A 230,686-nucleotide genomic window follows, 5' to 3' on the forward strand; every position below is an offset into this window, starting at 1 on the left:
GCCACGCCCTGCGCGCGCTCCGATTGCCAGGCCTGGTGCACGAGCACGGCCATGGCCGCGCGCGCCTGCTCGACGTGGCCGAACTCGCGCTCGTCGTAAGCGCGCGTGTTCCACAGGCTCGACCAGACGGTGCGCAGCGCGTCCTCGATGGAGCTCGACGCGGCGTCCAGGTCGCCGCTCGTCGACGTGTGCAGGCCCGCGCCGTTGAAGGTCGCGAGATCCTCGGTGTTGCTGCTGCTGCGCAGGCGCACGCGGTCGCCGCCGAAGCGCTGCTCGATCGCGCCCGTGACCTCGCTCAAGATCGCGGGGTCCACCGGGTGCGCCAGCATCCGCGCCCGCACCTCGGCCAGGCCCTCGGCGTGCGCGTGCGGATCGGCGCGGAACTCGGGATCCTGCTCGAGCTCGGCCAGGAGCTCCGCCGCGCCGCTCGCCTCGAAATGATCCATGTAGTGCGAGAACGGGATCGCGAACGCGGCGGGCGGCACGTACAGCGGCAGCAGGTCGAGCGGGCAATACTGCCCCACGCCGCTCACGCGGTACAGCTCGGCCATGCCTGCCGCCTTGGATCCGATGCTGTCGCTCATGGCGTAGCCCGCGGCGTCGAGCGGCACGACCCCGCGCACGGAGACGTCGAGCGCCGGCGAGAGCCGCTCGCCGGTCGGCTTGCGCTTCTCCCAGTAAGCGTCCGCCTCCTGCGCGGTGGCCTCGCGGATGTCGAAGTCCGACGCGCGCACCTCGAGCCGCACCAGCTTGCCGAACAGGGCCTTCAGGCGCGCGTCGTCGCGCGCGCCGCGCAGGGCCATGTTCGGCGTGCCCCGGCCGCGCGCCAGCACGTTCACGTGCGCCAGCGGCGTCTGGAAGGCCTCGGTGATGAGGCCGCCCATGAACGCGGTCTCGTTCGGCACGTCGTCGGTCACAACGATCACGTTCGGCCCGAGCTCGGCCGTCTCCAGATCGCGCGCCGGGACGAACGTCAGCGTGCCAAAGCCCTCGGCCGGGTTGAGCGACTGGTACGTGAGCCCCTTGTACGGCGCGTTCGGCCCCACGATGGGCGCGGTCCCCTCGATCTTCCGCAGCTCGAGGATCTGGCGCCCTTCGGTGGGCCGTATCGCCCACGCCTCCGGGTCGGGCACCGCCTTCATCGCCGCGAAGAACGCGCGCCGCATCTGCTCGCCGACGATCTGGTCGCCGGGCGAGAACTCGACGGTCTTGGCTCCGTTGGTGTGCTCGACCAGGGTGCCGAGGAGGTAGCGACGGCCCTCGGACCGGAAGTACTCGGTCTGGCTGAACAACCCCCAGCCGACGTTGAACTCCGCGGCTTGCTCGGGATCGCAGCGATCGAGGTGGGGCTCCTTCCGGATCTGCTCGCGGACAAAGGTGTAGTGGAGCGCCCACTTTCGCGTGCTCAGGAGGTGCACCGTGTCGTTCGCGGCCATGTCGACGACGAACTTGACGCCGAGCTCACCGACCGCGGTGCCGCCCTCGGCCAGCTCGGCGAAGTCGGCGGCCGTCTCCAGCCGGTGCGCGCGCCCGCTCGCGAGCTCGCGCCCCGGGAGCTGGGCGCAGCCCTCGTTCGCGGCGCCGGGGCTCGCCGCTCCGCAGAAGCGCGGCGCCCCGGTGGCGTCGGGCACGCGGGCCAGCGACGCGCCCTCGGGCCAGGCCATGAAGTCGATGCGATCGCTCGGCTCCGGGCTGTCCTCGCGCCACAGCGTCGCCACGCCCTCGAACTCGGGCGAGGCCTCGATCTCGGCCGTCTCGCTCGCGCCCACCGGGACGCTCACCCGCTCCCCGGGCGCGAGCGTGACGGACGGCTCGGGCCACGCGAGCAGCACGCCCGCGTCGGCGCCGGGCGGCGCTTGCCCCGGAGAGAGCGCCGCGAGGCGCAGCGCGAAGCCGTCGAGCGCGACCGGCGCGCCGCTCGCGTTCAGCACCTCGACGAACCCCGCGGGCCGCAGCGAGAGCTCGGAGATGACCAGCGGCCCGGCGATGGCCGGGAACGGCTCGGGCCACTGGAAAGGCCCGAAGCGGATGCTGTCGTCGAGGTTCGGCGGATCCGGCGGACCGCAGGTCTCGCCGTTCGCTCGCTCGGGCGTGGCATAGCGGCAGATCGACGGCTCGCCCGTGCCGTCGGGCAAGCGCGCGTAGCTCTCCGACCGCGGCAGCTCCGGCACATTCACGAGGTCGGCGAGCTGGCACGACGACGACCACAGCGCCACGCGCGCGCCAGAGTTCGAGAGCTTGAACGGCAGGTGCAGCGGGCCCTGCTCCGGCGTGTCGTCGGCCCAGAACAGCGCCGTTCGCCCCGGCCCGAGCGTCAGCTTCGGCAGCCGTGTCGCCTTGCCGGACTTGTCGCTCAGCGCGTACTCCCCGAGATCGAGCGGGCGCTGGCCGATGTTCACCAGCTCGATGAAATCGTCCGTCTCGCCGATCTCGTCGACCCAGGCGCCGTCGTTGCCGGTCATCACCTCGTTGATGCGAAGATCGCCGCTCGGCGCGGGCGCGGCGGCCACGGGAAGCTCGAAGTCGCACACCTCCGGCTTCGGTGGGTGCTCCTCCGTCGGGAGCTGGGTCTCGCCCGAGCAGCCGGCGCCAAGGGCGAGCGACAAGAGGGCCGCACCCACGCGCGGCTGGGGCCAAGGGTGAACGCGATCGCTGGGTGAGCGCTCCATCATGCATGCTCCCGTCGTTCCTGCACCGTCATGCCCGCTCCGCCAGCACGCGGCGTGCCGCACGCACCGGCGCCCGGCGCGGCGCAGAAAGCTCGGGAATCCAGTCCTTTGGCCGCACGGCGTGGCCCGCCGTGCGCCGGGCTGTGCCAGCGCCTGCGCCCTCACCGCCAGGGGGCCGCGCCGGCTGACACGGTCAACTGCCCATTCGGCCGGCGCGCGACTTGGATGCTGGCTTCAGCTCTTGTAGCCTCGCGCGCATGCGTGAAAGCGTGCATGGACGAGTTGCTTTGATCGTTCTCCTCACCTGCGCCCTGGCGGCATGTTCCGAGTCGCCGGGCGACGAGGGCGGCGCAGGCGGCGGCGGCGCGGGTCCAGCCGGCAGCGGCGGCGCCGGCGGCGCCGCGGAGGCCAGCTCGAGCGCGGCCGAGGGCGCGACCTCCAGCGCCGCGACGGGCGCCGGGGCCGGCGGCGGCAGCGGTGGCGGCGGAGGGGGAGAGCCCGAGGGCGGGTGCGGGAGCGTCTCGGAGGTGCCACCCGAGCTGGGGTTCGACCCGTTCTACGAGAAGTACGTCGACGCCGCGGGGATTCCCGTCATCAGCTCCGAGAAGGTGCCTGACGCGGCGCTGCTGCGCGCCTGCTCGGTGGTCGTCCGCATGCTCGGCCACCGCGACGACGTGCGTCTGGCGATGATCGAGAACCACACGCGCGTCGCCGTGATGGCGGAGACGGAGGTGACAAGCGACATCCCCGAGCACAGCGACCTGTACGAGGCGTTCCCGGGGACGGACTGGGACACGCGGGCCCGCGGCCTCGGCGCGACCCCCGCCCGGCCCGCGAGCTCCTGCGCCGAGGAGAACGTCCTGTGTTATCCGAGCGATCCGTACCTCGGCGAGGACATCCTGGTGCACGAGTTCTCGCACGCCATCGCGATCATGGGCATCGCCTTCGTCGAGCCGTCGTTCGACGGCGAGCTCGAGGACGTCTTCGATGCCGCGCTCCAGGCGGGGAAATGGGAGAATACCTACGCGGCGACGAACAAGGACGAGTACTGGGCCGAGGGGGTCCAGTCCTGGTTCGACGCCAACACCGAGGCGATCCCCACGAACGGGATCCACAACGACATCGACACCCGGGCCGAGCTGCGCGACTACGATCGCCCGCTCCACGACCTCATCGCCAGGTACTTCGCCGACGACGCGTGGCGGCCGAGCTGCCCATAGCCCGCCAGGAGCCCTGGCCATGGATCCGGAGAGAGAGAGTTCAACGCAAAGGCGCCAAGACGCAAGGGCGCAAAAAAGAACAAATCTCGTGTATTTTTGCGTCTTTGCGCCTTGGCGCCTTTGCGTTACTCTCTCTCCGCTCGCGCAGGCCGCCTCGCGTCGCTACGCCGCCAGCGCCTCGGTCAGCGCCCAGAGCCGCTCCTGCGCGGCCTCGTCGAGCGCCTCCGCCGCCGCCGGCTTGATGCGGCTCTTCTCGAAGTACTCGCCCGTCACCCCGGCCAGCTCCGGCGCCGTGGCCACGTGCAGTGAACACTCGGCCCCTTGCTCGGCCGTGAGCAGGAACAGGTTGAAGAGCTTCGTAAGGAGCTTTGGATAATCGCGCATCAGGTCAGTCCTGACCACGCCCGGATGGACGGCGTTGACCGTGACGCCGGTGCCCTCGAGCCGCCGGGCCAGCGCCTTGGTGAAGAGCACGTTCGCGAGCTTCGACTGGCTGTACGCCGCGGTCGTGCCGTACTTCCGCCGCTCGAACTGCAGGTCCTCCCAGTCCATCCGGCCGCGGTAGTGCAGCTTCGAGGACAGGACCACGACCCGCGACGGCGCGCTCTTCTTCAGGAGCGGGAGGAGGTCCTGCGTGAGCAGCCACGTCCCCACGTGGTTCACCCCGAACGTCGCCTCGATGCCGTCCTCGGTCGTGCCGCGCGCGCTCCGCCATACCCCGGCGTTGTTCACAAGGACGTCCAGGCGCTCGTGCGCCGCGCGGAACCGCTCGCCGAAGGCGCGGATGCTCGCCTTGCTCCCGAGATCCAGCGCGATCACCTCCACGTCCTTGCGGCCGGTGGAGCGCGCGATGTCGTCGCGCGCCGCCTCCCCTCTGCCCGTGTCGCGGCACGCCAGCACAACCTTCGCGCCGCGCTGAGCGAGGCCGCGGGCCGTCTCCTTGCCAATGCCCGTGTTGCCGCCGGTGACGATGCAGACCTTTCCGTTCATGGAGCTCCTCTCTCAGGTTCCAGCGGTAAGCGCAAGCCCACGGCGCGCGCGGCATGGAAACAGACGTTACAGACGTTACAGACGTTACGGAAGACGCCAGGGCAGCGGAGGCGCCCCCCGCCTCGTGACAGCGCAACGTCCCTATCCCGCGAAACTCCAGCGAGAATCTGCGACCCCCTTGACGTGGACGCGCCCCCAGCTTCTCCTGATTCTCTATGCTCAGCCTAAGAGTATCTCGGGTGCGACGGGCGTGCTTCGTGTTCGGCATGCTGGCGATGACCGTGGGGTGCGGGAGCGGCGGACCCCCTGACGATCCCGAGCCGATAGGGGCCGCGACCGGGGCGCTCACGGGCGACGAACCGGACCTCGTGATCTCGAGCGCGAGCGCGCCGCCCAGCGTCCTGCCGGGCGGCTATTTCACGACGTGGGTCACTGTGTGCAACCAGGGCAACTCGGCCAGCTACAGCACCCAGGTCGAGGTGAGCCTCTCGGACGACGACATCATCACACCGTCGGATCCCATCACCGGCTATGCGCCGCTGGGGTATCTCGACGCGGGGCAATGCGTCGAGCTCGGCGTCCAGACCGCGGCGGCCGTGCCCGATGGCGCGTACACGCTCGGCGTCGTGGTGGACTCGTTCGAGCAGGTGATCGAGCTGTCGGAGACCAACAACACGGCCATCGCAGGCGAGATCGGCATCGGCTTCGGCCCGGATCTCATCGTCTCGGCCGTGAGCGGCCCCCCGAGCGCGCTCCCCGGCGGCGGCTTCGAGGTCCAGGCCACGGTGTGCAACCAGGGCACGACGCCGAGCCAGAGCGCGCTCGTGGATGTGCTCCTCTCGCCGGACGCCGCGATCGAGCCGTCGGATCACCTCCTCGGCGGCGCCCCGGTTCCCTGGTTGAACCCTGGCCAGTGCGCGTCGGTGACCGTGCCCGCCAGCGCCAATGTCCCCGAAGGTGCCTATCACCTCGGCGCGATCGCGCACGAGAACGGCTGGAACCCGGAGCTCACCACCTCCAACAACGCGCGGGCGGGCGGGCTGCTCGGGGTCGGCTACCGGGCAGACCTCGTCGTCTCCGCGGTGAGCGGGCCGCCGAGCCAGGTGCCCGGCGGGTGGTTCGACGCCTCGATCACCGTCTGCAACCAGGGCACGCAGCCGAGCTACGGCACCGAGGTCGACCTCCTGCTCTCGCCCGATGACGAGATCACGCCCGCCGATTTCCCCATCGGAGCCGGCTATGTGCCGAACCTGAGCCCCGGACAGTGCTTCTCCGCGACGATCCCCGCGAACACGTACGTGCCCGACGGCGCGTACACGCTCGGCGCGATCGTGGACGTCCCGGATTGGACCGTCGAGCTCATCGAGACGAACAACGCGGCGGCGGGCGGCGCGATCGGCGTCGGCCACCAGCCGGACCTCATCGTGTCCTCGGTGAGCGGGCCGCCGAGCGCGACGTCCGGCGGCTCCCTCGACGCCTCGGTCACCGTCTGCAACCAGGGCACGCAGGCGAGTTATGGCAGCAACGTGGAGCTGTACCTCTCCTCGGACGCGGTCATCACGGCGAACGACGTGCCCATCGGCGGCGACATGGTTCCGTACCTCGATCCTGGGCAGTGCACAACGCGAACGCTCCACGTCGGCGCTTACGCGCCCGACGGCGCCTACCACCTGGGCGCGATCGTCGATCGGTACGGCGGGGTTCCCGAGCTCATCGAGAACAACAACGCCGCAGCTGGCTCCGTGGTCGGCATCGGCTACCGGCCGGATCTCATCGTCTCCTCGGTGAGCGGACCGCCGAGCGCCCTTCCGGGCAGCGGCTTCGGCGCCACCGTCACCGTCTGCAACCAGGGCACGACCCCGAGCTACAGCGCCGCCCTGGAGCTGCGCCTGTCAGCCGACGACAACATCACGGGGACCGACCCGCCCGCCGGCGGCGCCCAGGCGCCGTACCTGGATCCGGGGCAATGCGCCGCCGTGACCATCCCGGCGAGCGCTTACGTGCCAGACGGCGTCTATCACCTCGGCGCGGTCGTCGATCCGAACAACTGGCAAGAAGAGCTGAACGAGGCCAACAACGCCGCGTCGGGCGGGCTGCTCGGCGTGGGCCATCGGCCGGATCTCATCGTCTCCGCCGTGAGCGGGCCTCCGACCCTCGTGCCCGGCAGCGGATTCAGCGCCCTTGTCACCGTCTGCAACCAGGGCACGACCCAGAGCTACGGCAGCGACGTCGCCGTGGTGCTCTCGTCCGATCAGGCGATCACGCCGTTCGACGCGCCCGCCGGGGGCGGCTATGTGCCCGGTCTGAGCCCCGGGCAGTGCGCCTCCGTCGCCGTGCCCGCGAACGCCTACGTGCCCGACGGCGCCTATCATCTCGGCGCCGTCGTGGACCCGGGCGGCTCGCTCCTCGAGCTCATCGAGACCAACAACGCTGCGGCGGGCAGCCTGATCGGCGTCGGCCATGGCCCCGACCTCATCGTCTCCGCCGTGAGCGGGCCGCCGAGCGTGTTCCCCGGCGGCGGCTTCGACGCGTCGGTCACCCTCTGCAACCAGGGCACGCAGACGAGCTACGGCACCCACGTGGAGCTGCGTGTCTCCACGGATGCGACGCTCACGACCGCCGACCCCCTCGCCGGCGGCGGTCCTGTGCCGTACCTGGATCCCGGCCAGTGCGCCACCGTGACCTTCCCGGCGAGCGCCTATGTGCCCGAGGGTGCCTACCACCTCGGCGCGCTCGTCGACCCGCAGGGCTGGGTCCCCGAGCTCATCGAGACCAACAACGCGGGCTCAGGCGCTCTGATCGGCATCGGCTACGGGCCTGACTTCACCGTCGCTTCGGTGAGCGGCCCGCCCAGCGTCCTGCCGGGCAGCGGCTTCGAGGCGGAGATCACCGTCTGCAACCAGGGCATGACCCCGGGCTCCAGCATGGTGGAGCTGCGCCTGTCCGCCGACGCCACGATCACGGAGGCCGATGCGTTCGCGGGCGGCGCACCGACGCCTTACCTGGATCCCGGCCAGTGCGCGACCGTGACGGTCCCCGCCAGCGTCTACCTGGCCGACGGCGCCTATCACCTCGGCGGGATCGTCGATCCGTACGGCTGGCAGCCCGAGTTGATCGAGGCCAACAACGCGGCGCCGGGTGATCTGATCGGCGTCGGCCACTGGCCCGACCTCGTCGTCTCGGCAGTGAGCGGGCCGTCGAGCGTGACGCCCGGCAGCAGCTTCAACGCCGCCGTCACCGTCTGCAATCAGGGCACGACCCAGAGCTACGGCGTCAATGTCGAGCTGCTGCTGTCGAGCGACGGGGCGATCACGCCCTCGGACATCCACGCCGGGAGCGGCTATGTCCCCGGGCTGAACCCCGGGCAGTGCGGCTCCGTCGTCGTGCCCGCAAGCGCCTATGTGCCCGACGGCGCGCATCACCTCGGCGCGATCGTGGATCCGAGCGGCGCGATCGCCGAGCTCATCGAGACCAACAACGCCGCGGCGGGCAGCGTGATCGGCGTCGGTTACGCGCCGGATCTCGTCGTCTCCGCCGTGAGCGGGCCGCCGAGCATGATCCCTGGCGGGAGCTTCGACGCGTCGGTCACGGTCTGCAACCAGGGCACACAGACGAGCTACGGCACCCAGGTGGAGCTGCTGCTCTCCGCCGACGCGACCCTCACGATGGCCGACTCCCCTGCTGGCAACGGTCCGGTGCCGTACCTGGATCCGGGCCAGTGCGCCACCGTGACCTTCCCGGCGAGCGCGTACGTGCCCGACGGCGCCTACTACCTGGGCGCGATCGTCGACCGGGACAACTGGGTTCCCGAGCTCATCGAGACGAACAACGCCGAGGTGAGCGCCATGATCGGCATCGGCAACTGGCCCGACCTCATCGTCTCCGCGGTCAGCGGCCCGCCCAGCGCCATGCCGGGCAGCGGATTCGACGCTTCCGTCACCGTGTGCAATCAGGGCACGCAGCCGAGCTACGGCACCAACGTGGATCTCTACCTGTCCGCCGACGCCGCGATCACGGAAGACGACACACCCGCAGGCGGCGGCGCGGTCCCCTTCCTGGCGCCCGGGCAGTGCACCTCCGTGCTCGTCTTCGCGAGCGCTTATGTTCCCGATGGCGCGTATCACCTCGGGGCGATCGTCGATGTGCACGACTGGCAGGAAGAGCTGATCGAGTCCAACAACGCCGCCTCGGGCGACCTCATCGGCGTGGGCTTCCAGCCTGACCTCGTCGTCTCGGCGGTCAGCGGCCCGCCCAGCGCCCCGCCGGGCAGCGGATTCGACGCTTCCGTCACCGTCTGCAACCAGGGCACGTCCCCGAGCTACGGGGTCGACGTCGAGCTGTTCCTGTCGAGCGACGACGCGATCACGCCCGCGGATCTCCACGCGGGGAGCGCCTATGTGGCCGGCCTGAGCCCTGGACAGTGCACCTCCGTGCTCGTCCCCGCGAGCGCCTATGGGCCCGACGGCGCCTACCACCTCGGCGCGATCGTGGACCCGAACGGCGCGATCACCGAGCTCATCGAGAGCAACAACGCCGCGGCGGGCAGCGTGATCGGCGTCGGCTACGCGCCGGATTTCATCGTCTCTGCCGTGAGCGGGCCGCCGAGCCTCGCCCCGGGTGACCACTTCAACGCCGAGGTCACCGTCTGCAACCAGGGCACCCAGGCAGGCTACGGCGGCGACGTGGAGCTGCGCCTCTCCTTGGACGCGAGCATCACGACGGCCGACTTCCTGGCCGGCAACGGGCCGGCGCCGTACCTGGCGCCGGGCCAGTGCGCCACAGTGACCTTCCCGGCGAACGGCTACGTGCCGGAAGGCGCCTACCACCTGGGCGCGCTCGTCGATCCGTACGGCTGGACTCCTGAGCTCATCGAGACCAACAACGCCGCGGCGGGCAGCGTGATCGGCATCGGCCATCGACCGGACCTCATCGTCTCGGCGGTGGAGGGCCCGCCCAGCGCCTTGCCAGGCAGCAGCGTCAACGCTTCGGTCACCGTCTGCAACCAGGGCACGCAGCCGAGCTACGGCAGCGAGGTGGAGCTGCGCCTGGCGGCCGGCGACCAGGAGACCGACAGCGGCTTCTTCGCCGGAAGCGCGCCGGTGCCGTACCTGGATCGTGGCCAGTGCACGGTCGTGACCCTCCCCGCCTACCTGGCGGCGCCCGACGACGCCTATCACCTCGCCGCCGTGGTGGACCCCTACGGCTGGATGCAGGAGCTCATCGAGACCAACAACACCAACACAAGCGGCGTGTTCGGCGTCGGCTATCGGCCGGATCTCATTGCGTCCGTGAGCGGTCCATCGACCGCCGCGCCGGGCAGCGGCTTCGACGCCACCGTCACCGTGTGCAACCAGGGCACGACCCCGAGCGGCGGCACGAGCGTCGATGTGCTGCTGTCGTCCGACGGGGCGGTCACGCCCTCCGATATCCATATCGGCAACAGCTGGGTCCCCGGGCTGAGCCCTGGCCAGTGCGAGAGCATCACCGTGGCGGCCGGCGCCTATGCTCCTGACGGCGCCTACCACCTCGGCGCGATCGTGGACATGAACGGCCCGGTCCAGGAGCTCATCGAGACCAACAACTTCGCCGCCGGCGAGCTGATGGCCATCGGCTACGGCCCCGATCTCGTCGTCTCGGCGGTGAGCGGCCCGCCGAGCGCCACGCAGGGCAGCCTCTTCGACGCCTCGATCACTCTGTGCAACGAGGGGACGGCCCCGAGCTACGGCACCCTGGTGGAGGTCCGGCTGTCGGCCGACGCGACGATCACGACGGCCGACTTCCTCGCCGGAGGCGCCTGGGTGCCGAGCCTCGCCGTAGGCCAGTGCGAGAGCCTCCTCGTGTCCGCTGATACCTACGTCCCCGTGGATACCTACAGGCTCGGGGCCATCGTGGACGCCTACGGCGGGGTCCCCGAGCTCCTCGAGGGCAACAACGCCACGGCGGGCGGCCAGCTCGTCGTCAGCTTCTGATCATCGCTCGCCAACCCCCGCGCGCCCCGCTAGTCTCGCCGCATGCCCCTCGACCCGCAGCGCCTCGCCCGTGTCCGCGCCCATTTCCTGGCGGCTGCCGCGCTCGTCACCGGCTGCGGCGGGAGCTCCGCGCCCGACCACACGATCAACGAACGGGCTCCCATCGACCACGTCCCGCCGACGCCGACCGCGGCGCCCACCGAGTCCTCGCCCTCCGCGACCCCGCCGGAAGCTCCGCAGGCCAATCCGAGCGCCGACCCGTCGAAGGCGGCGATGAACGTGAACACGCCCCCGACTGCGACGCCGACGGCGCCCCCTGCGTCGTCCTCCGCGACCGTGGATCCTCCTCCGCCCGGCAAACCCCAGCCCCCGCCCACGTCGCCGGTGCACATCAACACGCCGTCGCGCACGAAGCCGTGACGCGAGCGGCATCCCCCGCCGCCCTCCTCGCTCGCCGGCGGCCCCGCCCCATCCCCTCATGAACACCGCGTTCCCTCTCGGCACGACCGAGCGGCTCTTCGCGACGCTCCACCGCCGCTACCTCGATCGCCGTTACCCCGCGCCCCCGTGGGACCGCCTCGACCCGGCGGCGCTCCCGCCGGCCGACGTCGAGATCGCCCGCCAGGCGTGGGCGGGGCGCGCGGTCGCCGAATACCGATCCATGATCGTCTTCGGCGAGCTCATCGCCCGCTTCGCCGAGATGCGCTTGCCCCTGGAGGTCACGACCGCGGCCTCGCGCCTCCTCCAGGACGAGGCTCGCCACACCGAGCTGTGCGCGCGCGCGGCCGATGCGCTCGGTGGCAACCACGGCGCGACGCTCGCCCCCTCGGATCTCCAGCTCCCTCGGGACGGCCTCCCGGCCCATCTCTTCGTTGCCCGGTGGACCGCATCGATGTTCTGCGTGGGAGAATCCGCGTCCGTCGGCATCCTCGACGTCCTCCAGCAGCACACCACCGATCCTTGCCTGCAGGTGGTCGTGGGCACCCTCCTGCGGGACGAGATCCTCCACGACCGCTTTGGCTGGGCGCTCGCGCGCCTCGTCTTTCCGCGCCTCACCGACGACGAGCGCGACTGGCTCGCTGCCGATCTGGCGTTCTCGCTCGCGCACTACGACCGAATCCACGCCGGCGCCTCGCGCGCCGACGGCGAGCCGTTGCCCGAGGCGCCTCCGCCCGCCGGCCCGAACCTCGGGATCCCCTCGCGCCCGGCCGCGGCGCGCGCCTTCTACGAGCGGATCGACCGCGTGATCCTCCCCTCGCTCGCCGCGCTGGGCGTGCCGGCGTACGAGGCCTGGGCGTTGCGCCTCGAGGTCCCGGCCCAGGCCGAGAATCGCTGAGACGGCGCTCGCCAACTCAAGCGCGAAACACTCGTGAGACGGGCTCGCCTATCAGCGCCGCGAGGAGGCGCTCGCCCTCGGGCCAGGGCCCGAAGCCGGCGTCGACGTTGATGTGCCCACACGGCCCCGCATGGATGAGCCGGCTCCCCCAGGCGCGCGCGAAGGCCTCGGCTCGCTCCGGGGTGCAGTACGGGTCGTTCGCGCTCGCGACGACCATCGAGGGGAACGGCAGCCTGACGCCGGGCAACGGGTGGAACGTCGACGCCTCGCGCGGGTAGCTCGGCGATTCGGTGTCGGCCGGCGCGACGAGCAGCGCGGCGCGCACGGGTCGCGCGCCCGGCGCCGCCCAGTGGACGACCGTGCTCACGCCGCAGCTGTGCGCGACCAGCACCGGGGGCTCGGCGCTGGCGGCGACCGCCCGGTCGAGCGCCTCGACCCACGCGCGTCGGTCCGGGTGATCCCAGTCGGGCATCTCCACGCGGCGCGCGAAGGAGAGCCTCTGCTCCCAGAGCGTCTGCCAGTGGCGAGGGCCGGAGCCGCTGTAGCCAGGGACGATGAGAAGCGAAAGCATCGTGACAAGACCTCCCCGCGAACGAAGAGGGTACAGAGGAAGCGGGTGAAAATCACGTCGTCACCCCCCGTTGACCCCGGAGCCACGTCGACCCCTCCGACGCGCGCCATGATGGGGCCGAGGTAGCCCAGGCGCGCCGGATTCATTCGATTTACACGACCTGTGGCAGACGCCGTGCGCGCCTCTCTTCATCCTCGTGGCGCGCGCTCGTGGCTCGCGAGGCGCAGTCACCGCCGAGACCACACTCCCCGCTGGTGGCAATGCGGCGATGCGGCGATGCGGCGATGAAATGCCCTGCTACTCCCGCATGGGACTTCCATGTCCCTCGATTTATGTGTAAATATGCCAGATGCTGTCGGCGCTGAATATCGAATCTCCGCCGGCAGGATCCTCTTGGTTGCAAACAACGTGTGACCTTACCGTGAAAGGTGTTTCAATGAATCAAGGATCGTCTTCGAGACGTCTGTCCAGGAGCCGCGTCGGGAGCTCCCTGTCTGTGTTTCTCTGCGTGCCCGTTGTGGCGCTCGCGCTCGCCGGTTGCGGCGGCACGGAGCCCACCTCTTCCTCCGAGGCCGACGAGTCCACGCCGAACGGGGACGAGATCATGAGCTGGGAGGAGTTCCAGGCGAACGTTTACCGCGACCCGCAGCGCGGGGTCTACATCATCGACGACGAGCAGGGGCTCAACGACGCGGAGCTGCGTGTCGTCTACGAGCGCTATGTCAAGACCGGAGCGCTCGTCGTGAAGCCGCTCGGACGGCGCTGACCGCGCCTACTGGACGCAGGTGCCGTCCTTCGTGCGGTCGTTCGTCGGGTAGCAATGATAGGACGTCTGGTTTTGCGGCGCCCCTCCGTCCGTCGATCCATCCAGGCAGCACGACTTTCCGAGCCAGTGTTGCTGCGAGCTCTCGGCTGTCCAGTTGCACGCCTTGCCCGCCTTCACGCACGTCGGCTTCCGGCAGGTGCCGATGTTGGTGTTCTTGTCTTTCACGCACCGGGCTCTCCACGGGAAGGCCTTCGTATAGGGCGCGTCGTCCACCCCGTTCTCGCAGCATTCCACGTCCGAATCGCACCGGCCTTCATCCTGGGGCACGCAGGCGGGATACACCCCTGACGGGACGGGCCAGACGGTCTTGCCCATGGCCGGGGTCAGGACCGGCCGGCCGTCGACCTGCTGCGTGGTCCCGGCCAGCGTGGTGCGGCAGATGGGCTCGAGCTCATTGAGCGCCGCTTCCGAGAGGGCCCGGTAGTTGTTGAGCGACCCCTTGTTCGCGTCGAGCCAGCTCGGCGCGATGCTCGCCTTGCTGTTCGGCGTGTTGGCCATGAGCCCCATGATCTTCTGCTCGGCCCAGAGCAGGCAGCTGCACATCTTCTCCGGATCCGAGGCGCTCGGCAGGTTGACGGGCCATACCATGACCGACGCATCGTGATGGTTCAGGATGTGGTCGGCCTTGTGGTGCGTCTGGCGGAGGAGGCGGTCGAAGACGTTGGACGCGGAGCCCGTATAGTACTGCTGTCCGACGTTGGGTAAGGTGCCGGTGAGGTGGTAGATGCCGAGCGTGCGAGGCAGATCGCGCCTGAGCGTGTAGCGCTCGCGGCCGTAGTCGACGCCACGGCGGATCGCGTTCTGGCCGCCGGCTGGCGGCTGCGCCGGCACGTCCTGGCTCGGCCGCAGATCCCAGTGCCATCCCCACAGATTCCGGCTCGAGGGGAGGTCGTTCGGGCCTGGTCTGTCGAGCTTCCGCAGCTCGCGCCGCGCGCGCTCCGCCTCGGTCTCCGGATTGTTCTGCCGCTGCCGGGCGAGGAAAGCGTTGTATTCCTCGGTGGTCTCGAGGATCTCCAGCTTGTCGCCGAGCATGACGCGGACCCGGGAAGGCTTGAGGTCCTTGCACACGGCCGCCATGTTGGCCGCCTCCTCTTCCGAGACCGGAAGCCGATCGTTGAGCACGCCGTCGTTCCCCGGCCACGTGCTCGTCGCGGCCATGGCGCGCTGCTCCCAGTAGCGCACGCACATGCACGCGCTGTTGCTCGGGAAGTCGGCGAAGCGGAGCTCCCAGATCAGCACCACGAGCTTTTTGGCGTTTTCGAGCAGGGGAACGCCCGGAGCATGGGAGCTGACATCGTTGATCGGGTGCCTGGGATCCGTCAGACGATCGCGCAGGTTCCACGACGAGCCTACGTACCTGAAGGCCTTGTCGAAGCCGTTCGACTGAGCCTTCACGGAGTAGACGAAGTAGACCCCGGAGCCCGGGGGCAGCTTGCTGCGCAAGAGCGCGAGCGGGGTCCCGGGCTGCGGCGACGACGTCATGCCGGCCGATTGGGCCTTGGGCTGCGAGCTCGCCGTTTGAGCCTTCGGCTTCTTCTGAGCTTTTTGCGCCTTTGGCGCCTGCGCGTGCGCGACCACGAGCGCCGCGCTGCCGAGCATGAGGCCGAGGGCCATCGGGAGAGCTGCTAACCGTCTGCTATACGCGCGCATGGGACCTCCTGCGTATCCTCGATCGCGCATGGCCTCGGGGGATCGAGCCTCACGGACCCGCGCGCCCGCGGTCGTGTTTCGATCCGTGGCGCGACACATGGCGTCGGGAGCACGTGCGTCCAGGGGACGGCACGGCTCACGCTCGTGTCAAGAGCGCGCTCGCCCCCCCGGTACCGAGCGTCCCATCGGATGCCTCACGCCGCGCCGGCCAGCGACAGGGCGAGCCAGTCGTCGAAGCGCGTCGGCATGACGCGCGCTCCGTCGCCGGGTGTGAGCGACCGATCGTCGATCCGGAGACCAAAATAGGGCGCCTCCGTGTCGGCGATCACCTCGCGGCGGTCCTTCTTGGCGCTCAGGTACTTGCCGACGAACTCGGCGAGCGGGCGCCTCTCGGGGCCGGCCACCTCGACGATGCCGTTCACGGGCGCCCCGAGCGTGACGTCGGCCAGGGCCTCGGCGACGTCCTCCGCCGCGATCGGCTGCAGCTGCGCCGACGAGAGCCGGACCCGCTCCGCGTCGGCGCTGGAGCGCGCGATGCCGTCCATGAACTCGAAGAACTGCGTGGCCCGCAGGATCGTAGAGGGGATCCCGGAGGCCTCGATCAGCGCCTCCTGCGCCATCTTCGCGCGAAAATAGCCGCTGCCGAGCATCCGATCGGTGCCGACCACCGAGAGCGCCACATGATGTTTGACGCCCGCGGCGGCCTCGGCGGCGAGCAGGTTGCGGCCCGAGGTCTCGAAGAAGTCGAGGACCGCCTTGTCCTCGAACGACGGCGCGTTCGCCACGTCGACCACGACCTCGGCACCTGCGAGCGCTCCGGCGAGCCCTTCGCCCGTGAGGCTGTTGACGCCCGTGGAAGGCGACGCCGCGACGACCTCATGGCCCTTCTGGCGGAGCCTGCGCACGAGCTTCGCCCCGATCAGGCCGGTTCCACCGATAACCACGATCTTCATGTCTTTCTCCCTTGTCCGTCACGCGAGCGACCGGCGCCTTGCTCCTGTGACCCCGCGCTCGCCCTCGATGACGAACCGGGTCTAGCTCGTGTGACATGGGGCGAAGGAAAAATGACAGCCGCGCCGCCTCGCCTGGAGATCCCGCGCGACGACCCCGATCAGAACGGCGTGTCGCCTTCGTCCGGAACGATGATCGATTTCAGCGCCCCGTCCTGGCAATCCGCCTGCAGGCGGAAGCCCTTCTCGGCTTCGGACAGGTCGAACCGGTGGGTGACGATGGACTCGACGTCCACCGCCCCCTCGGCGACCAGGCGGATCGCCCGCGGGTACACGTGCCCCATGCGCCGGGAGAACTTGACCTTCAGCCCCTTGCGGCGGCACAGCGCCGCCGGCAGCGCGTAGCGGTCGCCGTCGGGGATGCCCGCCAGCAGGATCCGACCGCCGATGCGCGCCGCCTCGGCCGCGTGGTGGAAGCCCTCGGGCGAGTTCGTCGCCTCGAGCACGAGGTCGACGCCCCGGCCGCCCGTCCACTCCGCGACGGCCGTGAAGCTCGGCGCCACGTCGTGCGCGCCCAGCCGGCGCGCGGCCTCGGCCCGGTACGCGACGGGGTCGACCGCGAAGACCCGCGCGACGCCGGCCAGGCGCGCGAGCTGGACCAGGCACAGGCCGATCGGCCCGCACCCCAGCACCACCACCGTCTCCTGTATGTGAGGCCGCGCCAGGTCGATCGCGTGGACGGCGACGCCCAGCGGCTCGAGCATCACGGCCTTTCGCACCGAGAAGCCGCGGGGGACCGGCACGACCTGATCGGGGCGCACCGCCATCCGCTCCGCCATGCCGCCGTGGAGCGGCGGCGCGCCAAGGAACTCCACGTGCGGGCACAGGTTCACGTGGCCGCGGTGGCACCACTCGCAGCGGCCGCAGGCGTGCGCGGGGTCGACGGCGACGAGCTGCCCCCTCGACAGGCCCAGCGCCGGGTGGTCGTCGACGACCCAGCCGGCGAACTCGTGCCCCGGCACGAAGGGGTCCCGGACCTGCGCCGCGCCGATCCCGCCCTCCAGATAATAGTGGAGATCGCTGCCGCAGATCCCGCAGCCCGCGACCTGGATCGTCACCATGCCCTCGCGAGGCCGCGGAGGTTCGACCTCGCCGAGCCGGACATCGCGGATGCCGTGAATGAACGTTGCGCGCACTGTTCCAGTCTCCCTTTCAAGGCTCCGCCGGCTCCCCGGCGGCGCCGCGCTGGACGATTGTGCCGGCGCGATTCCCTACTGTAGTCTGCGCCCGTGATCGCTTGTCAATCCTGCGTTCCGGGTCGCTGAAGGCGCCATGCCGGCCGACCTCGTCCTCGGCATCGACCTGAGCACCACCGCGGCCAAGGCGGCGGCCTTCGACGTCCAGGGGCGCTTGCACGCCGCCGGCCGCGCGCCGCTCTCGCTGGCCCGGCCGGCTCCCGAGCGATTCGAGCAGGATCCCCGGGACTGGTGGGCTGCCCTGTGCGAGGCGGTCGCCGGCGTCACCGCCGCGGTGGACCCGGGCCGCATCGCGGGCCTCGCGATCGCGCACCAGCGCGAGACCTTCGCCTGCCTCGGTCCCGACGGCGAGCCGCTCCGCCCCGCCATGCTCTGGCTGGACGGCCGCGCGCGCGGGCACCTCGGCGCCGTGATCGACCGCATCGGGCAAGACCGCCTGCGGGCGCTGTCCGGCAAGGCCGCGGACTTCGGCCCGGCGCTGCCCAAGATCGCCTGGCTGGCCAGCGAGGAGCCGGAGACCCACCGCCGCACGGCCCTCTTCTGCGACGTGCAGGCCTACCTCGTGCAGGCGCTGACCGGGCACGCCCGCACCAGCTGGGCGAGCGCCGACCCGCTCGCGCTCTTCGACATCGGCGCGCGCCGCTGGTCCGAGGAGCTCTGCGCCGCCGCCGGCATCACGCCCGACCGGCTGCCGGAGGCGCTCCCTCCCGGCGCGCCGCTCGGCGCGGTGTCGGCCGCCGCCGCCGCGGCGACCGGGCTGCGCGAGGGCACGCCGGTGCTGGCCGGCGGCGGCGACGGCCAGATGGCCGGGCTCGGCGTCGACGCCCTGGACCCGCGGCGCGCCTACCTGAACCTGGGCACGGCGGTGGTCTTCGGCGTCTTCTGCGCCGAGCCGCGGCAGGACCCGGCGTGGCGGACCATGACCAGCGCCTCCGGCCGCGGCTACGTGCTGGAGAGCAGCCTGCGCAGCGGCGCGCTGCTCTCGGACTGGTACCTGCGCCGCCAGCTGGGCGTCGATCCGCGCGACGGGGCCGCGATGGCCGCGCTCGAGGCCGAGGCCGCGTCGCTCCCGCCCGGAAGCGGCGGCCTGCTGCTCTTGCCCTACTGGGAGGGCGCCATGAACCCCCACTGGGATCCCGACGCCCGCGGCGCGATCCTGGGCCTCACGGACGCGCACGGGCGCGGCCACGTCTACCGCGCCCTGATCGAGGGCGTGGCGCTGGAGCAGGCGCTCGTGCTGGACCTGATGCGCAGCGCGGCGGGGATCGAGGTCGCGGAGTTCGCCGCGGTCGGCGGCGTGGCCGCGAGCGACCTCTGGTGTGCCGTGATGGCCGATGCGACGGGCGTCGTCATCGAGCGGTCCGAGACGGTCGAGGCGGCGTGCCTGGGCGCCGCCATGTGCGCGGCCGCCGGCGCCGAGCTGGCCGGGAGCATCGAGGCGGCCGCGAGGGCGATGCGCGGGACCGCCACGGCGACGTTCCATCCCGATGCCGCGCGCCGGGGGCGCTACGCGGCGCTGCTGGGGATCTACCGGGACATGTATCCGCAGCTCTCGGGGCTGCTGCGCCGCCTCTCGGCCTTCACGAGGGAGTAAGTGCGCCCGCTCGCCGCAGTGCGCGATCCGCGGCGGCAGACCTGCGCTCCTCAAGGAGCACGCCGCTACCGACACCCGCGAGCTGGACAGCCCGTCGTTGGCCGGTATCGCTCAGCTCAGACCATCGAGTACCTCAGCAAGCGACACGGCGACGATGGCCCGCTCATGCCATCGCTCCAGAGTCTCCGGATCCTTCTCGGCCAGGATGCGCTCGCGCGCCACGTCCGGCACGGCGATGCCGCGAACCCTGAGCGCGGTCAGCACGGCACGCGCCGCCTCCTCGGCGCGCCCCTCTTTCCGCTCCTCGGCCCGAAGCTTCCGCTCGTATTCCTCGAACCACGCCCGGATCTCTGCGCTCACATCGTCCTCCTCGTCCGTCGTCGGCTCATGGCTTGCGAACCGGAAGTGTACCAGCAGCGGCGTGGCGACGCTCTTCTCCCAGGCACCGTCCGGCAGGGCTGCCAGATCCGCCAACGCCTCGCGAAAGCGGCGGCCTGACCCGAGCAGCCGCAGCAGCAGCGTGGCACGCGTCCGGGGCAGCTCCGCGAGCACCACGACGCGCATCACCAGGCCCGGCACGGCCTCGTAGACGCCAGCCTGCGCCGGCTTGAACCCGTAAGCGTCGAGCACCGTCTCAGGACGCCCCCGGCTGATGACGACCAGCGCAGGGAAGTCCACCGCCGGCTGCGAGGGCGCCTCGGTGTCCTCGTCCGGCGCGACGGAGCCGGCTGCAGCGCGGGCGCGACGTTCGAGTTCGTGGTGCCATGTCAGCTGCTTGCGCAGGCACCGCCGGACCAGGCGAAGGCCAGGCGTGCCGTGGAACGGCTCGAACAGGCTCGGCCCTGTCGAGAGCTCGCCGAGCAGTCCCATCCTGGCACGCTCCGCCTCCCGAGCTGGATCCGGCACGCAGTAGACGTCGATCTTCTGGGTAGCCGCCAGCACCTCGACCTCGGTTTGCACCGCCGATACGAGGCTCAGCCCATCGCGCAGCAAGTTCTTGGAGAACTGGTCGGAGCGGTTGTGCATCGGCGCGCGACCCTATGGCCCATAATCGCGGCGCGCGCCACCATCTATCGACCCGGAGAGTCGAATCGGAGAATCGGCAGATTCGACGCGTTCTTCGCGCGATGCGCGCAATGCCGCATGAACCGACCTGCGCTTACCGACGCGTCGAATCCATCGTGTGAGAATCTGCAGCGCGAGGGCGCTCTCAGCAGCGCGCCTACCTCACGTATCCTCAGTGCGCCGTCGGATCGTTGACGCGCCCCGCGAAGAGGAGCGCCCCTGTGTACAGATCGCGGATGAAGAAGAAGAACGGACGGTCCAGGACGATCGCCGCGGGCTCGTTGAAGACGCCCGAGGCCCCGGAAGATACGGCGAGGACGACCGCCGTCGCCGCCGCGGCCTCGGTCCCGGCCTCGTCCACGTCGATGACCGCCTTGTGGATGACGTCCTGGATCTGGACCCCTCCGTCCTCGATGATGCCCGAGAAGTCGGCGCCGGGGCCAAACGCGACGCCCATGCCGAGGTCCTCGAGCGCCTTCTTGAGAGCGGCCGAGGTGCCGAACGAGAACTTCGGCATCGTGATGTCGACCGACCGCGACTGCATCGAGGCGATGATCGTCTCGAGCGCCGCGCCGTCGAGCGACTCCGCCAGCGCGTCCGCGGTCCCCTCGGCCGGCAGGACGACGAACATCGAGACCGGGGTGCCCGCATAGGGGATCTCCACCGCTTCCCAGCCGTCGCCGGCGCCGTAGCGCGTATCCTGTCTGCCGTACATCATCTGGGCGGTGACGCTCGTGCCGTCGCCGCGCCGGAACTCCCCGGCCTTCGTCGCGTCCTCGTAGAACGGCGTGTGCCACGCGGCGTCGAAGTAGATGGCGTTGGTGAGCACGACGCGCGTCTCCGGGGTCACGCTGCCGTTGAGGAGATTCGGGATCTTCCCCTCCGTCTGGTCCTTCACCCACGCGTTGATGAGGCCCTCCGCCTCCTCCGGGGCATCGAAGTCGGCGAGCCGCACGCGCGCCCCGTAGCTCTCGCCGAGCACCTTCAAGAACGGCTGCTCGAGCGCGAGATCGACGTGCGACCAGATCGCGTTGGCCGTGTGGAGCCGGAAGCCGCCTCCCTCGATCCCGCTCGAGCCCTCGGCGCGCTTGTGGAGCTCGAGATCCACGTAGTTGAACGCCGGGTGCAGCCGCTCCTGCGGGAGCTCGAACCGCATCGTCGCGGCCATCGCCTGCTCCGTGGTGGTCCGCGCGCCCGCGTACGCCATGGCGAGCGCCGTCGAGATGCTGTAAGGCGAGTAGACGACGTTCTCCGTCGCGCTGTGGATCGCGCGGCCGAGGTCGAGCGCGAAGCTCGCGTTGTTGCGCGCCAGCAACACCCGATCCTCCTCCGAGACGACCGGGTTCTCGATCCGCGCCGCGTCCGACGGCAGCACGCAGCCAGCCTTCTTCTCGAAGCACTCGACGGGAGCCTCGGGCGAGTCACCCCCTCCCCCGCCCTGATCCGAGCCGCCTTGGCCCTGGCCTGGGCCGCCGCCTCCCGTGCCCCCACCCTGGGCCGAGCTGCACCCCACCAGAGCTGACATCAGCATGGTCGCCAAGAGAATCGTTGTTCGCATGGCGCTGGCGGATTGCAGGCAGCATGCCAGAGCGCCTCCGCGCGAAAAACCGCGATTTTGGCATGAAGGACTGCGCGCAGCGGGGGAATCAGAGACAGATGGTGCCACGATGAGCCGCACGCTGAGCCAGCGAGAGAGCTGGAGATGCGGCTGGCGGCGAATCCATGGCTCAGGGGTCGATGTGCCTGTGCCACGGCTTGCCAGACCCGGGGTGGGGATGGCAAAGAGCCCTTCCGGCGCCCGAGGGGCCTCGCTTCACCTCAGTGCGCTGTCGGATCGTTGACGCGCCCGGCGAAGAGGAGCGCCTCCGTGTACAGATCGCTGATGAAGAAGAAGAACGGCCGATCCAGCACGATCTCCGCGGGCTCGGGGAAGAAGCCCGCGCCCGTGGCGGCGATGAGGACCGCCGTCGCCGCCGCGGCCTCGGTCCCGGCCTCGTCCACGTCGATGACTGCCTTGTGGATGACGTCCTGGATCTGGACCCCTCCACCCGCGAGGATCCCCGAGAAGTCGGCGCTGGGGCCAAAGGCGGCGCCCATGCCGAGATCCGTGAGCGCCTTCTTGAGAGAGGCCCCGGTGCCAAACGAGAACTTCGGCATCGTGATGTCGACCGACCGCGATTGCAGCGAGGCGATGATCGTCGCGAGCCCCTCGCCGTCGAGCGACTCCGCCAGCGCGTCCGCGTTCCCCTCGGCAGGCAGGACGAGGAACATCGAGACGGGGGTGCCCGCATAAGGGATCTCCACCGCTTCCCAGCCGTCGCCGGCGCCGTAGCGCGTCTCCTGCGTGCCGTGCATCATCTGGGCGCTGACGCCCGTGCCGTCGCCGCGCTGGAACTCCCCGGCCTTCGTCGCGCCCTCGCTGAACGGCGTGTGCCACGCGGCGTCGAAGTAAATGGCGTTGGTGAGCACGACGCGCGTCTCCGGGTTCACGTTCTTCTTGAGGAGCTCCGGAATCATGCCCTCCGTCTGGTCCTTCACCCACGCGTTGATGAGGCTCTCGGCCTCGTCCGGGGCATCGAAGTCGGCGAGCCGCACGCGCGCACCGTAGTTCTCGCCGAGCACCTTCAAGAAAGGCTCTTCGAGCGGGAGGTCGATCTGCGACCAGATGGCGTTGGCCGTGTGGAGCCGGAAGCCGCCTCCCTCGACGTTGCTCGAGCCCTCGGCCCGCTTGTGGAGCTCGAGATCCACGTAGTTGAACGCCGGGTGCAGCCGCTCCTGCGGGAGCTCGAACCGCATCGCCGCGGCCATCGCCTGCTCCGTGGTGGTCCGCGCGCCCGCGTACGTCATGGCGAGCGCCGTCGAGATGCTGTAAGGCGAGTAGACGACGTTCCCGTTAGCGCTGGGAAGCACGCGGCCGAGGTCGAGCGCGAAGCTCGCGTTGTTGCGCGCCAGCAACACCTGATCCTCCTCCGAGACGACCGGGCTCTCGATCCGCGCCGCGTCCGACGGCAGCACGCAGCCAGCCTTCTTCTCGAAGCACTCGACGGCCCCGCCGCCGCCTCCCTGGCCCGAGCCGCCCTGTCCCTGGTCCGGGCCACCGCCGCCGCTGCCGCCTCCCTCGTTCGAGCTGCACCCCACGAGAGCCGACATGACAAGCGTCGCCAAGACAATTGATGTTCTCATGATGCCAGGGTTTTGCAGACTGCGTGCCAGAGCGCCTTTGCGCCGAAAATCGCACGTCTGTCCTGGGAAGACGCGCACAGCCGGCAAGTCTGGAGCAGAATGTGCCAAGATGAGCCGAACGCGGCGCTCACGGGTGAGCTGGGGAGGCGCCGATGACGGCGGAACCGAGGGATCGGCGGGGTCGATCCGACTGTGCCTCCTCGCCAGATCCCGTGGTGGGCTGGGAAGGCCGTGCAGCAGGAGCGGGTTGCGCCGAGGTGCGCCACGGACCATCCTTCGTGCCGGCGTGCGAGGCACATGAAGACGGACGAGGGCGCAGGAGAACCGACAGGCACGCGCTCGGCGCGGATCGATCGCGGCGACGTGTTCTGGATAGGGCCCGATGACTCGCGGGGGCCTGTCCCGAGCTACTCCCATCCCCATGTGGTGGTCCAGGACGACGTCTTCAACCACTCGCGCATCACGACCGTGGTCGTGTGCGCGCTGACGTCGAACCTGGGCCGGGCGAACGAGCCTGGGAACGTCCTGCTCGACGTGGGCGAGGGCAACCTTCCCAGGCAGAGCGTCGTGGTCGTGTCGCAGATCTCCTCGGTCGAGAAGGCCCGCCTGGGCGAGCGGATCGGGTCGCTGTCCGACGCTCGGGTGGATCAGATCCTGGCCGGCCTGCGCTTCCAGCAGGTATCGTTCTTCAGGCGGTAGCGAGCGGGTGCGCCTCGTGGGACAGGTCGACTTCACCGAGGCAGCGACGCTGGACGAGCGCGGTTTCTCTGGAGGACGATGAATGCCTCACCACGGTGACCCGGAGGACGTCTTCAAGACGGCAATCACCCAGGATCGGGCGCGAATCGATGCGGCGATCGAGCGTCTCTCGGGGGAAGCGCCGAAGCCCGAGCGGTTCCTGCTCGCGCTCGCCGGGGCGTGGGGCCGCCCGGTTCCATGTCGGGCGCCGATCGGAAGGCCGCTGCCGCCGGTCGCCCCGACCGAGCGTGGCGTGAAGAGCGCGGCCCGCTGGGTACATGCATCCAATCCACACGTCCAGCGAGCCGCCCTCGCCGCCCTCGAGAGAGCCGGCGTGGCTGCGCGGCCTGTCCTGAGCACGGTCGCCGATGCCCTGACGAGCAAGGAGCCCCTCGTGCGGCTCGCCGCGGCCCGCGTGCTCACGCGCGCTGCGCCGTGTCCCGAGCAGGCTCCGGCGCTCCGTCGCGCGCTCTCCGACGAGGTCTTCACCGTGCGCTGGCTGGCGGTGGAGGCGCTCGCGCGCAGCGGCGATGACCACCCGCTGGCGCCGGTCCTCGCGGCGTCGCGTCCGCGGCTCGACGCTCGGTTCGCTGAATATCGGCTCGAGGACTGGCTGCGGGCGGTCGCCGCGCTTGGACGGGATGCATCCGCGCTGTTGCCCGAGATAAGCGAGCTCCTGGACCGGATCTCCTCGCTCAGCCGGAGTGACGCTTCGTGGCACCCATCGAGATTCACGATCGAGCAACTCGTACGGGAGCTTCGTGCGACCCAGGGTGATCCCTGAACGCGTTCATCTCCCGCACACGCGAGGCCATGCCAGCGCCTCCGTCCATGGACGACATGACCATGAGCCGACGACCGAGCCCCTGTCTGCGGACCGCAGTGCTCGCGCTCTCCGCTGCCGGTTGCGGAGGCGCGGCGAGCCCCTCCGCCTCCAGCATGCCCTGCCCACCCCCCACGCCGCCTCCGGCGGCCTCGCCGGTCGATTCCGCCGGCAAGCCTGGCCGCACGAAGCTCGGCGTGGCCCTCGTCCCCTGGATCCCCGACGCCGCCGGCGATGGCTTCGCGTCCCTGCGAGCGATGATCGAGGACGGGTTCGAATCGCAGCATGCGGAGATCGATCTCGACCTGCGCCTCGTCAAGTCCGATGACAGCTACCACAATCCGACGCGCCTCGCCGGATGGCTCGCGTCCGGTCGCTACGATCTCGTCGAGATCGACACCGTGGTGCTCGGAGATCTGATCGACGCCGACGTCCTCGAGCCGTGGCCTTCCGTGCCGGAGCGCGACTACCTCGCCGCAGCCAGGTCAGCCAGCACCGAGATCGACCGGAGTGGCAAGTCCGTCTGGTGGGGTGTACCCCACCTCAGCTGCGGGTTCTTCCTTGTCACGAGATCCGAGGAGCTCGACGCCGCTCCCAGCATCGCCGGCCTCGTGAAGGCCGCGCGCGAGAGCGGGAAGCCCCTCCTCGGGAATTTCGCGAGCAGCTGGGATCTACCCGCCCTCTACCTGGACGCACGTGTCGACAACGGCCTCGATGCCACGAACCCGCTGACCCTGAGCAACGCCGTGAAGCCGCCCCTTCACGCGGGCAGCACAGCGGCGCTCAAGCAGCTCGCCTCGCTCTGTCGACAGGGTGACAGGAACCCTTGCATCGACGGCACGTACGACGAGACACTGGAGGGTCCGGTCGAGGAGTTCGTGAAGGGCAACGCGATCGGCTACTGGGGATACAGCGAGCGCCTGCATCGGACTGTCACCCTCATGAAGGCGCAGGGCGCGCCCGTCGAGGGGCTGCGTGTGTCGACGATCCCGCTCGGCACCAGCGCCACGCCCCTCCTGTTCACCGACGCCTTCGTGCGGCGCAAGGGATGCTCCGGCGACCCAGCCTGCAATGCCGCGGCCGCCGCGTGGGCGGAGTTCATCACGCGCGACGACGTGATGCGCGATCTGCTCATCTCCAGGGATGCGGGGCCGACCGCGGTGCCGCGCTACCTGTTGCCGGCCACGAGCTCCGCGTTCCAGGCCGAGCCGATCGCCAGGGACGCCCTCTACGCGGAGCTTCGTCCTCTGGCCCGGTCGGGGAGATCCTTTCCCTCGCACGCGTCGATGTACGAGCGGCGGAGCGCGCTCGCGCACCTGCTCGAGGCCCAGCTCGCGGCGCGCTGAGCGCCATGCCGCTCGACAGGACCAGGCGAGGCCGTGCGGCACATCACCTTATTGATTGCATTGACAACTAAATTCTGTGCGGTAGGATCGGCCCTCATGCGCGACCAGTTCACGGCCGACGGGGGGATCGTCCTCGACAACGCGCTCGGCTTCTGGGTGGCGCGCGTCTACCTCGCTTCCCGCGCCGAGATGTACCGGCGCTTCCGCGCGCACGGCGTCGAGATCACGCCCGAGCAATGGATGGTCCTCGTCCGCCTGTGGGAGCAGGAGGGCGTCACGCAGACGCACCTGGCCGAGCGCACCTTCCGGGACGTGCCCACGATGAGCCGGATCCTCGCGCTCATGGAGCGGGACGGGCTTGTCGAGCGCCGGCACGATCCGACGGACCGGCGCGCCCGGCTCGTCTACCTCACCGCGCGCGGGCGAGCGCTGCGCAAGGCCCTGTCGGGCGAGGCCAAGGCCCTCGTGGACACGTCGCGCGCCGGCATCCCGGAGGACGATCTGCTCACGACCCGGCGCACGCTCCAGCGCATCCTCGCGAACCTCGAGCCCGAGGGCTGAAGGTAGCCCCCGCCCTCCACGCCGTCTTCTTCATCATCAATTGATTGCATAGACAACCAATTCAGGAGAGACCCGCATGAGCCAGACCGCTGCTTCCCCTCACTTTCCTGCGCACACGCTCGACACGGCGCCCGCGACGGCCCGCCCCGCGCTGGAGCAGGCCTCGCAGAAGTTCGGCTTCCTGCCGCTGCCGCTGGCGCGCTTCGCGACCTCGCCGCTCCTGGTGCGCGCCTTCGATGAGCTCCTCGCGGTCTTCGAGGGGGCGACGCTCTCGCCGGTGGAGCGCGAGGTCGTTGTGATGGTCGTCGCCGGCGAGAACGGCTGCGATCTCTGCCGCACGATGCACCGCGGGCTGCTCCTCCGCGCGGGGGCTTCCCCCGAGGTCGCCGCGGCGCTGTTCGAGCGAAGGCCGGCGCCCGACGCGCGCCTCCAGGCGCTCGCGGCGTTCACCGAGGCGACGCTGCGCGAGCGGGGCCAGGTGCCGGACGCCGATCTCGACGCCTTCCTCCGCGCGGGCTTCACCGCCGAGCAGGCCCTGGAGGTGATCGTCGGCATCGGTACCTACACGCTGTCGACATTCGCGAACCGGATGACCCGCTCCCACGCGCTGCGCTGATCGCACGGAAGCGCGGGGCTCGAGAGCGGAAGCGCCGCGGTGCTCTCGCGTGGGTCTCCTTGACAGGGCGGGGGAAGCGTCAGCTACGCTGGCTCTCCACGACAGAAGGGTTCGAGGGAGCAGGTGTATGACTGCGCAAATCGGGGACGACGTCGCCTATGCGGGCGCTGACTGGAGCCTGGCGGGCGTGAACGGCGGCGAGCTGTTCGACCCGGCGAGCCACGGACTTCGTGTTCGCCCGGCGAGCACCGCGTGCTGGCGTGGCTTCGTCTGTCGCTATGAGCTTCGCGACAACGCCCTGTACCTCGACGGCCTGGACGTCGCGCTCGAAGGCGACGCTCCTCCCCTGCTGGACAAGATGCCAGAGAAGCCGAAGACGCCCCTCGGATTCACGGCAGCCTACGAAGGCATCGGGCTCCACGTCCCGTTCAGCGGCGGCCTGCTTCTCGCGCGCGACTTCTCGCTCGAGCTGTATGTTCACATGGGCTTCCACCCGGCGTGGAAATACGCTCACGTCCTCGAGGTGGAGCTCGAGGCGGGACGCATCTCGCGCGTCACCGACTGCTCGAAGCCGATGGCCGACATCCGCAGCCGCATCGCGGGCACGGAGGAGCCAGGCCCGGGGAGCACCCACGAAGAGATCGAGGCGTGGGTCGAGCGTGCCTTTTCCCGCAAGTACTGACGCGGCCACCGCCGCGGCCGGGCGACAGCGCTCCATCCTGGACCGGCGCTGCGCTCCATTCCGGATCGGCGCTGCGCTCCATTCCGGATCGGCGTCTCGCGTGTCGCGGGTCGCCGGCGCGCGGCGCGGCCCCGGGACGCCTCCTTCGCCGTGTCTCCTGCCTGGCCCGCTTCCTGCGAAAGCCGTTCTCGCGAGGTAGAGGTCATGACGCACATCGAGCAACGCAAGGTCATCATCCACGAGAACGGCGTGCCGGGCGGCGCCGCGGCGGTCCTCCACGCGGACGATCACGGGACCGTGACGGCCCATCGCGGTCGGTACGATCAGGGCTGGCGCGCCGGCAAGCCGGCCGAAGATCCGGAGAAGCTCAAGAGATGGGGCCGTGTCAGCGCGAAGCCGAGCGAGTACCTGATTCACATGCGGCGGGGTAGCCTCCGGCCCACCTCCGGTCAGGGCGCCTCGTGCTTCAAGCTCCCGGGCGACAGCGTCGCCATCGTGCCGACCACGGTCCAGAAGCTCCAGTTCACGGCCGACCAGGTCACCCTCGAGAAGGTCGGCGTGGAGATCACGGGGCTCGCCGTCTACCGCATCGCGGAGCCGCTCATCGCGTTCCGGATGCTGAACTTCTCGTTCCCGGAGCGCGCGCAGGAGAAGCTCGAGGCGCTGCTCGTGGACATGTTTGCCGGCGCCGCGCGCCGGCTGGTCGCGAACCTCTCCGTCGAGGAGTGCCTGACGCGGCGGAAGGAAGGGCTCGCCAGCGAGCTGATACGAGAGATCGTGCCCGTCGTCTCCGGGCGGGGCAGCGCCGAGGACGCCACGGACAAGGGGTGGGGCGTCCTCATCGATACCATCGAGATCCAGGACGTGCGCATCCTCTCTCCGGCGGTGTTCGGCAACCTCCAGGCGCACTATCGCCAGGAGCAGGAGCGGAAGGCCAGGGAGGCGTCGCTGCTCACCGAGCGCGCGGTCCGGCAGGGCGAGGCCGAGGCGCAGCGCGCGATCGAGCTGACCAAGCTCTCCGCCGAGGTCGAGCTGCGCACGCGACGCCAGGAGACCAGCGAGAAGACCCGGCTCGAGGAGCTCGCCTCCGAGGCGCGGCTGAAGGAGACGCGGCTGGCCCACGAGCAGCAGATCGCGGCGCTCACGCTGAGGGCCGAGATCGAGAAGACGACGCTCGAGGCGGAGGCGGCGGCGGCGCGCCACGCGGCGAAGATGGCCGCGAGCGCCCAGGAGATCGACCTGCTCCGGCAGCGCGCGGCGATCGCGGGCGCGCGCCGCCTCGTGGCCGAGGCCGAGCTCGCCATCGCCGAGATCGAGGCGAAAAAGGCGCGCCTCACGCAGGAGATCGAGATCGACCGCGCGCGGGCGCTGCGGGAGATCGAGAACACCGTGTCGCCGGAGGTCATCCGGTTGACGGTCGCGCAGCAGATGCCGGCGCTCGCCGCCGCGTTCCAGCAGCGGATGGGAGAGGTCCACGTCACGGCCGTCGATGGCGCCAACCCGTTCGGATACATCGCGGCGGCCGTGGAGGGGGTGATGGGGCTGGCGCGCGCGGCAGGGCTCGAGGTGCCGTCGGCGCGCGCGCAGAAGGCGGAGCTGACCGAGGAGAGCGGGCCGGACAGCAGCCGGCGTTGAGCCCGTCCGCGCCGTCGTCCGGCGTGGAGCCCGCGCGATCACGCGTTGGTCTCCTTGAGGAGCCGGCTCAACTGACGCGCGACACACGCGCGCCTGAGCGAGTCGCTGGACAGGTACGGCATCAAGCTGCTGTAATTGCCAGCCTGAAAGACAGCAGGATCTACCAAGGATGACACCCCACGGCCCGCCGCAATCAGCACCCGGAATGAGCAAGACCGCCGTCGCCTTCCTGTTCCTGTTCCTCGGGCTCGTGGTGGGGTTCTTCGCCGGAATCGGAGCGACGAAGGCCGGCGCTGCGTTCCTCCAAGATCTCGCGTCGAGCGAGGCGCCTGCCGATCTGGCGCACGCCCGGAGCTATGTGCGGCCCGGCTTCTCCTTCAAGCACCCAGGAAACTGGAGCGTCGAGGCGGACCCGCCGGACAATGATCCCGATCACCACGTGAACGTCGAGAGCCCCGGCTCGTGCATGACGATGATCTTCGTCCTTGACGTACCAACCGATCCCGCAGCCAACGTTCAAGCGCAGATCGACGGGTTCGTCCCCAAGCTGCTCTCTGCGCCTGCACGCACGCCGTTCACCACGTGGGGCAAGTACGCCGGACAAGGCATGCTCCTGAAAGGGAAGCTGCTGGGCGTGAGCCCCGGCTCGGTTCGCGTGTTCTCTCACGCGGATGAGAAACGTTCGTTCATCGCGGTGGAGCAATGTTATGACGATGACATGGAGAATGTGAAGCCTGGCCTCGATCTGGTGGAGTCCTCCTTCCAATTATCACCTTGAGCCTGCGCCATGGCCCACGGTCTGGAGCCATTGTTTCGTCGGCAAAAAATCGCGGACCCAGGTAGGCCGGATTGCTCACGAACCATCGCGCGAGCTGCCAAACGAGCGGCGGCGATCGGCGCCGCGGCGCGGCTGAGCCGCAGACGTTCGGGAGGCGAGAGCGATGAACAAGATCATCAGGCTGTACGACGCAGGCCTCGGCCTGCTCATCCCCTGCCCGAGCGGGGTCATCTACTCGAACCAGACCTGTGGAAACATTTGCATGCAGCCCGAGATCGAGGGCGTATTCGTTCCGCTCGACGCCGAGGACGGGTGGCGCTCCCTCGCGGCGCACTTCGAAGGACCGAAGTACATGGGCAGCGGCGCGATGCGCGGACTCGACCAGGAGGACGCGGATGTCGTCGACCGCATCCTGCGCGAGTGTCGCATCGTCGGCATCGTGACCGACCGGGCGCGTCTCGTGGACTCGCACGAAGCGTGGGTGCACGCCGTGATAGGAGGCGAATCGGATTGGAGCCCTTTCACTGGGTTCGGACCGTACCCGCGCCCTGGGATTCTCACCTGGCCCAATTCCGATTGATGGCCGCGCGCTCGTCGGGCGCGAGCTGCTCGGCGGCAGCGCCAGGCAACTCTTGTCCTCGGCAGTCTTCGGCTGTCCGCTCGGCACCGCTCTCTCCGGCGCGTTCGTACAGGTCCGCCCGCGCCTTGTCGCTTGCCACGGACGACCGCGAGAGGTACCTCGTACCCATGCCCAAGGACGCCAGAGTCTTCGTGTTCGATCACGTCTCGGTCGGTGTCGAGAACCTCGAGCGTGCCGCGGAGTTCTACGACGCCTGTCTGGCGCCGCTCGGCTTTGTCCGGCTCTCGCAGAACGCCCGTAGCGTGGCGTATGGGCCCGAGGGATACGAAGCTGAGCCGCCCTTCGCCATCCTGGCGTCCGGTCCTGACGCGAAGGCGCCCGGTCGAGGCTTCCACCTCGCCTTCGTGGCCCCGAGCCGCGAGGCGGTCGATCGTTTCCATGCGGAGGCCCTCGGCAAGGGCGGTGTCGATGAAGGACCGCCCGGCGTTCGCGAGAACTACGATCCCGGCTACTACGCGTCGTTCGTTCGCGACCCCGACGGCCACCGGCTGGAGGCGGTGCTGCACGAACGTTGACAGTGCGGCCGTCGGCCGGCTCGATCGCCAACCTGCTGGGCGGGAGCCTCGAGGCCGATCGAGGCTCCGCCCGGCCCGTGGCCGGTCCGGCCGCCGCGGCTCTCGGAGCGCCGGGTGCACGAATTCGCGGACGAGCTCGAGCTCGAGTCGTGATAGAAACAGGCGAGAGGGGTCGCGATGCGCCGGGTCATGTACGTGGAGAACAAGCGCGGCGGGCTCGACGGCGACGGCCGCATCGGCTGGGTCGAGCTCTCCCGATCGGGGCGGACGTACCATTACCGCGGTCGCCACCTGGCCAGGACGGGGAGCGGATACAAGTACAACTGCGTCGATGAGGAGACCCGGGAGGCGTACTGGGTCTCCGGCCCGCGCAAGGACGGCGCCGACAAGCTCTACGGCGGCGTCGTCCACATCGACGAGGACGCGAGGCGGAGCGAGCTCGCATCGCCTTGATGACGTTCAATGACGTCATCCTCCGTCAAGCTTTCTCGCGCGCGCTCGCCGTCGTCGACCTCCGCCTTGTCTGCTCTGAGGTGGGGGACTTCGCGAACGCCATCGAGCCGTCGGGCGCCGGCGGCTTGAAGATCGCGCAGGCGCTCGTCCGCGCCCTGGGCGCCTCCGCAGTCCAGCAGCGAGCGACGACGGTGACCGCCGGCTAGAAAGCCCGTTGCGGCTGCGCGAGCGGACCGCCGTTTCGACTCGGCGCCGGTCAGAAGGATGTCATCGGGGTGTAGGCGGAGCGCTTGGAGGAACAGGCGAGGGGGTTCGATAGGGACCGCGGGCAACCTAGATCATGCCGACCTCTGCCCAATCAGGCGCTGGTGCCGACGGGCGCGTCGCGCCCGTCGGCACCAGCGCAAGGTCGTTGGACTGTTGCCGATGACTTGGTGAAGCCATGGCGTGGAAGACTCTGCTGGATGATGCCCGATGGAACCACCGAGACAACCCGGCCCGCGCCGACGAGCTCGTTGGACGGGCCATTCGCTCTGCGGAGGCGGAGACCGAAGCAGCGGAGCGCGTGCGCGCCTTCGAGTCGATCGCCGATTACCTTGACGGCCGAGAGCGGTGGGCAGAGGCGTCCATGCTCTACGGCCGGCTGATCGATCTGCTGCGAGAGAATCACGTCTCACCGGATGAGCTTGCGGCGCGGCTCGCGCGCCATGCCGAAATCGAGTCGAGCGCCGGCGATCTGGAGTCTGCCGCGAAGCTGCTCGAAGAGGCGCTGAGTCTTTGGCGCCAGTCGTCACGAAGCACGCTGGAGCGGGGCGCTGCATGGTATGAACAGCTGGCCGAAGCGCGAGCGGCGGCGACGCACCCTATCGCGGCGGCCGTGCGACCGAGCTGCGCATCGAGGCTTCCGGCAAGTACTACCAGCCCCGTGTGATGCGGCATGCGAGAAGCGATGGTGCCGTCGAATACGCCGTCCACGATGTCTACTTCTCACTGTATGGCGACGTCGAAGGCTACACCCAGCACCGGGGGCTCGTGCCAAGACGGGCCGGATCGGGAGGCGTGTGCCTGCGCGAGATCTGCTCTCCGTCGCCATCGCCGCCGCCGCCGCACCCGCGAGATCCGCGATGGTCGTTGCGCTGGCAATGCGGGGGCGGATAGCTTAAGATCCATGTGGGCCAACGACGCCGAGCCGAACGCGCGTGACACCAGGACCCGACGACGGGATCCAGCGATGGCAGACAAGAAGATCTCGAAGACCGAACCCGAGTGGCTCTTGCTGCTCGGGCCACACCGCTACCGAATGCTCCGCTACGGCAACACCGAACGTCCGTACACGGGGCAGTACTGGAACCACCACGGCACTGGCGTCTATCGATGCGCCGGCTGCGGCACCCAGCTCTTTTCGTCGCAGACGAAATTCGACTCTGGGACGGGCTGGCCCAGCTTCGGCGCAGTCCTCGACGAGAAGCGGATCGAGCGCCGAGCCGACCGGAAGCATGGCCTCGATCGGGTGGAGGTCGTATGCGCGCGCTGTGACGGACATCTGGGGCACGTCTTCGACGACGGGCCAGCACCGACGGGCGAGCGCTTCTGCATCAATTCCGCCTGCCTCGAGTTCGAGAGCAACTGACTCGCGAGACGGCGGACGTCGCGTCGACGCCGTGCCATGGCGGGGTGAGGCTGGAGGCATTCACCGACGACGCCAGAACAGGATGCGAGGGGTCGGCCACTACCCGAGCAGCCAGATCGCCGGGCTCTGCTCGACACGTTCGCCGGCAAGCGTCGCAGCGCCGTCGAGGATCTGGGTCCACGGCAACGCTGCGTACCCGGCACGGTGGGCGAGGTCGGCGCCGAGCGCAACGACAAGCAGGGCGTGCGCCGAGGGCACGTTGTACCCCGCGGCATAGAGTGGGTTGAGCTCAAGGACCACTGGCTGGCCGTCTCGAACGAAGGCCACGTCAGCCACGTAGTTCGCCGGGAGGTCAGCCGTGAGGAGCGCAGGGACAAGGTCGCGAACCGCCCGCTGCACCACGTAGCTCCTGGCGGTGAGCTCATCGGCGAGGAGCCGGCGCGCGTCGTCGATGAGGACCTCGAAGGGGCCGTGGTAGCTGGCCATGAGGAGGCGGCCACCCAGCACCGTCAGCCGCACTTCGAAGGGCACCCGGATGGCGTTGCGGTCGCCGGGAAGGGCGGCGAGCTCGATGCGCTCGAGGTCGAGGTGCTCGCGCAAGGCGAGGCCACCGACATCGAGAGCGACACGCAGGCGGCGGACTACCTCGAAGACAGTGGCCTCGATGTCCGCCTGGTTGCTGCCGTAGTAGAGCTCGGGGTTGGCGGATTTGGCCGACGAGTAGAAGCCGCGGACGAAGACCCCGGCGTGGGGATCAATCTCGGCATCGAAGAGGGCGCCGTAGATCGCCTCGGTCAACAGACGGCGCACGGCCGCGGGAGAGTCGATCGCGGCAGCGACGGCGGCGTCCACAGGCAATAGCGCGGTGCGTGGCGTGGGGACACCGGCGTTCGTGAGCACCGAGTAGAATCGATCGAGCCCGAGGACCCGCTCCACATGCTCGGGGAGGTCGAGCACACACGCGGCGCCGGCAGCAACCGCTCGAGCGAAGATGGAGTGGTATGCGGCGCGAGGTAGCATCGGCAGATCGATCCAGGACACACTGCCGCTGATCCCCTGCGGCGCGTCGAGCTGGGCGACGTCGCAGACCGCGAGGTCCCAGCCATGAAGGCGGGCGAGCTGGGCCCAGAACGCATGGCGACGCCGGATCATGGCCACGTTGCGGGGGTCGGCCTGGGCATCGAAGGCACGGTTGAGGTCGGAGAGGAGAGCGACGCGGGACACGGGTCAAGCATCGCACTGTTCCCTGGATCAGGACGACTCGGCGCCCCTCAGGCTCGGCCGGAAGTAGAGCAGCCCGCGGCGACTAGCGGCGCCGCGGCGGCGGGCCTAGGAGACCGCGTATGCCCGCAGCCACCCAGATCGGCATCCCCACGCTGGTGCGCATCAAGCCCGGGGCGCTCCCGCGCAGCGGGCTCTACCTCGCGCGGGCGGCGCGCCGCCACGTCCTGCTGCTCGCGAGCGCGGGGACGCCGGACGCCATCGAGGCGGCGATGCGCGAGGGCCTGGACGCGCAGGCGATCGAGGTTGTGGCCCGGCGCGAGGTCGCCTCGGCCAGCGTCGAGGAGGCCTCGGCGCTCCTGCCCGCGCTGCCCGCGCGCTGCGACGCGATCGTCGGGCTCGGCGGCGGCCGCGCCCTCGACACGGCCAAATACCTCGCTTCCCTCGCCCGGCTGCCGTTCCTCGCCGTGCCCACCTCGCTCTCGAACGACGGCTTCTGCAGCCCTTCGGCGAGCCTCACGGCGGGCGGCAGGCGCCGCTCGCTTCCGTGCGCGGTGCCGTTCGGCGTGGTTGTCGACACCGAGGTCTGCCTGCGCGCGCCGGAGGTCCTGTGGCTCTCCGGCGTGGGCGATCTCGCGGCCAAGGTCACCGCGGTCCACGACTGGAAGCTCGCGTTCCACGCGCGCGGCGAGCCGGTCAACGACTTCGCCGCCCTGCTCTCGGACGCGACCGTATTCCAGTTCATGGCGCGCCCCCTGCGCGACCTCGAGGGCATGCGCCTGCTGGCGACGGCGCTCATGCTGAACGGCATCGCCATGGAGATCGCCGGGTCGTCCCGGCCGGCGAGCGGCAGCGAGCACCTTATCTCGCACGCGCTCGACCAGACCTCCGGCCGGCCGCGGCTCCACGGCCTGCAGGTCGGCACGGCCGCCTACGTGGTCAGCCAGCTCCAGGGGCGGAACACGGACCTCATCGCCGCCGTGCTCGACGCGACGGGCTTCTGGGGTGCGATCCGGGCAGACCCGTTCTCGCTCGACGAGTGGATCGAGGCGGTCCGCGTCGCGCCGGAGATCAAGCCCGGCTACTACACCGTCCTCTCCTCCCGCGACTGCGTATCCGAGGTCGAGGCGATCCTCCGGACCGATCCGCGCCTGAAGGGGTGCTTCGCCTGACCCGCCAGCCGCGCTCAGTTCCCCGACGGGCGGGCGCGTCGCGGCTGGAGCGCGCGCGGGGCCGCACCGGCCCGCGCGATCGTGCCGTCACCGGGGCTGGCGAGGCGATGTCCCGCTGATCGAGGTGTGGCGCTCACGTCTGCCGGTGCACGCCTCAGGTGGTGAGGTGCGCAAGCGCGGTGATGATGCGTTCGGCGGTGTCGGCGGGCCAGTGAAAGACGCGGCTCACGGCACGCTGGTGCGCGAATCCATGCAGGCCGAACCACAGCGCGATCGCGTCGGCGACCGGGTCGGCGCTTCTGGAATGCCCGGCAGCGACGCAGCCGCCGAGGGCGTCGACGAGGATTTGCAGGGCTTCCCGGCCGAGCGTTGTCAGGTCCCGCTCGGTCACGGAACTGTCGCCCAGGGTGGGCATCCAGAGGCCACCGAACATGGTGCGGTAGCGCTCTGGATGACTCCGGGAGAACTCCAGATAGGCGTTGCAAGCGGCGTACAGCCGCTCTCGAGGATCATCGCCGGCCTCTTCCACGGCGCTGCGCAGCCTGCTCTCCAGCTCGGCGAAGGCTTGCTGCACGACGGCCAGCATGATCGCCGGCTGGTCGGGGAAGTGGGGGTAGATCGAGGGGGCGGCGATCCCGACCCGGCGGGCTACCGATCGCAACGTGATGGCCCGCTCGTCGCCGGCCTCGTCCAGCAGCTCGACCGCCGCAGCCACGATGTCGGCGCGCAGGCGGGCGCCCTCTCCGCGGCGGTTGCGGCCGCGGGCCGGTTTCTGTGCGGCCGATGCCGCCGTTCCGCTGTCTCCCATGGCGTCACCTTACACCCCAAAGCTTATCGCCGTTAGCCCTCGCAAGATCGATCTAACGTAATAAAGATCACATATATAAGCAGGCTGCCGCGCGCGCCGCAGGTCCGCATCCGCGATGCTTCCGGCGCCCGACAGGCGCCGGAGCGTTTTTTGTGGCCGGCGTCAGTTGACAATCGTTAGGTTACGGTCATAAGGTTACACACGTAAGGCAACGCCGATGGCGTCTCCTGCTTCCTTCACACCCCACGTTCTCGGCTCGCACCCATGACCCGGAGGTTTCCCGCCATGTTCACCGCCACCGCCACCGCCGACGTCGTCATCGCGCTTCCCTCGGGCGAGGTCGACAACCGCGCGACCTACATCAGCTTCGGGCTCGCCTACGTTCTTGGCCACGGCGCCGCCGCGATCTCCAAGGGAGACAGCCCCCTGCTCGCGTTGCCCGGCTGGGTGCCCATGATGCTCCTGGGAACGGGGCTCGCGGTCGGCACCGTCTACGCCACCGTCGCCGCCACCCGCGCCCAGCGCGGCGTGAGCGAGTCCGACGCCCTGTCCGGCAAGTTGCTCGGCGCTTCCTGGCTCAGCGCCTTCACCGCGCTGTTCCTCGCCATCACCGGCCTGGCGTACACCCTCGACATGCCCGACCTGCAGCCCATGCTCTGGCCCACCGGCTCCGGCCTCATCGTCGGCCTGATCTACGTCAGCGAAGGCGCCGCCCGCCGCAACCTGCTGCACTACGGCCTCGGCACCTGGCTCGCCCTGATCTCCACCGCAGCGCTCTTCCTCGGCACGCCTGGCATCTTCTGGGTCCTCGCCATCGCCGGCGGCGGCGGCTATGCCGTCGCCACCGTCCTCGAGCGCCATCGCCTGACCGCGCGCGCGAAGCACGCGCAGACCTATCCGGGATGAAGCGGAAGGTGATGTGATCGAGCGTCGGCGCCGCCCCCTCGAGCTCGCGGGGCGCGGCGGCTCGCGCGGATCGCCCCGGTCTTGCGCGCCTCGACGCATGGGCCGCAGGACATGCGCTCGCGCTGCTCCACGTGCCAATCGCCGGCGCAGGCAAGATGGATTGAAGGGCATCGTGTCGATTCCAGACGGCCCGCCTGCGACCATCCCGAGCGCGGGGCGCCTCGATCCGCATGGCGCGCACTCCGCGACTCCAGCTCTCCTCGGGATCGTAGGTCCGCATGGGGCGCGGGATAACACGATAACCCGCGTGGGCCCCCGCCGGTCACGCCGGCGACTCTGGCCCCCTCTCGCTCCGGGCCCCGGCACGACGCCAGGTCGCGACTTGACAGCTTCCCAGGATCCAGCACAATGAACGTCATTTCGCTCATCCCAAGGGCCGCTGATCGACGAAGGAAGACCGTGGAGAGCAAGACCAAGAACACGAAGACACGCCCGCAGATCGCCGCCATGGCCGCCAGGGCCTTCGGCGGCATGGCGCTCGCGGACGGCGAAGGCGCCGTGGTCGAGCTGAAAGACGGCTGGTTCAATGCGGCGTACAGCGTCCGGCTCGCCGATGGCCGGGAGGTCATCCTCAAGATCGCGCCGCCGAGAGGCGCGGAGGTCATGCTCTACGAAAAGAACATCATGGCCACCGAGGTCGCCGCCATGCGCCTGGTCCGGCGAAACCCGGCCATCCCGGTGCCCCAGATCTACCATTTCGATAACACCCGCGACCTGTGCGACTCGGACTACTTCTTCATGGAGAAGATCGCCGCGGACAACCTCGAGCACGTGAAATCGAGCCTCTCCCCCGAGACGCAGGCGTCCATCGACCTGCACATCGGCGAGATCGTCCGGGAGATCAACGGCTTCACCGGCACCTATTTTGGTTACGATGGGAACCCGGACCTGCGCGCGAGCACCTGGCGAGAGGCGTTCATCAGGATCATGGAGTCGGTGCTGGAAGACGGCGCCCGGAAAGGCGTTGCGTACGACCAGGGCTACGACGAGATCCGCGCCGCCGTCCTCAGGCACGCCCCCGCGCTCGACGAGGTCACCACCCCCTGCCTCGTCCACTGGGACGTCTGGAACCCCAATGTCTTCGTCAAGGAAGGCAGGGTCGCCGGCATCATCGACTTCGAGAGGGCGCTCTGGGCCGATCCCTTGATGGAAGCCCAGTTCCGGCTGCTCTCCGCCGAGGGCATCACCAGCTGCATGCGCGGCTATGGCAAGACCTCCTTCACCTTCGAGGAAGAGCGAAGATGCCGCCTGTACTCGCTTCACCTCGCCCTGGTCATGAACACGGAGTGTTACTACCGCAACTACGACACCGATTCCGTCCTCAACCTCTCCAGGCAGTGGATGGGCGAACACATGGCCTGGCTGAGCGCAAACTGAACGCTCATGGGCGAGAGCTCCAGGGTTGAAAAGCTGGGGACCGAGCGGGTCGGGAAGCTGCTGCTGGAGATGTCTTCCCAGACCACGTTCTCGCTGCTGGTCTTTACCGTCTACAGCCTCACGGACATCTATTTTCTCTCCGTGGGCGTCAACTCGCTGGCCGCCGCCGCGGCCTCGATCATCTCGCCGGTCCAGATCGCCCTCGGCGCCGTCGCCACGACCGTCGGGGCCGGCGGCGCCTCGGTGGTCTCCAGGGCGCTCGGCGAGCAGGACATGGAGAAGGCCTCCCGGACGGTGGCAAGCACCTTCCTGATCTTCTGGACGGCGGCGGTCACCATCACGGTCCTCGGCTCGGTCTTCATCGAGCCGATCGTCTATCTGCTCGGGGCGACCGACAGCATCGCCCCCTATGCCATCGAGTACGGGCGGATCATCTTCCTCGGCGCCATCGCCGGCACCGGCTACTCGGCCATCGTCAGGGCGGATGGCAACGCCGGGTACTCGACCGCCATGTGGATCATCCCGATCTGCGTCAACATCGTCCTGTGCTGGCTCTTCATCCTCGTCTTGCAGATGGGCGTCTCCGGCGCCGCCCTGGCGACGGTCTGCTGCCAGGCCACCTCGGCCGGCATGGGCCTCCACTTCTTCTTTTTCAGGAAGAACCGCTCCTATCGGATCAAGGCATCTTATTTCAAGCCGGACTGGCCCATCATCATCGAGGTGGTGAAGATCGGGTCCCCCTCGCTCATCAAGAACGCCAGCGTCAGCCTGATCGCCATCGTCACCAACAACCTGCTCCGGCGGATCGGCGGCGACAGCGCGCTGAGCGTGTTCGCGATCGTGAGCCGGCTCTACTCCGGGATGCTCGCGCCGCTGACCGGCATCGTCCAGGGGATGCAGCCGCTGGTGGGGTACAACTTCGGCCAGAAGAAGCTCGAGCGGGTGCGGGAGGCCATCCGGCTCTCCCTTGGCGCCGCGGTCGTCTATGGATCGCTCGTCTGCGGCGTCTGCCTGGTGATGCCGGCCGCGCTGATCGCCTTGCTGTCCAGGGAGAGCGCGATCATCGCTGAAGGGCAGACTGCGTTGCGGCTGCTGGCGCTCTCTTACCCCCTGACCGGCGTGGCCATGGTCACGGCGGCCTCGTTTCAGTCGGTGGGCCGTGCCAGGGAGGCGCTGCTGCTCACCCTCGGGGGCATCCTGCTGGTCAAGCTGCCGGTGCTGCTGCTGGCCTCCCGCCTGTTCTCCCTGACGGGGATCTGGGCCTCCGAGGCGATCTCGGAGCTGATCCTTTGCATCGTCTCCTTCGTCCTGCTGAAGAATGCCCACGCTGTTTCCGGGCATGGCATGGCAAGAGCGCCTGACGCAGGCTGAGCCTGCCTCCAGACGGCCGAAAACCGGCGCAGAGGCCGTCTGCGTACGGCGAATGTGTCGGTTGACACTCGTCGCGTGGTGCGGCTATACACTCTGCCATTCGCCTGCTGGCCGACACCGTTCGTCTCGAAACACAGCAGGTCCGGACGTAAGTAAACAGAAGCAACGATACCAGCCGCGGCGCGCGGCTGAGGGAGGCGTCGATGAAGCTCTATGAGTTCGCTCCTACCCGCTCGATCCGTGTGCGCTGGACGCTCCAGGAGCTGGGCGTGGACTTCGAGACCGTCCAGGTCAACCTCCGGGCCGGCGAGCATCGCCGCCCCGAGTTCCTCAAGCTCAACCCAGCCGGCAAGCTCCCCGTGCTCGTCGACGGCGACCTCGTGCTCACCGAGTCCGTTGCCATCGTGCTCTACCTGGCCGAGAAGTACCCCGAGAAGGGCCTGCTCCCGGCAGACCCCAGGGAGCGGGCCAAGGTCAACCAATGGCTTCTGTTCGCGGCGACCGAGCTGGAGCAGCCGCTGTGGCGCATCGCGCGTCACAAGTTTCTGTATCCGGAGGACAAACGCCAGCCTGGCGACATCCCCGTGGCCCGCGACGACTTCAAGGCCATGGCCGCCGTGCTGGAGAAGCACATGGATCAGCGGCAGTTCGTCGTCGGCGACCGCGTGACGGTCGCCGATCTCGTGATGGCCTACACCCTCGACTGGGCCAACGAGGCCGATCTCCTGGGCGACTTCCCGCAGCTTCGGTCCTACATGGACCGGATGTACGCGCGCCCTCACGCGGCCCCGCGTATCGCCCAGGCGTTCGCCAGCCTCAACGCTTGAGGGGCAGGTGGCTGGAGGAGCTCTCGCCCTCCAGGCCGAGAGCCTGCTCGCCGCCGTGGCGCAGCGCGCGCCCGGCCGCCACGCAGCGCGGCCGCGCGCCCCGGCAGGTCGGCCGGGAGATCCCCCGCGATGCCCGTGCGCGACCCGCGATACCCGCCCGCGATGATAGAGTGGCGCGATGAGCCGCCGCGTCAGCAGCGACGGGGCCGGGAGCCTCCAGATCCACTTCGCCTTCGATCGCAGGCTGGTGGAGGTCGTGAAGTCGCTCCCGTCCCGCCGCTGGAACCCCGAACAGAAGACCTGGCGCGTCCCGGAGACGCACGTGGTCGCGGTGGTGGAGGTGCTGCACACCGAGGGGTTCGGCTTCTGCGAGGTGACGCAGCGCCTCTACCGGGAACGCGGCGGGGCCCTCGCCCTCGATGAAGGGGGCGTCACGCCGATCCCCACCGTGGAGCCGGCCCGAGCCGATGAGCCGCGCAACGGGGACGCGCGGCCGAGGCCAGCGGTGGCCGCGTCCGACTTCACCGTCTCGAAGCTCAACGGACAGGTCCGCGCCGCCCTCGAGGCGGCGTTTCCAGCCTCGATCTGGCTGGTGGGCGAGGTCTGCGGGTTCAACCGGGCCGCCCACAAGAGCATCGTCGGCTTCGAGCTCGTCGAGCGCGACGCCCTCGGAAAGGAGATCGCCCAGGTCAAGGCGACCCTCTTCGAGAGCGCGCGCGCCGAGATCGAGCGGCGCCTCGCCGCAGCGGGCGACCCGTTCCAGATCGAGGACGAGATCCAGATCCGCGTGCGCGGGCGCGTGGAGCTCTACGTCCCCTGGGGCTCGTACCGGTTCCTTATCGAGGACCTCGACGTGGGCTACACGCTCGGCGAGGCCGCCCGGCGGAGAGAGGAGATCGTGCGCCGGCTCGCCGAGGAAGGGCTGCTCGATCGGAACCGCTCCCTGCCCTTCCCCGCCCTTCCCCTCCGGGTGGGCCTCGTGACCAGCCTGGGCTCGGACGCCTACAACGACGTGCTCGGCACCTTCAGGGAGTCAGGCTTCGCGTTCCGCGTCATGGCGCACGGGGTCCGCGTCCAGGGGCGGCAGACGGAGCCATCGGTCCTGAACGCCCTCGACTACTTCCGGGCGCGCGCCGCCGAGCTCGACGTGCTGCTGATATGCCGCGGCGGCGGCTCGCGCACCGACCTCGCCTGGTTCGACTCGGAGCCGATCGCCCGCGCCGTCGCCACGTTCCCCCTCCCCGTGGTCGTCGGCATCGGCCACGAGCGAGACATCTCCGCGCTCGATTTCGTGGGCTTTCGCGAGAAGACCCCGACCGCCGCGGCCGCGATGCTCGTCAAACGCGTCTCGGACGCGCGGGATGAGGTCGAGTCGTCGCTCCTGAGCATCCTCGACCAGGGCCGGCGGGTCCTCCGGTCGGCCTCGTCGGATCTCACCCGCCGGGCGACCCGGGTCCCGCGCTCCGCGTCGCTGCTCATCGCGCGCCGCGCGGGCCAGCTCCAGGAGGCCGTCCGCCAGCTTCGCCAGGGGGCGAGGCGCGATCTCGACGCCGCCTCGCATCGGGTCGACGAGGTGGCCTCGCTCCTCGGGCCGCGCTCGTCCCGGCGGCTCGCGCTCGAGTCCGAGCGCCTCGAGTCGCGCGAACGGCGCCTGCGCCTCCTCGATCCACGGCGCGTCGTGGAGCGGGGATATGCGATCCTGCGCACGACGGAAGGGGCGGTGCTCACCGACGCGGCGCGCGCGCCCCAGGGGACGACGCTCATCGCCGAGCTGAAGCGGGGCGTGCTGCGGCTTCGCTCGGACGGATCGGAGGAGACATAGGGTCATGGCAAAGCCGAAGCGCGGGACGAAGGAGCTGTCCGACGGGGACACGACAAGCCCGCAGCGCGCCACGAAAGAGGTCTCGTATGGCGAGGCGTCGTCGCGCCTCGAGGAGATCTTGCAGAACATCGAGGAAGGTCAGGTCGACATCGACGCGCTCTCCGCCCTCGTGAAGGAGGCCGCGGATCTGGTGACGCTCTGCCGCCAGAAGATCCACGCCGCGGAGATCCAGGTGCAGACCATCACCGAGCAGCTCGAGCGCGAGGCGCCGGTGACCACGGACGCGGACGACGAAGACGAGGACGACGAAGACGACGAGTAGGCGGGCGCAGGCGACCCCCATGAGCGCGACGTTCCGGCCCACCAACTACCGGGATGTCGGCGAGATGCTCGGGCTCTGGCTCGACGTCTCGCCCCGACGACAGGGAAGCGCTACGGCAAGTCGAACGCGAAGAGCGTGTTGCCCGGCGTGCCGATGCCGAAGCTCTCGTAGCCGCTCCCCCAGAACACCGTACCGCGCACCACCGCCGGCCCGGCGTTGACGGAGCCGTCGGCCGGATGGCTCCAGAGGACGTCGCCCGTCGCGGCGTCGAGCGCGTGGAAGTCTCCGCTCATCGAGCCGCCGTAGACGACGCCGTTCGCGACCGTCAGCGGCCCCCTGGTCTGCGCGCCCGGCGTGGGATCGGGCGTCTGCCACAGGATGTCGCCCGTGGCGGCGTCGAGCGCGCTCCACGAACCCCAGTTGATGACCTCCCCGGAGGGCTGCAGCGTGTAGTCGACCTGGCCGTTGTTGCCGATCGGCACGTAAATCCTGCTCTCGTCGACGGCGACTCCCCACATGATGCCGCCCAGCTCCCCGCCGGGACCGACCAGCGTGCTCCACACAACGCTCCCGTCGTCCCGATCGAGCGACCAGAAGATACCGCTCTTCTGGCCGGCGCCGACCAGGTCGCGGCGCTCCGCCCCGTGGCCGGCCGTGAAGAGCGTGGCGCCCGTGCCGAAGTCGTAATCCGGGCCCGCCGGATCGGGGCACCAGTCGCCGCCGAAGTAGCAGGCTCCCGTCCAGGCGTCGAAGCCCTGGAGCCGCCGCGCCCACTTCAGCGCGCCGGTGCGGAGGTCGAGCGCGAGGACGGCGTCGATATAGTCGTCCGGCGCAAGGCAGGCCTCGGCGGCGACCGCATCGTCGCCGGCGGCCTCCACGCACGCGGAGACGGACGGCGGCACGGTGTAGTTGTTGCCGGTGGTCACGTACAGCGTGCGGCGCTTGAGGTCGAGCGCGGGCGCGCCGCCCCACACGGCGCCGCCGGTGTAGCCGGCGGGCACCGTGTAGCGCTTCCACAGCACCGCCCCGGTCCCCGCGTCGAGCGCGACGACGCTGCCGCGGAAGCTGCAGCACGCATAGGCGTTGTCCGCCGCGAAGAGCTCCTCGCGCGAGGAGACACCCACGTACACGCGGCCGCCATGCACGACGGGAGACTGCGTGATGATCGCCGCGGGGTGCGTGTCGAGCTGCCTCTTCCACAGGAGCGCCCCGGTGCGCGTGTCCACGGCGATCATGTGCGCGCCGGCGAGGGTGCCGAGGAACAGCGTGTGGCCGTGGAGCGCGGGGGTCGTGCGCGAGACGGCGCCGGCCGTGCCCGTGAGGGCGGCGATCGTGCGCGTCCAGATCGGGTGCCCGGTCCCGGCGTCGAGCTTGTACAGCTTGCCGCCCCCGTCCGGAAAGTAGACAGCGCCGTGGTCGACGGCCGGCGTCGCGGGGACGATGCCGGTCGTGGTGAAGGCCCACTTCACGGCGAGCGACGCGACGTTCGATGGCCCGAGGTGGTGCTCGTCGCGCGCGTAATGCGTGTTGGCCAGATCGTAGCCATAGACGGTCCAGCGCCCGGCGCCCGTGCCCATGGCCGTGCTCCCCAGGACGACACTGAGCAAGGCAAGACATAGGGCGGCCCCGATCGCGGACCGGACCCAGAAGATGCGCTTCATGGTTCTCCTCCCGGGGCATCGAGGTGAGCGGCGATCGGCCACCCGACACGCCAGTTCCGTCGCCTCTGCAGCACGAGGCCCCGAATCTACGTCACGCGGAATCGAGCTGGGTGTCAATCGGAGAGAGCAAGGCGGCACGGAGCCCCTTCCCATGGCCGGATACCGGGGTAATCTCGGCTCCTCGGGAGGTGGGCCACGAACTCGAAGAGCGCATCGAGCCCGCGCGGGCGGGCGACGACCACGAAGACCACGGCCGCGAAGAAGAGCAGCGCCAAGGAGTCGAAGAAGGCTGCCGCGCCGAAGGCTGCCGCGAAGCCGAAGGCTGCCGCGAAGCCGAAGGCTGCCGCGAAGCCGAAGGCTGCCGCGAAGCCGAAGGCTCCCTCGAAGCCGAAGGCTCCCTCGAAGCCGAAGGGTGCCGGGCGCACGAAGGAGCCGCCGCCCTCGCCGGTGCCGAAGCTCCTCGGCGTCCTCGAGTCCCAGAAGCAGCTCGGCGGCGCATCGTACCCACCCACGCTCGAGCGGCTCGCGGAGCTGATGGGTGAGAAGCCCACGAAGACGCTCAAGGCGCTGGAGGAGGCCACGGCGCGCGCGCTGCTTTCCCGCGAGGCGGTGGGCAGGAAGAAGCCAGCGCCCGATACCACGCTCGTGCTGTTCGCGGAGGACCTGGAGGCGGTCGCGCAGTCCGATCGGCTCCTGGAGGTGCTGCTCCAGTCAGCGCGGAAGCCCGATGCTCCGGCGGTCGAGCTGGCGAAGCTCTCCGAGGGCCTCCTTCCTGCCCTGAGCAGCGCGTTCACGAAGGCTCTCGAGCAGCGCGTCGCCGAGCGCACGCTCCCCCGCACCATCGGCGCCTTGCCCGGGAAGAAACCGCTGTTCTTCTTCCTCGAAGACGCCGTCCTCCCGGCCGCCGGCGCGTCGGCGCGGCCCGCCGCGGCCGCGACCGACGGCGCTGCCCGCCGCACGGCCGCCGACGGCGCCGTCGACGGGACCTCCGACGGCGCCGGCAACGCGGCCTCCAGGGGCCCCGGCGCCTCGGCACCCGGCGGCCCCGGCGCGCCGGCCATCTCCTTCGCCGATCGCTTCGACGCCGCCTTCTCCTCGCTCGACCGCGCCTCCGGCCGCCTCAACTACGTCACGCTCCACGCGCTCCGCGCCGCGCTGCCGGACATCCCGCGCGACACCTTCGACACGGAGCTCGGCGCGCTCCGGCGGCAGCGGCGCTACTCGCTCGACCCGTCCGACGGACGCCACCACCAGATGGCCGAGGCGGAGCGCGACGCCGGCATCATGGAGGCCGGGAACCTGCTCGTCTACGTGGCGCAGAGGAGGGACGACGCATGAGCGAGGAGCCGACGTTCGAGCGCTTCCTGGCGGCGGTCCGGGGCACCAACCCGTTCCGCAGCCACCGCATCACCGACGTCGGGGGCGGCGAGGCCACGGTCGAGTCGATCCACAAGAGCGCCTTCACAAGGCTCGTGCGCGTCGTGCAGGACGCCGCGAAGGAGCCGACCAGCATCGGCGCGCTGCTCATCGGCGCGCCCGGGGTCGGCAAGAGCCACCTGCTCGCGCGGCTGTTCCAGTGGGCCGGGGAAGACAGGGCGACGGTCGTCTACCTGCACAACATCCTCGCCTCGCCCGAGCGGATGCTCCGGTACGTGCTCAACGCGACCGTCAGCGACCTCGCGGGGCACCGCGGCAGCGACTACACGCAGTCGCGCCTCTACACCGTCCTCAACCGCGCCCTCATCCGGACAGGCGCGCTCAAGGGCCGCAAGATGATGACGGGGCCCAAAGAGATCGAGGCGCGCAAGGAGGCGCTGGCCCGCCTCGGCGCCAAGATCGACCCGCAGAACGCCGTCATCCCGGTGCTCAACGCGTTCCTCACCGGGACGTCGCACGCGAGCCTCGGCGACGCGAGCGCCGAGAAGCGCGCCCAGGCGGCGGTGCTCTGGCTCTCCGGCGAGACGCTCGGGCCCGACGAGGCGCGCCTGCTCGACCAGGCGGCCGGGGACGACGGCCTCGCCCTCGCGGACGACGCCGCGGTGGAGCGCGTCCTCCACGTCCTCGCGCACCTGTGCGCCCTCGCCGAGCTCCCGCTCGTGCTCTGCCTCGACCAGATCGACAACCTCGACGCCGAGGCCGTGCGCGCGCTGATGTCGTACGCGCACGCGCTGCTCGACCGGGCGAAGCACCTCGTCGTGATCGTCTCGGGCGTGAAGCAGTCGATGCTCTCCCTGCGCACCGGCGAGGTGATCCCGGCGGCCGCGTGGGACCGCATCGCCGAGCGGATCCTCGAGCTGCACATGGTCTCGCCGGAGGAGGCCCGCGCCATCCTCGAGGGGCGGCTCGACGCCGCGCTCTCCGGCTTCGAGGAGAAGGAGATCGAGGAGGTCATCGCCGCGCGCAAGCGCGATCGGCTCTTCCCGCTCGGCAGCGCGTGGCTCGAGCGGCGCCTCGACGGCGTGCAGGAGCTCCGGCCGCGGGACGCGATCCTCTGGGCGCGCGACCGCTGGGAGGCGCAGCAGGACCGGCTCGCGGCCGTCGGCGGCAAGCGCTGGCTCAAGGAGTGGCCCGGCCCCGAGGTCGGGACGAAGGAGCCGGACGGGAGGCTCGAGGATGCCATCGACGCCGAGGTGAAGAAGAAGCTCGTCGAGGGCACGACCCGCCGCCGCCTGCAGCAGGCGTCGCTGCCGCCCGACGAGGACAACCTCGCGAGCCTGACGCACCACCTGCTCGCCAGGTGCGCCGGCAAGGGCGCCTCGACGCTCCTGAGCGTCGAGCACGCGACCGCGAAGAAGCGCGGCAAGACCGCCCCGGCGCACCACCTCGTGGCCAAGGAGAAGCGCGCGGACGGCGTCATCGTGACCACCGGCGTGACGTTCCTCTGCGCGCCGAGCGGGCACGGCGCGCGGCTGCCGCTCCAGCGCATGGTCGAGGACACGAAGCACACGGACAAGCGCATCCTGGTCACCGACGAGGAGCGCCGGCCGCTGCGGCTCGGCGGCGCCGGCAAGGCCGCGTACGACGCGCTCTGCAAGCTGGGCCGCCAGCGCTTCCTCCACCTCCACCTCGACTTCGCCGGGCACGCGGAGCTCGACTCGCTGGTGGGGCTGCTCGGCGCCGCGAGGAGCCATGATCTCGAGATCGAGCACCCGCGCGGGCAGTACCGCAAGGTGACCGAGGCCGAGGTGCTGGCGTCCTTCGAGCGCCAGAGCCTCCTGCTCGCGCACCCGCTGCTGCGCGAGCTGCTCACCGAGGAGATCGTGAAGGGCGGCGGGGACTCGACGCCGCCCCCGGCGTGGGATCCGCAGCAGACGCGGGAGCACATCATGGCCGAGCTGTCGTGGCGCCTCGGCCTGATGGCGAAGGAGCTCGCGCAGATCTTCGCGAGCCGCAAGAAGCTGCACGAGAAGCGCTTCCCGGAGGTGTGGTCGCACATCAAGAAGACGGCGCAGGCGCTCCATGACGAGGGCCACGTCCACGCGACAGCGACCGACGACGACCTCTTCGTCCAGCTGCGGGGCAAGAAATGAGGCTCGTGCACGTCAACGTGACCCAGCTCCGCGTCGCGGCGACGTGCCCGAGGCTCCACTGGTTCGACGCGCGCGCCACGGCCGAGCGGCAGGACGGGCGGACGGTCGTGAGCCGCATCTGGCGGAAGGGCGGAGAGGCGCCCGGCTGCGGCGCGCTGTTCCACACCGCGGTGGAGCGCTTCAACGCCGCCGCGGCGAGCTCGGACGAGGTGCTGGCGGCGCTCGAGGCCGCCGGCGACGCCCCGGGCCTCCAGCAGGCGCTGATGCGCTGGTTCAACGCCTCCTGCCTGAACCTCGACGCGCTCGCGGCGCGCCCGGTGCCGCTGCGGCTGGGCTTCATCTCGGCCGTCCAGCTCTACATGGAGGAGCTCGCGCGGCTCGCGGCGCACGCGAGGGCGGCGGGCCTGCCCGCGGCGGAGCTCCGGGCGCAGCTCTTCGGGGACTCGCGCAAGCGGGTCGACGTGACGTTCCACGTGGGGGAGGACGTCCATGTCCACGTGACCGGGGCGATCGACTACGTGTACTTCGATCCGCGGCTCGGGAAGCACCGCATCGTGGACTACAAGCTCACGCCCGCGACCTCCCCGAACAGCGATCTCTTCCAGATCTTCACGTACGCGCTGATGCACCACCACCAGCACGGCACCCGGCCGGACGTGGCGGTGTTCTACCTGCACCCCACGCGCAGCGTCCGCGAGGCGCGCTGGGAGGAGATCGAGGCGAAGCGCGGCAAGGTTTACGAGCTCATCGCCAGCATGGTGGCCTGGTCCGACCACGCGGCGGGCGCGGGCGGGCTCCCGCCGCCGGGCGACCGCGCGTACTGCGGCGGCTGCAAGCACGAGCGCTCCGGGGCGTGCGTCGCGCAGCTCGGCCACAAGGACGTGGGCGCATGGGACAGGCGCTGGACGGCGCTCGAGGCCACGCGCGGCGGCGGAGCGCCGGAGGAGAGCGAGCGCGCGGCGGCCAGCGCGCCGGCGGATGAGCCGGCCGCGGACGAGCCGATGGTGGAGGACGATCCCGAGCTCGACGAGGCGCTGGCGGTCGTGAAGCCGGCCGTCGAGCGCCCGAAGCCGGCGCCGGCGCCGGCGCGGGGCCGCGGGCGAAAGGCGCCCGCGGAGGCGCCGCCGGGCGGTGCCAGGCCGGCGGAGGCGCCGCCGGGCGGTGAGCGCCCGCCCCCCGTGGCGCTCGACGCGGGAGCGAGGCCGCCGGAGGCCCGCACCGCGAGCGTCACCGGCATGCTCCTCGGCTTCGACGACGGCGGCTCGCCCGTCTGCGTGGACCCCGCGGTGCTCCGGACGCACGTCTCGGTCGTCGGCGCGGCCGGGAGCGGCAAGACCTGGATGGCCAAGGTCATCGCGGAGGAGGCGCTGCGCGCCGGTGTCCCGGTCGTCGCGATCGACCCCCAGGGCGATCTCGTCCAGATGATGGAAGCGCGCCCGCCGTCCGACGTGCCGGCAGAGCTGCACCGCGCGTGGGAGGAGTTCCGGGAGCGCATGGAGCCGCGCATCCTCACGCCCGGGTCCTCGCACGGCCTGCGGCTCTGCCTCGACCCCCTGCGGCTCCCGAGCGCGGGCGAGCTCTCGCACATCGCGAACCCCGCGCTCCGCGCCGAGGAGGAGGAGGGCTTGCTCGTGGCGGTGGCGGCCAACCTCGTCAGCCTGTGCGCGTGCGGCGGCGAGGAGGAGTCGCAGCGCACGTTCCTCTACCAGGTGCTGCGGCACCTGCCGCGCGCGGCGCCGGTCCGGCTGAGGGACATCGTGGCCGCCGTCACCGCGCCCGAGGACCTGGGCATCGACGACGCAGACAGCCTGATCCGCAAGTCCGAGCGCGAGCGGCTCGCGCGAAAGCTCAACACGTTCGTGCAGGGCCCGTCCGCGCGGCTCTTCTCGGGGGGGACGCGCCTCGACTTCACCGAGCTGCTCCGGCCCTCGAAGCCGGGGCGTGTGCCGCTCAACATCGTTTACCTGAACGCGCTCAGCAACGACGACGAGAAGCACTTCTTCCTCGCGGCCCTCGCGACGGAGCTGTACCGCTGGATGATCACGACGGTGGACGCGACCTCCGGCGGCGTGAACCTGCTCTTCTACATCGACGAGGCGCGCGACTGGATCCCGGCCGGCGGCAGCAAGCCGCCCGCCAAGCAGCCGCTCATCCGGCTCTTCACCCAGGGCCGGAAGTACGGCGTCGGCTGCTTGCTGTGCACCCAGAGCCCTCGATCGGTGGATTACAACGTGTTCGGCAACACGAGCACGAAGCTCATCGGGCGGCTCGAGGCGGCCCAGGACGTGGAGCGCGTGATCGACTGGTTCACGATCGAGGGCGGGGCCCCTCCGTGGGTCGCCGCGCGCAAGGGGGCGCCGAAGGGGAGCTTCGTCGCGCGCTGGCCCGACATGCCCGCGGAGCTCGCGGGCCGCGCGTTCAAGGGGCGAACGCTCTTCACGCGCCACGCCGGCGCATGGTCGCCCGACCGCGTGGAGCGGGCCGTCACCGAGGCGGGGCTCCGTGCCCAGGCGGGTGACGCGCCGGGCGCGGGCGGGGTCGACGCCTCCTCACCAGCAAGGCGCTCCCCGGGATCGAGGTAGGCACGGCGGTGGTGCATGGACCTGGATAACCCCGTGATTCGACTCTGCGCGGAGGGCACCCGGGCGGAGTTCGAAGGCAGGAAAGAGGATGCCCGGGAGCTCTATCGTCAGGCGTGGGCTGTCTGCAAAGACGACTACGACGCCTGCGTGGCGGCGCACTACGTCGCACGGTTTCAGGACACGCCGGAGGAGGCGATGTCGTGGAATCGAGAGGCGCTCGTTCGCGCAACGAAGGTCGACGATGAACGTGTCCAGAGCTTCTACCCTTCGCTGTATGTGAGCCTCGGCCGCTCCCATGAGCTGCTTGGCAACCGAGAGGAGGCCGAGCACTTCTACCGGCTCGCGGCCAAGCTCGGCCTCGAGCATCAGCCGGACGAGTAGGGATCGCGATATCCCCAGAGAGCCCGCGACACGAGGAGCTTCCATGAAGAGCGCGCTCGAAAGAAGCAGGCGGTTTCCTCTGATGCTGTTCGTGGCCCTCTGCGGACCTGATCCGCCGTCGTGGCGAAGCATGTTCGTTATTCTCTCGGCTGCTCCTTCGTCGAGCTGCGGTGTGTCAGACCCGCCGATCGTCGCGTTCAAGAGGACGATGGGCGAGTCGCCACGCGCGTATGCGCGTGGACGTCGGGCGTAAGGCCGTTCGCTATCGCTCGATACCCGACCCGCTTGCCGGCGCGCCCGCGGCGTGCCTTGATCGAGCCCATGACAACGGGGTTCTTCGAGGCACGTGGCTTTCGTTTCCGGCTCGATCGCGAGGGCGCCGAGGTGAGCGGGGCGCCGACGCGCGCGGTCCAGGCCACCATCGAGCCCGACGAGGCGGGCCTCGACGGTGACGAGCCGCTGGCCGAGCTCCTGGGCCGCCGGCTGTCGGCGCTGCTCGGCGCGCCGGTGAGCGACGAGGAGGGGATCTTCGACCTGGCGGTCGAGCGCGACGGGGCCGTTGTCGCGGCCATACAGCTCTCGTGCGGCGAGGACGACGAGGACGTGCTCGAGCTGCTCGGCGAGCGGTCGTCCTCGCTCCCGGTGCGCGCGCTGGTCGAGGCGCTCGTCGATGCGCTGAGGGGCCCCGGATGATGGCGCGCGCGGCGCGCGAGCACGCCGTGTCGGCTGAGGTGAAGCCGATCGAGGACGGGTTCCTCGTTCCGCCCGGACATCCGGGAGCGGGTGAGGTCACGGCGGGCCGCTTCGTCATGCTGCCGGTCCCTGGCGTCGAGCCCAGCCCTCAGTTCTTTCGCTACAGCGCCGCGCTCCAGGGCGACCCCCGTACCTCGGAGTTCTTCATCCTGATCGCCACCCCTGGAGGTGATCCGTCAGCCGCCCCTCGAGCGCTCCCCCACCTCGAGCGCGCATTCCCGTCCGCGACTGTCGCTCTGCTGCTCGATGCTCGTACCGGCTGGGTTCGCGCCAGGGTCTCTGCGCTCAAGGATGCAGGCCGCAAGGAGCTCGCTGCCGGGTGCGTGGCCGCGGTCCTCGCCGGTGCGAGCTGGGACGAGTCCGACCCCATCCTCGTGGAGCTGGACGAGGAGCACTTTGCCGTGAGCCTCGTCCACGGGAGCGAACGATGGCATGCGGTCATTCGAGCTCAAACGGCTCCAGGAGCATGAGCACCAGGATCCGCACCATGCCCCTCGTGACGCGGCTGTTCTCCTGGGCGTCCGCGCTCGGTGTGGTGACCCTGGTCGCTCTCCTCTACGATCGACTCCCTGAGCTGCTCCCCGTCACGCGCTGGTCGTCGGCGCCGCGTTCTCCGCTGCTCGCGTTGCGCGTCCCTTCCATCAACCTGCTGTCCCTGGTCCTCATCGAGGCGCTGAGCCGGGCGCTCCTCAGGAGCTCGCCCCAGGCCGATGCGCAGGGCGTGGCGACGGCCCTGTTCTTGACGATCGGAATGAAGGCGCTGCTCGAGGGGGCTGAGCTCTTCCTGCTGCCCACGAGATCTCTCTTGATCCCGTGGGCCCTCGTCGCCGCGGTGGTCGGCGGAGTCGGCGTGGCAGTCGCCCGCGGGCGCCGGATCTTCCTCGGTCCCGCGCGGCAAACGATTCATTTCGATCGCGTCGAGAAGCTCGTCGCCGCGTTCGCCATCGCCAGCCTCGTCGCTCTCCAGCTGGCACCGGCGTTCTGATGATCTCCGCCGCCTGACCGAGCCGGTCCTGGAGGGGCCGGGCTCGCGGACCGCAGCCTGCCGATCAGACGTCGACGAGGACGTCGAACCCGCCGTAGATCATCCGCTTTGCGTCGAAGGGCGAGTCCTCGTTGTTCATCTGCATGCGCGGGTCCTCCATCACCTTCTTGTTGCCCTCGTCCCGCACCTCCTTCGAGGGCCAGACGATCCACGAGAAGACGACGACCTCGCCTTCCTCCGCCTTCACCGCGCCCTTGAAGTCGGTGATCTTGCCGTCGGGCACGTCGTCGCCCCAGCACTCGACGACGCGGATCGCCCCGTGCTCCTTGAACACCGCCGCGGCCTTCTCGGCCAGATCGCGATAAGCCTGCTTCTTGCCCGCGGGCACGGGCACAACGAAACCGTCGACGTAGCTCATCGTTGTTCTCCTCTCGTTCGGCCCCGTGCCAAACAGACCGCCGCCGCGACCCGCGCGGCGGCGCGCCGACCAGCTCGGGGGTCGGGGTGATGCCCCACCCGATCGACGAAGGCAACTTCGCAGCAAGGCCGCCTGGCGGCCGCGCGCGATGGCTCACGGCGCTCGGGCGGGCCGCAAAGCGAGCTCGGCGCGGCAGGCCTGCCGGGCGATCACCCAGGGCGAGGCAGCGCGCGCGCGCGGGCGCGCCACGCGGCCGGGGCCACGCCGTGGCGGCGGCGGAAGAGGCGGCTGAACTGGCTGGCGTCGGCATAACCGACCCGCTCGGCGATGATCTCGACGAGCTCATCCGTGTCGCGCAGGCGGCGCCGTGCCTCGGCGAGGCGGCCTTCGAGGATCCACGCCACCACGGAGCGGCCCGTCGACCGCTTCACCGCGGTCGTGACATAGGCGGGAGATCGGTGCACCGCGCGGGCCACCTCACCGAGGGTCAGCGGTCCCAGACAGCGCGCCTCGATCACGGCGAGCGCCTCGGCGACGATCGAGGGGGCCTCGGGGGGAGCCGCCTCGCGCGGGGCGGCGCGCGCGATCTCGGCGAGCAGGAGCCCGAGCAGGCTCTCGGCCACGACGGGCAGCATGCCCGAGGACCGCGACAGCTCGCGCTCGAGCTCCTCGAGCAGGCCGAGCACGTGGGGCTGCCTGCTGGTCGGCAGCTCGACGACCGGGAAAGCCCCGCGCCGGACGCGATCGAGCGGGGCGAGCAGCTCCTGAAAACGATCCTGAGGGAGGCACGAGCGACAGAAGGCCACGCCGCGCAGATCCACCTTGCTCGCCGTGAGCCACCGGTGGGCATCGCCGGCCGGGATGAGGTGGACCTGGCCAGCCGTCAGCTCCAGCTCTCCCCGGTGCTCCACCCGCATCCGGCCGCCGAGGTGAAAGGCGAGGACCGAATAGGTGTGCACGGCGGGGCGCCGCATCGGGCGGACCTCCGGCGCGCGGCAGGCATGGACGTGGACCACGCCGGTCTCGAGGGCGTCGATTGCAAGCTGCGACTCCATGACCACCGCCGCAGGGTAACACGCGGTGATGGGGCAGGATCCTGGACGACCGGCCTGGCCAGGCCCTCGAGGCTCCCTCGGTCCGGCAGGCGACGCGGTGTCACACAGCGGCGGCACTCACCGCGCATGGGCGACCTGAACCCCACGGACACGCACACCATGGCGAACGGGTCGAGCACGGAGAGCACGGCTGAGCTCCCTTGACAGCCAGGGACCGATTCGTTTCCTCTGGACACTTGCGAGGTCACCCGGGGGTCCTCTTCGCGGCGCGCCGCAACCTCGCGCGGACGCACGAATCACTTCGATCTAGATCCAACATGATGGCTGCGCGCTCGGTTTAGGCGCGCGTCCCTCGACCGGCGCGATCACGACACCGTGTTCGTTCCGGGCGACGCTCCCCTGTAAAGCTCATTATCAGGGAGGGTTTATGAATCACATGTTCAATTCCCATCAAGGCGTGTTCATGGCCTGTCTCTTCCTCCTTATCCCGCTGCTGGGGGCCGCGGGTTGCGCGGGGGAGGAGGAGTGGGGCTCCGACGAGCTCGTCGCGGTCGCCGCCCAGGCGCACCGGGGCCAGAGCGGCGAGCAGCTCTTCGAGAGAGCGACCTTCGGCGGCAACGGGCGCCGCTGCGTGACCTGCCACAGCGAGGAGACCGGCACGATCTCCCCGGCGGACGTGCAGGCGCGGTACGCGGCCAACCCGAACGATCCTCTCTTCCGCCCGATCGACAGCGACGACGGCGTCGGCGACAGCTACACGCGGCTCCTCAACGAGGCCACGATCCGCTTCGAGTTCCCGCTGCCGCCGAACATCTGGCTCGACGACGACCCCGCGGCCACGAGCGTGACCGTCTTCCGAGGCGTCCCCTCGGTCAAGAACTCGCCTGCGCTCGATCCGCTCATCACGTTCGATACCCGTGAGCCCGACCTCGAGACGCAGGCCGCGAACGCGATCCTTTCGCACTTCGAGCCGACGGTCACGCCCACGCGGCGGCAGCTCGAGAAGATCGCCGACTACGAGCGCACGCTGTTCAGCTCGCGAGAGCTGCGCCGTTACGCGCACGGCGGGCCTGAACCCGAGCTGCCTCGTGGCCACACGCGGTCCGAGAAGCGCGGGCGCAAGCACTTTCTCCCGAACGGCGTCTGCGGCCAGTGCCACAGCGGGCCCATGCTGAACACGGCCAGCGACCAGTTCGTCCTCGGACCGTTCCTCAGGATCACGGGCGTGCTGACCGGGTTCTCGGGAGAGGTCCTCGGCACCACCGAGACGCGGCCGACGCCGAACCCGATGCGTCGCTACAATATGGTCTGCCCGTCGGACGGGAGCAGCTTCCTCTGCTCCGATCCAGACACGTACTTCCCGATCATCGCCGTCTATCAGCCGAGGCTCGAGAACGGCGTCCTCTCGATGCTCGCCGCCGATCCGGGCTACGCCCTGGTCCTCGGCAGCCTGGACGGCCTGGGGGACGGCAAGACCACCTCCCTCTGGGGCATCAACGAGACGGCTCCCTATTTCCACGACAACTCGGCCCCTACGCTGGAGGACGTCGTTCACCACTACAAGCTGGTGTTCGAGGCCGCCCCGATCCTGGCCACCCCCCTCGGGGGGCGCACGACCCTGACCGCCCAGGAAGAGGCGGACATGGTCGCGTACATGAAGCTCCTCTGAGCGGAAGGCCCTCTCCCACGCGGGCCGGTTTGGAAAGCTCGACAGCAGGGACGCTCAGGCCTGCATCACCAAGCCGGGCGAGCTGACCGAGCTCAAGGCCTGAGGCGGGGCGTTCACGACTCCCGGCCGGGCGCGAGACCCACCGCTGCGATGAGCTCGCCCAGGCCGGGATCCGTCGCTTTGTCGGCGCTGCGCGCCGACTCGAACGGCCGCTCCCCGCGGATCCACGCGTCGGCGAGCGAGTCCGGCCCGTTCAGGAGCAGGTGCATCGCCGCCGTCAGCTCCAGGGGGCGCATATCGAGGCGAAAGAGCTCGGAGAGGCTGAGCTGCAGGCCGGCGCTGATGGCGTGGACGCCGCGAATGGGCTCCATGAACGAGCGGCCCCCCACGCCGCGCGCCAGGAACGCGGCGCGCGCCTCCGGGTCCCGCAGCCTGGTCGCGCACTCTCCCGCGTCGAGCGAGTTCATGCCTCGACAGGAGAGCGGTCGAACCTCGTAGATCGAGCACCGCCCCGACCTCAGGAAGGGGCAAGGGTGGTCCGGCGAAAACCGCTCTGTCGACGGCAGGCTCCGTGTCCTCTCGTGGCACCCGGACACGTGCTGAGCCACGCGCGCGAGCTCCGCGTCGGACAGGGTCGACCTCAGGTGATCGGCGATCGCGAGCGCCTCCGGCGGCGTGACCCCGACCGATTGATGACAGCAGTGATCGCAGCCCGCCCGATCGACGCCCTGCGATGCTGCACTCTTGGAGGGTAGTACCGACCGCCAGAAGTCCGGCACGAGATCTGGAGAGATTTCAACGCAAAGACGCAAAGGCGCAAAGACGCAAAGACGCAAAGGCGCAAAAGAAAGAACAACTATCATGCATTTTTGCGTCTTTGCGTCTTTGCGCCTTTGCGTTAAACTCTCTCTCCCTGTCCGCCCGCGAGGCAGATCCCTGGCAGGATTTGTGACCCGCGGTCGCCGTCACGTCCCGCAGAACGTGTACTGCACGCGCTCGTCCAGCTGCGGGGGCTCGCCCAACTGAGCGTTCTCCGGCTGATCGTCGTACGGTCGCTCGAGCACCCGCACCAGCGTCTCGAACGGCTCGAAGTCGTCACGCAGAATGGCCGCCTGGATGAGCGCCTCGATCCGGTGATTGCGCGGGATGAACGCCGGGTTGACGAGCCGCATCGCGCTGGCGCGAGCCTCGGCCGTGACCTCCTCCCGGGCGAGCCGCCGGCGCCACGACTCGGCCCAGTCGCGGAAGGCGCCGGGCTCGGCGAACAGGGAGGCCACCTGCGCGTCGGCCGATGAATCGGCCGCTGAAGCGCAGAGCCGGCGAAAGAAGACCGTGTAATCGACGCCGTTCGACGCGAGCCGCTCCAGCAGATCCGCGGCGAGCGCGAGATCTGTCTCCTCCTCGCGCGCGAAGCCCAGCTTGGCCCGCAGGACGCGCGCGTGGGCCGCGACGAAGAGCGCGGAGAAGCGCTCCACGCGCTCGGTCGCCAGGCGGATGGCCTCCTCCTCGCCCTCGGCCAGGAGCGGCAGGAGCGCCTCGGCGAGCCGCGCCATGTTCCACTGCGCGATGCGCGGCTGGTTCCCGAAGGCGTACCGGCCGCCCCGATCGATCGAGCTGAACTTCTTCGCGGGATCATACTCGTCGAGGAACGCGCACGGCCCGTAATCGATGGTCTCCCCGGAGATCGACGTGTTGTCGGTGTTCATCACGCCGTGCACGAAGCCGACGCCGAGCCAGCGCGCGACAAGGGACGCCTGCGCCTCGACGACGCGCTCGAGCAGCGCCAGCGCGTCGTTGCCGCTGCCCACCGCCTCGGGGTAATGCCGGGCGAGCGCATACGAAGCGAGCGTGGCCAGCGCCTCGCGGTCGTCCCGCACGGCGAAGAACTGGAACGTGCCCACGCGGATGTGGCTCGCGGCCACGCGCGTGAGCACCGCGCCGGGGAGCACCTCCTCGCGATAGACCGGCTCGCCCGTCGTCACCGCGGCGAGCGCGCGCGTCGTCGGCACGCCGAGCGCCGCCATGGCCTCGCTCACGACGTACTCGCGCAGCACCGGCCCGAGCGCCGCTCGCCCGTCTCCGCCCCGCGAGAACGGCGTCCGCCCCGCGCCCTTGAGCTGGAGATCGCGCCGCTTGCCGTCCCTGCCCACGACCTCGCCGAGCAGGATGGCCCGCCCGTCCCCGAGCTGGCTGACGAAGCTGCCGAACTGGTGCCCCGCGTACGCGAGCGCGATCGGCTCCGCGCCCTCGGCCAGCGTGTTGCCCGCGAGCACCTCCGCCCCCTCCGGCGAGGCGAGCTGCTCCGCGTCGAGCCCGAGCACCTCCGCGAGCGCGCGGTTCACCTTCACGACGCGCGGCGCGCGGACCCGGGCGGGGGAGACGCGCGCGTGGAAGCGGTCGGGAAGGCGGGCGTAGGTGTTGTCGAACGGGAGCTTCATCGGCGAACCTTACGCGCGGAGGTGCCGCCGCTCAAGCCGCCGGAAGAGCCCGCCGCCGGGCCGCGCCACGGCGCCGCGGGAGCGAACGACGATCGGCTGTTCGCGCCAAGGCGAGCGAACAGACGCCTCGTCCTATCGCATTCCCTCCTCAGTTCCCGGCGACGCGCAGGCGGAAAGAGTCGGTCTGGGTGAGATCGGCGAGCAGATCGACGAGGGTATAGCCGTCGACGAGCAGGTTGACGCTGAGCCCGTCGACGTCACACCTGTCGCTCCCCTCTGGCTCCCGTCCCGTGGCAAAGGCGACCCACCGCTCGGCATAATGGCGCATGGCGGCCGGATCAGCGGCGAGCTCGTTCATCAGGTCAATGGGTGACGAGATCGTCTTGACATCGTCGTCGCCAAACGTAACGTCGGCGGTCCCGTCGATGGCGCCGCCGCGCGGATCGGTGGTCTGCACCTTGCCGACGGCGTCGTACCTCTCGAGCACGAAGCCCGGCGGGTTGATGTACGTGCCGTGGCATCCGGCGCACTCCGCGGTGGAGGTCAGCGCCTCGGCGGCCTCACGCTCCGTGGAGAACGGGCCCGGAGGCAGCGGCGTCTCGCTCGCGCCGGGCACGGGTGCCAGGTCGATCCCGAGCAGCCTGGTGGCGACGAACGCGCCCCGAAGGATCGGGTTCGTGGCGTCATGACGCGCGTAGGAGCTCAAGAACCCGACGCGGGTCAAGAGCCCCGGCCGCTCGTTCGGATCGAGCTCCACCCGCGTCAGATCCGCGCCGTAGTCCGCCGCATCGAGCCCATAGAGCGGAGCGGTGTCCTGATTGACGTAACCGACGTTGCTCAGGAAGAGGTCCTTGAACGACCCCCCCTCGAACGCCACCTCCTCGAAGAGGGCGTCCATCTCTGCCATCATCGGAGCCACCACGTCCGGGGAGTAGTCGGGGAAGCGGGTCGTGTCGTGGTCGACCGCTCCCCAGCGCGACCCCGGGCGAATGTCCGCATAAGCACGATGGAACCGGACCACGACCGGCGCCGTCTTTTCGCGGTCCTGGATCATCCGCTGCGCCTGCGCCAGGATCTGCTCCCTGGTGGCGAGCTGGCCAGCGTCGGCCGCGGCGTCCAGGATGTCATCTGGAATGGAATCCCACAGCAGGACAGAGAGCCTCGTCGCCACCTCGTGGCTGGAGAGCTTGAGCGCGCTTCCTTCGGGCTCCTGCGCCAGCTCAGGGCGCATGATGAACGAGGGCGAAGCGAGGAAGGTGAGGAGGATGGCCTCGGCGATCTCTTCGGGCGTGCCCTGGGGCTCCACGGCGGTGAGCCGCAGGAAGCTCTGCACCTCTTCTTCGAGCAGAGGACGGCGGAACGCCTTGCGACCAAAGGCGACAATCGTCTCTTCCAGGCACCTGGACGCCGCCGGATCGCAGGCGAGGAACCTGGGCTTGTTCGGCCCGCCCATCACCTCGGCGGCGATGTGCTCGGCGGCCGCGAGATAACCGCTCCATGCGGGATCTGTCATGTCCCCCTCGAAGTCGGGGACGAGGAGCGCAGACGGCGGGAGATTGCCGGCGCTCTCCAGCGTCGTCACGCCGAGCAGATCCCTCACCACCGCGTCGTACTGCCGGTTGAGCAGGCGCGGGATCTGGGACGTCACCGGGATGCTGGGCAAGCAGGAGTCCCCCCCTCCGACGCCGGATCCCCCTCCGACGCCGGATTCCCCCCCGACGCCGGCCGCGGTGCCGCTCCCGCCGCCGCTCTGATCGTCGCGGTCGGTGCCCTTGCCCAGGATCGTGATCCCGCACCCAGAGGCGACGAGAGAGAGCGCCGCGAAGCAGCAGAGCGAGGTTACGGCGCGCCAGAGCCTCATGTCAAAGCCTCCCGGCGTAGAATTCCCGGGGGGCTTCCCCGCGATCACAGTTTCGTCGCGCACGTCGACCCGGCGCCCCCGCCGATGCGGCCAGCGTGGGGTCTGCTCGGGCGCGTTTCGAGGGAGCGCCGGGTCAGGCGCTTCTTCCTGGTTCCTGGCGTATTCCCTCCTCAGTTTCCGCGGACGCGCAGACGGAACGAATCTGTCTGGGTGAGATCGGCGAGCAGGTCGAGGATTGAGTAACCGTCGGCAGACAGCCTGGCGTCGAGCTCATCGACGTCGCAGACGTCGTTCGGGTTCGGCGGCCGCCCGGTGGCGAAGGTGACCCACCGCTCGGCATAGTGGTGCTTGGCCGCCCGGGCGACGGCGATCTCGTTCATCAGCTCGAGCGGTGTCTCGATCGTCTCGGTGATATCCATGCCGAAGTGGACGTCGGCGGTTCCATCGATGGGGCCGCCGAGCGGATCGGTGGTCTGCACCTGGCCGACGGCGTTGTACCTCTCGAGCACGAAGCCCGGCGGATTGATGTAAGGGACGTGGCACCCGGCGCACACCGCCGGGGAGGTCAGCGCCTCGACGCGCCGGCGCTGCGTTGTGGTTTCGCCCGGAACGAGCGACGGCTCCTCGGCAGGCGGCGGCGGCACGTTGATCCCGATCAGCCTCGAGATGAACGCGCCCCGGAGGATCGGGCTCGTGACGGCGTAGGACGAGTAGGAGCTCAAGAATCCGACACGGGTCAAGAACCCCGGCCGCTCGGTCGGGTCGAGCTCCACCCGCGTCAGCTCCGCGCCGAAATTCGCTGGATCGAGCCCATAGAGCGCCGCGGTGTCCTCGTTGACGAAGGCGACGTTGCTCAGGAAGAGGTCGTCGAACGACCCCCCTTCGAACGCCACCTCCTCGAAGAGGGCGTCCATCTCTGACATCATCGGAGCGACAGCGTCCGGGGAATAGTCGGGGTACGCGGTCGTGTCGTGATCATGGACTCCCCAGTGCGAGCCCTGGCGAATGTCCGCGTAATCACGGTGGAAGGCGACCACGACCGGCGCCGTCTTCTCGCGGATCCGGATCATCCGCTGCGCCTGCGCCAGGATCTGCTCCCTTGTGGCGAGCTGGCCAGCGTCGGCCGCGGCGTTCAGGATGTCATCCGGAACGGAGTCCCAGAGCAGGAACGAGAGCCTCGCCGCCACTTCGTAGCTGGAGAGCTTGAGGGCGCTTCCCTCCGGCTCCTCCGCCAGCTCGGGGCGCAGGATGAACGAGGGAGAGGCGAGGAAGGTGAAGAGGATGGCCTCGGCGATCTCGTCGGGCGTGCCCTGGGGCTCCACCGCGGTGAGCCGCAGGAAGCTCTGCACCTCTTCTTCGAGCAGAGGACGGCGGAAGGCCCTGCGACCGAAGTCGATGATCGTCTCTTCGAAGCACCCGGACGCCGCCGGATCGCAGCTGACGAACCTGGACCTGTTCGGCCCGGCGATCACCTCGGCGGCGATCTGCTCGGCGACGGCGAGGTAGGCGTTCCATGCGACACCCGTCATGTCCCCCTCGAAGTCGGGGGCGAGCAGCGTCGACGGCGGGCCGTTGCCGGCGCTCGCCAGCGCCGTCACGCCGAGCAGATCCCGCACCGCCGCGTCGTACTCCCGGTTGAGCAGGCGCGGGATCTGGGACGTCACCGGCACGCCGGGGAAACAGGGATCGCCCCCGCCGCTGCCTGGGCCCTCCCCGACGCTGACCGTGGTTCCCTGGCCAACGCCGCCGCCGCCGTCTCCACCGCCGGTGTCGTCACCCACGATCGTGATCTCGCAACCAGCGACGAGGAGCGAGAGCACCGAGAAGAAGCCGAGTGAAGTTACGGCTTTCAAAGGTCTCATGACAAAGCCTCCCGCCGTAGCAATCTCCGAGGCTCTCCCGCGGGATCACAATTTCGTCGCGCGTCGCTCCCTGCGGCCGGTGATCAGAGCGAGAGGCCGGCGCCGACGCGGAGCGTCCACGTGACCGCGGGCACCTCGTGGATGAGCTGCGCGGGGTGCTCGAACATGAACGATCGCCGCACCAGCGGAAATTCCGGTCCACCTTGCGCGTCGATCCGCACGAGGGCCCCGAGCGAGGCGGTCACGCGCGCGAGGAGCCCGAGGCTGGCCCAGGGGACGGTGCCCTCGTCCACGTCGGAGATCGCCTTGCCGACCAGCCCGGTGCCGTGAAGGAAGCCGCCCTCCGCGCCCACGCAGGGCCCGAGCGAGAGCCGGCGTGCCGGGCGGAAGAGGTCCGCGCAGGCGTCGACCCGGCCGATCCCGCGCACGAAGCGAGCGCCGCCCGGGCCGGCGTCGACAGCGCCGGTGGCGGCCACCTCGGCGGCCACGCGGAACGCCGCGCCGAGGCCCAGATCGGCGCGCAGCTCGACGAAGGGCCCGCCGCCGAGCAGCGCCTCGGGGGCGACCCCGGACGCCGCGCTCCCCTGGACGCCGAGCGTCCACGGGCGCTCCACGGGCCGTCGCGGCCGCGGAGGGTGGTGCGAGGCCCCCGCGACCGGCGACGGCGGGGGGATGGGCGCGGTCGCGGGGCGCGCGGCCGTCGCCGGTGGGGCCGGCGAGGCGGCGGGCGGCGGCGCGGACAGCTGCGGCGAGGTCCCCGCGCCCGGCGCTGCGGCGGGATCCGCGGCGGGCGGCGGGGCCGCGACGGGATCGACGGCCGGCGGTTGCGGATCGAGAGACGCTGTGGGGTCGACCCGGAGGGCCGTGATGAGCGCCAGGGCCGCGACGACCTCGCCGCACGTCGCGCCGTCGACCTCGCGGACGCGCGCGTCCTCGCCTCTGCCGAGCGTGATCCGGCCGCGGCTCCTGCCCGCGCTCGAGGTGATGCGCACGCGCACGTCGAGCGCCGCTTCGTCCGCCGCGGCGGCGCGGGCGAGGTCCGTGCGCGCGGTCACCTCGCGCAGGAACGCCGCGGCGTCGGGACAGCCGTCGTGCGCCTCGTACGCGATACGCAGGCGCTGGATCTCCGCCCAGGCGTCACCCCCGGTCAGGGCGCCGGCGAGCACGACGACAGCTGCGAGCCAGCGCGGGTGGAGCACGGCACTCTCGAACGCACGCACGGCGCGGGAGGGTACACCGAGCCATCGTCCGCGGCGGCATTGCGGCATCGCCGTGCGCATCTCGGGCTCGATCCCGGGCCATTTCGCCCCTCCGCGTGGCTCGGGGCCGCGAGGGCGCTCGGTGCATCCCCATCGCCGGCGCGTCGCGGACACGTCCCATCGTACATTGGCACACCTCGAATCGATTCAGGCCAACATGAGCCGAACACCGTGGCGCAAACGAGGCATCTATCGACGGAATGATTGATGATTTCCCTGGCATCGCTCGTGCGAGAGCGGACGGCCCGTGGAGGTGTTCATGGCACAGTTTCAGCGTACAGCGCTTGCTCTCATCATCCCCGCCTCGTTGTCGATCGCCTGCTCCTCGTCGAGCGACGCGCCTCCGCACGAGCCGCTCCAGCTGGGCGAGGCGCCGGCGGCGATCTGCGGCGGCGGCGCGACCCGCGAGGGGGACGGCTCGGGCCGCGACCCGGTGGCGGGCGCGGGCACCGGCACGGGCGCGAGCGCGGGCGTGGGCTCGAGCTCGAGCGGCGGTTCCACGGACCCCAACACCGGGTCGCCAGGTGAGCCGCCCGTGGGCGAAGGGGGCAGCGGGGGTTCCGGGGACAGCGGCGGCGGCTCCGGGGGCGGGTGCGCCGAAGGCGGGGCCGGCGGCGGTGGCGGCGACGGCGCCGGCGGATGCGGCGACGAGGGCGGAAGCAGCGGCTCGGCCGGCGGCGGCAGCGGCTCGGCCGGCGGCGGCAGCGGCTCGGCCGGCGGCGGCAGCACAACGACGGCCGGCGGCGGCGGCAGCACAACGACGGCCGGCGGGGCCGGCAGCTCGCGGGACGCCGGGCCCCGGCTCGCGCCGCAGGCCAGCGGCGGCTCGTGCGCGGGGGTCAACCTCTCGACGCCGCTCACGCTGTACCTCTCGTCCGACGACTCCAACTCGATGGCATCTCCTGTCATCGTCCGCCGCCAGATCGAGCGCGGCGCGCCGCTGGTCGACCCCTATGTCATCCGCACGCACGAGTTCCTGAATTACTACCGGTACTCGTTCGCCCCGGCCGAGCCGGGGGAGCTCTCGATCGTATCGCAGCTCGGCTCCTGCGTGCTCACGGGCGATCTGGCGCTCCAGATCGCTGTGCAGTCGAGCCGGGCGCCTGCCGCGCGCGAGCCCATGACGATCACGCTCGTGCTCGACACGTCGGGATCGATGTCGGGAGAGCCGATCGAGCTCGAGCGGGCGGCTGTCCGGGCCATCGCGTCGACGCTCATCGAGGGCGACGTCGTGAACGCGGTCACGTGGAATACGGGGCAGAGCCCCGTGCTCGAGGGCCACGTCGTCTCGGGCCCCGACGACCCCGTCCTGCTCGCGGTCGCGAGCGCGATCGAGGCCGACGGAGGCACCGACCTGAACAGCGGCCTCGCCGCGGGGTACGCGCTCGCCAACGCGCACAGGGCCGTGGGCGGCATCAACCGCGTCGTGCTGATCAGCGATGGACAGGCCAACGCCGGGGTGACCGAGGAGCAGATCATCGGAGCGAACGCCGAGGACGCGGACGGAGAGGGCATCTACCTCGTCGGCGTCGGGGTCGGCGACGGCGTGAACGACACGCTCATGGACGTTGTCACCGACGCCGGCCGCGGCGCGTATGTCTATCTCGACAGCGCCGACGAGGCGCGGCGCGTCTTCGTCGACCGGTTCGCCGAGACGGTCCTCGTCGCCGCGCGCGACGTGAGGATCGAGCTGACGCTCCCGCCGTACTTCGGCATCCAGAAGTTCTATGGAGAGGAGTACTCGCCTGATCCGGCCAAGGTGCGCACGCAGCACCTCGCCCCGAGCGACTCGATGATGCTGTATCAGATCCTCCGCCCGTGCGACCCGTCGCTGCCGAGCGCGAGCGACCCGTATCGGGTCCGCGTCACCTGGCGCGACGCGACGACCGGCGAGGCCAGGGAGGCCGTGCAGCAAACCACGCTCGGAGGGCTCGGGATCGACGACGGCAACCTCACGAAGGCGGCGGCGATCATCGCGTATGCCGAGGCCCTGAAGCAGCTCGCCGAGCTCGGCCCCTTCGAGCGCGCGAGCGCGCTCTCGGCCGCCCGGGAGACCGTCCTCGCCGCGAACACGACCGGCGCGGACGCCGATCTCCTCGAGATCGCGGCGACCCTTCAAAAGATGATCGACAACCAGCCATAGAGCGGTTTTCAGCCGAGCCCAGTACGAGCGTCGCAGAGCGGCGGTCACCCGCACAGGAGACGGGTCCAGATCGGCGTTTTCGGCGCGCAAGCGCACTCCTGTGCGCTGAGCACCGAAAACGCCGAGATGGGCCCGTATCCGAAGCGGGCGACCGCCGCTCTAGCAGGCGAGGCGCTTCACCCAGGCGAGGACGAAGTCGCGGAACACCGCCACGTTCCGCGGCACGTGCCGCGCGCTGGGATAGACGAGGTACAGCGTCCCCGCGCGCTGCGACCACTCCGGCAGCACGTGGACGAGGCGGCCGGCCGCCAGCTCGGGCGCGGCGAGGACGCGCGGGAGCGGCCCGATACCGCCCCCCGCCCGGAGCAGCGAGCGGATGAGCTGGAAATCGTCGGTCGCGATGCGCCCGGTCGCCATCGCGTCGCGCACCGCGCGGGGGCCGTCGACGGGCTGCTGTCCGCGCCGGGCATTGGGGAGGAACACCACCCGCTCGTGGTCGACGAGCTCGTCGAACGCGCGGGGCAGGCCGCGGCGCGCGAGGTACGCCGGCGCAGCGAAGAGCTGCACGTAGGAGTCGAGCAGCTTGCGCACGACGAGCGAGGAGTCAGGGAGCTCGGGCGTCGCCCGGAGCGCCACGTCGAAGCCCTCGCGCAAGAGGTCCACCCGGCGCGTGGACATGTCCACCTCGAGCGACAGCAGCGGGTAACGCGCCCCGAACTCGACGAGCATCTCCCCGAGGAAAGACTCCCCGCCATCCGGGGGAGCGCTCAGCCGTATCGTGCCCTGGGGCTGCCCTTGATAGGCGTCCAGCGCCTGCGCCGCGTCGCGGAGACCGGCGATGTGGGGCGCCACGTCGCCGAAGAAGCGACGGCCCGCCTCGGTCAGCGCCACGGCGCGCGGCGACCGCTGGAGGAGACGCACCTGGAGGCCGTCCTCGAGCCGCGTCACCGCGCGGCTCACCGTCGACTTCGGGACCCCGAGCTGCTCCGCCGCCGCGGTGAACGAGCCCAGCTCCGCCACCCGGGCGAACGCGGCGATCTCATCGAGCTGGGGCGCCCGGGCAGGGCGCGCTCGCGCTGCCGCGCGGGGGCTGGGCATGGTAGGACCTCACGAGGGGGAAACGGCGCCGGTCGGGGGGCTCTCGCCAGGTTGCGCCAGCGCAACGTTGAGTTGAGCCGTTGCACGATAGCACCGGGCGCCGAGAGGGCGCATCAGGAAAGGCGTGGGCGCTCCGATCGGGAGAGCCCGGCACACCTCAGCGAGGCTCACCATGAACAACGTCAAGCGTTTCGCCCCCACCGCCGCCCGCATCCTGCAAGGGCTCGTGTTCTTCGTGTTCGGGCTCAACGGCTTCCTGCAGTTCCTGCCGCAGCCCCCGGCCCCGGAGGCCGCGGCCAGCTTCGCGGGCGCGCTCGCGGCGACGGGGTACATGTTCCCGCTCATCAAGGGGACCGAGGTCGTCGCAGGCGCGCTGTTGCTCTCGAACCGCTACGTGCCCCTCGCGCTCGCGCTCCTCGCGCCCGTCGTCGTGAACATCGTCGCCTTCCACACGTTCCTCGCGCCGGCGAACCCGGTCACAGCGCTCGTCCTCGCCCTCCAGCTCTACCTCGCCTTCGCGTACCGGGCCGCGTTCCGCCCGATGCTCGCCGCGCGCGTCGACGCGAGCGCCGGCGCGGAGCAGAGCAAGCTCCGGCCTGTCGAGAGCGCGGCCTGAGCCGCCCGTTCGCGCCGGCCCGATCGGCGGCCGTCGCCGTCAGCGCCGATACAGGATCCGGCCGCCGGTCTTCGCCAGGGCGTACCGGAAGCCGCGCGCCAGGTCGACGTGCGTGACCATCGCGCCGACGTCCAGGCCCTGGGCGACCATCATCTGCGCCGCCCCGGCGGTCACGCCGACGAGCACCGCCTCCGCGCCGAGCAGCGCCGCAGCCTGCGCCGCCCGGACGAGCTGGTTCGCCGCCGTGGCGTCGACCACCGCCATCCCCGTCACGTCGATCAACACCACCTGCGCGTCGTGCTCGTGGATCTCCTTCAGCAGCGACGCGATGAAATGGCTCGAGCGCTGGGCATCCATCGTGCCCACCACGGGCATGACCAGGATTCCATCGGCGATCGGCACAACGGGGCTCGACAGCTCATGGATCGTCCGGAGCATCGACTCCTGGAGCTCGTTGGACCGCTCCAGCTCGATGGTCCGCTCGGAGATCCGGCTGAACAGCCGGGCGTTCTCGATGGCCACGGCCGCGGTGCCGGCCACGCGCTCGAGGAACGGCACCTCGTCGCTCCCGCAGGCGTCCTCACGCTCGCTGCTCAGGACGAGGACGCCGACCACGCTGCCCCGCGCCCGCAGCGGCACCCCGACGAGCGTCCGCGCGCCGGCGTGCCCGCGGAGGGGCGAGGCGTCCTCGCGCCCGTCGTGCCCGGCCGGATCGATCACGAGCGGGCGGCCGGCGTCGAGCACCCGGCCGACCAGGGAGCGCGGCGAGAAGGACACGCGCTCCTCGACGACGGGCTCCCTGCGCGCCGCCACGCCGATCAACAGCACCTCGATCGGCCGGCCGGCGGCGTTGCCCTCGACGCGCCGGCTCGCCACGCGGTGGGCCGCGTCGAGCGCGAGGTGATCGCTGAGCGTCGTTGACCACGGCGTGTGCTCGAGGGTGACGCAATCGACGCCGGTATGAATGATGCGCGAGGCCGGCAGCTCCGCGAGCGTCGGCTCGACGCCCCGGGTGATCATCCGGTGGACGATCTCGGCGGCGATATACCCCATGTCGTACTCGCGCTGCACGATCGTCGCGTGGATCGCGCCCCGGCGGAGCAGCGCGACCGTCGCGGAGAAGAGATCGAACGCGACGATCTTGAGCTCTCCGCCCCTGCCGATCTCCCTCGCTGCGTGGCCCCATGCCGGCCCGCCGCCGGCCGCCACCCCGAAGGCGCCGGCGATGTCCGGCCGCCGCTGGAGGGCCGCCCGCGCGAGCTCCGTCCCGAGCTCCAGGTCGTGGTCGCTGTCCTCGTGGGGGGGCAGCACGGTGAACTTGGCCCCTTCCATCGCCGCGCAGGACCCCTCGATGCGCTCGCGCGTGTTGATCGCGTCCTTCGTGGGCCGCTGCGACGCCACGACCCCGCCGCTCGGCAGCAGCCGCCGCATCATCTCGCCCGCCAGCCTGCCCGCCGCCACGTTGTCCGTGCCGATATAAAGAGGGGCCCGGCTGCCCGGCACCGGCGGCGTGTCGACGACGATCACCGGGATCCCCGCCTCCGCCGCGCGCCGGAACCCCTCCTCCGCCTCCTCGGGGGCGCCCGGAGCGATGATGATGCCGTCCACACCCCGCCGGATGCCGTCCTCGAGGATCTCGCGCTGGCCCCCCGGGCCGGCGGGGGGCCCGAGGCGGAAATCCACGGAGATACCGAGGCCCCGCGCGGCGTCGACCGCGCCGTCGCGCAGGGTGTGGAAGTACGTCATGGGGGCCGACCGCCCGGCCCGGAACACGCGGGCGTCCAGCTCTCCCGAAGCGGCCACGGCGCCCTGTCCGCCGCCGGCGTCCTCGACGAGCCACAGCTCCACCGAGCCCCATTGCTGGTCGATCTGCACGCTCTTGATGCCGTGGGCGAGCGTGTCCAGCAGGTGGTCCGGCTCCACCGTGGTGCCCACCGCGTTCAGGACCTGCTCGAGCAGGCGAATCTCCTGCGCCAACCTCGCCTTCTCGTCATAGAGCCTGTGCCGCTCCAGCGCGGCCCCGGCGGCGTCCAGGAGCACCTCGAGCATCTCGCGGCGCTCGCCCTGCGGAGCCTCGAGGGTCGCCTGCTCCAGCGCGAGGTAGCCTGCCGGCGCTCCCCGGACGACGACGGGCGCGACAAGCACCCCCGCGCCGGCGGGCACCGCGCCCTCTGCCGCGATCGCGAGAGGGAGGTGCGCTTCATACCAGTCATGTGCACTGACAACACACATCCCGCTCGCCGCCTCGGGCGCCGCGCGCGGGCCGCTCTCGGTGGCGAGGCCCGCGTCGGTCGGGAGCTTCACCCCCTGCGGAGCCAGCGCGTCGAACCCTTCGAGCGCCCTGTAAACGAGGCGGCGCCCTTCGCAGAGGAGCAGGCCGCCGCGCGGCGCGCGCGGCGCGATCGCCATGGTCTGTCGCACGATCTGCTGCAATGTCGCGAAGAGATCCACTCCGTGGCGCATACGGGTCCCGCTCGATCCGCCGTCACGACGCGCGACGCGCGGGCCCAGAAGGCGCGATGAACCACAGTTCTGTCAAGGTCGATTTGCCCATCTCCCCATGTGTGTGGGCCGGCTCGCGACCGCCATCGAAGGCCGTCAACGGCCGAGCTCGCCGGGGAGGGGACGAGTCGACAGCGCGGCGCGCGCTACTCGCAGGGCAGGATGCGCAGCACCTGGATCGTGGTGTTCGAGCTGCCGGGCGCGGCGAAGGCCACGCTCCCGTCGGGAAACGCGACGAAGTCCTGGTAACGATTGCCGAGCACGTCGACCTCGAGCGGCTCGCCCTCGGCCTCGCCGGTGGCGCGATCGCGTGTCTGTACGTACAGCGCGCGCGCCGCGTCGTTGCGGGCGAGCTCGCCGGCCCTCGTCGTTGTCTCCCAGGCTGCGAGCATGCGGGAGCGGCCATAGGCGGCCAGGTGCGGAGCGCGGTGGTTCATGCCCGCGTCGCTGGCGATCGTGAGGTCCTTGTCCGCGGCGCCGTCGGTGAAGTGGAGCAGCCGGACCTCCGCGAGCCCGTTCGCGCCCGCCGGCTGGCCCGAGCGGATATTGCTCGCCGTGAGCCAGTAGCCGCCGCCGGCCGCCGTGACGAGGTTCCCAAGGTTCGAGTAGGCGAGATCGACAGGATAGATGGTCTTGTAATCCGGCGCGAACGCGATGCGGTTGTTGTTGTCGGTCTTGCACACAGTCACGAACTTCCGGGCGCTGTCGTCCCAGACGATGCGCTCGTAACCGCTGTGGCTGCAGCCCCAGTCGAAGCCGTCCCTCTGCAGCGCGCCGTTCGCGTCGACGACCTTCATGCGATCGCCCTGGTGGATGTTGATGCACCCGCCTTGCGAGACGCTGATCGCGGCGCCGAAATAGCCCGCATAACGCGAGCCGTCGAAGGCGATGCGGCCGTGGTGCGCGTACCACCAGATCATGGTCACATCGGGCCCGGTGGGGCCTGTCGAGTAGGGCGGCAGCGCGGCGCTCGAGCTCGTGAGCTTCGTCGCCCAGGTCGCGCGCTCTCCGTCGAAGCGGACCATGTACATGTCGTGACAGGCGATGGGCGGGGACGGCGGCGTTCCGCACAGGTTCGAGGGCGTGCCGCAATTCAGCGTCCCGCCCCCCTCGGCATCGCGGGTGAGCAGCAGCACGCCGCCGTCGTCGTCGGCGTGGAGGTCGGCGAAGTCGTTCGCCGGCAAGCCGAACGAGCGCCCCACGGCCTTGTCATCGGCGTCGAGCTGGAGGACGTGGACCTGTCCGTCGTCGCTCATCCATGCCAGCCGCGACCCGCCGGACGGTATCGGCGAGATGACGAGCGGCTTCAGCGCGGCCTCATCCTCGTTGTTGATCACGCGGCCCCCGACGTCGACCTGGGTGATGCGAATGCGGTCGCGGGTCACGCCGCACGCGCCGGGGCCCGGATCACCGCCCGCCCCGCCGCCGCTCGCGCTCGACGCCCCGCCGCCGCTCGCGCTCGATGCCCCGCCTCCGCTACCGCTCGACGCCCCTCCCCCGCTCCCGCTCGACGCTCCGCCGCCGCTACCGCTCGACGCCCCTCCCCCGCTCGCGCTCGACGCGCCTCCACCACTGCTCGACACCTCACCGCCCGACTCGCCAGCGCAGCCCGGGGGCAAGGTGATAAGCACCAAAGACCAGATGACTCGCATGGTTCGTCTCGACATCTCGTCACGCTACCGCGCGAGCCGGCCTCTCATGGGGCAGAATCTCCGCGCGGCGCGTGAGGAAGGCGCCCTGGCGCTCAGCGCGCTGTGCGGAGATCTCGCAGGCCAGGACACCACGCCAGCACCCTGGACCAGAACAGCCATCGATGGCGGACATCCCCTCACCCACCGCCGCGCGAGCAGTCCCAGGCTCCTCCCGCAGGCCCCGGTGAGGGGGCCCGGCGGCTCAGCAAGGCCTCCAGCGCCACCCGAGGCGCCCCTGGGCAACAAGCCTGCGGTGCAGAACCGTCGCGCGCGATCCGCAGCGATGGCCGCAGTCTCGCCCGCTCCAGACCACCGGCCGTCCCCCCGTCACACGGGCCCTGACGAGCGTTGACATGCACACGCTGGCCTGGTAGGTGAGCGAAGCGTCCGCGCGAGCGCGACTGGCGGCCAACGGCGCGGGTGAGTCCTTGCCTCGCGAAGCGGCGGACGCGCAGAGCTTGGCCCCTCTCGGGCGCCACCCACGTCGAAAGTTCCGCCGCCGGGCGCTCAAATGCCATGTCGCTGTAAGACATGGCCGCCGTGGACCGGCTCGCTCAACACGGCCGGCGTCGCAGGGGGCGGCAGCACGAGCGCCTTGGCGGATCCGGCGAGGGCAGCGCAGGCAACCTGGGTGAGGTCTCGCGGCTCGTCCGTGCGGGGAGGTTGACGCGGCACAGCTAGCCAGAGTCAGCGGCGCGAGGCGCCGGAGGCCCACCCTAGCCTCCGACCCGGCACCATGTTATTGCTAGCCCGCCGATTCCGCCACGCGCGCAATTGATGCGCGGCGGTGGTTCATCTGACTCGAGGAGCGCCGGAGCCACAACAAACGCAACATGCCTGGAAGCCCAGCGCGGGCGTGGAGACGCCGCCTCCACCCTGGCCCGGAGACCAGAGCCCTGGGGCAACCCCCGCGGACACCGTTGTCGAAAGCGCCCTCTGAACTTAGGCACACGCAAACCACGAGCTGGAGATCCGTTTATGACCGTTGTCACTGGCGACAGAGAGTACTTCCCGGGTGTTGGCAAGATCCCCTACGAGGGGCCCGAGTCCGACAACCCCCTCGCCTTCAAGTGGTACGACGCCAACCGCGTCGTCGCCGGCAAGGCCATGAAGGATCACTTCAAGTTTGCCGTGTGTTACTGGCACACGTTCTGCGGGCGCGGGCACGATCCGTTCGGTCCGGGGACGATCAACTTCCCCTGGGACGAGGGCAAGGACGCGCTGGCCCGCGCTCGGATGAAGATGGACGCGAACTTCGAGTTCATCACCAAGCTGGGCGCGACGCACTACTGTTTCCACGACATCGACCTCGTGGAGGAGGGCGAGAACCGCGCCGAGACGTCGCGTCGCCTCCAGACCATCGTCGAGTACGCCAAGCAGAAGCAGGCGCAGTCGGGCGTCAAGCTGCTGTGGGGCACGGCGAACCTGTTCTCCAACCCGCGCTACATGAACGGCGCCTCCACGAACCCGGATTTCTCCGTGCTGGCCTACGCCGGCGCCCAGCTCAAGGACGCCCTCGACGCGACCATCGCGTTGAACGGTGAGAACTACGTGTTCTGGGGCGGCCGCGAAGGGTACATGAGCCTGCTGAACACGGACATGAAGCGCGAGAAGGCGCACTTCGCTCGCTTCCTGACCATGGCCCGCGACTACGCGCGCGCGCGCGGCTTCAAGGGCGTCTTCTTCATCGAGCCCAAGCCGATGGAGCCCTCCAAGCACCAGTACGACTTCGACGCCGAGACCGTGATCGGGTTCCTGCGTGAGCACGGCCTGGACAAGGACTTCAAGCTCAACCTCGAGACGAACCACGCGACGCTCGCCGGCCACACCATGGATCACGAGATGCAGGTGGCCGCGGACAACGGCATGCTCGGCAGCATCGACGCCAACCGGGGCGACTACCAGAACGCGTGGGACACCGATCAGTTCCCCTACAACATCAACGAGACGGTCGAGATGATGCTCATCCTGCTCCGCAGCGGTGGGTTCCAGGGCGGCGGCGTCAACTTCGACGCCAAGCGCCGCCGCAACTCGAGCGATCTCATCGACACCTTCCACGGGCACATCGGCGGCATGGACGTGTTCGCGCGCTCGCTGCTCATCGCCGATGACCTGATCCGCAAGTCGCCGCTCGAGGGGATGCGCAAGGCGCGTTATGCGTCCTTCGACGGCGGCAAGGGCGCCGATTTCGAGCAGGGCAAGCTGACGCTGGAGCAGCTGGCCGAGATCGGCAACGCCGGCGGTGAGGTCAAGCTCACGAGCGGTCAGCAAGAGCTGTACGAAAACATCGTCAATCGCTGGATCCGATAAGCCGAGCGATCGGGGGAACGACAGCCGGGCGCCGTTGCGCGCCCGGCTGTTTTGCTTTCCGAGGAGATGTCGCTCTCCTGCGGATGATCCACTCCGCGACGGCGACGTTGATCACCCAGCCGGCGCCCATCAGGACCGCTCTGACGCCCTCGCCCGGCGCGCCGAAGAGCAGCACCCACGGCATGTGGGTCAGCACCTGAGTCCCCGCGCCCAGGCCGATCGCGTAGCCGCGCAGCATCCACGCGCCGTGACGGACGAAGTCGCGCCGCGAGATGGCGACGAGACCGAGCACGAGCGACAGGAACATGGCAGAGCCGAACAGCACCCGGAGAACGGCGAGGGTGTCGCCGTCCCCCTCGGGGAGCTCGTAAGACGCCTGCATCCACAGACCCGAGGCGGCGGCCACGAGCCCCGACGGGGCCACGGCCCACCCCGCCGCGCGATGCCAGCGAGGCATCCGGCGGCGAAAGCCCGGGGAGAACTGGAACGCACCAAGGACCGAGAACACGCTGACACTGAGGATGTGCAGCACGATGGGCACGGGCGCGGCGAAGAAGCGGGCGTTGTCCGGGGTGACCGTGGCGCCGACGCTCAGCTCGGCCAGGCGGAAGGCGCCGGCCACCACGGGGACCGCGCTGAGGCCAAGCAGAAGCGCGGGGACGAGCCAGTCTCGCCTCGCCGAGGGGGTCGTGGTGCTCTCGTTCGTCATGCCGAAAAGCTAGGGACGGCCCTGGCTGCGTCGCAATTGGCGCAAATGGCGGATCTGGGTCGGCCGATTGGCCGATGGGACGATCGTACTTTCGGCCAGGTGCACCGCCCCCTGGCCCCGGGCCGACAGGTCAGTCGCGGACGCGGCCGGTCTCGTAGGCCCAGATGGCGATCTCGACCCGGTTGCGCGCGCCGAGCTTGGTCATGAGGCTGGCGATGTGCGCCTTGACGGTGCTCAGGCTGATGTGGAGCTCGTCGGCGATCTCGGCGTTGGTTCGACCGCGGGCCACGATGAGGAGGACCTCCTCCTCGCGGGCGGTGAGGGGCTCCCCGGGCTGTGCTCGTGGCGGCTGGCGGCGAGAGGCGGCGAACGAGGAGAGCAGGCGGGCGGTGACACGTGGCGCGATCAAGGCGTCGCCGCTCGCGGCGGCGCGGATGGCCTGCGCGAGCAGCTCGGGACCGGCGTCCTTCAGCAAGAAGCCGCGGGCGCCGGCCTTGAGGGCGGAAGCCACGTAGTCGTCGTGATCGAAGGTGGTGATCACCACGACCGCCAGGGGACGGTCGACGGCCGGGCCGGCGAGCCGTCGGGTAGCTTCGATGCCGTCGATCCCGGGCATGCGGATGTCGAACAGGCACACGTCGGGACGGAGGGCGAGCGCCAGCTCCACGGCCTTGTGTCCGTCGTCGGCGACGCCCACGACCTCGATGTCAGGCTGGGCGTCGAGGAGGATGCTGAGCCCGGTGCGGACGATCTCTTGATCGTCGGCGACGAGGACGCGAATGCTCAACTGGGCTGTCCTTTCCGAGGCAACACGGCCGTCACCGTCCAGCCGCGCCGCGGGCCCGGGCCCGCATGGCACGTACCGCCGAGCAGCGTCGCTCGTTCGATCATGCCGACCAACCCGTATCCCGTCGACGTGGGGTGGCCGGCGTGGGCCCCCTGGCCGTCGTCGGTGACCCGCAGACGCACGGACGTGTCGTCGGCCGTGACCTCCACGTCGATCCGGGTCGCGTGGCGAGCGTGCCGGCGAGCGTTGGTGATCGACTCCTGCGCGAGGCGAAAGATCGCGGCGGAGACCGGCGATGGCAGGTCATCGAAGCTCCCGGTCAACTTCACCTCGACAGGAGCCCCTGTGGCCGATGCGCCCGCGAGCTGTCCGAGGTCGGCGACCCGCGGGCTCGGCGAGAGCTCGGCCGGCTCGCCGCCACGCAGGAGCCGGACCATCATGCGCATCTCGCCGAGGGCGCGAGACGCCTCGTCCGCGATCACGCGGAGCGCGTCGACAGGCGCCTCGGGGCGAGCCGACGCGGCGACGAGGCCAGCCTGCGCGCGGATCGCGATCGCCGATACATGGTGGGCCACGGTGTCGTGCAGGTCGCGGGCGATCCGCTCTCGCTCGGCCAGCTTGGCTTCATCGAGCTCTCGCAGGCGCACGCGATCCCGGTAGCGCACCGCCGCGCCGAGCGCCATCGTGGAGAGCAGGACGGCGTAGCCCCCGATGACATCGCCGGTCCTGGCATGAGAACGGATCATGTCGACCGCCGCCGAGGTCACCATGATCGGCAGCCCGATCATCGCTTCACGCCCCGTACCCCAGCGGAACAACGAATAGGGCAGCAGCACCATGTAGACCATCGCGTAGAGCCCTGGCGACGCGCTGCCGGTCGCCATCACGGCGAGCTGTATCGCGATGCTAAGGCCGAACGCGATCACGACCATCTGCAGCGGCCTGGTCCTCCGCCAGAGCAGCGTCGGCAAGAGCCCGAGGCAAAGGACCAGCGAAGCGATCCGCCACGGCAGGTCGCGCCGGATCGCGACCTCGAGCGACCCGAGCGCGGCGAACCCGGCCAGGAGCACCCAATCCATCCGGACGCGTCGAGGGGGGTGCGGCGCTCGTGGCTCGGACCCCACGGATCGAAAGAACTCGCGCACCTGCCTCATGAGAAGAGCCGGGTTGACTCCATACCCATCGTTCGAGCGAACCAGCACGACGACCTGGCGTGCTGGTCGCAGCATAGACCGGATGGACGCCGCGCACGAGGCCTCGATGGGGGCGCTCTCGCGATGGCCGGCTGCGCCGCGCGGATCGACGCCCCGAAGCTGCCGGCAGGGAGACCTCCCCTGTCCGATGGCGCACGTTCTCGACTCGGCCACGGACCGACGCTCGTTACAAGCAGAGCCCCTGTCCGCAGACGAGCCTGCATTCACAGCCGGTCTCCTGCGAGCCTCCGGAAATGCCAATGCTTGTGTTGCCGGCCGCCCTCAGGTTGGCTTCGATCCTCTCGAGAGCGCATGCCGGGACCTTGAAGTTGTCGGTGATCTGTACGTCCTCGCCCACGCTGCGCAGGGCATCGAGCCGCAGCGTCGCGAGCTCCGTGTTTCGATGGATCCAGAGCCGCGCGTCGACGGCCTCGAGCTTTCGAAAATCGGCTTCCAGCAGCTCGAACGCCAGGTAGATCCACAACGTACCGCGAACTCGCACCAGGTTCGGCATGCGGATCGCCTTGATCTGCGCCGTGACCAGCTCCCCGCTCGAGGCACTGCCCTCGGCGCGGATACCGCCGACCTCGAGCAAGCTGGGCAAGTCGAGCGTTCCGGCGAAATCGGAGCTGACCGAGATCGTGCCGTCGATCGTGGAGTAAGCGCGCGCCGCGAGGGCGTCCGCGTCGGACGCGATGAGCAGATCGCCTCGATGGACGCTGCCTTCGAGCGCCTCCGGGCCGCTCTCGCAATCTCCAGCGCCCCCCTCTCCGGCCCCCCCTGCCGAAGCGCCAGACGTCGCGCCAGGGCCGGTGTCTCCGCCCGAGCCGCCGTCGCTGCCTCCGCCCAGCCCTCCCGACGCACCATGAGAGGTCCCGCTCGTTGCGCCGCCCGAGCCCTCCGTGACCGTTGTGTCGCCCGCGCTGGCGCTGTTCCCATCGCCCGAACCGCACGCGACGAGCAACGACACAGCGGTCATCCACGTCAGCCGGTCGAGCCACGATCGAGCCGACCGTCGGATTCTTGCGCATTCTCCGGCAGTTCCGGCAGCGGAATTCACACTGTTCATGAGAGAGGAGGAGATCGAAATGTCCCTGGAGCGTCAAGCCCACAACGGCGCTCGAGGCAACGGCGACCTGCAACGACCTCGATTATCTCCGTCCGCGCCGAAATGCCGCCGTCGCGCGTCCAGAACGAGCGGCGCCATTGACCGCGCGAGACGTCGCGTGCCTGGGCGCGCGACGGCGCCGCGTCACCCGCCGTCGTGAGGCCCCAGGATCACAGGCCCGGGAGCGAGCAGCTGCGTGCCGTCCATCAGCCAGACCGCCGCCTGGTTCGTCCCGACGGCGTACCAGAGGACGTCCGCCATGCTGTCGAAGTTGACGTCGGTGCCGGGGCGCAACTCCCAGCCGCGGCCGAGCGGCCCCGGGATCACCGGTCCCGGCGACAGCAGCTCGGCTCCGGCCATCAGCCACACGGCCATCAGGCCCTGCTCGGGGCTGTTCCAGAGCACATCCCCCATGCCGTCGAAGTTGAAGTCCGACGAGGTGACGATCTGGAAGCCGCGGCCGGGCGGCCCCGGGATCACCGGCCCCGTCGCCAGCAGCTCGGCTCCGTCCATCAGCCAGATCGCCATCAGGTTCTTCTGGATGTTGTTCCAGAACACGTCCCCCATGTTGTCGGCGTTCACGTCCTGCGCGGTGGGCGCCGTCCAGCCCTCGCCGGGCGGCCCCGGGAACACCGGGCCCGGGGACAGCAGCTGGCCTCCATCCATCAGCCAGACCGTCATCAGGTTCTGTCGCTCGTTGTTCCAGAGCAGATCCGACATCCCATCGATGTTGAAATCGGTCGCCGAGGTGACCGTCCATCCCTCGCCGGGCGGCCCTGGGAGCACCGGCCCCGGCGCGAGCAGCTGGCTTCCGTTCATCAGCCATATCGTCATCAGGTTCTGGCCTGCGTTGAGCCAGACAACGTCCGCCATGCCGTCGCGGTTGAAGTCGCCCGCATTGGCCACCTCCCAGCCCTGGCCGATGGGTCCCGGGAGGAGCGGCCCCGGCGCCAGGAGCCGGTTCCCCTCCATCCGCCAGATCGCGAGCAGGTTCTGCTCCTTGCTGCTCCAGAGTATGTCCCCCATGCTGTCGGCATCGAAGTCGTTCAGGCGGACTGCCTCCCACCGAGCGCGGCCCAGCCTCGGCGTCGCGACCCCCAGCGGTGACGCCGCGGGCTCGTCCGCCCGAGGTTCCTCGCGCAGGTCCACGCCCGACGAACAGGCGGCCATGGTGTGAATCGCGGCGACAACGCGCAGCGCCGCCCCTGTAGCCGCAGACCGTCTCATACGCGCCCTCTCTTGCGCCTCGGGCGCGGGCACAGATGCCGGCCGGGCAATTCCTGTCCAGCGTCCGGCCTCGTGGGCGCGCCGAGCACGCGCGCCCGTGGAGCGGCAAGCGCCAGTCCAGCGGCCGCGACGTCGAGAGGGGAATCGGGGGTGGCCGCGCCGGCGCGGCAGGGCCTCGCACGACGACCCGGCCGCGCCTCCTCGTGACCAGGCTAACTACTGCAGCACTGTATCCATATCCCAGTCAACCCACATGCTCTTCCACTCGCTGACCGGCTGCTGAACGCCATTGTCCAGGATGTTCATCACGTCCGTGTTTGCGCTGGTGTTGCCCTCGAACGCGCGCTTGAACATCTCGCCTGCGAGGGCGGTCTGAGTGCCCGAGGCGCCGCAGTGGTTCGCGCTGTACATCGTGAAACCCATGCGCTCCGGAACGCCGAGCGCTTTCCACACCGGCTTTGCCGCCCATGCGGAGAGCGCTTCACAGGTCCCACCCAGGTGACACCACGAGTTCTTGCCATTGGCGTTCGTGAAGTGCACGAGGTGCCGCGGTGCGATGGTCGCCAGGAGCATGTGCGTATCGAAGGGGAGGTTGTACACCTTCGAGGGGTCGCTCCGGAGCCAGCGGGCCGCGCTGGTCACCCAGGGTCCGCAGATACCGCTGTCCTCGAGGTTGTCGATGCTCTGAGGCTTGGCATCCGAGCACTGCCAGACAGAACCACCATCACCGTGCCTGAACCACTCCGCCTGGCGCAAATTGGCTACACCACCGCCGCCCGACTCCACGATGACGACCACCGGCGCACGACTGAAGACACCCGCCAGGTAAGCGCCTTTTCCACACCCGGAGCATCCCGACACCATCACCTTCGTGGGATCGTGCCCGCTGCCGGGGTTCTTCTCCAGCACGTCCATCACCCGGTCGATCATCCAGCCGTTGGCGATGTTGGTGTTGACCTCGGACAGGCCGAAGAGATTTCTGATCTTGCCCTCGAAGCCGCTTCCGAACGACAGCGTCTTGCTGCCTGACGGGAAAATCCCACCGGACAGCTTGAGAGCGATCACGCTGCCGGATCCGCTGATGCTCGCCGAGAAGGTCTCTGACTTTCCACCCACCTTGGCGGTGATCGAAACGGTACCTCCGGAGACGGTACCGGTCACCTCATCCGGCTCGCCGGGGACCGGGCCGTAAAGGTACTTGGCTGCCATGGCCAGGATCTCCTTGCGGCGGCACTCCCACTGCTCCTTGGTCGTGACCTTCGTTCCGTTGAAGAACGTGAACGGATCCGGGAGCTTCTCGTTCACCTCGGTCAGGCCGCTCGGCTCGGGCAACGTGGGCAGGACACACGTGAATGGGCCGCCGCCAGTCCCGGTGGTCGCGCTGGCCTCGCCGGTCCCGCTGGTCGTGCTGGCCCCGCCGGTCGGGGAGCCGCCCGTGCCGGCTCCGCTCGTCGCGGCACCGCCGCCCGTACCGGCGCCTCCGCTGGTCGTGGAACCACCGCTGGTCGCGGGGCCTGCACCCGAGGTGACTCCCCCGCTCCCGCTCGGGGTCCCGCCGCCTGAGCCCGAAGCGTCTCCCCCGGCACCGCCGGTTCCTACTTCTGCAGCGCAGCCAGGGAAGTTCAAGAGGGCGAGGACGGGGATCGCGAGGGCGGTTATTTTGCGCGAGGCACGAGAACGGACAGACATGAAGGCCTCCATGTTTCGAGTGCAGTGGCGGAATGCGGCACGCGGTACATGACACGTGGTACGTGACACGCGGGCAAACCGCCGTACTTGTAGCGGACGACAGGGAAGTCAGTGCGTTTTACGCGTTGGCGACGCTGCTTTCGTGACGTGTGCGACGATGTGCCGTGAGGTTGCCAATGGCACGTGAACGAGAGATTTCAGGGCGCGGTGCGATTCGTTCGCCGTCAAGCCGAGGACCCGCAAGCTGAGCCATGAGAACGGCGCTCCCGGGGCCCGGGGGTGGTCTCGGAGCTGTCGCTGGAGCGGCGCGCGACGAACAGGCGGAGGAGGGCCGTTGGGGGGAGAGGTCTGGAGAAGGCTGGCCGGGACGACATCACCAGATACCCATTCCCGGCGAAGGGCAATTCGATCACGCTTATCGCTGGGAATCGTACGCTCGAAGCGGGCGACATCTGGCCAGAATGCAAATGTTCGACAGGTTTGTAGTCGATGTGATCCGGATCGTCTCCGGGAACACCTCGCGAGAGCTCGCACCTGCGGGACATCCGAGGAGGCGACACTCGTCAGCGAGATTTTTTCGTCGCGTCGCGTCGACGCAGAATCTGGTCGTCTGCTCGACGTCGGAGGACGAACCGGACTCCGGCGGCGATGTGCCCGCGGAGGCACGGGCTCAGCGGCACCGGGCGGCCCTCCTTCCGCCGCCAGGCGGCCTGCACCCCCGCCCTTACCCCGCGAGCTTGCCGTTCCGCCGCCGCGCCCCAGGTGGATCCCATCATGGCTCGACTGCGACGCCTCATCGAGCCGGGGACGCGCGCGACGCCCGACCTCCTGGCCGCGCTGCGCGCGCTGGCTCGTCCGCTGCGCGCCACGGCCGATCTCGACCCCTTGATCGAGCGCATCGGCGACGCGCGCTGCGCGCTCCTGGGCGAGGCGACGCACGGGACGCGCGAGTTCACCACGTGGCGCGCGGCGCTCTCCAGGCGGCTGATCGTCGAAGCGGGCGCCTCCTTCATCGCCGTCGAGGGCGACTGGCCCGACTGCTATCGCGTCAACCGCTATGTGAAGGGCTACGCGGACGCGGGGAGCAGCGCCCGCGCGGTGCTGCGCGCCTTCGATCGCTGGCCGACCTGGATGTGGGCCAACGAGGAGGTCGCCGACCTCGTCGAGTGGCTGCGCAGGCACAACGAGGGTCGGCCCGAGGAGCAGCGGGTGGGCTTCTACGGGCTCGACGTCTACAGCCTCTGGGACTCGCTCCGCGAGGTCATGCGCTACCTGGAGGGGGCCGCCCCCGACGCGCTGCCGGCCGCGCGGCGCGCGCTGCGCTGCTTCGAGCCGTACGCCGACGACGCCCACGAGTACGCCCGGGCGACGGTGCTCGTGCCGGAGTCGTGCCAGGCGGAGGCCGTCAAGCTGCTCGCGGAGGTGCGCAAGAGAGCGCCGGAGTTCGGCGCCGACGGGCGCGACGGGCACTTCGTCGCCGAGCAGAACGCCCTCGTGGTCAAGAACGCCGAGGCCTACTACCGGGCGATGGTGCGCAGCGACGCGGCGTCGTGGAACGTCCGCGATGGGCACATGGCCGATACGCTCGATCGGCTGCTCGAGCAACACGGCCCGAGCGGCCGGGCGATCGTCTGGGCGCACAACACGCACGTCGGCGACGCGCGCTTCACCGACATGGCGGAGCGGGGCGAGGTGAACCTCGGCCAGCTCGCCCGCGAGCGCCACGGGGAGGAGCGCGTCGCGCTCGTCGCCTTCGGCGCCCACCGCGGCACGGTGATCGCCGCCCGCGCGTGGGACGCGCTGATGGAGGTGATGCGCTTGCCGGTCGGGCGGCCCGAGAGCTGGGAGGACCTGCTGCACGAGGCGGGCGGCCGGGATCAGCTGCTGATCTTCGAGCCGGGGCGGCTGCCGGAGGAGTCGCTGGCCTGGCGCGGCCACCGCGCCGTCGGCGTCGTCTACCACCCCGAGTACGACCGGTACGGGAACTACGTGCCGACGGTGCTGCCGCGCCGCTACGACGCGCTCCTCTTCGTGGACGAGTCACAGGCCGTCCGGCCCCTGCACCTCGCGCCGCGGGCCGAGAAGGAGCCGCCGGAGACCTACCCCTCCGGCGTGTGACGCCGGCTGCATGGCGCGCGCCGCGCAGAGCCCGCTGGGCGCGCGGAAATCAGGCATGGGCCCTCAGGGAGGCTCTGAAGGCGAGGTGAACCGATGCTCTCGTTACAATCTCCCGATTTCCACCATAATGACGTGATCCCGATCGTGCATACCTGCGAGGGGAAGGACGTGCCGCCCGCGCTCTCCTGGTCGGGTATCCCCGGCGGCACGAGGAGCCTTGCGCTCATCGTCGACGACCCGGACGCGCCCGATCCACGCGCCCCCAAGACGACGTGGGTCCACTGGGTGCTCTACAATATCCCGCCCGACGCCGGCGGCCTGCCCGAGGGCGCGCGCAAGGCCGATCTGCCGACAGGCACGCTCGAGGGAAGGAACGACTGGAAGCGCGCCGGGTACGGCGGCCCGTGCCCGCCGATCGGCAAGCACCGTTATTTCTTCAAGCTGTATGCGCTCGACACGGTGCTGCCCCCGCGAGGCGGGCTCACGAAGGTGGAGCTCGAGAAGGCGATGGAGGGGCACGTCCTCGCGCGTGTCGAGCTCGTCGGGACGTACCAGAAGAGGGGCGGCTCGTAGGAGCCGAGCGCCGCCGGCCACGGCTCGCGTTCGCCTTCGTGCGCTGCGGGCTCATCCGCGTCGTTCGACTCGCTGCGGCGTACCCGCGTGCGCCACGCTCGCCTGCCCGGCGGATGAGCCCGTATCGCGAATCTACACCTCGCCATGAACGCGCCTTCGGCGCGCGCTCATCCGCATTTACACACCGGGCGGCCGTCGTCGTCGCAGTGGCACTGACACACTCCATCAGGACACGTGACGACCTTGTCGCCCTTCGGGCAGGTGGCGACGCACGAGGCGACCGAGTCCTCCTCGCCGCCCGCCGCGACCTCAGCGTCGCTGGCCAGCGAAGGATCAGGCTCACTGGCCTCGACCAACGCCCCCGCTCTGCCGTCCACCGCCTCCGCGGCCGCGCTCCTCCAGAGCGCCGTGGAAGCGGGCAGCACCGACAACACGAACACCGATAACAGCGTACCGCGCATCTTCACTCCTCCTGGTCAGCGATGCTTCCATGACTGGGCATCCTTGATGGGCAGGGGCCGAGGCACGCGGCGTGCCGAATGGCGCGGCCGGCGGCCGAGCTCGCGGCGCCGCGGCAGGTACGGGAGCGCTGCCCCGCGTGTGTCTGCGATGTTCGGACGGCGCAGCCGGCCCGGCTGCGCGGGTTGAGCTCGCCTGTCCTGCCGCATCCTCATCACGCCCGGCGAGATCGTCATTTCGAACGCGGCAATCCGAGCAAAGGGTTGCGCGCGATGGTTTGCTCGAACACGCAAGCCCGCCGCGGGCGGAGCGCGCCGCCGAGCGGCCGCGGCCTCACGTTGGCGCGGCGAGAGGGCGCGGCGCGCGCTGGGCCAGCGGAGAACGCGGCTGGCACGACGAGTGCTCTTTGGTCAGGCAGCACACAGGGGCAGATGACACGCGAGCTGGCCTGATGCTCCGAGTCCTGTGGAGCTGCTCTAACGCAAGGGCTCCGCTCGGTCGTCAAACGCAGCTGGCATGTCTGGCCTCTCTGACCATCAACCATCACGAGATCGAACGAAAGAGGAAGAACATGACACGAAAGATCATCACCGCGGTCGCTGGGTTGTCGTTGTTCGTCGGCGTGGCGATGGCGCAGGCGGCGACGCCCGCCACCTCGAGCCTGAAGGGTCGCTCAGTCGTCGACGCCGACGCGAGCGCTGGGATCCCCGAGAAGGTGGCGTACTACTCCGGGTACCCCGGGGCCAACGTGGCCACCTCGACGAACATCGGCATCGCGGGCATCGCGATCGGGACCTCGGGGTCGGTCGCCCAGACGTCGGTCGCGCAGGCAGGGAACGGCAACGTCGCTGTCGGGATGGCCAACGCAGGGGGCTTCCACGGCCGTGGCTACGGCCACGGAGGCTGGGGGAGGATCGCGCTGAACGACGCGCCGGCGTCCGGTCAGGCAGACATCCTCTTCGACAACTAGCGTCCCGCCCGCCAGAGGTCCGGCCAGCAATGGCCGGACCTCTGCGCCGCTCCACCGCGGCCTCGCGCGGGCAGACCTGGCTGGTTTCCTCGGGGCTCCGCCCCGCTCCGCACCCCGGCGGCCACAGGCCGCCCCGGCCGGCCCGCTGGGGCCGGAGCCTCCACGGGCCGCGCGCGGCGCTCCTGCCGCGCGCGGCCTTCTCTCCGACGACCCCCGAACCCGGGATGGACGAAACCATGCGCCGTTTACTCCGTGTGCTCTCGACGTCCGCGCCCGCGCTGATCGCGGCGGCGCTCTGCTTTCATTTCGCGATGACGCTGGCCTACCTGACGCCGCAGAACCCGCTCCAGCTCCGCTTCGCGCGGCTCATCAGCGGGTACATGAACCCGTTCTTCGAGCAGAACTGGCACCTCTTCGCCCCCGATCCCATCACCGACACGCGCCTCGTGATGGTCGCCTGCCGCCTGCACGAGCCGGACGGGAGCACGACCGAGACCGGGTGGACCGATATCACGACGCCCTACTGGGAATCCCACCGGGAGAACCGGCTCGGCCCCGCGACGCGCCTCGGACGATCGGTGACGGGCGCGGCGCGCATGATCTACACCGTCGATCCGACGTCGCTGCAGATGGCGAAGAAGCTCGATCAGCAGCGCACGCGCGCGCAGGCGGGCGGGGGCGGCGCCGAGGCGCCCGACGCTCAGGTGGTCGACACGCTCAGGGACCAGGTGAAGAAGGAGCAGGACGCCGGCGTTCAGCTCGGCAAGAGCGTCCTGGAGCGGGCCGGCTCCGCGCACTGTGACAGCCTGTACGGCCCGGGCCGCACCGCCGCGGTGCGGCTCCGCCTGGCGGTGCTGAAATTCCCGCGCTTCTCCAGGCGCGACCTGCCCGACTCGAAGGGTGAATTGACGTACTACGATTTCGACTGGGCTCCGTATCGATCGGTGGCGCCGCTGGACGCGACGACCGAGGACAGACACCAGGCGCCCGTGGCCCTCCGGGCGGCGGCCGCGGAGGAGAGGTGACGCCATGCTGAGCAAGCTGAACGCACGCTGGCACCGCATCGTGGAGCTCGCGAGCCGAGAGCGCTGCCTGATCGGGGCCAGCCTCTTCCGGATCGTCGCCGGGCTGACCATCCTCCACCTCTACCTGGCCAACTACTTCCAGCGCCATTACCTCTACGGCCCCGAGGGGGTGTGGCCCTTCGCGCGGTCGCTCGAGGAGGCCCACCGCACCGGCGCGTTCTCGATCTACCTGCTCAGCAGGTCGCCGCTCTATTTCGAGGTCGTCTTCCACCTCGCCATGCTGTTCGCGGCGCTGTGGGTGATCGGCTTCCGCACGCGGCTCATGTCGCTGCTCACGTATGTCGGGCTCTGGTCGTTGCATCAGCGGAACCCCGTCCTGCTGGACGGCGGCGACAACCTCGTCCGGCTCGCGCTGCTGTACGGCATCTTCGCCGAGCTCGGCGCGTACTTCTCGCTCGACGCCGATCGCCTCCGCGCGCAGCGGGAGCGCGGCGGGGAGCTCCAGCGGATCAAGGGGATGCTCCACAACGCGGCGATCCTCGCCTGCGCCGTCCAGGTGTGCCTGGTCTACGGGGTCGCGGGGCTCTACAAGGTGCAGGGGGAGCTGTGGCAGAACGGGACGGCCCTTTATTACATCACCCGCGTCGGCGAGTTCACGTGGCCCGGCCACAGCGACAGCCTCTCCCGCAGCGTGGCTGTGGTGACGGCGCTGACCTACGCGACGGTCGGGTTCCAGCTCAGCTTCCCGTTCCTGTTCGCCCTGAACCGGCACACACGCAGGCTCTCGCTCGCCGCGGCGTTCCTGTTCCACGCCGGAATCGCCGTCATGATGGGGCTCGGCACGTTCGCGGTATTCATGATCAGCGTCGAGCTGGCGCTCATCGCGGACGCGGAGTACCGGGCGATCGGCGCGTTCGCCAGGCGGCTCGTGTCCTTCGAGGCGCCGTCGCTCCGGCGCCTCCTGCCCGCGCGCCGGATCCAGACGAAGTAGCGCGGCGCGGGCGCGCTCGAGCGCCCGCCCTATCTCCCCCCGGCCTCCCAGCGATCCCCGCCCAGCTTCACCAGCCTTCCGCCACGCGGATCGCGATCTTCCCGATCGTGCGGCCCGACTCGATCGCGCGGTGCGCCTGCGAGAGCTCGCGCACCGGGTAGCTCGCGCTGACGATGGGCCTGACGTGGCCTTGCGCCGCCAGCTCCGCCACCGCGGCGAGCGCGCGGCCCTGCGCGTGCGGGTCGAGCCGCCAGATCGTGGCGGCCCCCATCACATGATAGATCAGCGACGCCGCCTTCATGAACAGCCGGTCCGCGACAGGCGCGGGCGTCGGCACGATGCTCACCACGGTGCCCATCGGCGCCACGGCGTCGAGCGCCTGATCCAGCGCGCGGCCACCGGCGTTGTCAAAGGCCACCGCGACGCCCGCCCCACCGGTCAGATCCCGGCACGCCTGGCCCACGTCCTGCGTCGTGTGATCGAGCACGACCGCCGCGCCGAGGTCGCGGCAGAGCGCCGTCGACTCGGGTCGGCTGGCGGTCGCCACCACCCGTAGCCCGAGGTGACGCGCGAGCTGCAGCTGCAGATGGCCCACGCCGCCTGCGCCCGCGGTGACCAGCACCGCGGCGCCGAGCGCGGGCCGCGCGCGCGAGAGGCATTCCCAGGCCGTGACGCCCGCGAGCGACAGGCATGCAGCCTGCTCATGGGAGAGGGCCGCCGGTTTGCGCGCGAGGGTGCGGCTGTCGGCCACCACCCGCTCCGCGTTCGCGCCCTGCCCGAACAGGCTGGGTGAGCCGAACACCTCGTCTCCGACCGCGAGATCGTCGACGCCGGGGCCGACCGCGTCGACGATCCCGGAGACGTCGTAACCGAGCACCAGCGGAAACTGCCGCTCGATGCGGCGCGGCCCGGGCGCCGCCGAGCGCGCCCGGATGTCCGCCGGGTTGACCGACGACGCGATCACGCGCACCCTCACCTGGTGAGGTCCGGGCGCCGGGTCGGGCAGCTCCAGCGGCACGAGCTGCGAGGCGTCGCCATGGTGATGGATTCCGATTGCCTTCATGCGTTGCAGTCCTCTCGAGCGATGCCGGCGTAGCTTGGCGCCGGGCGAGCCGCGGCGTGAGATCAGCGACGCTCGCGCCGCCGCTCGACGATCGCTGTTCCCTGACGGGCGAGAGCATACCGGATGCCGGCCTGGAGATCGCGCTGCGTCAGGAGGTTGCCCAGCTCGATCCCCTGCGCGACCAGCGTCTGGGCGACGTCGGGTGACGCCCCGACGAGGACACACGTGGCGCCGAGGAGCGCGGCGGCCCGCGTGGCCTGGAGGAGGCGGGCAGCCACATCGGCGTCGAGGACCGGCACGCCCGTAATGTCGATGAGCACCGTCTCGGCCCTGTGGCGCTCGATGCCCTGGAGCAGCGTCTCCAGGAGCTGGGCGCCGCGGGCGGGGTCGATGGTCCCCACGAGGGGCACCACGAGGATGCCTTCGTGGACCGGGATGACCGGCGTGGACAGCTCCTGGATGACGTCGAGGAGCTGCCGCTGCGTCGCGAACCACGCGAGCTCTTTCTGCACCGCCTCCGCGGCGCGCTTCTTCTCCGTGATGTCCTCGATCATGACAAGGAGATAACGGCAGACGCCGTGCTCGTCTTTGAGTGGCACCTTCACCATGTGAAGCCACCGCTCCCCGGTCGGCGTGGCGATGCGCGACTCGGGTATGTCCACGATCTCACCCTTCTCGATCACGTCGCGATCCATGCGATCGAGCCACCTGGCCTCTTCGAGTCGATGCGGGAAGAGGTCGAAGACGTTCTTGCCGAGAACGTCGCTCCGGGGGGCGCCGAAGACCTTTTCGTAGTGGCCGTTCATCCGGACGACGCGAAACTCCGTCACCTCCTTGATGAAGACCGAGACCGGCACGTGCTCGATGATGGTGTCGAGGAAGCTCTCGATAGGCACCGTCGCTGGCTCGCAGCGCGGCGCAGCCGGGTCGTGGACGCAGACGAGCGCGCCGCGCGCGCCGTCGACGCGAAGCTGCGTGACCGAGATCTCGCAGGACGGCGCGCCGGGCGCGCCGCCCCGGAGCGCGATGCCGGCCTGCTCGCGCTCGCCTTCGAGCACGGCGCGGATGGCTGCGAGCACCTCCCGCGCCTCGCCGGGGAGCCCCTCGGGCGACGCGGGCAGGACGGCCGGCGCGAGCGCGAGGGACACCGGCCAGACGGGGAGCGCGCCCTCCGCGAGGATCTGCTCCAGGCGGGGATTGGCGCACCGGAGCGCTCCCATTGCATCGAAGACAGCGGCGGCTACCGGGAGCGCGCAGAGGAGCGGCAGGGGGTCGACGCCGGTATGCGGCAGGGGGCCGGCGCCGACGTGCGGGCCGGGCCCATCGAGATCTAGGGTCATGCGGGATCCTTCTACGCGACACGAGCGGCCCAGCGTTCTCCGGGCCGGACGACCCGTCGAATACCCCAACCTTTCAACGCGCTCTCCGGGAATCGTGATGCGCTCACCACCATGTGACATATCTAACAATTCCGTACAGGTAGCGCCGTAGCTCCACCGAAAGAACGATGGTTGATCAAACCCTGTTCAGGCGCGCGGCCTCGGCTCGAACCCCTGCTCGGGCCGCTCGCGGTGCACCGGCAAGGACACGGCCTGATCGGGCGGCATCCGGCGCGCCTGGCACGGAGGTTGATACCGTTTCTATCGATGATGAGTTCGATGAGTTCGATGCTCCCCGTGGATGCCGAAACCCTCTCTCGGCCGCCTGCCGTCACCGGGCCGCACGCCGCTCCCGGCCGCCTCGCCCTGCCGCTGCCCGATCGCTCGCTGCCCGGACGAGGCGGGCAGGGCGCCGTTCGCGCCCGGATCCACGGAGCCCGCGGGAGACGCCGTGCGCGCGCGTGATCTCGGCGTCGCGCCTGGCATCTTCGATCCGGGCCCGCTGAACGCGATCACCGACGTGGGCGGCGTGCGCGTCGGGCACGCGACGGTGATCGAGGGAGACGCGATCCGCACGGGCGTCACCGCCGTATTCCCCCACGGGGGGAACCTCTACCTCGATCGCGTCCCCGCGGCGATCCACGTGGGCAACGGGTTTGGCAAGCTCGTCGGCGCGACCCAGGTCCGGGAGCTGGGTGAGCTGGAGACTCCCATTCTCCTCACGACCACGCTTTGCGCGTTCCGGGCCGCCGACGCGCTCGTCGAATGGATGCTGGCGCAGCCGGGCATGGAGGAGGTGCGCTCGCTCAACCCGGTCGTCGGCGAGACCAACGACGGCGTGCTCAACGCGGTCCGGCTCCGCCCGATCACCGCCGAGCACGTGCGCGCGGCGCTGGGCTCGGCGCGGGAGGGGCCCACGCCGGAGGGGTGCGTCGGCGCGGGCACGGGCACCGTCGCGTTCGGATGGAAGGGGGGGATCGGCACCGCCTCGCGGGTGCTGCCGGCGTCGCTCGGCGGGGCCTGCGTCGGCGTGCTCGTCCAGTCGAACTTCGGCGGCGTGCTGCAGGTGATGGGCGCGCCCGTCGGCGAGGAGCTCGGCCGGTACGCTTTCCGGTCGCAGGTCGAGGCGGCGGCGGGAGACGGCTCCATCCTCATCCTCGTCGCGACGGACGCGCCGCTGTCGGATCGCAACCTCGGGCGGCTCGCTGCCCGCGCGATCCTGGGCCTCGCGCGCACCGGATCCTCCGGCGCGAACGGCTCCGGCGACTACGCGATCGCCTTCTCGACGAGCGCCTCGGTGCGGCGCCGCTCCGGCGCGAAGCGGATCGCGATCACGGAGCTCTCGAACCAGGAGACGTCCCCCCTCTTCCAGGCCGTGATCGAGGCGACGGAGGAGGCCATCTACAGCTCGCTCTTCACGGCCGAGACCACCACGGGGAGCGGTCGCACCGTGGAGGCCATTCCGCTGGATCGCGTCCGTGAGGTGCTGTCGAGGCACGGCGTCCAGCGGCCGCCCGGCCGCTCCCGCCCTGCATGACGCAAGAGACCGCCGCGGGCGGGCCGGCGCGAGAGCTCGCCGCCGTTTCCCGTGGCGCAGCGAGGCGCTTTTGGCAACATCACGAATCGACGGGGCGCCTCCGGGGCCGATCCGGCTTTGGACACCCTCCCTCTATGACCGACAGTCCACGTTACCGCGTGCTGGGGGTGCTGCACCAAGGTGCGGACACGATCCTCTACCGCGCGCGGCGCGAGGAGGACGGCCGGCCGGTGGTGCTCAAGGCACTGCGGCGCGACCACGCCAGCCCCCGCGCCCTCGGCAGGCTCCAGCACGAGCTCGAGGTCGCCAGGACGCTGAAGTCGCCCGCGGTCGTCAAGGCCTGCGGAATCGAGCCGTTCCGCGACCAGGTGACGCTGGTCCTCGAGGACTTCGGCGGGCGCTCGCTCGACCGGCTGCTCGATGACGACGGGCCGATGCGCCCGATGTCGATCGAGCGCTTCTTCCCCCTCGCCCTGCGCCTCGCCGCCGCGCTCGCCGAGCTCCACCGACACCACGTCATCCACAAGGACATCAAGCCTCAGAACCTGCTCTACAACCCCGACACCGGCGAGGTGAAGATCACCGATCTCGGCATCGCCTCCCTCTCCTCCCGCGGGGCACAGGAGCTCGCGCACGACGGGCTCATCGAGGGCACGCTCGCCTACATGGCGCCGGAGCAGACCGGCCGCATGAACCGCCGCGTCGACGAGCGGACCGATCTGTACTCCCTCGGCGTCACCTTCTACGAGTTGCTGACTGGCACCCTGCCCTTCCACGCCAGCGACCCCGTCGCGTGGGTCTATTGCCACATCGCCCAGGCGCCGCGGCCGCCTCACGCGCTCGTCCCCTCGATTCCACCCCAGCTCTCCGCCGTCGTCCTCAAGCTGCTCTCCAAGGCCGCCGAGGAGCGTTACCAGAGCGCCCTCGGCCTGCGCCACGACCTCGACGCGTGCTTTTCCCAGCTGCGCCGGCGCGGCGCCATCGACCCCTTCCCGCTCGGACTGCGCGACGTCTCCGATCGGTTCCAGATCCCGCAGCGGCTCTACGGCCGCGAGCGCGAGATCGAGGCCCTGCGCGCCGCGTTCGAGCGCGTCGTCGCGAACGGCCGGCCAGAGCTCCTCCTCGTCTCGGGCTATTCGGGGATCGGCAAGTCCTCGCTCGTCGCCGAGCTGCACGGGCCCGTCGTGCGCGAGCGCGGCTCCTTCCTCTCCGGCAAGTTCGATCAGCTCAAGCGCGACGTCCCCTACCGCCCCTTCCTTCACGCCTTCCGGGGCCTCATGCAGGAGATCCTCGGCGCCAGCGAGCAGCAGCTCGAGCGCTGGCGAGAGCGCCTCCGCGAGGCCCTCGGCGCGAGCGGCGCGCTGCTCACCGACATGCTCCCGGAGATCGAGCGCCTCCTCGGCCCGCAACCCCCCGTGCCCGAGCTCCCGCCCGCCGAGGCCCAGAGCCGGTTGCTCGCCACGCTCCAGCGCTTCGTCGCCGCCTGCGCACGGAAGGAGCACCCCGTCGCCCTCTTCCTCGACGACCTGCAATGGGCCGACCCCGGTAGCCTCCTCTTGCTCGAGCAGCTCGCCACCCTCGCCGGCGACGCGCACCTCCTGCTCATCGGCGCCTACCGGGACAACGAGGTCGGCCCCGCGCACCCGCTCCGGCTCACGCTCGCCGAGGTGCAGAAGCGCGGCGCGACCGTCGGCGACATCGTCCTCGAGCCGCTCTCCGCCGCCCATGTCGGTGCGCTCGTCGCCGAGGCGGTCCACGCGGCCGAAGCAGAGGTCGAGCCGCTCTCACGGCTGGTTTACGAGAAGACCGGCGGCAACCCCTTCTTCGTGCTCCAGTTCCTCATCACCCTGCACGACGAGGGACTCATCACCTTCGACACCGATGAGGGCGCATGGCGGTGGGACATCGCCGCCATCCGCGACAAGGGCTTCACCGACAACGTCGCCGAGCTGATGGTGGGCAAGCTGGAGCGGCTCCCCGTCGCCACGCGCGACGCCCTCAAGCTCGCCGCCTGCCTCGGCGGCAGCGTGGACCTCGACACCCTCGCGATCATCGCGCGAAGGCCGGCGGAGGAGCTCCGCGAGGCGCTCGAGGAGGCCGCGCGGGAGGGGCTGCTGCTCCGCCGGGACAGCGCCTATCGCTTCCTCCACGACCGGGTGCGGCAGGCCGCTCATTCGCTCATCCCGCCCGAACAGCTCGCCGAGGTGCACCTCTGCATCGGTCAGCTGCTCTTGAAGGCGCAGCGCGCCGAAGAGCGCGAGGACGCGCTCTTCGACATCGTGAGCCACCTCAACCGCGGCGCCGCGCTCCTCCGTTCCCGCGCCGAGCGCGACGAGCTCGCCGCCCTCAACCTCCGCGCGGGCAGGAAGGCCAAGGCCGCCGCCGCCTACCAGTCCGCCGACGCCCTCTTCGCCGCGGGCATGGCCCTCCTCGCGCACGATCCACGCGAGCGCTGGGAGACTCGGTATGATCTGGCCTATCCCCTGAGCCTCGAGCGCGCCCACGCCGCCTACGCCACGGGCAGCTCCGACGAGGCCGAGCGGCTGCTCGAGGAGCTCCTGAGGCGCACGAGGAGCGAGCTCGATCGCGCCGCGGTCGTCGAGCTTGCCGTGAGCTTCTACCAGACCCGGGGGCGGTCCGACCACGCCGTCGACCTCGCGCTCGCGTGGCTCCGCGCCTCGGATATCGATCTTCCGCTCCACCCCACCGACGCACAGGTCAAAGAAGAGACCGAGAGCCTCTGGCAAGCGCTGGGCGACCGGGCGATCGAGGACCTGCTCCGCCTGCCCCCCATGGATCATCCGGAGTGCAAGGTCGTCATGGCGGTGCTGCAAAGCGTGGCCGGCCCCGCGATCTTCGTGGACCACGACCTGCACTACCTCATCGTCCTGCGCCAGGTGAAGCTCAGCCTGCGCTACGGCAACGCCGAGAGCTCCGCCCACGCGTACGCGGCCTTCGCGCGGATGTTCGGCCCGCGGTTCGGGCGATACCGCGAAGCCTACAAGTTCGGAAAGCTCGGCTACGACCTCGCGGACAGGAGCGAGCTCCTCACCGTGAAGTCGCTGGTATTCACCCTCTTCGGACAGCAAGTCCTCTTCTGGACACGCCACTACCGGGAGACGTACCCCTTCACGCGCGCCGGGTTCAGCGCCGCTGTCGAGTCCGGCGATATGCGCATGGCCTGCTTCAACTGCGTCTGGGCCCCGCTCTTCCCGCTGCTCGCCGGCGAGCCGCTGGAGGACGTCCTCCACGAGGTCGAGGAGCGCAGCCGCTTCGTGCGCAAGGCCGGTTACGCGTTCGCCTACGGCGTCCTGGCCAGCGCCCACGCCGTCATCCAGACGCTGCGCGGGAGGCCGGTCCGCTTCTCCACGCTCGACGGCTCCGAGCTGGACCCGCCGGCCTTCGAGGCGCGGCTCGACGAGGGGGATATGCGGGGCGCCCGCGGCCTCCATTTCAGCATGAAGGCCCGGGCGCTCTTCGTCCTCGGCTCTCACGGAGAGGCGCTCGCCGCGGCGACGCGCGTGATCGTCGATCACCCCTTCAGGAGAGAGCCCTACGCGCTCATCGCCGAGAACCGCTATGTTCACGCGCTATCGCTCGCGGCGCTCGTCGGCGCCGGCGGTGGCGCGCCCGAGCCGCCCACGCCGCACGAAGCGCGGCGGTCGCCGGCGCAGGAGCTCCCCGAGGGCCTCCTCGACAGCGAGCGGCAGCTCGGCGAGTGGGCCGCGAGCTGCCCCGACAACTTCCTCCACAAACACGCCCTGGTCCGCGCCGAGATCGCCCGGCTCCTCGGGCGCGAGCCCGAGGCCATCCGGCTCTACGAGCAGGCCATCTCCTCGGCGCGGGAGAACGGCTTCGTCCAGCACGAGGCCATCGCCTGCGAGCTCGCCGCCCGGTTCTACCGCGATCGCGGCCTGTCCACGCCCGAAGGCGCCTACCTGCGGGACGCCCGCGCCGCCTACTTCCGCTGGGGCGCCCACGCCAAGGTCGAGCAGCTCGACCAGCGGTATCCCTTCCTCGTCGAGCGAAAGCCGATCGCCCCCACCGTCACCTTCGCCGTACGCGCCGAGCAGTTCGACGTCCTCTCCATCGTCAAGGCCTCTCAGGGCATCTCGGGCGAGCTCAAGCTCCCGCGCCTGCTCGAGATGCTCCTGCGCATCGTGGTCGAGCACGCGGGCGCCGGAGAGGGGGTCGTGCTCCTGGTCCGGGAGGAGCGCCTGTCGACGGCGGCGGCGATCGCGACGTCGCGCTCGACGTCCGGCAGCGCGGCGCGGCTGCTCGACGCGGGCGAGGCGTCGGCGGCGCTGCCGCAATCCATTCTCAACTATGTCCTCCGCAGCCACGAGCGCGTGCTGCTAGACGACGCTTCCGGGCGGCACCCGTTCTCGGAGGACGAGTATTTCGGCCGCAAGAGGCCGAGATCGGTGCTGTGTCTCCCGATCATGCGGCAGGGCCGGCTGCTCGGCGTGCTCTACCTGGAGAACGGGCTCGTGGCCGGGGCGTTCACCCCCGGGCGGCTCACCGTGCTCGAGCTGCTCACCTCGCAGTCGGCCATCTCGCTCGAGAACGCCATGCTCTATGCCGATATCGAGCAGGAGAACGCCGAGCGGCGCCGGGCGGAGCAGGCGCTGAAGGCCAACCAGGTGACGCTGCAGGCCATCGTCGACAACTCCGCCGCGGCCATCTTCCTCAAGGATCGCGAAGGCCGGTATCTGCTCGCCAACCGCCACGCAGGGAACGTCGCCGGCGTGCCGAGCCATGAGCTCCTCGGAAAGACCGACGCCGAGCTCTATCAGGGCGCGGACGTCGAGGTCCTCCGAGACAACGACCGGCGGGTGCTCGACGCGGGCGACCCGATGGAGTTCGAGGAGGAGGTGACGACGAAAGAGGGCGAGCCGCGCATCTACCTGTCCCTCAAGTTCCCGCTCGGCGAGAGCGTGATGCCCGGCGTGCTCTGCGGCATCTGCACCGACATCACGGAGCGCAAGCGCGCCGAGCTCGCCGAGCGCTTCCTCGCCGAGGCGAGCCGCAAGCTCATGGCCCTCGGCTACGGCGCCACCCTCGAGAGCGTGGCGCAGCTCGCGTTGCCGGCGCTGGCCGACCGGTGCGTCATCGACGTGGACCTCGCCCAGGACGCACCGGGGCGGGCGGTCACCGCGGGCATGCCGGCCGAGCTCGCAGGCGCGGTGACGGACGCCCTGCGGCCTCTGGCGGCGACGTCGCCGGACCGCCCCGAGATAGGCGACGTCCGCGCCGCGCCTCTCCTCGAGCCGCTCGGCGTTCACTCCTTCCTCCGCGTTCCGCTCCTCGCGCGCGACCGGCGCTTCGGGGTCATGACCTTGCTGGCGACCGCGCCCCGACCCCGCTATGGCTCTTCCGACCTGCGGCTCGCCGAGGAGCTCGGGTTCCGCGCGGCGCTCGCCCTCGACAACAGCCGCCTGTTCGCCGAGGCCCAGCAGGCGATCGAGCGCCGCGACGAGTTCCTCCTCGTCGCATCCCACGAGCTCAAGACACCGCTCACCTCGCTCACGATGCAAGCCCACCTGCTCGCCCGGCTCCTGCCCCGCCTCCAGCGCGCCGAGGTCGCTCCGGAGCGCATCGACGCCGCCATCCAGCTCCTCAACCGCCAGATCGCGCGCCTCGGCCACCTGGTCAACGAGCTGCTCGACGTCACCCGCCTCAACGCCGGCCGGCTCACCCTCGCGCGCGCCCCCCTCGACCTGGCGGCCCTGACGCGCGAGGTCGTCGAGCGGATGCACCAGCAGCTCACCGACGCCCGCTGCCGGACCCAGCTCGAGCTGGACGAACCCGTGATGGGACACTGGGATCCGTCTCGCATGGAGCAGGTCCTCATCAACCTCCTGTCCAACGCGATCAAGTACGGCGCGGGAGGCCTCATTCACGTCATCGTGCGCCGCGAGGGCGCTCGCGCCGTGCTCGTCGTCCGCGATCATGGCATGGGCATCGCCGAGGCCGATCAGGCCAGGATCTTCGAGCGCTTCGAGCGCGCCGTCTCCGTCCGCAACTTCGGCGGTCTCGGCCTCGGCCTCTACATCGTTCGATGGATCGTCACCTCCCACGGTGGCACCATCCGCGTCGAGAGCAGGCCGGGCGCGGGCGCCGCGTTCATCGTCGAGCTGCCTTTGCGCCCGCCGGAGGCGGAGACGGAAGGCCAGGGCACCTTTCTCGCGCCAGCGTGAGCGTTCACCGGGGGCCGAGGGGGGCGCAGCTCCGCGCCGTTTGCTCGTGACGGGTCGCAGCGCTTTTGGCAATGTACCAAGTTGAACCGCAGCACGGCGCTGACGTCCGTGACGTCCGGCGTTCAAAGATTCTCCTATGCCCCATAGTCCACGTTACCGCGTGCTGGAGGTGCTGCACCAGGGTGCGGACACGATACTCTACCGCGCGCGGCGCGACGAGGACGGCCGGCCGGTGGTGCTCAAGGCACTGCGGCGCGACCACGCCAGCCCCCGCGCACTCGGCAGGCTCCAGCACGAGCTCGAGGTCGCGACGGCGCTCGCTTCGCCGGTCGTCGTTCGGGCCTACGGGATCGAGCCGTTCCGCGACCAGATGACGCTGGTCCTCGAGGACTTCGGCGGGCGCTCGCTCGACCGGCTGCTCGATGACGACGGGCCGATGCGCCCGATGCGCCCGATGTCGATCGAGCGCTTCTTCCCCCTCGCCCTGCGCCTCGCCGCCGCGCTCGCCGAGCTCCACCGACACCACGTCATCCACAAGGACATCAAGCCTCAGAACCTCCTCTACAACCCCGACACCGGCGAGGTGAAGATCACCGATCTCGGCATCGCCTCCCTCTCCTCCCGCGGGGCACAGGAGCTCGCGCACGACGGGCTCATCGAGGGCACGCTCGCCTACATGGCGCCGGAGCAGACCGGCCGCATGAACCGCCGCGTCGACGAGCGGACCGACCTGTACTCCCTCGGCGTCACCTTCTACGAGTTGCTGACTGGCACCCTGCCCTTCCACGCCAGCGACCCCGTCGCGTGGGTCTATTGCCACATCGCCCAGGCGCCGCGGCCGCCTCACGCGCTCGTCCCCTCGATTCCACCCCAGCTCTCCGCCGTCGTCCTCAAGCTGCTCTCCAAGGCCGCCGAGGAGCGTTACCAGAGCGCCCTCGGCCTGCGCCACGACCTCGACACGTGCTTTTCCCAGCTGCGCCGGCGCGGCGCCATCGACCCCTTCCCGCTCGGGCTGCGCGACGTCTCCGATCGGTTCCAGATCCCGCAGCGGCTCTACGGCCGCGAGCGCGAGATCGAGGCCCTGCGCGCCGCGTTCGAGCGCGTCGTCGCGAACGGCCGGCCAGAGCTCCTCCTCGTCTCGGGCTATTCGGGGATCGGCAAGTCCTCGCTCGTCGCCGAGCTGCACGGGCCCGTCGTGCGCGAGCGCGGCTCCTTCCTCTCCGGCAAGTTCGATCAGCTCAAGCGCGACGTCCCCTACCGCCCCTTCCTTCACGCCTTCCGGGGCCTCGTGCAGGAGATCCTCGGCGCCAGCGAGCAGCAGCTCGAGCGCTGGCGAGAGCGCCTCCGCGAGGCCCTCGGCGCGAGCGGCGCGCTGCTCACCGACATGCTCCCGGAGCTCGAGCGCCTCCTCGGCCCACAGCCCCCCGTGCCCGAGCTCCCGCCCGCCGAGGCCCAGAGCCGGCTGCTCGCCGCGCTCCAGCGCTTCGTCGCCGCCTGCGCACGGAAGGAGCACCCCGTCGCCCTCTTCCTCGACGACCTGCAATGGGCCGACCCCGGTAGCCTCCTCTTGCTCGAGCAGCTCGCCACCCTCGCCGGCGACGCGCACCTCCTGCTCATCGGCGCTTATCGCGACAACGAGGTCGGCCCCGCGCACCCGCTCCGGCTCACGCTCGCCGAGGTGCAGAAGCGCGGCGCGACCGTCGGCGACATCGTCCTCGAGCCGCTCTCCGCCGCCCATGTCGGTGCGCTCGTCGCCGAGGCGGTCCACGCGGCCGAAGCAGAGGTCGAGCCGCTCTCGCAGCTCGTCCACGAGAAGACCGGCGGCAACCCCTTCTTCGTGCTCCAGTTCCTCATCACCCTGCACAACGAGGGGCTCATCACCTTTGATGCGGATGAGGGCGCATGGCGGTGGGACATCGCCGCCATCCGCGACAAGGGCTTCACCGACAACGTCGTCGAGCTGATGGCCGGCAAGCTGGAGCGGCTCTCGGTCCCGACGCGCGACGCCCTCAAGCTCGCCGCCTGCCTCGGCGGCAGCGTGGACCTCGACACCCTCGCGATCGTCGCGCGAAGGCCGGCGGAAGAGCTCCGCGCGGCGCTCGAGGAGGCCGTCCGGGAGGGGCTGCTGCTCCGCCGGGACAGCGCCTATCGCTTCCTCCACGACCGGGTGCAGCAGGCCGCTTATTCGCTCATCCCGCCCGGACAGCTCGCCGAGGTGCACCTCCGGATCGGTCAGCTGCTCTTGAAGGCGCAGCGCGCCGAAGAGCGCGAAGAGGCGCTCTTCGATGTCGTCGGCCACCTCAACCGCGGCGCCGCGCTCCTCCGTTCCCAGGCCGAGCGCGACGAGCTCGCCGCCCTCAACCTCCGCGCCGGCAGGAAGGCCAAGGCCGCCGCCGCCTACCAGTCCGCCGACGCCCTCTTCGCCGCGGGCATGGCCCTCCTCGCGGATGAGCCCCGGGAACGGTGGGAGACGCAGTACGCGCTGACCCACGCCCTGAGCTTCGAGCGAGCGCGCTGCGCGTACATCCTCGGCAACTTCAATGAAGCCGAGCGGCTGCTCGAGGAGCTCACGGATCGCTCGATGACCAAGATCGAGAGGGCCGCCGTCGTCGAGCTCGCCGTCGCCTTGCACGTGACCCGCGGGCAGAGCGCCCGCGCTGTGGAGATCGGTCTCTCCTTCCTGCGCTCTTACGACATCCATCTGCCAACCCACCTCACCGACGCGCGCATCGACGAAGAGACCGAGAGCGTATGGAAGGCCCTGGGCGACCGGGCGATCGAGGGCCTCGTCCACCTGCCCCCCATGACGCACCCGGAGATCAAGATCGCGATGAGCATCTTGAAGAGCGTGTCCGTCGCTGCGTATTTCGTGGACCAGAACCTGCATCACCTGATCCTCGAGCGCATGGTCACGCTCAGCCTCCTCCATGGCAACGCCGAGAGCTCCGCCCATGCGTACACCGCCTTCGCGCGGGTGCTCGGCCCGCGGTTCGGGAGATACAAGGAGGCTTACCTGTTCGGCAAGCTCGGCTACGACCTCGCGGAGAAAAGCGAGGACCTGGCCGCGAAGCCCACCGTGATCTTCCTGTTCGGGCAGCTGACCGTCTTCTGGACGCGCCATTACAGAGAGACCTACCCCTACAACCGCCTCGGCTTCAACGCCGCCGTGGAATGCGGCGATCTGAACAACGCGTGTTACCATTGCGTCTGGGCGTCGGTGTTCCCCCTGCTGTGCGGGGAGCCGCTGGAGGACGTCCTCCGCCTGACCGAGGAGCGCCTCGGCTTCGTGCGCAAGGCCGGCTACGCGTTCATCCATGGCATCCTCCTCAGCGGCCGGTACCTCATCCAGACGCTGCGCGGCAGGCCTGTCCATTACGCGATGCTGGACGGCTCCGAGCTGGATCAGGAGGCCTTCGAGGCGCGGCTTCCTCCGGGATCCTCGTACGGGGCTCATAGCTTGTACTACAGCCTGAAGGCGCAGGCGCTGTTCCTCCTCGGCTCTCCCAGGGAGGCGCTCGCGGCGTCGACCCGTGTCGTCGTCGATTACGACTGGAGGATGGACGCGGGCGCCGAGATCCCCGAGACCTTCTATGTTCACGCGCTCGCGCTCGCCGCGGCGGCCGACGACGCGCACGAGGCGACCTCGCCAGAGCGGGAGCTCCCCGGAGGGCTCCTCGCGTGCGAGCGGCAGCTCGGCGAGTGGGCCGCGAGCTGCCCCGACAACTACCTCCACAAACACACGCTGGTCCGCGCCGAGATCGCCCGGCTCCTCGGGCGCGAGATCGAGGCCATCCGGCTCTACGAGCAAGCCATCTCGTCGGCGCAAGAGGGGGGCTTCGTCCAGCACGAGGCCATCGCCAGCGAGCTCGCCGCCCGCTTCTACCTCGACCGCGGCCTGTCCACGCCCGCCGTCGCCCACCTGCAGCGGGCGCGCGCCGCCTACTTCCGCTGGGGCGCCCACGCCAAGGTCGAGCAGCTCGACCAGCGGTATCCCTTCCTCGTCGAGCGAAAGCCGATCGCCCCCACCGTCACCTTCGCCGTGCGCGCCGAGCAGTTCGACGTCCTCTCTGTCGTCAAGGCCTCTCAGAGCATCTCCGGAGAGCTCAAGCTCCCCCGCCTGCTCGAGACGCTGCTGCGCATCGTGGTCGAGCACGCGGGCGCCGGAGAGGGGGTTGCGCTCCTGGTCCGGGAAGATCGCGTGTCGACCGCGGCGGCGATCACCGCGTCGGGGAGCGCCGCGCGGCTGCTCGACGCGGGCGAGGCCCTGGCGGCGCTGCCGCAATCCATTCTCAACTATGTCCTCCGCAGCCACGAGCGCGTGCTGCTCGACGACGCTTCCGGGCGGCACCCGTTCTCGGAGGACGGGTATTTCACCCGGAAACGGCCGAGATCGGTGCTGTGCCTCCCGATCGTGCGGCAAACGCGGCTGCTCGGCCTGCTCTATCTGGAGAACAACCTGGTCACCGGCGCGTTCACCTCAGGGCGGCTCACCGTGCTCGAGCTGCTCGCCTCGCAGTCGGCCATCTCGCTCGAGAACGCCATGCTCTATACCGACATCGAGCAGGAGAACGCCGAGCGGCGCCGGGCGGAGCGCGAGCTCCGCGAGAGCCAGGCCACGCTGCAGGCCATCGTCGACAACTCCGCTGCCGCCATCTACCTCAAGGATCGCGACGGCCGGTACCTGCTCGTCAACCGTCAGGTGTGCCGCGGCCTCGGCATCCCGACAGAGCAGATCCTCGGAAAGACGAGCGCCGAGCTCTTGCCTGCCACTGCCACCGCGACCATCGACGAACACGACCGGCGGGTGCTCGACGCGGGCGTGCCGCTGGAGTTCGAGGAGGAGGTGATGATGAGAGAGGGCGAGCCGCGCACCTACCTGTCCCTCAAGTTCCCGCTCGGCGAGAGCGTCATGCCCGGCGTGCTGTGCGGCATCTCCACCGACATCACCGAGCGCAAGCGGGCCGAGCTGGCCGAGCGCTTCCTCGCCGAGGCGAGCCGCAAGCTCATGGCCCTCGGCTACGGCGCCACCCTCGAGAGCGTCGCGCAGCTCGTCGTGCCCGAGCTCGCCGACCGGTGTGTCATCGACGTGGACCTCGCCCAGGACGCCCCGGGGCGGGCGGTCACCGCGGGCGTGCCGGCCGAGCTCGCAGGCGCGGTGACGGACGCCCTGCGGCCCCTTTCGGCGAGCTCTCTGGATCACGCCGAGGAGGGCGACCTCCGCGTCGCGCCCCTCCTCGATCCGCTCGGCGTTCACTCCTTCCTCCGCGTCCCGCTCCTCGCGCGCGACCGGCGCTTCGGCGTCATGACCCTGCTGGCGGCCGCGCCCCGGCGCCGCTACGGCCCTGCCGACCTGTGGCTGGCCCAGGAGCTGGCGAGCCGCGCGGCGCTCGCCCTCGACAACAGCCGCCTGTTCGCCGAGGCCCAGCAGGCGATCGAGCGCCGCGACGAGTTCCTCCTCGTCGCATCCCACGAGCTCAAGACACCGCTCACCTCGCTCACGATGCAAGCCCACCTGCTCGCCCGGCTCCTGCCCCGCCTCCAGCGCGCCGAGGTCGCTCCGGAGCGCATCGACGCCGCCATCCAGCTCCTCAACCGCCAGATCGCGCGCCTCGGCCACCTGGTCAACGAGCTGCTCGACGTCACCCGCCTCAGCGCCGGCCAGCTCACCCTCGCGCGCGCGCCCGTCGATCTGGCGGCCCTGGCGCGCGATGTCGTCGAGCGGATGCAAGAGCAGCTCACCGACGCCCGCTGCCGGACCCAGCTCGAGCTGGAAGGGCCCGTGGTGGGCGACTGGGACGCTTTCCGCATGGAGCAGATCCTCATCAACCTCCTGTCCAACGCGCTCAAATATGGCGCGGGGGCGCCCATTCACGTCGTCGTGCGCAGCCTGGAAGGCCGCGCGGTGCTCATCGTCCGCGATCATGGCATGGGCATCGCGGAGACCGACCAGGCCAGGATCTTCGAGCGCTTCGAGCGCGCCGTCTCCGTCCGCAACTTCGGCGGCCTCGGCCTCGGCCTCTACATCGTGCGGTGGATCGTCACCTCCCACGGCGGCACCATCCGCGTCGAGAGCAAGCCAGGCGCCGGCGCCGCGTTCATCGTCGAGCTGCCTTTGCGCTCGCCGGACGCGGAGACGGACGTCCAGGGCGCCTTCCTCCCGCAGGCGTAGGCGCGCGCTGCGTGCCCACACCCCGGCTTCGGCCTCAGCGGGCGCTGACGCGCCGCCGTTTGCCCGTGACGGGTCGCAGTGCTTTTGGCAGTGTACCGAATTGAACCGCAGCACGCCGCTGACGCCCCGGGTTCAAAGATCCTCCTATGCCCCATAGTCCACGTTACCGCGTGCTGGAGGTGCTGCACCAAGGTGCGGATACCATCCTCTACCGCGCGCGGCGCGAGGAGGACGGCCGACCGGTGGTGCTCAAGGTCCTGCGGCGCGACCACGCGAGCCCTCACGCCCTCGGCAGGCTCCAGCACGAGCACGAGGTCGCCAGAGCGCTCGATACGGCGGTCGTCGTCAGGCCCTACGCGATGGAATCGCTGGGCGACCAGGCCGCGCTGGTCCTGGAGGACTTCGGCGGCCGCTCGCTCGACCGGCTGCTCGATGGCGACGGGCCGATGCGCCCGATGTCGATCGAGCGCTTCCTCCCCCTCGCCCTCCGCCTCACCGGCGCGCTCGCCGAGCTCCACCGGCGGCACGTCATCCACAAGGACATCAAGCCCCAGAACCTTCTCTACAACCCCGACACCGGCGAGGTGAAGATCACCGATCTCGGCATCGCCTCCCTCTCGCCACGCGAATCCCAGGACCTCGTCCACAACAGCCTCATCGAGGGGACGCTGGCCTACATGGCGCCGGAGCAAACGGGCCGGATGAACCGATGGATCGACGAGCGGACCGACCTGTACTCCCTCGGCGTCACCTTCTACGAGATGCTGACTGGCGCTCTGCCCTTCCAGGCCAGCGACCCCGTCGCGTGGGTCTATTGCCACATCGCCCAGGCGCCGCGGCCGCCTCACGCGCTCGTCCCCTCGATTCCACCGGTCCTGTCCGAGGTCGTGCTCAAGCTGCTCTCCAAGGCCGCCGAGGAGCGCTACCAGAGCGCGCTCGGCCTGCGCCACGACCTCGACGCGTGCCTCGCGAGGTGGCGGGCGAGCGGCGATATTCAGCCCTTCGCGCTCGGTGAGCGCGATCTCTCGGACCGGTTCCGCGTCCCGCAGCGGCTCTACGGCCGCGAGCGCGAGATCGAGGCGCTGCTCGCCGCGTTCGAGCGGGTGGTGGCGCAGGGTCGGCCTGAGCTCGTGCTCGTGTGCGGGTACTCGGGTATCGGCAAGTCGTCGCTCGTCGCCGAGCTGCACAGGCCCGTCATTCGCGAGCGCGGCTTCTTCCTCTGCGGCAAGTTCGATCAGACCGCGAGGGATGTCCCCTACCGTGCTTTCCTTCAGGCGTTCCGGGCGCTGTTTCAGGAGATCCTCCGCGCGAGCGAGGAGCAGCTCGAGCGCTGGAGAGAGCGCCTCCGGGAGGCCCTCGACCAGGACGGCAGGCTGCTCGCCGACGTGCTCCCCGAGATCGAGCGGCTCCTCGGCCCGCAGCCGCCTGTGCCCGAGCTCCCGCCCGCCGAGGCCCAGGCCCGGCTGCACGCGGCGCTCCAGCGCTTCGTCGCCGCGTGCGCCCGGAAGGAGCACCCCATGGCGCTCTTCCTCGATGATCTCCAGTGGGCCGACGCGGCCAGCCTCCTCTTGCTCGAGCACCTCGCCACCCATGCCGGTGGCGCGCACCTCCTGCTGATAGGCGCCTACCGGGACAATGAAGTGGGCCCAGCGCACCCGCTCCGGCTCACGCTCGCCGAGGCCCGACGACGCGGCGCCGCCGTCTCCGAGCTCGTCCTCGGGCCGCTCTCCGCCGCCCACGTCGGGGCGCTCGTCGCCGAGGCGGTCCACGCGCCCGAAGCAGAGGTCGAGCCGCTCTCGCAGCTCGTCCACGAGAAGACCGGCGGCAACCCCTTCTTCGTGCTCCAGTTCCTCATCGCCCTGCACGAAGAGGGGCTCATCGCCGTCGACGCAGAGCGGCGCATGTGGCGGTGGGATATCGCCGCGATCCGCGACAAAGGGTTCACCGACAACGTCGTCGAGCTGATGGCGGGCAAGCTGAACCGGCTCTCGGTCCCCACGCGCGACGCCCTCAAGCTCGCCGCGTGCCTCGGCCCCCCCCTCGACCTCGACACCCTCGCGCTGCTGGCGCACCGTGGCCCGGCGGAGCTCCGCGACGCGCTCGAGGAGGCCGTCCGGGAGGGGCTGATCCTCCGCCAGGGCAACGGCTATCGATTTCTCCACGACCGGGTGCAGCAGGCCGCGTATTCGCTCATCCCGGCAGAGCAGCTGGCCGAGGTGCATCTCCGGATTGGCCAGCTCCTCTGCCAGGGGGGGCGCCCGGAGGAGGGCGACGAGGCGCTCTTCGACGCCGTCGGCCACCTCAACCGTGGCGCCGCGCTCCTCCGTTCCCGGGCCGAGCGCGACGAGGTCGCCGCGCTGAACCTCCGCGCCGGCAGGAAGGCCAAGGCCGCGGCGGCCTTCCAGTCCGCCGCCGCGCTCTTCGCCGCGGGCCTCTCCTTGCTCTCGCCGGACTCCTGGGAGACGCAGCACGAGCTGACCTACGGCCTGACCTTCGAGCGCGCGCACGTCGCGTACATCACCGGCGCCATCGACGACGCCGAGCGGATCCTCGGAGAGCTCGAGGATCGCGCGAGGACCAGGAGCGAGACGGCCGCCGTCGTCCAGCTCGTCATCACGCTGAAGGTCACCCGCGGGCAATACGCCCGCGCGGCGGAGATCGGGCTCGCGTGGCTCCGCACCTACGACATCGATCTTCCCTTCCTGCCCACCGACGCGCAGCTCGAAGAGGAGACGAAGAGCGTCTGGCAGGCCCTGGGCGACCGGGCGATCGAGGACCTGATCCACCTGCCCCCCATGACGCACCCTGAGATCAAGGCCACGATGAGCGTGCTGCTGGGCGCTGGCATCCCCGCATCCTTCGTGAACCCGAGCCTGCCCTTTCTCATCGTCCTGCGCATGGTCCAGCTCAGCCTGCGGCACGGCAACGCCGAGAGCTCCCCTCACGCGTACACCTTCTTCGCGAGGATGTTCGGCCCGACGCTCGGGCGATACCAGGAGGCCTATCGGTTCGGCAAGCTCGGCTGCGATCTCGCGGAGAGGAGCGGCCTTCTCACCACGAAATCGACGACGTTCACGACCTTCGGACAGCACGTCGTCTTCTGGACACGCCACTACCGAGAGACGACTCCGTACTCGCGCGCCGGCTTCAGCGCCGCGGTCGAGTCGGGCGATCTGAACCACGCGTGCTTCAACTGCACGTGGGACGCGCTGTTCCGGCTGCTCTCTGGAGAGCCGCTGGAGGACGTGATCCATCAGGTCGACGAGCGCCTCGGCTTCGTGCGCAAGGCCGGTCACGCGTTCGCCTACGGCATCCTCCTCGGCGCACACGGCATGGTCCAGATGCTGCGAGGGAGGCCGGTTCGCTTCTCGATGCTCGATGGATCCGAGCTGGATCCGCCGGCCTTCGAGGCGCGGCTCGGCGAGGGGGTGCTGCAAAATGTTCAAAGCTTCTATCACCAGCTGAAGACCCAGGCGCTCTTCGTGCTCGGCTCTCCCGGAGAGGCGATCGAGATGGCGGCCCGCGCGACGCTCGAGCATGGACATGGGATCGTGCCGACCGCCCTCGTCGCCGAGAACTTCTATTATTCCGCGCTCGCCGTCGCGGCGCTTGTCGACGCACCGCACGCGGCGCACGCGGAGCGGGAATCCCCGCTGCAGGAGCTGCCCGAGCAGCTGCTCGACTGCGAGCGGCGGCTCGGCGAGTGGGCCAGGAACGGCCCCGACAACTTCCTCCACAAACACACGCTGATCCGCGCCGAGATCGCCCGGCTCCGCGGGCACGAGCCGGAGGCCATCCGGCTGTACGAGCAGGCCATCGCGTCGGCGCAAGAGGGCGGCTTCGTCCAGCACGAGGCCATCGCCTGCGAGCTCGCAGCCCAGTTCTACAACGCGCGCGGCCTCGCCACGCCGGCCGACGCTTACCTGGAGAAGGCCCGCGCCGCCTATTTTCGCTGGGGGGCGCACGCCAAGGTAGATCAGCTCGACCAGCGCTATCCCCACCTCGCCCCGCGCAAGCCGATCGCGCCCACCGTCACGTTCGCCGTCCGGGCCGAGCAGTTCGACGTCCTCTCCGTCGTCAAGGCCTCTCAGAGCATCTCCGGAGAGCTCAAGCTCTCGCGCCTCCTCGAGACGCTCTTGCGCATCGTGGTCGAACACGCCGGCGCCGAGGAGGGCCACGTGCTCCTGGTCCGGCAAGATCGCGTGTCGGCCGCGGCGGCGATCGCCGCGTCCGGCGGCGCGGCTCGGCTGCTCGACGCGGGCGAGGCGCCAACCACCGAGCTGCCGCAGTCCATCCTCAATTACGTTCGGCGGAGCCACGAGCGCGTGCTGCTCGCCGACGCCTCCGCCAGACACGCGTTCTCGGAGGACGCGTATTTCGCGCGCAAGCAGCCGCGATCGGTGCTGTGCATCCCGATCGTGCACCGGGCCCGGCTGCTCGGCCTGCTCTACCTGGAGAACAGGCTCATCACCGGGGCGTTCACCCCCGGGCGGCTCAGCGTGCTCGAGCTGCTCGCGTCGCAATCGGCCATCTCGCTGGAGAACGCCATGCTGTATGCCGAGGTCGAGCGGGAGAACGCCGAGCGGCGGCGCGCAGAACAGGCGCTGAAGACCAACCAGGCGACTTTGCGGGCCATCGTCGACAACTCGGCCACGGCCATCTACGTCAAGGATCACGAAGGCCGGCTCCTGCTCGCCAACCGGCACGTGGGCGCCATCATGCGCATGCCGATCGAGGCGATCGTCGGCAAGACGCTCGCCGAGCTCTTGCGTTCTCCGGTCGCGGACCCCCTGAACGACCACGACAGGAAGGTGCGCGAGGCGGGCGCGCCGATGGAGTGGGAGGAGGAGCTGCCGCTGGAGGACGGGCTGCACACCTTCCTGTCGCTCAAGTTCCCTCTCGGCGAGGAGGTCATGCCCGGCGCGCTCTGCGGCATCTCCACCGACATCACGGAGCGCAAGCGCGCCGAGCTCGCCGAGCGCTTCCTCGCCGAGGCGAGCCGCAAGCTCATGGCCCTCGGCTACGGCACCACGCTCGACAGCATCGCGCAGCTCGCCGTGCCCGAGCTGGCCGATCAGTGCGTCATCGACGTGGGCGTCGCTGACGGCGACGCGGGACACGCGGTCACGGCGGTCACCGCGGGCGTGCCGGACGACCTCGCAGGCGCGGTGATGGAGGCGCTGCGGCCCCTGGCGGCGAGCTCGCCGGACCACCCCGAGGTGGGCGATGTCCGCGCCGCGCCCCTCCTCGAGCGGCTCGGCATTCACTCCTTCCTCCGCGTTCCGCTCCTCGCGCGCGACCGGCGCTTCGGGGTCATGACCTTGCTGGCGACCGCGCCCCGACCCCGCTATGGCTCTTCCGACCTGCGGCTCGCCGAGGAGCTCGGGTTCCGCGCGGCGCTCGCCCTCGACAACAGCCGCCTGTTCGCCGAGGCCCAGCAGGCGATCGAGCGCCGGAACGAGTTCCTCCTCGTCGCCTCGCACGAGCTCAAGACGCCGCTCACCTCGCTGAAGATGCAGGCCCACCTGCTCGAGCGGCTGCTGCCCCGCTACCGGCGCGCTGAGATCTCGCCGGAGCGCATCGACGCCGCGCTCCAGGTCCTGAGCCGACAGATCGCGCGCCTCGCCCACCTGGTCAACGAGCTGCTCGACGTCACCCGCCTCAACGCCGGACGGCTCACCCTCTCGCGCGCGCCGTTCGATCTGGCGGCCCTGACGCGCGAGGTCGTCGAGCGGATGAGACAGCAGCTCGCGAGCGCGCGCTGCCGCGCCGAGCTCGATCTGGAAGGGCCCGTGGTCGGGGACTGGGATGCTTCTCGGATGGAGCAGGTCCTCATCAACCTGCTCTCCAACGCGATCAAGTACGGCGCGGGGGCCCCCGTTCACGTCGTCGTGCGCGGCGAGGGCGATCGCGCGCGGCTCGTCGTCCGCGATCACGGCATGGGCATCGCCGAGGCCGATCAGGCCAGGATCTTCGAGCGCTTCGAGCGCGCCGTCTCCGTCCGCAACTTCGGCGGTCTCGGACTCGGCCTTTACATCGTGCGGTGGATCGTCACCTCCCACGGCGGCACCATCCGCGTCGAGAGCAAGCCGGGCGCGGGCGCCACGTTCGTCGTCGAGCTGCCTTTGCATGCGGCGGAGGCAGAGACGGACGGCCAGGATGCCCTGCTCCCGCAGGCGTGAGCGCGCGCTCCGCGCTGCGTGCTCGCTACCCGACTGCGCCTCGGCAGATCCCTTTCCGTCCCCGCTATCGCCGGCCATGAACGACGGCGGCGCCGCCGGCGAACCGGCGCGAGAGCGCGGCGCCGTTTGCTCGTGACGAGGCGCACCGCTTTTGCCAGTGTAGCGAGTTGAGCCGCAACGCGTCGCTGGCGCCTCGGTTTTCAAAGCTCTTCCTATGCCCGATAGTCCACGCTACCGCGTGCTGGAGGTGCTGCACCAAGGTGCGGATACCGTCCTTTACCGCGCGCGGCGCGAGGAGGACGGCCGGTTGGTCGTGCTCAAGGCCTTGCGGCGCGACCACGCGAGCCCCCGCGCGCTCGGCAGGCTCCAGCACGAGCTCGAGATCGCCAGAACGCTCGATTCACCCGTCGTCATCAAGGCCTACGGCATCGAGCCGTTCCGCGATCAGATGACCCTGATCCTCGAGGACTTCGGCGGCCGCTCGCTCGACCGGCTGCTCGATGACGACGGGCCGATGCGCGCGATGCGCCCGATTCCGATCGAGCGCTTCTTCTCGCTCGCGCTCCGCCTCGCCGCCGCGCTCGCCGAGCTCCACCGACACCACGTCATCCACAAGGACATCAAGCCCCAGAACCTTCTCTACAACCCCGACACAGGCGAGGTGAAGATCACCGATCTCGGCATCGCCTCCCTCTCGGCACGCGAGGCCCAGGAGCTCGCGCACGACGGGCTCATCGAGGGCACGCTCGCTTACATGGCGCCAGAGCAGACGGGCCGCATGAACCGCCGCGTCGACGAGCGGACCGACCTCTACTCCCTCGGCGTCACCTTCTACGAGATGCTGACTGGCGCCCTGCCCTTCCAGGCCAGCGATCCCGTCGAGTGGGTCTATTGCCACATCGCCCAGACGCCGCGGCCGCCTCACGCGCTCGTCCCCTCGATCCCACCGGTCCTGTCCGAGGTCGTGCTCAAGCTGCTCTCCAAGGCCGCCGAGGAGCGTTACCAGAGCGCCCTCGGCCTGCGCCACGACCTCGACACGTGCTTCTCACGGTGGCAGGCGAGCGGCTCCATTCAGCGCTTCCCGCTCGGACAGCGCGATCTCTCCGACCGGTTCCAGGTCCCGCAGCGGCTCTACGGCCGCGAGCGCGAGATCGAGGCGCTGCTCGCCGCGTTCGAGCGCGTGGTCGCGAACGGCCGGCCAGAGCTCGTGCTCGTCTCGGGCTACTCGGGCATCGGCAAGTCCTCGCTCGTCGCCGAGCTGCACAGGCCCGTCGTGCGCGAGCGCGGCTGCTTCCTCGCCGGCAAGTTCGAGCAATTCAAGCGCGACGTCCCTTACCACGCCTTTCTCCAGGCGTTCCGGGCGCTCTTGCGGGAGCTCCTTGGCGCGAGCGAGGAGCAGCTCGAGCGCTGGCGAGAGCGCCTGCGCGAGGCCCTCGGCCAGGACGGCAGGCTGCTCGCCGACGTGCTCCCCGAGCTCGCCCTGCTCCTCGGCCCGCAACCCCCCGTGCCCGAGCTCCCGCCCGCCGAGGCCCAGAGCCGGCTGCTCGCCGCGCTCCAGCGCTTCGTCGCCGCCTGCGCCCGGAAGGAGCACCCCATGGCGCTCTTCCTCGATGATCTCCAGTGGGCCGACGCGGCCAGCCTGCTCTTGCTCGAGCAGCTCGCCACCTATTCCGGCTCCGAGCACCTCCTGCTGATAGGCGCCTACCGCGACAACGAGGTCGGCCCCGCGCACCCGCTCCGGCTCACGCTCGCCGAGGTGCAGCAGCGCGGCGCCGCCGTCTCCGAGCTCGTCCTCGCGCCGCTCTCCGCCGCCCACGTCGGGGCGCTCGTCGCCGAGGCGGTCCACGCGCCCGGAGCAGAGGTCGAGCCGATAGCGCAGCTCGTCCACGAGAAGACCGGCGGCAACCCCTTCTTCACGCTCCAGTTCCTCATCACCCTTCACGAAGAGAGGCTCATCACCTTCGACGCCGAGCAGCGCGCATGGCGCTGGGACATCGCCGCCATCCGCGACAAGGGGTTCACCGACAACGTCGTCGAGCTGATGGCCGGCAAGCTGAACCGGCTCTCGGCCCCTGCGCGCGACGCGCTCAAGCTCGCCGCGTGCCTCGGCAGCAGCCTCGACCTCGAACCCCTCGCGGTGGTCGCGGGCCGTCCGGCGGAGGAGCTCCGCGAGGCGCTCGACGAGGCCGTGCGGGAGGGGCTGCTGCTCCGCCGGGGCTCTGGGTATCGCTTCCTCCATGACCGCGTGCAGCAGGCCGCGTATTCGCTCATCCCGGCGGAGCAGCTCGCCGAGGTGCACCTCCGGATCGGCCAGCTGCTCTTGAAGGAGCAGCGCGCCGGAGAGCGCGAGGACGCGCTCTTCGACGTCGTGAGCCACCTCAACCGCGGCGCCGCGCTCCTCCGTTCTCAGGCCGAGCGCGACGAGCTCGCAGCGCTGAACCTCCGCGCCGGCAGGAAGGCCAAGGCCGCAGCGGCCTTCCAGTCCGCCGCCGCGCTCTTCGCCGCGGGCCTCTCCGTGCTCGGGCTGGCCTCCTGGGACACGCAGCACGCGCTGACCTACGATCTGACGCTCGAGCGCGCGCACGCCGCGTACATCACCGGCGGCTTCGACGAGGCCGAGCGGCTCCTTCAAGAGCTCATGGAGCGCGCGAGGACCAGGACCGAGACGGCCGCCGCCGTCGAGCTCATCGTCACGCTCCGCATGATCCGCGGGCAATCGGCCCGCGCCGTGGAGATCGGGCTCTCGTGGCTCCGCACCTGCGACATCGATCTTCCGCGCCTCCCCACCGACGCGCAGCTCGAAGAGGAGACGAAGAGCGTCTGGCAGGCCCTGGGCGACCGGGCGATCGAGGACCTGCTCCATCTGCCCCCCATGACCGACCGGGAGGTCAAGCTGACGATGGGTGTGCTGGAGGGCGCGGGCATCGCGGCGTCCTTCATGACCCCGAACCTGTACTTTCTCATCTTCCTGCGCATGGTCCAGCTCAGCCTGCGCCACGGCAACGCCGAGAGCTCCGCTGTCGCGTACACGTCGTTCGCGAGGATGTTCGGCCCGAGGTTCGGGCGATACAAGGAGGCCTATCGGTTCGGCAAGCTCGGCCACGACCTGGCGCAGCGGAGCGGCCGCCTCACCACGAAATCGATGGTGTTCACCACCTTCGGACACCATGTCGTCTTCTGGACACGCCACTACCGGGAGACGACCCCGTACGGGCGCGCCGGCTTCGGCGCCGCGGTCGAGTCCGGCGCGATGAGCATGGCGTGCTTCAACTGCGTATGGGACGCGCTGTTCCACCTGCTCTCCGGCGAGGCGCTCGAGGACGTGCTCCGCGAGGTCGACGAGCGCCTCGGCTTCGTGCGCAGCGCGGGTTTCGCGTTCGCGCACGGCGCCCTCCTCAGCGCCCGCGCCACGATCCAGGCGCTGCGCGGGCGGCCGGTCCGCTTCGCGATGCTCGACGGCTCCGAGCTGGATCGTCCGGCCTTCGAGGCGCGGCTGCAGGAGGGAGCGCTGGAGACGACGCGCGAGTTCTATTACAGCTTGAAGGCGCAAGCGCTCTTCGTGCTCGGCGCGCCCAGGGAGGCGCTCGAGGCGGCGACCCGCGTCGTCACCGAGCAACCCTTCTGGAACCAGCCGCACGCGCTCATGGCCGAGAGCTTCTATTACCTCGCGCTCTCGCTCGCGGCCCTCGTCGACGTACCGCACGCACCGCACGCACCGCACGCGGAGCGGGGTTCCCCGGCGCGTGAGCTGCCCGAGCAGCTGCTCGAGTGCGAGCGGCAGCTCGGCGCGTGGGCCAGGAGCGGCCCCGACAACTTCCTCCACAAACACGCTTTGATCCGCGCCGAGATCGCCCGGCTCCGCGGGCAGGACCTGGACGCCATCGGGCTCTACGAGCAGGCCATCTCCTCGGCGCGCGAGGGCGGCTTCGTCCAGCACGAGGCCATCACCTGCGAGCTCGCCGCCCGGCTCTACCGCGATCGCGGCCTGTCCACGCCAGCCGACGCTTACCTGCAGAAGGCCCGCGCCGCCTATTTCCGCTGGGGCGCCCACGCCAAGGTCGAGCAGCTCGACCAGCGGTATCCCTTCCTCGTCGAGCGAAAGCCGATCGCCCCCACCGTCACCTTCGCCGTCCGCGCCGAGCAGTTCGACGTCCTCTCCGTCGTCAAGGCCTCTCAGGGCATCTCCGGTGAGCTCCAGCTCCCGCGCCTGCTCGAGATGCTCCTGCGCACCATGGTCGAGCACGCGGGCGCCGAGCAGGGGTGCGTCCTCCTTGTCCGGGGTGAACGCCTCTCCAGCGCGGCGATCGAAGCGCCGAGGGGCGCGGTCCGGATGCGCGACGCGGGCGAGGCGCCTTCGGCCGCCCTGCCGCAATCCATCCTCAACTACGTTCGCCGCAGCCACGAGCGCGTGCTGCTCGACGACGCCTCCGCCAGACACCCGTTCTCGGAGGACGAGTATTTCACCCGGAAACGGCCGAGATCGGTGCTGTGCCTCCCGATCGTGCGGCAAACGCGGCTGCTCGGGCTGCTCTACCTCGAGAACAACCTGGTCACCGGCGCGTTCACCGCAGGGCGGCTCACCGTGCTCGAGCTGCTCGCCTCGCAGTCGGCCATCTCGCTCGAGAACGCCATGCTCTATTCCGACATCGAGCAGGAGAACGCCGAGCGGCGCCGGGCGGAGCGCGAGCTCCGCGAGAGCCAGGCCACGCTGCAGGCCATCGTCGACAACTCCGCCGCGGCCATCTTCCTCAAGGATCGCGAGGGTCGGTATCTGCTCGTCAACCGCCAGGGTAGCGACGTCGCCGGCCTGCCGAGCCATCGGCTCCTCGGAAAGACCGACGCCGAGCTCTTGCCTGCTGCGCTCGCCGAGATCATCGGCGATCACGATCGGCGAGTGATCGAGTCGGGCGAGCCGCTCGAGTTCGAGGAAGAGGTGATGATGGAGGACGGGCCGCACATCTTCCTGTCGCTCAAGTTCCCTCTCGGGGATGACGTCATGCCCGGCGTGCTGTGCGGCATCTCCACCGACATCACCGAGCGCAAGCGCGCCGAGCTCGCCGAGCGCTTCCTGGCCGACGCGAGCCGCAAGCTCATGGCCCTCGGCTACGGCGCCACCCTCGAGAGCGTCGCGCAGCTCGCCGTGCCCGAGCTCGCCGACCGGTGCGTCATCGACGTGGACCTCACCCAGGACGCCCCGGGGCGGACGGTCACAGCGGGCGTGCCGGCCGAGCTCGCGGGCGCCGTTGTGGACGCGCTGCGGGCCCTGGCAGCGACCTCGCCGGACCGCCCCGAGGTGGGCGACGTCCGCGCCGCGCCGCTTCTCGAGCCGCTCGGCGTTCACTCCTTCCTCCGCGTCCCGCTCCTCGCGCGCGACCGGCGCTTCGGCGTCATGACCCTGCTGGCGGCCGCGCCACGGCGCCCCTACGGCCCCGCCGACCTGTGGGTCGCCGAGGAGCTCGGGCTCCGCGCCGCGCTCGCCCTCGACAACAGCCGCCTGTTCGCCGAGGCCCAGGAGGCGATCGAGCGCCGGAACGAGTTCCTCCTCGTCGCCTCGCACGAGCTCAAGACACCGCTCACCTCGCTCACGATGCAGGTCCACCTCCTCGCCCGGCTCCTGCCCCGCGTCCAGCGCGCCGAGGTCGCTCCGGAGCGCATCGACGCCGCGATCCAGGTCCTGAGCCGCCAGATCGCGCGCCTCGCCCACCTGGTCAACGAGCTGCTCGACGTCACCCGCCTCAACGCCGGCCGGCTCACCCTCTCGCGCGCGCCCGTCGATCTGGCCGCCCTGACGCGTGAGGCTGTCGAGCGAATGAGGCAGCAATTCGCGGACGCCCGCTGCCGCATCCAGCCCGATCTGGACGAGCCCGTGGTGGGCAACTGGGATGCTTCTCGCGTGGAGCAAGTCGTCATCAACCTCCTGTCCAACGCGATGAAGTACGGCGCAGGCGCCCCCATTCACGTCGTCGTGCGCGGCGAGGGCGATCGCGCGCGGCTCGTCGTCCGCGATCACGGCATCGGCATCGCCGAGGCCGATCAGGCCAGGATCTTCGAGCGCTTCGAGCGCGCCGTCTCCGTCCGCAACTTCGGCGGCCTCGGCCTCGGCCTCTACATCGTGCGGTGGATCGTCACCTCCCACGGCGGCACCATCCGCGTCGAGAGCGCGCCGGGCGCGGGCGCTGCCTTCATCGTCGAGCTGCCTTTGGATGCGGTGGAGGCAGAGACGGACAGCCAGGGCGCCCCGCTCCCGGAAGCGTAAGAGGGCGCTGTGTGCTCACTACCCGACTGCAGCCTCAGCCGGCGCTGACACGCCGCCGTTTGCCCGTGACGAGGCGCGGCGCTTTTGGCAGTGTACCGGGTTGAAGGGCAACACGCCGCCGGCGCCCCGGCTTTCAAAGATCCTCCTATGCTCGATAGTCCACGTTACCGCGTGCTGGGGGTGCTGCACCAGGGTGCGGACACGATCCTCTACCGCGCGCGGCGCGAGGAGGATGGCCGGCCGGTGGTGCTCAAGGTCCTGCGGCGCGACCACGCGAGTCCCCGCGCCCTCGGCAGGCTCCAGCACGAGCTCGAGGTCGCCAGGGCACTGACGTCGCCCGTCGTCGTCCGGGCCTACGGCATCGAGCCGTTCCGCGACCAGATGACCCTGGTCCTCGAGGACTTCGGCGGCCGCTCGCTCGACCGGTTGCTCGATGACGACGGGCCGATGCGCCCGATGTCGATCGAGCGCTTCTTCCCCCTCGCCGTCCGCCTCGCCGCCGCGCTCGCCGAGCTCCACCGACACCACGTCATCCACAAGGACATCAAGCCTCAGAACCTGCTCTGCAACCCCGACACCGGCGAGGTGAAGATCACCGATCTCGGCATCGCCTCCCTCTCGCCACGCGAGGCCCAGGAGCTCGCGCACGACGGGCTCATCGAGGGCACGCTCGCCTACATGGCGCCGGAGCAGACCGGCCGCATGAACCGCTGGGTCGACGAGCGGACCGACCTGTACTCCCTCGGCGTCACCTTCTACGAGTTGCTGACTGGCACCCTGCCCTTTCACGCCAGCGACCCCGTCGCGTGGGTCTATTGCCACATCGCCCAGGCGCCGCGGCCGCCCCACACGCTCATCCCCTCGATTCCACCCCAGCTCTCCGCCGTCGTCCTCAAGCTGCTCTCCAAGGCCGCCGAGGAGCGTTACCAGAGCGCCCTCGGCCTGCGCCACGACCTCGACACGTGCTTTTCCCAGCTGCGCCGGCGCGGCGCCATCGAGGCCTTCCCGCTCGGACTACGCGACGTCTCCGATCGGTTCCAGGTCCCGCAGCGGCTCTATGGCCGCGAGCGCGAGATCGAGGCCCTGCGCGCCGCGTTCGAGCGCGTCGTCGCGAACGGCCGGCCAGAGCTCCTCCTCGTCTCGGGCTATTCGGGGATCGGCAAGTCCTCGCTCGTCGCCGAGCTGCACGGGCCCGTCGTGCGCGAGCGCGGCTCCTTCCTCTCCGGCAAGTTCGATCAGCTCAAGCGCGACGTCCCCTACCGCGCCTTCCTTCAGGCCTTCCGGGGCCTCATGCAGGAGATCCTCGGCGCCAGCGAGCAGCAGCTCGAGCGCTGGCGAGAGCGCCTCCGCGAGGCCCTCGGCGCGAGCGGCGCGCTGCTCACCGACATGCTCCCCGAGCTCGCCCTGCTCCTCGGCCCGCAGCCGCCCGTGCCCGAGCTCCCGCCCGCCGAGGCCCAGAGCCGGTTACTCGCCGCGCTCCAGCGCTTCGTCGCCGCCTGCGCACCGAAGGAGCACCCCGTCGCCCTCTTCCTCGACGACTTGCAATGGGCCGACCCCGGTAGCCTCCTGCTCCTCGAGCAGCTCGCCACCCTCGCCGGCGACGCGCACCTCCTGCTCATCGGCGCTTATCGCGACAACGAGGTCGGCCCCGCGCACCCGCTCCGGCTCACGCTCGCCGAGGTGCAGAAGCGCGGCGCGACCGTCGGCGACATCGTCCTCGAGCCGCTCTCCGCCGCCCACGTCGGGGCGCTCGTCGCCGAGACGGTCCACGCGGCCGAAGCAGAGGTCGAGCCGCTCTCGCAGCTCGTCCACGAGAAGACCGGCGGCAACCCCTTCTTCGTGCTCCAGTTCCTCATCACCCTGCACGACGAGGGGCTCATCACCTTTGATGCGGATGAGGGCGCATGGCGGTGGGACATCGCCGCCATCCGCGACAAGGGCTTCACCGACAACGTCGTCGAGCTGATGGCCGGCAAGCTGGAGCGGCTCTCGGTCCCGACGCGCGACGCCCTCAAGCTCGCCGCCTGCCTCGGCGGCAGCGTGGACCTCGACACCCTCGCGATCGTCGCGCGAAGGCCGGCGGAGGAGCTCCGCGCGGCGCTCGAGGAGGCCGTCCGGGAGGGGCTGCTGCTCCGCCGGGACAGCACCTATCGCTTCCTCCACGACCGGGTGCAGCAGGCCGCAACTTCGCTCATCCCGCCTGGACAGCTCGCCGAGATGCACCTCCGGATCGGCCGGCTGCTCTTGAAGGCACGGCGCGCGGAGGAGCCCGATGAGACGCTCTTCGATGTCGTCGGCCACCTCAACCGCGGCGCCGCGGTCCTCCGTTCCCAGGCCGAGCGCGACGAGCTCGCCGCCCTCAACCTCCGCGCCGGCAGGAAGGCCAAGGCCGCCGCCGCCTACCAGTCCGCCGACGCCCTCTTCGCCGCGGGCATGGCCCTCCTCGCGCAAGATCCACGCGAGCGCTGGGAGACTCGGTACGATCTGACCTACGAGCTGAGCATCGAGCGCGCGCACGCCGCCTACGCCACGGGCAGCTTCGACGAGGCCGAGCGGCTCCTCGACGAGCTCATGGAGCGCGCGAGGACCAAGATCGAGCGCGCCGCGGTCGTCGAGCTCGCCGTCGCGCAGAGCGTCACCCGCGGTCAGTGCGCCCGCGCCGTCGAGCTCGGGCTCTCGTGCCTCCGCGCCTGGGACATCGAGCTGTCTCTCCCCGTCACCGACGCGCAGGTCAAGGAAGAGACCGAGGGCGTCTGGCAGGCGCTGGGCGACCGGCAGATCGAGGCGCTGGTCGACCTGCCGCCCATGGATCACCCCGAGATCAAGGTCGCGATGCGCATCCTGCTCGGCGTGATGATCCCTGCCTATTTCGTGGATCTGAAGCTGCACTATCTGCTCCTCGTGCGGATGGTCAAGCTCAGCCTGCGCCACGGCAACGCCGGGAGCTCCGCCCAGGCGTACACCGCCTTCGCGCGGATGTTCGGTCCGCTGTTCGGGCGTTATCGCGAGGCGTACCTGTTCGGGAAGCTAGGTTACGACCTCGCGGACAGGGGCCACGCCCTCGCCACGAAGGGCGCGGTGTTCACCCTGTTCGGGCAGCAGGTCGTGTTCTGGACGCGCCACTACCGGGAGACCGCCCTCTATGCGCGCCGCGGCTTCAACGCCGCGCTGGAGGGCGGCGACTGGAACAACGCATGTTACAACTGCATCTGGGCCGCGATGTTCCCGCTGCTCTCCGGCGAGCCGCTGGAGGACGCCCTCCACCTGACCGAAGACCGCCTCGGCTTCGTGCGCAAGGCCGGTTACGCGTTCGTCCATGACGTCCTCCTCGGCGCACGGCACCTCATCCAGACGTTGCGCGGGCGGCCGGTCCATTACGCGATGCTCGACGGCGCCGCGCTGGATCAGGCGGCCTTCGAGGCACGGCTCGGCCGGGAGGGCGGGGTCGTCCCTTCATGCTTCCACTTCAGCATGAAGGCGCAGTCGACGTTCGTCCTCGGCGCGCCCCGGGAGACGGTCGCGGCGACGGCCCATGTGGTCGTCGATTACGACTGGAAGATGGACACGAACGCGCTGTACGCCGAGTGCTTCTATTATCGCGCGCTCGCCCTGGCCGCGCTCGTCGACGACGACGAGGACCGCGCCGCGGCGCCGTCACCCCGGCCGGAGCTCCCGGACGGGCTGCTCGACTGCGAGCGGCAGCTCGGCGAGTGGGCCGCGAGCGGCCCCGACAACTTCCTCCACAAACACGCCCTGGTCCGCGCCGAGATCGCCCGGCTCCGCGGGCAGGATCTGGACGCCATCGGGCTCTACGAACAGGCCATCTCCTCGGCGCGCGAGGGCGGCTTCGTCCAGCACGAGGCCATCGCCTGCGAGCTCGCCGCCCGGCTCTACCGCGATCGCGGCCTGTCCACGCCCGCCGACGCTTACCTGCAGAAGGCCCGCGCCGCCTACTTCCGCTGGGGCGCCCACGCCAAGGTCGATCAGCTCGACCAGCGGTATCCCTTCCTCGTCGAGCGAAAGCCGATCGCCCCCACGGTCACCTTCGCCGTGCGCGCCGAGCAGTTCGACGTCCTCTCCGTCGTCAAGGCCTCTCAGAGCATCTCCGGTGAGCTCAAGCTCCCGCGCCTGCTCGAGATGCTCCTGCGCATCGTGGTCGAGCACGCGGGCGCCGGAGAGGGGTACGTGCTCCTGCTCCGGGAAGATCGCCTGTCGACGGCGGCGGCGATCGCCGCGTCCGGAGGCGTTACGCGGCTGCTCGACGCGGGCGAGGCCGCGGCCGACGCGCTGCCGCAGTCGATCCTCAACTACGTTCGCCGGAGCCACGAGCGCGTGCTGCTCGACGACGCCTCCGCCAGACACCCGTTCTCGGAGGACGCGTATTTCACCCGGAAGCGGCCGAGATCGGTGCTGTGCCTCCCGATCGTGCGCCAGGCGCGGCTGCTCGGCGTGCTCTACCTGGAGAACAAGCTGGTGGCCGGCGCGTTCACCCCGGGGCGGCTCACCGTGCTCGAGCTGCTCGCGTCGCAGTCGGCCATCTCGCTCGAGAACGCCATGCTCTACACCGATATCGAGCAGGAGAACGCCGAGCGGCGCCGGGCGGAGCGCGAGCTCCGCGGAAGCCAGGCCACGCTTCAGGCCATCGTCGACAACTCCGCTGCGACCATCTACCTCAAGGATCGCGACGGCCGGCACCTGCTCGTCAACCGCGAGGTGGGCCGCCTCCTGGGCATGCCGACCGAGCAGATCATCGGCAAGACGAGCACCGAGCTCTTCCCTTCCACGAACCTCGAGATCATCGCGGACAACGACCGGCGGGTGCTCGACTCGGGCGAGCCGCTCGAGTTCGAGGAAGAGCTGATGATGGAGGACGGGCCGCACACCTACCTGTCGCTCAAGTTCCCTCTCGGGGATGACGTCATGCCCGGCGTGCTGTGCGGCATCTCCACCGACATCACCGAGCGCAAGCGCGCCGAGCTCGCCGAGCGCTTCCTGGCCGACGCGAGCCGCAAGCTCATGGCCCTCGGCTACGGCGCCACCCTCGAGAGCGTCGCGCAGCTCGCCGTGCCCGAGCTCGCCGACCGGTGCGTCATCGACGTGGACCTCGCCCAGGACGCTCCGGGGCGGACGGTCACCGCGGTCACCGCGGGCGTGCCGGCCGAGCTGGCAGACGCGGTGATGGACGCGCTGCGGCCCCTCGCAGCGACCTCGCCGGAGCGCCCCGAGGTGGGTGACGTCCGCGCCGCGCCGCTCCTCGAGCCGCTCGGCGTTCACTCCTTCCTCCGCGTCCCGCTCGTCGCGCGCGACCGGCGCTTCGGCGTCATGACCCTGCTGGCGGCCGCGCCGCGACGCCATTACCGCCCCGCGGACCTGTGGCTGGCCCAGGAGCTGGCGAGCCGCGCCGCGCTCGCCCTCGACAACAGCCGCCTGTTCGCCGAGGCCCAGCAGGCGATCGAGCGCCGCGACGAGTTCCTCCTCGTCGCATCCCACGAGCTCAAGACCCCGCTCACGTCGCTCAAGATGCAGGCTCACCTCCTCGCCCGGCTCCTGCCTCGCTTGCAGCGCGCCGAGGTCGCTCCCGAGCGCATCGACGCCGCTATCCAGGTCCTGAGCCGCCAGATCGGGCGCCTTGCCCACCTGATCAACGAGCTGCTCGACGTCACCCGCCTCAACGCCGGCCGGCTCACCCTCACGCGCGCGCCCGTCGACCTGGCCGCCCTGACGCGCGAGGTCGTCGAGCGGATGCACCAGCAGCTCGACGACGCCCGCTGCCGCACCGAGCTCGACCTGGAAGGCCCCGTGGTGGGCAGCTGGGATGCGACGCGCGTGGAGCAGGTCCTCATCAACCTGCTGTCGAACGCGCTCAAGTACGGCGCGGGGGCGCCCATTCACGTCGTCGTGCGCGGCCTGGAAGGCCGCGCGCGGCTCGTCGTCCGCGATCACGGCATGGGCATCGCCGAGGCCGATCAGGCCAGGATCTTCGAGCGCTTCGAGCGCGCCGTCTCCGTCCGCAACTTCGGTGGTTTGGGACTCGGCCTCTACATCGTGCGGTGGATCGTCACCTCCCACGGCGGCACCATCCGCGTCGAGAGCAAGCCAGGCGCCGGCGCCGCGTTCGTCGTCGAGCTGCCTTTGCACCCGGCCGAGGCGGAGTCGGAGACGGCGGCGGACGGCCGAGGGGACCTGCTCCCACAGGCCTAGAGCGACAAGCGGGTTGAAGCCGCACGCAAGCAGCGAGAAGTTGGGACGCCAGAAGACGCCAAGAGACGCCAAGATTTATTGTTTTTTTGGCGTCTTCTGGCGTCTTCTGGCGTCCTGGCGTCTCATTTCTCGCGTTTCCAAGCGGATCGCTGTTCTAGCTCCGCGTCCCCCGGGTTCTCCCCTCGTCGCGTGGGAGGTGGGGCGGCCAGGGGGCGCAGCGCCGACGATTCCGGGGAGAGCGAGCGCGACGATGTGGAGTGGCGCTCCGGGCTCTGGGACGCCACATTGGCCCCACGGTGAGGTCACGCTCCTCGGCAGCGCCGCTCTTCGTGATCTCCGCGGCGCTCGGCGGCAGCGCGGTCGCGCACGCCCAGCCGACCGCGGCGCCCTTGCGTATCGAGTACCGCGCGGAGGCTGGATGCCCGGCAGAGGCGGAGTTTCGTGCGCGCGTCGGCGCGCGCCTCCGGCGGAACATCGCGGAGACGGACGCAGCGAGCGCGTACGTCGTGATCATCGAGCAGCGCGATCGCCGCTTCATCGGGCGCCTCGGCGTCCGCGCGGCGGACGGGACGGCGTCCGACCGCGATGTCGCGGGGGATACCTGCGACGATGTCGTCGCCGCGCTCGCGGTCGTGACCGCGCTCGCCGTCGATACCCAGGCCGGAGACGCCCCCGTAACGGCCGCCACACCCGCGGTTTCCACGTCCCCGAGCGCCGTCGCCGCGCCACCCCCGCCGGTCGGTGCGCCGCCCGCCAGCGCCCCGCCCGCCAGCGCCCCGCCCGCTGGCGCCCCGCGGGCCGGTGACGCGCCGGCGCGGCCGCCGGCGCCGGAGCCCGACGCCACGACGCACCTGGTGCTCGGCGCGCAGCTCCTCGTCGGCCAGATGATCGGCCTCCCCTCCTTCGGCGCGCGCATCTCCGCGGAGCCTCCCCTCGCCATCACGACCCGCGGCGTCGGCCCGGCGCGCTTCGACGCGGACCTCGAGGTGTCCTCCGACGTCCCCGTGACGGGTGGCTCTGCATCGTTTCTGCGCGCGGCCCTCGCAGTCGACGCGTGCCCGCTCGGCGCATCGCTCGGCGTCCTGCGCCTTTCCCCCTGCGCGCGCGTCGAGGGCGGCCTCGTCTCGGCGAGCCGCCGAGGCATCACCCCCGCGCGCAGCGTGACGCACGGATGGCTGGCGCTCGGCCTGCCGGTGCGCGCGCGGCTGCCGCTCTGGGGCCCGTTCGTGCTCGACGCCGACGCCGGGGTACGCCTGCCGCTGCTGCGCGACGGCTTCTTCCCCGACGGCGCCGACGCCGGCGCCCGCCCGCCGCCGATCGAGAGCGTCGCGGCGCTCGGGCTCGGGTTGACGATTCCGTGATCCCGGCGCTCGCCTCCGAACATAGCAGCGGCAGGAGACGATGATCAGCGCGACTCGATCCCGACCCCCTGCGCGCGCAGAGGTGGTGCGCGACGCGGCCAGGACGGCGCCCGCGGAGCGCGCCGTGCAGCGCGCGCCGTCGCCCTCCGCGGAGCGCTACCGCGCGCTGGTCGATGCGCATTTCGACTTCATCTGGCGCTCGTTGCGCGGGCTCGGCGTGCCCGCCGGCTCGGCCGACGACGCCGCGCAGCACGTCTTCCTGATCGCCTACCAGAAGCTCGCCGAGATCGCGCCCGATCGCGAGCGCTCCTTCCTCTTCGGGACGGCGCTGGGGGTCGCGGCGAACGCGCGCCGCGCCGGCGCGCGGCGGCGCGAGCTCTGCGACGACGGCGCGATGGCGGCCGCGGCCGACGACGCGCCGAACCCGGAGCAGCTCATCGAGATGAAGCAGGCGCGCGCGCTGCTCGACGACGTGCTCGACGCGATGGAGGAGGACCTCCGCGTCGTCTTCGTCCTCTTCGAGCTCGAGGGCGTCCCGACCGAGGAGATCGCCGCGATGCTCGGCCTCGCGAGGGGCACCGTCGCTTCCCGCCTCCGCCGCGCGCGAGAGGACTTTCGCGCGATCGCGAGGCGCGTCCAGGCGAGGGCGCCGCACCGGGGAGGCGAGCGATGATCGATCCGAAGCCGCTTGGAGACGAGGAGGCGACCGAGTTCGAGCGCGCGCTGCTCCGCTCGTGGAAGCAGGAGTCTCCGTCCTCGTCGGCGCGCGCGCGCGCGCTCGCCATCGCCGGGCTCGCCGCGGACGGGGCCGCAGGGGGCGGGGCCGCAGGGCAGACAACCGCTGCGCCCGCTCCGTCCGCCGCGCCCGCGCCGAAGGCGGGCGCCGGCAAGCTGCTGGCGCTCGCGAAGTGGGGCCTCGGGGCGGTGATCGGCGTCGGCCTCCTCGGCGCGGGCGTCGCGCTCCTCCGGCCGTCGGCGCCTCCCTCCGCGGCGGGAACGTCGAGCGAGCCGCAGGCCACGCTCACGCCGCCCACCGCCATCGAGCCGCCGGCGGCGAGCGCGGCGCCGGTCGCGCCCGCGCCGGCTGCCTCCGGGCCCGTGACGCAAACGCCGCTCCAGGCGAGCGCCCCGCCGCTCCAGGCGAGCGCCCCGCCGATCCCGGCGCCCGCCGCGAGCCCGCCGCGCCCGAAGAGCGCCGCGCCGCGCGCGGGATCCGCTCCCGGCGCGCCGAGCGACGCGCTCGGCAAGCAGGCCGCCATCGACGCGCTCGGCGAGCAGGTCGCCATGATCGATCGCGCGCGCGACGCGCTCGCCGCCGGCGACGCGACGGGGTGCCTCGCGGCGCTCGACGCCCACGACAGCAAGTTTCCTCGGAGCGCGATGGGAGAGGAGGCCACCGTGCTCCGCGTCGAGGCGCTGATCCGCCTCGGCGATCGGGCCCGCGCCGCCGAGCTGGGCCAGCGCTTCCTCGCCTCGCGCCCGACGAGCGCGCATGCCTCGGGCGTGCGCGCACTCCTCGGCGCGGCGAAGGAGCCTTGGGCGAAGGAGCCTTGATCGAGCGGCGCGCACGCGCGCCTCGCGCGGCCTGCTCGCCCGCCTGCGCAAACGTGCTTTCGAGGGCGCCGGAGAGCGTGCCTGTCGTGTCCGGTTCGTCGAAGGGTTCGAGCGCTGTCAGCGCAAGATAGTTCAACAGAGAGGTCTCGTATGGTCTGGTCGTCACGGAGCAAACGCCACGCGCGGAAGGCGGTCCTGGTGGGAGCGGCGATGGCGCGCCTCTCGCTGCCGGGGAGCGCCGCGGCGCAGGAGGCGGTCGCCCCGGCGTGGGACGAGACCGAGCGTCGGGAAGACATCGTCCAGCGGCGCGAGCGCGCCGCGCTCCTCGCGACGCACCTCCACGACGTGATCAGGCTGCACTCCGCCGGGAAAGCGGTGCCCGTCCTCGTCAGCGGTATCGGCGGGGCGAGCCTCGCCTTGAGCCTGACCGTAGCCCCGGCCGAGCCTCGCTTCCTCGCCTGGACCGCCGGCTCCGCGACGTTGCTCGCGGGAGGCATCGCCGCGCTCGCCGCGCCGGAGGCGTACCGGCGCGACACGCTGGGGGCCGCCGCGCAGCTCTCACAAGGCAGCTTCTGGCTCGGGCTCGCGCTCTTCACGGACAGCGGCCTCGCGAGGGCGACGCCGATCGCGCTGTCGTCGGGATATTACGTGTCCGGCTTGCTCTCCGGGCTGAACCTGGCGCTGTCCGACTACACTCCTGCTTCCCGCCTCCGCGCCGACCATGCGCTGGTGGCGACGCCCGAATGGCGCGCGCGGCTGTCAGGCGCGCAGATCGCGAGCATCGAGCGGGATCTCCTGGCCACCGCGCCTGCGATCCCGAGCTGGGCCATCTACCTCCCGGTCGCGCTCGGCGGGATCGCCGCTACCGCGCCCGCGTGGGACGGCGATCTGCCGGCAGAGAGGCGGATGTTGAGCTTGACGTCCGGTCTCCTCGCCTCCGTGTGGTCGCTCGCCGCCATGTTCGATCCCGAACATCCAGCGCAGTCCTACCAGCGGGACCTGCGCAGGGCCGGCCTGCAGGTCGCGCCTTCAGGACCCGGCGGCGACATGGGTCTCACGGTCTCTGGCAAGTTCTAGAGCGACAGACGGGCTGAAGCCACACGCGAACAGCGAGGAGTCGAACCGGCAGGGCCTGTCGTGGCCCGCCATCGCGGTCGTGTCTCCTGGGTCGACCTCTGGAGGAGCTCGGGGACACAGCAGTGATTGTCATCGTTTCGCGCTCCTTCGAGCGCTCATCAAGGAGGATTGGCCATGCGCAACGTTCTCATCGTCGTGTTCGTGCTCATCGTGGGATGTGGCGGGGAGGCTCCGGCCGCGCGCTGGGTGGCCTGCGAGTTCACCGGCAGCACCCCGGGCGGCGTGACGGTCCGTAGCTGCGCCGAGCTCGAGACCGACGACCCGGACAGGCACGAGAGCGAGTGCACGGACAGGTCAAACCTCGAGGCCGAGCTCGTCGATCGATGCTCGACCGGCGACGTGCTCGGCACCTGCGTCCTCACCGGCGACGGCGAGACCATGACGACGTACCATTATGAAACAGAGCTCCTCACGGCGGATATCGTCAAGCCGCTCTGCGAAGCGACGAACGGCACCTGGACGCCGCGCTGACGCGCTGCCCCGGTGCGTGTCGCCGCGGTCCCGAGCGCCTCGACAGCGGTGTGTTCCGGCGGCTGACGGGATCGATCGAGCACCATGATCCCGCCGGCGCACGGCAGCGTCGGTTCGGCGCAAGTCGACACAGTTCGGCACGAATTCACGGGACGGCCAGCGCCGAGCGCTGCGTCGCCGGAGCAGCGGAATCAGCGGGAGACGAGGTCCGTCATCCAGGGCACGTCGGGGGTCGTTCTCAGGACCGTGCCGGCCCACTGCCGGTCGTCCATCCGCTCGAAGTCCTCTGTGACGGCCTCGAAGTACGACGAGGCGAGCCCCACGAACGCGCGGGGCGCGCCGCCGCAGGGGTCGGCCGTCACGACCATGAGGCGCGGCAGGCCGGTGCCCACGTGCAGCACGCGGCCGACCGGCACGCCGCCCTCGGTCGGCTGGGTGTGCACGTCGGCGATCGTCGGATCCTGCTCCAGGCTCTTCATCTGGTCGAAGAAGAGCTGCATGTACCACCCCTCGACATAGGGTCCACCGCACCCTACCGACTGAACCTTCACGGCCTGGTTGATGAAATCGAGGTGCTCCTGGGTGAGGGGCAGGCCGGCGCGCTCGTTCGCGGCCATCTCGCCGAGCGTCCGCGCGACGTCGTGGAGCTGCGAGAAGTACGCCGACACCCTCTGCCCGAGCTGCGGCGCGCTCGACAGATCGAGCGCGCCGACGATCTCGACGCCGTGCTCGGCCAGCTCGGCGATGCGCGTGAAGAACGCCGGGTACGGGTCGACGTACGCGTCCGGGAACTCGCACGTGTCCCCGCCCGTGTACGACTGCTTGGCGTAGAGCAGGGTGTCGTGGCGGAGCTCGGCCCACGAGGCGAGCTGGGTGCTCAGCAGGCGCCGGCCCCACGCCTCGGTCTTCGCCACGCCGGGCAGCCCCTCGCCGTCGCCGATCGCCCGCGCCGGCGACAGCTCCCGCAGCGCGCCGAGCCAACGATTGTAAAGGTTCTTGCCCCAGAAATCCCCGGGGTGCGCGTCGACCAGCACGCGCATCATGTGCAGGTCGGACGCGTAGTCGAACCGCCCGAGCTCCGGCGCGAGCAGCTGGCCCGCCTGATCGTTGCCGAGCGCGGCGAAGCCCACGTCGAGCGGGTCCGGCATCATGCGCTTGACGGCGCCGCCCTTCACCCGGTCGAAGACCACGTTCGAGAAGACGTGCGAGTCGACGACGTACCGCTGGCCGAGCAGCGCGAAGCTCGACGAGAGGGGCATCGTGCCCTTGCCGAGCCCGTTGATCATGATGTGGCTCGAGATCCGCTGCGTGCCGTGGCCCTCCTTCACGATGACCTCGGCGATCCGCGCGTCCGGGACGCCGGCGAGGCCGGCGGCGTCGCTGAGGCCGAGGTCGGCGAGCAGGTCGTCGAGCTCCGGCAGGGTCATGGTGTCGCTCTCGCCGACGAAGGCCTGGATCGCGTCGTCGATGCGCTTGTAGCGGGCGACCGTCTCCGCGTCGGCCAGGGCGCGCAGCACGTACGCGCCCTCGAGGTGCCGCCGCTGGAAGCGCTGGGTGCCGTCCTGCTGGGTCTCGAGGAAGCGGAAATCCACGCGGCCGAGCCACATCATGCTGCGGAAGTAGCGCGCGAGCTCGGGGCGCTCCTCGTCGAGGTAGTGGCCCCGGGGCTCGAACTGCGAGAAGTCCATGAGCCGGTCCGTGCCGAAGAGGCGGACCTCCCCCATGCCGTCGTGGGCCTCCGCGCCCGCGACGAGCTCGTCGATCGCCGCGGCGCTGGCGCCCGCGACGGGGGCGACCGGCGCGCCGTCGAGCAGCGCGAGCGCGACGGCCGTGAAGAGATCCGCGTCCGCGCGCGCCTCCGCGCCGAGCTCCGCTCCGGCGCCCGAGGCGAGCCGCGCGCGCATCTGCTTCAGCATCGTCCCGAGCTCGGGCGCGAGCGAGGCCAGCTCCACCGCCTTCAGGATCGCGTCGTACGAGCGGTGGACCGCGAAAAGGACCGAGTCCGCGGACACATAGAGCGGCAGGTCGAGCGAGTAGATGCTCTCGTAGCCGTAGACGAAGGTCGGGAAGGACTTCTTGCTCGAGATGACGAAGCCGTTCGCGGAGAGCTTCGCGAGCTCGTCCTCGTCGAGGGCGAGCGCTGTGCCCTGGAGGAGCGAGAGGCCCGCGGCGTCCGCCGGCGCATAGGACAGGCCCGACGCGAAGGGGACGGGGTACCGCGAGGCGAAATCCGCGGCGCTCATGCTCGCCGAGGCATCCCGCTCGGCGAGCAACGCGGTGAGCTCCGCCTGCTGCTCGGGCCCGAGCTCCGTGGAGGGCAGCTGGGTGCCGTCGGCGCCGGGCGGGGGCTGGCTCCCCTCGCCCGAACAGCCGGCGGCGAGGGCGACGAGGATCGGGACGACGTGAAGGCGAAGAAGCAGGTTGCGCATCGTGCTCCCCTTTCAAAGCGTGCCCCTCGGCCGGGGCGCGACGGCTCCACTCCACAAGCAAAGAGGGTGCCGTGGGCGCCGGATACGGGGGCTGAGCTCTCGCAGTCGCCGATCCCCGGGCCGGCTACTAGCGCTGGAGCGTGACCGCCGCGGTCCGCAGGGGCAGCGGCGCGAGCGCCGCGACGGCGAAGGCCACGATATCGAGAATCGCGATCAGCCCGCACCCCTGCACGAGGAGCTCCATTTGCACTCCGGGGACGAGGTCAACATGTCAGGGAAGGTGCCGATTCCTTAGACCGAAAGTCTGACCAGCAGAGCGCAGGAGATGGCGATGAGGGCAAGGCTGGAGGACTCGCCTCAGATCTCCGTATTCGAATGCCTTCCAATTACCAGCTTATCCACGCATCGAAGGGACCGCGTTCCCTCCGTACCTCACATCAAACTCCTATGGGCCAGCCCGCGTGCATCTCGCCAAGAAAACCTGCCCGACACGGACCAGAGGTGAGGACGCGACGGAATCGCAGCCTGGCTCCCGCAACCACCTACGCCGTGGTACAACTTCATTATCGCACGCCGCGGCGCAAAGGCGCGCAGCGCTCTGGTTGCCGCTCGGCGTAGAGCGATTGCATAGAATGCTAAAGGGGGAGGGAGAACATCATGTCAGACCACGACGATAGGGCCCGATTTGCGAGGGCCTGCGACATCCTGCCTGAAGATCCGGTCGCCCTGGTGTTGACCGGCGCTGGCGCCCGCGGCGCATACGAGGCCGGCTTCGCTTCCAGGCTGCTGCCCAAGCTCTCGAAGAGGCGACCTACGATCATCGTCGGCACCAGCGCTGGCTCCATCAACGCAGCCCTGCTCGCGTCGCTGGCCCACATGTCCGCGGAGGACGCTAGCCGCGAGCTCGTGGAACGCTGGCAACGTATCCACAAAGAGATGGTCTTGGGTCCCGTCTGGCTCTCCTTGCTGCGCGCGGGTGCACAATACATCGCCGGCTTGCTCGGCATCGTTAGCCGCAGCCCCATGAGCCTGCTCGACACGCGGCCCCTGCTAGCCAGCCTCAAGAGTCCCACCCTGATCGATTGGAACGCCATCAACAGCAACATCAATAACGGAACAATCAAGACGCTCGCGGTCGCCACCACCGAGAGCAACTCGGGTCGAACCAAGATATTTTACCAATCACACCAAACTACGACGATAAGAAACGACGAGGCGCGAGCCATCGACTACGTCAAGACCCTGCTGTCGGCGGAGCATGTGCTGGCGTCGGCCTCGATCCCGGTACTGTTCCGTCCGACCCGGATCGGCGCGCAGGATCACGGCCCCTTCTACCTCGACGGTGGGTTGCGCCTCAACGCACCGCTGGCGCCCGCGCTAGCGTTCGGCGCCAAGGGCCTCGTCGTGATCTCGACAGATTCCCGGTGGTATGGCGCATCCGCAGCTATGAACATCCGCCGGGTACCGACGATGCAAGATCACGTCCTGCAGCTCATGCGCATGATAACGTCCGATCGCATGGTCGAGGAGGTTCGCGTGCTGGCCGAACAGAATGAGGATAATCCGACAAAGGAGAGAATCCCACTCATCGTCGGGTGTCCAGCAGGGCAAGACGACGTCGGCTCCGTGGCAGCAAGAGTCCTGGAAGATCTCCTTCGTGGCACGCGAATGTTGAATCACATCGATCTCAGCCTTCTCTACCAGCTAACCGCCATGAGCCCGTACAGCCGTCCCGATGTGCTGAGCTACATCCTGTTCGAGCCCGAGTTCATCAGCGCTGCGATGCAGGCAGGCATTCAAGACGCCGAGGAGCTCATCTCAGACCACCCGACAGAGGAAGAGCTCTGGGGTGTGCTGTGCCAGAAGTACGCGAGCAACAGGAACCGACCGGCGACGAGCACGTAAGCGTTCGCCGCCTGGGCCGCTCGCACCGCAACGATCGTCTGAAGGCTCGGCCCGTCGCTGCAGGAACGGCCCTTCGTGGAGCTCAGCGGCCTCTGCGTCGCTCATCGGGCCTCCGGGGAAAATCGTGCGACCCCGTGAGCCGTGGGCCTCCCCTCGGGGGACTTCAGCAGAGGAACCTCGCTTGACCCGCCCGTTGAAGCTCGTCCGACCGCCGCCGCCCACCCCGAAGCAGGGCTTCGCGGGCGACGACGCGGCCCTCGTGCACGCGTTCCGGCGGGGCGACCCCGGGGCGCGCGCCGCCCTCTACGACCGGTTCGCGGATCACGTCCACCGGGTGCTCTACCGGCTCCTCGGCTTCAGCCACGACCTGGCCGACCTGCACCACGACGTCTTCGTCCGCGCGCTCGGCTCGCTGCCGGGCCTCGAGGACCCGAGCGCCCTCAAGGGCTGGCTCACGATGATCGCGGTGCACGTGGCGCGCACGTCGATCACCCGCAGGAAGCGGCGCAGCTGGCTCTGGTTCCTGCCGAGCGAGGAGCTGCCCGAGGTCGAGTCCGGCGCGGCGTCGGGCGACGTGCTGGACGCGTTGCGCGCGACCTACGCCGTCCTCGACGCGCTCCCGGTGGACGAGCGGATCGCCTTCGCGCTCCGGTTCATCGACGGCATGGAGCTCACCGAGGTCGCCGCGGCGTGCGGCACCTCGCTCGCGACGATCAAGCGGCGGCTCGCCCGCGCCAGCGCCCGCTTCGAGGCCGAAGCCCGCAAGCAACCCGCGCTCGAGGCGTGGCTCGACGGAGGTACCCGGTGGGGCAATCCGAGCGCCCGCTGACCACCCTGGGGCGGCGCGTGGCCGAGCTTCAGGACCGGATGCCGGCGGCGCGGCTCGACCGCGAGCGCGGGCGAGCGCGGCTGCTCGCGGCGGCGCCGGTGCCCGAACCGGAGACGGCCGGGCGCGGAGAGCGGCCCCGCCGTGAGTCTTCCTGGCGGCGGACGAGGCCTGGAAGGCCGTTCGCTGTGCGGCTCGCCGCCTCGCTGGCGGCGGTGGCCCTGCTCGCCGCCGCGCTCGTGGTCGCGCTCGTGGCGCGCCCCCGCGCTCCGATGCGCTTCGCGCTCGGGGCGGCCGAGCCAGGGGTCGTCGGCGCGTGGATCGCCGCGCCGGCCACGGCGGAGCTGCCGATCCGGTTCTCCGACGGCTCGCTGCTCCGCCTCGCGCCGGGGGGGCGCGCCCGCGTCGCCTCGGTGGACGCAGACGGCGCGGAGCTCTCCCTCGAGCGAGGCGCGCTCGATCTCTCGGTCGTCCACCGCGAGGGCGCGCGCTGGACGGTGCGGGTCGGGCCGTTCCAGGTCCGCGTGATCGGGACGCGCTTCGAGACCCGATGGGACCCGGTGACCGAGCAGCTCGTTGTCGCGCTGCGCGAGGGGGCGATCACGGTCTCCGGGCCGGTCGTGGGCGAATCGCGCGCCGTCCGCGCCGGCGAGCGGCTCACCATCTCGCCCGCGACGAACACCCTCGAGGTGGGCGCGCTCGACGCCGCCTCGAGCCCCACGTCGACAGCAACCGCCCCTCTCGCGGGCGCCCTGAACGCGGCCGATCCCGGCGCGGCTTCTCCGACCGCAGCTGATCCCGGCCCAGGTGCCTCGATCACGGCCGCTCCGAGCGCAGCTGCCCCGAGCACGAGCGCAGCCGCGCCAGGTGCGGCTGCGCCCTCGACGAGCGGGCCGCCGGCGGCCGCCCGCGCCCCTGACGCCGGGACGGCCTCGCAGCAAGGGCGAGCTGGCGGCGAGGGTCCGGTCGCTCCCCTGCCCGCGCACGGAGAGACGCCGTCGTGGCGCGCCCTGGCCCTCGAGGCCAGGTACAGGGACGCCCTGGCCGCCGCGGAGAGCGACGGCTTCGACGCGCTCTGCGACGCCGCGGGCGCGAGCGATCTGCACGCGCTCGGCGACGCGGCCCGGCTCGGCGGGAGCCCGGCGCGCGCCGTCCAGGCCTTCACCTCCCTCCGCGCCCGGTTCCCCAGCTCGCCCGAGGCCGGGTCGGCGGCGTTCATGCTGGGGAGGATCGCCCAGGACCAGAGCAAGGACCACGCGGCCGCCGCGCGCTGGTTCGCCCGGTACCTGCGCGAGCAGCCGGCTGGCGCGTTCGCCGCCGATGCCGCGGGGCGCCTCGTCGAGGCCGAGGACAGGCGGGGCGACGAGGCGGGCGCCCGGAGGGCGGCCGAGCAGTACCTCGCCGCTCATCCGAGCGGCTCGCACGCGGGGTACGCGAAGCACGTGCTCGCGCGCGGATCGAAGGCGGTCCCCCCCGGAGGCTCTCCTGCCAGGCCCGTCCCCTCCGGAGGCTCGCCCGGCGAGCCGGGCCCTGCCGCCGAGCCTCCCTCGCCGTGAGACGCCGCGCCGCGACGCTCCTCTTCATCGCCTTCCTCGCCGGGGCCACGCTCGCGGCAGGGGCCGCGCTCGCGGAGGGCGCGCGCGCCGGCGAGACCCGGACCGAAGCCCCGTCGACCATCGCTGTCCTCTGCGCCCCGGGCGATCGCTTCGGCCTGCGGATCGTGGCCGAGCTCGAGTCGCTGGGCTTCCGGGCGGAGCGGCTCGACCCCGCGGCCGAGCCGGCGTCGCGCGCGTCCCTCGAGGCCTCGGCGCGCGAGGTGGGCGCCATCGCCGCGATCCGCGCCGTCCCCTCCGAGCGCGGCGTCGAGATCTGGATCGCCGACCGGGTGACCGGCAAGACCGTCCTCCGCGAGATGGCGGACGACGGCGACGCGCCCGACCGCGACGCGGCGCTCGCGCTCCGCGCCGTCGAGCTCCTGCGCGCCAGCCTCCTCGAGGCCGGCCTGCCCGCGCCCCCGCCCGGAGAGGTGCCCGCGACGCCCGAGATCCGCGACAAGCTGCGGGTCCGCGCGCCGGAGACGCTGCCCGCGCCGGCCCAGAGTCCATCGCCGGCGCTCCGCCTCTCGCTCGCTCCCGGTGTGCTGCTGAGCCCAGGCGGCTTCGGCGCGGCGGTCAGCATCGACGTCGGCCTCTCCTGGCTGCCGAGCGAGAACGTCGGCGCGATCGCGTTCGCCGCGATTCCGGTGAGCTCCCACCAGATCGAGCGATCGCAAGGCACCGCCGAGCTCTCCGTCCTGCTCGCCAGCGGGGGCGCGCGATTCCAGCTGGCCCCGCGCGACAGCCCGTGGGCGGCCTCGGCGGATCTCGGCTTCTCGGCCGTGTTGCTCTGGAGCACGGGGGTGGCCAGCAAAGGCTTCCGCTCGAGCGCATCCGCCGCGGTGACCGCCAGCCCCTTCGCGGGCGTCGGCCTCTCCTTCGCCCTGACCCCCACGTTCCGGCTGCGCGCCGACGCCCTCGCCAGCGTGCTCATCGAGGGTGTCTCCGTCCGGTTCGTCGAGCAGGAGACAGCTACCTGGGGCAGACCGTTCATCCTCTCTTCAGCCGGCATCGAGATCGATCTGTTTTTATGAGCCGCCGTCACGCGCCGGAAGGACTTCACCTCTGGAGCCTGGCCTGGAGGTCGTTCGAATGAAACGATGGATGATGGTCCTCGGAGCGATGGCGGTGATGAACAGCGGATGTGAGGAGATCGTCTTCAATCCCATTCAAAATGGGGGTTGGGGGAGCTCCCCGGCCCCCATGGTGCCCGACGACGGCGAGGAGGTGGACGACGAGGAGGTGGACGTCACGGACGACGGCGCCTCGGGCGTCCACGCCATCGCGCAGGAGACCCCGGACGGGCTCGTCCTGTACTTCAGCAACGCTGTCGAGCAATGCGCCCAGCCCGTGATCGATCTCGAGATCGGCGTCAACTGTGACAAGGCAGGGATCTGGCAATTCATCCTCACGATTCCGCCCGAGCTCAACAAGCCAGGCCTCATCAATCTCAACACCATCTTCTTTTCCAAATCTGTGATCCTCTCCGATTGCGGTGGAGGGAGCGGCGTGGGCCCCGGCCATCAGGGCACGCTCGAGATCGTCAGCAGCGACGAGACCTCGCTGTTCGTGAAGGTGCGCGGCGCGGGCGACGAGAATTGGCCGGTCGACGGCGATCACACGGTCCAGCGCTGCGGCACATAGCTCCACGGTCGCACGACGGCTGGCCGCCGGGCTCCGGCAGAAACAGCACAGCGCGCCCGCGCGGCACGCGTCGGAGGATCCTCGGCGAACTCCCGCGCTTCCTCCTCGTCGTCGCGGGCGAGCCGGCGCGAGGACGCCCCGCCATTTTCCATGGCGGAGCGCGCCGGTTTTGGCAACATGGACCGACGCTCGACGCCTCGGAGGCCGCCGCACTGGCCTTCGAAGACCCGCCTATGGCCGATAGTCCACGCTACCTCGTGATCGAGGTCCTGCACGACGGGCCCGAGACGATCCTCTACCGAGCCCGGCGCGAGGAGGACGGCCGGCCGGTGGTGCTCAAGGTCCTGCGGCGCGACCACGCGAGCCCGCGCGCCCTCGGGCGGCTGCGCCACGAATACGACGTCGCCAGGGCGCTCGACTCGACGGCCATCGTCAAGGCCCACGGGATCGAGGCGTTCCGGGATCAGATGACGCTGGTCCTGGAGGACTTCGGCGGCCGCTCGCTCGACCGGCTCATCCAGGGGCCGACGCCGCTCGATCGCTTCTTCCCCCTCGCCCTCCGCCTCTCCGGCGCGCTCGCCGAGCTGCATCGACACCGCGTCATCCACAGGGACATCAAGCCCCAGAACCTGCTCTACAACCCCGACACTGGAGAGGTGAAGATCACCGATCTCGGGATCGCCTGCCTCTCGCCGCGCGAATGCCACGACGTCTCCCACGACGGGCTCATCGCGGGGACGCTGGCGTACATGGCGCCCGAGCAGACGGGCCGGATGAACCGCTCCACCGATGAGCGGACCGACCTGTACTCGCTCGGCGTCACCTTCTACGAGCTGCTGACCGGCGCCTTGCCCTTCCAGGCGAGCGATCCCGTGGAATGGGTGTATTGCCACGTCGCCCTCCGCCCATCCCCGCCCCACGCGCTCGTCCCCTCGATTCCCCCGCAGCTGTCGGCGGTCGTCCTCAAGCTGCTCTCCAAGTCCGCCGAGGATCGCTACCAGAGCGCGCTCGGCCTGCAGCGCGACCTCGACGAGTGCTTCGCCAGGTGGCAGGCGAGCGGGGCGATTCCGCCCTTCCCGCTCGGTGAGCGCGATCTCTCCGATCGGTTCCAGATCCCGCAGCGGCTCTACGGCCGCGAGCGCGAGCTAGGGGCCCTGCTCGCCGCGTTCGAGCGCGTGGTCGCGAGCGGCCGCCCCGAGCTCGTGCTCGTGTCGGGCTACTCGGGTGTCGGCAAGTCGTCGCTCGTGGCCGAGCTACGCGGGCCGGTGGTGCGCGAGCGGGGCTTCTTCCTCTCCGGCAAGTTCGAGCAGCTCAGGCGCGACGTCCCTTACCACGCCTTCCTCCAGGCGTTCCGGGCGCTCCTGCGGGAGATCCTGTGCGTGAGCGACGAGGAGCTCGAGCGCTGGCGAGAGCGCCTCCGGGAGGCCGTCGGCGCGACCGGCGCGCTGCTCGCGGGCGTGCTCCCCGAGCTCGCGCTGCTCCTCGGCCCGCAGCCGCCCGCGCCGGAGCTCCCGGGCGCCGAGGCCCGGCACCGCTTCCACGCGGCGCTCCAGCGCTTCGTCGCGGCGTGCGTCCAGAAGGAGCACCCCGTGGTGCTCTTCCTCGACGATCTCCAGTGGGCCGACGCCGGCAGCCTCCAGCTGCTCGAGCAGCTCATCACCTACACCGAGACCGAGCACCTCCTGCTCCTCGGCGCTTACCGCGACAACGAGGTCGGCCCGGCGCACCCGCTGCCGCTCATGCTGGCCGACGCGCGGAAGCGCGGCGCGACCTTCAGCGACCTCGTGCTCGCGCCGCTCTCCGCCTCCGACGTCGGGGCGCTCGTCGCGGGGGCGGTCCACGCCGCGGCCGAGCGCGCCGAGCCGCTCTCGCGGCTCGTCCACGAGAAGACCGGCGGCAACCCCTTCTTCGCGATCCAGTTCCTCTTCGAGCTGCACCAGGAAGGGCTCATCACCTTCGACGCGAAGGCGGGCGCCTTTCGCTGGGACATCGCCGCGATCCGCGGCAAGGGCTTCACCGACAACGTCGTCGATCTGATGGTGGGCAAGCTGAAGCGGCTCCCCGTCCCGACGCAGGACGCGCTCAAGCTCGCCGCGTGCCTCGGCGCCAGCCTGGACCTCGACATCCTCGCCCTGGTCGCGAGCCGCCCTGCAGCCGAGCTCGACGAGGCCCTCGCCGAGGCCGTGCGGGAGGGGCTGCTGCTCCGCCGGGGCGCTGGTTATCGCTTCCTCCATGACCGGGTGCAGCAGGCCGCCCACGCGCTCATCCCGGCCGGACAGCTCGCCGAGGTGCACCTCTGCATCGGCCGGCTGCTCCTGAAGGGCCAGCGCGAGGAGGCGCTCTTCGACGTCGTGGGGCACCTCAACCGCGGCGCCGCGCTCCTCCGTTCCCAGGCCGAGCGCGACGATCTCGCCGCGCTGAACCTCCGCGCCGGCAGGAAGGCCAAGGCCGCAGCGGCCTTCCAGTCCGCCGCCGCGCTCTTCGCCGCGGGCCTCTCCCTGCTCGCGCCGGGCTGCTGGGAGGCGCGGCACGAGCTGACCTACGATCTGACCTTCGAGCGCGCGCACGCCGCGTACATCACCGGCGGCTTCGACGAGGCCGAGCGGCTACTGCGAGCGCTGACCGACCACGCGAGGACCGAGGCCGAGCGCGCCGCGGCCGTCGAGCTGGCCATCGCCCTCAGCGTGACCCGCGGGCAGTCCGCCCGCGCGGTGGAGATCGGGCTCTCGTTCCTCCGCTCCTGCGACATCGACCTGTCGATCCCGCTCACCGAAGCGCGGCTCGCGGAGGAGACCGAGGGCGTCTGGCAGGCCCTGGGCGACCGGGCGATCGAGGGCCTGAGCCACCTGCCTCCCATGACGCACCCGACGTGCAAGATCGCGATGAACGTCCTGGCGAGCGTGTCTGTCCCCGCGTACTTCGTGCACCCGAACCTGAACTACCTCGTCGTCGCGCGCATGGTGAAGCTCAGCCTGCAGCACGGCAACGCCGCGAGCTCGCCTCACGCGTATGCGGCCTTCGCGAAGGTGATCGGCCCGAGATACGGCCGATACCAGGAGGGATATCTGTTCGGCAAGCTCGGTCATGACCTGGTGGAGAGGGACAACCTCCTCGCCATGAAGGCCATGGTCTCTTCCTTGTTCGGCAATCTGATCATCTTCTGGAAGCGCCATTACCGAGAGACGACTCCGTACACGCGCGCCGGCTTGAGCGCCGCGATCGAGACCGGCAACCTGAACGACGCGTGCTTCCTCTGCATCTGGGCCCCGCTGTTCCCGCTGCTCGCGGGCGAGCCGCTGGAGGACGTCCTCCGCGAGATCGAGGAGCACCTCCGCTTCGTGCGCAAGACCGGATACGAGTTCGTCTACAACATCCTCCTGAGCGCCCACGCGCTTGTCCAGGCGCTGCGAGGCAGGCCGGCCCGGCTCCCGATGATGGATGGATCCGAGCTGGATCCCCGCGCGTTCGAGGCGCGGCTGCCTCCCGGGGACATGGGCGGCGTGCTCAGCTTCCACTGCAGCCTGAAGGCCCAGGGGCTGTTCCTGCTCGGCTCCCCCGGGGAGGCGTGCGAGGCGACGCGCCGGGTGATCGTCGACAGGCCCTGGAGGAGCGAACCGCACGCGCTCGTGGCGGAGGACTTCTATTATCACGCGCTCGCGCTCGCGGCGCTCGTCGGCGACGGCGATGCGCACGACGCGCGCGGCCCGGACAAGGCGCCGCCGTCCCCGGAGCGGGAGCTGCCGGACGGGCTGCTCGACTGCGAGCGGCAGCTCGGCGAGTGGGCCAGGAACGGCCCCGACAACTACCTCCACAAGCACGCCCTGGTCCGCGCCGAGATCGCCCGGCTCCGCGGGCAGGAACCGGAGGCGGCCCGGCTCTACGAGCAGGCCGCGTCGGCCGCGCGGGAGGGCGGCTTCGTCCAGCACGAGGCCATCGCCTGCGAGCTCGCCGCGGGGTTCTACCGCGCGTGCGGCCTCTTCACGGCCGCCGATGCCCACCTCCAGAAGGCGCGCGCCGCCTACTTCCGCTGGGGCGCCCACGCCAAGGTCGAGCAGCTCGACCAGCGGTATCCCTTCCTCGTCGAGCGAAAGCCGCTCGCCCCCACCGTCACCTTCGCCGTGCGCGCCGAGCAGTTCGACGTCCTCTCCGTCGTCAAGGCCTCTCAGGGCATCTCCGGTGAGCTCAAGCTCCCGCGCCTGCTCGAGATGCTGCTGCGCACGGTGATCGAGCACGCGGGCGCCGAGGAAGGCTACGTGCTCCTGGCCCGAGAAGATCGCCTGTCGACCGCGGCGGCGATCGCCGCGTCCGGGGGCGCCGCGCGGCTGCTCGACGCGGGCGAGGCCGCGGCGGCCCCGCTGCCGCAATCCATCCTCAACTACGTTCGCCGCAGCCACGAGCGCGTGCTGCTCGACGACGCCGCCGGGAGGCACCCTTTCCTCGAAGAGGAGTATTTCACGCGGAAGAAGCCGAGATCGGTGCTGTGCCTGCCCATCGTGCGCCAGGCGCGGCTGCTCGGCGTGCTCTACCTGGAGAACCGGCTCGTGGCGGGGGCGTTCACCCCGGGGCGGCTCGCCGTGCTCGAGCTGCTCGCGTCGCAGTCGGCCATCTCGCTCGAGAACGCCATGCTCTACGCCGATATCGAGCAGGAGAACGCCGAGCGGCGCCGGGCGGAGCGCGAGCTCCGCGAGAGCCAGGCCACGCTGCAGGCCATCATCGACAACTCCGCCGCGTGCATCTTCCTCAAGGACCGCGACGGCCGGCACCTGCTCGCCAACCGCGGGGTGAGCCGCGCCCTCGGCAGGCCGCTCGATCAGATCATCGGAAAGACAAGCGCCGAGCTCCTGCCTGCCGCGCGCGCCGCGGCGCTGGACGCGCACGACCTGCAGGTGCTCGAGAGGGGCGAGCCGCTCGAGTTCGAGGAGGAGATAATCACGGAGGACGGGCCGCACACCTTCCTCTCGCTCAAGTTCCCGCTCGGCGAGGACGTGATGCCCGGCGTGATCTGCGGCGTCTCCACCGACATCACCCAGCGCAAGCGGGCCGAGCTGGCCGAGCGCTTCCTCGCCGAGGCGAGCCGCAAGCTCATGGCCCTCGGCTACGGCGCCACCCTCGACAGCGTCGCGCAGCTCGCCGTGCCCGAGCTGGCCGACCGGTGCGTGGTCGACGTGCGCCTCGACCCGGACGCTCCGGAGCGCACGGCCACCGCGGGCGTGCCCGCCGAGCTCGCAGGGGCGGTGATCGACGCGCTGCAGCCGCTCTCGGCGGCGTCGCTGCAACGCCCCGAGGTGGGCGACGTCCGCGCCGTGCCCCTCCTCGAGCGGCTCGGCGTTCACTCCTTCCTCCGGGCTCCGCTCCTCGCGCGCGACCGGTGCTTCGGCGTCATGACCCTGCTGGCGACCGCGCCACGGCGCCGCTACGGCCCCGCCGACCTGTGGCTGGCCGAGGAGCTGGCGAGCCGCGCCGCCCTCACCCTCGACAACAGCCGCCTGTTCACCGAGGCCCAGGAGGCGATCGAGCGCCGCGACGAGTTCCTCCTCGTCGCCTCGCACGAGCTCAAGACCCCGCTCACCTCGCTCAAGATGCAGGCCCACCTCCTCGCCCGGCTCCTGCCCCGCTTCCAGCGCGCCGAGGTCGCTCCGGAGCGCATCGACGCCGCGATCCAGGTCCTGAGCCGCCAGATCGCGCGCCTCGCCCACCTGGTCAACGAGCTGCTCGACGTCACCCGCCTCAACGCCGGCCGGCTCACCCTCGCGCGCGCCCCCCTCGACCTGGCGGCCCTGACGCGCGAGGTCGTCGAGCGGATGCACCAGCAGCTCACCGACGCCCGCTGCCGCACCCAGCTCGAGCTGGAAGGGCCCGTGGTGGGCGACTGGGATGCTTCTCGCATGGAGCAGGTCCTCATCAACCTCCTGTCCAACGCGATCAAGTACGGCGCGGGGGCCCCCATTCACGTCGTCGTGCGCGGCGAGGGCGATCGCGCGCGGCTCGTCGTCCGCGACCACGGCATCGGCATCGCGCAGGCCGACCAGGCCAGGATCTTCGAGCGCTTCGAGCGCGCCGTCTCCGTCCGCAACTTCGGCGGCCTCGGCCTCGGCCTCTACATCGTGCGGTGGATCGTCACCTCCCACGGCGGCACCATCCGCGTCGAGAGCAAGCCGGGCGCGGGCGCCGCGTTCATCGTCGAGCTCCCCTTGCGCCCGGCCGAGGCGGAGACGGCGGCCGAGGGCGCAGGCCAAGGAGAAGGCGCCCTGCTCCCATCGGCCTAGGCGCTCACCGGATCACGACAGCGCTTCCCGGGCCCATTGCAGGCTCACGCGACGGCGCTGACAGGCGCTTTGCTCCTCTGATAGGGTGGTCGTCCTAGGAGACCGCCATGCCTCGCTTGAACCAGATCATCGCCATCGAGAAGGGCGTCAAGGCCCGCTCCCACCAGCGCCTCACCGAGGCGCACCACGCGCTGCAGAAGCCGGCGTTGCTCTCCGGGATCTCGCGCACCTACCGGTCGAAGGACGAGGAGGGCGAGCAGCTCCCGCCCGAGGCGACGAGGGTGCAGGCCAAGGCCGAGGACATCATCCGGAGCACCGCCGACATCCTGGGCGAGCTCTTCGACGTCACGGCCACCAAGGACTATGCGAACTGCAAGGCCCGCGCGGACGTGGTCGTCGACGGCAAGGTGCTCCTCGCGGGGGCGCCCGTGACTTACCTGCTCTTCCTGGAGAAGCAGCTCGTCGACATGAACACCTTCATCAGGAAGCTGCCGGTGCTCGACGCGTCGGAGAGCTGGACGTTCGATCCCTCCGCGGACTCCTGGGCGACGGAGCCGGTGCAGACGGCGCGGACCAAGAAGATCCCGCGCAACCACGTCAAGGCCGAGGCGACGGACAAACACCCGGCGCAGGTGGAGGTCTATCACGAGGACGTGGTCGTCGGTTACTGGAAGACGGTCAAGTTCTCGGGCGCGCTGCCGGCGCGGCGCATCAACGAGCTGCTCGATCGCGTGGAGAAGCTGCAAAAGGCGGTCAAGTTCGCCCGCGAGGAGGCGAACAACCAGACGGTCGAGGAGCAGAAGGTCGGCGCCGCCGTCCTCGGGTTCCTCTTCGGTACCTGACGCGCGCCTGACGCGCGCCCCCGCGCTTGCGCCGCGGCCGCCGGAGCGATATCGTGGCCGCGGAGTGCAAGTTGAAGCTCAAGCTCAGCTTGATGGGCTCGGCGCCCAAGCGCAGGTTCGAATCCTGCCCCCGCCACCTCATTTTCTCTCGCGGCGGGGTAGCCCAATTTGGAAGAGGCAGCGCTGGCCCGTTCAATGGTCTCAAGCTCTCACTCCAGGCTCGAGCATTCGCCGCCGATCACCCAATCGAACGGGAGGAGGCTTGAATCGTCGGATGCTGGTTCAATTCCAGCCTGGCCAGCCCGCGCCGCGGTGAGGCGTCGCCTCTCCTCGCGCGGCGCCGGGGCGCTCCCGCCCCGGCGCGCGGTCCATGATGGCCGGTAGTTCAATGGCAGAACACGGCGGTGTAAGGACTGACCTTCGACCTTAAACGTGTGGGTGTGCGCAGATGGCGGCAAACCGAGGCCCGGGACTAGGCTACAGTCCCGGGTCTCACCTATTTCAGGGGCCTTCGGGTCGGCGGGCTCGATCGACGACGCCGCGTTTTCCGTCATTGACGGCCGCCGGGCTGGTCGCCTGTGCCGGCGTCATCGCCATGTCGGCGCTCCGTCGGATCCCTCCGGGGACGCGGGCGGGCAGAGGGGGAGCTCGAACCCTTCGGCCACGAGCCCCTTGAACACGGTCGGTCCCGTCCGGCGGAATCCTAGCTTCTCCAGCACCCTGACCGACGCGACGTTCTCGAGCATCGCGTGCGCGACGAGGCGTGAGAGCCGGAGCTCCTCGACCGCGTACCGGATGCACGCGGCGGCCGCCTCCGTCGCGTAGCCTTTGCCCCAGTGCTTGCGGAAGAAGCGGTACCCGAGGTCCGCGACCTCGAGGTCGTCGTGCCACCTGAGGCCGCACCAGCCCAGCTTTTCCGCCGTCGTCCGGTCCGAGACGATGAACCGGCCCATGCGGAAGTCCTCGAACTGGCGCGCGAGCCGCGCGATGATCGCGCGCGCTTCGTCCTCGCACGCGAGCGCGGTATCGCCGGTGTAGCGGACCACTTCGGGATCCGAGTTCAGCTCCATCATGAACGGGACGTCCGACCGCCGGTGGGGGCGGAGGCGCAGGCGGTCCGTCAAGAGGAGGGCGTCTTCGTCGGTGTCGAGGCCGGGCACCGGGCGATCCTACCCGGTCCGCCAGGTGTTCGCCATTTCCTGTCCCGTGCGCGGTCGTCTCCTGATTCTCGCGTCGGTGCTCCGTTCGCGCCATTGCGTGCTCCCATGCGCCAGCTGCTGTCTTTCCACGCGTTCGCCCTGCTCTGCGCTCGATGCCCGCAATACCCCGGCTTCGCATGCGGGCGCGGCCCTCCCCCGGCGCGAGCGCGAATGAACGCCGATCGCTCGACAGGGGTCGCGGCCGTCAACCCCTCTTCAGGGGCTTGGTGAACCGCCCCCATCAACTTAGGATCGCTCCAGACACAGCGGGTTGGCGACTGGAGCCTTCGAGCGCTGGCTGCACCTGGCCACACCCGCGTCGTGGCGTGGCCTGTCGGGTGCCGCATCGACGAATCGCCCTGACTTTTCGTGCCGGCAATTGGTGGGACTCTCATCGAGAAGTCGGTGCGGGGCACGGGCGGAGATCCGTCCCGGAGTCGGCCTTCGCCCGATTCATTCGCCTGCTGGGCTCCACCTCATCTGAACGCGGCTGTCTGCGGGATCGAGCGCATTGAAGCTCGGAATCGATAGAAAGGCGGAGTCACATGCGAAAGTATCGAGCGAGTGCGGTTTCTGCTGGAATCCTCGCCGGGTTTGCCGGGGTGATGGCCACCGCAGGCGCGAGCTGGGCCGGCGATTCGCGGGACGTCAAGGCGGAGGCCGGGGCGTCCGACGAGGTCGGGCATCACGTGCCCGGCAAGGGCAAGGGGTTCGTGGGACAGCAGTATCAGCAGTATCAGAAGGGGGAGCGTGGTCCCCAGGGGCCCATGGGGCAGCGGGGGCCCGCTGGGCCGCAGGGCGAGCGCGGTCCGCAGGGTCCGCAGGGGCCCAAGGGCGAGCGCGGCGAGCCCGGTCCGCAGGGGCAGGCAGGCACCGCGGGTCTCATCGGCCCCCAGGGCTTCCAGGGCCTCAAGGGCGTCGACGGCGCGCGCGGTCCGCAGGGTCCGCAGGGGCCCAAGGGCGAGCGCGGCGAGCCCGGCCCGCAGGGGCAGGCAGGCACCGCGGGGCTCATCGGCCCCCAGGGTTTCCAGGGCCTCAAGGGCGTCGACGGCGCGCGCGGTCCGCAGGGTCCGCAGGGGCCCAAGGGCGAGCGCGGCGAGCCCGGTCCGCAGGGGCAGGCAGGCACCGCGGGGCTCATCGGCCCCCAGGGCCTCCAGGGCTTCAAGGGCGTCGACGGCGCGCGCGGTCCGCAGGGACCCATGGGACCCAAGGGCGAGATGGGTCCTCAGGGGCCGGCGGGGCACACCGGCCTCCAGGGCCTCAAGGGCGTCGACGGCGCGCGCGGTCCGCAGGGTCCGCAGGGGCCCAAGGGCGAGCGCGGCGAGCCCGGCCCGCAGGGGCAGGCAGGCACCGCGGGGCTCATCGGTCCCCAGGGCCTCCAGGGCTTCAAGGGCGTCGACGGCGCGCGCGGTCCGCAGGGACCCGCGGGACCCATGGGGCCCAAGGGCGAGATGGGTCCTCAGGGACCGGCGGGGCAGATCGGTTCTCAGGGCTTCAAGGGCGCTGACGGCGCGCGTGGTCCGCAGGGGCAGGCAGGGCCCAAGGGCGAGATGGGCCCTCAGGGGCTGGCGGGGCACATCGGTCCTCAGGGCCTCAAGGGCGCTGACGGCGCGCGTGGTCCGCAGGGGCAGGTAGGGCCCAAGGGCGAGATGGGTCCGCAGGGGCCCATGGGACCCAAGGGCGAGATCGGTCCTCAGGGGCCCATGGGACCCAAGGGCGAGATCGGTCCTCAGGGCCTCAAGGGCGTCGACGGCGCGCGCGGTCCGCAGGGGCCGGCGGGGCCCAAGGGCGAGCGTGGCGAGCCTGGCCCCCAGGGCCTCGCAGGGCACGTCGGTCCTCAGGGCCTCCAGGGCTTCAAGGGCGTCGACGGCGCTCAGGGCCTCAAGGGCGCTGACGGCGCGCGTGGTCCTCAGGGTCCCGCTGGACCCAAGGGCGAGATCGGTCTCCAGGGACCGGTCGGACCCAAGGGCGAGGTCGGTCCCCAGGGGCCGGCCGGACCCAAGGGCGAGCGCGGCGAGCGCGGCCCCGCGGGCATCGTCGGTCCTCAGGGCCTCCAGGGCCTCAAGGGCGCTGACGGCGCTCACGGCCTCAAGGGCGCCGACGGCGCTCAGGGCCTCAAGGGCGCCGACGGCGCGCGCGGTCCGCAGGGTCCCGCTGGACCCAAGGGCGAGGTCGGTCCCCAGGGGCCGGCCGGACCCAAGGGCGAGCGCGGCGAGCGCGGCCCCGCGGGCATCGTCGGTCCTCAGGGCCTCCAGGGCCTCCAGGGCCTCCAGGGCCTCAAGGGCGTCGACGGTGCTCACGGCCTCAAGGGCGCCGACGGCGCTCAGGGCCTCAAGGGCGCCGACGGCGCGCGCGGTCCGCAGGGTCCCGCTGGACCCAAGGGCGAGGTCGGTCCCCAGGGGCCGGCCGGACCCAAGGGCGAGCGCGGCGAGCGCGGCCCCGCGGGCATCGTCGGTCCTCAGGGTCTCCAGGGCCTCCAGGGCCTCAAGGGCGTCGACGGCTCTCACGGCCTCAAGGGCGCCGACGGCGCGCGCGGTCCTCAGGGCCTCGCTGGACCCAAGGGCGAGCGTGGCCCCCAGGGGCCGGCCGGAACGCCTGGGCTCGTGAAGATCCACGTGGTCTCCGTGACGCGCGAGGCGTCGCCCACGAGCGCGTTCGTCAACGTCAAGGCGCTCTGCGACGCGGGTGAAGTCGTGATCAGCGGCGGATTCTCGGTCTCGGGCGGCGCCCAGGCGACGAGCAGGGTGGTCGAGAACTCGCCGTTCGACCCCACCGAAGGCCGCGCGGGCTGGACGTCGACCGCCGTGTTCGAGAGCGGCTACGGCAAGAAGGCGCAGACGGTGTCGCTGACCACCTTCGCCGTGTGCGCCGAGCTGTCCGAGCGCTGATCCCGAAAGACCGGCAGGCCGTGCTCGCGTGAGCACGAGCCCATCTCCCGAGCAGCTGTCCCCCGCCCGTCCACCGTGACCGCGAGGGCGGGGGACAGCTGGCTCCTCACCTCACCGGTGCTCCCCACACGCCGCACGCCGCACGCCGCACGCCGCACCGCAGCGCACCGTGCAATCGCCGCACAGCCCCCGACCTCCCGCCACGCCTGCACAGACCACCGAGGTCCGCCCGTGGTCCCCGGGAGCAGGGCAAGCGACGCCGCCGGGCCCAGTCGCAGCCCTCCCCTGAATCCCTCACACCGCCGGATCAGCAGCCCGTGTTCACCAGGGACACCATCAAACGCACATTTGCCCACAAGAGACGACACCCCTCGCCGGCGCGGCATCGGGGGTGCAGATGTCCCGCCGGCACGCGTGAGGCAGCTTGCACGCTTTTCGCATGAATTCCTGGCCGGTGGCCTGCGTGAACATCGGACTCTTCCATGCTCCGAAAAAAGTGCGCGGTTTCCGGCATTCCTGCCGGAATGTCGGCGCGGCATCGCTGCTGTCCTGCATCAGGGAGAGCCGCCATGGCACGCACGTGAAGCCGCCGCGACGCTCTTTGTCACAGCTGTTGCCATCTGCCACAGGCGCGATTGCACGTAGTCAGCGGACGGGCCGATGAAGACATCCCCTCACGTCAATCCAGCGGTACCCAGCATATCGAGGAGACACACCGAGAATTCTCCTCACTCCGTAGATGCTGTGGTAATTTGCCCCCCTCGGGACGCGGACACGAAGGAGGGGTTTCTCTCAGGTCGGACCACATGCGCCCGAAGCGCACCCCAGAGGGGAACCATGAGCATCGATTACGATATGAAGACCACCGAGCATGCGACGATGACCGGAGCACGCCACAACCGCCTCGTGATCGCACACGTACTGAACTCCTTCCAGGTGGGCGGCGCCGAGCAGGTCGTGGTGGATCTGGCCGGGCTGCAGCGCGCCGCGGGACATGAGGTCATGGTCGTGGGCATCGAGACGAACCCCGACGGGCCGCGCGCGGCGCAGCTCCGGGAGCGCGGCGTCGCGGTGCACATGCTGCCGAAGCGCTCCGGCTTCGACCTCAAGCTCCCCGGGAAGCTCGCGGCGTTCTTCGCCAAGCACGGTGTCTCGATCGTGCACTCGCACAATCAGCTGCCGCTCATCTACGCCACGGCCGCGGGCCGGCTGCACCGTGTGCCTGTGTGCCACACGCTGCACGGCGCCATGTTCGATCAGGGGCGCAGGGCGTGGCTGCGGCACATGGCCGCCAGGCTCGCCGACGCGCACGTGGCCGTGTCGCAGTCCACGGCCGACTTCATGCTGAAGCACAAAGAGGTGCCGAGCTCGAAGCTTCATGTGGTCTTGAATGGAATCGACCTCTCCCGTTTCAGGCCGGACGCCGCGGCCCGGCACCGCATCCGGGCCGAGCTCGGGATCCCCCAGGACGCGTGGGTCGCCGGGGCCGTCGGGCGCCTGTCGCAGGTCAAGAACCACGCGCTCCTGCTCCGCGCCGCCGCCGCCGCGGGGATCCTGTCGGGCGACGCGGACAACGCGCGCCTCCTCCTTGTCGGAGACGGGCCGGAAGCCGCCTCGCTGCGCGCCCTCGCCGAAGAGCTCGGCATCAGCGAACGCGTCGTCTTCGCAGGCGAACGGCACGACGTGCCGGGGCTGCTCGCCGCGAGCGACGTCTTCGTCCTGTCGTCGAAGTCCGAGGGTCTGCCGCTCTCCATGGTGGAGGCCATGGCCACGGGGTTGCCGGTGGTCTCGACCGCCGTGGGTGGCATCCCTGCCCTGATCGCCGACGGGGAGACGGGCTTCCTCGTGCCGTCGGACGACGAGGGCGCGCTCGCCGAGAAGCTCGCCGCGCTCAAGGGGGATCCCCTGCAGTCCGCGGCGATGGGCAAGCGCGGAAGGAAGCTCGCGCTGCGGCGCTACTCGGCCGAACGCATGATGGCGAGCTACATGGATATCTACGAGACCCTGCTCGCCCGGCGCGAGTCGGAGCGGCGAGGCGTGCTGCGGCCGAGCGAGCTGCTCGCAGGCCTGAACGCATAACCCGGCGAGCTGCTCGCAGGCTCGCCCCCCATCACCCGGCGAGCTGCTCGCAGGCTCGCCCCACGATCCACACAGCCAGATCGAGACGCAAACGGCGCGGCAAGCGCGCCGCCCGCCGCCGGGGGCAGGCCGTCGCTGCCTCCGGCTCGCTTCACGGAGCGCGAGGGATCGTCGAGCGCGCGCGCGCGTTCGTCGCGAGCGACGGCGGCGACGAGAGCGCCGCCGCCCGGGAAAGCCGCGCGTCGGGACGAGCCGAAGGCGGCCGTTCGTCCAGCGCGCCGAGGTCGCGCAGGTCCGTCGCCGGCGCCAGCGTGCTCCGGGGCGGCGGCACCAGCGTGCTCCGGGGCGGCGGCGCCAGCGTGCTCCGGGATGGCGCGAGCGCGAGCGCGGCATGCGCCTCGCGCACGGCGGCCAGCATCGACCGCGCATCCGGCCAGCGATCCGCCTGCGCGAACTCGAGCGCGCGGTCCACCACCCGCACCACGGCCGGAAGCATCGACGGCGCGATCCGCGCGAGCGACGGAATCGGGCAGGTCATCCTCAGAAAGAAGAGCTCGTTGACGGTCGGCGCCTCCTGCACGTAGCGGTCCGTCAGCAGCGAGAACATCGTCGCGCCCAGCGCCCAGAGGTCCGTCCGCGCATCGACGAGATCCCAGCGCGCGCGGGCCTGCTCGGGCGGCATGTACGCCGGCGTGCCCATCGCGCGGAGCCCCACGAGGGAGGTTTGCCCCGAGGGGGCCCGCAGCCGCGCGATGCCAAAATCGAGGATCTTCACCCCGCGCTCTCGCGTGAGGAAGATGTTGTCGGGCTTCAGATCCCGGTGAACGACGCCCCGCGCGTGCGCGGCCGCGAGCACCTCCAGGATCTGCTCGCTCACCCAGAGGACCTCGGCCGGCGGGAGCGCGCCCCTCTGCGCCTTCCAGCGCTGGAGGAGGCTCTCTCCCTCGAGGAGCTCCATCACGAGGAACGGCGACCCATCCTCGGTCACGTCGTCCGCGATCACCGCGGCGACCCCAGGGTGATCGACGGTCTGCGCGATGGCCTTCTCGCGGAGAAACCGCGCGCGATCGCCACGATCCCTCGCCCGCTCGGGGTGCAGCAGCTTGATCGCGACCCGCTGGCCTTTCCGGTGCGTCGCGGCATACACGGCCGCCATCCCGCCGAGGCCGATCAGCGCGTCCAGCCGCCACGCGCCGTTGAGCGACGTTCCCACCAGCGCCTGCGCTCTCTGGACGCGCGTGACATTCTCGAACTCCATCGCTGGTCCTCTCCGTACCTCGAGCCAACGGCTCTCCCGGCGCTCGCGGCGCGAGAGAGCCACTCTGCTCTGCGTTTCCCGTGTCCCGGCGGCGGCGCTACGATCGAATCCGCGCTCCACGACGGCAGGCCCGGGTTGCAGCGCGTCGGCACCGCGATCCGCCCGGCCGTCCTGCGCCACCGACAGAGGAGCCGCATGGGGTGGGCGGTATCCAGCAACACGTCATTTCATGGAAAAGTTCAGCAAAACCCGAGCCACGCCGGCGCACCTGGAGCGCCGCGGTGAACGCGCGGCCGCGTGGGGCGAATCGCCCCCCTGCGGCAAGATGCCCCGACCCTCGTGGCCTCGCCCGGCCTCCGCTTCATCCTCATGAGGCCGCCTTCGAATGTGATCGGATGTGCTCGGAATCATGGGGCCGCAATCGGACAGGAACGGATGTGCTCGGACGTGGCCTCCTGTCCTCTGCGCCGGGCCCGCTCGCGAGGGCGTGGGCTCAGTGGAGGCCCTTCATCGTCGGGTCACCCAGCTTGAACGCCGCCAGCGCTTGCCGGATGAAGGTGGGCACCGAGAGGTAGCTCTCGAGCGCGCCGCAAGCGCGGTTCGAGGAGCACGTGCACCTGTAGAAATCGCTGAAATCGTCGTCGTCCGCGTCGGCGTCCGCCTTGCAGCCGTCCACGCCTTCCCGCAGGACCTCGCCGTCGTCCGCGATGGCGGCGATCGTCGGATCCCACCGCACGATCGGCTGCCCGGTCTCCGGGTTCGGCTTCACCTTGTGCCAGTCCGCCTTGCCGTCGCCGTCGAGGTCGGGCCCCGGCTCGGTGACATACGCCTTCGCCAGGAGCTCATTGCCGTACTCCAGGACGCGCGCGCCGATGCCCTTCTGCACGACCTTGCCAAAGACGGTCTCGGTCCCGTAGGCCTTCGCCACGAACACCTTCCCGGACGGGTGGTGGAGCTCGATCCGGTCCGGGAAGCCGGGATCGGTGTCTGACCCGGCCTCCCAGACGTGCATCATGTCCAGCCACTTCTGCTTCTGGTTCTCGGGCAGGTAGAGCAGGGTCCACGCGATGAGGAACTTCTGCTGCTCCCAGCCGATCTGCGGGTCGAGGATGGCGACCTTGGCCGGGGCCCGCGGGTTCCACGGCGCGCTGTCGGGCGCGCCATAGGAGCTGCAGACGATGCTCCCGGCCGCGGGGAAGCAGCTCTCCGGCCCGCTCTCGGCCCACCACGAGGTCCAGCCGAGCGCGCCGGCCGGATACCCGCTCGCGTCCCGGACCGGCCGGCCGCGCTGGTCCGCCTCGACGCGCACGCCCTTGAGGGCGTCGTCGCCCGTGAGGTTGTTGGCGAGCCAGCGGCGGTATCCCTCCGGGAAGACGTCGGCGAGCGAGACCGCCCGGTAGCGCGCGTCGAGGAAGTCGTGCCGCGAGTCGCTGATGAAGTTGTCGACCGACTCGGTCATCAGCATCGACACCCAGGCCTTGTCGTAATAGGCACCGGCGTTCATCGTGTACGACGAGTCGTACTCGCCCTTGTCCTCCGCGAGCGCGTTCTCGAGCGGCTTGCCCCCGACGGCGATGTCACCGAAATAGCCTGTCGCGCCGTTCGGGACGACCACCAGCGGTTCGCCTGGATCGCCGAAGACGTCGCTCGCTGACCGGAGGACGTTGTCCCCGTCCGGCAGGAAGTGGTCACCCGGCTGCGGGCGCGCCATCTGGAGCGAGAAGTGATCGAACGCGATCCCGGCCGCCAGGGTGTTCTCCTTGAAGAGGCTGTTCGCGGCCTGGACCCAGAACGTGTCGAAATCGTAGCCGTGGTCCAGCGCGAACTCGCGGTAGATGTTCATGATGAGCCCGAGGCCCTTCGCGCCGTCGCGCATCTTCGCGTTGTACCGGTTCAGGGTGCGCTCCGACGCCGCGCGCACGCTGAAGGCCTGCCGGCCGCGGCGGTAGTTGTCGAAGATGTGGTTCACCTCCTGCTGCGTGACGAAGAAATTGAAGAGCTCGTAGGCGTCCGCGCCGTTGTCGTGCCGGTACACGCTCAGGTTGCCGAGGTCGGCCCACCGGTCGGTCGCGAAGCCGTAGGGCAGGCGGGTCCGCCCCGCCGGGTCCACCGCGGGCCCCTTCACGTCCTTCGGCGTCTCCAGCGCGCGCCAGGTGACATAATCGACCTTCTGCTGCCGGCACCGCGTGGTCTTGCCGCCGATCGACACGAGCAGGCCGTCGAGCAAGGGGTGCCAGGCGCCGTCCAGCTCCTCGTCCCAGTCCGAGGGCACGAACGCGCTCGGGTCGACCTCGACGCAGCTGCGCGGCGCGATCAGCTCGTACTTGCTCTGCAGCTCGGAGTAATGGATGTCGTCGTCGTCGTACTCGGGCTGGATGCCGAGGATGCCGCCGAAATCGTCGATCTTCGCGAGCACGCCCTTGCCGCGCGGGGTGGTCGCCTTGTAGCTCGGGTCGGCGTGCACGGCGACGGCATCGCCGTAGAACAGGCGGGTCGCGGCGAAATCATAGGCGCCGAGCCCGATGAGGTCCTGCGTGGGCTCGCCGGCATAATCCATCGTCGACGACTGCATGAACATCCAGATCAGGTTCTTGCGCTCGTTCTCGGTGACGGGGTCGTAATACCTCGGCCCGACGCAGGCCTCGCCGTCCTCCGAGAGCGTCTCGCACCGCGTCTTCACCCGTCCATTGCTCGTGCGAAGCTGCCAGTACTGCGGCCGGTAGCCCCAGGCGTCGGAGGAGCTCACGAAATTGTGCCGCAGCCCGACGGAGTGGCCCATCTCGTGGAGGATCACCGAGGTGTGCGCCCGCTGCGCGAGGTAGCGCCGCATGGCCTCGGCGCGCCGCGCCTTCTGCGCGGCGTCCCCCTCGCCGAACCGCCCGTGCTTGCTCGCGAATTTCTCCTCGAGGAGGTCCGCCAGGTCGGCGGTCGCGAGCGGCGCCGGCGCCTCGTGCATCACGCACGCGCCGCGCTCGGCGAGCGCGATCTCCTTCAGGTTCGCGAGCTCGCGCCGCACGCTCGGGTTCGCCCCTCGGAGCGGCGAGGCGAAGCGCATCACCTCGTCCGTGAGCGGCAGCCCCTCGACGCCGGTGAGCTGCTGGATCGCCTTCGTCGTGAGCTCGGCCTCGAGCTCGGAGCCCGCCGCGGCCCTGCGGCGCGCCTCGTAGACCCCGCGCATGCTGTCGGGCGCCGTGGCGTCGGCCGCGATGCCGCGCACCTCCTTCGAGAGCCGCCGGAGGCTCTCGCGCAGCGCCGGGTTCTGCGCCATCTGGCCCGTGCCCTCGGAGACGGACGCCCCGTCCACCCCGGCGGACCGGGCGATCCGCCGCCCGAGCTCCTCCCGCGTCAGCCGCGGCAGCGCGCCGCCCCTCGACGCGCCCTCGCTCGCCTGCGCCCAGTCCCGCACGTAATCGCCGTCGGTCACGTCTTCGGTCTTGAGCTCTCCCTTGATGTAGCGGGCCGTGTCCACGACGCCCTGGCTCCAGATGTCGCTGACGTGCGTCCAGACATTGATGCTCGCCGCGACCTTCTCGCCGGTGAGCGGGTCTTCCGAGTCGCTGTAGATGCCCCAGGCGGAGGGCGATTGCGGCGCCTCGAAGTTGTTGATCTGGTGATAGCGCAGGTCGCCGATCCGCGCGTTCAGCGCCTCGCGGCACGCCCTCATCAGCGCGGGGTCCCGCCCTGCTTCCTTGCGGCGCTCGTCGCTGCACATCCTGGCGGTCACGCCCTCCGGGAGCCGCGGACCGCCGCACGCCTCGGGGTCGTCCGCCTCGACGGGGCTGTGACAGAGCACGATCATCTCGGGCATCTTCGCGAGCGCGATGACGCCCCTGGAGTACCCGCGCCGCGCGCCGATCTCGTCGGCGAGGGCCTCGCAGGCTTGCCCCTCGCGCGCCGCGCCGCGCCGGCACGCGTCGACCTCGCGCGAGAGCGCGATGGCGTCGGCGTCATCGTCCATCTGTCCGTCGTAGACAGGGAACACCTCGCCGCAGCGCGCCGCGTCCCCTTGCGTGCGGACGCACTCGGCGTACTTGGCGGTGACGACGGCGCTGCGCAGGGCGACGTCCCACTCGTGGGCCGCCATGTCCGTGGCGACGAAATAGTCGGGGTTGCTGTCCGAGGTCACGTACCACGCCTGCGGCACGGCCTCGCGCCGCTGGTAGGGCAGGGTGCACCGTTGCTTGAAGGTGTCGCACCGCGACCCGGGCCCCACCGCCTCCATCCCCCCATCCCGTGCCATCGAGGCCCCGGTGACGGCCTCGCACTCGTCCTCGGTCCCGTTCCGGTCCTGGTCGCGGTGCGGATCTGCGCCGGCGGGGGTGGTCTCGGGCGTGAAGCACGGGATCTCGCCCGTCATGCTCTCCGGATCGTCGTAGTAGTGGCTGCGTTCCCAGATGTTGTAACGGGAGATCATGCGGTGCCACTTGGCGTCGCTCATGCCGTAGTTGCGGGCGTAGCCGAAGCGCTCTCGCACGAAGGCGCCGAACGCCCGGAACCGGTAGCCGTCCCACTCGGCCGGCTCGTAGTCCCGATCGACGACGCGCCGGAACGACTGCCGGAGGGTGATCTCGACGGGGTTGCACGATCCGACCGGCGCGGTGCCGCCCGCGAAGTCCGTGTCGAGCATGCAGGCCGGGAAGCTGTCGATGCCCCACCCGAGGTGGCTGAGATCGACGAGCTGAGGCACCGCGAAGGCCTTGTTGGTGACGTCGAAATACCCCTCCTCGGCGTCGAAATGGGGCGCGTCGGGGTGGCTCGGGTCGCTGACGTAGTAGGAGAGCGGCTCGTACTGCACGCCGCCGTAGACGCCGATGAGCGACAGCGTGTCGAAGTCGTAGGAGTCGACGTTCAGGTTCTTCGACCAGTCGACCCGCATGTACTCGCGCTGATACCATGGACGGTCGGTCGTATTTTCGACGACGACGTTGCTCTCTTCCCCCGTCGCTCGGTTGTAATCGCGCTGGACGTCGAAGTGGGAGAGGATCTTGTAGGCGACGACCACGACGCCATCGTCCGTGGCGGCGCCGGCGCCCTTGCCGTCGCTGTCGTTCACGCGCTCGTAGGTGAGGCGCCCGAGCAGGAGGTCTTCCTGGATGATCCACTTGATGCGCGCGACGTCGGCCTGAGCGTACGAGGAGGAGAAGAGCCCGTCCTGCGAGGCGCCGTAGCCCACGTCGACCACCGTGGTCCGCGCCCAGAACTCGGGATCGTCCTCCCTGCTCTGCAGATCGGCGCCGACGAAGAACGATTTCGCCAGCGCGTTCGCCTGAACCTGGCTGATGGCCGGCCGCTCCTCGGCGCAGCCCGCGATCGAGCACACCGCTGCCGCGAGCAATGCCTGTCTCACAATCCACCTCATCGCAGAGTCCTCCTCTGGCAGCTCGGTCCCGAGCGCGCATGCCCCCATGAGAACCTCGACCCGAGTCGCCGCGACGACCGCCCCGGTCGCGCGGGGGGCGTGCCTGCTCGCCCTCGCCGGCACCGCGGCATACCACGTACCACGCGCGCCACCCCCTCGCCATTCCTGGCCAATGCGCGGGCATTCAATGCCTTTTCGGCCTCGCGCCCGGCTCCCCGCGCGGCCGCGCTGCGCCGCCGGGCGTTAGGGGATTGACGGCCGCGGCCGCCTTTACCGAGCCTCGCCGGACGGGGACGGAAATGGCCTGTTCCAATCGGCCAGCGGCTCGGCTGTTCCAGTCGTTCGCCGTAGGCCCCCGGAGGCGCGGCGCGAGCTTCGCTCCCGTCGCCCCCTCGCCTCGCTCGCGAGGCTGGGGTATTCGAGCACCTCACCCGCTCGGGAGGAACCCCGTGCCTGACGGAGACGTCCTGCTCTCGAACACCGACGGCACCATCCTGGCGCAAGGCCCCACCGTGCTCATCTGCGAGTGCCGTGGCGACGGCCTCGACCTCGCCGTCCGTCGCGTCGCCGCGTTCGCGCTCGTCGCCTCGCTCATCGTGGCAGGCATCGTGGCGGCGCGCGCGGCCCCCTTTCCCATCCTCTTCATCGCGGGGACGTGGACCGCCGGAGCCGCCGCCGCGCTGCTCGCCGTCCGCCGGCGCCGCCGGCTCCACGGGCTGTTCCGCCTCGATTTCGAGCGCGACGAGCTCATCCAGGACGGCCGTGGCTTCCGGCGGATCCTGCCGATCCAGGCGATCGTCGGCGTCTCGACCCCGCCGGCCTCGGACACGGACGTCGACGAGCCGGGCCTCGCGCCGCGCTGGCTGCTCCTCCACCTGTCGACCGGGGAGCAGCTGCGCCTGGGCAGGGCGCCCGCGTACGCGCTCGGACCCGCGCTCGCCTTCCTCAGGCGGGCCGGCGTCGAGGCGTGAGGGGCGCGCCCGCCGCCGGCCAGCGCCGCGCCGTCAGGGCCGCGACAGGCTGGGGTAGGCCGGACCGAAGTCGTTGCGGACGTCGCGGACCGTCGAGAGATACGGCGTCTTCACGGTCTCGTCCCGGTAGAGCGGCCTGACGACGCACGTATCACCTCCGCACTCCCCCGCTTCGGGGAAGATCACGTCGGCGACGAGCCAGAACCTGTCACCCGAGTCCTCCGGAACGAACGCGACGGGCACCTCGGGGTCGTAGAAACCGGTGGGCCCGAGGTCGGCCCCGAGCTCGCCGTTGCAGTAGATCTTCACCCGCGGGTGCACGTCGAACGACACGCTGCCGCCGAAGTAGTGCACGGCGATGCGCATCCAGCTGGCCTTGGGCGGGAAATCGACGTTGATGTTCTCGGGCGCGCAGAAGGTCGGGTCGTCCGGGTCCGTGGTGCGGTGGGCGCAGGAGATGTTGTCGAGATCGAGCCGCGGGCTGTGGCACCCCTTGCCGTGGTCGCGCCAGTCGTCCCCCACCCCGCGAGGCGCGTAAAAGCAGCTGTTGTTGGTCTCCTCCGGATCCAGGTACCAGTTCACCGGCTCGGGGGGCGTCGCCGTGTCGCTGAACCACGTGATGGCCGAGCCGCCCGAGAGGCTGTCGAGCGTGCAGTTCCCGTACCCGCACGCGGCGCTGGAGCCGCCGACCGTCCAGGGCTGCATGTTGTCCGGCTTGTGGAGGTAGAGGTCCATATCCACGCTGCTCGGCTCGTGCTCCCACTCGAGCTCGACGCGGAGGCCACGGGCGCCGACGAACAGCGGGTAAACGCAGCTCGCGGTCTCACCGCTCTCCAGGGTCTTCGTGTACGTGACCGTGTACTCGCCCGACTGGAGCGGCTTGAAATCGTCCGCCGGCCCCTGCCCGGCCACCGAGGGGCACGGGTTCACGCCCGGCGGGCACGTCACCGTCCATACCTCGGAGTCCGGACGCGCGTCCTCGCTGAACGAGCCGGTGCCCTCCTTCAGATCGACGGTGGCGAACGGCGCCGCCTGGAGCGGGTGGCAGCCCGCCACGTCGTTCCGGTGGCAGTCCTGGTCCGCGTGCACGCCGCCGACGCAGGGGCCCCACGTGCCCGTCTCGTCGCAGATCTGGGTGCCGGGGAAGCACCCCGGGCTGCGCCGGAACGACGGATCGCCGCGAAAGCAGGAGTGCGCCTGCCCGGCGATGCACCCGCAGCCCTCGTCGATCATCCCGTTGCAGTCGTCGTCCAGCCCGGCGTGATCCACGCCGAGCTCATCCACGCCGCACAGCTCCGTCGGACCGCAGGCGCTCCCGCACGGGTTGATCGTCACCGGCAAGCCCTCGTGCGGCCCTGCCCCGACATCGCCGAGGAATCCGCCGTAGCCTTCCGAGTCGCCAGGCTGGGCGGGCGCCACGTCGGCGCCCCCCGCCCCGCCGGCGCTGCCCGCCTCGTCGGCGTGCGAGCTGCCGCCCGTCGTCAGATCGAACGTGAGCCGCTTGCCTTCCGCGCTGCAGCCGGCCGCGAAACCGGCGCCCGACGCCGCGATCGCGATCACGGCGGGGAGCACGGAGGAGACACGAAGACGAGACATGATACCTCCACTTGAGACCTAGACGCGGTGTCGCGGCGGCCTGCGCCCGCTCCGCGCGACGGCGAAGCGCGCCGTGCACCAGGCACTACGGCGTGAAGCAAAGCGGATACCGGTGTCCCCAGCGCGCGCGAAAGCGCGGCTCGGGACGGCAGATCACGAAGCCGCGACCCTCATCGAGTAACAAGGACACCTGCCATGCAAACTCAGCAGGGTGAGTCGCTGGAGGAGGACTCCCTAGCACGGACGCCGGCCGGCGATGGCCACAATGAGCGGCCTCCAGCCGGCGAGGCGCGCTCTCGCCAGATGCGGAGTCAGGCGAACCACCGGCTCACCCGAGGAGCCAGAGAAATCATCCTTTGACAGATCACCGCGAAGCTTGCCTTGCTGGCCTGTGTGGCGTTGCGCCTCACGGCCTCTGCGCATGGGGCGAGGCGGCGCCGGCAGAGCTCGCGCGCTCGCGCCGGCGCGCGCACGCGCGCTGACGTCGCGAGGCCTGGCTGGTGAGCTGGACGGGATACGGATCAGGGCGCGCGGCGCGCGCCCTTCACGGCAGCTTGGGGTAGGCGGGACCGAAGCTCGCCTCGGCGTCGTCCCGCGTGGTGAGCAGCGGCGTCTTCGCGCTGGCGTTCTCGTAGAGTGGCTGCACGATGCAGGCCGCCTGGCCGCACTCGTCCGGCTCGGGGAAGAGCACGTCGGCGACGAGCCAGAACCGCTTGCGTTGGTCCGCGGGCGCGAACGCGACGGGCCGCTCCGGGCTATAGAACCCTGCTGGCCCGAGATCGGCCCCGAGGGCGCTGTTGCAGAAGATCTTGATCCGGGGGTGGATATCCTGGGTCACCCCGCCATGACCGTAGTAATATACGCCGATGCGCATCCACTGGCGCTTCGGCGGATAGTCGAGGTTGATGTTCTCCGGCGCGCAGAAGTCTTCGTCGTCGGGGTCCTTCACGCCGGGTTTGCATTTATAGTTGTCGAGGTCGAGCCGCGGGTTGTGGCAGCCAAGACCGTGGGCCTCCCATTTTTTCCCCACGCCCCGAGGGGCGTAGAAGCAGCCATTGTTGCCCGGCACCGGGTCGAGATACCAGTTCACGGGATCCGGCAGCCTCGCGCTGTTCAAGAACCAGCGGATATCCGAGGATTTTGACGAGAAGTGGTCGATGGTGCAGTTGTAATAGCCGCAGTCCGCCGCCGAGCCCGACATACTCCAGGGTTGCGTGTCGTTCGGCTTGTGGAGGTGCAGATCGAGATCGACGACAGAGACGGCGTGCTCCGACTCGAGATCGACGACATCGACGTCGTGCTCCCACTCGAGCTCGACGCGCAGGCCCCCCGCGCTGACGAAGAGCGGGTACTGGCAGCTCTGGGTAGCGCCGCCCGCGACGCGCTTCGTGTACGTGACAGTGTACTCGCCCGACTGCAGAGGCTTGAAATCGTCCGCTGGATCGGCGCCGGTGACGCCGGGGCAGGGGTCGACGCCATCGGGGCAGTCCACCGTCCACACCTCGGATCCCGCCACCGCGTCCGCGCGGAACGCGCCAGTGCCCGCCTTGAGGTCGAGGTTCGCGAAGGGCGACGCCTGCATCGGGCGGCACGGAGCGCCGCTATCCTTATGGCAGTTCTCGTCGGCGTGCACGCCGCCGACGCACGGGCCCCAGGTGCCGGTCTCGTCGCAGAGCTGGGTGCCAGGAAAGCAGCCCTCGCTGTTCCGGAACGACGGATCGCCGCGGAAGCAGGAGTGCGCCTGACCGGGGACGCAGGCGCACGTCTCGTCGATCGAACCATCGCAGTCGTCGTCCAGGCCGAGGGTCGCGCCGGTACATAGCTCCCTGTCGCCGCACGCGCTCCCACAAGAGTTCACCGTCACGTCGCTGTGCGGCTCCCGCCCTCCATCGATGTCGAGGAACCCACCCTGCCCGTCGACTTCGCCGGTCGTGCCGCCTGCCCCCACGCCTGGTTCGCCACCTCCGCTCGAGTCGAGCACGTTGGACGAACCCGTCGCGCTGCAGCTGGCCGCGAAGCCAGCGCTGGACACGGCGGCACCAACCACGATGAGGAGCGAGAAGGAGAACCGACGTCGACCCATGACACCTCCGCTTGGGGATCCTCGATGCCGCGACAAAGCGGGCTCACACCCCGCTCGACACCCCGGCATTCCAGGAGCTCACGCGAGTGTAGCAAAATCAGCAAGCGACAATCGCACTGCAAGAGCAACAGGAGAACGTCGCTCTCTCACCGTGCGCTGCTGTCAATCCACGAGCGGTCGATTGCCCACATCTACCGATGCGCCGCGGGCGCTCCGCGAGCCGCGGCGCGCCTGGCTTGCCGCGAGCGCCCGAGGCGCGGCGTCCTGCGGCGCCGCGCCAAGCGCCGCCTCATTGCCGACGAGCGGAGCGCGGCACCCTTGCGCCGCGGCGTACCATTGCCCCGCAGCGTGCAGGACGGCGCCCACGCACGCACAGGACGCGAAGCTGGCGCCAGGAGATCGCCTATCCGATGATCGGGAGCTGCCGAGCGCCCTTGGCCCTCGCAGGCTGCGGCTCCGGCTGCGGCTGCGTTACGGACGAAGCCGCCGTCTCCTCGATGTGCACGCCGGAGCGGAAGCGCTGCTCGCCGCCCGCGATCTTGCGGTGCGCCAGCGTGTGCTGCATGAAATTAAGCGGAAAGAAGCCCGCCAGCTGGATCCAGCTCGACTGCCGTGTGAGGGTGAACCTGCGCAAAATCGAGGACGGCGAGTAGAATTTCGTCCACGCGGACACCCACCCCTCCCGGAGTCGCTCCCGCGACATCTGCTTGGGAACGAAATAGGGCGAGCCGGCGTCGTGGTCGCGGCGCAGCCACCAGCGCTCGTCGGTGAGGCGCCCCTCCGCCTTGAGGCGGCGGTACAGCTGCGTCGCGGGGTACGGGGTGAGGATGGCATACAGCGCCATCGTCAGCTTCATGTCGATGCCGAACTCCACGGTGCGATCGAACACCTCGGGATCGTCCGTGTCGAACCCGAAGACGAAGCTCCCCCAGACCGAGATGCCGTGATCGTGGAGCATCGCCATCGTGTCCTTGTACTGGGAGGGACGGTTCTGCCGCTTTCCGGTGAACTTCACCGTCTCCTCGTCGATGCTCTCGAAGCCGATGAAGAGCGCCTTGCACCCGCTCTCGGCCATGAGCTTCACGTTCTCGAGGCGCTTGACCGCGGCGAGCGAGCACTGGCCTATCCAGTGCTTCTTCAGCGGGATCATCCGGGTGAAGAGCTCTTTCGAGTACGCCCGGTGGATCATCACGTTGTCGTCCGCGAACATGATGAGCTTGCCGAGTGACCGGAGCTCGCGCAGCACCTCGTCGGTCGGGCGGAACCGCATCGTGGTGCCGTTCGCCGTCGACACGCTGCAGAACTCGCACGGATACGGGCAGCCGCGCATCGTCTGCACGACCTGGAACGGGATGTATTTCTTGGAGGTGAACAGGTCGCGCCGCGGCGCAGGCCTGCCCGCGAGGTCCGGCAGCTCCGGGCGGTAGAACGGCTTGAGCTCGCCGCGCTTCACGTCCGCGAGCAGGACCGGCCAGGCGTCCTCTGCCTCGCCGACCACGACGGCATCCGCGTGCTGCAGGGCCTCGTCGGGGCAGGCCGTCGGGTGGATGCCGCCGAGCACCACCTTCACGCCGCGCCTGCGGTAAGCGGCGGCGATATCGTAGCTGCGGCGGGCGGTCTTGCTGTCGACGCTGATCCCGACGAGGTCGACGTCCTTCACGTCGCGCTGGAGATCGAAGGGCTGTACGACGTCATCGGTGTAGATGATCTCATCCTCGGGGGGCGTGAGCGCCGCGAGGGTGCCGAGCCCCACACGGGGCAGGTACGCGGAATCTTCGCTTGCCGTGGCGATGAGCTCGATCTGCATGGCGGATCGTGCTTATCACGGAGCCCCAAGGAGACCCACGACGAATGAGCTTGCTCTCTGACGCCGCAGTCTTTCTCGGCGCGGCCGTTGTCGCCGTGCCGCTGTTCAAGCGGATCGGCCTCGGCGCGGTGCTCGGCTACCTCGTCGCGGGCGCGCTGCTCGGCCCGTGGGGGCTGCGGATCATCGCCAACGTCGAAGACACCCTCCACTTCTCGGAGCTCGGCGTCGTGCTCCTCCTCTTCCTCATCGGCCTCGAGCTCCAGCCGTCGCGGCTCTGGGTGCTCCGCCGCGCCGTGTTCGGCCTCGGCGGCGCGCAGGTCGCGATCACGGGCGCGCTCATCGCGCTCATCGGCGCCGCGCTCGGCCTGCGCGCCGACACGGCGGCCATCGCGGGCGTCGGGCTCTCGCTCTCGTCGACGGCGTTCGTCCTGCAGATCCTGGCCGAGAAGGGCCAGATGCAGTCGCAGCACGGCCGCTCCGCGTTCGCCATCCTGCTCTTCCAGGACCTCGCCGTGATCCCGCTGATCGCGGTGCTCCCCCTGCTCGGCACCGCGGGCGCGGCCCCCGCCGAGGGGAGCGCCGTCGCCTCGTCGCTCAAGGCGGTGGCCGTGCTGCTCGCGGTCGTCGCCGGCGGCCGCTACCTCGTGCGCCCCGTCTTCCGGGCCATCGCCGCCACCCACGCCCACGAGATCTTCACCGCGGCGGCCCTGCTCGTCGTGCTCGGCACGGCGCTCCTCATGGTGCAGGTGGGCCTCTCCATGTCGCTCGGCGCCTTCATGGCGGGCGTGCTGCTCGCCGACTCGGAGTACCGCCACGAGCTCGAGGCGGACATCGAGCCGTTCAAGGGCCTGCTCATGGGGCTCTTCTTCATCGCCGTCGGCATGTCGGCGAACATCGGCCTCGTCATCGAGCGGCCGCTGCTCGTCCTCGGGCTCGTCCTTGGCGTGATGGCGCTCAAGGCGGCCGTCCTGTTCATCCTGGGCAGGGCGGCCGGGCACGCGAAGGGCTCCGCGCGCGACCTCGCGCTCGCGCTCCCGCAGGGGGGCGAGTTCGCCTTCGTCCTCTTCGGGATGGCCGCGGGACAGGGCCTCATGGACAGGCTCCTCGCCGACCTCCTCGTCGTCGTGGTCACCCTGTCCATGGCGGTCACGCCGCTCGTCATCGCGCTCGGCGACGCGCTCGTCAAGCGATGGCAGGGGGGCGGGCCAGAGCGTGAGTTCGACGCGATCGACGACGACGACCCGAGGGTCATCATCGCCGGATACGGCCGCTTCGGCCAGATCGTCTCTCGCGTCCTCCGCACGAGGAAGATCCCCTTCACCGCGCTCGACGCGAGCCCGACGCAGGTCGACTTCGTCCGCAAGTACGGCAACAAGATCTACTATGGGGACGCCTCCCGGCTCGACCTGCTCCGCGCGGCGCGCGCCGACAAGGCGAAGATCTTCGTGCTGGCCATCGACGACGTCGCGTCGTCGGTGAAGACGGCGGAGGTGGTGAAGCGGCACTTCCCGGACCTCCTGATCTACGCGCGCGCCAGGAACCGCCAGCACGCGTATCAGCTGATGGATATCGGCGTGACGGTGCTGGAGCGGGAGACGTTCCTGTCGTCGCTCGAGGTGGCGGGGCGCGTGCTCGAGGGCCTCGGGATGCGGGAGCGGGACGCCCGCGCGACCATCGAGCGGTTCAGGGCCCACGACGAGAAGGTGCTCCTCCGCGGGCACGCTGTGCACAACGACGAGGTCAAGCTCATCGAGGCGGCGAAGCAGGCGGCGCAGGAGCTCGAAGGCCTGTTCGAGTCCGACGAGATCGCGCCGTCCGGCAGGGACGACAAGGCCGCGGCGGTGTGACGCGAAGCGAGCGGGCCGCCGCCGGCCCGCTCACGCCTTCACTCCTGTTCCTGCTTCGCGCCGATGCCGTGGCGGCGGAGGTAAGCCCGCACGTGCGCCCGCTCCATGCCCGCGCGCCGCGCCATCTCGCTCACGTTGCCCTTCGCGTCCTCGGACAGGGCGGCGAAGTAGTCGCGCTCGAACCGCGCGAGGACGTCGCGCTTCGCCTCCTGGAACTGGCGGCCCTTCATCGACGCGAACGAGCTGCTGGCCGCGCCGCCGCCGGCGCCCGGGGGGATCGACGGCGAGGAGCTCGGGTGCACCGGGGTCTCGGTGAGGGCGCCGAGGTGGGCCGCGATGTCGATCTCCTCGCCCTCGGCGGCGAGCGCGAAGGCGACGGCGACCGCGTTCCGCAGCTCGCGGACGTTGCCCGGCCAGTCGTGCCGCATCAGCCGCTCCAGCGTCATGTTCGAGACGCGCTCGTAGGCGCTCTCGTCGCCGAGATCCTTCAGCATCCGGCGGACGAGCACGGGGATGTCCTCCACGCGCTGCCGGAGCGCCGGCAGCTCGATCTTGATCTGCGCGACGCGGAAGTAGAGGTCGCTCCGGAAGTTGCCGCCGTTCACGGCCCGCACGAGGTCGCGGCGCGTCGCCGCGAGCACGCGCACGTCGACCTCGCGGTAGCTCGACCCGCCGACGCTCTTGATGCGGCGCTCGGCGAGCGCGCGGAGGAGCTTCGGCTGCACCTCGAGCGGCAGCTCGCCGAGCTCGTCGAGGAAGATCGTGCCGCCGTCCGCCTCGATGAACGGCGAGAGGCGCTTGTCGACCGCGCCCGTGAACGCGCCGCGCTCGTGGCCGAACAGCGTCGCCTCGGCCAGGGTCGGCGGGATCGAGCCGCAGTCCACGACGACGAACGGCTTCTTCGAGCGGGCGCTCGCCAGGTGCAGCGCCTGGGCGACGAGCTCCTTGCCCGTGCCGGTCTCGCCCGTGATGAGCACCGTGAGGTCGGTCGGCGCCATCTTGGAGAGGCGCTCGAAGATGGCCCGCATCCCGGGGCTGCTCGCCACGAGCGGGCCGAACGACGGGATCGCCGAGACCGTGATGCGCTCGGGCCGCAGGGGCTCGAACTGGATCTCGGTCTCGCCGAGCCGCAGCTTCGTGCTCGTGAGCAGGTAGATGTCGCCGACCCGCACGCCGCCGACGAAGGTGCCGTTCCTGCTGTCGAGATCGCGCACGCGGACGCCCTGCTCCGTGGCGACGAACTCCGCGTGGACCGCGCTGACCTTGGCGTCGTCGAGGACCAGCTGGCAGGCCGCGTTGCGGCCCACGATGACGGGATCGGTGCCGATCTCGATCCATCCGCCACCGCGCGCGGCCGACGATTTCGTGAGGCGGATGCGCCCGCCGCGCACCTCGACCCGGTTCTTCGTGCCTACCGTCGCGTCGAGCAACTCAGTTCCTCTCTGTCTTGCGGCGCGAAGGCGGACCCTCCGGCCGGGGAATCTCTGGGCCCCCGCCCCTGCTCGGCGGTGGCGGCGGCGCGCCCGCCCTGCTCGGCGGCGGCGGCGGCGCGCCCGCTCCCGCCCTGCTCGGTGGTGGCGGCGGCGCGCCCGCCCTGCTCGGCGGGGGCGGCGGCGCGCCCGCGCCCGCTCTGCTCGGTGGGGGCGGCGGCGCGCCCGCGCCCGCCCTGCTCGGTGGGGGCGGCGGCGCGCCCGCGCCCGCCCTGCTCGGTGGGGGCGGCGGCGCGCCCGCCCTGCTCGGCGGTGGCGGCGGCGCGCCCGCCCTGCTCGGCGGTGCCGGCGGCGCGCCCACGCCGGTCCTGCTCGGCGGCGCCGGCGGCGCGCCCACGCCGGTCCTGCTCGGCGACGCCGGCGGCGCGCCCACGCCGGTCCTGCTCGGCGGCGCCGGCGGCGCAGCGGCCCGGCTCGGCGGCGGCGGGGGCACGGTGCTGGCCCTGGGAGGGGCGAGCGAGGCAGGGGGCGGCGAGCTGTGGCCGGCGTCGCTGAAGCCGCCGTTCTCCGTCATCGTCGGGGGGCCGTCGACGACCGTGGGGTTGTCTTCCAGGAACGCGTCGGGCAGCTCGGAAGGATACTTGCTCCGCTGCGTGCGGCGCGTCGCGCGCGTGATGTTCGCCGGCTGGATGGCGCGCCAGCTCGACAGCGCATCTGCCGCGGAGCCGAAGCGCCCTTCGCGCCGGCGATCGAGCGCCCGCTCGAGGAAGCGCTCGATGCCCACCGGCCATTTCTCGCCGGTCGCCTCGGCGAGCGACGGCGCCGGGCGGTCGAGCTTCATCGCGACGAGCACCGCGGCGTTCGCCCCCTCGAACGGCAGCCGCCCGGACAGGGCCCGGAAGGCCACCGCGCCGACCGCGTAGATGTCCGCCCGCTCGTCGGCCCGCGCGGCGCCCCGCACCTGCTCCGGCGCCATGTACGCGAACGATCCCAGCGTCGCGTCGAAGGCGGTGAGCGTCGGCTCTTCCTTCTCGCGCCGCGTGAGCTTCGAGATGCCGAAATCGAGGATCTTCGCGCGCTCGCGCCGGTCCGGCAGGCCGAGGTGCTCGAGGTAGATGTTGCCCGGCTTCAGATCGCGGTGGATGACGCCCGCGGCGTGCGCCGCCACGAGCCCCTGGAGCACGTCATCGATGATCGGGCCGACCTCGCTGAACGGCAGGTACTGCTCGCGCTTCAGCCGATCTGCCAGCGACTCGCCGTCGAGCTGCTCGAACACGAGCAGGTGCTCGCCCTCGTCCGTCTGGCCGACCTCGAGCAGCTGACAGACGTACGGGCTCTGGATGGCCGAGGCGATCTTCGCCTCGCGGTCGAAGCGCCGCACGAGATCCGGCTTCATCGCGGCGCGCGCGAGCAGGACCTTGATGGCGACCTGCTGATTGTCCGATTCCCGTGTTGCTGCCCAGACTTCGCCCATGCCGCCCCGCCCGAGCAGGCGGGAGACACGGTAGCCAGCAACGACGTCGCCCGGGTGGATCGCCACGTAACCTGGATCGGGACCGTACCACCGCGATTCTCGAACGGGTGAGAAAAAAGCGAGCGTCCGGGGAAACGCGGTGATTCCGGGAGCGACCGGAACCGATCACGGAGCGCGGCTCGCGGCGCGCATTGCGGCTCACGGCGCGTGTTGCGGGCTCACGGCGTGACAGCGCGCCGAGGCGATCGGAGCACGAACCCAACGAAGGGGGCGCAATGGTTCGGAAGACCACTCGGAAGACCACTCGGAAGACCACTCGGAGGACCACGAGGAGGACCACTCGAAGGACCACGACGAGGATCACTCGGAGGACCACGGCGAGCCGCGCGCCCTCGATCGTGGTGGCCGTGGGCCGCAGCCCGCGGCGCGCGGAATCCCGGAAAGAATCCGAGGGACGCGGCACTAGCCCGAGGCGACATGATTCTGTAGGCTCGCCGCGCCATGCCGCGTACAGCCGAGGACGTCGAAACCTACCTCCTGCAGCTCGATCGCCGGTTCGAGAACGACGCCGGTACCTACCTCGTCTCGGGGGGCCCGGACGCGCCGCCGATCGCGATCCGCATCGACCCGCCGATCGTGGCGGTGCGGGTCTCGATCGGCCCCGTCCCCGGGGACGACGCACACCAGACCAGGCTCTTCCGCCGCCTGCTCGAGTACAACGCGACGGATCTGATGCACGCTTCGTACGGGATCGAGGCGGGCACCGTCGTCCTGTCGGCGGCGCTGGAGCTCGAGAACCTCGACATGAACGAGCTCGAGGCGATCCTGAGCGACATCGATCTCGCGCTCGCCCGCCACGTCCCCGTGCTGCACGATCTCGCGCTCAGCTGAGCAGACCCGCCGCGCCTTTCGACCCTGCGCACCCCGAGAGTTGGAGCTGATCTATGGGAATTTTCGCGCGCCTTGCGACCCTCATCAAGTCGAACCTGAACGACCTCATCAGCCGCTCGGAGGACCCCGAGAAGATGCTGAACCAGGTCGTCATCGACATGGCAAACCAGCTGATCGAGGCGAAGAAGCAGGTCGCCGTCTCGATCGCCGACGAGAAGCGGCTGGCCAAGCAGGCCGAGCAGGAGGCCGCCAACGCCGCTGAGTGGGAGCGCAGGGCGATGCTCGCGATCAAGGCGGGCGACGACGCGCTGGCCAAGGAGGCGCTGAACCGCAAGAAGGAGCACGACCAGCTCGCCACCTCCTACAAGGACCAGTGGCAGAAGCAGAAGCAGGCCGTCGACCAGCTGAAGACGGCGCTGCGCCTCCTGAACAACAAGATCGAGGAGGCGAAGCGCAAGAAGAACGTGCTCATCGCCCGGAAGAAGCGGGCCGAGGCGCAGAAGGCCATCCAGGAGACGATGAGCGGCCTGAACAACGCCTCCGCCTTCGAGACGTTCGACCGGATGGCGAACAAGATCGACCAGATCGAGGCCGAGGCCGAGGCCGCCGGGGAGATCGCCGAGCAGTACACGGGCGACACGCTGGCGCACAAGTTCGGGCAGCTCGAGGCGACGGCGGGCGCGGACGACGAGCTGCTCGCGCTCAAGCGGAAGATGGGCGTGCTCCCGCCCGAGCCGCCGCCCGCCGCGGCGCCGCCGCCGCAGGTGCGCGTGGCCGGCGCGGGCGGCGCGCCGGCCGCCGCGCCCCAGGCCGAGCAGGACGAGCTCGCGGCGGCGATCGCGGAGCTCGAGGCCGAAGAACAACGTGAACAAGCCAGGATGAAGCGCTAGAGCACGCCTGCCCATGAGCCAAGCCGCCACGGCGCTCCGCCCGGCCGGACCGAACGCCTCTCCCGCCGCACCCATCCCTGTCCACGCCGAAGAGGTCGGCGCCTTCCTCGAGCGCGTCGGGGTCAGCTCGTCCGGCGGGCTCTCCGACGCCGAGGCGCAGAGGCGCCTCGAGGAGCACGGCAAGAACCGCCTGCCCGAGACGAAGAAGAAGAGCGCGCTCGTCCGCATCCTCGAGCAGTTCGCGAACCCGCTCGTGCTCACGCTCCTCGCCGCGGCGGCGATCGCCGTGGTCGTCGGCTTCACGGCCGACAAGGACGCGAGCTTCCTCCACAGGTTCGGCGACGCGATCGCGATCCTGCTCATCGTGATCCTGAACGCCTTCCTCGGTTACTACCAGGAGCGGCGCGCGGAGGCGGCCCTGGAGGCCCTCCAGAAGCTCAGCGCGCCGAACGCGCGCGTGCGCCGCGGCGGCAAGACCGTGATCATCGCGGCCGAGGACGTCGCGCCCGGCGACATCCTCGAGCTCGAGGCGGGCGACTCGATCCCGGCCGACGCGCGGCTCGTGCAGACGATCAGCTTCGCGACCGAGGAGGCGGCGCTGACGGGCGAGAGCGCGGCCGCGGTCAAGGACGCGCTCGCCCCGGTCGCGCGCGACGCGCCGCTCGGCGACCGGGTCACGATGGTCTTCACGGGCACGAGCGTCGTGCGCGGCAAGGGGCGCGCGGTGGTGACCGCGACCGGCGTGAGCACCGAGCTCGGCCGGATCGGCGAGATGATCCGCTCGGTCGGCGAGCAGAAGACGCCCCTCGAGGAGCGGCTCGATCGCTTCGGCTCGGTGATCCTGCGGGTGTGCCTGGCGCTCTCCGCGGTGCTGCTCGGCTGGGGGTTCATCCGGGGCGGACGGCCGTGGCACGAGCTCCTGCTCGAGGGCGTGAGCCTCGCCGTGGCCGCCATCCCCGAGGGGCTGCCCGCGATCACGACGATCACGCTCGCGCTGGGGATGCAGCGCATGGCGCGGCGCGGGGCGATCGTGCGCAAGCTGCCCGCGGTCGAGACGCTCGGCGCCGCGACGATCATCGCGTCGGACAAGACGGGCACGCTCACCCAGAACGAGATGACCGTGCGCAACGTGTACGCGGGCGGCCGCCGCTACACGGTGACCGGCGAGGGGTACAACCCGGCGGGCGCGCTGCGGGACGAGGGCGGCGCGGAGGTCGTGGAGCACTCGGCGCCCCTCACGTACCTGTTCGCGACCGTCGCGCTCTGCAACAACGCGTCGCTCGACGAGGACCGCGCGACGGGCCGCTGGAACATCGTCGGCGATCCGACCGAGGGGGCGCTGCTGACGCTGGCCGCGAAGGGCAACTACTCGCGCGAGTCGGTGGCGCCGTCCCACGCGTTCGTGCACGAGCTGCCGTTCGACAGCGACCGCAAGCGGATGACGGTGATCACGCGGGACGAGCGCGGCCGTGAGATCGCGCACGTGAAGGGGAGCGTCGACGTGCTCCTTCCGCTCTGCGTGAAGTTCGCCGACGACAAGGGCGTCCGGGCGCTGTCCGAGGGCGACCGCGTCGCGATCGTCGCCGAGGCCGATCGCATGAGCGCGGCCGCGCTGCGCGTGCTCGCGATCTGCCGCCGGGTGCGGGTCAGCCACGACGAGGACGACATCGAGCGCGAGCTCACGTTCCTCGGCCTCGTCGGGATGATGGACCCGCCGCGGCAGGGGGTGAAGGAGGCGGTGGCCGAGTGCCGCCGCGCCGGCATCCGCGCCGTCATGATCACCGGCGACCACCGGCTCACCGCGACGGCGATCGCCAAGGAGATCGGGCTCTGGGACGAGGGCGACGAGGCGCTCAGCGGCGCGGAGCTCGCGGCGATGAGCGACGAGGAGCTCGGGCGGCGGATCATGCACCTGCGCGTCTTCGCCCGGACGACGGCGGAGCAGAAGCTCCGGCTCGTGCGGGCGTTCAAGGCGCACGGCCACATCGTGGCGATGACGGGCGACGGCGTGAACGACGCGCCCGCGCTCCGGGAGGCGCACATCGGCGTGGCGATGGGGCGCGGGGGCACCGACGTGGCGCGGCAGGCGGCGGACCTCGTGCTGGCGGACGACAACTTCGCGACCATCGTCGAGGCGGTGCGCGAGGGGCGCGCCATCTACCGCAACATCCAGAAGTTCATCTTCTTCCTCCTCTCGTCGAACATGGGCCTGCTCGTGGCCGTGTTCGTCGTCTCGTTCTTCGGCAAGTGGCCGCCGCTGACGCCGCTCATGATCCTCTGGATCAACCTCGTCACGAACGGCCTGCCCGCGCTCGCGCTCGGCATCGATCCGCCGGATCCGCAGCTCATGTCGGAGGCCCCGCGGCCGCGCGACGAGGGCCTGCTCGTCAAGCGCGACTACCTCGGGATCCTGTACGTGGGCGCGATCATGGGGCTCGCCGCCGTCGCGCTCTACGCGACGTCGGACCAGACCGAGGAGGCGCTGCTACGCACGCGCGCCGTCGCCTTCTCGCTGCTGGCGCTGTCGCCGCTCTTCCACGCCTGGAGCTGCCGTAGCCCGGTCATCTCGCTCTTCGCGTCGAAGCCGCTCATCAGCCTCCCGCTCCTCCTGGCGGTCGCGGCGAGCGCGGCGATCCACCTGATCGCGCTGCTCGTGCCCGCGCTGCGCCCGATCTTCCGCACGTACGCGATGTCGTCGGACGAGTGGATGCTCCTGCTCGTCCTCTCGGCGCTCATCGTCCCGGCCGTCGAGATCGCAAAGCTCGTGTACCGCCGGATCCGCCCCGAGAGCGCCGGCCCCGCCCGCCTCACGCCCGCCTCCAAGCCCCACGGATGACCGCCGGGTGAGGGCCTCGGCACGGCCGAGCCCCCTCGCCTGCCACATCGAGACGGCCACCTCGCGGCGTCCAGGGTGCCGCGTCGGGTAGGCGACGTGGGCGACACGGAGCGATCCGGAAAGAAAGTGCTCGTGGTAAGAACAAGCGGGCGCGGAGAGGCGTCCAAACCCGAGCTTATGAGACGTAAATCACACCACCTCCGTGCGCCGGGGGCTCATGCCTCCGGCTCCCGCCTCGCCGCGCTCGCGCCGGTCGCGCTGGCGGCGCTGGCTGCCGCCGCCCCCTCCCCTGCCCTCGCCGCCGGCACGCCGATCGCGGCGCCGCTCGTCGAGTCGAAATGGCTCAAGCTCGACGGGATCCCGAAGGAGTGGCCGGTGGCGTTCACCTCCCTCGGCCTCAAGGTCAAGGGCAAGCCCAGCAAGCCCGATCTGGCCGCGCAGGTGGCCATCGCCTACGACGACGCGCAGATCTACGTGGCGGCCGACGTGACCGACGACACGCTGCGAGGCGGCGCCGATCACGTGAAGGTCGTGATCGGGTTCCCGGGCGGAAAGGTCCAGGAGGTCGCTCTCTACCCGGGACAGCCGGGCAAGACCGCGGGCAGCGTCAAGGTCCCGGGCGGCAAGGCGGTGGCCGGGGCGAGGGTCATCGAGGCCCCGCGGAGCGGCGGGTACACCCTGGAGGCGAGCATCCCCTGGAAGGCGTTCCCCGAGGCGGCGACGACGCGGGTCGGGCTGCGGGCGGGGCTCTTCGTCCACGACGACGACGGCGGAGGGGTCGACGCCGTCGTCGGCAGCGCCGCCTCGGAGGCGTACGGGTCGCTGTCGCCGCTCGCGACCGAGCCGGAGCTCGCGCTCACCGACGGCCTCCTCCGGAGCAAGGGTATCCAGGGCCGCGCGAGCTACGACCTCGTCGCCGACGTGGCCGGCGACGCGATGCGGGAGCGGGTGCTCGTCCACGAGCGGTTCCTTGTCGTCCTCGGCCCCGGGTTCCGGAAGGGCGCGCAGTACTACTTCGAGGACCTCGGGGTCGACGCCAAGGACGGGATGGTGCCGTCGCTCACGGCGCGTGACCTGACGGGCGATGGCCAGGCCGAGCTCATCGTGCGGAAGCGCTCCGGCAGCAGCACGAAGTACCGCGAGGTGATCCACGTGCTCCAGTTCGGCGCCGGCGACACGCCGAAGCCGATCTTCCAGCACGAGATCGCGATCGCGACGGACAAGGGCTCTGTCGTCAACGACGTCGACTTCGTGGCGGACGGGGACAAGGTGGCGATCCGCGTGGAGCCGGGCAAGGCGACCAAGTACGACGCGAGCAACTACGCGGAGGGGGTCGAGACGACGTACGACCCGCTGCTCTTGCCGTGGGGGTCGATCAAGTCGCAGCTCTACAAGCTGAACGGCGGGGTGTTCACCAAGGCGAGCGAGCAGCGGCAGGCGGGCGCCGCGGGGCCGCGCCCGGCGCCGGCGAGGGCCGAGGAGGCGCGGGTCGCGCCGAAGCCGGCCGGCCTCTCGCCGGCCGAGATGCTCGACAAGGTGTACGCCCTCTACCGGCGCGACAGGAGCGCCTCGTCGAGCAAGCCGCAGTTCGACCTCGGCGCCGACGTGGCCGGCGGCAAGGAGCCCGAGCGGGTGCTCCTGCACGACCGCGACATCGTGGTGTTCGGCAAGGGGTTCCGGGGCGGCGCGGGGTACGCGTTCATGACGCTCGCGCAGTTCGCGTCTCCGGCCGACATCCGCTCGGTGCGCGCGCTCGATCTCACCGGCGACGGCAAGGCGGAGATCATCGTCCACGGCACCGTCCGCGCGGCGGCGCCCAAGGAGGCGGGCGGCGGGACCGTGGACCGCGACGTCGTGCAGATCTTCCGGGTCGAGGGCGAGAGCATCCAGCGGATCTTCGCGGCCGAGGTCGCGCGCAGCGTCGGCGGCAAGAAGATCGCCGGCGAGCTGAAGTTCGTGCGCGTGGGCGACAAGATGGGGATCGAGCTCGCCCCGGGGAAGGCCGTCGAGTGGACGGAGCAGACGTACCCCTTCAACCAGGACAAGGCGCCCGTCGGCGGCTTCGAGCCGCTGCTGCTGCCGTGGGGGGGAGCGCAGCCGGCGCGGTACGTCTGGAACGGGTCGATCTTCGCCAAGTAGGCGGGAAGAGGGCGGCGCGGCGCGCGACGCGCGTCGCGCGCCCCTCGGCATCGAGTCGGCGATCGTGGAGCCCGGGCCGTACCCGACCGCGCTCGGCAAGAACATGCTGGCGCCCGCGGAGCCCGCGCGCCTCGCCGGCTACGGCGAGCTCGCCGAGCTGCCCGCGCGCATGAACGCCGGCCTCGCCGCCATGTTCGAGGCGGCGGGCGCGCCCGACCCGCGCGAGGTCGCCGACGCCGTCGTGGCGCTCGTCGAGGCGCCGGCCGGCAAGCGACCGCTGCGCACGATCGTGGGCGGCGGCTCCGGGCAGGCGCTCGGCGAGCTCAACGCGATCGCGGAGCGGCTCCAGGCCGAGACGCTCCGCGCGCAGGGGCTGGGGCATTTGCTGGAGGTGGTCACGCCGGAATGACGCCTTCTCGGAGGGGGCAGGGCACGCGCCGAGCCCGCTGGCGCGGGGCCGCATGGTGCCCGGGTATCACCACGATTCGCCTGCTCCTGAAGAAAGCATGATGAAAGGTACCCTGTCCTCGTAAAGCGATGAGGCCGATGAGACAAGGACCTTGAGACGCCTCTCGCGCTCATGCTTGCTTGTCCTGCGCCGGAGTTGCCAGTACAGGGTGCCATGGGCTCGACCCGGACCGCGTGGCACGTGCTGCTCGCCGCATTGCTGCGCCAGCGCCGCCCGCGCCATTTTCAGATCCAAAGCGAGGTGCCCTTGTCAACAGAGCCGCCCCGGGCCGATGTTCTCCTGCTGCGCAACGAGGCTCCGGGCGAAACCCACGGGCCGGCCGGCACCTTGCGAAGGCTCTGGTCGCTCTTGCCCAGGGAGACGATCGTCGAGTTCAAGAGTGTCCGGCGCACCTACCGCGGCCGCGATCTCGACCGGCTCTGGGGCTACCTGTCGCTGCACTACGCGGGCGCTGGGAAGCGGCTCGGACCGCGCCGCGACCTGGCCGGCGTGTTGCTGCTGCCGTCGCGCAGCCGCCCCCTTGACGCCGATGCCGCGGCGCTCGGGCTGCTCTGGCGCGACCTCGCCGGCGGCTACTGGCAGCTCCAGGGAGGAGCGTTCGCGCTGTACGTGGTCGAGCTCGCCAGGGTGGCCGAGGAGGAGGGCGATGATCTGCTACACTTGCTCGGTCACGGCACGGCGCGGACTGTTGAGGCGCGCCGCTGGCTGGCCGAGCAGGTCGGTGCGGAGGAGATCGCGATGGCGATGCGCGAGCTGGAAGGCTTTGACGAAGTGCTGCGGACGCTGCTGAAGAAGCTGCCGATCGAGACGCTGCTGCCAGCGCTGCCGGTGGACGAGCTGCTGGCGGCGCTGCCGCCCGAGCAACGGGCCGCGGGGCTGACCCCCGAGCAGCGGGCCGCGGGGCTGACCCCTGAGCAGCGGCTCGCCGGCCTTCCGCCTGAGCAGCGGCTCGCCGGCCTTCCGCCCGAGCAGCGGCTCGCCGGCCTTCCGCCCGAGCAGCGCGTCGCAGGGCTCACCCCCGAGGAGCGGCTCCTCCTCGTGCCTGACGAGACGTTGCGGCTGCTGCCCGACGACTACCTGCGCTCGCTTCCAGAGGATGTCCGGGCGCAGATCCGCGCCCGGATCGGCCGCCCGCTCTAGGCCGGATCCCGCGCATCACCGGTGAATCGCCGGCTGGCAATCCGTCCGCACGACGACGCCGCGCACCCGCTCTCCCCATGTCTGGCATGAGAGGAAGATGCCAGCGAAGAGAGCGGAGACGACGAGGACGACGCGGCGAAGGCAACGCAGGGCAAAGATGCGGACGAAGGCGAGTTGAACGTCGCGTTCGTCTGGATCGCCGCCTATGCGCCGGACGAAGAGGCGCCCGGCTTTTCCACGCCTGAATGCTGGTTCGGCGTCGCCCACCCCGGCGTCGGGAGCAAATTCAAGGACTCATGGAGCGCGGCTCGGTATGGAGTCTGGTACAAGCTCGATACGTCCTCGGTGCTCCCGGGCAGGTGGGTTGAGGGCGAGTTTTCCGAGTCCGGGAAGTTCGGCAAGGGAGGCCGGTGGCACGCCCAGCGGGTCCCGCTCGTCGAGCTGCTCGACGAGGAGCGCATCCGGTCGCTCGTGACGGACCCGCTGCGAAAGAAATATGCCGAGGTGTTCGCCGCGGGCGCGAGTCGTGCCTGACTGACCGCGCCCATCGCCGCTCTCCCGGCGATATGGCCCCGCGGGGTTGTGCTCCACGTCGAGGATCTCCCAGCGGTAGTAGCTGAAATTCCCGCTCTCGAGCTTCCACAGGACCTCCCCTCGGCTCGGAACCCCGATACCCCGGAACGTACGCCAGTCCGAGCACGACACGGACCAGGGCGTGAGCTTCGCGTCCGCGCCGCCGCCGAGATAACGCTCTGCCTGCAGCCCGACCACGCGCCCCTGAGGATCGAACGTGAACACCGCCGATGCCACCTTCCCTGCGTGGCGCATCGTCGCCTTCGCGCTGGTCGCGTCGAGCGACTCCCATGCGATGTAGGGGCTCAGCGCCGCTGAAGGGAACCAGACGATCTCGCCCAGAAAGCGCAGCATGGCGCCCTGGTCGATCTTCTCGTCGGCCGCGTCGACGATGTTGACGAGCGACGCCGCCTTGATGAGCATCTGGCCCTTGCCGGCGGCGTACTTGTCGCGGCCCTCGATCGGGAGGATGCCCATCATCTTCGTCGTGACGTTCCAGACGAAAGCGGGCTCGTCGACGGAGAAGTACTGCTCGGCCTCCGCGGGCATCCAGGCGGCGTCGGGGCTGGTCCGGAGCTCGCCGCGCTGCTTCAGCCGGACCGTCTGAGCCCTTTCCCGGCCGACGACGCCCGAGGCCTCCAGCCAGGTGCGCACCGGCGCGGGCAGGCGCTCGAGCTCGGAGGGGTCGACGCTGGAAGCGCGCGGCTCCGTAGGGCGCGCGAGCAGCGCTCGGACCTCCGAATCGACCTCATGGCGGAAGCGTGCGTGTGCGGCAGCAGCCACGATCGGCAAGAGGAGGAGCACGTTGACGAGCGTGCCGAACTTCGCCTGGGGCCACGCGAGGACGATGAGGCCCTGGGACAGGAGCACGCCGAAGAGCGCCGGCGCCCACCACGCGTCGCGCCGCAGGACCTGGAGCGCTGCCGCCGCGAGCAGAAGGATCAGCGCCGTGAGCCAGAGCAGGGCGAAGATCCGAGCGCCCGTGGGAGAGAGGGGCACGAGCGTGCGATCGCCCGGCTGACCGGTAGCTGCGAGCTTCGACCACTCGCGGTATCCGACGAGGTGAATCGCGCCGTGGAGCGCGATCAGGAGGGCCAATCCGAGCCGCATGACGTGCCTCTTTCCCGGAATCGCCTGCTGAACCCACCCGTCGTCGGGTCGTCTGCAGCCGATCCCATCTCTCACGTGCTCTTCTTTATTTTTGCATTGCAGCCCGCGTGCCAAACCAGAAGCGACGCCGAGGGGGTGGTCCACTCGCGCGGAACCGAGCGCCGAGACGCGAAGCTCGGCCGTCGTCCACGCAGATCTTGCGCGTCCCGCTCGCCGTCGCAGCTGCTCCCGTTAGGCTCAACGTCGACGAGGTGTTGATCAGGTATGCACACAGCGGGCATGATGGCGAGCGCCCCGAGGACAAGAGTGCCTCGCGTCGCGGACCATGATGACCACCGCGAGGCCGCAGCTCGTCTCCGCCCCCTTGCGTTTCAGCGCGCCCATCGGCGCCCGTCCTCCGGGGAGCAGAGCTGCGCCCGGGCTCGTTGACGACCCACGTCGCGCTCAGACTGCTCCCTTGATGTAGACTCACATCGCTCCGTCATTTTTCCGGCTCCGGCAGACAGCAGACGGTGATGGCCCGTGGCCCGCCGCCGGTTGGGATGCAGCTCCCCGGCTCGTTCACCATCCATTCTGCGCGGATGCTGCCGAGCGCCGGCCCGGCATCGAATTGCAGGCAACCGTCTCCCTCGCCCGTAACCACGTCCTCCGCGCCGATGAGCGCACTGTCGCTGCAGGTACGGTCCGTGTAGGCGCTCACCCGCGCCTCGCACCGGCTCGGCGCGCTGGGCAGGCAGGCGCAGGGCGCGCACTCCAGCTCGTCTTCTCCTCGACGGTAGAAGGTCAGTTTGTCCGAAAACCTCGGGGCCTCTCCAGGCTCGGAAGGCGCGTAACAGCTCTGGTCACCGCCGTTCCCGACGATGCAGTAGCGCCATCCTGGGGGCACATTCGCCTCTCCCTGGTTGACCATGCACAGGTCCCTGAACGCTGGGCACCGGCCCTCGGCCACGATGCCCCGACATGCAACCGCAATCTGCTGAGGTCCCTCGGGAGGCGGCCGCTCGAAGGTGGTGGGCGTACACGACGCCTCCGTGGCCGGCCCCGTCCAGATCGATCTGACCTGCTCTGACGGCACGACGCCCGGGGAAACGCAGGCGCCTCGCCAATCCGCAGGCGGATTGAATGGCATGTAGGTCGCCGGCGGCGTCTGCTCGCAGGACGCAAGGGAGTTCGCCGCGACCATCCGCGGCAACACGCAATCCGGCCCGCTGCACGCACATTCTGGGCAGGTCTCCCCACCGGGCCGGCTCGACTGGAGCAGGAACGCCGTAGTCGGGGCGATGGTCTCGCCTTTGCCCGATCTGGGATCGACGAACACGAGCTCCTCGCACGCCGGCTCGGACTCCTCGGGTCCCGTCCAGAAGAGCAACGGCTCGGTAAAGAAGGCCAGCTCTTGCAGAACGCATTTGCCCGAGCAGACTCCGTTGCTGGTGCCATCGTCGTTGACGACCGGGCAGAGGTTCCACGGGTCGCCACACGCCTCCTCGCGCGGCGTGCACGCCCCCGCGGCGAGCGCCCAGCTCAGGCCAGCCAATGAGAGTGCGCTCAGCGAGCGCAGAAGCCGCCGCGTTCCGTTCCGCCTCATCTCGACCTCACCGCTCTGTTCCGCGCGCCCTCGATGAGACCACGCTCCGTTGCGCCTCGGGTTGGCTCCGACCGGCAGAGCGCGCACCGCCCGGCGGTTCGCCCGCCTGCAGCCTCACGACTCCCTCGGCAGACAGCACAGCAGCTTGGGCTGGCCGCGCGTCACCTCGGGAAACGGCTCGCCTCCGCTTGGCGTACAGCGCCCAGGCTCGTTGGCGAGCCACGTGGCGCTCAGGCTGCCCACACTGGTGCTCGGCGGCGGGACCGCGCAGGTCTCCCCACCGCTCGTGGTCGCATTGACGACGAAGAACAAGTCGCTGCACGCGCGATCCTCGTATGCATACACGAGCGCTTCGCATCGGCTCGTAGCCGGCGCGTCGCATGCGCACGGCGTGCATGCGGGCTTGGTCACCAGGTCGTCGTAGAATACCGAAAGCTTCTCGGAGAACACCTTTCGCGGGTCCGCCGTCTCCCCAGGCTGCGGGCACTCCTGCGTGCCATCGTCCTCCGCGACGACGCAGTGGCGCCAGCCGTCTGGCAAATGCGCCTGCTGCTGTTGGATCATGCAGAGCTCCGAGGGGTCCGGGCACAGCTTCAGCTCCAGGTCACCGCTGCATGCGATCGCGACATTGCCCGTGCCCGCCGCCAGCGGTCGCGAAGGCTCGCCGGCCACGAAGGGCATACACATCTGCACGGACCCTATGGTGATCGATGTGAACTCCTCCGGCGCCAGGAAACCTGGCGATACGCACGACCCGTCCCAGCCCGGCGGCGGAGGGAACGGTGTCATCGTGTCCTCGGGGAGCGTGCCGCACATCCCAAGCGCGCCCGTCGTCACGGCAGACGGGAACGTGCACGCCGGGGGCATGCAGTCACACGCTGGGCAGTCGTGGGCAGCGATCGGTACGGCTCGTCCAACGAACTCCGGCAAAGCACCGACGAGAGGGACCCGTTCGCCCGTCTCGGGGACGACCCACGCGAGTTCGTCACACGATGACGGAGCGAGCGTCTCTGGCCCTGTCCAGACAAGCACTGGCGCGCCGAACGAGCCCGGCGGCACGCGAACACACTGACCCCAGCAATGCCCGTTGCTCGTGCCATCCTCGTTCACGACCTCGCACATGACGTCCTCGGCGCAGTCGCGCTCGCTGCCGCAACCGCCCGCTACCGCTACGCCGCCTGTAACGAGAAGCGGCGCCCCCGTCAGTATGCTCCGCACGATCCGCATGGAGGCTACCATTTCTTTCGGTCGACTTCGCTCCCCTACCATGTACCTGAGAGAAGCACACCATGGTGCTGCGCCGTCGCAATCGGCCCCACGCGCAGGATGTTCTTGCCAGGCGCCGGGGCCCACCAGAAGGACGAGAGCGCGATCGCGGCGACGATGCCTGCGCTGAGGAAGCCCGCTACCGCGGCAGCCTCGAGCATGTCGCGGCTGTGGTTCAGATCGTGCAGGACGGCGCACTGCACGACGTAGTCCGTGTTCGCGCACGCAAAAGGCCCGCCGCGCTGGCGGATCCGATCTGCCTGAGCCTCCGCCTCGCCGCCGCGCACCGTCGCTGCGAGGGAGAAGCCCGCGCCGACCGCAACCCCGGCCGACGCGAGCGCGAACCCACCGATGCGGAACACCGTGCCGGCCGGCGGCCCCCCGGGCGCCTGCGCCGGCGCAGGCGCAACCGGCGCCGCGACCGGCGCACGCGCAGTAGGCGGCGGAGGCTTGGGCTCCAGGTGAAGGCCGACCATCGACTCCCGTCCCCGCTGCGCCTCGAACGGATAAACGTCGTCGACATACCCATCGAGCTTGCCACGCGCCTCGTGCCGCCCCGGCTCGAGATAGACGAAATACATGCCCTGTCCGCGGCCGATCCGCCGGCCGTCGATGAACACCTCGGCCTCGGGTCGGCTCACCGCGACGGTTGCGGACGAGATATCGCGCTCCGCCTTCTGGAGCCCCGCCCGGAAGCGCCGCTGCGCCGCCGGCTGGAGCGTCTCCGGATACACCAGCGACTCCCGCAGGTGCTCCGCCGCGTCCCGGGGCCGCCCGAGCGCGAGCTCCGCAAGCCCGAGCTCCCCCGCGAACTCCGGCCGCGGATCCGCCTTCCACGCCGCGCGATACGCCGCCTCCGCGTCCTGCCACCGCCCCGCGCGCCGCGCCCTATCGCCCCGTGCGAACGCCTCCTCGGACTCGGAGCGCATCGTGGCCGCTGCGGACGGTCCAGCAGAAGGAACTTCCCCGGCGGCCACCGCCACGCGACTCCACACGGCAGACGCGGCGGCCACCGCGAGGAGCAACCGTCCTGTGGACGCCATCTCCGCGGCATACTACGTGGCGAGTCTCGTTTCGGTCAAGCCACCTTGGTCCGGAGAAAACGACGGAATCGGCTCTACCGTCAGACAATTCTGGTCGCGCCGCGAGAATGATGGCCCTGCTACGCGGCGCGCCGAGGGGGGCCGCGCTCGCTCGAACGCCGCGCGCCTGGCTCGGCTCAGCGCGGTATGTCGATTCTCAAATGGCCGACGAGGTCACCAGGTAAGTACGCTCGCATGAGGAAATCGTCTCGCACGACGGACACCCCCGCCGAGCAATCACCGCTCACCATCGAGGCGATCATGGCCGAGCACCTGGATCTCGTCCGCCGCTACGTCGAGCGGCAGGGTTTCCGGGGCGCGGATCGGGACGACCTGCTCCAGGAGATCTTCCTCGGCGCCTCGCGGTCGCTGCCCCGGTACGATCCTCACGTTGCCAGCGTGCGCACCTGGCTCCTCCGGATCGCGTTCAACCACATCTCCAACGAGCGCAGGCGCGCTCATCGCCGGCACGAGGAGCCCTGGCCGGAGGAGGCGCTGGACGGGTTCTCCAGCGCAGCGCCGGACTCCGAGACACAGCTCATCGAGGCGCAACAGCACGAGCTCCTCGCGGACCTGCTCCTGGAGGTGCCCCCGATGCGCCGGGAGATCCTTGTCGCGCATGACCTGGAGGAGGAGGCGGTCCAGGACATCGCCGAGGAGCGCGCGATGCCGCACAACACCGCATGGAACCACCTCCGGCTCGCGCGGCAGAGCCTCGTCGCCGCCGCGCGCCGCTGGCGGGCCCGGAACCGCGGCCGCGGCGCCCTGATCGCGCCGCTCGCTCTCGCGTTCGGCGCGATCGAGGCGCGCGCCGCCTCGCGGCCTCTGCACGAAGGCCGTCTGCGGCGGCTTCTCGACTGGGCCAGCCGGGCCCTCCGGCGCGCGCCGGCTCGCCGCGAGGCCGGCCCTGTGGCGAGCTCGCAGCGGAGGCCGCTCCTGGCCACGAGGGCCGGCAGACGCAGCGTGGCCAGCGCCGCAGCCGGCGCCGCGGCCGCCGTGGCGGGAGCGCTCGTCCTGCTGGTCCCCGGCCCGCGCAGCGGGAGCCCGCTGCCGCTAGCTCACGCCGTCGCGCTGCGCTCCCCGGTGGCCGCGACAGTGCACCGCGGCGCCCTGCCCTCGGGCCCCGAGCTGCGCCCCGAGGAACCGCCCACGGGCGCCGTCAGCGGCGCCCTCAAAGCGGCCCGCCCCGATGCGACGCCCCCGCGCGCTCCGCACGGCCTTCCTCGACGCGACGCCGCCGTCTCGATGCCGGAGGACCGGTTGATGCGGCAGGCCTTCGCGGCGCTCACCTCCGGTGAATACGACGCTGTGCGGCTCCTGCTCGAGCGACACCGGCGCGACTTCCCGAAGGGCTCCTACGCAGGAGATCGCGAGGTGCTCCTGCGGCGCCTGCGAGCGATGGCGCGCCGCAACTGAAACGGGACTGCAGTCCGGTCGCCAGAGAAGGCGATCTCAAGGCAACCAGCACGACTGCGGGAAGTCGGGCTGCGGAGCGAACCGCCATGACGCCAAGGGCGCCAAGAAACCAGAGGAACAGGAGGTAAAAATGCCGGGGCGGCCCTTCCCTTCTCCTCTTGGCGGCCTTGGCGCCATGGCGGCTTTTTTGCCGTTCGGGGCGACTTCCCGCAGCAGTGCTAGAAGCCGCGCGCCTGCACGTTGCCTGTCGCGCGCCGAGCGGAGCGCGGGCGCTCCGCCGCCAGCGTCCCGGCGCGGGCGAGCCGGCCGGCAAGCGCTCTAACTCCGGAGCTCCCGTGCCCCCTTCAACGCGCAGGCGAGCGCGTCCTTCAGCGTCGCTTTCGTCACCACGCCGTGGAAGCGGGCGCCGCTCTCGACGAAGGCCTGCTCCGCTCTGGGCTTGATCCCGGAGAAGATCACGTCGACCCCGAGCAGCCTCGCCGCCTTCGCGGCGCCGAGCAGCGCCTCGGCGACCCAGTGGTCGACGCTCGGAACCCCGGTCACGTCGAGGATGGCCACCTGCGCGTCATGGGCGATGATGCCGTCGAGGAGCACCAAGCGCAGCTGCTCGGCGCGGACCTCGTCGATCGCGCCGACGAGCGGCACGACGACGACGCCGTCGCCGAGCGGAATGAGCGGCGTCGACAGCTTGCGCAAGGCCTGCTCCTGCACCCAGATGGTCTGCTGCTGCAGCAGGGTGAGCTCGCGGATCTTCTCCGCCTGGTTCCGATCGGCGATGTCCCGGAACACGATCTGCACGGCGTGCCCGCCCTCGAAGGGGACCGGCGTCCCGAGGATCTCCACGGGAATGGAACCTGCGGGCGTTCTGCCGCAGCTCCTCGTCGGGCGCCGCGCGATATATCGGGAGCCGCGCACGAAGGCTGAGGCACGACGAGGCGCACGATCCGGCATGGAACCTCCCCCAGTCAGCACCCGCATACATCGGCCGGCCGGGTTCGCCGATGGCCTCGACGCTCACTTCATCGCCATCCGCGTCGCCCCCGCCTACGCTCCGCGCATCAGGGGACCGCTGCGCCTGGACACGAAAGGAGCCCCTCTTGGCACCTCATTCCCATGAATCCGAGGCGGACGATCTACCCGAGACGCCCGCCGTGCCGCGCGCTTACGCCTGGCTGGTCTTTGCTCTGAGCTTTGGCCTGCTGCTGTCCGATTACATGTCGCGGCAGGTCCTGAACGCGGTCTTCCCGTCGCTGAAGCTGGAGTGGGGACTGACCGATACCGAGATGGGGGCCCTGAGCGGCGCCGTGGCGCTGACGGTCGGTCTGCTCGCCATTCCGCTGTCGTTGCTGGCGGATCGCCTGGGCCGCGTCCGGAGCCTGACCCTCATGGCGACGCTGTGGAGCGTGGCGACGCTGGGGTGCGCGCTGTCGGCCGACTTCGGCCAGATGCTCGTCGCTCGTTTCATCATCGGCGTCGGGGAAGCCGCCTATGGCAGCGTCGGTATCGCCGTGGTGCTGTCGGTGTTCCCGCGGCACCAGTGGGCCAGCCTGAGCGGCGCCTTCACGGCCGGCGGCGCCTTCGGCGCCGTGCTGGGCATGGCGCTCGGCGGCCACGTGGCGGCGAGGCTGGGCTGGCGCTGGTCGTTCGGCGTCATGGCCCTGTTCGGCCTCGTCCTCGCCGTGATCTACCGCTTTGCCGTCACCGAACAGCGGTTGCGACCAGCGCCGGAGGAGGGCCAGCGCGCCGCCGTCGCGAGACCCTCCGCGCGCCGGCCGATGTCGCTCCGCTCCGTGCTGAAGGGGCTGTTTCCGACGCGCTCGATCGTCTGTGTCTATGTGGGCAGCGGTCTGCACCTGTTCGTCATGGGGGCCGTGCTGACCTGGATGCCCAGCTACCTGAATCGTTACTACGGCATGACGGTCGATCGGGCGGGCGCCGCCGCGGCCGTCTTCGTCCTGGTCGGCGGCGCCGGCATGATCGCCTGCGGTGTGTTGACCGATCGGCTGAGTCGCGGACAGCCGGCTCGCCCGTGGCGGATGGCGCTCGCCTACAGCATGACCTGTTGCACCTTGCTGAGCGTGGCTTTCCGGCTCGAAGCAGGCCCCATGCAGCTCGTGCTCATCGGGGCCGGGACGCTGTTCGCCGGGGGCACGGCCGGCCCGGCCAGCGCCATGGTCGCCGGCATGACCGGGGCGTCGATCCGCGCGACCGCGTTCGCGACGCTGGCGCTGGCCAACAACCTGCTCGGCCTGGCCCTGGCGCCGCTCGTGACCGGCGTCCTCGCCGACCGGATCGGCCTCCTCGGCGCCCTGCAGGTCGCGCCGCTGGCCGCGCTCGGGGCCGCGCTGGCCTTTGCCCTGGGCCGACAGCATCCTGGAGCCCGGCGCCACGCGGGCGCGGCGGTGCTGCGATGAGCTCGCCCCCGAGCATCCCCCGGCGTGGGCGCGGCGGTCACGGCGGGACCGCCGGCGACGGGGCCGGCGCGCCGCTCGAGCTCTGCGGCGGCGCCGGGCTGTAGCCGAACAGCCGGAAATCGTCGGCGTAGACGCGGAGGACGATGTCCACCGACTCGGCGTCGTAGTACGCCGCCGTGGGCGTGCGCTTCACGGTCGGGTACCTGGTCTCGTTCACGTGGGGCAGGGGCTCCGTGATGCCGAGCCGGGCCCGGAAGGTGTCCATGCAGCCGGGCAGATCCTCGAACTTGAGGATCGCGTCGACGGGCCCGTCGGCGCTGCCCGGGATACAGCCCGATCGGGGGGACAGCGGTCCCGACCAATCCGCAGGCTGCGAATCCATCGGGGGGCGCGGGGAGGCGCCGGACTGGGCGGGCTCGGCCGCGGCCGGCCCCGTGGCGAAGACGGGAGCATAGCGGCCGCGTGGCAGCTCGATGCGCACCGAGGCCGCGGGGCTCGCGGCGTAGTAACGCTCCAGGGCCCGCCGGAGCTTGCTCATCTCGACACGTACGATCGAGTCCTCGACGGAGTCGAAGCCCTCCGGCCGATCGAAGACGCGGGTGGCGAGGAGAGGTGCGCGCAGATCGGCGCCGCGCCCCGCGAGCGCCTCGCAGACCACGAAACGGAGCAGCCGGATCTGCCGCGCCGACCCACCGAACACCGGACTCGCCACCATCCGCTCCAGTTCGGCCGCGACGGCGGCGCGCTGGGCGCTCTGCGGAGAACGCTTCATTCGCGTGCGCATCCTCACCCGTGGCCCTTGTAGACGCAACAGCGTGAATCGGACCGAGTTCACGCCCCGGAGGGCAGCGGGGGCCACCTCGCCCGCACGCCCGGCCGTTCTGCCGCGAAGCGCGCGAGGAGCGACGCGAGGCGCCGACCTGGCGATGCGATTCGCAGAGAATTCACAGTGAAACAACCTGAGAGGCCACCCAGCTGACGTGTACGGTGTGTAGCCACGGCATACGAGCCTCCGCCCCGTCAAGAGGGCCACGACTAGATCGAGCGCGACGAGCGCCGGCACACGGGGCTGGCCTCGCCCGCGCTCCGAACGCCCGGCGGGGACGCGCTCCCGTGCGAGTCGATGGCCGAGGTTCGCCAGGCGGCCGTCGCGACGTTCCGGGGCATCGGCCGGGATCTGCCCCTCTGGAGCGTCGCTCCGGTCGCGCTCTTCGATGCCGCGCGCCGCGAGACGCAAGCCGGGCCTCCCCTTCGCTGCTCGGCCAGGCCCTGATCCCGAGATCCCGGGGTGCGTGCTCCTTCACTGCCCGTCGACAGCCGATGTACGGACGTGATTGAATGAACAGTTCAAACCAAAGGAGCTTTCATCGATGGGTATCTCTCGAATTCATCTTGCGGCCACGGCGCTCGCAGCAGCGGCCGGGGGGCTCTTCGCCGGCGCCGGGGGCGCCCTCGCGGAGGGCACGGACTTCGCCGGGACCTACGTGGCGAGCCTCCCGGATCGCGCGGAGATCATGCACCTTCACCGGGACGGCACGGCCGGGATGACCCTCTCGGATCAGGTCACGTTCGGCGCCGGCGGGTTCACGTTCAGCGACAGCCAGGGCTCCTGGAGGCGCGCGGGGAACCACACGATCTCCATGCGCATGCTCAACCTCAATTTCGATCTGACCGGCGCAGCGCCCGCGTTCTCCGGGATCGCCGTCGTCGACTACCTCCTGGTGTTCGCTCCCAACAAGGAGACGTTCACGGCGAGCTGCCAGGGCAAGATCTTCGCCACGGGGGTCGACCCGCTCGCTCCCGGCGCCACGCCGGTCACAACGTTCGATTGCGCGTACCTGAATGGGCATCTCTACCATCGGTCGTCCGCGCCCTAGCTCTCCGCACCGAAAGAGCTTCCGGCGGCGTCGCTTCCGTGAGATAAGAGAGAGTTTCTCCACGCTCGTTTGAACGGACCTGTCGCGGCGCCCTGGCGCGAGGACGCGCCGAGAGCACGCGCACCGATCCGTGGAAAGGATCGAAACGTATGCGCAAAAAGCTTGTATTTGCTCTCTCGTTGCTCCCGCTCGCGGCCCTCGGGCTCGCGCTCCGGCCGGAGCCGACGCTGGCCGGGGGCTTCCCTTCCAGATGCGCCGGGACCTACCTGATCTCGGAAGCGGGCGGCGCCAGGGATTTCTGGACGTTCGCGGCCGACGGGTCCTTCTTCGGGACCACCTCGACGCAGCCCCTCTACAACTTCTCCAACCAGCAGGGGAGCTGGGAGAAGGTCGGTCACGACGGCGCTCGAGGCGCCCTGTTCGCGTTCGTCTACGACGAGGACAACACCCTGATGACGACGGCCCGGATCGATATCGTCCTCGACACGGTCGGCCAGGGCTGCGACGACATCGCCGGCTCCCTCGTCGTGCGCACCTTCGAGGACGGGGAAGACCCGCTCGATCCTTCGACAGACACCGGCGAGCCCATCGCCTCCGACACCTTCACCGGCCGCCGCGCGAAGCCGAGCCCCTGACGGCATAAGGGCGATTCGGCGGGTCAGAGCCCGTTGGGGATCACGGTGAGGGTGCCGGACTCTCTGTTGGTGAGGACGAGATCGTCGTATCCATCGCCATCCATGTCCGCGGCGGCGATGGCGTTGGCGCCGGGCGACGTGCCGGTCGGGACGACCGGGCCCGCGCTGAAGGTCCCATTGCCATTGCCGGTCATCGGGCGGACGCCGCCCGAGGACGTGGTGACCAGGATGTAGGCGTCGAGCTTGCCATCGCCGTTGAAATCACTGGCCACGACCCCCAGCGCCGAGTTGGCGATCGCGCTCGACGACGCGGTGGACTGAACGCCGCTCGCGAACGTGCCGTCGCCGTTCCCTCTGAAGAAGAAGAGGTACCGGCCGGCCGCGCCGTTCGAGAGGATGTCGAGCTTGCCGTCCCCATCGGCGTCGCCGAAGGCGATGCCCGCCGTCTGGCCGTTGGCGGAGTTGGTGTAGGCGACCGGAGCGGCGAACGAGCCGTTGCCCTGGTTGAGGAGGATCGACAGGCGTGCGGAGCCGGGGCTCGTCACCACGATATCCGAGGAGCCGTCGCCGTTCAGATCGCGGCACGCGATGCTCGACTGCACGCCCCCGGTGCCCGCGATGGAGATGAGCGTGGGCGCGCCGAAGCTGCCCCCGCCGGTGCCCATGATCACGCTCACCTGATTCAGGGCCACGCTGGTGGTGGCGATGTCGGCCGCCCCGTCGTGATCGAAGTCCGCGGCGCAGAGGTGGACGGAGCCCGGGGTACCGGTGGTGAAGCTCGTCGGCGCGCCGAAGGTTCCGGGCGCGCTCGCGCCCCGGTTTCGGTAGACGCTGATGCTCCCGTTGCTGGTGGGCAGGTTGGTCTGGCCGTCGACGGTGACGGCGTCGAGCCACCCGTCGCCGTCCACGTCCACCGCCACGACCGCGTTGCTGGAGAGCGGGGCGCCCGTTGTGTAGAGCTCCGGCTGGACGGTCGCGTCGCCGTTGCCGTGAAACACGGAGAGCGACCCGGAGGGGGTCGTCGATGACCCGGATTCGGCGTTGGCCACGAGGAGGTCGAGCTCACCGTCGTTATTCACATCGGCGACCGCGGGAGCCAGCGGGTTGTGGGGCACGGAGACGCTGCTCGGTGTGCCGGGGACCTGGCCCGAGGGCGGGTCCTGGCAGCCACCGTTCGAGCAGATCTGACCCGCAGCGCACGCGCTGCCGCAGGCGTTGCAGTGGGAGGCGTCGCTCTGGAGGTTCACCTCGCAGCCGTCGGACGTGCGCCCGTTGCAGTCCGCGAGGCTGCCTTCGCACGCCTCGCAGCTGGTGCCCTCGTAGGTGGGCAAGCACTCGCAGGTGGTGCTGTTGATGCCGTCGACGCAGGTCCCGCCGTTCTGGCACGGGCTTTCGGCGCACTCGTCGATGTCGGTCTCGCAGTTGTCGCCGGTGAAACCGGGCAAGCACGCGCAGGTGGTGCTGTTGATGCCGTCGATGCAGGTCCCGCCGTTCTGGCACGGGCTTTCGGCGCACTCGTCGATGTTGGTGCAGGTCACGCCGTCGCCGGAGTACCCCGCGTTGCAAGCGCAGGTGAAGGAGCCCGCCGTGTTGGTGCACGCAGCGTTCGCGTCGCAGTTGTCGGTGCCCACGGCGCACTCGTTCACATCGGTGCACCTCACGCCGTCGCCCGAGTACCCTGCGTTGCAAGCGCAGGTGAAGGAGCCCGCCGTGTCGGTGCAGGCCGCGTTCGCGTCGCAGTTGTCGGTGCCCAGGGCGCACTCGTTCACATCGGCGCATGTGCCGCTCTGGCAGGTGAGGCCGTCGCAGCACGGCACCGTGGCGTCGCACGGCGCGTTCACGGCCAGGCAGCCGTGGCCGCCCGCGTCCTCGTTGTCATCGCCGTCGGCCACGGAGGGGCCGGCGCTGGTGCAGCTCGCGAACAGCAGGCTGGAGAACGCGGGGATCGCCAGACAGCTGAAAAGAGAGCTCTTGCGATAGCTCATGGTTTGTCCTCTGTTATTTTGTTGAAGCCCCGGGGGGGTGCCGCGCGAGCCACCGGATCCCGCGCTGAGCTCGCGCGAAAATCAGTGTACACCACCGCATCGGGCCCGTTCGCCCGGTACCGCGCACATCACGGGTTCAAGCACGAGCAGCCCCCCCGGGTCCAGGCGCGCTCCGCTGCTGCTGCCTCAGCTGCAGAGCGCGCCCCTCATCGTGCGACTGCGTACGATCCGCCGTCGATGGGGAGTTTTCAGCTCACGTAGGGTGCTCCAGCCAGGCGAGCCACATAAACAAAAAAGGGCGAAAAGGCGGGTCAGAGTCCGTTGGGGACCACGGTGAGGGTGCCGGATCCCCTGTTGGTCAGGACGAGATCGTCGTACCCATCGGCATCCAGGTCCGCGGCGGCGATGGCGTTGGCGCCGGGCGAGCTGCCGGCCGGAACGACCGCGCCCGCGCTGAAGGTCCCTTTGCCGTTGCCGGTCATCGGGCGGACGCCCCCCGAGGACGTCGTGCCCCCCGTGGTGCAGAGCTCCGGCTGGACGGTCGCGTCGCCGTTGCCATTCCCTTGCCAATCAGTAGCTCGGCGGCAGCGGGCACGCCCGCGGAGTCGTCGCGGTCGTGCGCTCCGCTGCCAGGAGCGAAAGGTTCTGCTCGATGCCGGGCAAATGCGGATTGGCGTTGCAAGCGCGACGGTAGCTTGCCTCCGCGCTCTCGAGATTACCGAGCAGCTGTTCGACGGCGCCGAGGCTGGCGTGGGCCTCGGACAGCTCCGGAAACAAGCCAGTGGCGCGGATGTAGGCTGCGCGCGCCTCGGCCAGCCGTAGCTGCCGGCGCCGTTCGTTGCCGACGTTGTATTCGACGACGCCCAGCACCTCGGACTGGCTGAGCGGACGCGCGTATTCGCGCGCCGAGCCGCCCGGCACCGGAAAGCGCTGGCCGTACCACGCGTCCGGCATCGCCTCACCGGCGCGCAGCAGCTCCACGTTGCGCGCGCCGCCCTGCTCCTGCACCCGCACGTAGAAGTGCCCAGGCATCATCACCCCGGACGCCGAATGGCCGAGCGCGTCAGCCAGCGCGAGAAACAAGGTACCAAGGCCTACGCAGCTCCCGCGGCGGCGCTCCAGCACGCCGGGCAGGCACACGAAGGCCAGATTCGTGTCGGCCACTTCGCGCACGAAGCCCCAGCGGCCGAACAAGAGCTCACTCAGCACCGTAGCAGGTGAGCGCCGGGGCGACGAAGCGAGCGCGCTCTCCGCCTCGTCGACGAGACGCGAGAGCTCCGTCAGGCTCCAGGTCACCTGGCTCTCGTCGACAAACGCAATGTCACGGGCCAGGCCGATCAGGGCGCGGCCGAACGCGAGCTCTCGACGCGGAACACGCCAGCAGCCGCTGCCCGCGAGCAAGAGCAGGAGCGAGCGGCGCTTCATGGCTTCTTCAGCGGCTCCCAGTCTTCCCAGTAGTTGTAGAGATCACGCGCCGTCATCATCCAGATGACCAGCTTCTTCGTGCCGAGCGCCTCGACGCTGCGGCGCAGCAGCTTTTGCCGCACGTTGGGGCCGCCGCCGTAGCTCATGACCAGGTCGAGCGGATACGCGATGCCACGCGCGAGGTGCGCCGAGACGCCAGCGTGCTCGGCGTCCGTCAGCTCATAGACGGCGGTGAAGCTGTCGCCCAGGAGCACGACCGGGCTCTCCGGCTCGTCGTCGTACGGCTTGCCGTCGGCGACGACCTGGTGCGCCACGAGCGTCTCAGGCGCGTACTTTTTCTGCTCGGCTTCCGGCAGCCGCGAATGCAGATCGCCGAAGCGGGTGAAGCTGGCTTCGCGCAGGTCGTAAGCGCGCTTCTGCTTGGCGAGCTCGGCGTACCAGGGGTACTTCTTCACGCGGGTGGCCAGGAGGTCTGCGGCCAAGCGCAGCCCACGGTCGGTCCAGTGCGTGTCCTGGCGCTGGAACAGGAACGGCTCCGCTGCGCTCGTGGCCTTCGCCTGCAGGAACGCCGGCAGCAGGTCCACGATCTCCACGCCTTCCCTGCTGAGACTCTCGATCAGCTTGCGGAAGGCCGGATTGATGACCTGACCCGAGAGCGCTGTGAAAGCGGGGTCCAGCTTCTCCGGATACACCTCGAGCTTCGTCGGGACCGGCACGAACAAGAAGTCGACCCCCTGCTCGTCGAGCAGCTTCTTGAACTCGAGGATCACCGGCAGCGGGTTCTTTCCCTTCCGTTGCTGCTCGAGATCACCCCCGCTGACGTATTCGAGGTCGTTGCGGTAGAACAGAAAGCCATCTCGCCCAGCCAGCGCCTTGACCTTCGGCGGCATGCCCTTGAGCCGTTTCTTCAGGGCGTCATGGGTCGGCCTGAGCTTGGCCATCCACGTCGGCCAGGAGCCGCCCGCCTGGGCCAGCTCGCGCTGCACCGTCTCGAGCCCCGGCGCGGGGTTCGGCGACGGACGTGTCTTGCTCAGCCGAAGCGCCGGCTTCGCGGGCGCAGCGGCCGCGAGCGCCGCGCCTTCGCCACGCACCAGAAAGACGTTGTACGTGGCCTTGCCTTGCGGCTTGCCGCGCAGCACGATGGTCGGCGCCGGAAAAGCGCGCCCGCCCAGCTCTTGCTTGATGTAGGGCTCGGTCTGCGCGTCCGGAAAGCTCGGTCCCACCGGCATGAGATCGGTGTTGAAGGACGGGTACCAGTACGACGAGAGCTGGTTCGCCCAGGCCTTCACCTCGCCCGGCGACAGCACTGGATCCACGTAGTCCTTCTGAATCGCAGCCACGAGCACGGGAGTGACGACGCCAGGCGCCACTCGGCCATACAGCTCGGGAAAGCCGTCCCCGTCCTGATCGGCGGAGCCCGCAAAAGGCTTGAACCAAGGCTGAAACTCCACCTTGGCCCACAGCTCCACCGCGCCCGACGCGGGCTGATGAACAAACACCTCGCTCAGGAGCTGGCCGGAGGTGCCGGGCGGCAACTGAAGGCCCCACCGCTCGCTGCGCACGGCTGAGCCGACCTCGGCTAGCGCTTCGGCCCCCGCCACCTTGCGCGCTTGCAAAAACTCAGACAGCGGCGCGAAGGCCAGCGCTTGCTGCTGCTCGACCGGCGAGAGCGGCGTCTTCGCGAGATCGCTCGTCAGGCTGCCCTGGTCGAGCTGCCCCGCGAACGCGCGCGAGGTATCGGGCGTGCCCGCGGCCGACATGGGCGTCTCTGGCTCCGGGTCGGCGATCATGAAGTTGCTGTGATAGGCGGCGTAGTCCAGCGCGGCGCGCGTCGGGCGTGCCACCTCGCGCACCCAGACCTGCGAGCGCGTCCGCGCATAGCCTTCGTTCAGCGTACGGACGTGAGCGTGTTCGACGCGCGTGCCCGGTGTCGCATCACCCCAGGGAAATTTCGCAGACCCGGCGTGACAAGAAACAATGCCAGGCGCCGATGCGGCGGCGAGCAAGCCCCAAACCCCAAGCGCGCGCTTACGCTGCGTCATAGCGACCTCGACGGTAGTTCCACATCACTCGAAGCACCCGGAGCCCGTACGTCAGCGGGTTCAGGTGCGAGACCTCGTCCCCGTAGTGCGTGGGCACCGGCGCCTCGCCGACCGAAAGCCCACGTGCCCGCGCCGAGGCGATGACTTCCAGATCGAAATCGAAGCTGTCGGACAGGGCGTGAAACGGCAGCGCCAGCGCGCGCGGCCCATAGAGAAGGTAGCCGCTGTGGTAGTCGGTCATCGAAAGTGCCAGCGTCCGGTTCTCGATGCGGTTCAGCAGCGCATTGCCGACGTACTTGTAGAGGGGCATACCCCCCTGCAACGCCGTGCCCGCGGCGATGCGCGAGCCCTGCAGCAGATCGAGCCCGCGACGCGAAAGCTCCCCGATCAGCCCAGGCAAGGCCTCGGGCGCATACTGACCGTCGGCGTGGATACAGGCGACCAGATCCGGCGCATCGGCGCGAGCCCTGGCCAGACCGTCCTTCATCGCCGCGCCGTAACCGCCGTTGTTGCGCCGCCGGAGCAAGCTAAGGCGAAACGCCGGCGAGCTGTAGCGCTCGACCCGACGGGCCGTGTCGTCGCGACTGCCGTCGTCGACGACCACCACGTGGGTGGGCCCCGACGAAGCCAGGCCGCCGACGCGCTCCAGCACCGACTCGATGTGCCGGGCAGCGTTGTACGCAGGGATGACGACCGTCACCTTCATGCGGAGCTCGCGAGCTGGGAGAGCGAGGACGCCGCTGCGACGCGACCGCCGTAGCGCTCGACGTAGTCGTGCACGATCGGCGGCAAGGAGGCCGCCAGGCGTCGCTGGGGCTTCCAACCGAGCAGCTGCTGCGCCTTCTGAACGTCGGGGACGCGCTCCTGCGTGTCGTCGTAGCCGGGGCCATAGAACTCGGCGGCCGACACCACGCGAAACTGGGCAGGCGCGCGCTCGGGCAACCGCTCAGCGAAAGCGTCGGCCAGCAGCCGAGCGAGCTCCGCGATGCTGACGTTGTTGTCCGGGTTGCCGATGTTGAAGATCTGACCTCTACTCTGCTTCGGCCGCTCGAGCACGCGGCACACGGCTTCGACCATGTCGCTCACGTCCATGAACGCCCGCCGTTGCGCGCCGCCGCCCACGAGCGGCAAAGGCTCCCCTCGCAGCAGCGCGCTCATGAAGCTGGCCAGTACGCGGGGTGTCCCCTCCCCGTCGATGCCGGGCAGGAAGTCCATGCGCGCGCCGATGGTGTTGAAGGGTCGGATGATCGTGAACGGCAACGCGCCGTGCTGGCCGTGCGCCCAGATCACCCGCTCGAGCAGCTGCTTGGCGCACGAATACGTCCAGCGCTCGCGCCCCACCGGGCCGAGCAAGAAGCACGAGTCGTCCTCGTGCATACGCGCGGTCGGCAGCCCCTGCGCGTCCAGCGCGGCGCGCCCGTAAACCTCGGCGGTCGAGAAGTGAATCAAGCGCACGGCGCGCTCCGCGCAGCGCTTCACGAGCGGCAACAGGTGCGTGAAGCTGGCGTCGATGACCTCCAGCGGGATGGTCGAGTACTGGGCTGGGTTGCAGAGCGCCGTGAGCGAGATCACGACCTGACAGCGCTCGGTCACGTCCTCGACGAGCCCCGGCGCCTCGACGCGCGCCTCGATGCGCCGTACGCGCGCGTCCCAGCACTCGAGCTTGGTCAGATCCACGTCGACGGCGTCGACCTGGCAGGCGAAGCGTTCAAGCAAAGCCGGCACCAGGTGCGAGCCGATGAAGCCGCCCGCGCCGACCACGGCGATGCGCGTTTCCCTCACGGCGAGCCGCTCCCGGCGGACGGAAGGAAGATGTCGGGCCAGCGATCATTGGCCGAGTTGAAGGTGAGGCGCGCGGCCTTTTCGGGCGGCGTGCCCACCTCCCACAGGTAGATCTCGTAGTCGGCGGTGTCGTGGTCGTGACCGCGCTGGGTGATGCCCCAGACCATCCATTTGCCGTCGCGCGACAGCTGCGGGAAGTACTCGTGCGAGCGGCGCCCCGGCAAGTCCATGAACTGGAGCTTGTCCAGGTCGACGTCCTTCGGCGGCGCGCCATTATCGAGCGGCATGCGCAGCACCCGGCTATCGCCATTCCCGGTCGGGTGAACCCAGTAGATGGCCGTGTGATCCGGCGTCCAGTTCACCTGGCAGCCCAGCCCGGTCTGGGTCCAGGCCTTCTTGGCGATGTTCCAGATGCCGGTTTCGCGCTTCGAACCGCGCAGCGTGATGGCGAGGTACTTGCCGTCACTCGAGAGCTCCGGCTGCTGCAGCAAGGCGCCGTCCAGATCGGAGACGCCCTCGCTGTCCATCAACTGCGTCTCTTCGCCGCTGCCGACCTTGCTGCGAAAGACCTTCGTGCCCCGTACGAACAGGATCTCATCCTCCGAGATCCAGCTACCCCAGCTCGCGCCCTCGACGACCTTCTTCGGCTCGGAGCCGTCCGGCTTGACCGTGTAGATGTCCCATTTGTCGCTGGCGTTGGCGTCGCGTTCGCTCACCCAGCCTTGTTTGCTGCGGCAAAACAGGATTTGCTCGCCGCTCGGAGAGAACCTCGGGAACCAGTCGACCTCGTCGCCCTTGGTGATCTGCTTGACGTCCGAGCCGTCGGTCTTCATCGTGAACAGGTCGTGATTGCCCACGCGGGAGCTGGACCAGACGATGGTGCCGTTGGCCTTCTCGCCGACCTCGCGCATCAGCGCGACGTCCTCCGCGGGCGGGGCTTCGTCGGCACCCTTCGGGGGCTCGCCCGAGAAGGCCGAGCATCCGAGCACAGCCGAGCAGCACAGAGTACCAATTTGCTGCAGTGGGAAACGCAGGCTCATCTAATTTGTCCTTTCAAGAGCTTCACCCGCGCGGTGTGCGAGGCTGGCCGCCTCGACGGCGGGTGAAGGAAAACAGCGACGCAACCCGGCGCGCACGCCGAGCGGCGCATAGCCGAGGTCGTTCATGGCTTCGGTCGGGTCGAGATCGGCGTCGTTGACGATGCCGGCTATCGCGCTCGACGTGAGCGGGGGCCGCTTCATGAACACGGGGAGCACGGCCGCCAGCGCCCGGCACGCCCACACCGGCAGGTGCAAGAAGGGCCGAGGCCGATCGCGATGAAGCAGCAGCAGCTCAGCGAGCTCGCGCATCGAAATCACCTCCGCGCCGCTGAAGTTGTAAGTCTTGCCGTGCGCGATCGGCGCATTGGCGAGCCGCACGAGGCCGTCGACGATATCCTCGGCCCAAACGGGCCTCTTGAGCGCGCTCCCGGCGCCGATGAACGGCACCACCGGAAACCGCCGCAAGTAGTCGAGGAACATCAGGAGCTCCTGACCGCCGCCCTGGTCGTAAACCAGCGTGGGCCGCACGATCGTGTAGGCGAGCCCTGAGCCCTGGACGATACGCTCGGCCTCGAGCTTGGACTCGGCATAGCGCGTCCGACGGGGGTAAACGACCGAGGCCGACGAGACGTAGACGAAGTGCGGCACCCCCGCTCTTCGCGCCTCCGCGACAAGGTGCGCCGTGCCGTCGCGGTTGACGCGCTGAAACAGCGTGGGGTCGTGGGTAATGATGATGGCGGCCAGGTGGTAGACGAGGTCGACGCCGCGACACACGCCGGCCAGTGTGCTCGCATCGCTGATATCGCCTTCGCGCACGTCGCAGCCCAGCGCATCCATGCGCGCTCGCGACGGATCACCGGGCAGCACGAGCGCTCGCACTTGCCAGCCCGCTTTGCGCAGCCGCGCCGTCAAGCGGGCGCCCATCACGCCGGCGGCGCCGGTCACCAGGGCTGTCGGCATCCTACGGAGCCCCCGCAGGCTCGGGAGTCGGGAGATCCAGCGGAATCCAATCTCCGACCGACAGCTCGCGCGCAGCGAACTCCCAGACCACCACGCGCTTGCCCGCCAGGCGATCCTGGCCGGCCTTCAGCTCGCGCGCGAGCGCCTGGCGCGTGGCGAAGGCGCCGGAGTCGTTCTGCGCGATCACGTCGATGGGGCGACCAAGCGCCAGGGCCAGGTGCGGGGCCAGGCCGGACGCATTGCCCCAGCCCATCCCCTCGAGCGTGAAGATGTTGGTGAAGCTGTCGCCGAGCAGGAGCACGTCGGCGCCCTCGTCAGGCTCCCAGGGGGTGCCGGCCGCGTCCTGCACCTGGTGCACGACGACGCTCTCCGCTTGAAACAGGCTCTGATCGTCGGGCAGCTTGAGCATGTCGACAAGATCACCGACGCGCGAAGCCGGCTGCGGAACGCCGCGCATCACGGGCTTCTCCGCCAGCTGTGGCAGTACCCCGAGCCCGATCACGAGCTGGCCGAGGTCGGCGGCGATGCGCTCCATGTAGCCGGGCGTATAATGCGTATCTTGAGCGAGGAAGAGCGGCTCGGTACGGGGCTCAGGCACGCTGCGGCGCGCGTCGAGCACGGCCACCCCGGCGGCTCGAAGCTCGCTCAGGAAGCGGTCGTAGTCGACATTCTGCGCCATCTCGACGCGCCCATCACGCCCAAGAAGTGGACCGGGCTCGATCCCGGCCTTGTCCGGCATCGGCAGGAGCACGAGGCGGATCCCGCGTTGCGCGAGCGCTTGCTGGAACGCGAAGATGGCGGGTCGCGGATCCGGGTGGATGGGCTCCTGGCCTGCGTCGAGCGCTTCCCTGGCGCGGCCCCGCAGCACCTCGGGCTCCAGGAATCCGGGCCCGCCGACGTGCAGCACACCGGGCGTGTAATAGAGCCAGCCGCCGTGTCCGACGACCGCGAGCTTGTTGCCCACACGGCCTCGACGAGTGAGCAGCAGCTGCACGCGGGGCTGGACCCAGGCCTTGACGTACGAAGCGTCCTCGATGCCCTTCTCGAGCTGACGCAGGTTCTCGGCCGTCGGTGGGCGGCGCACCAGATCCGCGAGAGGCGATTCCTCACCCTCGCTCTTCTCGAGGTAGGCCTGCGCGAGCGGAACAGCGTAGATCGCCCCCAGAAACAGCAGCGTGAGCAGCCAGGCCGCGCCGCGACTCACGTCGGTCTCGATGATACCGCGGCGCAGCTGCTCGTCGCCAGTCGGGTCGGTCGGACCGCCGCTGCGCTCGATGGCGGAGGACGAGGGAGGCAAGGTCTTTTGCATCGCGCGGCCTCAGAACTGGAAGTACAGAAACGGGTTGATGGTCTGCGTCCACATCATCAACGTCGCGAGCGCCATCGTGGCCGTCACGAACGCGGTACGTGGCAAGGACAAGCGCCGCGTGAGCTCCCAGCTGTTGGGCATGCCGAAGATGACGACCGCGGCCAAGGCGAATAGCCCCACGTAGTACCGCGGGTGGAATGCGCCCGCCACGACGTCCGCCGCCGGCGAAACGGCGGCGAGCCCGAACAGCGAGCCCAGGTAGGTCACCGCCTGCTCGAGCGTCTTGGCGCGGAAGAACACCCACGACAAGCACACGATCAAGAAGGTGAAGGCGACGCCGACAGCAGGTGGCAGGCGGCGCAGCGGGTGAGCTTTACCGAGCCTGCGCTCCACCCCGAGCATGCCACCGTGGATGCCGCCCCAGATGACGAAGTTCCAGCTGGCGCCGTGCCAGAGCCCGCCGAGCAACATGACAGCCATCAAGTTGGCGTACGTGCGCAGGGGGCCTTTGCGGTTGCCGCCGAGCGGGATGTACAAATAGTCGCGCAGCCACGTGGACAGGCTGATATGCCAGCGCCGCCAGAACTCCGTGATGCTGCGCGACTTGTAGGGGGAGTCGAAGTTCTGGATCAGCACGAAGCCGAGCATCAGCGCCAAGCCCACGGCCATGTCCGAGTAGCCGGAGAAATCGAAGTAAATCTGGAACGCGTAGGCGACCAGCCCGAACCACGCGTCGTAGAAGTGCTTGGCGCCGCCGGCGAACGCCGTATCGGCGATGTGCCCCATCGGGTTGGCGAGCAGGATCTTCTTCCCCATCCCCAGCGAGAAGAACGCGACGCCGCGCGCGAACTTCTCGAGCGTGTGCTGGCGCACGCGCATCTGCTCCTCGATCGCCGCATAACGGATGATGGGGCCCGCCACCAGGTCGGGGAAGAAGGCCTCGAAGCACATGTAGTCGGTGAAGCGCCGCATCGGCCGGGCGTCACCGCGGTACACGTCGATGGCGTAGCTCATCGCCTTGAACGTGTAAAAGGAGATGCCCACCGGCAAAACGACGTGCAAGACCGGCACGATCTGCGTCGAGCTGCCGAAGAGCGCGCCAAGCGCGTTGATGTTCTCGGCGACGAAGCCCGTGTATTTGAACGCCGCGAGCAGCCCGAGGTTGGTGACGATGGAGATCGCCAGCACCAGCTTCATCTGGCGGGTCCGCACGACCTCGGGGCCAATCACGGGCGGCAGGCCGTCGACGTCGGGCAGCCGTGACATCTTCAGGAGCAAGAGGCCGCACACGTAGTCGACGCTCGAGCCGAAGAACATGATCACGGCCCAGCTCGGGTTCGCCCAGCCGTAGAATACGTAGCTCGACACGGCGATGAGGGCCGTGCGGGCCCGGCCCGGCAGGGCGTAGTACGCGGCCAGTACCAGCGGCAAGAAGTAGAACAGGAAGATATGGCTGGAGAAGACCATCTCAGCGGCTCACGGGGCCCACGGGCGCCAGCCCTTGTCCTTCATCGTCGCGAGCGCTCGTTGCACCCAGGTGCGATGGCCGTCCAGATTGAAGTGATGGTCGTCTTGCATGCCCACCCCCTCGGCCGAGACGAGCGCGAAGTTCGACACAACGCTCGGGCACCTCTCGATCTCGGGACGGATGGCGGTCGCCACGGCGCCGCCGACCGCGAACTCGCCCGAGCCTTCCACCTCGTAGTCGTTCATCAACGCAGGCAGCGTGGGCTCGCCGACGTCGTTGCGAATGGCGGTCACGAGAGTATTGATGCAGTCGGGAAAACCGGTGCGGTCGGCGGCAGTTCCGTGTCGCTCGGTGATCCCGAGATAGATGAAGATACCGCCGAAGGTCACCCGCCCCTTGATAGCCTTCGGCGCGGCGATCAGCTTGTCGTAGTAGAGGCCGCCCGGAATGAACTGGGAGCAGTAGGCCGAGGGCCACCCGAACCCGAGCGAGATGAAATAGTTGTCGGGCGCGAGCATCGCGGCTTCCTTGACCAGCGCCGTACCCGGCCCGCCGGCGGCGGTGTCGCCCGCGGTCTTCGGCTCGATCGCGAGCTCCGGCGCCGAGCCGGGGTGGTACATGAAGGCGTGCGGATGGGTCTCCGTGAAATGGTACGGGCGTGAGCTCTGCGGCCTCGTGGCGCGACCGGCCATGTTGGAGTGACCGATGTGAATGAAGGCGATCGCGCGCTCCCGCGGGACGTCGACGCCTCCAAGGTTGATGGTCACGCCCGAAGGCGCCGGCCCACCGCCGGCCCCCGCGTCGCCGGTCCCGCTGCTCCCGCCGCCGCTCCCGCTCGCCGCGGTCATCGCACCGCCAACCGAAGCTCCACCCGTTGTGGTCGCCCCTCCAGCGCCGCTCGAAGGCCCGAAGTCGTCCCCCGCCCCGACGGACTGCGTGTCGTGCGGGTGCTCGGCGACCCCGCAGGCGAGCCCGCCGACCAGCGCGAACAAGGAAACGAGCGCCCACCGAGACCTGGACAGGCTCACGTTGAGAAGTGGTTTCATCGTCGACTCTCCTCCAAGTTAACCAAGATCCTCGTCGCTTCGGGGTCGAAAGGCCGGACGCGCAAGGCACGCCGTAGAAAGCCCAGGCCTTGCGCCGATTCGCCCCTTCGCAGGGCGATCAACGCCATGAGATTCAGGCTCCCGACGTCGTCGTCCTGGGAAACCAGGCTCTGCCGGGCGAGCCGCTCGGCGGCATCGAGCTCACCCGCCGCGAAGCGAAGACGCGCTTCGAGGGCCCGGGCTTGCGGCGTGTCGAGGCTCGCGAGCGTACGCTCCGCTTGCTCGAGCTGACCGAGCACGCCGTGCAACGTGGCCAGGCTCAGACGTGCCGCGGCGTGCACCTTCGGGGAATCCCCGAAGCGCTGCCCCAGCTCGACCAGGGTGCGGTCCGTCTCGCTGGCTTCACGGAACGGCTGCTCCGCGACGCCGGGCGTGAGGTCGCGGCGAGCAAACAGCACCTCCGAGCCGTCCGTGTAGAGCAGCTTCCAGTCAGGGCTCGCGTAGAGGTGGCCAATCAAGCGCTGGTAGCGCTCGGGGAACATCACCGGCAAGACCACGTAGCCGAAGGAATGACGCGCCTGAAACGCTTCGAAACGCTCTGGCTCGTCCGCGAGCCTCAGGTACTCGGCAAACTCGTCGGCGGTGCGCAGCACGAGCCGGGTGTCGATGTACGGCCGAAACCGCGGATAGAGCCGCCAGATCAGGTAGCCTCCGTGATGATCGGCCGCGAAGACGTCGCCCCCGGGCAGCGCGTCGAGGCGCGCAGCGCTCTCGGCCGGCACCCGGAACGGGCTCGGATCCGCCAGCGGCGGCTCGCGCGCCGCCGCCGACGCCGAGACGAGCAGCAGCGCGCTCAGGAGCGCCGCGTTGAGGCCCACCGCCGCGCGCACGCCCGCGCGGCGAAAGCTCGAGACACAAAGCCGCCGGAGCGCCGGGGCCAGATTGACCGCGAAGATCGGCGCCCCGACCCAGTACAGCAGGAGCACGTTGCGGTTGCTCATCAAGGCCAGCCCCGCGAAGCCGAGCAGCAGCAGCGCATGGCTCAGCCTCAAGCGGCGCCCGGCCAGGAGCACGGACAGAGCGAGCAGGGCCAAACACCATTTGACGTGCCAGAACTCGCCGTCTGACAGGCGTTCGAGCTCGAAGGGCGGCAGGTTCTCGGCCACGTCGTGGGCGAAGACCTGGTGCTCGCCGGGCAACAAGCGCCCGAGCAGCAGCGCCGGCAACGCGGCGCCGCGCAAGCCAAACGGCGTGAGACACGTCGCCAGCAAACACCCCGCCAGCGTCGCGAACAGCTGCTGTACCCGCGCCCACGGCGCCAGCGCACAAGCGTGTTCGGGCGCAAATGGCCACGCACGCGTCTGGCCAAAGCTCGCCCAGCCGAGCGCCGCCATCGCGTACGCCGCGATCACCGCGGGGCCAAGCGCCGAAAGGCCCTGGAAATTCGCCCAGACCAGCTGCGCCAAGGGCAATGGCAGCAGGTGCCGGACCCGGCCGTCGCGCCGAAAGCGCTCGAGCGAGAACCAGAAGAACGCGAGCAGGACGAGCGTGCCTATCACTGGCCGGACGAGCAAGAGCGAGCGAGCCGCCAGGAGCCCGCCGACCAGCGACGTCACGAGGAGCCCCCTCGCCCACGAGCCGCGCCGCGCTTCGAGCGCGAAGTAGAGCAAGCCCGCGCCCAGGCCGATCAGCGCGCACTTGACCAAGACAAGCCCGACGAGGCCGACCGCCTGGTGCACCGCGTACACCGCGAGCTGAAAAAGCCAGTGTACGTCGACCCAGGCACGCCCTTGCGCGCTGACCGAGAAGGGATCGGTGAACAGGAGCCCACCCCGAGCGACCATCTCGCGACCTGCCGCGAGGTGCCACCAGATGTCACCGTCGGCCGAAGGCGCGAGCCCCGTCGAGGCCGCACCCAGGCCGAGCAACGCCGCCACGAGCGGCGTGCGATGGCGGAGCAGGGCGGCGACGGGCGACATGACTGCGTCTCAGAACGGCGAGACGGTGAAGCCGATGCCTGCCGTCCACGGCTGCAGGCTCGCGCCCTGGCTGCTGCCCTCGGCGCCGTCGACGACTCCGCGCTTGTCCCAGCCGAGCGGCAGCGACACGCCCCCCAGGATCGCCAGCCAGGCGTTCGACCACTCCACGGCCAGCGTGCCGGTGACTGCCCACAGCTGCACCTCCTGGTCAAGCCCACGGTCACGATCCGCACCGAAGAAATGCGACAGCGACAGGCCGAGCGACGGCACGAGCGGCCCCCAGAAATAGCCCGAGTAGCCGTAGATCGCGGCCGCCGGTGCGCGGTAGTTGCCCAGCTCGTTTTCTCCGCCGCGGTAGCCGAACGAACCGCCCAGCACGATCAGCCCCCACGTCTTGTCGATCGTATGGTCGAGCGTCAGGCTGCCGCTCACCTTGCCAAGGCCAAGCTGCTTTTCCTGCGTGAGATAGTCGTTCTTGTACTGGGCGTCGTGCACGCCGGTCGGGACACCGACCTGCAACGTCAGGCTGGTGGAGTTGATCTCGCCGAAGCGCCGCGTGACGAACCCCGCGATGTCACCCACGCCGGAGTTCGAGACGTCCACGGGCAGGCCGTAGTAGTCGCGGTAGTACTTGTAGAGCAGCGGAACCGCGAGCCCCACATTCCATTTCTCGTTCAAGTTGCGCGAGACTTGAGGGCTGAGGCTGAGGTTGTAGCCGTCGTCCAGATGCGTGTACGTGCCGAGCGTCTGCAGCTCGAAGAGCCCCCCGGTCACGCTGTGGCCGATCCACTTGATTCCGCCCCCCGCGCCCGTGGAGCTGCCGGCTCCGCAGCCGCCGATCGTCTCCCAGCTCGAGAGCAGGCCTTCCAGCCGTGAAACTCGTAAAGACAGCGCTGGTCCGAGCTCGGCGAGCGCGTCGCCTCGCTCGCCGAGGGTCGCCTCCAGGCGGGCCACTCGCACATCGTTTTGCCGAGCCGCGCGCTCGGCCGCAATGAACGGAAAGCAGGCGACCACGGCCAAACCACATGTTACCAGCCAGGCGCCCGGGGCACGTAGTCGTCTGAAGTTCAAGCGAGTCTCTCCCAAGCGCACGGTCAAGCCGGGTCGACCTGGAGGCACCAGTAGCGAACGCTCCCGCGATCCGTGGCGGCATATTCGTCCACGAGTGCACCTTTCCAGATGGCCTTCAGATCAGCCTTCAATTTAAGCTTGTGAACGTCGCCCTGGTTGAAGCTGCGCAGCTTTCCGCCGACCTGCTCCTTCATTTTGTCCTTGATCTTGGAGCGCGGCACGAGCGGCTTGTAGTGCGCGACAAGGATGAACTGCTTGTCGAGCGGCCCGCCCTCGACCTGGTAGCGCATCACGTAGGCGTAATCGTACAGGTCGTCGGGGGGCATCTTGGAGGGAATTTCAACGAGCTTTGCCGTCACTTCCAGGGGTTCCACCGCGTCCGCCCGGGCGCTCCCCTCGACACCGGCTATCGCGAGCAGCAGCGCGCTCATCAACACTTGGTGACCAAAGTGGCGTCGGCTTGATTGAATCATCGTCGCAGAATAGGGCGAGAAAGGTCGATCTTGCAACAAGGCAAGCACCCATTCTCGAAATCAAGCAACCTACACCGGAGATCGCTGCAGGCTGTCGGCATCTTTCCACTGTGAGGCCACCGTGAGAGCAGCACTACCGCTGGTAATTTACGGCGGGGTGCGCGAGACGAGAGCCGCCATGGTGAACGAGTTAAGCAGCACCGCCCGCTTCCTCTCCGCGCTCGGCGAGCCGACCGACGTTCCTGGTCGCTCACCCGACCGGGGACCGCCGTACTGGAAGAGCACAGTCCTGCGCGATAAGGCGCTCGGCGACGCCGCATAGCGCATCGCGACAACATCCCGGGCCAGATCAACGCCCGGAGGGCGACGTGTGCCCGCGGCACGCCGACGCTCCCCTTGTCTCGCTCTGCGCCGGCCGGGGCCCGCTCTTTCGACCCATGAACGAGGCGTCACGACGCTCGCGGTCCCGCCACTTCGGTTTGCCGCGCCACACTTCTTCGCGCGCGATCCGGCTTCTTTTGCCTGCGCGCCCCGGGGATCCCAGCGGCCTCTGCCTGGGCATCGGCGATGCCCAGCCGCACCCTTGCGGGCCGCGTCATCGAACCCGAGCATCGCGACAGGCGCGAAGACCATGTATTCGTACAGCGTTCCCGAAGTTCGTACCTGGACGCGCGGTACACCAGGCCAGGCCCTCGCGACGGCTCGCAGCCCGTGCGAAGCGAGCACGCTCCATGATGGCCAGCTTCGCCGGGCAGGGCTCCTCCCATCAAGAAGATTGAAGAGGACCGCGTCCGCGTGGCCGTCGCCGTTCACGGCCGCGTCATTCTTCGGGCTCCGGCAGGCAGCAGACGGTGGTCGGGCGCGCCTCGCCGCCGGCCGGGTCGCAGAACCCCACATGATTGACCTCCAATTCGGCGCGGATGCTGCCGAGCGCCGCACCATCCTCCTCGGGAAGCAGGCAGCGATCGACCTCGCCGGCAGTCACCGTCGTCGTCCCGAGGAGCGCGTCTTCGCTGCACGCGCGATCCGAGTAGGCGCTCACCCGCGCGACGCACTCCCTCGGCGTGCGGCTGGGCACGCAGACGCACGGCTCGCAGCTCCGCGTGAGGTCCCGGTTATAGAAGATGAACTTTTCCGAGAACACGGGCCGCTCCCCCGGAGCGGCGGGCGGGTAGCATCCGCGATCCCCCTCCAACCCGATCATGCAGTAGCGCCACCCGGGGGGCACGTTGGCCTCTTGCTGGTTGAGCAGGCAGACATCCCCGCCCACTGGACACTCGAAGTTTGCCACCCCGCCACTGCACGCGATCGCGATCTTGGCAGGGCCCGCTGGCGGAGAGGGCTCGTCCACGGTGAACGGCGTGCACGAACCGTCCGGCCCCGGCGCGATCCAGATCGCGCTGAACTCGTCTGCAGGCACGGTCCCTGGAGACGTGCACTCGCCTCGCCAGTTCCGGGGCGGATTGAACGGCCGGAGCGTCTCCGCCGGGGTGTTCTCGCACGAGGCGTGCGAGTGCGCCGCAACCAGCTCCGGCATGTAGCAGAGCGGAACGCTGCATCCGCACTTGGGACAGGGCTCCTCGCCCGGCCGCAACGACCGCAGCCGGGAGAATACCGTCGGAGCGATCTTCTGCGTGTCGCGACGCTGAAGGTCGTATCCGGTGAGGTCTCCGCACGACGGCTCGGGCTCGTCAGGGTCTCCGATCCACAGCAGCACCGGATCGTAAAAACCGACCATCGGTCGTATCACGCACCTCCCGGCGCAGACGCCGTTGCTGGTGCCGTCCTCGTTGGTGATGTGGCAGAGATTCCCCGGCAGGCCGCACGGCGGCTCCGCGCTGCCGCAGCCGCCCATGACCAGCACGCCGCCCAGGCCCCCCAGCGACAGGGAGATCAACGCGCGCAGGAGCCACCGCCTTCTGTTCCAAATCATCGCGACCTCACCGCCTTCCCACGCGCTCCCGAGGAGCCCCTACCCCCTGAACCTTCGCTTGGCTCCTGCCGCGGGCGGCGCGCCCAACCGCCCGCCGGTGTTCTCGACCGGGCCGTCACGGCGCCACCAGCGCCTTCGGCAGACAGCAGACCGTCTTGGCCTCGCCGATCACCCTGTCGTTCCTGGATTCACCGCCCCTCGGCTTGCACGTCCCCGGCTCGTTCGAGAGCCACGTCGCGCTCACGCTGGCCAAGCTGGAGGTCGGCTCAGGAACCAGGCAGATCCCACGCTCGGCCACATCGGCGCCGACGAGGATGTCACTGCAAGCGGCATCCTCCCAGGCGACCACGAGCGCCTCGCACCGGCTCGTCGCCGGCGCCTCGCAGGCGCACGGCGAGCAACCCGGCGTGGTCTCCAGGTTCACGTAGAACACCCCCAGCTTGTCCGAGAAGATCTTCCGAGGGTCCGCGGCATACTACCTGGCGGGTCTCTTTTCGGTCAAGCCGCCTTGGTCCGGAGAAAGCGACGGTACCGACTCGATCGTCAGTTAAATTTGATCACGCAGCGTGAACGCTCGCCCTGCTGCGCGGCGTGCGCTGAGCGCGAACACCACGAGCCGGCCTCGGCTCAACCCGACATGCCGATTTTCAAATGTCGAACGAGCTCGCCAGGTAACTACGCAGGCATGGGGAAATCGTCTCGCAAAACCGACAGCACCGCCGAGGAAGCACCGCTCACCATCGAGGCGATCATGGCCGAGCACCTGGAAACGGTCCGCCGCTACGTGGAGCGCCAGGGCTTCCGCGGCGCGGATCGGGACGACCTGGTCCAGGAGATCTTCCACGGCGCCTCGCGGTCTCTGCCCCGGTTCGATCCCCGCATCGCCACCGTGCGCACCTGGCTCCGGCGGATCGCGTTCAACCTGACGTCCAATGAGCGCAAGCGCGCCCATCGCCGGCACGAAGAGCTGTGGCCGGAGGAGGCGCAGGAAGGCCTCTCCAGCGCAGCGCCGGACTCCGAGACACGGCTCATCGAGGCGCAACAGAGCGACATCCTCGCAGATCTGCTCCAGGAGGTCCCTCCGCGGCGCCGCGTGATCCTGGTCGCGCACGACCTCGAGGAGGAGGCGGTCCAGGACATCGCCGAGGAGCTCGCGATGCCGCGCAATACCGTGTGGAACGACCTCCGGCTCGCGCGGCTGAGCCTCGACGCCGCCGCGCGGCGCTGGCGAGCGCGGAGACGCGGCCGTGGCGCCCTGATTGCGCCGCTCGCCTTCGCGTTCGGCGCGACCGAAGCGCGCGCCTCCTCGGGGCCGCTCCACGGAGGCCGGCTGCGGCGGCTGCTCGACCTGGCTCGCCGCGCCCTCCGGCGCGCGCCGTCTCACGGCGCGGCCAGCCTGCCGGCGAGCTCGTGGAACGCGTCGCTGGCCCCCCCACGTGCCGTCCGCCGATCGATGGCCAGCACCGCAAGCGGCGTCGTGGCGGGCGCGCTCGTGCTGCTGGCCGCCGGCGGGCGCGGCGAGATCCCTCCGCCGAACGCCCATGCGGTCGCGCTTCGCTCCCCGCAGGCCGCATGGCCCGCTCAGCGCGGCAGGGCCGTCCCCTCCGGCCTCGAGGTGCCCTCGGAGGAGCGGGCCGAAAGCGACGTGAGCGGCGCCCTCACGACCGCGCGCCGTGCCCCGGCGAGCCCGCGATACCCGCCCAGCCCTCATCGGGGCGAAGGCATCCAACTGCCCTCCTCCGAGGTCCGGCTGATCCGGCAGGCCTTCGCGGGGCTCGCCGCCGGTCGCCACGACGCCGTGCGGCTCCTGCTCGAGCAGCACCGGCGCGACTTCCCGCGAGGCGCTTACGCGAGAGACCGCGAGGAGCTCCTGCGACGGCTGCCGGCAAAGGCGCGCCGCGACTGATACGCGGCCTCGGCCCGGTCAGCCGCGGAGAGCGTCCGATTCGCGCCATTCCGTCCCGTTGAGCCCGTCAGGCGTTGCCATGGCCCCTCGGGCTCTGCCAGCATCAGGCCGTTTTGCTCAACCCAAGGAGGCGCCTATGGCAGCCCCCCCCATCGATCCTTTCGAGACGAAGATCTATCGCAAGTTCGCCCGCGCAGATGGCCGCGGTCCTAAGCTGAGGACGCCTCCCCCGGCCCAGGCTCCTCTTCGGGGGGTGGTTCCCACGCGTCCCACCCCTCGTCCGGCGCGAAGATGCCGAACGCATCCATGAACTCGCGTGCCGTCTGCACGATCGGCGGAGAAGCCACGGTGCTGAAGCGCCAACCAACGAGCAACGCCCGCATCCTCCGTATGATATCGAGGATCTTCAACTCCTTCTCTCCGCATGTCTGCCCTTTCATCATTTCAACAAGATCGTCGAGAAGAGACAGGATCTCCGCTTCCGGCAGCGGCTCTACGGTGGTTGCTCGCGCGAGGTACCGTGGCGCCGCGAACGCGGTCATTAAGTTGAGTACGCCACCAAACGCAGACATGAGCCGGCGCTGTCTGTCTCGAGCTGCTTCGTCGACCACGACATCGCGGAGCACCGCGCAATCCCGTTCGTCTTTCTCATCCTCCACGACCACTGCTCCTCATTGTGAAAAACAGAGGGGCCCCACAAAATTTCCCTTGAACGCCGACACGGCGCCAGCTCCTACGGCGACAACCTTGGGCGGTGACGTATTGATCTCAATGCAGACATAAGAGCACCATGTCTTCCACACGAGTCCCTTCAGACGTTCGGCGACCCACTCCGGGCAGTTGCGACACGCTGCGCTTCCGCAATCATCTACATAGCAATAGTGATCAACGGGAGGAGGAAAGTACCCGCATGGCGTCGGGTTCTTGCAGCCCTCTCGACCACACTCCCATTTTATGGAAAATGAAAGCTCGGCGGCGGCTGGATCAAGGGTAGCGAGCCATATGTCTGCCTCCTCGGCAGCGAGTGGCATGGCCTGCTGAAGGAGATCAGCGAGAGCCGCTTCGTCAAGCGTCATAGGATCAAGGCCCAGTGCCTCGGTGGCGCCCACGAGGTAGGTGGTCACGAACCCTGCCTTCTGCGAAGCCAGGGCAAGTTCGCTCGGATCGATTTGTTCGTAAGCCTCGTTGGCTCGCTCCTCCGGCGTCTTGACGTCGTCGGGGAGGGTCTTGACGTCGTCGGGGAGGGTCTTGTCGTCCTCGCCCGTTTCGGAATTGGCCGCTTTGTCCTCGGTTCCGGGTCCGATCTTTATGGTGCAGCCCGAGGCCGTCCAGAGCGCCATGTTGCAGAATAGAAGAATAGCACCGGCGCACAAGAATTTGCCACGGGCGAGGGACGATTCTCTCATCGGCAGCGTTTCGAAGTTCATGTGCTGCATGAATCGCTGAATAGACAGACGGCCTCGACCCAGGCCGTCTCGGCTCGGCCATTTTGAGGTACCGGCAAGCGCGTCGTCGGAAGGTGGGAGCCTTCGCTCCTCGGGCGTAGCGGTTCGGCGCTCGCTGGTCAGGTCGCGATTGAGGACACCTTCGCGACGGACCTCCTCGCCGCTGCCTTCACCCTTTCGGAATCTTGGCGCCGCGGTAAAAACGGTCGGTTGTTGCGCATCCTCGTCGCTTTGCTTCTTATCTCGTCCCATAAACCACCGGTCCGGAAGGTGCTGCCGTGGTGCTAGGCAGGGCGAATTTGTACCGCGCGTCCCTGCGCAAGGTCAACTTGCGGAGCTGCTCGTCTGGAGCAGAGAGCGGGGCGGGGAGACCGATGGAAGCCGGATCCTCGCCCGGATGCCGCCGACACCCCGTCGGACTTACATCCGCTCACTTTTTGCTGTCACGTAATCGTGCCTGACTTGCCGACGAGGCGATCGCTACACGCGCGGCCCTTGTGGACGGACACAAGTGCCTGGCATCGGCTCCCGGCGACTTGCAGAAACACGGTTCGTGCCGCTCGCCGTCGCCTTCGGCGCCGTCGCCCCCCCCGCCTCGGGGGCCGCTCCACTGAGGCCGCCTGCGGAGGCTGCTCGACAGGACCCGCCGCGCCCCCGGCACCATGCAGGATAGGAGCAGGAGCCCCCTCGGCCCGGTCAGCCGCGGAGAGCGTCCGATTCGTGCCAACCCGTCCCGTTGAGCCCGTCAGGCGTTGCCATGGCCCCTCGGGCTCTGCCAACATCAGCGCGTTTTGCTCAACCCAAGGAGGCGCCTATGGCAGACCCCTATATCGATCCTTTCGAGACGAAGATTTATGGCAAGTTCGCGCGCGAGCAGATGGCCGCGGTCCTGATGGGCAAGGTCGCTGCCCTCGACGGCATGGTCGAGTTCGCGATGGGCAAGCAGCTCCTCGCCGATCAGGCGATGTCCGACGTCCTCGATCGCCAGCCCAGGCCGGCGCCGGAGCTCGACACCGCCGAGGTGCTCGACGAGGCGCGGGACGTCATCGTGCGGTTCGGTTCGTACCTCGACTCGCTCAAGGGGAGGCCGGTCGATCCAAGGCTGTTCTTCCGCGGCGAGATGCCGAGCGTCCTCGCGCGCCGGCGGATCACCAAGCTCACCGCCGCCGTCGGGCACATCGCCGACGAGCTCGAGAGGCAGCGCGAGAAGGTCCGGGGCGCGGACGCATGGCTGGCCGAGCTCAGGGAGGCGCACGAGAAGCTCGGGATCATCGAGCGGCAGCAGCGCGCCTCGCGCGTCGAGCGGATCGAGCTCGGCCCCGAGGTGTCGACCGCGCGCGAGGCCTGGCTGGGTGTCTACAACGCGAACAAGAGCCTCGTGCGCGGGCTGCTCGCCCACCTGGGCAAGCCCGAGCTCCTGCCGCTCATCTTCGACGACCTCGCCGAGGTCCACCGCACGACCGGCGTGAGCGACGCCCTCCCGCCCGGCCAGCCGGCCGCGCCGGACACGCCGGCAGCCGCGCCGTCCGCCCAGCCGGGGGCCTCGCCGGACGCGTGAGCCCGCGACCCGCTGCAAGGCTTGATGCAAGTCTTGCAGCGGGCGACCCGGTCGCCGAGTTGGCCGTTTCAAGGCTTGAAACGGCCGACTCGGCGACCGAGTGGGCCGTTTCAAGGCTTGAGACGGCCGACCCGGCGGCCCAGCGGGCCGTTTCAAGGCTTGAGACGGCCGACTCGGCGACCGAGTGGGGCGTTTCAAGCGTTGAGGTGGACGGCGAGGCGGTTGGATCGGGATTTCAAGCGCAGCAGAGCGGGCACCGCCGCGCCAGCGCGGCGCCGGCTCGATCACCGGCATCGAGAAGTTCGCAATGCGCCTGCGAGCGCGTCCCGCTACCTCTACTGCGGGAAGTTGCCCCGGATGAGCAGAAAAACCGCCAAGGCGCCGAGGTCGCCAAGAGAAGAAGGGGAGGGCCGTCCCGGCATTCCCCCTCTTATTTCCGTGGTTTCTTGGCGCCCTTGGCGGCTTGGCGGTTCGCTTCTCAGGGCGACCTCCCGCAGTAGTGCTACGGCTCCGCCAGAATGCCCAATGACCTGCACGCTGGAGGTGCCGGACAGGCTCGTTGCGGGTCAGCTCTCCGCGGCAGCGCGACCCTTGCGGGCGCGACGACCCCGGGCCATGGCGCGTGAGCGGCTGCCGGAGGCGTGCGCTTCCCCGGACCTGTCCTCTTGCCGCTTCTGACGCTGCTGCTCGACAAGCCGGACCAGATCGGAGGCGACTTCCAGCACCTCAGGAGGTGCATGGACAGGCTTCCCGGCGATCTGACGGAGCGCAACGACGAGCGGCTCGAACAAGAGCCTGGCCGGGAGTGCCTCAAGGAGGGCTAACGCTCTGTCGACCTGGCCCGCAACAGCGGCCGCGATGAGGAGATCACGCAGGCTGTCCGCCACTTCCCGGGCGTCGTCTTCCGAGGAAAGGATTTGCTCGACCACCGGGAACGCCTCGTCCCACAGCCCGGCCCCTTCTCCGAGCAACACTGCGCCACTGATCCTCGTCATTAGATGATTGCCTGAGGCCGCGAACACTCGTCCGGTCCAGGGGTAAGCAAGCTCCAGCTCCCTCTGATGCTCGTCCTGCCACCTATCGCTGTCGACTCCGGATTGAGGATTCACTGAGCTGAGCCATGCCAGCATCGTCAAGATCGGATTCGTGATACAGTGGCGCTTCGCCTTGTCGTACGCTTGAAGAACACCGCTCCAGCTCTTCTGAACATACTGCGCAGCGGCGACGGCGATCCACGCCCAGCTCTCCCTCGCAACTGCCGCTTGCTCGTACTCGCGCAGGAGTCGGGCTTGGTCGCTCGGGCTCAGTACTTGCAAGGCCTTGACTAGCTGCTCAGCGAGCCTTGGGTTCTGCGCGCTGATAGCAAGCCATTTCCTCACACAATGCTCCGCGTCGGATGGCCGACCGGCTTTCAGATAAGCCTCCGCTGCTATCACGGCAGAAGGACACCCGTCCATGCCCCAACGTGCCTCGGTCTCTGCCAGACGTTCGAGAACTGCCCCTGCCTCGGCAAAACGATCCACATGTGCATATCCGCTTGCTTCCTGCAGCAAATCCCGCGCCGTCTCGAAACGCGTGATTTCTGTGAGCACCAAATGATCGAGCGTCCCTTTGAGAGACGCGCTGATATCCGGCCAGCTCAAGACGTCAAACCGCGAAATTAGCGACAGGACAAGCTCGCGCCGCAGCTCTGGGTCGCGCACGCGCTGCACGATTCCCTCCATCACATCGAAGTGGTCCCTCCGCTCCTCCGGCCCGAGCCCCTTCGCCTCCTCCGCGATCCGCCCGAGCAGCCCCACGAGGCCATCACCCTCGTAGAGGTGCACCATGAAGTCCACCACCGCCCGCACGCGCGCGGCGCCCGCCCCGCGGCGACGGAGCAGGTGATAGATGTTGTACAGCCGCTCGCTCAGCCGGTACCTGAGCCTCCGCCCCTGCCCCTCCTCGACCACGGCCCCGCGCCCCACGAGCCGGTGCAGCAGCGCGCTCGCGTGGTTGACCTCCATCCGCGCCGCTTCCGCCACCTCCCGTGCCGTGGACGGTGTCCAGAGATCCGCCAGTGTCACATAGGCCTTGCGCTCCGTCGGCGGCAGGCTCTCCAGGTGGCTCTTGAAGTAATCGGTGTTGTCGTCGACGAGCTGCGTCAGGTTCTCCATCAGGTGGCGCAGCGATGTCTTCGCCGCAAACGACGCCAGGATCCCGAGCAGCCGCGGGTTGCCCCCCGTCAAGATCTGCATCGGCCGCACCCGGCGCTCGCTCGACTCCACGCCGCCCACCGCCTCCCATAGCGCCCGGCACTCGGCCAGGTCGAGCGGCTCCAGCCCATATATCGCGAACATCTCGTACAGCGCCTGCTCCTCGTCGACGATGGCGCCGAACCGAGACGTCGCCGTGGCGAGCAGCAAGATGCGCGGCTCGTTCTGCAAGGTGTGCCGCAACGACCACGCGTCCTTCTTCGACATCTGCTCGTCGAGCAGCATGTGCAGGTTCTCGACGACGAGCAGGATGCGTTTGCTCTGCTCCTCCGCGAACCCAACGAGCCGCGCGAGCGCCCGCGCGCACAATCTGTCGTCGTCCCGCTCGGCCCGGAGCTCGTCGTAGAGCGCCTGCCAGTGCGCGTCCCCGGTCTGGTCGGCGAGGTGCATGATCGCTTCAAGCCAGAGCTCGCCGATCGTCGAGACCGTGTAGCTCTCCTCGCCGAACACCAGCGGATACCAGCGCGCGCCGAGCTCCGGATCCTGCGTCACGGTATCGGCCAGCATGCGCACCAGGGTCGTCTTGCCCATGCCGCGCGATCCGAACACGAGCACGTGCTGGTTCGAAGGACCCGTGCTGTCGCGGATGTACTGGAGCACGATGTCTAGATCGCGCTTTCTCACCACAAACGACGACCGCAGCTGCTCCGGCGTGAGGAACGCCGGGTTGTGCTTCATGAGCGGCGCGTTCATGGCGCGCCTCGCGCTGCCGCCGGGGTGAACTGGGCCGCGAACCGCCCCTTCCACCAATCGCGCAGCAGGAGCGATGCAAAGACGAACGCGCCGGCGTCGTTGTCCACGAGGTACCCGTCGTGCCTCAGCACGTCCATGACCCGCCGCAACACATCCTGAGGCTTCTCCCCCGACGCCCCTGGCTCCGCGATCGCCGCGTTGTCCCGCGCGAGCGTCATCGCCGCCTCCGACGTCAGGACCCCGACGATCGCGGCCTCGGTCAGGAGATCCAGCGTGAGCGGCAGGTCCTTCTGCCCGAGCACCAGCTTGAGCCGCTCCTCCATGTGGCTCAGCTCGGCGTGCCCGCGCGTGCTGAGCATGCTGTGCACGTAAACGCGCTCGACGTCCTCGAGGGACACCTCGTGCTGGCCGCGGCGCTTCGTATCGTTGAACACGTGGTTGAAGAACATCTGCACATGATGAGGAATGCAGGAGCCGAGCTTCTCCACCATGCGCCGCGGCGCGCCCTCGCGCAGCACCACGAGGTAGTTGTTCGCGAGCGCCTCCAGGCACCCCATCGCCGTCTCCTCGTCCCACGGGCGCAGCTCGTACGGGGTGAACGTGTTGATCGTGGCGCTCAGACCGGCCTGGCGCAGCACAGGCTCAAGCCCGATCGAGCCAGCGACGACCAGCCGGATCTTCGATCGATGCTTGATGGTCTGCGCTCGCAGGAACGACAGGAACTCGTCCGTGAGCTTCCTCCGCTCCGGCGTGATGTTGTAGTCATCCCCCTTGAGGAGCCTGTTGACGAGGATCGGCAGCTCGTCCATGAAGATGACGACAGGCTTGTCGGCGTCGGCGAGCGCATCGAAGAGTCGCTCGCCCTTGGCCTGCCAGTTCTGCTTCAGGTGCTCACGAAACGTGAGCTTGAACTCCTCGGTGCCGAGCGATTCGATCCGCTCGGCCTTGTCCCGCACGAGCTCCTTCGCCCTGTCCCAGAGCGTCTGGTGAGGCCTTGTGGCCACACCCAGCTCGACGATCGCGTCCTCGCCGCTCTGGGACCTCTGCAGATCGAGGAACAAGCACTTGTAGTTACCCTGCTCGAGCTCTTCGCTGAGCTTGCGCATCAAGCTCGTCTTGCCCACGCGCCGTGGTGCAGCGATGAGGACGTTCGCCCCCTCGTCCAGGAGTTCCTTGAGATCCCAGACTTCCTGCTCGCGGTTCCAGAACCGCTCGCCGCTCACCCAGTTCCCCACCTCCCGGACGAGCTTCGCCTTGCTCTGCATGGGCTCAACCTACCCCGCCGCGCACCGCTCGCAACAGTTTCGTTGGCAAGCGATCCGCCCACTGTCCGGCACGCGCCGCCGCCTCAGATCACCCTGTCCGCGAGCGGCTCCCCCCGCTCGAACCGCCGCAGGTTCGCCAGGAAATGCTCCACCTGCGCCATCGGCTCCTCGCGCCGCCCGCCGGCCGTGTGCGGCGTGATGACGCAACCCGGGGCGCGCCAGAGCGGGTGTTCCGGCGGGAGCGGCTCGGGATCCGTCACGTCGAGGTACGCGCCCGCGATCCGGCGCGCCTCGAGCGCCTCGAGCAGCGCGGCCTGGTCCACCGTGACGCCCCGGCCGACGTTGTAGAACCACGCGTCCGGCCGCATCCGCGCGAGCAGCGCGGCCGAGACCAGCCGCCGCGTGCCCTCGGCCTCGGGCAGGCTCGAGACCACGTGATCCGCCCAGGCGAAGGCGTCGCCGAGCTCCTCCCTCGCGACCACGCGGAAAGGCTCATCGCCGCGGGAGCGGGCGCGCAGGACGCAGAGCTCCACCTCGAACGGGGCGAGCAGCTCGGCGAGGCGGCGGCCGATGGCGCCGAAGCCGAGCAGGAGCACCCGCCGGCGGCGCAGGAGCGCGCTCCTCGACCGCACGGAGGCGTCGGGCCAGCCGCGCGGGCCGAGCTGGTTCTCGAGGCACTCCGGCAGCCGCCGCGAGGCCGAGAGCAGGAACGCGAGCGCGTGCTCCGCGCAGGGATCGGCGTAGACACCGCTGCTCGTCGTCAGGGCGGCGCCGCGGGCGGCGAGCGCGGCGCGCACGGCCGCCACGTCGTAGCGGGCGTACCCCGCGGTGCTGAGGTGCACCCAGCGGAGCCGCGGGGCCGCGCACACGTCGTCCGGGTGCGGCTGGCCAAAGACGACCTCGGCGCCGAGGACGAGCGGATCCGGCGCGACGACGGCGAGGTTCTTCGCGGAGCGCGCCGCGGCCAGCTCGAGCGCGTGCGGCGCGACGCCCTCCGTGAGCGAGCGCGCCGCCTCCGCCGGCAGAACAACGGTGCTCGCGATGATCAGCCGATCCACCGGCGCCTCCCCCCTCACCCGTGCACCGCGCGCCCGAACTCCCGCATCCAGGCCTGCTCGTCCGCGGTGAGCGGCCCCTTCGCGAGCGCGTCGAGGTTCTCCTCCACCTCGGCCCGGCTCTTCGGCCCCGTCAGCGCGAGATCCACGTGCGGGCTGGAGAGCTGGAATCGATAGCAGTCGCCGGCCGTCATCGCCGGGCGATCCCAGCCCTTCGGCTGCTTCAGCAGCCGGCGCCACGCCGTCGCCGTGTAGGCGAGGATGCTCGGCTTCGCGTCGCGCACGTGCGGGAAGATGTCACGCTCCGCGCCGGGGTGCGCGGCGTTGTAGCGGATCATGAGCAGGTCGAGCGGCGACGACTCGGCCAGGCCGCCCGCCCGCGGGCGGTCGTGGATGCTCACCCCGAGCGCCCGCACCTTGCCGCTCTCGCGCAGGTGCACGAGCTCGCGCTCGGTCGCGCTCGTCCAGGCAGATCCGACGCCGAGCCAGCTGAGCAGATAGACATCGAGGTGATCGGTCCCGAGCTCCCGGAGCAGCTTCTCGGCGCCCCGGCGCACACCCCATCCGAACCAGCCGAGCTGCGCGTAACCGACCACCGCGACGCTGTCGCGGCGCCCCTTCAGCGCCTCGCGCAGCGGGTTGCCGAGCCCGCCCGAGCGCATCGTCCAGAGGAAGAGGTTGACGCCGCGGTCCATCGCCGCGCGCACCCCGCCCTCGTCGATGCCGTAGTTCGCCGCGAGCCCGAGCCGGAAGATGCGCTTGCCGCGAAACGCGGTCGGCGCGCGGTGGAGCCAGTCGTCCATGCGGCGGATCTTACATCACCTCCGTCGATGTCACCGGCCCCGGCGCGCCACACATTCGCCGCCCACGGCCGCCCCGACCTGTGCGAGACTCCCTGGCCACCGATGGGCCAGGACTCCCCTCCCCGGTGCGCCGGCTGCAACGCTCCGCTCCCGGAGAACGCCCGCTTCTGCCCCTCGTGCGGGCAGCTCGTCACCGCGCCGGATCCCGGCCCCGCCCTCGCCGCGACGGCGTTCCCCGCGACGCACCTCGGCGCCGTCGGGCTGCCGCCAACCTCCCTGCCGCTGCCGCCGGTGCGGCTCTTGCCCGGGACGGAGATCAGCGTCTATCGCATCGAGTCGACGCTCGGCGAGGGCGGCATGGGCGTCGTCTACCGCGCTTACGACCGGGCGCGCGAGCGCGTCGTGGCCGTCAAGTGCCTGCACTCGAACCTCTGCGGCAACCCCGAGATCCGGCGGCGGTTCGCGCGGGAAGCGCGGGTGCTCCGCTCCTGGAGCCACGACAACGTGGTCGCCGTCTACGATTTCGTCGAGCGCGATCACCTGCTCGCGATCGTCATGGAGTACGTCGACGGGTCGACGCTGGTGCGGCACCTCGAGCGGTGGCGCGGGCGCATCCCCTTCCAGGAGATCCGCGCGCTGTTCGGCGGCGTCCTCGACGCGATGGACGAGGGGCACCGCATGGGCATCATCCACCGCGATCTCAAGCCCGACAACATCCTCGTCACGACCGGGAAAGACGGCCTCTCCCCCAAGATCGTCGACTTCGGCATCGCCAAGATCCTGGAGGGGACGACGTACACGCTGAGCGGCGCGTTCCTCGGGACGTGCTGTTACATGTCGCCCGAGCAGGTGAAGAGCCCCCACGCCGCGGATCGGCGCTCGGACATCTACTCTCTCGGCGTGACGCTCTACAAGCTGACGACAGGGCAGGTGCCGTTCGACAGCCCCAACCATTTCGCCGTGATGATGGCCCACGTCGCCGACGCCCCGGCGCCCCCCTCGTCGCTGCGCCCCGACCTCCCGCCGGCCCTCGACCGGCTCGTGCTCGACGCGCTCTCGAAGGACCCGGCGGGGAGGCCGGGGTCGTGCGCGGAGTTCCGGGCGCGGCTCGACGAGGCGCTCTCGGAGTTCTCGCCCGCCCCGTCGCGGCCCTCGTCCGACGGGCGCGAGCTCGCGCCGACGGTCCGCGAGAAGACCGGCGAGCAGATGATCCTCGTCCCCGGCGGGCCGTTCCTGAGCGGGCAGCAGCGCAGGAAGGTCCATGTCGACGCGTTCTACATGGATCGCACGCCGGTCACGAACCGCCAGTTCAAGGCGTTCCTCGACGTGACCGGGTACCGCCCCGACGACGACGACGCGAGCCGGCTCCTCGCCCATTTCAGGCGCGGCGAGATCCCCGCGGGCTTCGAGGACCACCCCGTCGTGTACGTGTCGTGGGACGACGCGCGGGCCTACGCCAACTGGGCCGGCAAGCGCCTGCCGACCGAGGCCGAGTGGGAGAAGGCCGCGCGCGGCACCGACGGCCGCAAATACCCGTGGGGGCGCGCCGAGCCCGGACCCACGCGCGCGAACTACGACAACCGCGAGGGCGGGACGGTGCCCGTCGGCTCGCTGCCGGGGGGCGCCTCTCCTTATGGCATCCTCGACCTCGCCGGCAACGTGTGGGAGTGGTGCGAGGACTACGACGATCCGCACTTCTATGCGGACGGCCCCTCCCACAACCCGCGCAACACGCGGCCCTCGGATCGGCCGCTGCTCGTGATGCGCGGCGGCTCGTGGATGTACGGCGCGCAGTCGCTCCGCACCTGGGCGCGCACGAGCTTCGAGGCGCACTACCGCTTCGCCGGCGGCGGCTTCCGCTGCGTGCGAACGGCCTCGTCGAGCTGAAAGCGCGGGCGGCGGCTGCTGCGCGGGCTCGGCTGTTCGGCGCGGGCTCGGCTGCTCGGCGGGGGCGCGCGGCGCACGAGCGCCTGGTCAACCGGCGGCGGCGCGGATAGAACGCCGGGCGCAGATGCAGACGAACAGGGCCAGGGCGAGCGGCGGCGTCCGCGTGCGGCTGACCGGCGTCCGGCGCGTCTTCCCGGTGCTGGACGACGCGGGCCGCGCGCCGGGGGACGGCGCCCCCGGCGTGATCGCGATCGACGGCATCGATCTCGACATCGCGCCTGGCGCGTTCGTCGCGCTGCTCGGGCCCTCCGGGTGCGGCAAATCCACGCTGCTGCGGCTCGTCGCCGGGCTGGACCGCGCCGACGCCGGCGCGGCCGTCGTGGAGGCCGAGGAGGCGCCGGGCGGCGCAGGCGGCGCGCGCGCGCCCCTCGCGTACGTCTTCCAGGACGCCCACCTCCTGCCCTGGCGGAGCGTCCTCGAGAACGCCGCCCTGCCGCTCGAGCTCGCCGGCGCGCCGCTCGACGAGCGCCGCGCGGCGGCGCGGGCCGCGCTCGTCCAGGTCGGCCTGGCCGACGCGGGCGCGCGGTACCCGGCCGAGCTCTCCGGCGGCATGCGCATGCGGGTATCGCTGGCCCGCGCGCTGGTCACGCGCCCTCGGCTGCTCCTGCTCGACGAGCCGTTCGCCGCGCTCGACGAGCTCACGAGGAGCCGGCTCGACGACGAGCTCCGCGCCCTCTGGGCCGAGCTCGGCATGACGGTGCTCTTCGTGACCCACTCGATCACCGAGGCGGCCTACCTCGCCGAGCGCGCCGTCGTCCTTTCCCCGCGGCCGGCGCGCGTCGTCGCCGACCGCACGCTTTCGCTGCCGGACAGGCGGACGGCCGCGCTGCGCACCGAGCCCGCGTTCGCGCGCGAGGTGCGCGCGCTGCAGGAGGCGCTGGAGAGCGGCGGGGCGTGAGGCCCCGCGGGTAGAACAGGCGCGCTGTCGGACTCCGGCGCTGCACGACACTCCCGCTATCGAGCGTGGGCAGCGCGATCGGCACTCGCACCCAGGTTACCTCCAACACCCTCCGTGCGCCGGAGCTCTCGGCCCCCACCGCGGCCGTCCCCACGGCTCGCGTGGCCCGCTCCCCCTCTGCCCCCGCTTGCCGCTGACGGCTGCCGCGCGCGACGCCCATCGTGGGCAGAGCTCCCACTCGCCGCACGATCCCGCGCGCGAACGCGCTTCCATGCCGACAGCGCGCTCGTACAATCGCCTCATGCCCACGTGCCCCCGGCGGTTGCTTCCCCGCGCTCTTCCTTGGTTTTTGCTCGCTGCAGCGGCCTGCGGCGGTGATCCGGATCCCGCCCTGCCACCCGGCGACGGCGGCGGGGGCGACGGCGGCACGAGCAGCAGCTCGAGCGAAGGCGGCGGGTTCGTCGGGTCGATGGCCGCCTCGGGCGGCGCGGGCGGCGAAAGTGGCTGTGAGGACGTGAGCTGCCGGGCGGACCAGCACTGCGAGGAGGAGGACGGACAAGGCACCTGCGTCAACAACACGTGCGACGACCTCACCTGCGACGCGACCGAGGTGTGCGAGACGCCCCCGGACGCAGGCGCGCGCTGCGTCGATATCGCCTGCCAGAGCGACCTCCAGTGCGCCTTCAACCAGTTCTGCAACGGCACCATCTGCGTCGTCGATGCGTGCACGGCCGGCGCGCGGACGTGCGACGGCAACAGCCTCCAGCTGTGCGTGTCGAACGGCAGCACCACGAGCGAGCTCTTCACGTGCGGCGGAGCGGCCTACTTCGAGAGCACGTGCACCGACGACGGCGCCGGGACCGCCAGCTGCCCCTGCGAGGACGACTGGGACTGCCCCACCTACGCCTCCTGCGAGGTCGGCTCCTGCTCCGGCACGGGCGCCGCGCCCACGTGCCTCTTGCCGCCGGAGCCGTTCGCGGGTGCCCTGCCGCAGAACGAGATCCAGTGGGGAGGGCAGAACCGCGCCAACTCCGACGCCGCCAACAGCCCGTTCAAGACCTCGGCGCAGACCGTCATGACGCCGCTCGTCGCCAACCTCGACGACGACAACGGCGACGGGCTCATCAACGAGCTCGACTTCCCCGAGATCATCTTCACGACGTTCTGCGGCTCGAATTTCGGCAAGCAGGGCGTCCTCCGGGCGATCCACGGCGGCGGGCCCCGCAAGGGAGAGAACTACTTCGCGGTGCTCGGCGCGCAGGTCTGGCACGAGGGCGACCCCATCGACGCGCCCTACGCCTGCGCCGACGCGACGCTGATGCCGACCGCCGGGCTGGCCGTCGGCGATCTCGACGGCGACGGCGTCCCCGAGATCGTCGCGATCACCGCCGTCGTGACGGGGTCTGGGGCCACGGAGGTGACGAAGACAGGGCTCCAGATCTTCAGCAACACGGGCGAGACCAGGGTCCTCGTGAACGAGATCTGGACGGGCTACAACGAGCCGTCGCCCGCGCTCGCCAACGTCGACGGACAGGGGCTCCCGGAGATCGTGGTCGGGCCGAACGTGTTCACGTTGCGCGTCGACGAGGCGACCCGCGAGCTCTCCATCGTCGACCACTTCAAGGGCGACAAGGCTCAAGGGATACAGGGGTCTCTGACGAACCAGCAGAACCGGCTCGGGCCCATCGCGTGCGTCGCGAACCTCAACGACGACCCCCGGCTGGAGATCGTCGCGGGCAGCACCGCCTATGGGCTGCCCCGCCCGCCGCCCGGCGTGAAGAGCAGGGCCGAGTGCGCGCCGCCCTACGCCGACAGGGAGGCGACGGCGTACTGCGAGGGGAAGCTCATCGAGGTCTGGGACGGGCAGACCGTCAACGGCACCGCCGGGATCCCGAACGAACAGCGCGACGGCCTCTGCGCCGTGGCCGACATCCTCGGGCGCAACCAGGCCACCGCGCCCGGGCCGAACAACCCGCTCGATCAGCGCCCGGAGGTGATCCTGTTCAACAACGGGCACTTCTTCGTGCTCAACGGGCAGAACGGCACCATCCAGCGCCACGAGGAGATGAAGGCCATGGGCACCACCTTCGACGGCGGCGCCCCGAACGTGGACGACTTCGACGGCGACGGCTTCCCCGAGGTCGGCACGGCGTTCGGCCTCCGCTACATGATGTTCGATCTCCAGGCGCCGACGGCCGAGTGCCCGGCGTGGCCCAACGCGTTCACCGACGGGGTCGCGGGATTGCAGGGCAACCCGGAGCGGACCCCGAACGGGAAGCCGTGCACCACGGACGAGGAATGCGGCGCCCCGGGCGCGGCGACGTGCAACCAGCAGCGGGGCACCTGCGTCTGCTACCACAACGGCTGGCAGCGCTTGACCGAGGACGACTCGAGCCGCACCACCGGGTCGAGCGTGTTCGACTTCAACGGCGACGGCGCCGCCGAGGTCATCTACAACGACGAGTGCTACTTCCGCATCTACGACGGCGTGACGGCCGACGTCCTGTTCAAGGTGCCCTCGCCGAGCCGCACCCGGTCCGAGTACCCGATCGTCGCCGACGTCGACAACGACGGCAACGCGGAGATCGTGTTCGGCACCTCGAACGAATCGACCCATTGCTCGCAAGGCACCGACTACAACAACGGCCTCGAGGTCTGGGGCGCGCAGAACGACCTCTGGGTCTCGGCGCGCCGCATCTGGAACCAGCACAGCTACCACGTGACGAACGTGCTCGAGAGCGGCGGCATCCCCCTGAAGGAGCCCGAGAGCTGGAAGCCGTACGGCGGCCGCGTCTACAACACGTACCGCTCGAACCCGCGGTCGTACGGCATCGCGCCGGATCTCGCGCTGAGCGGCATCCAGGTCTCGTCCCCGAACGCGACCTGCGGCGAGCTCACCAACGAGGTCGCCATCACCGTGCGCGTCGAGAACCTCGGCGATCTCCGCGTGGGCCCCGGCGTCGCCATCAACTTCTACGGCGTGTGGGACACGCCGGACGTTGATGAGCCGCTCTATGGTGACGACCTCGCCCCGCTGCAGTTCGTCCTCCAGAGCAGCATCGAGCCGCACAGCTCGTTGCTCCTCACGGTGCACTACAACGCCGCGCACAACGCGCAGCAGACGCTGCCCGCCCGCGTGCGCGCGGTCGTCGACGAGAACGCCGTCGAGCGCGAGTGCCACGAGGACAACAACGCGCTCACCGCGCCCCTCGACGCCGGCAGCGCGCGCCCGGACCTCCAGATCGAGATCGGCCGGGTGAACACCAACAAGTGCGCCGTGAAGCAGGTCGACGTCCCGACGACCGTCACCAACGCCGGCTCCGCGCCGGCCAGCGACGTGCGGATCCGGTACTACGCGGGTGATCCCGGCCAGGGCGGGACGGCGCTCCACGAGGAGGTCATCCCGGGGCCGATCGCGCCCGGGGTGAGCGTGAACCTCACCGCCACCATCGAGAAGTTCCCGTCGAACCTGTCGATCCTGATCTACGCCGTCGTCGATCCGGACGGGGCGATCGACGAGTGCAACGACGGGAACAACAAGGACGCCGCCTCGGACAAGCTCCTGTGCCCGGAGATCAACTGACGCACCGTCGTCCGGCCGGCGGGCCTCCCCGCCAGCCGGACGCGCGCCACGCCGGCGCCGCGCGCCGCGCTGGCGCCGCGCGCCGCGCTGGCGCGCGCTGACGCGCGCTGACGCGCGCCGACGCACGATCGCCGGCTCCCGCCCGGGGCGCGGTGCTATGCCTGTGCGCCCCGCCGCGCCGCGGATGGCGGCCCGCGAGGCGCGCCGCCCCGGCGCGCTGCCCCCCGCGCCCCGCGACCCAAGCCCCCACAGCGCCATGCTCGGAACCTCGAACCTTTCGAAATCATTCGGTGATCGGACCCTCTTCGAGGGCGTCTCGCTCAAGCTGAACGCCGGATCCCGCTACGGCCTGGTGGGCGCGAACGGCTCGGGGAAGACCACCTTCCTGAAGATCGTGGCCGGCGACGAGCCCGCGAGCGACGGGAGCGTCAGCATCCCGAAGGACGCGCGCGTGGGTGTGCTCCGGCAGGACCGGTTCCTCAGCGACGACCAGATCATCCTGGATCTCGCGATGATGGGTGATCGCGTCGTGTGGGAGGCGCTCGTCGAGACGCGCCGCCTCGCGGAGGACGGCGGCGACGCCGGCCGGGTGGCGGACCTGGAGGATCGCATCCGCGCCCACGACGGCTACACGCTGGAGGCGCGCGCGAGCGCCGTCCTCGAGGGGCTCGGCATCCCCGTGGAGGCGCACCGGAGGCCGCTCTCCACGCTCTCGGGCGGCTTCAAGCTGCGCGTGCTGCTCGCGCAAGTGCTCCTGGGCGGCGCGGACGTGCTGCTGCTCGACGAGCCCACGAACCACCTCGACATCCTCTCCATCCGCTGGCTCGAGAGGTTCCTGGCCGGCTACAAGGGCTGCGCGGTCGTCATCTCCCACGACCAGCGCTTCCTCGACAACGTCGCGACGCACATCCTCGACGTCGACTACGAGACGATCACGCTCTACACGGGCAACTACGCCGCCTTCGTCGTCGAGAAGCGGTCGATCCGGGAGCGCAAGCAGGCCGAGATCGCCCGCGCCGAGAAGATCATCGCCGACAAGCGCGCGTTCGTGGAGCGGTTCGGCGCGAAGGCGACCAAGGCGCGCCAGGCGCAGAGCCGGCTCAAGCAGATCGAGAAGATCGAGGTCGAGGAGCTCGCCGACACGTCGCGGCGTTCGCCGCTGTTCCGGTTCGCGATCCAGAGGCCGAGCGGGCGCGACGTGCTCGAGGCGAAGGGGATCTCGAAGTCGTACGGCGCGAAGCAGGTGCTGCGCGACGTCTCGCTGTCGGTGCGGCGCGGCGAGCGGGTCGCGGTGATCGGGCCGAACGGGCTAGGCAAATCGACGCTGCTCAAGATCCTCGTGGGCCGGCTCGCGGCCGACGCCGGCGGCGCGTCGTGGGGGCACGAGGCCCGCGTCGGCTACTTCGCCCAGGATCACCGCGAGCTGCTCGTCGACGGGTCGATGACGCCGCTCTCCTTCCTGTGGGAGGCGTGCCCCGACGAGTCGCCGAGCTACGTCCGCGGCCAGCTCGGCAGGGCGCTGTTCTCGGGCGACGACGTCGAGAAGAGCGTCGGCTCGCTCTCCGGCGGCGAGGCGGCGCGGCTCATCTTCTGCCGCATCATCGTCGAGCGGCCCAACGTGCTCGTGCTCGACGAGCCGACCAACCACCTCGACCTCGAGGCGATCGAGGGGCTCGTCGAGGGGCTCAAGGCGTTCGAGGGGACGGTGCTCTTCGTCTCGCACGATCGCTACTTCGTCTCCGAGCTGGCGACGCGCATCCTCGAGGTGACGCCGAGCGGGCCGCGCGATTTCCCCGGCACCTACGAGGAGTACCTGGCCGGCTGCGGCGACGATCACCTCGACGCCGACACGGTGGTGCTGAAGGCGAAGCGCGAGCACCAGAAGGCGTCCGCGCCTGCGGAGGCGGGCGGCTCCTGGGAGGAGCAGAAGCGGCGTCGCAACCGGCAGAAGGAGCTGCCCGCGCGGCGCGACAAGGTGCTCGCGTCCATCGAGGCGGCCGAGGCGCGGAAGAAGGCGATCCACGACCTCTACTGCAGCGACGGCTTCTTCGAGCGCACCGGACAGGCCGAGATCGCGGCGCTCCAGGCCGAGGACGAGGCGCTCGGCCCGCGCATCGACGCGCTCATGGCGGAGTGGGAGCAGCTGGAGCAGGAGATCGCGGAGCTCGGGGCGGTCCTGCCGCAGTGAGATCGTGCCGGGCTGCCCGGCCCCGGGAGAGGGGGTCCGCCGCGCGAGCGGCGGCTCGCCTAATGCCCTCTTGTCTTGCGGCTGGCCATGTCGATGCCGACGGCCAGGATGAGGATGATGCCCTTGATGATCGGCTGCCAGAAGCTCTCCGTGTTCATCAGGCTCATCCCGTTGTCGAGCGAGGCCATGACGAGCGCGCCGAGCAGCGCGCCCCAGATGGTGCCCTGCCCGCCGAGGAGCGACGTGCCGCCGATCACGGCGGCCGCGATCGCGTCGAGCTCCATCATCCGGCCGGCGTCCGAGGTCGCGGAGCCGACGCGGGCGGTGAGCACCACGCCCGCGATGCCCGCCATCACGCCCATCAGCGTGAACACGGCGATGAGGTGACGATCGATGTTGATGCCGGAGTAGAAGGACGCCTCGCGGTTGCCGCCGATCGCGTAGAGGTGCCGCCCGAACGTCGTGTGCTTCGCGAGCACCGTGAACGCGGTCGCGAGCACGAGCACGACCAGCACGGGGAACGGGACACCCTCGTAGGAGTTCATCAGGGCGGCGAACGCGAGGGAGAACACGGCGAGCCCGATCCACGGGTAGCGCGCCGTGCCGGTCGCGCGCGCCGCCTTGTACAGCAGCCCGACGCAGAGGATGCCAGCGCCCGCCCAGCCGAGGGTGTGCGGCACGTACGCCTGGCCCACGAACAGGTAAGGACGCGCCGGCGAGATGGACACACCACCTGTCAAGCCGAGGATGGAGCCCTGGAAGATGAGCATCCCGCCGAGCGTGACGATGAAGGGGGGAATCCGCAGCCGCGCCACGAGGGTCCCCTGCACGAAGCCAAGGACGGCCCCGAGCAGGAGCGGCAGGATGAAGGCGGCCGGCAGCGGCCAGCCGAGGCTCACGTAGATCATCGCCGATGAGGCGCCGAGCAGACCGGCGAGCGCGCCCACCGAGAGATCGATCTGCCCCGCGACGATGACCATCACCATGCCGATGGCCAGGATCGACGTCACCGACATCTGCCGCGCGAGGAGCGTCAGGTTGCGCGGCGTCACGAACGTCCCATCGGTCGTGATGGAGAAGGCAATCCAGATCGCGATGAGCGAGCCCACCATCGAGAGGGCGCGCCAGGGGATACGCACGCGAAGCTTGGCCTCGCTCATTCCGTCACCTTCCTCGTTGCAGCAGCCATCACGCGCTCCGCGGTCGCGTCCTTCCGGTCGAGGCAGGCCGTCGGCCTGCCCTGGTTGAGGACCAGCACACGGTGGCTCATGCCGAGCAGCTCCGGCAGATCGGAGGACACGAGCACAACGGCGAGCCCATCCGAAGCGAGCTTGTGGATGAGCTGGTAGATCTCCGCCTTCGCCCCGACGTCGATTCCTCGGGTCGGCTCGTCGAGCAGCAGCACCCGCGGCCCCGTCATCAGCCATTTGCCGATCACGATCTTCTGCTGGTTGCCGCCCGAGAGCTGGTTCGCGAGCGCGAGCGGCCCAGACGCCTTCGTCCTGAGCGCCTTCATCTGCTCGACCGCCGTGACCTCTCGCTCGGCGTGATCGAGGAAGAGCCCCTTCACGAACCGCCGCAGGGTCGCGAGCGTGATGTTGTCGAGGAGGGTCGCCTCGAGCACGAGCCCGTAGCGCTTGCGATCCTCGCTGACGAGCGCGATGCCCGCGTCGATCGCCTGCTCGGGCGCCCTGTACGGCGGCGTCGCGGGCCCGCCTCGGACCGAGATCGCGCCGGTGACGCGGCTCGTCGCAGCGCCGAAGATCGTCGAGAGGAGCGCGGTGCGGCCGGCGCCCATGAGGCCGCCGATGCCCAGCACCTCGCCGGCGCGCACCTCGAAGCTCACGTCGCGCAGCACGAACCGCCCGGGGTGCCCGCCGTCCTCGACCGACCAGCCCTGGACCGACATCGCCACGGGGCCCTCCGGCGGCGGGGGGCAGGGGTAGAGGTTCGTCACCTCGCGGCCGACCATGTACGAGATGACGTTGTCGGGCGAGAGCGCTGTCCGCGGCTGGGTCGTGATCGACTTCCCGTCACGGAGGACCGTGATGCGGTCGGCGATCTCGAAGACCTCCTCGAGCCGGTGGCTGATGTAGATGCAGGAGACGCCGCGGGCGCGCAGATCGCGGAGCAGGCCGAGCAACGTCTTCACGCCGGACTCGGTGAGCGCCGCCGTGGGCTCGTCGAGGACGAGGATCTTCGCGTCCTTGAGCAGCGCCTTCGCGATCTCGACCATCTGCTGCTGGCCGATGCCCAGCTCCTTGATCGGGCGCTCGGGATCGATGTCGAGCCCGACGCGCGCGAGCGCCTCCCGCGCCAGGGCCCGCACCGCGTCCCAGTCGATGAGCCCACCGCGGACGGGCTCCCGCCCGAGCACGAGGTTCTCGGCGACGCTGAGATCGGGCACGAGCGCGAGCTCCTGCGCGATCAGCGCGATGCGGTGCTCCTCGGCGCTGCGCATGCTGCTGAACTGCACGACGCCGCCGTTCAAGCGGATCTCGCCGCCGTAGGTGCCTGCGGGGTAGTAGCCGCACAGGATCTTGATGAGGGTGCTCTTACCCGCGCCGTTCTCGCCGCAGAGGGCGTGAATCTCGCCTTCCTGGAGGTCGAACGAGACGCCATCGAGGGCTTTCACACCGGGGAACTGCTTCGTGATCGATGCGAGCTCGAGGAGAGGCATTGTCCTGGGCGCAAGGGGGCGTCAGCGCGCGGCCACGTTCGCCTGGGAGGGGCCTGCGATGCAAGCACTTTGTTGGAAGCGCGCAGAGGATCCAGGCGCGCAGGTCGTCAGCGTCACGCGTCACGCGTCACGCATGTTTCCTGGGAGGTGCGGGGGGCGAAGAATGTATGAGAGCCCCCGGCGAGGGAGCCCGGAGCGGCCCGGGCGACGGCGCTCAGTTGTAGAAGCCGAGGTCGTCGATGTAGAGGTCGAACTTGGGTGCCTTGCCGATCTGGAACTGGAGCGAGTAGAGCTTCGCCGCGTCGATCTGCTCGGTGCCCGCCGGATCGCCCCAGCCGCCCTGCTTCAGCTCCGCGAAGGGAATGGTGAACTGCTGCCACTCCTCGGTGGCGGCGAACGTCTTCTGCCACGCGTCGCACTTGTCTGAACAGGCACCGCCGGCAGGATCCGTCCCCGGGTCCGAGATCATGACGGTCGCGCTCGTGCCGGAGCCCGCGCCGAGCTTCGCCCAGAAAGTGATTCCGGTGTACGCCGAGGCGTCATAGGAGGCCTTGACCCCCTCGGGGCTGTTCAGATCGAAGCCGAAGCCAGCGCCCCACTCCGTGAAGCCCTCCCCCCACGAGCGCGCCGCGTACATGCTCTGCGCGCGCGCCGGCTCGAGCGCCGTCATCGTGAAAGGCTCTGCCCCGGTCCCCTCCGGATCGGGCGGCGGGGTCTGCATGGCCCCCTCCGTCGCGTCATTGAAGGTGTACCAGTAACCGACCCGCCCGCCGTCGGCCAGGATGGCGTTGTCGTTGTCCTCCATGTCATCGATCATCTCGATCGTCTGGGGGCCGGCGCCCGCGCCCGTCGACGCCGAGGTGCTCGCGGCCGTCGAGGCCGTGGAGGTGTCGGTGGTCCCCGTGCTCGCCGTCGTGGTCGTCGGGTCCACGGTGCCCGCGGAGGTCGTGCTGCCGGCGCTGCCGGCGCCGCCAGCGCCCCCGCTCCCGCCGCCGCCGCCGTCGTCCCCGCCGCACGCCGCGAACGCCGCGACAGCCAGTCCACAGACCGCCAAGTTAAAAGCACGCAGGAAAATTCTAGTTGTCATACGTTCACATCTCCGTATCTACGTTATTCTAATCAGCGCTCGCTCTGGGCCGGACGTCAATTGAATCGAGGAGCGTCCTGGCGCGGCGAGTATCGCCTGGAAGCTCAGGCCCTGCAACCTTCTTCTTTGCTCGCTGCAATCCATCTTTGTCATCGTTCGCCATCGTTCGCCATCGTTCGCCATCGTTCGCCATCATTCGCCCTCGTTCGCCATGGAGGCGAGGCTCGCGCGAATGTCCTAGTTGGGGCCGCTCGCAACGGCGGTGGCATGTTCGGAGCGTCGTTGAGACGTGAGCGCCTGGATCAGCGCGAGTGGCCGCCTGCTTGCAAGGCGCCTTCGCGGGCTCTCTCGGCGAGGCTCGGAGGAGGAAAGATGGCACGGGCGAAGGCTGGCCGGCGAGCGCGCGCCGCGGCGCAGAGGAGCGCGCAGAGCGCGGACCGGGAGCAGAGCGGCGGTGAAGGCGCGCCCCCGACGGAGCAGCAGAGAGCCCCGCGGAGAGAGCGGCAGAGCGCGGCGGCGCAGCGCGCGAGCTGCGCGCGGCTGCCGGGGAGGAGGGGAATCGCGGGGCTGCTCCTGAGCCGGCTGGAGACGGCGGCATACCGCATCCACGAGCGGGTCGCCGGGCTGTCCGAGGAGCGGCCGGCGCTCGGGGTCGAGATCGCGGCGTCGGCGCTGCGGGCGCTCGGGGCCCGCACCCCGCGGGTCGTGAGCAGCGTCACGGTGAGCCACGCGCGGGCGGCGGTCCTCCACGCGCTGCAGGACGCGGCGGGCGTGCGGCGCCTCCTGCCGAGCATCGGGCGCGTCGAGGCCGGCGCGAAGAGGCAAGCCTCGACGATCCGGGCGGCCGGCGCGGGTGGCCCGGAGCGCACGCCGGCAGGGGTCGTTTCGCTCGCGACCGCGCCGGGCGACAGGGGCACGGAGATCAAGGTGGTGCTGCCGGGCGCCCGGCCGCGGGGGCGGCTCGCGCGCGCGGCGGGCGAGCTGCTGGCGGAGCTGCCCAGGCGGCAGCTGCGGGGCGAGCTGCGGCGCCTGAGGCAATGGATCGAGATCGGCGAGATCCCGACGACGGCGGGGCAGCCGTCCGGCCGGGCAGACCGTGAGAGGGAGTGACCATGCGCGCGATCTGCTGGAATGGGGTGGATGACATCGTCGTGGAGTCGGTGCCCGAGCCGAAGCTCATCAGCCCGCACGACGCCATCGTCCGCGTCTCGCTGTCGTCGGTCTGCGGCTCGGATCTGCACCTGCTCCACGGGTACGTCCCGACGATGAAGCAGGGCGACATCCTCGGGCACGAGTTCCTCGGCGAGGTCGTGGAGACGGGCGCCGAGGTGAAGCGGGTGCAGCGGGGCGATCGCGTCGTCGTGTCCTCCATCATCGGGTGTGGGCGGTGCGCGTATTGCCAGCGCGAGCTGTGGTCGCTCTGCGAGAACTCGAATCCTCATCACGTGGTGACGGACAGGGTGTTCGGGGACACGACGGCCGCGATCTTCGGCTACTCGCATGCATTCGGGGGCTTCGCGGGGAGCCACGCCGAGTACGTGCGCGTGCCGTTCGCGGATCACGGCGCGTTCAAGGTCCCCGACGGCGTGCGGGACGAGAGCGCCCTGTTCGCCTCCGACGCGCTCTCGACGGGCTACATGGCGGCCGAGCTCTGCGACATCCGCCCGGGCCAGGTCGTCGCCGTCTGGGGGTGCGGGGGCGTCGGTCAGATGGCGATCAAGAGCGCCTATCTCCTCGGCGCTGAGCGCGTCATCGCGATCGACCGGATCGCGGACCGCCTGGCGATGGCGAAGGCGCACGGGGGCGCCGACGCCGTGAACTACGCCGAGGTCGACGTCCAGGAGGCGCTCCGCGAGATGACGGGCGGGCGCGGCCCCGACGCCTGCATCGACGCGGTGGGCATGGAAGCCGACGGGACGGGCCTGCAGCACGCGGTCGATCGGGTGAAGCAGGCGTTCCGGATGCAGAGCGACCGCCCGCTCGTGCTGCGCGAGGCGATGCTGGCCTGCCGCAAGGGCGGCACGGTGTCCATCGTGGGCGTCTATTCCGGGTTCGCCGACAAGATCCCGCTCGGCGCGCTCATGAACAAGGCGCTCATCGTCAGGACCGGCCAGCAGCACGGACAGCGGTACATCCCGCGGCTGCTCGATCACATCCAGCGCGGCGACATCGATCCGTCGTACCTCCTGACGCACCGGATGTGCCTCGACGACGGGCCGCGCGGATACCGCCTC

General features: G+C 70.2%; 157 protein-coding genes and 1 pseudogene (2 of these 158 cut by a window edge). 85 read left to right on the top strand and 73 right to left on the bottom strand.

Annotation, left to right across the window (positions count from 1 at the left end):
• Positions 1-2,606, bottom strand: partial view of a PEP/pyruvate-binding domain-containing protein gene (locus WMF45_RS30140; RefSeq protein WP_437708354.1) — the 5' portion only. Its footprint begins 400 nt before the window's first position; 2,606 of the gene's 3,006 nt are visible here — the first part of the coding sequence; its start codon is at positions 2,604-2,606; its stop codon lies beyond the left edge, outside the window.
• 350 nt (positions 2,607-2,956) lie between these two features.
• On the opposite strand from WMF45_RS30140, the gene WMF45_RS30145 reads away from it, so the two are divergent.
• Complete coding sequence (locus WMF45_RS30145) at positions 2,957-3,889, top strand: hypothetical protein (protein ID WP_437708356.1); 933 nt, start codon at positions 2,957-2,959, stop codon at positions 3,887-3,889.
• Between the two features lie 162 nt (positions 3,890-4,051).
• On the opposite strand, the gene WMF45_RS30150 is transcribed toward WMF45_RS30145, so the two are convergent.
• Positions 4,052-4,879: an SDR family oxidoreductase gene (locus tag WMF45_RS30150; RefSeq protein ID WP_437708358.1), complete on the bottom strand. Its 828-nt coding sequence runs from the start codon at positions 4,877-4,879 to the stop codon at positions 4,052-4,054.
• A gap of 239 nt (positions 4,880-5,118) precedes the next feature.
• Between WMF45_RS30150 and WMF45_RS30155 the strand changes: the two genes are divergently transcribed.
• Genes WMF45_RS30155 through WMF45_RS30165 form a run of 3 tightly spaced genes read left to right on the top strand, consistent with a single transcriptional unit; the run spans position 5,119 to position 12,184 of the window.
• Positions 5,119-10,848 carry a CARDB domain-containing protein gene (locus WMF45_RS30155; RefSeq protein WP_437708360.1) on the top strand — a complete coding sequence of 1,910 codons (5,730 nt, stop codon included), beginning with the start codon at positions 5,119-5,121 and terminating at the stop codon, positions 10,846-10,848.
• 42 nt (positions 10,849-10,890) lie between these two features.
• A complete protein-coding gene (locus WMF45_RS30160) occupies positions 10,891-11,268 on the top strand; it encodes a hypothetical protein (protein ID WP_437708362.1) in 378 nt (125 codons plus the stop codon).
• A gap of 58 nt (positions 11,269-11,326) precedes the next feature.
• Positions 11,327-12,184 (top strand): hypothetical protein, encoded by an 858-nt coding sequence (locus WMF45_RS30165; protein ID WP_437708364.1) that lies wholly within the window; start codon positions 11,327-11,329, stop codon positions 12,182-12,184.
• Between the two features lie 16 nt (positions 12,185-12,200).
• Here the strand turns inward: WMF45_RS30165 and WMF45_RS30170 are convergent, their stop codons facing one another.
• The gene (locus tag WMF45_RS30170) at positions 12,201-12,755 is read right to left on the bottom strand and encodes an RBBP9/YdeN family alpha/beta hydrolase (protein ID WP_437708366.1); all 555 of its coding nucleotides are present in this window, start codon (positions 12,753-12,755) and stop codon (positions 12,201-12,203) included.
• A gap of 496 nt (positions 12,756-13,251) precedes the next feature.
• On the opposite strand from WMF45_RS30170, the gene WMF45_RS30175 reads away from it, so the two are divergent.
• A complete protein-coding gene (locus tag WMF45_RS30175) occupies positions 13,252-13,521 on the top strand; it encodes a hypothetical protein (protein ID WP_437708368.1) in 270 nt (89 codons plus the stop codon).
• A gap of 6 nt (positions 13,522-13,527) precedes the next feature.
• On the opposite strand, the gene WMF45_RS30180 is transcribed toward WMF45_RS30175, so the two are convergent.
• The 3 genes from WMF45_RS30180 to WMF45_RS30190 form a co-directional block, all read right to left on the bottom strand.
• Positions 13,528-15,195 carry a hypothetical protein gene (locus WMF45_RS30180; protein WP_437708370.1) on the bottom strand — a complete coding sequence of 556 codons (1,668 nt, stop codon included), beginning with the start codon at positions 15,193-15,195 and terminating at the stop codon, positions 13,528-13,530.
• Between the two features lie 230 nt (positions 15,196-15,425).
• Complete coding sequence (locus WMF45_RS30185; RefSeq protein ID WP_437708372.1) at positions 15,426-16,184, bottom strand: SDR family oxidoreductase; 759 nt, start codon at positions 16,182-16,184, stop codon at positions 15,426-15,428.
• A 158-nt stretch (positions 16,185-16,342) separates the two neighbouring features.
• Complete coding sequence (locus tag WMF45_RS30190; RefSeq protein ID WP_437708374.1) at positions 16,343-17,377, bottom strand: zinc-dependent alcohol dehydrogenase; 1,035 nt, start codon at positions 17,375-17,377, stop codon at positions 16,343-16,345.
• 136 nt (positions 17,378-17,513) lie between these two features.
• Here WMF45_RS30190 and WMF45_RS30195 point away from each other — a divergent pair, with 136 nt between their 5' ends.
• On the top strand, positions 17,514-19,031 hold the full coding sequence (locus WMF45_RS30195; protein WP_437708376.1) for a xylulokinase: 1,518 nt from the start codon (positions 17,514-17,516) through the stop codon (positions 19,029-19,031).
• Between the two features lie 111 nt (positions 19,032-19,142).
• Here the strand turns inward: WMF45_RS30195 and WMF45_RS30200 are convergent, their stop codons facing one another.
• The 3 genes from WMF45_RS30200 to WMF45_RS30210 form a co-directional block, all read right to left on the bottom strand.
• Positions 19,143-20,024, bottom strand: a complete 882-nt coding sequence (locus WMF45_RS30200; protein ID WP_437708378.1) for a hypothetical protein — start codon at positions 20,022-20,024, stop codon at positions 19,143-19,145.
• 244 nt (positions 20,025-20,268) lie between these two features.
• Positions 20,269-21,627 (bottom strand): serpin family protein, encoded by a 1,359-nt coding sequence (locus WMF45_RS30205; protein ID WP_437708380.1) that lies wholly within the window; start codon positions 21,625-21,627, stop codon positions 20,269-20,271.
• Positions 21,628-21,914: 287 nt separating this feature from the next.
• A complete protein-coding gene (locus tag WMF45_RS30210; RefSeq protein ID WP_437708382.1) occupies positions 21,915-23,246 on the bottom strand; it encodes a serpin family protein in 1,332 nt (443 codons plus the stop codon).
• Positions 23,247-23,576: 330 nt separating this feature from the next.
• Here WMF45_RS30210 and WMF45_RS30215 point away from each other — a divergent pair, with 330 nt between their 5' ends.
• The 14 genes from WMF45_RS30215 to msrB all read left to right on the top strand — a co-directional run bounded on the left by WMF45_RS30215 (position 23,577) and on the right by msrB (position 33,696).
• Positions 23,577-23,978, top strand: a complete 402-nt coding sequence (locus WMF45_RS30215) for a type II toxin-antitoxin system PemK/MazF family toxin (RefSeq protein WP_437708384.1) — start codon at positions 23,577-23,579, stop codon at positions 23,976-23,978.
• Positions 23,979-24,060: 82 nt separating this feature from the next.
• The gene (locus tag WMF45_RS30220; protein WP_437708386.1) at positions 24,061-24,801 is read left to right on the top strand and encodes a HEAT repeat domain-containing protein; all 741 of its coding nucleotides are present in this window, start codon (positions 24,061-24,063) and stop codon (positions 24,799-24,801) included.
• 62 nt (positions 24,802-24,863) lie between these two features.
• Positions 24,864-26,186 (top strand): hypothetical protein, encoded by a 1,323-nt coding sequence (locus WMF45_RS30225; RefSeq protein WP_437708388.1) that lies wholly within the window; start codon positions 24,864-24,866, stop codon positions 26,184-26,186.
• A gap of 96 nt (positions 26,187-26,282) precedes the next feature.
• Entirely contained in the window at positions 26,283-26,747 is a 465-nt protein-coding gene (locus WMF45_RS30230; protein WP_437708390.1) for a MarR family winged helix-turn-helix transcriptional regulator, read from the top strand.
• A 76-nt stretch (positions 26,748-26,823) separates the two neighbouring features.
• Positions 26,824-27,363: a carboxymuconolactone decarboxylase family protein gene (locus tag WMF45_RS30235; protein WP_437708391.1), complete on the top strand. Its 540-nt coding sequence runs from the start codon at positions 26,824-26,826 to the stop codon at positions 27,361-27,363.
• Between the two features lie 127 nt (positions 27,364-27,490).
• On the top strand, positions 27,491-28,045 hold the full coding sequence (locus WMF45_RS30240) for a hypothetical protein (RefSeq protein ID WP_437708393.1): 555 nt from the start codon (positions 27,491-27,493) through the stop codon (positions 28,043-28,045).
• Positions 28,046-28,249: 204 nt separating this feature from the next.
• Positions 28,250-29,680 carry an SPFH domain-containing protein gene (locus WMF45_RS30245; RefSeq protein ID WP_437708395.1) on the top strand — a complete coding sequence of 477 codons (1,431 nt, stop codon included), beginning with the start codon at positions 28,250-28,252 and terminating at the stop codon, positions 29,678-29,680.
• Between the two features lie 205 nt (positions 29,681-29,885).
• Complete coding sequence (locus WMF45_RS30250; RefSeq protein ID WP_437708397.1) at positions 29,886-30,458, top strand: hypothetical protein; 573 nt, start codon at positions 29,886-29,888, stop codon at positions 30,456-30,458.
• A gap of 163 nt (positions 30,459-30,621) precedes the next feature.
• Positions 30,622-31,038: a DUF6210 family protein gene (locus WMF45_RS30255; protein WP_437708399.1), complete on the top strand. Its 417-nt coding sequence runs from the start codon at positions 30,622-30,624 to the stop codon at positions 31,036-31,038.
• Positions 31,039-31,205: 167 nt separating this feature from the next.
• Positions 31,206-31,613 (top strand): VOC family protein, encoded by a 408-nt coding sequence (locus tag WMF45_RS30260; RefSeq protein ID WP_437708400.1) that lies wholly within the window; start codon positions 31,206-31,208, stop codon positions 31,611-31,613.
• 177 nt (positions 31,614-31,790) lie between these two features.
• The gene (locus WMF45_RS30265; RefSeq protein WP_437708402.1) at positions 31,791-32,066 is read left to right on the top strand and encodes a 1-deoxy-D-xylulose-5-phosphate synthase; all 276 of its coding nucleotides are present in this window, start codon (positions 31,791-31,793) and stop codon (positions 32,064-32,066) included.
• Positions 32,066-32,272, top strand: a complete 207-nt coding sequence (locus tag WMF45_RS30270) for a hypothetical protein (RefSeq protein ID WP_437708404.1) — start codon at positions 32,066-32,068, stop codon at positions 32,270-32,272. Before WMF45_RS30265 ends, WMF45_RS30270 begins: the two co-directional genes overlap by 1 nt.
• Positions 32,273-32,508: 236 nt before the next feature.
• Positions 32,509-32,997: a hypothetical protein gene (locus WMF45_RS30275; RefSeq protein ID WP_437708406.1), complete on the top strand. Its 489-nt coding sequence runs from the start codon at positions 32,509-32,511 to the stop codon at positions 32,995-32,997.
• A gap of 300 nt (positions 32,998-33,297) precedes the next feature.
• Positions 33,298-33,696, top strand: coding sequence for a peptide-methionine (R)-S-oxide reductase MsrB (gene msrB / locus WMF45_RS30280; protein WP_437708408.1), 399 nt, complete (start codon positions 33,298-33,300; stop codon positions 33,694-33,696).
• Between the two features lie 99 nt (positions 33,697-33,795).
• On the opposite strand, the gene WMF45_RS30285 is transcribed toward msrB, so the two are convergent.
• Entirely contained in the window at positions 33,796-34,920 is a 1,125-nt protein-coding gene (locus WMF45_RS30285) for an ATP-grasp domain-containing protein (protein ID WP_437708410.1), read from the bottom strand.
• A gap of 119 nt (positions 34,921-35,039) precedes the next feature.
• Here WMF45_RS30285 and WMF45_RS30290 point away from each other — a divergent pair, with 119 nt between their 5' ends.
• Positions 35,040-36,089 carry an iron-containing alcohol dehydrogenase family protein gene (locus WMF45_RS30290; RefSeq protein ID WP_437708412.1) on the top strand — a complete coding sequence of 350 codons (1,050 nt, stop codon included), beginning with the start codon at positions 35,040-35,042 and terminating at the stop codon, positions 36,087-36,089.
• A gap of 154 nt (positions 36,090-36,243) precedes the next feature.
• Here WMF45_RS30290 and WMF45_RS30295 read toward each other — a convergent pair whose 3' ends face one another.
• A complete protein-coding gene (locus WMF45_RS30295) occupies positions 36,244-36,897 on the bottom strand; it encodes a TetR/AcrR family transcriptional regulator (RefSeq protein WP_437708414.1) in 654 nt (217 codons plus the stop codon).
• Between the two features lie 285 nt (positions 36,898-37,182).
• Here WMF45_RS30295 and WMF45_RS30300 point away from each other — a divergent pair, with 285 nt between their 5' ends.
• The 6 genes from WMF45_RS30300 to xseB all read left to right on the top strand — a co-directional run bounded on the left by WMF45_RS30300 (position 37,183) and on the right by xseB (position 43,582).
• The gene (locus WMF45_RS30300) at positions 37,183-37,803 is read left to right on the top strand and encodes an ABC transporter permease (RefSeq protein WP_437708415.1); all 621 of its coding nucleotides are present in this window, start codon (positions 37,183-37,185) and stop codon (positions 37,801-37,803) included.
• Between the two features lie 459 nt (positions 37,804-38,262).
• Complete coding sequence (locus tag WMF45_RS30305; RefSeq protein ID WP_437708417.1) at positions 38,263-39,240, top strand: phosphotransferase family protein; 978 nt, start codon at positions 38,263-38,265, stop codon at positions 39,238-39,240.
• Positions 39,241-39,246: 6 nt separating this feature from the next.
• Entirely contained in the window at positions 39,247-40,611 is a 1,365-nt protein-coding gene (locus WMF45_RS30310) for an MATE family efflux transporter (protein WP_437708419.1), read from the top strand.
• Between the two features lie 203 nt (positions 40,612-40,814).
• The gene (locus WMF45_RS30315) at positions 40,815-41,438 is read left to right on the top strand and encodes a glutathione S-transferase family protein (protein WP_437708421.1); all 624 of its coding nucleotides are present in this window, start codon (positions 40,815-40,817) and stop codon (positions 41,436-41,438) included.
• A 178-nt stretch (positions 41,439-41,616) separates the two neighbouring features.
• Complete coding sequence (gene xseA, locus WMF45_RS30320) at positions 41,617-43,260, top strand: exodeoxyribonuclease VII large subunit (RefSeq protein WP_437708423.1); 1,644 nt, start codon at positions 41,617-41,619, stop codon at positions 43,258-43,260.
• Between the two features lie 4 nt (positions 43,261-43,264).
• Positions 43,265-43,582 carry an exodeoxyribonuclease VII small subunit gene (gene xseB, locus WMF45_RS30325; RefSeq protein WP_437708425.1) on the top strand — a complete coding sequence of 106 codons (318 nt, stop codon included), beginning with the start codon at positions 43,265-43,267 and terminating at the stop codon, positions 43,580-43,582.
• Positions 43,583-43,692: 110 nt separating this feature from the next.
• On the opposite strand, the gene WMF45_RS30330 is transcribed toward xseB, so the two are convergent.
• Both WMF45_RS30330 and WMF45_RS30335 read right to left on the bottom strand, forming a co-directional pair.
• Entirely contained in the window at positions 43,693-45,243 is a 1,551-nt protein-coding gene (locus tag WMF45_RS30330) for an outer membrane protein assembly factor BamB family protein (protein ID WP_437708427.1), read from the bottom strand.
• A gap of 113 nt (positions 45,244-45,356) precedes the next feature.
• The gene (locus WMF45_RS30335) at positions 45,357-45,668 is read right to left on the bottom strand and encodes a hypothetical protein (RefSeq protein WP_437708429.1); all 312 of its coding nucleotides are present in this window, start codon (positions 45,666-45,668) and stop codon (positions 45,357-45,359) included.
• A 22-nt stretch (positions 45,669-45,690) separates the two neighbouring features.
• Here WMF45_RS30335 and WMF45_RS30340 point away from each other — a divergent pair, with 22 nt between their 5' ends.
• The 7 genes from WMF45_RS30340 (at position 45,691) to WMF45_RS30370 (ending at position 53,474) form a co-directional block, all read left to right on the top strand.
• Positions 45,691-46,581, top strand: a complete 891-nt coding sequence (locus WMF45_RS30340) for a hypothetical protein (RefSeq protein WP_437708430.1) — start codon at positions 45,691-45,693, stop codon at positions 46,579-46,581.
• A complete protein-coding gene (locus WMF45_RS30345; protein ID WP_437708432.1) occupies positions 46,578-48,773 on the top strand; it encodes a hypothetical protein in 2,196 nt (731 codons plus the stop codon). Before WMF45_RS30340 ends, WMF45_RS30345 begins: the two co-directional genes overlap by 4 nt.
• The gene (locus tag WMF45_RS30350) at positions 48,770-51,355 is read left to right on the top strand and encodes a helicase HerA-like domain-containing protein (protein ID WP_437708434.1); all 2,586 of its coding nucleotides are present in this window, start codon (positions 48,770-48,772) and stop codon (positions 51,353-51,355) included. The genes WMF45_RS30345 and WMF45_RS30350 overlap by 4 nt, the downstream gene beginning before the upstream one ends.
• Before the next feature lie 33 nt (positions 51,356-51,388).
• Positions 51,389-51,736: a hypothetical protein gene (locus tag WMF45_RS30355; protein ID WP_437708436.1), complete on the top strand. Its 348-nt coding sequence runs from the start codon at positions 51,389-51,391 to the stop codon at positions 51,734-51,736.
• A 321-nt stretch (positions 51,737-52,057) separates the two neighbouring features.
• Positions 52,058-52,429: a hypothetical protein gene (locus tag WMF45_RS30360; protein ID WP_437708438.1), complete on the top strand. Its 372-nt coding sequence runs from the start codon at positions 52,058-52,060 to the stop codon at positions 52,427-52,429.
• Positions 52,426-52,959, top strand: coding sequence for a hypothetical protein (locus tag WMF45_RS30365; RefSeq protein ID WP_437708440.1), 534 nt, complete (start codon positions 52,426-52,428; stop codon positions 52,957-52,959). The genes WMF45_RS30360 and WMF45_RS30365 overlap by 4 nt, the downstream gene beginning before the upstream one ends.
• A complete protein-coding gene (locus WMF45_RS30370) occupies positions 52,956-53,474 on the top strand; it encodes a hypothetical protein (protein ID WP_437708442.1) in 519 nt (172 codons plus the stop codon). The genes WMF45_RS30365 and WMF45_RS30370 overlap by 4 nt, the downstream gene beginning before the upstream one ends.
• A 64-nt stretch (positions 53,475-53,538) precedes the next feature.
• On the opposite strand, the gene WMF45_RS30375 is transcribed toward WMF45_RS30370, so the two are convergent.
• Both WMF45_RS30375 and WMF45_RS30380 read right to left on the bottom strand, forming a co-directional pair.
• Complete coding sequence (locus WMF45_RS30375) at positions 53,539-53,892, bottom strand: DUF1428 domain-containing protein (protein ID WP_437708444.1); 354 nt, start codon at positions 53,890-53,892, stop codon at positions 53,539-53,541.
• A 209-nt stretch (positions 53,893-54,101) separates the two neighbouring features.
• Positions 54,102-54,947: a helix-turn-helix domain-containing protein gene (locus WMF45_RS30380; protein ID WP_437708446.1), complete on the bottom strand. Its 846-nt coding sequence runs from the start codon at positions 54,945-54,947 to the stop codon at positions 54,102-54,104.
• A 427-nt stretch (positions 54,948-55,374) separates the two neighbouring features.
• On the opposite strand from WMF45_RS30380, the gene WMF45_RS30385 reads away from it, so the two are divergent.
• Positions 55,375-56,616: a hypothetical protein gene (locus WMF45_RS30385; RefSeq protein ID WP_437708448.1), complete on the top strand. Its 1,242-nt coding sequence runs from the start codon at positions 55,375-55,377 to the stop codon at positions 56,614-56,616.
• A gap of 113 nt (positions 56,617-56,729) precedes the next feature.
• Here WMF45_RS30385 and WMF45_RS30390 read toward each other — a convergent pair whose 3' ends face one another.
• The 6 genes and pseudogenes from WMF45_RS30390 to WMF45_RS30415 all read right to left on the bottom strand — a co-directional run bounded on the left by WMF45_RS30390 (position 56,730) and on the right by WMF45_RS30415 (position 63,997).
• On the bottom strand, positions 56,730-57,083 hold the full coding sequence (locus tag WMF45_RS30390) for a hypothetical protein (RefSeq protein WP_437719684.1): 354 nt from the start codon (positions 57,081-57,083) through the stop codon (positions 56,730-56,732).
• A 9-nt stretch (positions 57,084-57,092) separates the two neighbouring features.
• Positions 57,093-57,479: pseudogene (locus WMF45_RS30395) on the bottom strand (YkgJ family cysteine cluster protein); the annotation flags it as partial.
• A 102-nt stretch (positions 57,480-57,581) separates the two neighbouring features.
• A complete protein-coding gene (locus WMF45_RS30400) occupies positions 57,582-59,054 on the bottom strand; it encodes a protein adenylyltransferase SelO (protein WP_437708450.1) in 1,473 nt (490 codons plus the stop codon).
• A 148-nt stretch (positions 59,055-59,202) separates the two neighbouring features.
• Complete coding sequence (locus WMF45_RS30405) at positions 59,203-60,915, bottom strand: DUF1592 domain-containing protein (RefSeq protein ID WP_437708452.1); 1,713 nt, start codon at positions 60,913-60,915, stop codon at positions 59,203-59,205.
• 170 nt (positions 60,916-61,085) lie between these two features.
• Complete coding sequence (locus WMF45_RS30410; protein WP_437708454.1) at positions 61,086-62,777, bottom strand: DUF1592 domain-containing protein; 1,692 nt, start codon at positions 62,775-62,777, stop codon at positions 61,086-61,088.
• Positions 62,778-62,860: 83 nt separating this feature from the next.
• Positions 62,861-63,997 carry a hypothetical protein gene (locus WMF45_RS30415; RefSeq protein ID WP_437708456.1) on the bottom strand — a complete coding sequence of 379 codons (1,137 nt, stop codon included), beginning with the start codon at positions 63,995-63,997 and terminating at the stop codon, positions 62,861-62,863.
• Between the two features lie 298 nt (positions 63,998-64,295).
• Here WMF45_RS30415 and WMF45_RS30420 point away from each other — a divergent pair, with 298 nt between their 5' ends.
• A complete protein-coding gene (locus tag WMF45_RS30420; protein ID WP_437708458.1) occupies positions 64,296-66,179 on the top strand; it encodes a vWA domain-containing protein in 1,884 nt (627 codons plus the stop codon).
• A 159-nt stretch (positions 66,180-66,338) separates the two neighbouring features.
• Here WMF45_RS30420 and WMF45_RS30425 read toward each other — a convergent pair whose 3' ends face one another.
• Positions 66,339-67,277, bottom strand: a complete 939-nt coding sequence (locus WMF45_RS30425; RefSeq protein WP_437708459.1) for a LysR family transcriptional regulator — start codon at positions 67,275-67,277, stop codon at positions 66,339-66,341.
• A 172-nt stretch (positions 67,278-67,449) separates the two neighbouring features.
• Between WMF45_RS30425 and WMF45_RS30430 the strand changes: the two genes are divergently transcribed.
• Positions 67,450-67,893, top strand: a complete 444-nt coding sequence (locus tag WMF45_RS30430) for a DoxX family protein (RefSeq protein WP_437708461.1) — start codon at positions 67,450-67,452, stop codon at positions 67,891-67,893.
• Positions 67,894-67,932: 39 nt separating this feature from the next.
• Here WMF45_RS30430 and WMF45_RS30435 read toward each other — a convergent pair whose 3' ends face one another.
• Together WMF45_RS30435 and WMF45_RS30440 are read right to left on the bottom strand one after the other, a co-directional pair.
• On the bottom strand, positions 67,933-70,356 hold the full coding sequence (locus WMF45_RS30435; RefSeq protein WP_437708463.1) for a substrate-binding domain-containing protein: 2,424 nt from the start codon (positions 70,354-70,356) through the stop codon (positions 67,933-67,935).
• A 185-nt stretch (positions 70,357-70,541) separates the two neighbouring features.
• Entirely contained in the window at positions 70,542-72,047 is a 1,506-nt protein-coding gene (locus tag WMF45_RS30440; RefSeq protein WP_437708465.1) for a hypothetical protein, read from the bottom strand.
• Positions 72,048-73,064: 1,017 nt separating this feature from the next.
• Here WMF45_RS30440 and xylA point away from each other — a divergent pair.
• The gene (gene xylA, locus WMF45_RS30445) at positions 73,065-74,396 is read left to right on the top strand and encodes a xylose isomerase (RefSeq protein WP_437708466.1); all 1,332 of its coding nucleotides are present in this window, start codon (positions 73,065-73,067) and stop codon (positions 74,394-74,396) included.
• On the opposite strand, the gene WMF45_RS30450 is transcribed toward xylA, so the two are convergent.
• The 6 genes from WMF45_RS30450 to WMF45_RS30475 form a co-directional block, all read right to left on the bottom strand.
• The gene (locus tag WMF45_RS30450) at positions 74,377-75,105 is read right to left on the bottom strand and encodes a DUF2306 domain-containing protein (RefSeq protein ID WP_437708468.1); all 729 of its coding nucleotides are present in this window, start codon (positions 75,103-75,105) and stop codon (positions 74,377-74,379) included. The two genes, xylA and WMF45_RS30450, sit on opposite strands and share 20 nt — an antisense overlap.
• Positions 75,106-75,235: 130 nt before the next feature.
• Complete coding sequence (locus WMF45_RS30455; RefSeq protein WP_437708470.1) at positions 75,236-75,892, bottom strand: response regulator; 657 nt, start codon at positions 75,890-75,892, stop codon at positions 75,236-75,238.
• The gene (locus tag WMF45_RS30460; RefSeq protein ID WP_437708472.1) at positions 75,889-77,046 is read right to left on the bottom strand and encodes a sensor histidine kinase; all 1,158 of its coding nucleotides are present in this window, start codon (positions 77,044-77,046) and stop codon (positions 75,889-75,891) included. Before WMF45_RS30460 ends, WMF45_RS30455 begins: the two co-directional genes overlap by 4 nt.
• 226 nt (positions 77,047-77,272) lie before the next feature.
• A complete protein-coding gene (locus WMF45_RS30465) occupies positions 77,273-78,055 on the bottom strand; it encodes a hypothetical protein (protein WP_437708473.1) in 783 nt (260 codons plus the stop codon).
• Between the two features lie 282 nt (positions 78,056-78,337).
• Complete coding sequence (locus tag WMF45_RS30470; protein WP_437708475.1) at positions 78,338-79,420, bottom strand: FG-GAP repeat domain-containing protein; 1,083 nt, start codon at positions 79,418-79,420, stop codon at positions 78,338-78,340.
• 216 nt (positions 79,421-79,636) lie between these two features.
• On the bottom strand, positions 79,637-80,752 hold the full coding sequence (locus WMF45_RS30475; RefSeq protein ID WP_437708477.1) for a glucuronyl esterase domain-containing protein: 1,116 nt from the start codon (positions 80,750-80,752) through the stop codon (positions 79,637-79,639).
• A gap of 1,131 nt (positions 80,753-81,883) precedes the next feature.
• On the opposite strand from WMF45_RS30475, the gene WMF45_RS30480 reads away from it, so the two are divergent.
• Together WMF45_RS30480 and WMF45_RS30485 are read left to right on the top strand one after the other, a co-directional pair.
• The gene (locus WMF45_RS30480) at positions 81,884-83,227 is read left to right on the top strand and encodes an erythromycin esterase family protein (protein WP_437708479.1); all 1,344 of its coding nucleotides are present in this window, start codon (positions 81,884-81,886) and stop codon (positions 83,225-83,227) included.
• A gap of 93 nt (positions 83,228-83,320) precedes the next feature.
• On the top strand, positions 83,321-83,800 hold the full coding sequence (locus WMF45_RS30485; protein ID WP_437708480.1) for a YbhB/YbcL family Raf kinase inhibitor-like protein: 480 nt from the start codon (positions 83,321-83,323) through the stop codon (positions 83,798-83,800).
• Between the two features lie 167 nt (positions 83,801-83,967).
• Here WMF45_RS30485 and WMF45_RS30490 read toward each other — a convergent pair whose 3' ends face one another.
• Positions 83,968-84,261: a hypothetical protein gene (locus tag WMF45_RS30490; protein WP_437708482.1), complete on the bottom strand. Its 294-nt coding sequence runs from the start codon at positions 84,259-84,261 to the stop codon at positions 83,968-83,970.
• A 569-nt stretch (positions 84,262-84,830) separates the two neighbouring features.
• On the opposite strand from WMF45_RS30490, the gene WMF45_RS30495 reads away from it, so the two are divergent.
• The 3 genes from WMF45_RS30495 (at position 84,831) to WMF45_RS30505 (ending at position 87,245) form a co-directional block, all read left to right on the top strand.
• Positions 84,831-85,229, top strand: coding sequence for a hypothetical protein (locus tag WMF45_RS30495; protein ID WP_437708484.1), 399 nt, complete (start codon positions 84,831-84,833; stop codon positions 85,227-85,229).
• Between the two features lie 236 nt (positions 85,230-85,465).
• Positions 85,466-86,254, top strand: a complete 789-nt coding sequence (locus WMF45_RS30500; RefSeq protein ID WP_437708486.1) for a DUF5819 family protein — start codon at positions 85,466-85,468, stop codon at positions 86,252-86,254.
• Positions 86,255-86,258: 4 nt separating this feature from the next.
• Positions 86,259-87,245, top strand: coding sequence for an HTTM domain-containing protein (locus WMF45_RS30505; RefSeq protein WP_437708488.1), 987 nt, complete (start codon positions 86,259-86,261; stop codon positions 87,243-87,245).
• A 67-nt stretch (positions 87,246-87,312) separates the two neighbouring features.
• On the opposite strand, the gene WMF45_RS30510 is transcribed toward WMF45_RS30505, so the two are convergent.
• Together WMF45_RS30510 and WMF45_RS30515 are read right to left on the bottom strand one after the other, a co-directional pair.
• Positions 87,313-88,308, bottom strand: a complete 996-nt coding sequence (locus WMF45_RS30510; RefSeq protein ID WP_437708490.1) for a quinone oxidoreductase family protein — start codon at positions 88,306-88,308, stop codon at positions 87,313-87,315.
• Positions 88,309-88,370: 62 nt separating this feature from the next.
• Positions 88,371-89,648 (bottom strand): PAS domain-containing protein, encoded by a 1,278-nt coding sequence (locus WMF45_RS30515; RefSeq protein ID WP_437708492.1) that lies wholly within the window; start codon positions 89,646-89,648, stop codon positions 88,371-88,373.
• A gap of 490 nt (positions 89,649-90,138) precedes the next feature.
• On the opposite strand from WMF45_RS30515, the gene WMF45_RS30520 reads away from it, so the two are divergent.
• From WMF45_RS30520 to WMF45_RS30570, 11 genes are all read left to right on the top strand, one after another.
• The gene (locus WMF45_RS30520; protein WP_437719597.1) at positions 90,139-91,224 is read left to right on the top strand and encodes a P1 family peptidase; all 1,086 of its coding nucleotides are present in this window, start codon (positions 90,139-90,141) and stop codon (positions 91,222-91,224) included.
• A gap of 134 nt (positions 91,225-91,358) precedes the next feature.
• Positions 91,359-97,424, top strand: a complete 6,066-nt coding sequence (locus WMF45_RS30525; RefSeq protein WP_437708494.1) for an AAA family ATPase — start codon at positions 91,359-91,361, stop codon at positions 97,422-97,424.
• Between the two features lie 136 nt (positions 97,425-97,560).
• A complete protein-coding gene (locus WMF45_RS30530; protein ID WP_437708496.1) occupies positions 97,561-103,593 on the top strand; it encodes an AAA family ATPase in 6,033 nt (2,010 codons plus the stop codon).
• Between the two features lie 146 nt (positions 103,594-103,739).
• A complete protein-coding gene (locus WMF45_RS30535) occupies positions 103,740-109,775 on the top strand; it encodes an AAA family ATPase (protein ID WP_437708497.1) in 6,036 nt (2,011 codons plus the stop codon).
• Between the two features lie 214 nt (positions 109,776-109,989).
• Positions 109,990-116,031: an AAA family ATPase gene (locus tag WMF45_RS30540; protein ID WP_437708499.1), complete on the top strand. Its 6,042-nt coding sequence runs from the start codon at positions 109,990-109,992 to the stop codon at positions 116,029-116,031.
• A 147-nt stretch (positions 116,032-116,178) separates the two neighbouring features.
• Entirely contained in the window at positions 116,179-122,232 is a 6,054-nt protein-coding gene (locus tag WMF45_RS30545) for an AAA family ATPase (protein ID WP_437708501.1), read from the top strand.
• 296 nt (positions 122,233-122,528) lie between these two features.
• The gene (locus tag WMF45_RS30550; protein ID WP_437708503.1) at positions 122,529-123,593 is read left to right on the top strand and encodes a hypothetical protein; all 1,065 of its coding nucleotides are present in this window, start codon (positions 122,529-122,531) and stop codon (positions 123,591-123,593) included.
• Between the two features lie 40 nt (positions 123,594-123,633).
• Entirely contained in the window at positions 123,634-124,266 is a 633-nt protein-coding gene (locus WMF45_RS30555) for an RNA polymerase sigma factor (RefSeq protein WP_437708504.1), read from the top strand.
• Positions 124,263-125,147, top strand: coding sequence for a hypothetical protein (locus tag WMF45_RS30560; protein WP_437708506.1), 885 nt, complete (start codon positions 124,263-124,265; stop codon positions 125,145-125,147). Before WMF45_RS30555 ends, WMF45_RS30560 begins: the two co-directional genes overlap by 4 nt.
• A gap of 210 nt (positions 125,148-125,357) precedes the next feature.
• The gene (locus tag WMF45_RS30565; RefSeq protein ID WP_437708508.1) at positions 125,358-126,224 is read left to right on the top strand and encodes a hypothetical protein; all 867 of its coding nucleotides are present in this window, start codon (positions 125,358-125,360) and stop codon (positions 126,222-126,224) included.
• A 174-nt stretch (positions 126,225-126,398) separates the two neighbouring features.
• On the top strand, positions 126,399-126,755 hold the full coding sequence (locus tag WMF45_RS30570) for a hypothetical protein (protein WP_437708510.1): 357 nt from the start codon (positions 126,399-126,401) through the stop codon (positions 126,753-126,755).
• Between the two features lie 191 nt (positions 126,756-126,946).
• Here the strand turns inward: WMF45_RS30570 and WMF45_RS30575 are convergent, their stop codons facing one another.
• On the bottom strand, positions 126,947-129,184 hold the full coding sequence (locus WMF45_RS30575) for a DUF3160 domain-containing protein (protein ID WP_437708512.1): 2,238 nt from the start codon (positions 129,182-129,184) through the stop codon (positions 126,947-126,949).
• Positions 129,185-129,841: 657 nt separating this feature from the next.
• Between WMF45_RS30575 and WMF45_RS30580 the strand changes: the two genes are divergently transcribed.
• The 7 genes from WMF45_RS30580 (at position 129,842) to WMF45_RS30610 (ending at position 142,262) form a co-directional block, all read left to right on the top strand.
• A complete protein-coding gene (locus WMF45_RS30580; RefSeq protein WP_437708514.1) occupies positions 129,842-131,089 on the top strand; it encodes a patatin-like phospholipase family protein in 1,248 nt (415 codons plus the stop codon).
• Positions 131,090-131,270: 181 nt separating this feature from the next.
• Positions 131,271-131,918 carry an RNA polymerase sigma factor gene (locus WMF45_RS30585; protein WP_437708516.1) on the top strand — a complete coding sequence of 216 codons (648 nt, stop codon included), beginning with the start codon at positions 131,271-131,273 and terminating at the stop codon, positions 131,916-131,918.
• The gene (locus WMF45_RS30590; RefSeq protein WP_437708518.1) at positions 131,894-133,471 is read left to right on the top strand and encodes a FecR domain-containing protein; all 1,578 of its coding nucleotides are present in this window, start codon (positions 131,894-131,896) and stop codon (positions 133,469-133,471) included. The genes WMF45_RS30585 and WMF45_RS30590 overlap by 25 nt, the downstream gene beginning before the upstream one ends.
• A complete protein-coding gene (locus WMF45_RS30595) occupies positions 133,468-134,544 on the top strand; it encodes a hypothetical protein (RefSeq protein WP_437708520.1) in 1,077 nt (358 codons plus the stop codon). The genes WMF45_RS30590 and WMF45_RS30595 overlap by 4 nt, the downstream gene beginning before the upstream one ends.
• A 58-nt stretch (positions 134,545-134,602) precedes the next feature.
• Positions 134,603-135,154, top strand: a complete 552-nt coding sequence (locus WMF45_RS30600; protein ID WP_437708522.1) for a hypothetical protein — start codon at positions 134,603-134,605, stop codon at positions 135,152-135,154.
• Positions 135,155-135,387: 233 nt separating this feature from the next.
• Positions 135,388-141,420: an AAA family ATPase gene (locus WMF45_RS30605; protein ID WP_437708524.1), complete on the top strand. Its 6,033-nt coding sequence runs from the start codon at positions 135,388-135,390 to the stop codon at positions 141,418-141,420.
• 107 nt (positions 141,421-141,527) lie between these two features.
• Positions 141,528-142,262: a DUF7873 family protein gene (locus tag WMF45_RS30610; protein WP_437708526.1), complete on the top strand. Its 735-nt coding sequence runs from the start codon at positions 141,528-141,530 to the stop codon at positions 142,260-142,262.
• A gap of 587 nt (positions 142,263-142,849) precedes the next feature.
• Here the strand turns inward: WMF45_RS30610 and WMF45_RS30615 are convergent.
• The gene (locus WMF45_RS30615; protein WP_437708528.1) at positions 142,850-143,422 is read right to left on the bottom strand and encodes a GNAT family N-acetyltransferase; all 573 of its coding nucleotides are present in this window, start codon (positions 143,420-143,422) and stop codon (positions 142,850-142,852) included.
• A 584-nt stretch (positions 143,423-144,006) separates the two neighbouring features.
• Here WMF45_RS30615 and WMF45_RS30620 point away from each other — a divergent pair.
• On the top strand, positions 144,007-146,349 hold the full coding sequence (locus tag WMF45_RS30620; protein ID WP_437708530.1) for a collagen-like triple helix repeat-containing protein: 2,343 nt from the start codon (positions 144,007-144,009) through the stop codon (positions 146,347-146,349).
• Positions 146,350-147,186: 837 nt separating this feature from the next.
• On the top strand, positions 147,187-148,428 hold the full coding sequence (locus tag WMF45_RS30625) for a glycosyltransferase (RefSeq protein WP_437708532.1): 1,242 nt from the start codon (positions 147,187-147,189) through the stop codon (positions 148,426-148,428).
• Between the two features lie 151 nt (positions 148,429-148,579).
• Here WMF45_RS30625 and WMF45_RS30630 read toward each other — a convergent pair whose 3' ends face one another.
• Both WMF45_RS30630 and WMF45_RS30635 read right to left on the bottom strand, forming a co-directional pair.
• Complete coding sequence (locus WMF45_RS30630; protein WP_437708534.1) at positions 148,580-149,686, bottom strand: protein kinase domain-containing protein; 1,107 nt, start codon at positions 149,684-149,686, stop codon at positions 148,580-148,582.
• Between the two features lie 493 nt (positions 149,687-150,179).
• Entirely contained in the window at positions 150,180-155,045 is a 4,866-nt protein-coding gene (locus WMF45_RS30635) for a hypothetical protein (protein ID WP_437708536.1), read from the bottom strand.
• A gap of 449 nt (positions 155,046-155,494) precedes the next feature.
• On the opposite strand from WMF45_RS30635, the gene WMF45_RS30640 reads away from it, so the two are divergent.
• Positions 155,495-156,016 (top strand): hypothetical protein, encoded by a 522-nt coding sequence (locus WMF45_RS30640; protein ID WP_437708538.1) that lies wholly within the window; start codon positions 155,495-155,497, stop codon positions 156,014-156,016.
• Between the two features lie 33 nt (positions 156,017-156,049).
• Here the strand turns inward: WMF45_RS30640 and WMF45_RS30645 are convergent, their stop codons facing one another.
• The 3 genes from WMF45_RS30645 to WMF45_RS30655 all read right to left on the bottom strand — a co-directional run bounded on the left by WMF45_RS30645 (position 156,050) and on the right by WMF45_RS30655 (position 161,502).
• The gene (locus WMF45_RS30645) at positions 156,050-157,612 is read right to left on the bottom strand and encodes a hypothetical protein (protein WP_437708539.1); all 1,563 of its coding nucleotides are present in this window, start codon (positions 157,610-157,612) and stop codon (positions 156,050-156,052) included.
• A gap of 544 nt (positions 157,613-158,156) precedes the next feature.
• Positions 158,157-159,695: a hypothetical protein gene (locus WMF45_RS30650; protein WP_437708541.1), complete on the bottom strand. Its 1,539-nt coding sequence runs from the start codon at positions 159,693-159,695 to the stop codon at positions 158,157-158,159.
• A 403-nt stretch (positions 159,696-160,098) separates the two neighbouring features.
• Positions 160,099-161,502: a B12-binding domain-containing radical SAM protein gene (locus tag WMF45_RS30655; protein WP_437708543.1), complete on the bottom strand. Its 1,404-nt coding sequence runs from the start codon at positions 161,500-161,502 to the stop codon at positions 160,099-160,101.
• Positions 161,503-161,546: 44 nt separating this feature from the next.
• On the opposite strand from WMF45_RS30655, the gene WMF45_RS30660 reads away from it, so the two are divergent.
• The gene (locus tag WMF45_RS30660; protein WP_437708545.1) at positions 161,547-163,349 is read left to right on the top strand and encodes a monovalent cation:proton antiporter-2 (CPA2) family protein; all 1,803 of its coding nucleotides are present in this window, start codon (positions 161,547-161,549) and stop codon (positions 163,347-163,349) included.
• 38 nt (positions 163,350-163,387) lie between these two features.
• On the opposite strand, the gene WMF45_RS30665 is transcribed toward WMF45_RS30660, so the two are convergent.
• The gene (locus tag WMF45_RS30665) at positions 163,388-164,779 is read right to left on the bottom strand and encodes a sigma 54-interacting transcriptional regulator (RefSeq protein ID WP_012238100.1); all 1,392 of its coding nucleotides are present in this window, start codon (positions 164,777-164,779) and stop codon (positions 163,388-163,390) included.
• A 1-nt stretch (position 164,780) separates the two neighbouring features.
• Positions 164,781-166,319 carry a protein kinase domain-containing protein gene (locus tag WMF45_RS30670; protein ID WP_437708547.1) on the bottom strand — a complete coding sequence of 513 codons (1,539 nt, stop codon included), beginning with the start codon at positions 166,317-166,319 and terminating at the stop codon, positions 164,781-164,783.
• Between the two features lie 435 nt (positions 166,320-166,754).
• Here WMF45_RS30670 and WMF45_RS30675 point away from each other — a divergent pair, with 435 nt between their 5' ends.
• The 6 genes from WMF45_RS30675 to WMF45_RS30700 all read left to right on the top strand — a co-directional run bounded on the left by WMF45_RS30675 (position 166,755) and on the right by WMF45_RS30700 (position 174,618).
• Positions 166,755-167,144 (top strand): hypothetical protein, encoded by a 390-nt coding sequence (locus tag WMF45_RS30675; RefSeq protein WP_437542369.1) that lies wholly within the window; start codon positions 166,755-166,757, stop codon positions 167,142-167,144.
• Positions 167,145-167,197: 53 nt separating this feature from the next.
• Positions 167,198-168,034 (top strand): PspA/IM30 family protein, encoded by an 837-nt coding sequence (locus tag WMF45_RS30680; RefSeq protein ID WP_437708549.1) that lies wholly within the window; start codon positions 167,198-167,200, stop codon positions 168,032-168,034.
• A 13-nt stretch (positions 168,035-168,047) separates the two neighbouring features.
• Complete coding sequence (locus tag WMF45_RS30685) at positions 168,048-170,870, top strand: cation-translocating P-type ATPase (RefSeq protein ID WP_437708551.1); 2,823 nt, start codon at positions 168,048-168,050, stop codon at positions 170,868-170,870.
• Positions 170,871-171,047: 177 nt separating this feature from the next.
• Positions 171,048-173,009, top strand: coding sequence for a sugar-binding protein (locus tag WMF45_RS30690; RefSeq protein WP_437708553.1), 1,962 nt, complete (start codon positions 171,048-171,050; stop codon positions 173,007-173,009).
• Between the two features lie 64 nt (positions 173,010-173,073).
• A complete protein-coding gene (locus WMF45_RS30695; RefSeq protein ID WP_437708555.1) occupies positions 173,074-173,418 on the top strand; it encodes a hypothetical protein in 345 nt (114 codons plus the stop codon).
• A gap of 213 nt (positions 173,419-173,631) precedes the next feature.
• Positions 173,632-174,618 (top strand): hypothetical protein, encoded by a 987-nt coding sequence (locus tag WMF45_RS30700; protein ID WP_437708557.1) that lies wholly within the window; start codon positions 173,632-173,634, stop codon positions 174,616-174,618.
• A 294-nt stretch (positions 174,619-174,912) separates the two neighbouring features.
• On the opposite strand, the gene WMF45_RS30705 is transcribed toward WMF45_RS30700, so the two are convergent.
• The 4 genes from WMF45_RS30705 to WMF45_RS30720 all read right to left on the bottom strand — a co-directional run bounded on the left by WMF45_RS30705 (position 174,913) and on the right by WMF45_RS30720 (position 180,195).
• Positions 174,913-176,301 carry a DUF6544 family protein gene (locus tag WMF45_RS30705; RefSeq protein ID WP_437708558.1) on the bottom strand — a complete coding sequence of 463 codons (1,389 nt, stop codon included), beginning with the start codon at positions 176,299-176,301 and terminating at the stop codon, positions 174,913-174,915.
• 481 nt (positions 176,302-176,782) lie between these two features.
• On the bottom strand, positions 176,783-177,835 hold the full coding sequence (locus WMF45_RS30710) for a hypothetical protein (protein ID WP_437708560.1): 1,053 nt from the start codon (positions 177,833-177,835) through the stop codon (positions 176,783-176,785).
• A 165-nt stretch (positions 177,836-178,000) separates the two neighbouring features.
• A complete protein-coding gene (locus WMF45_RS30715; RefSeq protein ID WP_437708562.1) occupies positions 178,001-178,675 on the bottom strand; it encodes a hypothetical protein in 675 nt (224 codons plus the stop codon).
• A gap of 473 nt (positions 178,676-179,148) precedes the next feature.
• The gene (locus WMF45_RS30720; protein ID WP_437708563.1) at positions 179,149-180,195 is read right to left on the bottom strand and encodes a hypothetical protein; all 1,047 of its coding nucleotides are present in this window, start codon (positions 180,193-180,195) and stop codon (positions 179,149-179,151) included.
• A 234-nt stretch (positions 180,196-180,429) separates the two neighbouring features.
• On the opposite strand from WMF45_RS30720, the gene WMF45_RS30725 reads away from it, so the two are divergent.
• Positions 180,430-181,650 (top strand): RNA polymerase sigma factor, encoded by a 1,221-nt coding sequence (locus WMF45_RS30725; RefSeq protein WP_437708565.1) that lies wholly within the window; start codon positions 180,430-180,432, stop codon positions 181,648-181,650.
• A gap of 318 nt (positions 181,651-181,968) precedes the next feature.
• On the opposite strand, the gene WMF45_RS30730 is transcribed toward WMF45_RS30725, so the two are convergent.
• The gene (locus WMF45_RS30730) at positions 181,969-182,493 is read right to left on the bottom strand and encodes an STAS domain-containing protein (protein WP_437708567.1); all 525 of its coding nucleotides are present in this window, start codon (positions 182,491-182,493) and stop codon (positions 181,969-181,971) included.
• A gap of 254 nt (positions 182,494-182,747) precedes the next feature.
• On the opposite strand from WMF45_RS30730, the gene WMF45_RS30735 reads away from it, so the two are divergent.
• Entirely contained in the window at positions 182,748-184,064 is a 1,317-nt protein-coding gene (locus WMF45_RS30735) for an MFS transporter (RefSeq protein WP_437708569.1), read from the top strand.
• A 37-nt stretch (positions 184,065-184,101) separates the two neighbouring features.
• Here WMF45_RS30735 and WMF45_RS30740 read toward each other — a convergent pair whose 3' ends face one another.
• On the bottom strand, positions 184,102-184,836 hold the full coding sequence (locus WMF45_RS30740) for a hypothetical protein (protein ID WP_437708571.1): 735 nt from the start codon (positions 184,834-184,836) through the stop codon (positions 184,102-184,104).
• Positions 184,837-185,187: 351 nt separating this feature from the next.
• On the opposite strand from WMF45_RS30740, the gene WMF45_RS30745 reads away from it, so the two are divergent.
• The 3 genes from WMF45_RS30745 to WMF45_RS30755 all read left to right on the top strand — a co-directional run bounded on the left by WMF45_RS30745 (position 185,188) and on the right by WMF45_RS30755 (position 186,576).
• Positions 185,188-185,337 carry a hypothetical protein gene (locus tag WMF45_RS30745; RefSeq protein WP_437708572.1) on the top strand — a complete coding sequence of 50 codons (150 nt, stop codon included), beginning with the start codon at positions 185,188-185,190 and terminating at the stop codon, positions 185,335-185,337.
• A 97-nt stretch (positions 185,338-185,434) separates the two neighbouring features.
• Positions 185,435-185,941, top strand: a complete 507-nt coding sequence (locus WMF45_RS30750) for a hypothetical protein (protein WP_437708574.1) — start codon at positions 185,435-185,437, stop codon at positions 185,939-185,941.
• Between the two features lie 149 nt (positions 185,942-186,090).
• Positions 186,091-186,576, top strand: coding sequence for a hypothetical protein (locus WMF45_RS30755; RefSeq protein WP_437708576.1), 486 nt, complete (start codon positions 186,091-186,093; stop codon positions 186,574-186,576).
• Between the two features lie 23 nt (positions 186,577-186,599).
• Here WMF45_RS30755 and WMF45_RS30760 read toward each other — a convergent pair whose 3' ends face one another.
• The 14 genes from WMF45_RS30760 to WMF45_RS30825 all read right to left on the bottom strand — a co-directional run bounded on the left by WMF45_RS30760 (position 186,600) and on the right by WMF45_RS30825 (position 203,156).
• Entirely contained in the window at positions 186,600-188,561 is a 1,962-nt protein-coding gene (locus WMF45_RS30760) for an FG-GAP-like repeat-containing protein (protein ID WP_437708578.1), read from the bottom strand.
• Positions 188,562-188,872: 311 nt separating this feature from the next.
• Positions 188,873-189,232 (bottom strand): FG-GAP-like repeat-containing protein, encoded by a 360-nt coding sequence (locus WMF45_RS30765; protein ID WP_437719598.1) that lies wholly within the window; start codon positions 189,230-189,232, stop codon positions 188,873-188,875.
• Complete coding sequence (locus WMF45_RS30770) at positions 189,132-189,986, bottom strand: transglutaminase family protein (protein WP_437708580.1); 855 nt, start codon at positions 189,984-189,986, stop codon at positions 189,132-189,134. The genes WMF45_RS30765 and WMF45_RS30770 overlap by 101 nt, the downstream gene beginning before the upstream one ends.
• The gene (locus WMF45_RS30775) at positions 189,983-192,028 is read right to left on the bottom strand and encodes an alginate O-acetyltransferase AlgX-related protein (RefSeq protein WP_437708582.1); all 2,046 of its coding nucleotides are present in this window, start codon (positions 192,026-192,028) and stop codon (positions 189,983-189,985) included. Before WMF45_RS30775 ends, WMF45_RS30770 begins: the two co-directional genes overlap by 4 nt.
• The gene (locus WMF45_RS30780; RefSeq protein WP_437708584.1) at positions 192,015-192,734 is read right to left on the bottom strand and encodes a glycosyltransferase family 2 protein; all 720 of its coding nucleotides are present in this window, start codon (positions 192,732-192,734) and stop codon (positions 192,015-192,017) included. The genes WMF45_RS30775 and WMF45_RS30780 overlap by 14 nt, the downstream gene beginning before the upstream one ends.
• On the bottom strand, positions 192,731-193,810 hold the full coding sequence (locus WMF45_RS30785) for an NAD-dependent epimerase/dehydratase family protein (protein ID WP_437708586.1): 1,080 nt from the start codon (positions 193,808-193,810) through the stop codon (positions 192,731-192,733). Before WMF45_RS30785 ends, WMF45_RS30780 begins: the two co-directional genes overlap by 4 nt.
• The gene (locus WMF45_RS30790; RefSeq protein ID WP_437708588.1) at positions 193,807-194,850 is read right to left on the bottom strand and encodes a hypothetical protein; all 1,044 of its coding nucleotides are present in this window, start codon (positions 194,848-194,850) and stop codon (positions 193,807-193,809) included. Before WMF45_RS30790 ends, WMF45_RS30785 begins: the two co-directional genes overlap by 4 nt.
• On the bottom strand, positions 194,851-195,810 hold the full coding sequence (locus WMF45_RS30795; protein WP_437708590.1) for an NAD-dependent epimerase/dehydratase family protein: 960 nt from the start codon (positions 195,808-195,810) through the stop codon (positions 194,851-194,853).
• Between the two features lies 1 nt (position 195,811).
• Positions 195,812-197,119: an alginate O-acetyltransferase AlgX-related protein gene (locus WMF45_RS30800; RefSeq protein WP_437708591.1), complete on the bottom strand. Its 1,308-nt coding sequence runs from the start codon at positions 197,117-197,119 to the stop codon at positions 195,812-195,814.
• 9 nt (positions 197,120-197,128) lie between these two features.
• Positions 197,129-198,586 carry an MBOAT family O-acyltransferase gene (locus tag WMF45_RS30805; protein WP_437708593.1) on the bottom strand — a complete coding sequence of 486 codons (1,458 nt, stop codon included), beginning with the start codon at positions 198,584-198,586 and terminating at the stop codon, positions 197,129-197,131.
• Positions 198,587-198,595: 9 nt separating this feature from the next.
• The gene (locus tag WMF45_RS30810; protein ID WP_437708595.1) at positions 198,596-199,633 is read right to left on the bottom strand and encodes a sialate O-acetylesterase; all 1,038 of its coding nucleotides are present in this window, start codon (positions 199,631-199,633) and stop codon (positions 198,596-198,598) included.
• Positions 199,630-201,612 carry a tetratricopeptide repeat protein gene (locus WMF45_RS30815; protein WP_437708597.1) on the bottom strand — a complete coding sequence of 661 codons (1,983 nt, stop codon included), beginning with the start codon at positions 201,610-201,612 and terminating at the stop codon, positions 199,630-199,632. Before WMF45_RS30815 ends, WMF45_RS30810 begins: the two co-directional genes overlap by 4 nt.
• Before the next feature lie 9 nt (positions 201,613-201,621).
• Complete coding sequence (locus tag WMF45_RS30820) at positions 201,622-202,626, bottom strand: hypothetical protein (RefSeq protein WP_437708598.1); 1,005 nt, start codon at positions 202,624-202,626, stop codon at positions 201,622-201,624.
• A gap of 80 nt (positions 202,627-202,706) precedes the next feature.
• Complete coding sequence (locus tag WMF45_RS30825) at positions 202,707-203,156, bottom strand: hypothetical protein (protein WP_437708600.1); 450 nt, start codon at positions 203,154-203,156, stop codon at positions 202,707-202,709.
• Positions 203,157-203,334: 178 nt separating this feature from the next.
• Between WMF45_RS30825 and WMF45_RS30830 the strand changes: the two genes are divergently transcribed.
• Positions 203,335-203,478 (top strand): hypothetical protein, encoded by a 144-nt coding sequence (locus tag WMF45_RS30830; RefSeq protein WP_437708602.1) that lies wholly within the window; start codon positions 203,335-203,337, stop codon positions 203,476-203,478.
• A gap of 498 nt (positions 203,479-203,976) precedes the next feature.
• Here the strand turns inward: WMF45_RS30830 and WMF45_RS30835 are convergent, their stop codons facing one another.
• Together WMF45_RS30835 and WMF45_RS30840 are read right to left on the bottom strand one after the other, a co-directional pair.
• Entirely contained in the window at positions 203,977-205,089 is a 1,113-nt protein-coding gene (locus WMF45_RS30835) for a hypothetical protein (protein ID WP_437708604.1), read from the bottom strand.
• 115 nt (positions 205,090-205,204) lie between these two features.
• Positions 205,205-205,522, bottom strand: coding sequence for a hypothetical protein (locus WMF45_RS30840; RefSeq protein ID WP_437708606.1), 318 nt, complete (start codon positions 205,520-205,522; stop codon positions 205,205-205,207).
• Between the two features lie 75 nt (positions 205,523-205,597).
• Between WMF45_RS30840 and WMF45_RS30845 the strand changes: the two genes are divergently transcribed.
• Complete coding sequence (locus WMF45_RS30845) at positions 205,598-206,995, top strand: RNA polymerase sigma factor (protein WP_437708607.1); 1,398 nt, start codon at positions 205,598-205,600, stop codon at positions 206,993-206,995.
• Positions 206,996-207,204: 209 nt separating this feature from the next.
• Here the strand turns inward: WMF45_RS30845 and WMF45_RS30850 are convergent, their stop codons facing one another.
• Together WMF45_RS30850 and WMF45_RS30855 are read right to left on the bottom strand one after the other, a co-directional pair.
• The gene (locus WMF45_RS30850; RefSeq protein ID WP_437708609.1) at positions 207,205-207,654 is read right to left on the bottom strand and encodes a hypothetical protein; all 450 of its coding nucleotides are present in this window, start codon (positions 207,652-207,654) and stop codon (positions 207,205-207,207) included.
• Between the two features lie 12 nt (positions 207,655-207,666).
• Positions 207,667-208,692, bottom strand: a complete 1,026-nt coding sequence (locus WMF45_RS30855; RefSeq protein ID WP_437708611.1) for a hypothetical protein — start codon at positions 208,690-208,692, stop codon at positions 207,667-207,669.
• Between the two features lie 562 nt (positions 208,693-209,254).
• Here WMF45_RS30855 and WMF45_RS30860 point away from each other — a divergent pair.
• A complete protein-coding gene (locus WMF45_RS30860; protein WP_437708613.1) occupies positions 209,255-209,998 on the top strand; it encodes a hypothetical protein in 744 nt (247 codons plus the stop codon).
• Positions 209,999-210,564: 566 nt separating this feature from the next.
• Here WMF45_RS30860 and WMF45_RS30865 read toward each other — a convergent pair.
• The 4 genes from WMF45_RS30865 to WMF45_RS30880 all read right to left on the bottom strand — a co-directional run bounded on the left by WMF45_RS30865 (position 210,565) and on the right by WMF45_RS30880 (position 216,069).
• On the bottom strand, positions 210,565-212,946 hold the full coding sequence (locus tag WMF45_RS30865) for an ATP-binding protein (RefSeq protein WP_437708614.1): 2,382 nt from the start codon (positions 212,944-212,946) through the stop codon (positions 210,565-210,567).
• On the bottom strand, positions 212,943-214,211 hold the full coding sequence (locus WMF45_RS30870; protein WP_437708616.1) for an ATP-binding protein: 1,269 nt from the start codon (positions 214,209-214,211) through the stop codon (positions 212,943-212,945). The genes WMF45_RS30865 and WMF45_RS30870 overlap by 4 nt, the downstream gene beginning before the upstream one ends.
• An 83-nt stretch (positions 214,212-214,294) precedes the next feature.
• Entirely contained in the window at positions 214,295-215,269 is a 975-nt protein-coding gene (locus tag WMF45_RS30875; RefSeq protein WP_437708618.1) for an NAD(P)-dependent oxidoreductase, read from the bottom strand.
• 14 nt (positions 215,270-215,283) lie between these two features.
• Positions 215,284-216,069, bottom strand: a complete 786-nt coding sequence (locus tag WMF45_RS30880) for an aldo/keto reductase (protein ID WP_437708620.1) — start codon at positions 216,067-216,069, stop codon at positions 215,284-215,286.
• Between the two features lie 102 nt (positions 216,070-216,171).
• Between WMF45_RS30880 and WMF45_RS30885 the strand changes: the two genes are divergently transcribed.
• The 4 genes from WMF45_RS30885 to WMF45_RS30900 all read left to right on the top strand — a co-directional run bounded on the left by WMF45_RS30885 (position 216,172) and on the right by WMF45_RS30900 (position 224,685).
• Positions 216,172-217,956 (top strand): SUMF1/EgtB/PvdO family nonheme iron enzyme, encoded by a 1,785-nt coding sequence (locus tag WMF45_RS30885; protein WP_437708622.1) that lies wholly within the window; start codon positions 216,172-216,174, stop codon positions 217,954-217,956.
• A 124-nt stretch (positions 217,957-218,080) separates the two neighbouring features.
• Positions 218,081-218,914 (top strand): ABC transporter ATP-binding protein, encoded by an 834-nt coding sequence (locus WMF45_RS30890; protein ID WP_437708624.1) that lies wholly within the window; start codon positions 218,081-218,083, stop codon positions 218,912-218,914.
• A gap of 349 nt (positions 218,915-219,263) precedes the next feature.
• Positions 219,264-222,497 carry a CARDB domain-containing protein gene (locus WMF45_RS30895; protein ID WP_437708626.1) on the top strand — a complete coding sequence of 1,078 codons (3,234 nt, stop codon included), beginning with the start codon at positions 219,264-219,266 and terminating at the stop codon, positions 222,495-222,497.
• Between the two features lie 256 nt (positions 222,498-222,753).
• Entirely contained in the window at positions 222,754-224,685 is a 1,932-nt protein-coding gene (locus tag WMF45_RS30900) for an ABC-F family ATP-binding cassette domain-containing protein (protein ID WP_437708628.1), read from the top strand.
• 59 nt (positions 224,686-224,744) lie between these two features.
• Here the strand turns inward: WMF45_RS30900 and WMF45_RS30905 are convergent, their stop codons facing one another.
• The 3 genes from WMF45_RS30905 to WMF45_RS30915 form a co-directional block, all read right to left on the bottom strand.
• Positions 224,745-225,845, bottom strand: a complete 1,101-nt coding sequence (locus WMF45_RS30905) for a sugar ABC transporter permease (RefSeq protein WP_437708629.1) — start codon at positions 225,843-225,845, stop codon at positions 224,745-224,747.
• Positions 225,842-227,365: a sugar ABC transporter ATP-binding protein gene (locus WMF45_RS30910; protein WP_437708631.1), complete on the bottom strand. Its 1,524-nt coding sequence runs from the start codon at positions 227,363-227,365 to the stop codon at positions 225,842-225,844. Before WMF45_RS30910 ends, WMF45_RS30905 begins: the two co-directional genes overlap by 4 nt.
• A 214-nt stretch (positions 227,366-227,579) precedes the next feature.
• Complete coding sequence (locus WMF45_RS30915) at positions 227,580-228,452, bottom strand: CIA30 family protein (RefSeq protein WP_437708633.1); 873 nt, start codon at positions 228,450-228,452, stop codon at positions 227,580-227,582.
• A gap of 372 nt (positions 228,453-228,824) precedes the next feature.
• Here WMF45_RS30915 and WMF45_RS30920 point away from each other — a divergent pair, with 372 nt between their 5' ends.
• Together WMF45_RS30920 and WMF45_RS30925 are read left to right on the top strand one after the other, a co-directional pair.
• The gene (locus tag WMF45_RS30920) at positions 228,825-229,562 is read left to right on the top strand and encodes a hypothetical protein (RefSeq protein WP_437708635.1); all 738 of its coding nucleotides are present in this window, start codon (positions 228,825-228,827) and stop codon (positions 229,560-229,562) included.
• A 2-nt stretch (positions 229,563-229,564) separates the two neighbouring features.
• Positions 229,565-230,686: the 5' portion of a zinc-dependent alcohol dehydrogenase gene (locus WMF45_RS30925; RefSeq protein WP_437708637.1), read on the top strand. The gene runs 48 nt beyond the window's last position; 1,122 of the gene's 1,170 nt are visible here — the first part of the coding sequence; it begins with the start codon at positions 229,565-229,567; its stop codon lies beyond the right edge, outside the window.

The sequence above is a fragment of the Sorangium sp. So ce448 genome (assembly GCF_051520915.1).
GTDB classification, from domain to species: Bacteria; Myxococcota_A; Polyangia; order Polyangiales; family Polyangiaceae; genus Sorangium; species Sorangium cellulosum_B.

Coding starts and splice junctions, on each gene's coding strand:
- WMF45_RS30555 (WP_437708504.1), top strand. CDS start 123,634: ATGATCAGCGCGACTCGATCCCGACCCCCTGCGCGCGCAGAGGTGGTG.
- WMF45_RS30675 (WP_437542369.1), top strand. CDS start 166,755: ATGCCGCGTACAGCCGAGGACGTCGAAACCTACCTCCTGCAGCTCGAT.
- WMF45_RS30655 (WP_437708543.1), bottom strand. CDS start 161,502: ATGCAGATCGAGCTCATCGCCACGGCAAGCGAAGATTCCGCGTACCTG.
- WMF45_RS30705 (WP_437708558.1), bottom strand. CDS start 176,301: ATGCGGCTCGGATTGGCCCTCCTGATCGCGCTCCACGGCGCGATTCAC.
- WMF45_RS30410 (WP_437708454.1), bottom strand. CDS start 62,777: ATGAGACCTTTGAAAGCCGTAACTTCACTCGGCTTCTTCTCGGTGCTC.
- WMF45_RS30405 (WP_437708452.1), bottom strand. CDS start 60,915: ATGAGGCTCTGGCGCGCCGTAACCTCGCTCTGCTGCTTCGCGGCGCTC.
- WMF45_RS30900 (WP_437708628.1), top strand. CDS start 222,754: ATGCTCGGAACCTCGAACCTTTCGAAATCATTCGGTGATCGGACCCTC.
- WMF45_RS30620 (WP_437708530.1), top strand. CDS start 144,007: ATGCGAAAGTATCGAGCGAGTGCGGTTTCTGCTGGAATCCTCGCCGGG.
- WMF45_RS30565 (WP_437708508.1), top strand. CDS start 125,358: ATGGCGCGCCTCTCGCTGCCGGGGAGCGCCGCGGCGCAGGAGGCGGTC.
- WMF45_RS30825 (WP_437708600.1), bottom strand. CDS start 203,156: ATGATTCAATCAAGCCGACGCCACTTTGGTCACCAAGTGTTGATGAGC.
- WMF45_RS30375 (WP_437708444.1), bottom strand. CDS start 53,892: ATGAGCTACGTCGACGGTTTCGTTGTGCCCGTGCCCGCGGGCAAGAAG.
- WMF45_RS30365 (WP_437708440.1), top strand. CDS start 52,426: ATGATGGCGCGCGCGGCGCGCGAGCACGCCGTGTCGGCTGAGGTGAAG.
- WMF45_RS30510 (WP_437708490.1), bottom strand. CDS start 88,308: ATGAAGGCAATCGGAATCCATCACCATGGCGACGCCTCGCAGCTCGTG.
- WMF45_RS30570 (WP_437708510.1), top strand. CDS start 126,399: ATGCGCAACGTTCTCATCGTCGTGTTCGTGCTCATCGTGGGATGTGGC.
- WMF45_RS30270 (WP_437708404.1), top strand. CDS start 32,066: ATGACGTTCAATGACGTCATCCTCCGTCAAGCTTTCTCGCGCGCGCTC.
- WMF45_RS30800 (WP_437708591.1), bottom strand. CDS start 197,119: ATGCAAAAGACCTTGCCTCCCTCGTCCTCCGCCATCGAGCGCAGCGGC.
- WMF45_RS30295 (WP_437708414.1), bottom strand. CDS start 36,897: ATGGGAGACAGCGGAACGGCGGCATCGGCCGCACAGAAACCGGCCCGC.
- WMF45_RS30150 (WP_437708358.1), bottom strand. CDS start 4,879: ATGAACGGAAAGGTCTGCATCGTCACCGGCGGCAACACGGGCATTGGC.
- xseA (WP_437708423.1), top strand. CDS start 41,617: ATGAGCCGCCGCGTCAGCAGCGACGGGGCCGGGAGCCTCCAGATCCAC.
- WMF45_RS30690 (WP_437708553.1), top strand. CDS start 171,048: ATGAGACGTAAATCACACCACCTCCGTGCGCCGGGGGCTCATGCCTCC.
- WMF45_RS30430 (WP_437708461.1), top strand. CDS start 67,450: ATGAACAACGTCAAGCGTTTCGCCCCCACCGCCGCCCGCATCCTGCAA.
- WMF45_RS30740 (WP_437708571.1), bottom strand. CDS start 184,836: ATGAAGCGTTCTCCGCAGAGCGCCCAGCGCGCCGCCGTCGCGGCCGAA.
- WMF45_RS30865 (WP_437708614.1), bottom strand. CDS start 212,946: ATGAACGCGCCGCTCATGAAGCACAACCCGGCGTTCCTCACGCCGGAG.
- WMF45_RS30750 (WP_437708574.1), top strand. CDS start 185,435: ATGGGTATCTCTCGAATTCATCTTGCGGCCACGGCGCTCGCAGCAGCG.
- WMF45_RS30425 (WP_437708459.1), bottom strand. CDS start 67,277: ATGCCCAGCCCCCGCGCGGCAGCGCGAGCGCGCCCTGCCCGGGCGCCC.
- WMF45_RS30435 (WP_437708463.1), bottom strand. CDS start 70,356: ATGCGCCACGGAGTGGATCTCTTCGCGACATTGCAGCAGATCGTGCGA.
- WMF45_RS30250 (WP_437708397.1), top strand. CDS start 29,886: ATGAGCAAGACCGCCGTCGCCTTCCTGTTCCTGTTCCTCGGGCTCGTG.
- WMF45_RS30240 (WP_437708393.1), top strand. CDS start 27,491: ATGACTGCGCAAATCGGGGACGACGTCGCCTATGCGGGCGCTGACTGG.
- WMF45_RS30610 (WP_437708526.1), top strand. CDS start 141,528: ATGCCTCGCTTGAACCAGATCATCGCCATCGAGAAGGGCGTCAAGGCC.
- WMF45_RS30725 (WP_437708565.1), top strand. CDS start 180,430: ATGAGGAAATCGTCTCGCACGACGGACACCCCCGCCGAGCAATCACCG.
- WMF45_RS30315 (WP_437708421.1), top strand. CDS start 40,815: ATGAAGCTCTATGAGTTCGCTCCTACCCGCTCGATCCGTGTGCGCTGG.
- WMF45_RS30720 (WP_437708563.1), bottom strand. CDS start 180,195: ATGGCGTCCACAGGACGGTTGCTCCTCGCGGTGGCCGCCGCGTCTGCC.
- WMF45_RS30905 (WP_437708629.1), bottom strand. CDS start 225,845: ATGAGCGAGGCCAAGCTTCGCGTGCGTATCCCCTGGCGCGCCCTCTCG.
- WMF45_RS30545 (WP_437708501.1), top strand. CDS start 116,179: ATGCTCGATAGTCCACGTTACCGCGTGCTGGGGGTGCTGCACCAGGGT.
- WMF45_RS30185 (WP_437708372.1), bottom strand. CDS start 16,184: ATGAAGATCGTGGTTATCGGTGGAACCGGCCTGATCGGGGCGAAGCTC.
- WMF45_RS30540 (WP_437708499.1), top strand. CDS start 109,990: ATGCCCGATAGTCCACGCTACCGCGTGCTGGAGGTGCTGCACCAAGGT.
- WMF45_RS30255 (WP_437708399.1), top strand. CDS start 30,622: ATGAACAAGATCATCAGGCTGTACGACGCAGGCCTCGGCCTGCTCATC.
- WMF45_RS30160 (WP_437708362.1), top strand. CDS start 10,891: ATGCCCCTCGACCCGCAGCGCCTCGCCCGTGTCCGCGCCCATTTCCTG.
- WMF45_RS30920 (WP_437708635.1), top strand. CDS start 228,825: ATGGCACGGGCGAAGGCTGGCCGGCGAGCGCGCGCCGCGGCGCAGAGG.
- WMF45_RS30230 (WP_437708390.1), top strand. CDS start 26,283: ATGCGCGACCAGTTCACGGCCGACGGGGGGATCGTCCTCGACAACGCG.
- WMF45_RS30400 (WP_437708450.1), bottom strand. CDS start 59,054: ATGAAGCTCCCGTTCGACAACACCTACGCCCGCCTTCCCGACCGCTTC.
- WMF45_RS30290 (WP_437708412.1), top strand. CDS start 35,040: ATGCCCGCAGCCACCCAGATCGGCATCCCCACGCTGGTGCGCATCAAG.
- WMF45_RS30775 (WP_437708582.1), bottom strand. CDS start 192,028: ATGACGCAGCGTAAGCGCGCGCTTGGGGTTTGGGGCTTGCTCGCCGCC.
- WMF45_RS30515 (WP_437708492.1), bottom strand. CDS start 89,648: ATGACCCTAGATCTCGATGGGCCCGGCCCGCACGTCGGCGCCGGCCCC.
- WMF45_RS30795 (WP_437708590.1), bottom strand. CDS start 195,810: ATGCCGACAGCCCTGGTGACCGGCGCCGCCGGCGTGATGGGCGCCCGC.
- WMF45_RS30760 (WP_437708578.1), bottom strand. CDS start 188,561: ATGAGCTATCGCAAGAGCTCTCTTTTCAGCTGTCTGGCGATCCCCGCG.
- WMF45_RS30275 (WP_437708406.1), top strand. CDS start 32,509: ATGGCGTGGAAGACTCTGCTGGATGATGCCCGATGGAACCACCGAGAC.
- xylA (WP_437708466.1), top strand. CDS start 73,065: ATGACCGTTGTCACTGGCGACAGAGAGTACTTCCCGGGTGTTGGCAAG.
- WMF45_RS30560 (WP_437708506.1), top strand. CDS start 124,263: ATGATCGATCCGAAGCCGCTTGGAGACGAGGAGGCGACCGAGTTCGAG.
- WMF45_RS30625 (WP_437708532.1), top strand. CDS start 147,187: ATGAGCATCGATTACGATATGAAGACCACCGAGCATGCGACGATGACC.
- WMF45_RS30485 (WP_437708480.1), top strand. CDS start 83,321: ATGCTCTCGTTACAATCTCCCGATTTCCACCATAATGACGTGATCCCG.
- WMF45_RS30835 (WP_437708604.1), bottom strand. CDS start 205,089: ATGATTTGGAACAGAAGGCGGTGGCTCCTGCGCGCGTTGATCTCCCTG.
- WMF45_RS30580 (WP_437708514.1), top strand. CDS start 129,842: ATGTCAGACCACGACGATAGGGCCCGATTTGCGAGGGCCTGCGACATC.
- WMF45_RS30600 (WP_437708522.1), top strand. CDS start 134,603: ATGAAACGATGGATGATGGTCCTCGGAGCGATGGCGGTGATGAACAGC.
- msrB (WP_437708408.1), top strand. CDS start 33,298: ATGGCAGACAAGAAGATCTCGAAGACCGAACCCGAGTGGCTCTTGCTG.
- WMF45_RS30530 (WP_437708496.1), top strand. CDS start 97,561: ATGCCCCATAGTCCACGTTACCGCGTGCTGGAGGTGCTGCACCAGGGT.
- WMF45_RS30770 (WP_437708580.1), bottom strand. CDS start 189,986: ATGAAGCGCCGCTCGCTCCTGCTCTTGCTCGCGGGCAGCGGCTGCTGG.
- WMF45_RS30330 (WP_437708427.1), bottom strand. CDS start 45,243: ATGAAGCGCATCTTCTGGGTCCGGTCCGCGATCGGGGCCGCCCTATGT.
- WMF45_RS30495 (WP_437708484.1), top strand. CDS start 84,831: ATGACACGAAAGATCATCACCGCGGTCGCTGGGTTGTCGTTGTTCGTC.
- WMF45_RS30180 (WP_437708370.1), bottom strand. CDS start 15,195: ATGGCCCTCGGCCTCATGCTCGGCAGCGCGGCGCTCGTGGTCGCGCAC.
- WMF45_RS30910 (WP_437708631.1), bottom strand. CDS start 227,365: ATGCCTCTCCTCGAGCTCGCATCGATCACGAAGCAGTTCCCCGGTGTG.
- WMF45_RS30860 (WP_437708613.1), top strand. CDS start 209,255: ATGGCAGACCCCTATATCGATCCTTTCGAGACGAAGATTTATGGCAAG.
- WMF45_RS30260 (WP_437708400.1), top strand. CDS start 31,206: ATGCCCAAGGACGCCAGAGTCTTCGTGTTCGATCACGTCTCGGTCGGT.
- WMF45_RS30660 (WP_437708545.1), top strand. CDS start 161,547: ATGAGCTTGCTCTCTGACGCCGCAGTCTTTCTCGGCGCGGCCGTTGTC.
- WMF45_RS30650 (WP_437708541.1), bottom strand. CDS start 159,695: ATGGGTCGACGTCGGTTCTCCTTCTCGCTCCTCATCGTGGTTGGTGCC.
- WMF45_RS30210 (WP_437708382.1), bottom strand. CDS start 23,246: ATGTCGGCTCTCGTGGGGTGCAGCTCGAACGAGGGAGGCGGCAGCGGC.
- WMF45_RS30810 (WP_437708595.1), bottom strand. CDS start 199,633: ATGAAACCACTTCTCAACGTGAGCCTGTCCAGGTCTCGGTGGGCGCTC.
- WMF45_RS30350 (WP_437708434.1), top strand. CDS start 48,770: ATGAGGCTCGTGCACGTCAACGTGACCCAGCTCCGCGTCGCGGCGACG.
- WMF45_RS30815 (WP_437708597.1), bottom strand. CDS start 201,612: ATGTCGCCCGTCGCCGCCCTGCTCCGCCATCGCACGCCGCTCGTGGCG.
- WMF45_RS30165 (WP_437708364.1), top strand. CDS start 11,327: ATGAACACCGCGTTCCCTCTCGGCACGACCGAGCGGCTCTTCGCGACG.
- WMF45_RS30215 (WP_437708384.1), top strand. CDS start 23,577: ATGAAGACGGACGAGGGCGCAGGAGAACCGACAGGCACGCGCTCGGCG.
- WMF45_RS30245 (WP_437708395.1), top strand. CDS start 28,250: ATGACGCACATCGAGCAACGCAAGGTCATCATCCACGAGAACGGCGTG.
- WMF45_RS30745 (WP_437708572.1), top strand. CDS start 185,188: ATGGCCGAGGTTCGCCAGGCGGCCGTCGCGACGTTCCGGGGCATCGGC.
- WMF45_RS30855 (WP_437708611.1), bottom strand. CDS start 208,692: ATGGGACGAGATAAGAAGCAAAGCGACGAGGATGCGCAACAACCGACC.
- WMF45_RS30440 (WP_437708465.1), bottom strand. CDS start 72,047: ATGCGAGTCATCTGGTCTTTGGTGCTTATCACCTTGCCCCCGGGCTGC.
- WMF45_RS30265 (WP_437708402.1), top strand. CDS start 31,791: ATGCGCCGGGTCATGTACGTGGAGAACAAGCGCGGCGGGCTCGACGGC.
- WMF45_RS30505 (WP_437708488.1), top strand. CDS start 86,259: ATGCTGAGCAAGCTGAACGCACGCTGGCACCGCATCGTGGAGCTCGCG.
- WMF45_RS30915 (WP_437708633.1), bottom strand. CDS start 228,452: ATGACAACTAGAATTTTCCTGCGTGCTTTTAACTTGGCGGTCTGTGGA.
- WMF45_RS30500 (WP_437708486.1), top strand. CDS start 85,466: ATGCGCCGTTTACTCCGTGTGCTCTCGACGTCCGCGCCCGCGCTGATC.
- WMF45_RS30805 (WP_437708593.1), bottom strand. CDS start 198,586: ATGGTCTTCTCCAGCCATATCTTCCTGTTCTACTTCTTGCCGCTGGTA.
- WMF45_RS30870 (WP_437708616.1), bottom strand. CDS start 214,211: ATGCAGAGCAAGGCGAAGCTCGTCCGGGAGGTGGGGAACTGGGTGAGC.
- WMF45_RS30790 (WP_437708588.1), bottom strand. CDS start 194,850: ATGAGCCTGCGTTTCCCACTGCAGCAAATTGGTACTCTGTGCTGCTCG.
- WMF45_RS30715 (WP_437708562.1), bottom strand. CDS start 178,675: ATGACACCGTTCCCTCCGCCGCCGGGCTGGGACGGGTCGTGCGTATCG.
- WMF45_RS30490 (WP_437708482.1), bottom strand. CDS start 84,261: ATGCGCGGTACGCTGTTATCGGTGTTCGTGTTGTCGGTGCTGCCCGCT.
- WMF45_RS30755 (WP_437708576.1), top strand. CDS start 186,091: ATGCGCAAAAAGCTTGTATTTGCTCTCTCGTTGCTCCCGCTCGCGGCC.
- WMF45_RS30310 (WP_437708419.1), top strand. CDS start 39,247: ATGGGCGAGAGCTCCAGGGTTGAAAAGCTGGGGACCGAGCGGGTCGGG.
- WMF45_RS30575 (WP_437708512.1), bottom strand. CDS start 129,184: ATGCGCAACCTGCTTCTTCGCCTTCACGTCGTCCCGATCCTCGTCGCC.
- WMF45_RS30205 (WP_437708380.1), bottom strand. CDS start 21,627: ATGCTGATGTCAGCTCTGGTGGGGTGCAGCTCGGCCCAGGGTGGGGGC.
- WMF45_RS30885 (WP_437708622.1), top strand. CDS start 216,172: ATGGGCCAGGACTCCCCTCCCCGGTGCGCCGGCTGCAACGCTCCGCTC.
- WMF45_RS30360 (WP_437708438.1), top strand. CDS start 52,058: ATGACAACGGGGTTCTTCGAGGCACGTGGCTTTCGTTTCCGGCTCGAT.
- WMF45_RS30470 (WP_437708475.1), bottom strand. CDS start 79,420: ATGAGACGGTCTGCGGCTACAGGGGCGGCGCTGCGCGTTGTCGCCGCG.
- WMF45_RS30635 (WP_437708536.1), bottom strand. CDS start 155,045: ATGAGGTGGATTGTGAGACAGGCATTGCTCGCGGCAGCGGTGTGCTCG.
- WMF45_RS30830 (WP_437708602.1), top strand. CDS start 203,335: ATGGTGAACGAGTTAAGCAGCACCGCCCGCTTCCTCTCCGCGCTCGGC.
- WMF45_RS30345 (WP_437708432.1), top strand. CDS start 46,578: ATGAGCGAGGAGCCGACGTTCGAGCGCTTCCTGGCGGCGGTCCGGGGC.
- WMF45_RS30235 (WP_437708391.1), top strand. CDS start 26,824: ATGAGCCAGACCGCTGCTTCCCCTCACTTTCCTGCGCACACGCTCGAC.
- WMF45_RS30880 (WP_437708620.1), bottom strand. CDS start 216,069: ATGGACGACTGGCTCCACCGCGCGCCGACCGCGTTTCGCGGCAAGCGC.
- WMF45_RS30480 (WP_437708479.1), top strand. CDS start 81,884: ATGGCTCGACTGCGACGCCTCATCGAGCCGGGGACGCGCGCGACGCCC.
- WMF45_RS30195 (WP_437708376.1), top strand. CDS start 17,514: ATGCCGGCCGACCTCGTCCTCGGCATCGACCTGAGCACCACCGCGGCC.
- WMF45_RS30680 (WP_437708549.1), top strand. CDS start 167,198: ATGGGAATTTTCGCGCGCCTTGCGACCCTCATCAAGTCGAACCTGAAC.
- WMF45_RS30780 (WP_437708584.1), bottom strand. CDS start 192,734: ATGAAGGTGACGGTCGTCATCCCTGCGTACAACGCTGCCCGGCACATC.
- WMF45_RS30220 (WP_437708386.1), top strand. CDS start 24,061: ATGCCTCACCACGGTGACCCGGAGGACGTCTTCAAGACGGCAATCACC.
- WMF45_RS30525 (WP_437708494.1), top strand. CDS start 91,359: ATGACCGACAGTCCACGTTACCGCGTGCTGGGGGTGCTGCACCAAGGT.
- WMF45_RS30170 (WP_437708366.1), bottom strand. CDS start 12,755: ATGCTTTCGCTTCTCATCGTCCCTGGCTACAGCGGCTCCGGCCCTCGC.
- WMF45_RS30535 (WP_437708497.1), top strand. CDS start 103,740: ATGCCCCATAGTCCACGTTACCGCGTGCTGGAGGTGCTGCACCAAGGT.
- WMF45_RS30890 (WP_437708624.1), top strand. CDS start 218,081: ATGCAGACGAACAGGGCCAGGGCGAGCGGCGGCGTCCGCGTGCGGCTG.
- WMF45_RS30385 (WP_437708448.1), top strand. CDS start 55,375: ATGAATCACATGTTCAATTCCCATCAAGGCGTGTTCATGGCCTGTCTC.
- xseB (WP_437708425.1), top strand. CDS start 43,265: ATGGCAAAGCCGAAGCGCGGGACGAAGGAGCTGTCCGACGGGGACACG.
- WMF45_RS30450 (WP_437708468.1), bottom strand. CDS start 75,105: ATGACGAACGAGAGCACCACGACCCCCTCGGCGAGGCGAGACTGGCTC.
- WMF45_RS30685 (WP_437708551.1), top strand. CDS start 168,048: ATGAGCCAAGCCGCCACGGCGCTCCGCCCGGCCGGACCGAACGCCTCT.
- WMF45_RS30645 (WP_437708539.1), bottom strand. CDS start 157,612: ATGTCTCGTCTTCGTGTCTCCTCCGTGCTCCCCGCCGTGATCGCGATC.
- WMF45_RS30225 (WP_437708388.1), top strand. CDS start 24,864: ATGAGCCGACGACCGAGCCCCTGTCTGCGGACCGCAGTGCTCGCGCTC.
- WMF45_RS30420 (WP_437708458.1), top strand. CDS start 64,296: ATGGCACAGTTTCAGCGTACAGCGCTTGCTCTCATCATCCCCGCCTCG.
- WMF45_RS30370 (WP_437708442.1), top strand. CDS start 52,956: ATGAGCACCAGGATCCGCACCATGCCCCTCGTGACGCGGCTGTTCTCC.
- WMF45_RS30630 (WP_437708534.1), bottom strand. CDS start 149,686: ATGGAGTTCGAGAATGTCACGCGCGTCCAGAGAGCGCAGGCGCTGGTG.
- WMF45_RS30460 (WP_437708472.1), bottom strand. CDS start 77,046: ATGAGGCAGGTGCGCGAGTTCTTTCGATCCGTGGGGTCCGAGCCACGA.
- WMF45_RS30700 (WP_437708557.1), top strand. CDS start 173,632: ATGGGCTCGACCCGGACCGCGTGGCACGTGCTGCTCGCCGCATTGCTG.
- WMF45_RS30380 (WP_437708446.1), bottom strand. CDS start 54,947: ATGGAGTCGCAGCTTGCAATCGACGCCCTCGAGACCGGCGTGGTCCAC.
- WMF45_RS30390 (WP_437719684.1), bottom strand. CDS start 57,083: ATGAACTCGCTCGACGCGGGAGAGTGCGCGACCAGGCTGCGGGACCCG.
- WMF45_RS30605 (WP_437708524.1), top strand. CDS start 135,388: ATGGCCGATAGTCCACGCTACCTCGTGATCGAGGTCCTGCACGACGGG.
- WMF45_RS30300 (WP_437708415.1), top strand. CDS start 37,183: ATGTTCACCGCCACCGCCACCGCCGACGTCGTCATCGCGCTTCCCTCG.